Source organism: Rhizobium binxianense, from assembly GCF_028994275.1.
Classification (GTDB): domain Bacteria; phylum Pseudomonadota; class Alphaproteobacteria; order Rhizobiales; family Rhizobiaceae; genus Rhizobium; species Rhizobium binxianense.
Window position 1 is genome coordinate 1,574,577 of the sequence record NZ_CP118713.1, and the last position, 224,711, is coordinate 1,799,287.

Annotated in this window: 217 protein-coding genes, 2 tRNA genes and 6 pseudogenes (2 of these 225 cut by a window edge); 146 read left to right on the forward strand and 79 right to left on the reverse strand. The window is 60.2% G+C overall.

Annotation, left to right across the window (positions count from 1 at the left end; genetic code table 11):
- Positions 1-269: the 5' portion of a pentapeptide repeat-containing protein gene (locus PO860_RS07875; protein WP_272784490.1), read on the reverse strand. The gene continues 70 nt to the left of window position 1, outside the view; only the first 269 of its 339 coding nucleotides appear in the window; its start codon is at positions 267-269; its stop codon lies off the left edge, out of view.
- Between the two features lie 390 nt (positions 270-659).
- On the opposite strand from PO860_RS07875, the gene PO860_RS07880 reads away from it, so the two are divergent.
- Positions 660-1,112, forward strand: a complete 453-nt coding sequence (locus tag PO860_RS07880) for a GNAT family N-acetyltransferase (RefSeq protein ID WP_272784492.1) — start codon at positions 660-662, stop codon at positions 1,110-1,112.
- Between the two features lie 20 nt (positions 1,113-1,132).
- On the forward strand, positions 1,133-1,339 hold the full coding sequence (locus PO860_RS07885) for a hypothetical protein (RefSeq protein ID WP_272784493.1): 207 nt from the start codon (positions 1,133-1,135) through the stop codon (positions 1,337-1,339).
- Between the two features lie 259 nt (positions 1,340-1,598).
- Here PO860_RS07885 and PO860_RS07890 read toward each other — a convergent pair whose 3' ends face one another.
- From PO860_RS07890 to ku (PO860_RS07905), 4 genes are all read right to left on the reverse strand, one after another.
- Complete coding sequence (locus PO860_RS07890; protein ID WP_272784494.1) at positions 1,599-2,234, reverse strand: hypothetical protein; 636 nt, start codon at positions 2,232-2,234, stop codon at positions 1,599-1,601.
- Positions 2,235-2,352: 118 nt separating this feature from the next.
- The gene (locus tag PO860_RS07895) at positions 2,353-2,616 is read right to left on the reverse strand and encodes a hypothetical protein (RefSeq protein WP_272784495.1); all 264 of its coding nucleotides are present in this window, start codon (positions 2,614-2,616) and stop codon (positions 2,353-2,355) included.
- Between the two features lies 1 nt (position 2,617).
- A complete protein-coding gene (gene ku / locus PO860_RS07900; protein WP_272784496.1) occupies positions 2,618-3,430 on the reverse strand; it encodes a non-homologous end joining protein Ku in 813 nt (270 codons plus the stop codon).
- An 11-nt stretch (positions 3,431-3,441) separates the two neighbouring features.
- Entirely contained in the window at positions 3,442-4,350 is a 909-nt protein-coding gene (gene ku / locus PO860_RS07905) for a non-homologous end joining protein Ku (protein ID WP_272784501.1), read from the reverse strand.
- A 336-nt stretch (positions 4,351-4,686) separates the two neighbouring features.
- On the opposite strand from ku (PO860_RS07905), the gene PO860_RS07910 reads away from it, so the two are divergent.
- Together PO860_RS07910 and PO860_RS07915 are read left to right on the forward strand one after the other, a co-directional pair.
- Positions 4,687-4,866: a DUF3606 domain-containing protein gene (locus PO860_RS07910; protein ID WP_272784497.1), complete on the forward strand. Its 180-nt coding sequence runs from the start codon at positions 4,687-4,689 to the stop codon at positions 4,864-4,866.
- Positions 4,867-5,015: 149 nt separating this feature from the next.
- On the forward strand, positions 5,016-5,252 hold the full coding sequence (locus PO860_RS07915; RefSeq protein WP_272784499.1) for a hypothetical protein: 237 nt from the start codon (positions 5,016-5,018) through the stop codon (positions 5,250-5,252).
- A gap of 194 nt (positions 5,253-5,446) precedes the next feature.
- Here PO860_RS07915 and PO860_RS07920 read toward each other — a convergent pair whose 3' ends face one another.
- Positions 5,447-5,800 carry an RT0821/Lpp0805 family surface protein gene (locus tag PO860_RS07920; RefSeq protein ID WP_273883064.1) on the reverse strand — a complete coding sequence of 118 codons (354 nt, stop codon included), beginning with the start codon at positions 5,798-5,800 and terminating at the stop codon, positions 5,447-5,449.
- Between the two features lie 230 nt (positions 5,801-6,030).
- Between PO860_RS07920 and PO860_RS22290 the strand changes: the two are divergent.
- The 6 genes and pseudogenes from PO860_RS22290 to PO860_RS07945 all read left to right on the forward strand — a co-directional run bounded on the left by PO860_RS22290 (position 6,031) and on the right by PO860_RS07945 (position 10,016).
- Positions 6,031-6,813, forward strand: a pseudogene (locus PO860_RS22290) (thermonuclease family protein).
- Complete coding sequence (locus tag PO860_RS07930; protein ID WP_272782717.1) at positions 6,762-7,397, forward strand: hypothetical protein; 636 nt, start codon at positions 6,762-6,764, stop codon at positions 7,395-7,397. Before PO860_RS22290 ends, PO860_RS07930 begins: the two are co-directional and overlap by 52 nt.
- The gene (locus PO860_RS22295; protein WP_275035373.1) at positions 7,328-7,690 is read left to right on the forward strand and encodes a hypothetical protein; all 363 of its coding nucleotides are present in this window, start codon (positions 7,328-7,330) and stop codon (positions 7,688-7,690) included. The genes PO860_RS07930 and PO860_RS22295 overlap by 70 nt, the downstream gene beginning before the upstream one ends.
- 60 nt (positions 7,691-7,750) lie before the next feature.
- Positions 7,751-8,068, forward strand: coding sequence for a MafI2 family immunity protein (locus tag PO860_RS22340; RefSeq protein ID WP_489676583.1), 318 nt, complete (start codon positions 7,751-7,753; stop codon positions 8,066-8,068).
- A gap of 120 nt (positions 8,069-8,188) precedes the next feature.
- Complete coding sequence (locus PO860_RS07940; protein WP_272782692.1) at positions 8,189-8,962, forward strand: SOS response-associated peptidase family protein; 774 nt, start codon at positions 8,189-8,191, stop codon at positions 8,960-8,962.
- A gap of 121 nt (positions 8,963-9,083) precedes the next feature.
- A complete protein-coding gene (locus PO860_RS07945) occupies positions 9,084-10,016 on the forward strand; it encodes a competence protein CoiA family protein (protein WP_272782713.1) in 933 nt (310 codons plus the stop codon).
- A 19-nt stretch (positions 10,017-10,035) separates the two neighbouring features.
- Here the strand turns inward: PO860_RS07945 and PO860_RS22300 are convergent, their stop codons facing one another.
- The 6 genes from PO860_RS22300 to PO860_RS07970 all read right to left on the reverse strand — a co-directional run bounded on the left by PO860_RS22300 (position 10,036) and on the right by PO860_RS07970 (position 13,417).
- Positions 10,036-10,326: an HNH endonuclease gene (locus tag PO860_RS22300; protein WP_411196500.1), complete on the reverse strand. Its 291-nt coding sequence runs from the start codon at positions 10,324-10,326 to the stop codon at positions 10,036-10,038.
- A 769-nt stretch (positions 10,327-11,095) separates the two neighbouring features.
- Positions 11,096-11,350 (reverse strand): CrpP-related protein, encoded by a 255-nt coding sequence (locus PO860_RS07950; RefSeq protein WP_272782691.1) that lies wholly within the window; start codon positions 11,348-11,350, stop codon positions 11,096-11,098.
- Between the two features lie 251 nt (positions 11,351-11,601).
- Positions 11,602-11,868: a hypothetical protein gene (locus tag PO860_RS07955; RefSeq protein ID WP_272782690.1), complete on the reverse strand. Its 267-nt coding sequence runs from the start codon at positions 11,866-11,868 to the stop codon at positions 11,602-11,604.
- Positions 11,869-12,324: 456 nt separating this feature from the next.
- Positions 12,325-12,591 carry a DUF982 domain-containing protein gene (locus PO860_RS07960; RefSeq protein ID WP_272782689.1) on the reverse strand — a complete coding sequence of 89 codons (267 nt, stop codon included), beginning with the start codon at positions 12,589-12,591 and terminating at the stop codon, positions 12,325-12,327.
- Between the two features lie 132 nt (positions 12,592-12,723).
- On the reverse strand, positions 12,724-12,993 hold the full coding sequence (locus tag PO860_RS07965) for a hypothetical protein (protein WP_272782687.1): 270 nt from the start codon (positions 12,991-12,993) through the stop codon (positions 12,724-12,726).
- A gap of 178 nt (positions 12,994-13,171) precedes the next feature.
- Complete coding sequence (locus tag PO860_RS07970; protein WP_273885055.1) at positions 13,172-13,417, reverse strand: BON domain-containing protein; 246 nt, start codon at positions 13,415-13,417, stop codon at positions 13,172-13,174.
- Positions 13,418-13,683: 266 nt separating this feature from the next.
- Here PO860_RS07970 and PO860_RS07975 point away from each other — a divergent pair, with 266 nt between their 5' ends.
- The 3 genes from PO860_RS07975 (at position 13,684) to PO860_RS07985 (ending at position 19,486) form a co-directional block, all read left to right on the forward strand.
- Complete coding sequence (locus tag PO860_RS07975) at positions 13,684-14,001, forward strand: hypothetical protein (RefSeq protein ID WP_272782684.1); 318 nt, start codon at positions 13,684-13,686, stop codon at positions 13,999-14,001.
- Between the two features lie 183 nt (positions 14,002-14,184).
- Entirely contained in the window at positions 14,185-16,476 is a 2,292-nt protein-coding gene (locus tag PO860_RS07980) for an FdhF/YdeP family oxidoreductase (protein ID WP_272782683.1), read from the forward strand.
- A 148-nt stretch (positions 16,477-16,624) separates the two neighbouring features.
- Positions 16,625-19,486 (forward strand): ATP-binding protein, encoded by a 2,862-nt coding sequence (locus PO860_RS07985; RefSeq protein ID WP_272782682.1) that lies wholly within the window; start codon positions 16,625-16,627, stop codon positions 19,484-19,486.
- A 61-nt stretch (positions 19,487-19,547) separates the two neighbouring features.
- Here the strand turns inward: PO860_RS07985 and PO860_RS07990 are convergent, their stop codons facing one another.
- Positions 19,548-21,077, reverse strand: a complete 1,530-nt coding sequence (locus PO860_RS07990) for a cation:proton antiporter (RefSeq protein WP_272782681.1) — start codon at positions 21,075-21,077, stop codon at positions 19,548-19,550.
- A gap of 96 nt (positions 21,078-21,173) precedes the next feature.
- Between PO860_RS07990 and PO860_RS07995 the strand changes: the two genes are divergently transcribed.
- Positions 21,174-22,412 (forward strand): flavin monoamine oxidase family protein, encoded by a 1,239-nt coding sequence (locus PO860_RS07995; RefSeq protein WP_272782679.1) that lies wholly within the window; start codon positions 21,174-21,176, stop codon positions 22,410-22,412.
- A gap of 119 nt (positions 22,413-22,531) precedes the next feature.
- Positions 22,532-22,708 carry a hypothetical protein gene (locus PO860_RS08000; RefSeq protein ID WP_272782677.1) on the forward strand — a complete coding sequence of 59 codons (177 nt, stop codon included), beginning with the start codon at positions 22,532-22,534 and terminating at the stop codon, positions 22,706-22,708.
- Positions 22,709-22,888: 180 nt separating this feature from the next.
- On the opposite strand, the gene PO860_RS08005 is transcribed toward PO860_RS08000, so the two are convergent.
- The 5 genes and pseudogenes from PO860_RS08005 to PO860_RS08025 form a co-directional block, all read right to left on the reverse strand.
- A complete protein-coding gene (locus PO860_RS08005; protein ID WP_272782676.1) occupies positions 22,889-23,992 on the reverse strand; it encodes an NADH:flavin oxidoreductase/NADH oxidase in 1,104 nt (367 codons plus the stop codon).
- A gap of 76 nt (positions 23,993-24,068) precedes the next feature.
- Positions 24,069-25,298, reverse strand: coding sequence for an MFS transporter (locus PO860_RS08010; protein WP_125850720.1), 1,230 nt, complete (start codon positions 25,296-25,298; stop codon positions 24,069-24,071).
- A gap of 124 nt (positions 25,299-25,422) precedes the next feature.
- Positions 25,423-25,722, reverse strand: coding sequence for a putative quinol monooxygenase (locus PO860_RS08015; RefSeq protein ID WP_126828447.1), 300 nt, complete (start codon positions 25,720-25,722; stop codon positions 25,423-25,425).
- 484 nt (positions 25,723-26,206) lie between these two features.
- A pseudogene (locus PO860_RS08020) lies at positions 26,207-26,885 on the reverse strand (type 1 glutamine amidotransferase domain-containing protein).
- 145 nt (positions 26,886-27,030) lie between these two features.
- A complete protein-coding gene (locus PO860_RS08025; protein ID WP_272782673.1) occupies positions 27,031-27,912 on the reverse strand; it encodes a helix-turn-helix domain-containing protein in 882 nt (293 codons plus the stop codon).
- Positions 27,913-28,130: 218 nt separating this feature from the next.
- On the opposite strand from PO860_RS08025, the gene PO860_RS08030 reads away from it, so the two are divergent.
- The 5 genes from PO860_RS08030 (at position 28,131) to PO860_RS08050 (ending at position 36,847) form a co-directional block, all read left to right on the forward strand.
- The gene (locus PO860_RS08030) at positions 28,131-29,600 is read left to right on the forward strand and encodes a xylulokinase (protein ID WP_272782672.1); all 1,470 of its coding nucleotides are present in this window, start codon (positions 28,131-28,133) and stop codon (positions 29,598-29,600) included.
- A 525-nt stretch (positions 29,601-30,125) separates the two neighbouring features.
- Positions 30,126-32,996: an ATP-binding protein gene (locus PO860_RS08035; protein ID WP_273885053.1), complete on the forward strand. Its 2,871-nt coding sequence runs from the start codon at positions 30,126-30,128 to the stop codon at positions 32,994-32,996.
- A gap of 238 nt (positions 32,997-33,234) precedes the next feature.
- Positions 33,235-35,187 carry an FUSC family protein gene (locus tag PO860_RS08040; RefSeq protein ID WP_275035375.1) on the forward strand — a complete coding sequence of 651 codons (1,953 nt, stop codon included), beginning with the start codon at positions 33,235-33,237 and terminating at the stop codon, positions 35,185-35,187.
- A gap of 119 nt (positions 35,188-35,306) precedes the next feature.
- A complete protein-coding gene (locus PO860_RS08045) occupies positions 35,307-36,068 on the forward strand; it encodes a response regulator transcription factor (RefSeq protein ID WP_272782668.1) in 762 nt (253 codons plus the stop codon).
- Positions 36,069-36,328: 260 nt separating this feature from the next.
- Positions 36,329-36,847, forward strand: coding sequence for a Dps family protein (locus PO860_RS08050; RefSeq protein WP_126828458.1), 519 nt, complete (start codon positions 36,329-36,331; stop codon positions 36,845-36,847).
- Positions 36,848-37,385: 538 nt separating this feature from the next.
- On the opposite strand, the gene PO860_RS08055 is transcribed toward PO860_RS08050, so the two are convergent.
- The 3 genes from PO860_RS08055 to PO860_RS08065 all read right to left on the reverse strand — a co-directional run bounded on the left by PO860_RS08055 (position 37,386) and on the right by PO860_RS08065 (position 40,748).
- Positions 37,386-38,291, reverse strand: a complete 906-nt coding sequence (locus tag PO860_RS08055) for an alpha/beta fold hydrolase (RefSeq protein WP_245438659.1) — start codon at positions 38,289-38,291, stop codon at positions 37,386-37,388.
- A 20-nt stretch (positions 38,292-38,311) separates the two neighbouring features.
- Positions 38,312-39,064, reverse strand: a complete 753-nt coding sequence (locus tag PO860_RS08060) for an alpha/beta fold hydrolase (RefSeq protein ID WP_022715094.1) — start codon at positions 39,062-39,064, stop codon at positions 38,312-38,314.
- A 217-nt stretch (positions 39,065-39,281) separates the two neighbouring features.
- The gene (locus PO860_RS08065; RefSeq protein WP_272782667.1) at positions 39,282-40,748 is read right to left on the reverse strand and encodes a mechanosensitive ion channel family protein; all 1,467 of its coding nucleotides are present in this window, start codon (positions 40,746-40,748) and stop codon (positions 39,282-39,284) included.
- Positions 40,749-41,181: 433 nt separating this feature from the next.
- Between PO860_RS08065 and PO860_RS08070 the strand changes: the two genes are divergently transcribed.
- Together PO860_RS08070 and PO860_RS08075 are read left to right on the forward strand one after the other, a co-directional pair.
- Positions 41,182-42,156 (forward strand): alpha/beta fold hydrolase, encoded by a 975-nt coding sequence (locus PO860_RS08070; protein ID WP_272782666.1) that lies wholly within the window; start codon positions 41,182-41,184, stop codon positions 42,154-42,156.
- A gap of 101 nt (positions 42,157-42,257) precedes the next feature.
- Entirely contained in the window at positions 42,258-42,932 is a 675-nt protein-coding gene (locus PO860_RS08075) for a type 1 glutamine amidotransferase domain-containing protein (protein WP_272782665.1), read from the forward strand.
- A gap of 699 nt (positions 42,933-43,631) precedes the next feature.
- On the opposite strand, the gene PO860_RS08080 is transcribed toward PO860_RS08075, so the two are convergent.
- Complete coding sequence (locus PO860_RS08080) at positions 43,632-44,345, reverse strand: hypothetical protein (protein ID WP_272782664.1); 714 nt, start codon at positions 44,343-44,345, stop codon at positions 43,632-43,634.
- Between the two features lie 678 nt (positions 44,346-45,023).
- Between PO860_RS08080 and PO860_RS08085 the strand changes: the two genes are divergently transcribed.
- The 4 genes from PO860_RS08085 (at position 45,024) to PO860_RS22305 (ending at position 48,822) form a co-directional block, all read left to right on the forward strand.
- Positions 45,024-45,335, forward strand: a complete 312-nt coding sequence (locus tag PO860_RS08085; protein ID WP_275035376.1) for a hypothetical protein — start codon at positions 45,024-45,026, stop codon at positions 45,333-45,335.
- A 547-nt stretch (positions 45,336-45,882) separates the two neighbouring features.
- Entirely contained in the window at positions 45,883-46,077 is a 195-nt protein-coding gene (locus PO860_RS08090) for a hypothetical protein (RefSeq protein ID WP_272782663.1), read from the forward strand.
- Between the two features lie 539 nt (positions 46,078-46,616).
- The gene (locus tag PO860_RS08095; protein ID WP_273885048.1) at positions 46,617-47,888 is read left to right on the forward strand and encodes a COG3904 family protein; all 1,272 of its coding nucleotides are present in this window, start codon (positions 46,617-46,619) and stop codon (positions 47,886-47,888) included.
- Positions 47,889-48,498: 610 nt separating this feature from the next.
- Positions 48,499-48,822, forward strand: a complete 324-nt coding sequence (locus PO860_RS22305; RefSeq protein ID WP_411197148.1) for a helix-turn-helix domain-containing protein — start codon at positions 48,499-48,501, stop codon at positions 48,820-48,822.
- 185 nt (positions 48,823-49,007) lie between these two features.
- On the opposite strand, the gene PO860_RS22310 is transcribed toward PO860_RS22305, so the two are convergent.
- Entirely contained in the window at positions 49,008-49,331 is a 324-nt protein-coding gene (locus tag PO860_RS22310; protein ID WP_430523301.1) for a hypothetical protein, read from the reverse strand.
- 208 nt (positions 49,332-49,539) lie between these two features.
- Between PO860_RS22310 and PO860_RS22315 the strand changes: the two genes are divergently transcribed.
- The 3 genes from PO860_RS22315 to PO860_RS08110 all read left to right on the forward strand — a co-directional run bounded on the left by PO860_RS22315 (position 49,540) and on the right by PO860_RS08110 (position 50,681).
- A complete protein-coding gene (locus PO860_RS22315) occupies positions 49,540-49,827 on the forward strand; it encodes a tyrosine-type recombinase/integrase (RefSeq protein ID WP_430523302.1) in 288 nt (95 codons plus the stop codon).
- A 29-nt stretch (positions 49,828-49,856) separates the two neighbouring features.
- Positions 49,857-49,940: transfer RNA gene (locus PO860_RS08105), tRNA-Arg, on the forward strand.
- A gap of 153 nt (positions 49,941-50,093) precedes the next feature.
- Positions 50,094-50,681: a DEAD/DEAH box helicase family protein gene (locus PO860_RS08110; RefSeq protein ID WP_273885046.1), complete on the forward strand. Its 588-nt coding sequence runs from the start codon at positions 50,094-50,096 to the stop codon at positions 50,679-50,681.
- Between the two features lie 228 nt (positions 50,682-50,909).
- Here PO860_RS08110 and PO860_RS08115 read toward each other — a convergent pair whose 3' ends face one another.
- On the reverse strand, positions 50,910-52,982 hold the full coding sequence (locus PO860_RS08115; RefSeq protein ID WP_183607481.1) for a right-handed parallel beta-helix repeat-containing protein: 2,073 nt from the start codon (positions 52,980-52,982) through the stop codon (positions 50,910-50,912).
- Between the two features lie 468 nt (positions 52,983-53,450).
- Here PO860_RS08115 and PO860_RS08120 point away from each other — a divergent pair, with 468 nt between their 5' ends.
- The 5 genes from PO860_RS08120 to PO860_RS08140 all read left to right on the forward strand — a co-directional run bounded on the left by PO860_RS08120 (position 53,451) and on the right by PO860_RS08140 (position 56,153).
- Positions 53,451-54,026, forward strand: coding sequence for a DEAD/DEAH box helicase family protein (locus PO860_RS08120; RefSeq protein WP_273885056.1), 576 nt, complete (start codon positions 53,451-53,453; stop codon positions 54,024-54,026).
- A gap of 94 nt (positions 54,027-54,120) precedes the next feature.
- Positions 54,121-54,708, forward strand: coding sequence for a shikimate kinase (locus PO860_RS08125; protein ID WP_275038238.1), 588 nt, complete (start codon positions 54,121-54,123; stop codon positions 54,706-54,708).
- A gap of 128 nt (positions 54,709-54,836) precedes the next feature.
- On the forward strand, positions 54,837-55,445 hold the full coding sequence (locus tag PO860_RS08130) for a DUF2026 family protein (RefSeq protein ID WP_183607479.1): 609 nt from the start codon (positions 54,837-54,839) through the stop codon (positions 55,443-55,445).
- A 246-nt stretch (positions 55,446-55,691) separates the two neighbouring features.
- Positions 55,692-55,901, forward strand: coding sequence for a cold-shock protein (locus tag PO860_RS08135; RefSeq protein ID WP_273885044.1), 210 nt, complete (start codon positions 55,692-55,694; stop codon positions 55,899-55,901).
- A 72-nt stretch (positions 55,902-55,973) separates the two neighbouring features.
- On the forward strand, positions 55,974-56,153 hold the full coding sequence (locus PO860_RS08140) for a hypothetical protein (RefSeq protein WP_183607478.1): 180 nt from the start codon (positions 55,974-55,976) through the stop codon (positions 56,151-56,153).
- 101 nt (positions 56,154-56,254) lie between these two features.
- On the opposite strand, the gene PO860_RS08145 is transcribed toward PO860_RS08140, so the two are convergent.
- Positions 56,255-56,566, reverse strand: coding sequence for a hypothetical protein (locus PO860_RS08145; RefSeq protein ID WP_273881800.1), 312 nt, complete (start codon positions 56,564-56,566; stop codon positions 56,255-56,257).
- Positions 56,567-56,729: 163 nt separating this feature from the next.
- Positions 56,730-57,164: a DUF3597 domain-containing protein gene (locus tag PO860_RS08150; RefSeq protein ID WP_183607707.1), complete on the reverse strand. Its 435-nt coding sequence runs from the start codon at positions 57,162-57,164 to the stop codon at positions 56,730-56,732.
- A 506-nt stretch (positions 57,165-57,670) separates the two neighbouring features.
- Between PO860_RS08150 and PO860_RS08155 the strand changes: the two genes are divergently transcribed.
- Positions 57,671-58,333: a hypothetical protein gene (locus PO860_RS08155; protein ID WP_273885043.1), complete on the forward strand. Its 663-nt coding sequence runs from the start codon at positions 57,671-57,673 to the stop codon at positions 58,331-58,333.
- Between the two features lie 64 nt (positions 58,334-58,397).
- On the opposite strand, the gene PO860_RS08160 is transcribed toward PO860_RS08155, so the two are convergent.
- From PO860_RS08160 to PO860_RS08175, 4 genes are all read right to left on the reverse strand, one after another.
- Positions 58,398-59,171 carry an amino acid ABC transporter ATP-binding protein gene (locus PO860_RS08160; protein ID WP_273885042.1) on the reverse strand — a complete coding sequence of 258 codons (774 nt, stop codon included), beginning with the start codon at positions 59,169-59,171 and terminating at the stop codon, positions 58,398-58,400.
- A gap of 18 nt (positions 59,172-59,189) precedes the next feature.
- Positions 59,190-60,344, reverse strand: a complete 1,155-nt coding sequence (locus PO860_RS08165; protein ID WP_273885041.1) for an amino acid ABC transporter permease — start codon at positions 60,342-60,344, stop codon at positions 59,190-59,192.
- A gap of 1 nt (position 60,345) precedes the next feature.
- Positions 60,346-61,542, reverse strand: coding sequence for an amino acid ABC transporter permease (locus PO860_RS08170; RefSeq protein ID WP_273882691.1), 1,197 nt, complete (start codon positions 61,540-61,542; stop codon positions 60,346-60,348).
- Between the two features lie 97 nt (positions 61,543-61,639).
- Entirely contained in the window at positions 61,640-62,665 is a 1,026-nt protein-coding gene (locus tag PO860_RS08175) for an amino acid ABC transporter substrate-binding protein (protein ID WP_273882690.1), read from the reverse strand.
- 364 nt (positions 62,666-63,029) lie between these two features.
- Here PO860_RS08175 and PO860_RS08180 point away from each other — a divergent pair, with 364 nt between their 5' ends.
- The gene (locus PO860_RS08180; RefSeq protein ID WP_273885040.1) at positions 63,030-64,220 is read left to right on the forward strand and encodes a cystathionine beta-lyase; all 1,191 of its coding nucleotides are present in this window, start codon (positions 63,030-63,032) and stop codon (positions 64,218-64,220) included.
- A gap of 34 nt (positions 64,221-64,254) precedes the next feature.
- Here the strand turns inward: PO860_RS08180 and PO860_RS08185 are convergent, their stop codons facing one another.
- Together PO860_RS08185 and PO860_RS08190 are read right to left on the reverse strand one after the other, a co-directional pair.
- Positions 64,255-65,409, reverse strand: coding sequence for an FAD-dependent monooxygenase (locus PO860_RS08185; RefSeq protein WP_273885039.1), 1,155 nt, complete (start codon positions 65,407-65,409; stop codon positions 64,255-64,257).
- A 27-nt stretch (positions 65,410-65,436) separates the two neighbouring features.
- A complete protein-coding gene (locus tag PO860_RS08190; RefSeq protein WP_097618862.1) occupies positions 65,437-65,682 on the reverse strand; it encodes a zinc-finger domain-containing protein in 246 nt (81 codons plus the stop codon).
- A gap of 170 nt (positions 65,683-65,852) precedes the next feature.
- Here PO860_RS08190 and PO860_RS08195 point away from each other — a divergent pair, with 170 nt between their 5' ends.
- From PO860_RS08195 to PO860_RS08235, 9 genes are all read left to right on the forward strand, one after another.
- The gene (locus PO860_RS08195) at positions 65,853-66,638 is read left to right on the forward strand and encodes an alpha/beta fold hydrolase (RefSeq protein ID WP_273882687.1); all 786 of its coding nucleotides are present in this window, start codon (positions 65,853-65,855) and stop codon (positions 66,636-66,638) included.
- Positions 66,639-66,778: 140 nt separating this feature from the next.
- Complete coding sequence (cysE, locus tag PO860_RS08200) at positions 66,779-67,612, forward strand: serine O-acetyltransferase (RefSeq protein ID WP_183607472.1); 834 nt, start codon at positions 66,779-66,781, stop codon at positions 67,610-67,612.
- A 138-nt stretch (positions 67,613-67,750) separates the two neighbouring features.
- A complete protein-coding gene (locus tag PO860_RS08205) occupies positions 67,751-67,954 on the forward strand; it encodes a DUF3126 family protein (RefSeq protein WP_037094675.1) in 204 nt (67 codons plus the stop codon).
- 271 nt (positions 67,955-68,225) lie between these two features.
- Positions 68,226-68,597 (forward strand): phasin family protein, encoded by a 372-nt coding sequence (locus PO860_RS08210; protein WP_183607471.1) that lies wholly within the window; start codon positions 68,226-68,228, stop codon positions 68,595-68,597.
- Between the two features lie 371 nt (positions 68,598-68,968).
- The gene (clpS, locus tag PO860_RS08215; RefSeq protein WP_037094677.1) at positions 68,969-69,319 is read left to right on the forward strand and encodes an ATP-dependent Clp protease adapter ClpS; all 351 of its coding nucleotides are present in this window, start codon (positions 68,969-68,971) and stop codon (positions 69,317-69,319) included.
- A gap of 10 nt (positions 69,320-69,329) precedes the next feature.
- Positions 69,330-71,822, forward strand: a complete 2,493-nt coding sequence (gene clpA / locus PO860_RS08220; protein ID WP_183607470.1) for an ATP-dependent Clp protease ATP-binding subunit ClpA — start codon at positions 69,330-69,332, stop codon at positions 71,820-71,822.
- Positions 71,823-71,959: 137 nt separating this feature from the next.
- Positions 71,960-72,499, forward strand: coding sequence for a GNAT family N-acetyltransferase (locus PO860_RS08225; protein ID WP_273885038.1), 540 nt, complete (start codon positions 71,960-71,962; stop codon positions 72,497-72,499).
- A 180-nt stretch (positions 72,500-72,679) separates the two neighbouring features.
- Entirely contained in the window at positions 72,680-73,189 is a 510-nt protein-coding gene (locus tag PO860_RS08230; protein WP_273885037.1) for a hypothetical protein, read from the forward strand.
- Between the two features lie 260 nt (positions 73,190-73,449).
- A complete protein-coding gene (locus PO860_RS08235) occupies positions 73,450-74,580 on the forward strand; it encodes an MFS transporter (protein WP_275035377.1) in 1,131 nt (376 codons plus the stop codon).
- A gap of 2 nt (positions 74,581-74,582) precedes the next feature.
- On the opposite strand, the gene PO860_RS08240 is transcribed toward PO860_RS08235, so the two are convergent.
- The 4 genes from PO860_RS08240 to PO860_RS08255 form a co-directional block, all read right to left on the reverse strand.
- Positions 74,583-75,014 (reverse strand): HIT family protein, encoded by a 432-nt coding sequence (locus tag PO860_RS08240; RefSeq protein WP_097618856.1) that lies wholly within the window; start codon positions 75,012-75,014, stop codon positions 74,583-74,585.
- 54 nt (positions 75,015-75,068) lie between these two features.
- The gene (locus PO860_RS08245) at positions 75,069-76,259 is read right to left on the reverse strand and encodes a GNAT family N-acetyltransferase (RefSeq protein ID WP_273882682.1); all 1,191 of its coding nucleotides are present in this window, start codon (positions 76,257-76,259) and stop codon (positions 75,069-75,071) included.
- 78 nt (positions 76,260-76,337) lie between these two features.
- Entirely contained in the window at positions 76,338-77,054 is a 717-nt protein-coding gene (locus PO860_RS08250) for a glycerophosphodiester phosphodiesterase (RefSeq protein WP_183607465.1), read from the reverse strand.
- Positions 77,051-77,521 (reverse strand): RidA family protein, encoded by a 471-nt coding sequence (locus PO860_RS08255; protein WP_183607464.1) that lies wholly within the window; start codon positions 77,519-77,521, stop codon positions 77,051-77,053. The genes PO860_RS08250 and PO860_RS08255 overlap by 4 nt, the downstream gene beginning before the upstream one ends.
- 136 nt (positions 77,522-77,657) lie before the next feature.
- Here PO860_RS08255 and PO860_RS08260 point away from each other — a divergent pair, with 136 nt between their 5' ends.
- From PO860_RS08260 to lpxB, 18 genes are all read left to right on the forward strand, one after another.
- The gene (locus tag PO860_RS08260) at positions 77,658-78,494 is read left to right on the forward strand and encodes a cell envelope integrity EipB family protein (RefSeq protein WP_183607463.1); all 837 of its coding nucleotides are present in this window, start codon (positions 77,658-77,660) and stop codon (positions 78,492-78,494) included.
- A 199-nt stretch (positions 78,495-78,693) separates the two neighbouring features.
- Entirely contained in the window at positions 78,694-79,770 is a 1,077-nt protein-coding gene (locus PO860_RS08265) for a toxic anion resistance protein (protein ID WP_273882681.1), read from the forward strand.
- A gap of 14 nt (positions 79,771-79,784) precedes the next feature.
- Positions 79,785-81,353, forward strand: coding sequence for a substrate-binding domain-containing protein (locus PO860_RS08270; protein WP_273885035.1), 1,569 nt, complete (start codon positions 79,785-79,787; stop codon positions 81,351-81,353).
- 7 nt (positions 81,354-81,360) lie between these two features.
- Positions 81,361-81,978: a 5-bromo-4-chloroindolyl phosphate hydrolysis family protein gene (locus PO860_RS08275; protein WP_183607461.1), complete on the forward strand. Its 618-nt coding sequence runs from the start codon at positions 81,361-81,363 to the stop codon at positions 81,976-81,978.
- Positions 81,978-83,084 carry a type 2 periplasmic-binding domain-containing protein gene (locus PO860_RS08280; RefSeq protein ID WP_273885034.1) on the forward strand — a complete coding sequence of 369 codons (1,107 nt, stop codon included), beginning with the start codon at positions 81,978-81,980 and terminating at the stop codon, positions 83,082-83,084. The genes PO860_RS08275 and PO860_RS08280 overlap by 1 nt, the downstream gene beginning before the upstream one ends.
- Positions 83,085-83,326: 242 nt before the next feature.
- The gene (gene rpsB, locus PO860_RS08285; protein WP_003573382.1) at positions 83,327-84,094 is read left to right on the forward strand and encodes a 30S ribosomal protein S2; all 768 of its coding nucleotides are present in this window, start codon (positions 83,327-83,329) and stop codon (positions 84,092-84,094) included.
- A gap of 241 nt (positions 84,095-84,335) precedes the next feature.
- Positions 84,336-85,262 carry a translation elongation factor Ts gene (gene tsf, locus PO860_RS08290; protein WP_275038239.1) on the forward strand — a complete coding sequence of 309 codons (927 nt, stop codon included), beginning with the start codon at positions 84,336-84,338 and terminating at the stop codon, positions 85,260-85,262.
- 96 nt (positions 85,263-85,358) lie between these two features.
- Positions 85,359-86,081 (forward strand): UMP kinase, encoded by a 723-nt coding sequence (pyrH, locus tag PO860_RS08295; RefSeq protein ID WP_003573378.1) that lies wholly within the window; start codon positions 85,359-85,361, stop codon positions 86,079-86,081.
- Between the two features lie 269 nt (positions 86,082-86,350).
- Positions 86,351-86,911 (forward strand): ribosome recycling factor, encoded by a 561-nt coding sequence (gene frr / locus PO860_RS08300; protein WP_097625357.1) that lies wholly within the window; start codon positions 86,351-86,353, stop codon positions 86,909-86,911.
- A gap of 37 nt (positions 86,912-86,948) precedes the next feature.
- Positions 86,949-87,692 (forward strand): isoprenyl transferase, encoded by a 744-nt coding sequence (locus PO860_RS08305; RefSeq protein ID WP_183607458.1) that lies wholly within the window; start codon positions 86,949-86,951, stop codon positions 87,690-87,692.
- Positions 87,692-88,522: a phosphatidate cytidylyltransferase gene (locus tag PO860_RS08310; RefSeq protein WP_183607457.1), complete on the forward strand. Its 831-nt coding sequence runs from the start codon at positions 87,692-87,694 to the stop codon at positions 88,520-88,522. Before PO860_RS08305 ends, PO860_RS08310 begins: the two co-directional genes overlap by 1 nt.
- Before the next feature lie 28 nt (positions 88,523-88,550).
- Positions 88,551-89,684 carry an RIP metalloprotease RseP gene (gene rseP / locus PO860_RS08315; RefSeq protein WP_183607456.1) on the forward strand — a complete coding sequence of 378 codons (1,134 nt, stop codon included), beginning with the start codon at positions 88,551-88,553 and terminating at the stop codon, positions 89,682-89,684.
- 197 nt (positions 89,685-89,881) lie between these two features.
- The gene (gene bamA / locus PO860_RS08320; protein ID WP_183607455.1) at positions 89,882-92,221 is read left to right on the forward strand and encodes an outer membrane protein assembly factor BamA; all 2,340 of its coding nucleotides are present in this window, start codon (positions 89,882-89,884) and stop codon (positions 92,219-92,221) included.
- A 50-nt stretch (positions 92,222-92,271) separates the two neighbouring features.
- Entirely contained in the window at positions 92,272-93,339 is a 1,068-nt protein-coding gene (gene lpxD / locus PO860_RS08325; protein ID WP_183607454.1) for a UDP-3-O-(3-hydroxymyristoyl)glucosamine N-acyltransferase, read from the forward strand.
- Positions 93,332-93,799 (forward strand): 3-hydroxyacyl-ACP dehydratase FabZ, encoded by a 468-nt coding sequence (gene fabZ / locus PO860_RS08330; protein ID WP_097618841.1) that lies wholly within the window; start codon positions 93,332-93,334, stop codon positions 93,797-93,799. The genes lpxD and fabZ overlap by 8 nt, the downstream gene beginning before the upstream one ends.
- Positions 93,796-94,614 (forward strand): acyl-ACP--UDP-N-acetylglucosamine O-acyltransferase, encoded by an 819-nt coding sequence (gene lpxA / locus PO860_RS08335; RefSeq protein WP_183607453.1) that lies wholly within the window; start codon positions 93,796-93,798, stop codon positions 94,612-94,614. The genes fabZ and lpxA overlap by 4 nt, the downstream gene beginning before the upstream one ends.
- Positions 94,615-94,617: 3 nt before the next feature.
- Positions 94,618-95,499 (forward strand): LpxI family protein, encoded by an 882-nt coding sequence (locus tag PO860_RS08340; RefSeq protein ID WP_183607452.1) that lies wholly within the window; start codon positions 94,618-94,620, stop codon positions 95,497-95,499.
- The gene (gene lpxB, locus PO860_RS08345; protein ID WP_183607451.1) at positions 95,496-96,665 is read left to right on the forward strand and encodes a lipid-A-disaccharide synthase; all 1,170 of its coding nucleotides are present in this window, start codon (positions 95,496-95,498) and stop codon (positions 96,663-96,665) included. The genes PO860_RS08340 and lpxB overlap by 4 nt, the downstream gene beginning before the upstream one ends.
- 28 nt (positions 96,666-96,693) lie before the next feature.
- Here lpxB and gltA read toward each other — a convergent pair whose 3' ends face one another.
- A complete protein-coding gene (gene gltA, locus PO860_RS08350; protein WP_097618837.1) occupies positions 96,694-97,983 on the reverse strand; it encodes a citrate synthase in 1,290 nt (429 codons plus the stop codon).
- Positions 97,984-98,273: 290 nt separating this feature from the next.
- On the opposite strand from gltA, the gene PO860_RS08355 reads away from it, so the two are divergent.
- Positions 98,274-100,706 carry a ComEC/Rec2 family competence protein gene (locus PO860_RS08355; RefSeq protein WP_275038240.1) on the forward strand — a complete coding sequence of 811 codons (2,433 nt, stop codon included), beginning with the start codon at positions 98,274-98,276 and terminating at the stop codon, positions 100,704-100,706.
- Here PO860_RS08355 and lexA read toward each other — a convergent pair.
- Entirely contained in the window at positions 100,687-101,406 is a 720-nt protein-coding gene (lexA, locus tag PO860_RS08360) for a transcriptional repressor LexA (RefSeq protein ID WP_029873161.1), read from the reverse strand. The genes PO860_RS08355 and lexA overlap by 20 nt on opposite strands.
- Before the next feature lie 195 nt (positions 101,407-101,601).
- Between lexA and PO860_RS08365 the strand changes: the two genes are divergently transcribed.
- The 15 genes and pseudogenes from PO860_RS08365 to PO860_RS08435 all read left to right on the forward strand — a co-directional run bounded on the left by PO860_RS08365 (position 101,602) and on the right by PO860_RS08435 (position 114,626).
- Entirely contained in the window at positions 101,602-102,498 is an 897-nt protein-coding gene (locus PO860_RS08365; RefSeq protein WP_183607449.1) for a VOC family protein, read from the forward strand.
- Entirely contained in the window at positions 102,495-103,340 is an 846-nt protein-coding gene (gene kdsA / locus PO860_RS08370; RefSeq protein ID WP_183607448.1) for a 3-deoxy-8-phosphooctulonate synthase, read from the forward strand. Before PO860_RS08365 ends, kdsA begins: the two co-directional genes overlap by 4 nt.
- Before the next feature lie 142 nt (positions 103,341-103,482).
- Positions 103,483-104,757, forward strand: a complete 1,275-nt coding sequence (eno, locus tag PO860_RS08375) for a phosphopyruvate hydratase (RefSeq protein ID WP_183607447.1) — start codon at positions 103,483-103,485, stop codon at positions 104,755-104,757.
- Positions 104,758-104,892: 135 nt separating this feature from the next.
- Positions 104,893-105,213, forward strand: coding sequence for an FtsB family cell division protein (locus PO860_RS08380; protein WP_011425208.1), 321 nt, complete (start codon positions 104,893-104,895; stop codon positions 105,211-105,213).
- Between the two features lie 145 nt (positions 105,214-105,358).
- Positions 105,359-106,405, forward strand: a complete 1,047-nt coding sequence (gene pdhA, locus PO860_RS08385) for a pyruvate dehydrogenase (acetyl-transferring) E1 component subunit alpha (RefSeq protein ID WP_183607446.1) — start codon at positions 105,359-105,361, stop codon at positions 106,403-106,405.
- 15 nt (positions 106,406-106,420) lie between these two features.
- The gene (locus PO860_RS08390; protein ID WP_183607445.1) at positions 106,421-107,806 is read left to right on the forward strand and encodes a pyruvate dehydrogenase complex E1 component subunit beta; all 1,386 of its coding nucleotides are present in this window, start codon (positions 106,421-106,423) and stop codon (positions 107,804-107,806) included.
- A 15-nt stretch (positions 107,807-107,821) separates the two neighbouring features.
- Positions 107,822-109,168, forward strand: a complete 1,347-nt coding sequence (locus PO860_RS08395; protein WP_273882672.1) for a pyruvate dehydrogenase complex dihydrolipoamide acetyltransferase — start codon at positions 107,822-107,824, stop codon at positions 109,166-109,168.
- A 19-nt stretch (positions 109,169-109,187) separates the two neighbouring features.
- Positions 109,188-109,829, forward strand: a complete 642-nt coding sequence (locus tag PO860_RS08400; protein ID WP_183607443.1) for an SGNH/GDSL hydrolase family protein — start codon at positions 109,188-109,190, stop codon at positions 109,827-109,829.
- Between the two features lie 2 nt (positions 109,830-109,831).
- The gene (locus PO860_RS08405) at positions 109,832-110,413 is read left to right on the forward strand and encodes a GNAT family N-acetyltransferase (protein WP_272782654.1); all 582 of its coding nucleotides are present in this window, start codon (positions 109,832-109,834) and stop codon (positions 110,411-110,413) included.
- 16 nt (positions 110,414-110,429) lie between these two features.
- Complete coding sequence (gene lpdA, locus PO860_RS08410) at positions 110,430-111,893, forward strand: dihydrolipoyl dehydrogenase (RefSeq protein ID WP_273885031.1); 1,464 nt, start codon at positions 110,430-110,432, stop codon at positions 111,891-111,893.
- 54 nt (positions 111,894-111,947) lie between these two features.
- Complete coding sequence (locus PO860_RS08415; RefSeq protein WP_085737168.1) at positions 111,948-112,202, forward strand: GlsB/YeaQ/YmgE family stress response membrane protein; 255 nt, start codon at positions 111,948-111,950, stop codon at positions 112,200-112,202.
- Positions 112,203-112,219: 17 nt separating this feature from the next.
- Entirely contained in the window at positions 112,220-112,468 is a 249-nt protein-coding gene (locus PO860_RS08420) for a GlsB/YeaQ/YmgE family stress response membrane protein (protein ID WP_097614400.1), read from the forward strand.
- A gap of 37 nt (positions 112,469-112,505) precedes the next feature.
- Positions 112,506-113,477 carry a lipoyl synthase gene (lipA, locus tag PO860_RS08425; protein ID WP_273882671.1) on the forward strand — a complete coding sequence of 324 codons (972 nt, stop codon included), beginning with the start codon at positions 112,506-112,508 and terminating at the stop codon, positions 113,475-113,477.
- Between the two features lie 68 nt (positions 113,478-113,545).
- Positions 113,546-114,164, forward strand: a pseudogene (locus PO860_RS08430) (AAA family ATPase).
- Between the two features lie 9 nt (positions 114,165-114,173).
- Entirely contained in the window at positions 114,174-114,626 is a 453-nt protein-coding gene (locus PO860_RS08435) for a type II toxin-antitoxin system RatA family toxin (protein WP_183607439.1), read from the forward strand.
- A 20-nt stretch (positions 114,627-114,646) separates the two neighbouring features.
- Here the strand turns inward: PO860_RS08435 and PO860_RS08440 are convergent, their stop codons facing one another.
- Together PO860_RS08440 and PO860_RS08445 are read right to left on the reverse strand one after the other, a co-directional pair.
- Positions 114,647-115,150: a CinA family protein gene (locus PO860_RS08440; protein ID WP_273885030.1), complete on the reverse strand. Its 504-nt coding sequence runs from the start codon at positions 115,148-115,150 to the stop codon at positions 114,647-114,649.
- The gene (locus tag PO860_RS08445; RefSeq protein ID WP_183607437.1) at positions 115,147-116,364 is read right to left on the reverse strand and encodes a bifunctional 2-C-methyl-D-erythritol 4-phosphate cytidylyltransferase/2-C-methyl-D-erythritol 2,4-cyclodiphosphate synthase; all 1,218 of its coding nucleotides are present in this window, start codon (positions 116,362-116,364) and stop codon (positions 115,147-115,149) included. Before PO860_RS08445 ends, PO860_RS08440 begins: the two co-directional genes overlap by 4 nt.
- 145 nt (positions 116,365-116,509) lie before the next feature.
- Here PO860_RS08445 and dusB point away from each other — a divergent pair, with 145 nt between their 5' ends.
- The 9 genes from dusB (at position 116,510) to hflX (ending at position 128,234) form a co-directional block, all read left to right on the forward strand.
- Complete coding sequence (gene dusB / locus PO860_RS08450; RefSeq protein ID WP_272782652.1) at positions 116,510-117,526, forward strand: tRNA dihydrouridine synthase DusB; 1,017 nt, start codon at positions 116,510-116,512, stop codon at positions 117,524-117,526.
- Entirely contained in the window at positions 117,523-118,677 is a 1,155-nt protein-coding gene (locus tag PO860_RS08455; RefSeq protein ID WP_097618819.1) for a two-component system sensor histidine kinase NtrB, read from the forward strand. Before dusB ends, PO860_RS08455 begins: the two co-directional genes overlap by 4 nt.
- Positions 118,674-120,125 (forward strand): nitrogen regulation protein NR(I), encoded by a 1,452-nt coding sequence (gene ntrC / locus PO860_RS08460; protein ID WP_097618818.1) that lies wholly within the window; start codon positions 118,674-118,676, stop codon positions 120,123-120,125. Before PO860_RS08455 ends, ntrC begins: the two co-directional genes overlap by 4 nt.
- A 601-nt stretch (positions 120,126-120,726) precedes the next feature.
- Positions 120,727-121,716: a potassium channel beta subunit family protein gene (locus PO860_RS08465; protein ID WP_275038328.1), complete on the forward strand. Its 990-nt coding sequence runs from the start codon at positions 120,727-120,729 to the stop codon at positions 121,714-121,716.
- Between the two features lie 206 nt (positions 121,717-121,922).
- Positions 121,923-124,193, forward strand: a complete 2,271-nt coding sequence (locus PO860_RS08470) for a sensor histidine kinase NtrY-like (protein ID WP_183607435.1) — start codon at positions 121,923-121,925, stop codon at positions 124,191-124,193.
- Entirely contained in the window at positions 124,183-125,547 is a 1,365-nt protein-coding gene (gene ntrX, locus PO860_RS08475) for a nitrogen assimilation response regulator NtrX (RefSeq protein ID WP_064838387.1), read from the forward strand. The genes PO860_RS08470 and ntrX overlap by 11 nt, the downstream gene beginning before the upstream one ends.
- A gap of 65 nt (positions 125,548-125,612) precedes the next feature.
- A complete protein-coding gene (locus PO860_RS08480) occupies positions 125,613-126,476 on the forward strand; it encodes a D-amino-acid transaminase (protein ID WP_183607434.1) in 864 nt (287 codons plus the stop codon).
- 112 nt (positions 126,477-126,588) lie between these two features.
- A complete protein-coding gene (gene hfq / locus PO860_RS08485; RefSeq protein WP_003539403.1) occupies positions 126,589-126,831 on the forward strand; it encodes an RNA chaperone Hfq in 243 nt (80 codons plus the stop codon).
- A gap of 77 nt (positions 126,832-126,908) precedes the next feature.
- Positions 126,909-128,234, forward strand: a complete 1,326-nt coding sequence (gene hflX / locus PO860_RS08490) for a GTPase HflX (RefSeq protein WP_275038241.1) — start codon at positions 126,909-126,911, stop codon at positions 128,232-128,234.
- A gap of 203 nt (positions 128,235-128,437) precedes the next feature.
- On the opposite strand, the gene mazG is transcribed toward hflX, so the two are convergent.
- Both mazG and PO860_RS08500 read right to left on the reverse strand, forming a co-directional pair.
- The gene (mazG, locus tag PO860_RS08495) at positions 128,438-129,283 is read right to left on the reverse strand and encodes a nucleoside triphosphate pyrophosphohydrolase (RefSeq protein ID WP_183607432.1); all 846 of its coding nucleotides are present in this window, start codon (positions 129,281-129,283) and stop codon (positions 128,438-128,440) included.
- A 20-nt stretch (positions 129,284-129,303) separates the two neighbouring features.
- Complete coding sequence (locus PO860_RS08500; protein ID WP_183607431.1) at positions 129,304-129,891, reverse strand: deaminase; 588 nt, start codon at positions 129,889-129,891, stop codon at positions 129,304-129,306.
- A gap of 277 nt (positions 129,892-130,168) precedes the next feature.
- Between PO860_RS08500 and cysG the strand changes: the two genes are divergently transcribed.
- Genes cysG through PO860_RS08525 form a run of 5 tightly spaced genes read left to right on the forward strand, consistent with a single transcriptional unit; the run spans position 130,169 to position 135,371 of the window.
- On the forward strand, positions 130,169-131,605 hold the full coding sequence (gene cysG / locus PO860_RS08505) for a siroheme synthase CysG (RefSeq protein WP_273885026.1): 1,437 nt from the start codon (positions 130,169-130,171) through the stop codon (positions 131,603-131,605).
- A 2-nt stretch (positions 131,606-131,607) separates the two neighbouring features.
- A complete protein-coding gene (locus PO860_RS08510) occupies positions 131,608-131,922 on the forward strand; it encodes a DUF2849 domain-containing protein (protein ID WP_011651871.1) in 315 nt (104 codons plus the stop codon).
- 8 nt (positions 131,923-131,930) lie between these two features.
- The gene (locus tag PO860_RS08515) at positions 131,931-133,601 is read left to right on the forward strand and encodes a nitrite/sulfite reductase (protein ID WP_130710212.1); all 1,671 of its coding nucleotides are present in this window, start codon (positions 131,931-131,933) and stop codon (positions 133,599-133,601) included.
- A gap of 10 nt (positions 133,602-133,611) precedes the next feature.
- The gene (locus PO860_RS08520; protein ID WP_011651873.1) at positions 133,612-134,124 is read left to right on the forward strand and encodes a DUF934 domain-containing protein; all 513 of its coding nucleotides are present in this window, start codon (positions 133,612-133,614) and stop codon (positions 134,122-134,124) included.
- Between the two features lie 38 nt (positions 134,125-134,162).
- Positions 134,163-135,371, forward strand: coding sequence for a UbiH/UbiF family hydroxylase (locus PO860_RS08525; RefSeq protein WP_273885025.1), 1,209 nt, complete (start codon positions 134,163-134,165; stop codon positions 135,369-135,371).
- Here PO860_RS08525 and PO860_RS08530 read toward each other — a convergent pair.
- The gene (locus PO860_RS08530; RefSeq protein ID WP_183607426.1) at positions 135,339-136,301 is read right to left on the reverse strand and encodes an AEC family transporter; all 963 of its coding nucleotides are present in this window, start codon (positions 136,299-136,301) and stop codon (positions 135,339-135,341) included. The two genes, PO860_RS08525 and PO860_RS08530, sit on opposite strands and share 33 nt — an antisense overlap.
- 41 nt (positions 136,302-136,342) lie before the next feature.
- A complete protein-coding gene (locus tag PO860_RS08535; RefSeq protein ID WP_273882658.1) occupies positions 136,343-137,092 on the reverse strand; it encodes a cytochrome c biogenesis CcdA family protein in 750 nt (249 codons plus the stop codon).
- 210 nt (positions 137,093-137,302) lie between these two features.
- On the opposite strand from PO860_RS08535, the gene PO860_RS08540 reads away from it, so the two are divergent.
- Positions 137,303-137,378, forward strand: a tRNA-Lys gene (locus PO860_RS08540).
- 30 nt (positions 137,379-137,408) lie between these two features.
- Here the strand turns inward: PO860_RS08540 and PO860_RS08545 are convergent.
- Positions 137,409-137,651, reverse strand: coding sequence for a hypothetical protein (locus PO860_RS08545; protein WP_275038242.1), 243 nt, complete (start codon positions 137,649-137,651; stop codon positions 137,409-137,411).
- Positions 137,652-137,732: 81 nt separating this feature from the next.
- Positions 137,733-137,927: a hypothetical protein gene (locus PO860_RS08550; protein WP_275038243.1), complete on the reverse strand. Its 195-nt coding sequence runs from the start codon at positions 137,925-137,927 to the stop codon at positions 137,733-137,735.
- Between the two features lie 252 nt (positions 137,928-138,179).
- Between PO860_RS08550 and PO860_RS08555 the strand changes: the two genes are divergently transcribed.
- Complete coding sequence (locus tag PO860_RS08555) at positions 138,180-138,383, forward strand: CsbD family protein (RefSeq protein ID WP_272782632.1); 204 nt, start codon at positions 138,180-138,182, stop codon at positions 138,381-138,383.
- A gap of 73 nt (positions 138,384-138,456) precedes the next feature.
- Here PO860_RS08555 and PO860_RS08560 read toward each other — a convergent pair whose 3' ends face one another.
- Positions 138,457-138,684: a hypothetical protein gene (locus tag PO860_RS08560; RefSeq protein ID WP_272782631.1), complete on the reverse strand. Its 228-nt coding sequence runs from the start codon at positions 138,682-138,684 to the stop codon at positions 138,457-138,459.
- A 146-nt stretch (positions 138,685-138,830) separates the two neighbouring features.
- On the opposite strand from PO860_RS08560, the gene PO860_RS08565 reads away from it, so the two are divergent.
- Positions 138,831-139,001, forward strand: a complete 171-nt coding sequence (locus PO860_RS08565; protein ID WP_272782630.1) for a hypothetical protein — start codon at positions 138,831-138,833, stop codon at positions 138,999-139,001.
- A 349-nt stretch (positions 139,002-139,350) separates the two neighbouring features.
- A complete protein-coding gene (locus PO860_RS08570; protein WP_275038244.1) occupies positions 139,351-140,844 on the forward strand; it encodes an FAD-dependent monooxygenase in 1,494 nt (497 codons plus the stop codon).
- A 31-nt stretch (positions 140,845-140,875) separates the two neighbouring features.
- On the opposite strand, the gene PO860_RS08575 is transcribed toward PO860_RS08570, so the two are convergent.
- Complete coding sequence (locus tag PO860_RS08575; protein WP_275038245.1) at positions 140,876-141,613, reverse strand: hypothetical protein; 738 nt, start codon at positions 141,611-141,613, stop codon at positions 140,876-140,878.
- 980 nt (positions 141,614-142,593) lie between these two features.
- On the opposite strand from PO860_RS08575, the gene PO860_RS08585 reads away from it, so the two are divergent.
- Positions 142,594-142,887, forward strand: coding sequence for a DUF982 domain-containing protein (locus PO860_RS08585; protein WP_183607416.1), 294 nt, complete (start codon positions 142,594-142,596; stop codon positions 142,885-142,887).
- A gap of 138 nt (positions 142,888-143,025) precedes the next feature.
- Here PO860_RS08585 and PO860_RS08590 read toward each other — a convergent pair whose 3' ends face one another.
- Positions 143,026-143,853 carry a nickel-binding protein gene (locus tag PO860_RS08590; protein ID WP_275038246.1) on the reverse strand — a complete coding sequence of 276 codons (828 nt, stop codon included), beginning with the start codon at positions 143,851-143,853 and terminating at the stop codon, positions 143,026-143,028.
- Between the two features lie 433 nt (positions 143,854-144,286).
- Here PO860_RS08590 and PO860_RS08595 point away from each other — a divergent pair, with 433 nt between their 5' ends.
- From PO860_RS08595 to PO860_RS08605, 3 genes are all read left to right on the forward strand, one after another.
- A complete protein-coding gene (locus tag PO860_RS08595; protein ID WP_097618796.1) occupies positions 144,287-144,544 on the forward strand; it encodes a DUF982 domain-containing protein in 258 nt (85 codons plus the stop codon).
- 123 nt (positions 144,545-144,667) lie between these two features.
- Positions 144,668-144,838 (forward strand): hypothetical protein, encoded by a 171-nt coding sequence (locus PO860_RS08600; protein WP_162039352.1) that lies wholly within the window; start codon positions 144,668-144,670, stop codon positions 144,836-144,838.
- Entirely contained in the window at positions 144,838-145,074 is a 237-nt protein-coding gene (locus tag PO860_RS08605; protein ID WP_273885017.1) for a hypothetical protein, read from the forward strand. Before PO860_RS08600 ends, PO860_RS08605 begins: the two co-directional genes overlap by 1 nt.
- Positions 145,075-145,139: 65 nt before the next feature.
- Here PO860_RS08605 and PO860_RS22345 read toward each other — a convergent pair whose 3' ends face one another.
- A complete protein-coding gene (locus tag PO860_RS22345; protein ID WP_489676584.1) occupies positions 145,140-145,259 on the reverse strand; it encodes a hypothetical protein in 120 nt (39 codons plus the stop codon).
- Between the two features lie 32 nt (positions 145,260-145,291).
- Positions 145,292-145,768 (reverse strand): annotated as a pseudogene (locus tag PO860_RS08610) (FAD-dependent monooxygenase); the annotation flags it as partial.
- Here PO860_RS08610 and PO860_RS08615 point away from each other — a divergent pair.
- Both PO860_RS08615 and PO860_RS08620 read left to right on the forward strand, forming a co-directional pair.
- On the forward strand, positions 145,695-146,204 hold the full coding sequence (locus tag PO860_RS08615; RefSeq protein ID WP_489676585.1) for a MarR family winged helix-turn-helix transcriptional regulator: 510 nt from the start codon (positions 145,695-145,697) through the stop codon (positions 146,202-146,204). The pseudogene PO860_RS08610 and the gene PO860_RS08615 sit on opposite strands and share 74 nt — an antisense overlap.
- Positions 146,205-146,315: 111 nt before the next feature.
- Complete coding sequence (locus PO860_RS08620; protein ID WP_273885015.1) at positions 146,316-146,792, forward strand: DUF2938 domain-containing protein; 477 nt, start codon at positions 146,316-146,318, stop codon at positions 146,790-146,792.
- 264 nt (positions 146,793-147,056) lie between these two features.
- Here PO860_RS08620 and PO860_RS08625 read toward each other — a convergent pair whose 3' ends face one another.
- Genes PO860_RS08625 through PO860_RS08635 form a run of 3 tightly spaced genes read right to left on the reverse strand, consistent with a single transcriptional unit; the run spans position 147,057 to position 150,051 of the window.
- On the reverse strand, positions 147,057-147,698 hold the full coding sequence (locus tag PO860_RS08625; RefSeq protein ID WP_273885014.1) for a ThuA domain-containing protein: 642 nt from the start codon (positions 147,696-147,698) through the stop codon (positions 147,057-147,059).
- Positions 147,699-147,716: 18 nt separating this feature from the next.
- Positions 147,717-148,817, reverse strand: a complete 1,101-nt coding sequence (locus PO860_RS08630) for a Gfo/Idh/MocA family protein (RefSeq protein WP_273885013.1) — start codon at positions 148,815-148,817, stop codon at positions 147,717-147,719.
- Between the two features lie 34 nt (positions 148,818-148,851).
- The gene (locus PO860_RS08635; RefSeq protein ID WP_183607409.1) at positions 148,852-150,051 is read right to left on the reverse strand and encodes an ROK family transcriptional regulator; all 1,200 of its coding nucleotides are present in this window, start codon (positions 150,049-150,051) and stop codon (positions 148,852-148,854) included.
- A gap of 202 nt (positions 150,052-150,253) precedes the next feature.
- Between PO860_RS08635 and PO860_RS08640 the strand changes: the two genes are divergently transcribed.
- The 4 genes from PO860_RS08640 (at position 150,254) to PO860_RS08655 (ending at position 154,516) form a co-directional block, all read left to right on the forward strand.
- On the forward strand, positions 150,254-151,558 hold the full coding sequence (locus tag PO860_RS08640; protein WP_273885012.1) for an ABC transporter substrate-binding protein: 1,305 nt from the start codon (positions 150,254-150,256) through the stop codon (positions 151,556-151,558).
- 82 nt (positions 151,559-151,640) lie between these two features.
- Entirely contained in the window at positions 151,641-152,579 is a 939-nt protein-coding gene (locus tag PO860_RS08645; protein ID WP_272782623.1) for a carbohydrate ABC transporter permease, read from the forward strand.
- Complete coding sequence (locus PO860_RS08650) at positions 152,572-153,420, forward strand: carbohydrate ABC transporter permease (RefSeq protein ID WP_018445420.1); 849 nt, start codon at positions 152,572-152,574, stop codon at positions 153,418-153,420. The genes PO860_RS08645 and PO860_RS08650 overlap by 8 nt, the downstream gene beginning before the upstream one ends.
- A gap of 22 nt (positions 153,421-153,442) precedes the next feature.
- The gene (locus PO860_RS08655; RefSeq protein WP_272782622.1) at positions 153,443-154,516 is read left to right on the forward strand and encodes an ABC transporter ATP-binding protein; all 1,074 of its coding nucleotides are present in this window, start codon (positions 153,443-153,445) and stop codon (positions 154,514-154,516) included.
- Positions 154,517-154,531: 15 nt separating this feature from the next.
- Here PO860_RS08655 and PO860_RS08660 read toward each other — a convergent pair whose 3' ends face one another.
- The 3 genes from PO860_RS08660 to PO860_RS08670 form a co-directional block, all read right to left on the reverse strand.
- On the reverse strand, positions 154,532-155,323 hold the full coding sequence (locus tag PO860_RS08660; protein WP_272782621.1) for an SDR family NAD(P)-dependent oxidoreductase: 792 nt from the start codon (positions 155,321-155,323) through the stop codon (positions 154,532-154,534).
- A 201-nt stretch (positions 155,324-155,524) separates the two neighbouring features.
- Positions 155,525-156,151, reverse strand: a complete 627-nt coding sequence (locus tag PO860_RS08665) for a pyridoxamine 5'-phosphate oxidase family protein (protein WP_273885011.1) — start codon at positions 156,149-156,151, stop codon at positions 155,525-155,527.
- A 98-nt stretch (positions 156,152-156,249) separates the two neighbouring features.
- The gene (locus PO860_RS08670; protein ID WP_273885010.1) at positions 156,250-157,224 is read right to left on the reverse strand and encodes an alpha/beta fold hydrolase; all 975 of its coding nucleotides are present in this window, start codon (positions 157,222-157,224) and stop codon (positions 156,250-156,252) included.
- Between the two features lie 439 nt (positions 157,225-157,663).
- Here PO860_RS08670 and PO860_RS08675 point away from each other — a divergent pair, with 439 nt between their 5' ends.
- Positions 157,664-159,574: a PAS domain-containing sensor histidine kinase gene (locus PO860_RS08675; RefSeq protein ID WP_273885009.1), complete on the forward strand. Its 1,911-nt coding sequence runs from the start codon at positions 157,664-157,666 to the stop codon at positions 159,572-159,574.
- Positions 159,564-160,187, forward strand: a complete 624-nt coding sequence (locus tag PO860_RS08680) for a response regulator transcription factor (protein WP_273885008.1) — start codon at positions 159,564-159,566, stop codon at positions 160,185-160,187. Before PO860_RS08675 ends, PO860_RS08680 begins: the two co-directional genes overlap by 11 nt.
- A 126-nt stretch (positions 160,188-160,313) precedes the next feature.
- Here the strand turns inward: PO860_RS08680 and kdgD are convergent, their stop codons facing one another.
- The 3 genes from kdgD to PO860_RS08695 all read right to left on the reverse strand — a co-directional run bounded on the left by kdgD (position 160,314) and on the right by PO860_RS08695 (position 163,024).
- Positions 160,314-161,237 carry a 5-dehydro-4-deoxyglucarate dehydratase gene (gene kdgD / locus PO860_RS08685; protein ID WP_275038247.1) on the reverse strand — a complete coding sequence of 308 codons (924 nt, stop codon included), beginning with the start codon at positions 161,235-161,237 and terminating at the stop codon, positions 160,314-160,316.
- A 36-nt stretch (positions 161,238-161,273) separates the two neighbouring features.
- Positions 161,274-162,248 (reverse strand): mannonate dehydratase, encoded by a 975-nt coding sequence (locus PO860_RS08690; RefSeq protein WP_272782616.1) that lies wholly within the window; start codon positions 162,246-162,248, stop codon positions 161,274-161,276.
- Between the two features lie 65 nt (positions 162,249-162,313).
- Positions 162,314-163,024 carry a FadR/GntR family transcriptional regulator gene (locus PO860_RS08695; RefSeq protein ID WP_183607398.1) on the reverse strand — a complete coding sequence of 237 codons (711 nt, stop codon included), beginning with the start codon at positions 163,022-163,024 and terminating at the stop codon, positions 162,314-162,316.
- Positions 163,025-163,154: 130 nt separating this feature from the next.
- On the opposite strand from PO860_RS08695, the gene PO860_RS08700 reads away from it, so the two are divergent.
- Genes PO860_RS08700 through PO860_RS08720 form a run of 5 tightly spaced genes read left to right on the forward strand, consistent with a single transcriptional unit; the run spans position 163,155 to position 168,271 of the window.
- The gene (locus tag PO860_RS08700; RefSeq protein WP_183607397.1) at positions 163,155-164,750 is read left to right on the forward strand and encodes an ABC transporter substrate-binding protein; all 1,596 of its coding nucleotides are present in this window, start codon (positions 163,155-163,157) and stop codon (positions 164,748-164,750) included.
- 21 nt (positions 164,751-164,771) lie between these two features.
- Positions 164,772-165,800 carry an ABC transporter permease gene (locus PO860_RS08705; protein ID WP_272782614.1) on the forward strand — a complete coding sequence of 343 codons (1,029 nt, stop codon included), beginning with the start codon at positions 164,772-164,774 and terminating at the stop codon, positions 165,798-165,800.
- On the forward strand, positions 165,797-166,699 hold the full coding sequence (locus PO860_RS08710) for an ABC transporter permease (protein WP_130686386.1): 903 nt from the start codon (positions 165,797-165,799) through the stop codon (positions 166,697-166,699). Before PO860_RS08705 ends, PO860_RS08710 begins: the two co-directional genes overlap by 4 nt.
- A complete protein-coding gene (locus PO860_RS08715) occupies positions 166,686-167,531 on the forward strand; it encodes an ABC transporter ATP-binding protein (protein ID WP_273885006.1) in 846 nt (281 codons plus the stop codon). The genes PO860_RS08710 and PO860_RS08715 overlap by 14 nt, the downstream gene beginning before the upstream one ends.
- A complete protein-coding gene (locus PO860_RS08720; RefSeq protein ID WP_183607393.1) occupies positions 167,528-168,271 on the forward strand; it encodes an ABC transporter ATP-binding protein in 744 nt (247 codons plus the stop codon). Before PO860_RS08715 ends, PO860_RS08720 begins: the two co-directional genes overlap by 4 nt.
- Positions 168,272-168,295: 24 nt before the next feature.
- Here the strand turns inward: PO860_RS08720 and PO860_RS08725 are convergent, their stop codons facing one another.
- Positions 168,296-169,351, reverse strand: coding sequence for a LacI family DNA-binding transcriptional regulator (locus PO860_RS08725; protein ID WP_272782612.1), 1,056 nt, complete (start codon positions 169,349-169,351; stop codon positions 168,296-168,298).
- Positions 169,352-169,598: 247 nt separating this feature from the next.
- Here PO860_RS08725 and PO860_RS08730 point away from each other — a divergent pair, with 247 nt between their 5' ends.
- The 5 genes from PO860_RS08730 to PO860_RS08750 all read left to right on the forward strand — a co-directional run bounded on the left by PO860_RS08730 (position 169,599) and on the right by PO860_RS08750 (position 176,652).
- A complete protein-coding gene (locus tag PO860_RS08730; RefSeq protein ID WP_273885005.1) occupies positions 169,599-172,121 on the forward strand; it encodes a hypothetical protein in 2,523 nt (840 codons plus the stop codon).
- Between the two features lie 65 nt (positions 172,122-172,186).
- Positions 172,187-173,446, forward strand: a complete 1,260-nt coding sequence (locus PO860_RS08735) for an ABC transporter substrate-binding protein (protein ID WP_183607390.1) — start codon at positions 172,187-172,189, stop codon at positions 173,444-173,446.
- 11 nt (positions 173,447-173,457) lie between these two features.
- Positions 173,458-174,495: a carbohydrate ABC transporter permease gene (locus tag PO860_RS08740; RefSeq protein WP_272782610.1), complete on the forward strand. Its 1,038-nt coding sequence runs from the start codon at positions 173,458-173,460 to the stop codon at positions 174,493-174,495.
- On the forward strand, positions 174,492-175,541 hold the full coding sequence (locus PO860_RS08745) for a carbohydrate ABC transporter permease (protein WP_273885003.1): 1,050 nt from the start codon (positions 174,492-174,494) through the stop codon (positions 175,539-175,541). Before PO860_RS08740 ends, PO860_RS08745 begins: the two co-directional genes overlap by 4 nt.
- A gap of 31 nt (positions 175,542-175,572) precedes the next feature.
- The gene (locus tag PO860_RS08750; RefSeq protein WP_273882637.1) at positions 175,573-176,652 is read left to right on the forward strand and encodes an ABC transporter ATP-binding protein; all 1,080 of its coding nucleotides are present in this window, start codon (positions 175,573-175,575) and stop codon (positions 176,650-176,652) included.
- 30 nt (positions 176,653-176,682) lie between these two features.
- Here PO860_RS08750 and PO860_RS08755 read toward each other — a convergent pair whose 3' ends face one another.
- The 8 genes from PO860_RS08755 to PO860_RS08790 all read right to left on the reverse strand — a co-directional run bounded on the left by PO860_RS08755 (position 176,683) and on the right by PO860_RS08790 (position 182,240).
- Positions 176,683-177,120: a DUF411 domain-containing protein gene (locus PO860_RS08755; protein WP_275035392.1), complete on the reverse strand. Its 438-nt coding sequence runs from the start codon at positions 177,118-177,120 to the stop codon at positions 176,683-176,685.
- Positions 177,121-177,202: 82 nt separating this feature from the next.
- A complete protein-coding gene (locus tag PO860_RS08760) occupies positions 177,203-177,490 on the reverse strand; it encodes a copper-binding protein (RefSeq protein WP_273882635.1) in 288 nt (95 codons plus the stop codon).
- A 23-nt stretch (positions 177,491-177,513) separates the two neighbouring features.
- Entirely contained in the window at positions 177,514-177,993 is a 480-nt protein-coding gene (locus tag PO860_RS08765) for a cupredoxin domain-containing protein (protein ID WP_183607384.1), read from the reverse strand.
- 32 nt (positions 177,994-178,025) lie between these two features.
- Positions 178,026-179,372, reverse strand: a complete 1,347-nt coding sequence (locus tag PO860_RS08770; RefSeq protein WP_273882634.1) for a multicopper oxidase family protein — start codon at positions 179,370-179,372, stop codon at positions 178,026-178,028.
- Between the two features lie 13 nt (positions 179,373-179,385).
- The gene (locus PO860_RS08775) at positions 179,386-180,852 is read right to left on the reverse strand and encodes a TolC family protein (protein WP_273882633.1); all 1,467 of its coding nucleotides are present in this window, start codon (positions 180,850-180,852) and stop codon (positions 179,386-179,388) included.
- Positions 180,849-181,076: a hypothetical protein gene (locus tag PO860_RS08780; protein WP_246718269.1), complete on the reverse strand. Its 228-nt coding sequence runs from the start codon at positions 181,074-181,076 to the stop codon at positions 180,849-180,851. Before PO860_RS08780 ends, PO860_RS08775 begins: the two co-directional genes overlap by 4 nt.
- 93 nt (positions 181,077-181,169) lie before the next feature.
- The gene (locus tag PO860_RS08785; RefSeq protein ID WP_183607381.1) at positions 181,170-181,583 is read right to left on the reverse strand and encodes a hypothetical protein; all 414 of its coding nucleotides are present in this window, start codon (positions 181,581-181,583) and stop codon (positions 181,170-181,172) included.
- Between the two features lie 153 nt (positions 181,584-181,736).
- On the reverse strand, positions 181,737-182,240 hold the full coding sequence (locus PO860_RS08790; protein WP_183607380.1) for a cytochrome b: 504 nt from the start codon (positions 182,238-182,240) through the stop codon (positions 181,737-181,739).
- Positions 182,241-182,473: 233 nt separating this feature from the next.
- Here PO860_RS08790 and PO860_RS08795 point away from each other — a divergent pair.
- From PO860_RS08795 to PO860_RS08830, 8 genes and pseudogenes are all read left to right on the forward strand, one after another.
- Positions 182,474-183,023 (forward strand): annotated as a pseudogene (locus PO860_RS08795) (cytochrome c).
- A 168-nt stretch (positions 183,024-183,191) separates the two neighbouring features.
- Entirely contained in the window at positions 183,192-183,401 is a 210-nt protein-coding gene (locus PO860_RS08800; protein WP_097619788.1) for a hypothetical protein, read from the forward strand.
- Positions 183,402-183,410: 9 nt separating this feature from the next.
- A complete protein-coding gene (locus PO860_RS08805; RefSeq protein ID WP_183607379.1) occupies positions 183,411-183,785 on the forward strand; it encodes a GFA family protein in 375 nt (124 codons plus the stop codon).
- A gap of 156 nt (positions 183,786-183,941) precedes the next feature.
- Positions 183,942-185,234: an efflux RND transporter periplasmic adaptor subunit gene (locus tag PO860_RS08810; protein ID WP_183607378.1), complete on the forward strand. Its 1,293-nt coding sequence runs from the start codon at positions 183,942-183,944 to the stop codon at positions 185,232-185,234.
- Between the two features lie 12 nt (positions 185,235-185,246).
- Positions 185,247-185,963 (forward strand): ABC transporter ATP-binding protein, encoded by a 717-nt coding sequence (locus tag PO860_RS08815; protein ID WP_183607377.1) that lies wholly within the window; start codon positions 185,247-185,249, stop codon positions 185,961-185,963.
- Positions 185,953-187,155, forward strand: a complete 1,203-nt coding sequence (locus tag PO860_RS08820; RefSeq protein WP_275038248.1) for an ABC transporter permease — start codon at positions 185,953-185,955, stop codon at positions 187,153-187,155. The genes PO860_RS08815 and PO860_RS08820 overlap by 11 nt, the downstream gene beginning before the upstream one ends.
- Positions 187,156-187,228: 73 nt before the next feature.
- Positions 187,229-187,588: pseudogene (locus tag PO860_RS08825) on the forward strand (VOC family protein).
- A gap of 226 nt (positions 187,589-187,814) precedes the next feature.
- Complete coding sequence (locus PO860_RS08830; protein WP_183607372.1) at positions 187,815-188,429, forward strand: GntR family transcriptional regulator; 615 nt, start codon at positions 187,815-187,817, stop codon at positions 188,427-188,429.
- A 50-nt stretch (positions 188,430-188,479) separates the two neighbouring features.
- On the opposite strand, the gene PO860_RS08835 is transcribed toward PO860_RS08830, so the two are convergent.
- On the reverse strand, positions 188,480-189,292 hold the full coding sequence (locus PO860_RS08835; protein ID WP_273884999.1) for a ferredoxin--NADP reductase: 813 nt from the start codon (positions 189,290-189,292) through the stop codon (positions 188,480-188,482).
- A gap of 366 nt (positions 189,293-189,658) precedes the next feature.
- Here PO860_RS08835 and pcsA point away from each other — a divergent pair, with 366 nt between their 5' ends.
- The 14 genes from pcsA to PO860_RS08905 all read left to right on the forward strand — a co-directional run bounded on the left by pcsA (position 189,659) and on the right by PO860_RS08905 (position 206,053).
- On the forward strand, positions 189,659-190,387 hold the full coding sequence (pcsA, locus tag PO860_RS08840) for a phosphatidylcholine synthase (protein ID WP_130675088.1): 729 nt from the start codon (positions 189,659-189,661) through the stop codon (positions 190,385-190,387).
- Positions 190,388-190,396: 9 nt separating this feature from the next.
- Positions 190,397-191,377, forward strand: a complete 981-nt coding sequence (locus tag PO860_RS08845; RefSeq protein ID WP_273884998.1) for a quinone oxidoreductase family protein — start codon at positions 190,397-190,399, stop codon at positions 191,375-191,377.
- A 40-nt stretch (positions 191,378-191,417) separates the two neighbouring features.
- Positions 191,418-192,986: an ABC transporter ATP-binding protein gene (locus tag PO860_RS08850; protein ID WP_273884997.1), complete on the forward strand. Its 1,569-nt coding sequence runs from the start codon at positions 191,418-191,420 to the stop codon at positions 192,984-192,986.
- Between the two features lie 11 nt (positions 192,987-192,997).
- Complete coding sequence (locus tag PO860_RS08855) at positions 192,998-194,083, forward strand: ABC transporter permease (protein ID WP_273884996.1); 1,086 nt, start codon at positions 192,998-193,000, stop codon at positions 194,081-194,083.
- The gene (locus PO860_RS08860) at positions 194,080-195,000 is read left to right on the forward strand and encodes an ABC transporter permease (protein WP_183607368.1); all 921 of its coding nucleotides are present in this window, start codon (positions 194,080-194,082) and stop codon (positions 194,998-195,000) included. Before PO860_RS08855 ends, PO860_RS08860 begins: the two co-directional genes overlap by 4 nt.
- Before the next feature lie 49 nt (positions 195,001-195,049).
- Positions 195,050-196,126: a BMP family ABC transporter substrate-binding protein gene (locus tag PO860_RS08865; RefSeq protein ID WP_273884995.1), complete on the forward strand. Its 1,077-nt coding sequence runs from the start codon at positions 195,050-195,052 to the stop codon at positions 196,124-196,126.
- Between the two features lie 142 nt (positions 196,127-196,268).
- On the forward strand, positions 196,269-197,231 hold the full coding sequence (ytfQ, locus tag PO860_RS08870; RefSeq protein ID WP_007628908.1) for a galactofuranose ABC transporter, galactofuranose-binding protein YtfQ: 963 nt from the start codon (positions 196,269-196,271) through the stop codon (positions 197,229-197,231).
- Between the two features lie 217 nt (positions 197,232-197,448).
- Positions 197,449-198,972: a galactofuranose ABC transporter, ATP-binding protein YtfR gene (ytfR, locus tag PO860_RS08875; protein ID WP_273884994.1), complete on the forward strand. Its 1,524-nt coding sequence runs from the start codon at positions 197,449-197,451 to the stop codon at positions 198,970-198,972.
- On the forward strand, positions 198,969-199,982 hold the full coding sequence (locus PO860_RS08880) for an ABC transporter permease (RefSeq protein WP_272782591.1): 1,014 nt from the start codon (positions 198,969-198,971) through the stop codon (positions 199,980-199,982). The genes ytfR and PO860_RS08880 overlap by 4 nt, the downstream gene beginning before the upstream one ends.
- Positions 199,979-200,947, forward strand: a complete 969-nt coding sequence (gene yjfF, locus PO860_RS08885) for a galactofuranose ABC transporter, permease protein YjfF (RefSeq protein WP_097619772.1) — start codon at positions 199,979-199,981, stop codon at positions 200,945-200,947. Before PO860_RS08880 ends, yjfF begins: the two co-directional genes overlap by 4 nt.
- Positions 200,948-200,962: 15 nt before the next feature.
- On the forward strand, positions 200,963-201,748 hold the full coding sequence (locus PO860_RS08890) for a FadR/GntR family transcriptional regulator (protein ID WP_183607364.1): 786 nt from the start codon (positions 200,963-200,965) through the stop codon (positions 201,746-201,748).
- A 164-nt stretch (positions 201,749-201,912) separates the two neighbouring features.
- On the forward strand, positions 201,913-203,274 hold the full coding sequence (gene glmU / locus PO860_RS08895) for a bifunctional UDP-N-acetylglucosamine diphosphorylase/glucosamine-1-phosphate N-acetyltransferase GlmU (protein ID WP_273884993.1): 1,362 nt from the start codon (positions 201,913-201,915) through the stop codon (positions 203,272-203,274).
- 109 nt (positions 203,275-203,383) lie between these two features.
- The gene (gene glmS / locus PO860_RS08900) at positions 203,384-205,210 is read left to right on the forward strand and encodes a glutamine--fructose-6-phosphate transaminase (isomerizing) (protein ID WP_272782589.1); all 1,827 of its coding nucleotides are present in this window, start codon (positions 203,384-203,386) and stop codon (positions 205,208-205,210) included.
- 135 nt (positions 205,211-205,345) lie between these two features.
- A complete protein-coding gene (locus PO860_RS08905) occupies positions 205,346-206,053 on the forward strand; it encodes a DUF502 domain-containing protein (protein ID WP_183607361.1) in 708 nt (235 codons plus the stop codon).
- 49 nt (positions 206,054-206,102) lie between these two features.
- Here PO860_RS08905 and recG read toward each other — a convergent pair whose 3' ends face one another.
- Positions 206,103-208,208 carry an ATP-dependent DNA helicase RecG gene (gene recG, locus PO860_RS08910; RefSeq protein WP_272782588.1) on the reverse strand — a complete coding sequence of 702 codons (2,106 nt, stop codon included), beginning with the start codon at positions 208,206-208,208 and terminating at the stop codon, positions 206,103-206,105.
- A gap of 92 nt (positions 208,209-208,300) precedes the next feature.
- Here recG and PO860_RS08915 point away from each other — a divergent pair, with 92 nt between their 5' ends.
- From PO860_RS08915 to PO860_RS08925, 3 genes are read left to right on the forward strand one after another with little or no spacing between them, the layout of a single operon-like run.
- The gene (locus tag PO860_RS08915) at positions 208,301-208,606 is read left to right on the forward strand and encodes an FAD assembly factor SdhE (RefSeq protein WP_272782587.1); all 306 of its coding nucleotides are present in this window, start codon (positions 208,301-208,303) and stop codon (positions 208,604-208,606) included.
- On the forward strand, positions 208,603-212,106 hold the full coding sequence (gene mfd / locus PO860_RS08920; protein ID WP_272782586.1) for a transcription-repair coupling factor: 3,504 nt from the start codon (positions 208,603-208,605) through the stop codon (positions 212,104-212,106). The genes PO860_RS08915 and mfd overlap by 4 nt, the downstream gene beginning before the upstream one ends.
- Positions 212,107-212,121: 15 nt before the next feature.
- Positions 212,122-212,589, forward strand: coding sequence for an OsmC family protein (locus PO860_RS08925; RefSeq protein ID WP_272782585.1), 468 nt, complete (start codon positions 212,122-212,124; stop codon positions 212,587-212,589).
- Between the two features lie 17 nt (positions 212,590-212,606).
- Here PO860_RS08925 and PO860_RS08930 read toward each other — a convergent pair whose 3' ends face one another.
- Positions 212,607-213,278 carry a DsbA family oxidoreductase gene (locus tag PO860_RS08930; protein WP_272782584.1) on the reverse strand — a complete coding sequence of 224 codons (672 nt, stop codon included), beginning with the start codon at positions 213,276-213,278 and terminating at the stop codon, positions 212,607-212,609.
- A 64-nt stretch (positions 213,279-213,342) separates the two neighbouring features.
- Entirely contained in the window at positions 213,343-215,145 is a 1,803-nt protein-coding gene (locus PO860_RS08935; protein WP_272782583.1) for an extracellular solute-binding protein, read from the reverse strand.
- 287 nt (positions 215,146-215,432) lie between these two features.
- Here PO860_RS08935 and PO860_RS08940 point away from each other — a divergent pair, with 287 nt between their 5' ends.
- Positions 215,433-216,095 carry an invasion associated locus B family protein gene (locus PO860_RS08940; protein WP_183607353.1) on the forward strand — a complete coding sequence of 221 codons (663 nt, stop codon included), beginning with the start codon at positions 215,433-215,435 and terminating at the stop codon, positions 216,093-216,095.
- 316 nt (positions 216,096-216,411) lie between these two features.
- On the opposite strand, the gene hspQ is transcribed toward PO860_RS08940, so the two are convergent.
- The 3 genes from hspQ to PO860_RS08955 form a co-directional block, all read right to left on the reverse strand.
- Positions 216,412-216,741 (reverse strand): heat shock protein HspQ, encoded by a 330-nt coding sequence (hspQ, locus tag PO860_RS08945; RefSeq protein ID WP_003559363.1) that lies wholly within the window; start codon positions 216,739-216,741, stop codon positions 216,412-216,414.
- Positions 216,742-216,900: 159 nt separating this feature from the next.
- Positions 216,901-218,310 carry a type I glutamate--ammonia ligase gene (glnA, locus tag PO860_RS08950; RefSeq protein WP_028756888.1) on the reverse strand — a complete coding sequence of 470 codons (1,410 nt, stop codon included), beginning with the start codon at positions 218,308-218,310 and terminating at the stop codon, positions 216,901-216,903.
- Positions 218,311-218,389: 79 nt separating this feature from the next.
- Complete coding sequence (locus tag PO860_RS08955; RefSeq protein WP_003539626.1) at positions 218,390-218,728, reverse strand: P-II family nitrogen regulator; 339 nt, start codon at positions 218,726-218,728, stop codon at positions 218,390-218,392.
- A 344-nt stretch (positions 218,729-219,072) separates the two neighbouring features.
- Between PO860_RS08955 and PO860_RS08960 the strand changes: the two genes are divergently transcribed.
- Positions 219,073-220,545 (forward strand): NAD(P)H-hydrate dehydratase, encoded by a 1,473-nt coding sequence (locus PO860_RS08960; protein WP_272782582.1) that lies wholly within the window; start codon positions 219,073-219,075, stop codon positions 220,543-220,545.
- An 84-nt stretch (positions 220,546-220,629) separates the two neighbouring features.
- Here PO860_RS08960 and PO860_RS08965 read toward each other — a convergent pair whose 3' ends face one another.
- The 3 genes in view from PO860_RS08965 to uvrA are tightly spaced (at most 24 nt apart) and all read right to left on the reverse strand, a layout consistent with a single transcriptional unit that may run on beyond the window.
- A complete protein-coding gene (locus PO860_RS08965; RefSeq protein WP_272782581.1) occupies positions 220,630-221,436 on the reverse strand; it encodes a DUF72 domain-containing protein in 807 nt (268 codons plus the stop codon).
- A 24-nt stretch (positions 221,437-221,460) separates the two neighbouring features.
- Entirely contained in the window at positions 221,461-221,922 is a 462-nt protein-coding gene (locus PO860_RS08970) for a GNAT family N-acetyltransferase (RefSeq protein ID WP_183607350.1), read from the reverse strand.
- Positions 221,919-224,711 carry the 3' portion of an excinuclease ABC subunit UvrA gene (gene uvrA, locus PO860_RS08975; protein ID WP_183607349.1) on the reverse strand. Its footprint extends 129 nt past the window's final position, so only the last 2,793 of its 2,922 coding nucleotides appear in the window; the start codon falls outside the window, past its right edge; its stop codon occupies positions 221,919-221,921. The genes PO860_RS08970 and uvrA overlap by 4 nt, the downstream gene beginning before the upstream one ends.

Sequence of the window (224,711 nt, forward strand, 5' to 3'; positions counted from 1 at the left end):
AAGTCGGCGTCCTTGATGTCCGAATCTGCCAACGTGACGCCGCTTATGGTTAAGCGCGATAGGTTTGCATTCGTGATGGCGGCTCCAGACAGATTGACGTTATTAAAGCGCGCATCTGCCAGGGTGATATCGTCAAAAACCGCTTCGCTCAAATTGGTGTCGGTGAACCTTGCCTTGGTCAAAACAGCGTAAAACCGTGCGTCTGCGAGGTTTACGCCATCGAAATTAGCGCCTGACATATCGGCGCGCTTGTAATGCGTTCCCTGCATCTGAGGGCCATCAAATTGATTGTGTTCTTAGGGTTCGGTCATTCTCGTATCCTCCGTCCAATCATGATTGTGACTCAAAGAATGCCAGATTGTACAATCATTTACGACCGTCGAATCTGAAATAGAAACGAGCCCACGCCAATTCTGGCCGTGCCGTTTGTCTAATTCCTAAAGCCTGCTACGTCGAAGGTTTTGATCGCAAATGTGTCGCAGGTTCTGGGATTTTTTCGACAGGGGGCGACGGCTTCCGACCCCAAAACGGCTACTGTCGCAGAGTTGGCATAGGCGCAAAAGCGGCTATCTCGATGCCTCAAAAATCCACATCCTTCCTTCTGCAGGTGCCAGCGGTATAGTATTGGGCGAACAAAGTCTCGGCGAATTGGAATTGTGATGGTTGGTGGCAGTGATCCTATTGTGGTTAGGCGGATCGTTGAGTTGCCGGACCATTTCGATCAATTCCTTGTTGAAGCCGCTGCCGAGGGCCGCGACACCATGTCCGCGCTTCAAAACGAGTGGCGCGACGGGTCCAATCGCTTCGAACGTCCCGGCGAAATACTAGCGCTAGCCACCATCCACGATGAGATTGCCGGCATCGGCGGCATCACGCAGGATTTCGTCGATAGCAGTTGGTTGCGTATGAGGCGGTTCTACGTTCGGCCAGCCTACCGCAGGCGTGGGGTTGGCCGACAGGTCGCACTTTACGTCCTTGAACATGCGAAACCATTTGATCGCCAGATCGCACTCCATGCCGATGGTCCTGAGGCGGAAGCGTTCTGGCTAACACTTGGATTTGGCCCAATTGAGCGCGAGAATACGACCCACGTCTTCCGTCGCGATACATAAGAAGTTATTGAAGAGGGTGCATGTCTAATCTGGCCACCGCCTTGGCAATCGCCATTTCCTACTTAGATCGACGTTCAGCGACCTCCACGGAGGATGATGACATCGAGGTTTTGGAGGCTATTGCGGCAGAACTTCAGCAAACTCCGCCGGACGAAAAGAACGTGGTGATCTCCGCTTTGGTTCATGTTGGCAGAGCCGATCTCATCGATGGGTTGGGTTTGAGATAAACTCAATGACGATCGCTACCACTGCTCGGGTTTTCGGACGGTCTGCATAACATTTGCGAGGTTTCGGTCCTTCTGGAAACACAGGAAACCGCTATGTGGGTTGTCTGTGTCGACACCCCGAGCTGAGGGCTGTGCGCCGAAAGAAGTGCAATGGCCGCGATGATCACAGATGGCGAATACCGCATTCGCAAGGTGGAGGCAGTTTGGCGCAATCATCAAACCGGACAGCTTCATGTTCTGCCGCCTTGTGGTCTCTGCCTTAGCGGAGCAATCCATCGCGACTGAACTCTTCCCAGCCGAAAGGTTTCGAGTGTGACGCATCGTTGGGGTCGGCATCAGGTTTCGAAGGGGGCTTGGGCTTGGTCTTCAGCGAACGCGTCAGCTTTGCTTTCAAGGCTGCCCGTCGTCGTTTCTCGGCCGTAGCTTCAGCATCCTCGTCGCGCCAGACTGTCACCAGGTCTCGGTCGAGGATGTCCTCCACCACGCGCGGGTCGAAAACGTGGAAGGTAATTTTCCTCGCGCGCCCACGTAGCTTGACCGTGCGGGTTCCTGCACTGGGCAGGCGTCCGTCATTAAGCCATCGATGGCGTTCGGTAGTGGAGATTGTCAGGATATCCTGGATTTCACGGGGGATCACAGGCAAGCTTTCGATGTCTTCGAGCGCGTTGGAAACGACTGATGAAGCAGCACTGAACGCACTCTTAGCCGTTTCAGCCATCGCCAATGTCAGAGCACCCGTCTCGATTTCGAGCGACTTTCTCACCGCCAAAGGCAGACGTGCGCGGACTTCCAGCAGAATCCCCTTCGCGCGGACGGATGATCCGAGCGTGGCCGCGGTCGACAGGGGCCACTCCTTGATCAGCTCCGCTTTGTCGGGGGTCTTGGGTCTTGTCATTATGAGTAGATGGGCGTTCCGCTCTGCTGTGTCAACGACTATCCCAGGACGGGAGGAATCATTCGCTACGGCTTCGCTTGCGGCGGTGCCGCAGGATCGGAGGCCGAAGGTTCGGCAGCTAATGCCAGGTGTCCAGAAGCGGTTCGTCGTCGTCGAAATTGCCGTTGCTGACGGCATCGTATGAGTTGAGGCTGCGGCCCCCACCTCGGGTTCCGTATCCGGTCAATTGCACCATCACGGCCTTCGCTCTTTCGAGGGCTTCATCAGCGCTGACTGCGTGCTCGTCGGCGACCTTCACAGAGACGGCGTCGCCGTCATCTCCGATGAAATCGATCTTCCAACCGCCAGCTTCGTGCTCGATGCTCGTATCCGCCAGATGCATGTCAACCAGCCTTCCTGTTCTTGAGGTCGGCCTCGAGGCTCTTGCGAAGCGCATCCATGATGTTGACCACGTTGGAAGCCGGAGCGACCTGTTCCTTCTTTCCCTTGGCCGCCTTTTTCGGATTGAGAAGCTTCTTCTTCTCCTCGATGAGCTTCAGCAAGGCATCCTGTATCGGATCGCCCGCCATGTCCGGCGACCACCTCTTGGTCTTCTTCTTGATGAGCTGCTGAACGAGCGGAACGAGACCGGGGTCGGCCTCCTCGTCGATATTTTCGAAATAGGCTTCTTCCGGACGCACCTCGTCGCCGAAGCGGAGCGACCAGAGGACGATCCCTTCATCTCGCGGTTCCAGGACCACCGCGCGCTCACGGCGACCCATCACCAGCTTCGATACGCCGACCACTCCGTCCGCTTTCATGGCATCACGGATGACGGCGAAGGCTTCGTTCCCGACGGCATCGTCCGGCATCAGGTAATGCGGCTTCTCAAGGTAGAGCCACTCGATGCCTTTGGCAGGGACGAACTTCTCGATATCGATAGTCTTCACCGTATCAAGCGCGACTGCATCGAGATCGTCGTCAGTCAGGATGATGTAATCGTTCTCGCCGCGGGCGTAGCCTTTGGCCTCGTTCCCCTCCTTGACTGGCTTTCCGGTCACGGAGTCGATGTACCGGGATACGACGCGGTTGCCGGTGTCCTTGTTTAGGGTGTGGAAGCGGACCTTTTCGGATTCCGATGTCGCCGGGGTCATCGCCACAGGGCAGGTGACGAGCGAGAGCTTGAGATAGCCCTTCCAGTAGTATTTTGGAGCCATGACCTATCCCCCTAGCTGGCCTTGCGGCGCGGAGCGGCCCCGGAAGAGGCGGCTTTCGAAGCCACTCCGCGTGCGGCGCGCTGCCTGCCAGTGCCTTGATTGGCATTGGCCGCAGTGCGTTTCGGTTTGTCGTCAGCGGCCTTCATCATTCCAGCACTCTCGCGGAGCGCGGCCAGAAGATCGTTCGGCTTCGAGACTTCGACCTTCTTCGGCTTCGGCAGCGAGCGGCCTTCCATCTTGGCCTTCACGAGTTCGGCAAGCGCCGCTTCGTAGCGGTCTTCGAACGTCGCCGGGTCGAACTCGCCCTTCTTCGTGGAGATGATGTGCTTGGCCAGATCGAGCATCTCGCCTTCGATCTTAATCTTCGGCATCCCTTCGAACGCCTTCTTCGAAGACCGAACCTCGTAGTCGTAGTTCAGAGTGGTGGCGATGAGGCCTTTGCCATGAGGGCGAATGAGGACGGTGCGCATCCGGCGGAACAGGACTGTCCGCGCAATGGCGGCTACCTTGGACTTCTTCATACCATCTCGAAGCGCTGCGAACGCGTCCCCGCCCATCTTGTCCGGCGTGAGGTAATAGGGCTTGTCGAAATATATGTCATCGACATCTGAGCATGGGATGAAGGCCTCGACTTCAAAGGTCTTGTTGCTCTCTGGCATGGTCGCGGCGACCTCTTCCGGATCGATGATGACGTACTGGCCGTTCTCGATCTCGAAGCCCTTGGTCTGTAACTCTTTCGGAACAGGAACCTCGGTCTCGCTATCGATGAAGATGCGGTTGACCCGATTTCCTGTCGCCTTGTTGATGGTGTTGAAGGTGATCCGCTCGGATGTGCTGGCGGCTGTGTAGAGCGCCACGCCGCAGCTTACCTCGCCAAACCGTAAGAAGCCCTTCCACTGCGCGCGATGTCCCGATGCCATGACAAATACTCCGATCACTAATACGCGACTCAAAGACGTGTCAGGGGTGATTCGTTCCGACTCAAAACGAATCATTTTTCAATACTTCACGGAATTTCTCTCTCAAATTGATTCCGCCGTCTCCGCTGGTCGAATTGCGCCCGACAGTAGTGGAAAGCATTGGCGATTTGTCCAGTTCGAGAGCCCCAGCAACCACCTTCCTCCAGCACAATGCTGGGCACCGCTTAGGGAATTCCGCAGCCGCTTCAAGCGCAGCGTCATCATCCACTATCTCCCGGGAACCACCGGAATCGTTGTGAGTTTCTACTGCGGACGTTCATTCGAAGGAGAAGCCCGATGGCACAGACACCATCCCGCGGCCGCGCACAGGATCGAGCCCGCGTGGCCGGCGGTCAGGATCACGAGGTCAAGTACGAAGCAACGAAGGAAGGCGTCTCGAAAGATGCCGTCAAGAAGGCCGTGAAGAGCGCTGGAAACTCACGGAAGAAGGTCGAGGCCGAGATTGGTCGCCGTTAGACGGCCAAGCGGCGTTGCCCTGTCCATGGACGAGGCAGGTCCCCGTGGATGTCCTGTCTTTTCTAGTCTCAATCTTGGCGACGTCGCTGTGGTCGGAACGAAGCGGTCATAGCCACGCAGGCCTACCGCCTCCATGTCTGGGGTAACGCATGTCCAAGTGCTTACAGGAAGACCACCTGCTGATATCGAAGGCGGTCCGTGAATGGTATCGGTACTACGAGGTGGAGTGGGACGATCAAGCGTCCTCGCTTTTGTGTGATGCCGCCATCGACCTCTACAACGAGGGCTGTCGCTCGGTAGAGGAGATGGCCACCGTTCTGATCGGCACTTACGTCGGGCTGGCCGCCACGCGCGTAAACGCGCCGTCTTCGAGCTTAGTGCATTGACAGGTTCAGATCGGGCTGAACTTGACGAATTCGCACTGCATGTGATCCGACCGCGTCTTCTTCCAATCGTAGACATATTCCCCTGGTCGATTGCCGAGCAGCTCATGCCAGGCACGACGGTACCGGATGGATTGGCGCTTTCCGAGCGATGGACCGAGATGCCCTTGACGCGAGACCGGACGTCGAGCGCTCCCCTATTGCCCGCCGAGTTTCCAACTGTCCCCAGACGGGCAGGCTACGCCGTTGAAGCGCGTCATGCCGTCGAGCGATTGCCGACTGGTTACAAAACCGCGACATCCGTTCGGCCCATCGTTACTGGCATCGATCTGTTCGATTACGCCCGCGCTGCCCGTCGATGGGTTGGCCCATGCAAGAGCAGTTGCACCGACAGCACCGCGACCGACTGTATCTGCGATCACCGCCTGATCGGTCAAAGGCGGCTGGTGCTGAATTGCTGACTGGGCGAGGGGCGTCTCAAGCGGCTCGATATGCGAGCATGCCGCCAAAGCCGCGATGCTCATCGCCGAGATGAAGTGCTTCGGATTCATCGCTTGGATAAAGCGCTTTGCCTGTTGTGTTTCAAGTTACGAATAGTTCACAATCTGGCGAGGTCTGAAGATAACACGGTCACTTTGGAGACGGCGCGAACTGTTCTTCAGAATGTGGAGAATGAGCTTGGGGCCCGAGAGCTGCCATTGCGACGCCTCGGACGACTTCGATTTACCAATTTTTCCGATCTGTCCGTTTACGCTGCCTTTGCTCAAAAGAGGCGGCGATAATGGACCCCGCTGGGAACCTCCGAAAGGACATCGAAGCAGCACTGCTTCGCCAGAACTTGACGACTTGGCAGCGAGCCTTCCTGACCGACATCCACGCTCGTCTCGAACGATCCGGCGGACAGGTTCGCCTCTCAGACAAGCAATGGCAGAAGATTTTCGAAATCCTCGAGCGACAGAACAATGTGATTGCCCTGCCGCCGGCGGTTGGCAGCAGCTATCGGTATCGCCCCGCGGCCACCAAATCGTTCAGGCCCCGTTTTGGTCGCGCGGCCAGACGGTTGAAATGGCATCTTCGAAACGTAGCCATGGGATTTCTAGTCGTTGCCGCTGTGGCCGTTGGACAGCACGTGTTCGAATTCGGGCGAGGACAATTTCAGTCGGCCCCAGTGACGATGCTGACATCGCAGACGTAGGAGTTTACGGTTACCGACGGGGACACCGTCCACGTCGTAGGCGAGGCGGCTGGCACGCGCCTAGTCGGGTTCAACACGCCGGAAAAGTTCTCGCCTGACTGCGAATACGAACGCCAGCAGGGCGAGCGGGCGTCGGCACGACTTCGGGAACTGGTCGCCCATGGCACTACTCGGCTGACGAAGGTCCCGTGCGCGTGTGCGCCAGGCACCGAGGGTACGAAGAAGTGCAATCATGGGCGATCTTGCGGCACGCTGCTGGTTGACGGGAAGGACGTCGGGAGCGTTCTCATCAGCGAGGGCCTCGCGGTGCCATTTGTATGCGGCAGAACGAGCTGTCCGCCGACGCCGCGCCCATGGTGCACAGGATAACCCATGAGTGCGGTCGGACATTTTCGCATTTTGAGTGGATTTTAAGGCGTATCCACGCGTTGATCCGTCTCGCCCTGAGCTTTGTCCTCATGGCGATCCTTCTCATTCTCGCGGCCATCATCCTCGTGCCCTTGTTGCTGATTGCGACCAGGACTCCAGCAGCCGTGGTATTGCCGAGCAATGAGACCAGAGAAGAAATCTACAATCTGGCATGTAGCAAGGGACTTTCCGGCGGATCGCTTGCTGAAGGCGAACTGATACGACGGCGACGGTCGCTCGTTGAGCTGAGCCATCCAATCCGGGTCGTCCTTGCGTCGCAGCCCTATGATATTCCGTGGGGCTACTATGCCAGTCGGCCGAATCCGACGAGCTTCAACTGCCCTCCACGGAAACAGGCCAACCTCCAATATTGGATACCGAGCCTCGATATGCCCGAGGGAGAAATATCTATAGCGGAGCGACAAACCGACCAAAGGAGCGTGCCAGACCTAACCCGGGACCTGACGAGTCGGTCGTGGAAGTTTTTTGGATCGTTGGATACGATGACGATCGTTCGCACGGGCGAAGATCGATTGAATGGCTGAAGGAGGCGAGGCAGCTCGACGGTCGCTTCCCGGCGAGTGTCGAGGAGCACGGGCTTTGGCATACCGTGGTTCCGATAGGCAGCTTGCAGATGACCTATTGGTACAAATTCGGTCCCGGCGAGGATGTCGTGATCGAATGTTATGCCCCATTCCAGAGATGTGAGGGGAATGTCGACTTGAAGGATTTGCGAATGTACGCGCGGCTGAGCTTCGAAAAGGATGCCATTCCTCAGCACCAGGTCATTGTCGAGGGACTTCGAACCCTGCTGTCCCGCTGGCGATCGTCGAGCTGATCAGATTTGACAAAGTCCGCCGGAATGTTGCGGCAAAGTCGCTCCATAGCAGAGGTTTTGATGCCCACACCTGATCGAGAAATAAGACTTCGACTTAGTGTGCAACGCGCGTTGCTTGGGGCAGTCTCATCAGCAATAGCCGCTGTTACGTGCGGCTGGAACGGCAACGAGATTGTCCTCGAATTTCTGGTTGACTCGGACTTCAACGATGAAGATCGAGAACGTATGGAGGTGGTCGCATCTGAGGTCGTGGCGGACTTCGGAGATGAGACGATAAGGACGGTCTTCACGTCACTTCCTTCAGGTGGACCGAAGGCTCCTGTCGCCGTGCGATGGTGGGTTTACAAGCGAATTCAGCCAAACGCCTATCTCAGTTGAACAAAAGCTGGAGGACCCTCGTCGTGCAGGGTCTCAAAGTCGCAATATCGCGTGTTTGCTAATATTTGACGTCACTTCCGAAAGGCATAGGCTGTTGACCAGCGAAACGGAGGCCGTTGCATGTGCAATCTCTACCGCATGGAGGACAAAGACTGGGTCAGCAAATGGGCCCAGGATGCCGAGAGCCTGATCAACCTGAGGCCTGCCTACCAAATGAACCCGGATCAGGCGGGACCAATCGTCCGTAACACGGCCGACGGCCGCAAGCAGCTTGTTCATGCGCGGTGGGGATTGCCATCGCCTTTTTTCGCCATCAAGCAGGCTGCCGACGCGAGGGCCGAAAAACTGCGGCAGAAGGGCAAGCCCGTCGACATGGACCTGCTCATACGGATGGAACCGGACAAGGGTGTCACCAACATTCGAAATCTCAACCTCCCGCACTGGAAGAAATGGTTCGGTGTCCAGAGCCGTTGCATGGTGCCGGTGACAAGCTTTGCCGAGCCCGATCCCGCCAGCAAACAGGACGGTGGAAGCACGCCGAACGCATGGTTCGCCCGGGACGAAAGCAAGCCGCTGATGTTCTTCGCGGGGGTACATGTCCCGCAGTGGCAAAGTGTCCGGAAGGTCAAGGACGGGCTGACGACCGACGACCTCTACGCCTTCCTGACGACCGATCCCAATGACATCGTCAAGCCGATCCATCAGAAAGCTATGCCGGTTCTCTTGCTGACAAAGGAAGAAGTGGACGTTTGGATGCGTGCACCGTGGGAGGAAGCGAAGGCGCTCGCCCGGCCGCTTCCAAACGACAGGATCATGGTGACGTCATGCGAACCCTATGGCTCGACCATCGTCACCACCACAGGGGAGCCCGTGTCCCAGCCGAACCTTCTCTAGGCCAATTGCCATGTCCCTGCGATGCGTCGATGAGGCCGGTGTCGATCTTTATTCCTTCGATTTGTCTCCGGAGGCATGGCAGGCACTGACTGAGCAAAACCGCAAATGCCGTTTGCTTCGAATGCCCTGCTGTTCGGCAGAGGTCAATTTACGGAAGTCCCATCGGGGAACGCCACATTTCGTGCACAAAGCGGTTGGTGATTGCACGACAGCGCCGGAAACGGAAGCTCACTTTCGACTGAAACGTATCGCCCTCGAGGTTGCTCGCCGGCATGGATGGGACGCGAAGACAGAGGTTGCAGGGGCTAGTCCTTCAGGTGAAACATGGATAGCTGACATGTTGGCGCAAAAGAACAGCGCCAGAGTCGCAATCGAAATCCAATGGTCATCTCAAACCAACGATGAAACGATGAGAAGGCAGGAGAGATACCGGCAATCCGGAATTCGTTGCCTTTGGCTGCTCAAGCAGCCAGGCTTCCCAACGACTGAAGCTCTGCCCGCCGCGCAGATTGTTGAACACGATGGGACCTATTCCGCCCGCGTGGCATTTTCCCAGGAGATGCCTGTTGAGGCGTTGCTGGATGCAGTATTTGGCCGCCGGTTCCGATTTGGGTTACCCTCACAGGGCAGGGCAATTGCTCATATCCGAGTGGGGGAGATCGAGTGCTGGAAGAGGCAATGCCGCGCGATCACGAAAATAGTGACGGGAGTTGACGTGGTCTTCGGTCCCCATACGAACAGCTTCTCGGTCCCGCAATTGGGTGAGTATCCAGCGCTATTTGATAAAGTATTCAGCCATCTACCTCGAAACTCGAAAATGGGCCGCCTGAAAAAGCGGTTCAGCAAGACCCAAGAACGACAGTACATGAGCAATGGGTGCTACCGATGCGACAGCATTGTCGGGGAGTTTTTTGAAGTGGAGGCCCGACATTCCGAGGAAATCGTAAGTTCGTTTCCAATTCAGATAACCCCAGACTGGAAACAGGCAATTGAAGTGGAGATGGGAGATCAACCTGAATGGGCTGTTTATTCAGCCAGCGAGCTAGGTATGTAGCACGACCACCCTGGCTTAGTTACCGCAACACGTCAGCCTCAGACATCTGTTGCCTTAACCAGACAGGATACCATCGACCTTTGTCGATCCTAGAACGGACAAAGCTGGCATAAGAAGCGGCATCTTTCGGCCGCTTCTTCCGATGACGAGTTCTGTTGCAATAATGACAGGCGGCAACGATGTTCTCCTCGATGTCGCGGCCTCCATCACATCGAGCCTTTAGATGCTCTGCAGTGCAGCGGAAGTGCCGGACTGCCCGAGAAGGTAAGGAATAGCGCGCTTTAAAAGCCTCCGGGTTGCTTTCCCACATGGGAAAGGAGCAGTAGTAGCACAGCCACCCTTGGCTCTCGGCGGCCTTGCTTCTCAGATAGTGTATTCGCTTCTTTGATTTCACGAGTCCCACGTCCTTCGCTTCATTGCTGAAGCGGACGTGCAGCGACTATAAGAGTCGCCCCTCAGTTGGGAGGATATTCCTCGCACAAGACGACGCATCAAATGCGTCACTCGGCAGTCTTTGAACGGTACGACGCGTCGATATCCGCGCTACGCTGACGGGCCTTCGACCGACCCCAAGCAAGCTATTATCTTGCCTCCGTCCGATCCCAAGCTAGCAAGACCGGTCCGGTTGTCAACTCGGCACTGCATATCGGCGCGGTGCTGCCGTCTCGGCCTCATGCGACCAAGACGGCAGCCACTCCTTGCCCCTAGGTCGAGGCACTCCTCAGTTACGCGGTCTGGGGAGCAGTTGGACGATAGCCGCTACGAATAAGGTTGGCTTTCAAGATTTTGACATTTTCTTCTAAAGCCGGTCCCCCGAATCGCTCCGAGGCCTCGCTAATTGCGTCGACGCCGCAATTGACGGCTGCAAATATTCCTTGCCGTCACCGGACGACTAGGTCCTCATTAGTAACTGCGAGAGGCCGAAGAATGCAAGGAAGGGCGCTCTACGACCTGAAGTCGGAGCGCCCCGAGCTGCGTCGCATTTTGTTGCAGTAATAGACGACGGCAGGGCCGCCTGATGACGGGTTTCGGATTAAATTGCAACTCTGACATCGCAACGACCGGCAACTATTAGAACGTCAAGCATCGAGCGCACGTCGTTTGGCCGAAATCAGTTCCTGGAAGTGGGTAACGATTTTACCCTCGCGGCTAGCGTCCTCGGCTTCCCAACCGAACTTCCACGCGTCGTGACGGGCAAGCCAATCGCCGAGAGCACTGGCATCTCCATTTGGCATCCTATGGGGCGCGAGGTAGGGGTTCTCGTGAGCCTTCAATCCGAGCACCCGCGCCCTTGCGCCTGCTTCCTGCAAATCAATCAGCTCTTCGATTGTCATACGCGCCCCCACGATGTCGACGACGGTAGCATCGTAGTTCGCGCATGCAAGTGAATGCTAAAATATGGGTTAATTTGGCACAGTTGGGAGTGGTGACACCTGTGGTTCGGCCATTACGATGAAGCGCTTCGAAAGATGACGTCCTAAAGCGGCCGTCAGCAACAGGCACAGTCGTGCGAACGCCAGAGTTCGAGTGGCCGGAGCCAATCCTCTAAAGAAGGCGAGGCGCGGTCGAAAGGAATATGATGTCGTTACTCGCGAACTTCGAGACGGTCTCCGTATTTCAGGGCGAGCCGCCTGCAATCTTCGCAATCAAGCTCAATGCCGTCCAGTGTGACTGTTGCAGCCGCCGTGCTGCAAACAGACTGATCCAACCTGGCGACACGAAGAATGGCGTTGCCAAGCAGCATATCACATGGAGCATGCTCTACTTCAGGGCCGCCGACGCTATGCGTGACAATACCCCGCACCGTGGCAAGCCATTTGCGCTTTCGGATGATTTTTCTGTCCTCGACCATGAGCGTGCCTCTACCGGAAACCCGGTCGGCTCACCTCGAACAGACCGAGTCGCTGCTAGGAAAACCCGTTTAAGAAATCCTTGTTCCGGGGGGCAACCACTCTCGATCAGCTCGATCGAACCATTGCATCGCCGAGATTGAGACGCGTGCCTGGACACACCATGGGAAGCTGAGACAAAGCCCCACGAGAAAACGCCGGGGCTTGGTTGTCGGGGCGGGGATTCGAACCCCGGGTCACAGCTCGAAGGCTGGAAGCAACCTCGGATACCCGAGGGATGGGGAGAGCGCCGCGCTCCGATTGCGCTTACGCCCAACTGAACCATTAACTCGTAGGCCCTTGCAATTGTGCCAGATAGGCGGCTTCTGTCCGTAGCGTGCCATAGGCATCAATTGGGGCCTGCATCGATGATCAGGTCAAAAGGAGCGACTCGCTACCACCCGTTTCTTTTCTCGTAGTCATCGGTGAACGACAGTCAGAGCAGCGATGCCGGCTTCATCGGCCGCACGTAGGAACGCGTCCCAAAATTGCTCCGGAGCGATCTGACCGCTGATCGCATCGACGCAAGCCTTCACCGCAGTGACATATTCTTCGCCGTCATCGGAAGGCCAGTCCTTGAGCAGCATATATGCGGCGTCACGGAGGGTGCGTACGATCCTATGAGCTGGCTGACCGCGCAGAGCCAGCCCGACGGGTGTGAATGCAGACGTTGCGTCCCAGTCCATTATCGTCGACCTCAGGGCAGGGATCGCAATCCCCGAGGGCTAATATACGCGTGTATTCGAAATTCGTAATTGACGATTGATTACCTGGAGTGACCGGGTGTGAAGGCATCCCCCTATTAGGGAGTGGGTGCTTCACCATTTCGCATCGTTCGAGACGATCTGAATTTCGGTAGATTGCGGGCGCGTTCGCGCTATGATGACTCGGTTGGTTTTGGGGCCAGCTTGGGAGATGTTGACGCTCTCTGCCTTTGTCTGCGGGTGTGTGAATTGGGCCTGCTCTCTGATTTCGCGATCGACAGTGACGATATCGAATTCCTCGAGGCGATCATCGTCGACGCATGTAATGAGCTGAAGATTTCTCCAGACCATCAGGGCTTCGTGACGCGTGTCGTAGACTTGCACTCGCAGGGCCCACTCCCGTGAGGAAATCCTTCGAAGGCTTAGGATGGAGTTCGCGAGTCACCCTGACCGTGGGCAGAAACACGCCATTGATCCATGAGGACTGCGGTAATTTGATCGAAGTGCCCGCCGCGCGGACTGTGCAATAGGAGCCAGTTCTGTCTTTCTTCCCTGTGTGTGGCTAGCTATCTGTCGTTGCGTCGCGGTCCTGCATCCTATCGTGCACGTTCTCCGGACCAGCGATCAAAGCTGCAATCGCCGTCGCCTTCTCCCGATCACCGTAGCCGGCCACATAGCCCTCCAACAGGACGCTTCTGCCCACCATGCTTACAGAGATGGACGAGCTTTCCAGTTCTGGTTCCGCGGACACAGCGGCCTGCACGCTCGCAAGCTGATCATAGGCTAGGCTTTCTGGCTCAAAGGTCATGGCAGTCCTCCTTCATGATATGAAGGAAACAGAGCGAAACCAATTTGGTTCGGAGCCGGGACTTAGGTCCGAGGGCGCTGTGGGCGGCTCCGCAGTCGACCTGGGAGTCCTTTCATGAGGCATTGGTTCGCCAATCTCGCTCAATATAGGTGTCTGCCGCCCTAGAGTAAGGTTTTAGTGGCGCTCGATAGTGCTAGCGTTTTTCGCGACCCTCTGCCGGTGCCCCCAGCGCGAGGATCTTATTCTCCGAAATAGCAAGAGTTGGTATGCTGATGTTGTTCTTTATCCTTTTTGTTTTGCCGTACATTGTGGGTTTTGTCGCGCTTGCGTTCTGGCGACAGGGATGGACGCTTATGGCGGCAACCGTCGCAATGATTGTTGTCTATTTCTTTTCCATAGGATCAGGGGATGGCCCAGGCGCATTCGCGGCGAATGCCCTTCCAGCTGTCCTCGCGGCTGGAATTGCAGCCGAGCTAGTAACCAGCATCATTGCCATGACGTCGACCTATCGACCTGGCTACATTGTAGCGGCAATGTTCCCTCTTGGATATATCGCCGGTTATTCGGTAATTCGGTACTTCTGAAATCCTCTCTCAGGCTAGAGCAGTGCTGCTATGGGCCGAGGTTTGTGATTGCGCGGGCAGTATTCAATTCCCGCGGATCATCCTCCAATATCGCTCGGATTCACTATGCCGCGGTATAATGTGCGTTACGTGTGATGTGCTGATAGAGTTCAAGCTTCAACTTATATTTGGCACGAGGATCCCGTGAAGGAAAAGCGACCAGAAGGCATTGAGCGCTACGACCATCCGGCCGGCGGCTGGGATGCGCTAAAAGCCGTAGCAAAGACCCTTGCCCATCAACAAATCATCGCGCAGGGCACACGAACGCTGCTAAAGGCCAACCAACCGGAGGGTTTCGATTGTCCAGGTTGTGCCTGGCCGGATCCCAAACACACCTCGTCGTTCGAATTTTGCGAAAACGGGGCCAAGGCAATCACCTGGGAGTCGACCGCCAAAAGGACGGATGCCTCTTTCTTCGAACAACACACCGTGGCGGCGCTGTGGGAATGGACAGACCACAAGTTAGAAGACGCTGGGAGGCTTACGCTTCCCTTGCACTATAATCGCGACACCGATCACTACGAACCGATTGCTTGGGAGACCGCGTTCGAATTGATCGCGAGTGAGCTTAATCATCTGGGCAGCCCTCACCAGGCGGAGTTCTACACGTCCGGAAGGGCCTCGAATGAATCGGCCTTCCTCTATCAGCTTTTCGTCCGCGCATTCGGGACTAACAACTTCCCTGATTGCTCCAATATGTGTCACGAGGCCACGAGCGTTGGGCTGCCGATGTCGATCGGTGTCGGCAAAGGTACGGTAACGCTGGAGGATTTCGATCATGCCGACGCCATCTTCAGTTTCGGACATAATCCCGGTACCAATCATCCCCGGATGATGTCGACACTGCATGAGGCCTCGCGTCGCGGCGTGCCAATCATAGTGTTCAACCCGCTCAAGGAACGTGCGCTCGAGCGATTCGCAGCACCTCAAGATCCGCTTGAGATGGCTACAATGTCATCGACGCGTATAGCCTCCGCTTATCATCAGGTCCGTGTCGGAGGTGACTTGGCAGCGTTGAAGGGGATCATGAAGGCGATTTTCGTTCGCGACGCCGAGGCGATTGCGGGCGGAGGCGAGGGGGTCTTGGATCGTGCCTTCATCGCGGAGCACACGGTTGGATTCGACGGACTCCGGGCGGACATAGAGTCGACGAGCTGGGCTGATATCGAATCAGTTAGCGGGCTCACCCGCCAAGCAATCGAAGGCGCAGCCGATGTCTACGTGAAGGCGAAAAACGTAATCGTCTGCTATGGGATGGGGCTGACTCAGCATGCCCACGGAACCGAAAACGTACAGCAGGTTGCCAACCTGCTCATGTTACGCGGCAACATCGGTCGGGAAGGCGCTGGGATCGCCCCGATCCGCGGCCACTCCAATGTTCAGGGTGACCGCACCGTTGGGATTACAGAGATCCCGACTGAGGCGCTGCTGGAGGGAATGGAGAAGGCTTTCGGCTTTAGGCCTAACGGCGAAAAGGGACACAACGCCATTGAGGCTGTTCATGCGATCGCGGAAGGGCGTTCGAAAGCGCTGATCTGCCTCGGTGGGAACCTGGCCGTCGCCATGTCGGACCAACTTGCGACGTTTCAGGCGATGCGTAAACTTGATCTCGCAGTGCATATTTCTACTAAGCTGAACCGATCGCATTTGCTTACAGCGCGAACGTCGTTGATACTTCCCTGCTTGGGTCGAACGGATCTCGATACGCAAGACTCGGGTCCCCAGGCCGTTACCGTGGAAGATTCGATGTCGATGGTTCACGCGTCGAGGGGCTTTCTAAAGCCGCCGGCGGAGATGTTGAAGTCGGAGCCGGCAATCATTGCCGGCATCGCCAAGGCCACACTTGGTGGGCGGTATTGGATCGACTGGGATGGGCTGATCGCGGATTACAGCCGGATCCGAGATAAAATTGAAGCTGTATTCCCGGAGTTTTTCGATTTTAACAAGCGAGTCCGAGTTCCGGGAGGGTTTCGTCTGGATGTGGCCGCATCATTCCGTCGGTGGAACACCGGCACCGGGAAAGCAAACTTCCTGGTCGCTCGAGGCCTCCTTGAAGATCCCTTATCGACACGGCCAGACGCTCTCCTTCTGACGACGATCCGAAGCCACGATCAATATAACACCACCGTTTACGGAATGGACGACCGGTATCGTGGGGTATTTGGCCGACGGGACGTACTTTTCATGAATCCGGTCGATTTGGCCGCGCTACACCTCAGTGACGGCGACCTCGTCGATATAAGGTGCCTCGTTGACGCGGAGGAACGAGATCGTAAAGTGCAGCGGCTTACCGCGGTTGCCTACGACATTCCATCGGGTTCTGTCGCCGGATATTATCCCGAGTTGAATGCTTTGGTGCCATTGAAGCACTTCGACCGCACCTCCGGAACGCCCTCCTACAAAGGAGTTCCGGTCGCAGTCGCCAGGGCGTGCTAACATCAGGCGGATGACTCCAGCGGTATTGTGCGGTATTGGTGCGAGGGGGCAGTCTCTTGCACATCAGGCCTTTGTTTGTCCGGTCTTCCCGTGAGACGTGTCCAATCGCTGCTTTCGCAAGCAGCTCTCCGTATTGCAGGAGAATTTGATGGCACCACGGCAACCGCCTGAGATGGTCACCTTCGGGCCTTTTCGCCTGCATCTCAAGCTCCGCCGTTTGTTCCACGACGAGGAAGAGGTGCGCCTTGGCAACCGAGCAATGGAATTGCTCATCGCACTGGCGCGTAAGAAAGGAGAGGTCGTAACAAAACGAGACCTGTTCGACGCGGCATGGCCAGGCATCTTCATTGAGGACGGCAATCTCAAGGTCACAATCGCCTCGCTGCGGCGAACCCTTCGAAAATACTCGGCGACAGGCAACTATATTAGGACGTTTTCAAACCGGGGTTATTGGCTTAGCGACGAAGCCGAGAGCGTTGCGTCTGATGAGGGTAACCCACAGAGCATCGCGAGCACACAGATTCCTCACTTAGGTAACGTCATTGGCCGAGCTGACGAAATCGCCGAGCTGTGCAAGACCGTCGGGGTCGGCCGGCTAACCAACATCGTCGGGGCAGGAGGCATAGGCAAAACAACGGTGGCTGTTGCTGTCGCCCGGCTTGTCGAAGAAGAGGTTTCTGTGACGTTTGTAGATCTGTCGCGGATTACCGATGAAGAATATGTCATACCTTCACTTGCGGCCGTCCTGGGCATCAATTCAGGTAGTCAAGACCGACTTGATGCCATTTCCTCAACCCTCGCCAAACGTGCAACCCTGCTGGTGTTAGATACCTGCGAGCATGTGAGCAATGCCGTGGCGCATCTATGCGACGTGGTACTCAAAAGAACCGAGAGCGTGAGGATCCTTTGCACAAGTCGACAAGCTCTGCGCGCCAAGCACGAGAAAGTCGTATGGCTAGCGCCCCTGGGGGTGCCACCGGCAGACGTAGCTCCCGCCGCGGAGAAAGTCCTGGCATATCCCGCTCCAAAGCTGCTAGTTGAACGGGCTTCGGAGGCGGGCGATTACAAACTGACGGACGGGGACGCAGGAACAGTCGCAGAGATCTGCCGGAGGCTTGACGGTCTGCCGCTTGCGATCGAACTTATCGCGCCCCGCCTGTTGGTCGAAGCGGCGGCCGATGTTCTCAGAGAACTAGACAACCGATTTGCTGGACTTACAGGCCGCGAGCTTGAGACCCCGCCGCGGCAGCGGACTCTTCTCGCCACGCTGGAGTGGAGTTATGCAATGCTCACCGAAACCGAGGCGGCCGTCCTCCGCGCCGCCTCGATATTCGCGCAACCATTCGAAGCCGGTGCACTTCTCCGTGTGATACATCACCACCAGTTTGATCCCGCCCTTGTCTTCGACGCCCTTGCGGGCCTTCGCTCGAAATCGGTGTTGAGCATCGAGCACGCATCCGACGAGATGCGCTATCGCCTTCTGGACAGCACACGAGCATTTGCTGCCAGCCTGCTCGAGACTTCAGGGGAAGTTGAACAAGTTTCGGCGGCATACGCTCGCTATGTTCTAGAGGTGTTTGAGAAGTCCATAACCGAGAGGGCACGACTCCCGGCTCAAAAGTGGTACGCGACCTATGCAACCCGCGCAGAAGAATTGCGCAAGGCCATCACCTGGGCTCTCAATCAGAATGGTGACACGTTGCTCGGGCTGAGGCTCGTGGCGATCGGCCTTCCCCTTTGGCATGAACTTTCCATGATCGAAGACGCAAGAAGGAACTGCGAAGAGGCTCTTGCAGCGTATGACCGGATATCTTGCTCAGAGCGCGCGCTCCAGCTGAAGCTCCTCCTGGGGCTGGCCGCGGTCACCAGATTTATCTCGACTGATACCGATAAGGCCATTGCCACCTTCGAGAAAGCTATAAAGCTGTCGCGTGATGTCGGTGACAAAGACGCTGAGTGCCAGGGACTTGTGGCGCTGGCTAGCTATCGACTTTTGCCAGGATATCGAACGGCAGCGCAGGAGACACTTGCGCAGCTGAAGAACGCCGCGATGCAAAGCGGTAACCGCCCGGCTCTGTGGGAGCACGAGACCCTTCTCGCCGAGATGGATGTTATCCAGAGCGACTACCCGGCGGTTATCGCTCGACTTGAACGGCTCCGTGAGCAAATACGGAACGCTTCGGATGGGACCGCGTCTCGCTTTGACGCCGATATTCGGATCAGGACCGAAAACACCTTGGGTGCGGCTCAATGGCTCGGCTCGCAGAGGCCGGGAACCGGATTACGTCGGGTCCAGACCGCAGCCCATTGGGCATTGGAGGCACATCATGGTTGGACGCTGATATACTGCTTCACTCGCGGTATTCTCTTCATACTCAGCGAATGCCGCGACTATGCACTCGGCGGGCAGTGTCTCGCCAAATTGAGGGAGGCCATCGACAGGTATGAGGTGCCAACCTGGACCCCGGTTGCCGTCTGTTATGCGGAAGCCTTCGACGCACTTTCAGGGTCAAGAAGAGATCCTGATGCGATCATGCGGGCGTTCGATCAACTCCGCACTGGCCTCCCTCAGCACGGCAGGCATGTCTACTACGCGCTTCTAACGAGAGCGCTTCACGCGATCGGATGCGTGGATGAAGCGGCTCGCATTCTGAATTACGTCTTCGAGATCGGCCCGCAACGCTCAATGCTTCCCGAATTGCTTCGTCTCAAGGCAATCGAAGAACGGTCGAAAGGTCGCGATGACGATGCACATTCAACTCTGTCGCGGGCTCTGGCGATTGCGGAAGACCATGGTTCTTGGGCTTGGCGGCTACGGGCCGCGACGGACCTCGCCTCGCTTCTCCTGGAAAAGTTTCAGATTAATGATGCGAAAACAGTGCTCGAGCCGGTATATGGCCAATTCCTTGACGGTTTTGTCACGCCCGATCTGCAGCGTGCAAACAAAGTGCTTGATGATCTCAACAGCTCAGATCTCATGAGTACTGTGGGAGTCGCGGCTTCTCGATAACCGCTGATTACGGCTGCTCGAAAATGGCGACCAGCAGGAGCCTCAACGAGAGACTTTCCCTTTAGCTTTCCGTTATCCGCCTTTCTTTCTCGGACTCGGCCGCCAGCTGCTGCCAGTCCAGGTCCTCTTGCAATTCCAGATATTGCGTCGCGCCGATGAGATCGGCGTCTCTAAGTTCATCGAGGCGCTGGCGCTGCGCTAGGGTCGCAGCGCGCAATAGCTCGCGGCGTCGATCGTCCGACAGGCCGCCGGGGTCCGCTGCGGTCTTGGCATACTGAGCTATGAGTGCTGCTGCTTCGGGTCCTTCTTCTGAGGCCAACCTTGCGACCGCAGCTTCAGCAAGGCCGGCTCTAGCCACATCGGTCTCCTTTCGGACTGCCGTCTGGCGGCCTAGCTGGAGAAGGTGGATCATCGGAGCCAGCGTCCCCCCTTGGATGACAAGCGTCGCAAGCACAACGGCAAACGCCGCGAGTACTACCAAGTTGCGCTCGGGGAAATCTGATGGGAGAGCGAAGGCAGTCGCAAGAGTGACGAGGCCACGCATCCCGGCCCACCCCACAAGCATAGTCTCTCCATGTCGGAATGGTGCGAGGTAACCGCCTCTTTTGTGTCGGTACACGACTACCGCATGAAAGAGAAAAGCAATCGCCATTCTGCAAACCATCACGCTGATGACGACAATCGTGGCGAAGCCGACCGCGCGGGCTAGCTCATCAGGAGACATTGTCTGAACGATGCTTTTCGCCTGCAGGCCCATCAGCAAGAACGCTACCACATTCAGGAGAAAAACCACGGTCGTCCATACGGCAAACGAATGGACGCGCATCCGGGGGGAGTCGTTGACAGTCGCCAAAGTGGCGATAGTCATAGCACTTGATACGGTAGCCAATACCGCCGACAGATGCAGTCTCTCGGCGATTAACCAGGTTGCGAACGCGTAAACGAACTGGAGAAGCGTCCCGCCTACCGTGTTTTCCGTAAGTGGCCTGAGTCTGGAAAGAAGATAACCGAATGCGATACCGAAAAGTATCCCACCCGGTGCCGCGATCGCAATCTTGATAACGGTCGCCGACCCTAGCCCGCCACTGGCATGGACGTTCAGAGCCGCGCTGAACAGCAAAAGGGCGGTCGCGTCGTTGAACAGGCTCTCGCCCTTGAGCAGCGTATCCACCCTGCGATCGACGGGTAGTCCTGACAGAACGGCGGTTGCCGCCGCAGCGTCCGGAGGAGCGACGATCGCGCCAAGAGTGACGGCAACCGCTAGGGGGAGGCCGGCGGTCATCGTGCCGATAGCAACGACGATACCCGTGGTAGCGAGAACGGCTACTACGGCGTAAACAAAGATCGGCAGGAGCATGCGCCTCGCAGCGCCGATAGGAAAGTCATAGGCGGAGTCGACGAGGACAGGCGCGATAAAAAGCGCCAACGCTGTATGGGGATCAATCGGGATGTTAGGTGCTTCGGGAACCATCGCGACCGCTACGCCAGCCGCGGCAAGGATGCCTGGATAGGGCAGGTGGACTCGCCTCGTGATCTGCAACAGAAATACGGCGACTGCCAGAAGCGCCACTAGGGTTTCGAAAAAGCTCATGATGTACCATAACAAAGATCTGTAGGCGTTATAGTCTCGGTAGCCCGAGTCATAAGCATCCGGCGGCCAATTTCACCAAAATTAACGGAGCGCGTTATGGACTTCGAGGTGGCAATAATCGGCGCTGGGGCAGCTGGTATTTCCGCGGCCCGTATGCTGACCTCGCTGGGTCGAAAGGTAGTTGTCATTGAAGCAAGCAGCCGCGTCGGCGGCCGAGCCTGGACCAACGAGATCTATGGTCTCCCACTCGACATGGGTTGTGGCTGGTTACATTCTGGTGAACGCAATCCGCTGGTCGATATGGCAAGGGCTGAAGGCTTCGATGTCGTAGAAGGTCGCACCGCTTGGCAGGATCAATGGCGGGACCTCGGATTTGCTCCCGATGATCGAAAAGCTGCCCTTGAGGCTTGGGCGGGAATGTCTAAACAGATGGAAAGAGACCCACCGGCCTCTGACCGAGCTTCGGATGCCCTTGACCCAGCTGGGAAGTGGAACGCTTACTGTCAGTCTCTAAGCGGATATCTCAACGGTGCGCCGCTCGATAGCCTCTCAGTCGAGGATTTCCTTGCCTACGACAAGGCCGCGACCCAGTCAAACTTGCGGGTGCGTGAAGGATATGGAACGTTGTTGGTAAGGAGTATGCCGCCTGTTCCTCTCTATTTATCTTGCGCTGCCAGGAAGGTGCGGCAAACCCGAACCGGCGTCAGGATAGAGACCGATCGCGGAACAGTTGATTCCCGGGCGGTAATCGTGACTGTCTCGACAGCCGTGCTTGCCAGAGCCCTTATCGAATTCGATGCGGAAATGGACGACCACCTGCATGCGGCTGGGAACCTGCCGCTTGGCCTGGCGGACAAACTTTTCTTCCACCTTGAAGGCAATCATGGTCTGGAGGCGGAAACTCATCTTCTGGGCAATCCCGCAAACGACAAAACGGGCAGTTACTACATCCGACCGCTTGGTCGCCCGATCGTTGAGGGATTTTTTGGCGGCCCTGGCGCGATCGCGATCGAAGACGCTGGAGTTCTCGAAGCTTTCACCTTTGCCATCGAGGAGTTGACGGCGCTGCTCGGTGGTAAAATTGAAAAATACCTCAAGCCAATTTCGTCCTCTTCATGGTGCAACGTTGAATGGATCCACGGCTCATACAGCCATGCATTGCCCGGCTGCGCTCGAGACCGCGAGACATTGGCAAAACCAGTGAGCGAGCGACTGTTTTTTGCAGGCGAGGCGACAAGTCGTTTCGACTTCTCTACAGCTCACGGTGCATGGGAGAGTGGCATCAGGGCAGTTCAAGAATTCGCGGCGTGCTATCCTAAAGCAGTCGCTCCCTAGTGGGCAGGACTGACCGCATAGCGAATAAGGTTGGCTTTCAAGATTTCGACATTTTCTTCTAAACCCGAACCCCGATCCGCTCCGAGGCTTCGCTAATTTGCGGCAACGCGGCCAGCGGCGTGCTCAGCGTCGACGGCCGCAGCGGCCACCGACCTTTGGAGACCTACGCCTTCTGCGAAGACGAAGCCCGGCTGACGATGCCAATTGCCGTTTTCAAGATCACCAACAGAAATGGCGTCCATGCGCCCGCCGACCATTGCCAATCACTCCTCAACAAGAACGGCTTGGGTCTCTGACTTGGCCTGATCTATAAAATGGAGCCTTCCCGGACAGCTCTGAGTGGGATGCACCCGTGAGTGTTAGCTTTCATTCGTCCGAGAAAATGTCCCCGCGCCATTTTCTGCATAATCCCGGAATCTGCAATGACGGGGCATCCTGAGTTCCTTTCTGCGTTGATGTTACCGTGGAGCTGCGTGTTATTCCGTCTCAAAAAGACCGCGATACCGATTGGGCTGCGAGCGAAGGTATTGGTTTGGTACACGAATTTTACCACCCAGCTCCGCTGCAGCGTGCCACGGCCAGTTCGGATCGAATAGGATAGTTCTTGCCAAGGCTACCATGTCGGCGTCACCAGTCCCGACGATCGCTTCGGCTTGATCGTAGCCGGTGATCAAGCCAACCGCGACCACGGGAACGTGGACGACCTTCCGCACCTCTCGAGCCAACGGGACCTGGTAGCTAGGCCCTACTGCGATCTTCTGGGCGGGATGGAGGCCTCCACTGGACACATGTATCGCGCCAGCGCCATGCTTTTCGAGTTCTTGTGCGAAAACAAGCGACTCTTCAAGCGTCAGGCCACCCTGAACCCAATCCGTTGCAGAGATACGCACTGAAACCGGCTTCTCACGGAATGCTGCGCTGACCGTATCGAAAACTTCTAAGGGAAAGCGCATTCGGTTCTCGAGGCTCCCGCCATATTCGTCCGTGCGTTGGTTGGCTAACGGTGACAAAAACTGATGGAGTAGATAACCGTGCGCGGCGTGAAGTTGCACGATGTCGATACCGAGTTTGTCGGCTCGCGCCGCGGCAGCTCCAAATGCATCGCGAACGCGTTTCAGTCGCTCTTTATCCAAAGCGACGGGCGGTTGTTGATCAGCGTTGTAGGAGATCGCCGACGGGCCGTATGTTTGCCAACCGAGTCCGTCAGTTGGAGCAAACTGGCCGCCACCTTTCCAGGGAACTTCGGTCGACGCCTTCCTGCCGGCGTGACTGAGCTGAATCGCGATAGGCATGTCCGACCACCGCCGGATGCTCTCGAGCGTCAAGCTCATAGCCGCGTAATTCTGATCGCTGTAGAGGCCGAGATCTCCATAGGTAATCCGTCCTTCCGGGAGAACTGCAGTTGCCTCGATCGTCAAGAGCGCTGCGCCTGAGAGGGAAAGCTTGCCCAGATGTATCAAGTGCCATTCGTTCATGTTCCCTTCTTCGGCGGAGTACTGACACATCGGCGCGATGACGATCCGATTGGCCAATGTGAGGCCCTTGATTTCAATGGGCGTGAAAAGCTTTGGCTTGGACATTGTTGCTGCTCCCAACACGGCTTCCTGTTGCCGTACGTTTGTCCTTATGCGCTAAGGTACCACGATGTGTGACGGTCTAGGCGGCTGCCAGATTAGGACGGCGAGTGAGCGTCATGGTGAAGATGACGAGACCGGTGAGCGTGAGGCAAAACCCCGCCCAAGCGGAGGAGAGAATGCCAAAGCCGCTCGCAATCGCGAAGCCACCCGACCATGCCCCGATCGCATTGGACAGGTTGAGTGCCGCCAAATTCATCGCGCCTACAAGGGTGGGCGCCTCGGGAGCGAATTTAGTCAGTCTGACCTGGATAGTCGGTATCGCGGTGAACATTGTTGCGCCGACCAGGAAGAAACCGGCGAATAGGACGGGAAGCTTGAACCCGAAAGTCGCCAGTGCTGCGAGTACGACGACTGCTACGCCAAATCCGAGCAGGAGACCACGTGCCGGATACGTGTCGGCGAGACGACCGCCAAGAAAATTGCCTGCAGTCATCCCGAGTCCGAAAACTGTAAGTGCAATCGGGATCCATCCTGCTTCCAGCATGGCGACATCCGTGATTAACGGTCCTACGAAAGTGTAGATCGCAAATATGCTCGCAACGCCGAGAGCGGCGACGAGCATGGTCATCCATACTGCTCCTTTACGCAGAGCGCTAAGCTCCTGTATGACGGAGCTACCGTTCAGAGCGTGGGTTTTCGGCACGAACGCCATTAGCGCCAGGAACGATAGCGCGCCGAGGCCCGACACCGCAAAGTAGGTGTTTCGCCAGCCGATGGTCTGGCCGAGGAACGTCGCGAGGGGGGAGCCGACGATGGTCGCCACGGTCAGTCCCATCATCACCAGAGCAAAGGCCTTGCCGGTATGGCCAGGGCCGTAGACGTAGGTGGCTACAACGGCTCCTGCCCCGAAATATGCACCTTGGGGCATGCCGCTGATGAAACGAGCGAGTACGAACATCTCCAAGTTGGCCGCCAGCGCGGACAGGATATTCCCCAATACGAACTGCGCCATGAGCATGAGAAGCAGGGTGCGACGGTTTAATCGTGCAGCCGCTAGCGTGACAAGTGGTGCGCCGATGACCACTCCGAAAGCGTAGGCAGTCACGGCGTTCGTCGCAGTAGGAATGCTTATCCCCAGGCTTTCGGAAAACAGTTGGAGGATACCCATGCTGGCGAATTCGGAGGTGCCAATGCAGAAACTGCCCAAAGCCAGCGACAGCAGTGTCAGGCGGCATCGCCCGCGCTCCACGGGATCGGAGGAATGAACGTTAACCGCGGCGCATTGAGCGTGATAGGCTTTGTCGAGCATCGGTCGCATCCTTAATGGGGTGGGAAAAGTGTTTCGGACCCGTCCCTGTAACTGGATGCGTTATCTTCACGCCGGATATCGATCGAGTGTAATTAAGCGTTGTAAAATGCAGTGAATCTCATGCTCATAGGTCAGTCACGTCGACGGCTGTCACGGTATAAACGGATCGATCCGCGAGTTCGCCGATCTTGCCCACGTAGTTTTGAAAATGAGGAGTTTCACGATGAGAGGAGTTGGCCTCCGCGTCGATGTACATCTCGTCAAGGATGAAACGGCTCGGCTCCGCGGCGTCTCGCCAAAGATCATAGCGCAAGTTACCTTTCTCTCCCCGCGAAGGCGCAGCCATGCCTCTTAGCAAGTCTTCCAATTCTACTTCTTTCCCGGATTTTGCCGTAAGAACCGCGTAAACTTTGACGTTTGTCATATGGTGTCCTTTGATCCGACCGCCCACCCATCACGGATGCGACGACAACCGACAGACACACTATCCGGTCGACTTGAGAGGCGTGCGTAAAACACGGTAAAAAAGCGTTAAACGATACCGGCTTCAAGAGTTACGTCGATAGAAGCCGCTGGGCCAAACCCCGGCCTAACGTCTTCTTCGGCGAGACGACGATGGAAGCGTACGACGCGAGCTGCTGAAGCCAACCGCAGTCGAAGAACTGGAGACGGGGCCTTACGATAACAGGGCCGTCGTTTCTAATCCGTTCAACCGCAAAAAGAATGACATGGGTTCAGGTTTCGGCTCTTATTCAAGACCTTTGGAAACCGTCGGCTGCCAGTGCGGGCAACATCCAAAAGTCACGGATCCGCCTCTTCTCGGTTGTTGCGCTTGGCGCGGAACAGCGGCTGTCTCTTCGATAGGATTGCACTACGCAGCTCACGCAATTGACTGCTCCGACCGCTTTTCATTCGGTTCGCAACGCAATCAGAAGGGTGATCGCTGCGGTCCTCGACGACGAAGGATTCTGGCCGGTCACCAGAAGGCCATCGCGAATGACATAGCTGTTGAAGTCCTCCGCAGCCGAAAACTTCGCTCCTTGGCTCTTGAGCAGATCCTCCAAAAGGAAAGGCACCACCTCCCTGAACTGCATCACGGACTCCTCAGAGTTCGTGAAGCCGGTCACCTCGAGTCCCATGGTTATTGGTCGGTCATCCGGGGTCCTGACGTTGGTGAGAATGCCTGGAGCATGAGACACCAGCGCAACCGGCTTGCTCGTCGCCAGCATCGTCTCGATCAAGGACAGCGCGTCGGGATCATTCGTCAGGTCCCAGAGCGCACCGTAGCCGCCTGAGAAAAACACTGCGTCAAACTGCGGCGATCGACGACAGCCGACGCGTGGCTTTCAGCGACGCCATGGCGGACGCATCGTTTTCGAATCGCCGCGCATCATCCGTCTGATAGGCGGCTTCGCAACTCCTGGGGTCGAGCGACGGAAAACCGCCCTTCGGTGAGGCTAACGTGATATCGACGCCGGCTTCTCGGAACAGGAGGTACGGTGCAGCAAGCTCTTCCAACCAGAAGCCCGTTTTCTTGCCCGTGTCGCCAAGTTGGTCGTGCGATGTCAAAACGATTGCAATCTTCACAGTGCCACCTCCTGCTCAGCTGCGGCACCACTCTATCTTGCTGGACTAGCTTCGCACGGTCACTGCGTGCTGCACATTATTCCGTCTGTGCGCAGTTGAGGTCCTTTGCGGCACACGCCGTGATAACCGGTCGATCAGTAGTGCATCACTGGCGGGACATGCGCCTGAACTCGCCCGGTGTCATCCCGCCGACGCGTTTGAAGGACCGGACGAAATTTGACTCAGACGAGAAGCCGCAATCGAATGCGATCTGGGCGATCGAAAGGCCGGCCGCGAGTCGTACCTTGGCCATTTCCAGCCGACGGTGACCGACGAAGGTGCTGGGCGACTGGCCGGTTGCAATCTTGAACATGCGCGAGAAATGGAAGCGGCTCAGCGAGGCCACAGCTGCCAGATCGTCTAAGGTAATCGGTTCTGCGAGATTAGCATCGATATAGTCAATCACGCGTTGGAGGCGCCTTGAGTCGAGACCTGGTGATGCGATTGCGCTGCGCGCAGGGTCAATCCCAAAACCCGCGTGACTATTCAGGAGCCTCAGAGCTAACGCGTCCGAGAGGGCTTCGACGAGCAAACTCCCGCCCCAGGTCTCGCAAGTTAGTTCCCTGACGAATTCCGTCGCGATGCACTCGATGAGCGGGTCACGAAAGCCGGCATGATAGTCGATAGAAGGCGATGACGCATCGCTGCGGAGCGTTCCGGCGAGATTTGATAAAAATGGTGCAGGCAGATAGATGTGTACCATCTCGTCTATGGTACGAGAGATCGATTTAAAGTCCTCTCGTATCCCGGAGGGGCTTAATCCGATCGTTCCCGGCGCCCCTACGATCCGTTCACGCACACCCTCGGCCTGACGGGTTACCACCGTCGTTCCGCGCATGACGACACAGATCTCGTTTACGTCGATTGTACCAGGTGGCCTCTCGCCCGCGGGATGGAAGCGAAGTTCGGCCTGGACACCCTGCCAGCGCCTACCGGAGGAACTCAGGATCACGCGTCCTCTGGCATAAGAGGCAGGCAGCTTATTCATGCTTCGCACCCTCATCATCACGGTAGCGCATACGATCACATTCGTTTACTTGGCGCAATTGGGAAGCGACTTGGGAGCGACCGAGGCAATGCGTTACCTCACCAACCAGGGACTCAGTAGAATTCTTCGCAGCATTTACCTTGGGGAGGCAAGTAGTAGTCTATCCGCCGTGAGGTCAGTGAGCGTCCGAGCCGACGTGAAAGGCAGGTTGAACGGACATGAGTGATAAAACTGTTATCGGCATCGATATCGGCACCACCGCCATTAAGGCGGTGCTGGTGACCGGGGCGGGCACTCAACTGGGGCACTATGTCGAGTCGTATCCCACCGCGCGTCCCGCTCCAGGGATCGTCGAGCAGGAACCTGATGACTGGATCAGGGTGGCCATTCAGGCTCTTGCCGGCTTCGAGCGCGATTTTGACCTCGGGGGGCTACAGGCTATCGGCATATGCTCCCAGGCAAATACTCACGTCTTCATTGACCGCAACGCAACGCCACTCGCTCCGGCGATTGTCTGGCAGGACCTGCGATGCGCCGACATCGCCGCCGAACTGGATGGGCAAGTGGGCGCTGAGAGTCGGATTGCATGGTGGGGTGCTCCATTGCCTATCGACGCCAGTCATTGTCTCAGCCGTATGGAATGGATGCGACGCAACAGGCCGGACATCTGGGGCCGCTCGCGAGCCGTCATCCTGCCGAAGGACTACTGCATCGCACGATTGACGGGAGAGGTTGCGGCGGACGCGATAGCATCTATTGGTCTGGTTGACGGACAACTTAATTACATCAAGGCGCTTCTTGATCTCGTGCCGGATGCAGTGCAACGCCTGCCCCCACTGCGTGATTTCACACATGTCGTGGGACGCGTCTTGCCGGGGTTGCCCTGTGCGGGTACGCCCGTCATTGTCGGGACTATGGACGCATGGAGTGGCATGTTTGGCGTCGATGTCGGGAAAGTTGGAAGCGCAATGTATCTCAGCGGTACGAGTGACGTGCTGGGGATCGTATCGCCAAAGCGCGTTCCGACGCCGGGAGTTGCAGCATTTCCTACCTATCAGGAAATCACACTGCATGCCGCGCCGATACAATCCGGAGGCGCGTCGCTAGCGTGGCTCAGCCGTCTCCTGGGTAGAAGCATCGACGAACTCTGTGTTCTGGCAGCCGCTATGAGTGGACAGGAACGCATTCCGCTTTTCATCCCCCATCTGGATGGCGAGCGGGCGCCGCTCTGGGACCCATTCGCGCGAGGTATATTCCTAGGGCTCGACTCCTCCATGGGTCCCGCCCACCTGGTGCGATCGGTTATGGAAGGCGTTGCATATTCGGCGCAATGGGCGCTAGAGACGCTTGAGCGCTCCGCCGACAGCTCTCCGTCGATCCTGAACTGCGGCGGCGGCGGATTTGCTTCGGACGTTTGGAACCAGATTCGCGCTGACGTGCTCGGTCGAACGCTTCGATGTGTACGAAGCGCGGATGCGGCGGCGACCGGGGCTGCGGCCATGGCCCTTGCAGGAATAGGTGCAGCGGGCTCGATCGCCGATGCCGCCAGCCGCATTGTCCAATTCGAAAGAGAGTTCCGGCCTGATCTGGCTCGCAGAGGTTATCACGAGGTCCGCATGGCGCTTTTAAAGGACTCGTACGCGGCCACCCAAGACATCAGCCGACGCCACGTAACATCCGTCCTCTGACTAGCGACCGACGCGAAGATCGGGTGCGCCGTTGCGTCAGGTGGCGGTCCGCTGCCCGCAGCATGCGATGTAGACCAGTCCCCCGCCGGACGCTGCGCAACTGCGTGGCGACCCGTCAACGTTCCCGGCGCGTTTCCCATCCCATCGCGCCGAAGCAAAAGAGCAATATCTGAGAATCCTTCCGCAATAGCGGATCATGCGCCATCGCCGCCCTTGCGATAGCGTCCGAGTGCCGTTGGTATGACGTGCTCGATCGGTTTGTGCCCAAACCGCAAAACAGGATTGCTCGCAGTCATGATCACAACCGCCTCACCATCGTCGGCCATCCAGCCGACAAGTCCGTCGTTTCCACGGATGGAGAGTTACTTCCGAACGGTCGGCATTTCGTGCTCGCTGGGGTAGCAGCCGCTACTATTTACCGGTTTTAACCCCCGGCTTTTCTTACATCGTATAGACTACTGATAGTGATAAGTGTGCAAAGCCTCGGTCGCCACACAGTTGCGGTCACCAACGGGGGTGCGTGACGTGAACGCTGTTTTCAAATTTGGCCCTTTCAGCCTTAATCCGGTCTCGCGGAAACTCATGCGGGACGGGCGTGAGCTGCCGATCGGCAGCCGTGCTTTTGATATGTTGGTAGCACTCGTTAATAAACAAGGTGAGATCCTTTCGAGACGCGAACTGATGGCTTGCGCTTGGTCCGGCCTGAGTGTTGAGGACTCCAATATACGTGTTCAGATGGCCCACCTTCGCCGTAAGTTGGGTTGCGGCGTCAACGGCGACCGATATATTGCCAGCATCGCGGGCAGGGGCTACAGCTTCGTGATGCCTGTCAAAACGCAACAGGACGTATCCTCTGCGCATTCCCACAGCATCTCCCACGAAGCAGTTTTCGACGATCCCGTCCAACGCGAGATCAAGGTTCCGATCGCGTCTCGCTCGGACAAGTTTTTGGGTCGGGCTTCCAATCTTGAAGAACTGGAGCGTGCCGTCCAAGAGCGCCGGTTAATCACGGTGGTGGGACCAGGTGGGGTTGGTAAAACCACTCTTGTCACAGCCTTACAGCGTAGCCTCCGGAACTTCGATGAGATCAGGTTCGTGGATCTCAGTGTTGTCACGGATGACGCTCTAGTCGCGGCCGCCGTCGCATCATCGGTCAATTCAAGTGTCCGAAGCAGCGATCCGCTTCGTGACGCGGTTACATGGCTTTCTAAAAGGCGGAGCCTGTTGATCGTCGACAACTGTGAGCATGTCATCAATGGGGTTGCCGATGCGGTTTCGTTCGTCCTGAAACATTCACTTTCTACGCATGTGCTTGCGACAAGCATCGAGGCACTACGGGTCACGGGGGAGGCGGTGTATCTCTTGCGGCCCTTGGGAACCCCCCCCAATACGGGACGGATGACTGCGAACCACGCTCTGGCATGGCCATCGGTTGCGCTTTTCATGAGCCGAGCCGTTGACGGTGGCCACAAAGGTGCCCTCGCTGACGAGGAGGCCGCCATAGTCGCTGCTATCTGCCGGCGGTTGGACGGGAATCCCCTCGCGATAGAATTGGTGGCCAGCCGCGTTGGCATGTATGGATTGGACGGAGTATTGGAGCTGCTGGATAATCAGTTATCGCTCCGGTGGCGCGGCGACAGGGACGCGGCGCCACGGCACCAAACTGTTCAATCACTGCTCGACTGGAGCTACGTTCTTCTGTCGAAGAACACCCAAACGGTCTTGAACAGGCTATCTGTGTTCGCCAGCGAATTCACGATAGATGCGGCGACGGATGTCGTTGCTGGATCCGGCATAAGTGACGCCGATGTTTCGATGGCGATAAGTGAGTTGGTCGACAAATCCATGGTGTCGTCGGGAGGGGTGAATGAGACAACCGGCGCGTTGAAACTCCGGGAGATCGTCAGAACATACGCGGCCTTCAGGCTGACGCGCGAACCCGGGCGGCACGAAACTCAACGAAGACATGCCCTTTTTTACCTAAGAAGAATGCGCGCCCGCGAGGGCAGATCGGGCAAAAACACCTCGCTGCACGATTTCGACATTGGAAACGTGCGCACTGCGGTTGAGTGGGCGTTCTCTGAAGGCGGAGACGCCGAGATCGGAGTTGAGACATGTTGTCTCCTGCTCGAAACCTTCCAAGATTTGATGCAGTTCGATGAGTGTAGAAGATGGTGCCAACGCGCGTTAGAGCTTTTGCCGCCCAAACATCAAAACACGGAACTGCACCTCAAGCTTTTGGAGAGTCTCACGATCGCAACGCTCTTTGGGCATGGCGGCGATGCGGGGGTCGCGAACTTATTCGATGTCGGACTGCCGCTCAGCCGTCGCCTCAAAAACCATCGCATAGAATCTCACCTATTGGCGGGATTGGGACTGTATCATCTGAAGCAGGGCGATTTCCGTTCGGGCCTCAACGTTGCAGAAGCTTACGCGAACAAGGTCGATCACCGCAGTAGCTCGAATGACAATTTTGTGGCGGGCTGGATGCTGGGAACAATGTACCACATGCTCGGAGAGCAATTGGAGGCTGCGGCCACTTACGATTATAGTCTCGCGCGAGCCACCGGATTTTCTCCGTCGAGATTGGGGTACTTCGAGCAGGCCCACCTTGCGCTAGCGAAGATCGCCCAAGCGCGCGTCACGTGGCTCCGAGGCTCGCCGGAAACAGCGTTGCAGATGGCCGAGAGTGCCATCGAGGAGGCAAGAAGCCAACCAGCCGCTTTATGTTTGAGCCTGCTAATGGGCATAACCGTTTTTCTGGACAGCGGCGAGCTAGATCGAGCGGATATCCTGACCGATGAACTGGCTGAACTAACGGCGACAAATGGCAATCTGTCCGGATACCGTGAAGCTGGCATGGCGGTGCGCGGCCAGCTTCTGGTCCTTCGTGGCGAAGCGGAACAAAGCATAGATTTGTTGCGCGGGAAATTACGATCGGTGAGTTCGATCGGCTTTCAGAGTTTGATATTCGGAACCCTTCGTGCCCTTGCAGAGGGACTTGCCGTCGCTGGCGAGCATACCGAAGCGGTTTCGGCCATCGATACAGCATTGGGTCTGTGCGAACGCGCTGGTGGGACCTACCTTCTGCCGGAGCTTTTACGAACGAAGGCCATGATCCTCCTTTCGTCGCCACACTCGAACTTCAATGTGGTACATCGTCTTTTAAACGATGGTACCGCAATTGCGCGCAGAACGTCGGCGCTAGGGTGGGAGCTTCGATTGCACCTCGCCCGCATAAAGGCCGACAGATCGATGGGTCTTAATACGACGGAAGAAGGCTTCAGCAAGCTTGCGGAAATCGTCCGAAGTTTTCAGGACGGTTCCGAAACCGCCGACCTACGAACAGCCAACTCGCTTCTACGACAGCGCCTAGACACGGCGCTCGCAAGCTGAACGTGATTTCCCGCGAAATAACCAGGCTCAACTCGCGGGCGCTCGAAGCAGCCGCTAGCGTATGCGCCAAGGGCCATTCGCTGCCGCCGGATCACCTGCCTCAGCTGTGGTGCCGATGGGCCGCCACCTCTACCGGAAGAGCACACAACAAATGCGCCTAACTTCGAGGCTCGTGTCATTTGTTTCGCGACGGACCTTGTGGTCTGAAGGACAGGTCTATGCTGTCGTCCCTGAACAGTTGGACATTCTCGATGGGGTTCGAGCGGCAATTTCGATCGCTTTTTTGCTAGCCGGTGCAATCTGCCTTGATATACCAGACTTGGCATTCAGCGTTGTCGCCGCATTTTGGACCTCCCTTTGCGACCCGTTCGGCGGAGCCCGGTCTCGCTTCCGTGTCATGGCGAAATTTGCGATCCTAGGCGCGATCGTGTTTGCCCTCTCATCCTTCGGTGCTCACTTCGGCACCGTGGCTGCTACCGCAACGCTCTTCACTCTCGTCGCATTGTGCTGTCTAGGTCGATCCTACGCGCCCGCGTTCGGACCCGGACCCGCCCAAAGTAGCTTCATCTCCGCAATTGCAGTTGTGATCGGTGTGTCGACACCGCGTCCATTCGAGGGAGCGCTCCAACTTGGAGGTTGCTTCCTGCTCGGATCGACGACGACAATCCTCATATCGACCTTGATATGGCCGAACCACACCAATGCCCCGGGCAGATTGTTGCTCGTGACGATCTACAGCCGGTTGCGGACGATGCTGAGCGCGCTGATCGATCTCGACCGATCTCCAGTTGCCGACAGCGCGGCCTGGCTGCAATATGAGACGCTGACCCGTAGGGCCGTGAGGATCGCTATTGAGCGAGGTCGCCAAATCGTTGCGCGACGTCTTTTGGGGAGCAAGCCGCACGGTCACGCGGTTGACGTAGCCTCGAGGTTACTGGGTAATCTGATCGCTCTCGGGCACCTACGCAGGTCAGGCGGGGTGTTCAGCGAAGATAATGTCACATTACTTCGCGATTTAGACGAGCTGTTGCGGGAAGTGATCGATTGCTTGGACTCAGGAGCCATGACCTCGGCTCGAATCAACGAAGACGCAAGGTCTCTCCACCGCGCGGCCGAAGACCAAAACAGGGCTTTCGGCAGGTGCATAGAGGGCGCGGCCATCGCACTGATGTCTCTGGGCGGAACAACAAGCCCGGAACAACGGCAAGATGTTTTATCCACCGGCCTATTAGCGACGATCTTCGAGAGGCCTGCGATGCCGTCTGTTGTGTGGCATCAAGCGTTGCGGGTGGCCACAGCTGTGACTGCTTGCCATCTCGTGGAGGGGTGGCTTGGAGTTACCTTGTCATACTGGGGAACGATTGCGACTTTGGTCGTGATGCAGCCGGCTTTGGGGAACACCTGGGCCCGGGTGTTGGAGCGAGCAACAGGCACTCTCCTCGGCGGGTTGGTCGCCGCGGGGTTGCTCATGAACAGCCCTGGCGACGTTGCGATGGCTCTAGCGATCGTTCCGCTCGCGGCCGCGGTCATTGCCTTACGCACGGTGAATTACGCGCTATTCACGATCTTCCTGACGCCGATGTTCATGTTGCTCTCTGACCTCATCAGACCCGCAGACGATCTGATCTTTTTAAGAGCGGTGAACGAGAGTCTTGGTGCTCTCTTCGGTGTGGTTGCGAGCATATTGATATTCCCAACCAACGATCGTGTCGCGATTTCCGATACTCTCCGGACAGCCGTATCCGCAAACCTGTCATTTGCGTCCAGCGTGCGAAGGTCGCGCCACGGGCCGCATTCGGCGGAGATTGCGAAGGCACAGGCGGACGCGGGTGTCGGCAGCTCCAGGGCTGAGGTTGCGGCGATGGGACTAAGTCTCGGCAACGGTGCCATAGCCAGCTCAGATGCTCTGAATAGTGTTCTCCTGGCGCTGAGAAATGTATGCGGAGCGTCTGCAGTCTTCGAAACTCTCGGGGACCACGATCCTCAGGTCGATACACAGCGAGCCGACTACTACGAAGCCATGTCATCGGTTCTCGAGATGCAGCTCAGGACTTGGACATTGGGGGATCTACCCATGCCGTTCCCAAAGTCCGGCGACGAATTGGACCAGGCCGTTGCTGATCTTGCATTGACGGTGCAAGCCTTCATCAGGGCATACGGCCGTGGTGGGAGGGGCTACGGCGGGCAATAGTGAGAGGAGTGGGTTTCCCTCGGCTTTCGCGCCGTTTGACACCATTTCACCGACTTCAACGGTTTGTCATGGGGAAACACGCGTAAAGTTAACGTGTCGAAACGCGAGAGGAAAAGTCAATGATGATTTCTACATCAAGGCGAGCAACGAGTTCCACTCGGGATGACGATCTTCATAATCTGGGGTGCGTTGCAGTCATCGAGGATGATCCGGACACTCGCATGCTGGTATCGAGCCTGATCGAGAACGTTGGGTTTCCGGTCGTGACTTTCGTCGGAGCCTCCGAGTTTCTCTCATCTCCACTTACCGTCGAACCCAGCTGTATTTTGCTGGACGTAAAGCTGCAGGGGATGAGCGGCCTTGATCTTCAGCAGCGCCTGTCGCATCGAGGCTCGCAGTCCCAGATCGTGTTCATGACCGGCTTCGCAGACGTGAACATGAGCGTGCGCGCGATGAAGGCCGGCGCATTCGACTTTATCCAGAAACCTTTCCGGGAGCAGGAAGTCCTCGACGCCGTTTGCGCCGCTGATCTGGCGTATAGGCAGCGTGCCAGCATCAATCGTTCCAAGGCTGCGATTGACCGGCGTTTTCACTCCTTGACGTCACGAGAGCGCGAGGTCTTGGAGGGCGTTGTCGACGGACTGTTGAACAAGCAGATCGCCGCCCTCCTTGGAATCACCGAAATCACCGTGAAAGTGCATCGTGCAAAATTGATGAAAAAAATGCAGGCGAGGACCTTGGCAGAGTTGGTAAAGGACGTCTCGCTGCACCTTTCCTTCGAACGGTCCCAAACTCTTGCGAACGCGGACGACAGCGCCTTCAAGGACACCCGGGAGCGAACAACCGACGCTCGGAGCCTCGTGATGCCGATCTTTGCCTGAATGCGGCATTGTCCCGATAGAACGCCAAACCAGCTGATCCGATGTCGTTTCAATCAGGGCCGGCTGCATGAGGTCATCGTTACTGCGCGTCCGCGCGGTTGGGCCAAGCCACGACTATACCCCGGTATAAGGCCTGCAAGCCTCTCGTTGCACTCGAGTATAGTGTATTATTTAAACCATCGAAAGTTTCTCTGCGGGCGTTCCAGCGGGTAAACTTGCGCTGGCTCTCTTGAGCTTCCTCCCCATCAAAGGATAACGCCATGGACAGAAAAGTAGCGCATCAACACCGAAGCCTTCCGCTTTCAACGCCGACGGACCTGGGGGAGGACGCAACCCGTGATATCGCGGCAGCGCTCACGGCTCTGTTGGCGGACGTTTTCGCACTCTACCTCAAGACCAAGAACTTTCATTGGCACGTGTCCGGACCGCATTTTCGCGACTATCACTTGATGCTTGATGAGCAAGGAGCCCAGATTTTCGCGATGACGGATGATATCGCCGAGCGTGCTCGAAAGGTTGGCGGGCCGACGCTGAAATCGATAGGTCATATCTCGCGACTTCAAAGGATCCTCGATAACGACGCGGATTTCGTGACGCCAAGAGACATGTTGTCCGAGCTTCGTGACGACAACAAGCAGCTTGTCGGTATCTTACGTCAGCTACATGAGCTGACCTCTTCACATGATGACCATGCGACAACGAGCCTCACCGAGAACTGGATCGACGAGGCGGAAGGCAGGCTGTGGTTCCTGTTCGAGGCAACGCGTCTCGAGCGGTAGCTCCTCGAGAGAGGTGGCTGGATCCGTTGCGATGAACTAGAAATGCGAGCCGCCCCGGCGGGGGGCGGCTCTCTTGGACCGTATCGCAGGCGGCGGTGGGAGGGGAGACCAGCAAGCCTTGGTCCTCGGTCGCCTCGGGAGGAGGTGGCGACGGACATGATGCTACCCCAATATTAGAAAGAACATAATTGAGCCGAGGTATCGGTTTGGTTACCCGGTCGGCTGACCTGCGCAGTGCTCTCCTCTGGGCGTTCCGCGAGGATGGAAACGCATTTCTTGGCATCGAACTGACGGCAGCGTCACTTCCGCTTTGGTTTGAATCTTCGCTGGTCGCGGTGGCCAGAACCAGGGTCGAGTCCGTCTTGGCGGTCTCGGAGACAAACGGATGCGAACCGCTATCCACAGATGCCGAGGGCGAGGGCGGCAAAGGCGAACGTAGGAAACATTAGCATGTAATTTCTCCATCGTTGAAGTACTCATCGATGATCGCGCAACCTCGCAAAACTCGAAATTGTCCGAGTTTTTCGCACGCTACGCTTCACGTCTGGGGGCGAGCGTTGAAGCCAGCCAAAAATTGGCCGATCAGGGACGCGACCTGAGGGAGGCATTCCTCGAGCGCGAAGTGTCCAGTCTCGAGAAATTGTAGGTGAGCATTGGGGAGATCGTCCAGGTATGCCTGTGCTCCTGCCGGTGTGAAGAAGGGGTCGTTCTTACCCCAGACGATCAGTGCGGGCGGCACGTTGGCTCTCAGCCATTCCTGCCATTGCGGGTAAAGGGGCAGGTTGCTCTTGTAGTCGAGAAGCAGGTCAAGTTGTGACTGCTTGCGACCCGGCTGCTCGATGTAGTGCAAGTCGAGATCGTAATTGTCCGGCATTATACGTTCCGGCCGCGATGTTCCCGTGAGGTACTGGAAGCGAACTCCCTCTGCTGTGAGCAGCCCTGATAGTTCGGCGGTGACTGCGGGATCCTCTGGTCGAGCCGACATTAGCCTCTTTGCTGCCTCCGACAATCCGGCGTCGTAACAGTTTCCGTTTTGAATGATCAGGCCGGCTATGAGTTCCGGCCTTCTGGTTGCGATCCTCATCCCCACTGGGGCACCAAAGTCGAAAATGTAAAGGATCACCCTGGTTAGGCCAAGGGTATCTATAAAGGCCTCGATGGCACGTGAAAGGTTGTCGAATGAATATTCAAATGTTCCTCCCTCCTTCTTGCTGACAGGAGCGGTACTTTGACCGAACCCGGGATAATCGGGAGCGATCATGCGGAAGCTTCCTCCAAGTCGCTCCATAAGTGCTCTGTATTGATGCGACGTTGAAGGAAACCCGTGCAGTAGCAAAATGGGAGGAGAAGTCGATGCCGCATCTTTCGGATGCGTCTCGCGATAGAAGATCTCCGTGTCTTCGACGGCGAGCCGGCGGTAGGTCATTTCGTAATAGCTCGTCATCGCGCCTTCTCCCATCCACTTTACTTTGCCGCCTGAATTATCAGATCCGATACTTCCTCGGCATGCGATAGCATCGCGACATGGCTTGAAGGTATTTCGATCGCCTTGGCGTTGGCCGCCTTAGCCTGATCCTTCTCGAGCTGTGGCGGGATGATCTGGTCTTTGGTTGCCACCACCATGAAAGTCGGTTTCTCGCGCCACGCCGCTTCCGAGACCTTTGCGCTAAGGCATCTGACGTGGAACGGACCCTGCGTTGCAGCTACAACCGCTTTAGATTCAGGGTCGAGATCAGCTGCGAAGTACTTCTTGATGCCTTGGTCGCTGATCCTCAAGAAGCCGTCGTCGTCCTTCACGTATTCCTTGCGGCTTTCCAGCTGGGGATATTTTGACGTAACGTCCTCTAACGACTGCCCTTTATCGGGCGCGTAGGCCGCCACATAGACTAGAGACTTCACCTTCGGATCAGTTCCAGCTTCCGTTATGACAACGCCTGCCCACGAGTGGCCGACGAGAACTACAGGGCCTTCGGCGTTCTTGATCGCGCGCTTGGTAGCGATGACATCGTTTTCAAGCGAGTCCAGAGAATTTTGTACGGCTATTACTTTGAGGCCAGCCTTCTCCAGGCGCGGAATTACCTTTTGCCACGATGTCCCGTCGGCGAAAGCGCCGTGGACAAGTACGACTGTTTTTGCAGCCCCATCCGCGGACCAGGCCGCGGTCGATAACGCCAAACTTGAAAGCAGAAGTGCTGCGGTCGACAAAATCGTCATCATCTGAAGTCTCCTTTTTGCCGATTTTCGGCGTGAAAACTCGATCGATTGTTTGACTTTCCCGTTGCATCCGGGCGGCGTCGATGAGAGGCCGCCTATTGGGAAAGTGGCAGCATTGGCCGTCGATCGTTATTTTTGCGTGGGATGCTCTCCCACGACATCCACGCTAGAACACACGAGGTCACGCATCTCGTTAAATCCTGCTAAAGCACGGGAATTCCTAGAGATGGAAGAGCCTAAGGATCCGCATCCTCAGGTCGGGGGCTGTCGTGGAAGCGCGGTCACTGCTGGCTTGGTGAAGCGCGTCCTCCGCCTTTGTGCGCGTAAGCAGCAAAGCTGCGAGGTCCTCAGCGATGGCGGGGCGTTCTCTAAGTATCTCTGCAATCTTGCCTTTGCTTATCTGATATAGCGTCACATCCGTAAGGCATTTGGTATCGGCCACTTCCTTACTACCCAGCAAAACGCCTCTTTCTCCAAGAACGTCTCCGGGCGAGAGCCTTGCGAACTCAATCCTTCCGTCATCAACACCGTCTTCGACAATCGCGACGCCACGTGCCAACATCATAAGTGCGCTAGTCGTCGAGTCCTTCCTGGCGATTACCGCTCCTTGCTTCATCAACACGCGCTCGGCGGAAGAGGCCAGTGCGTTCGCTTCGTCGTTCGTGAGATTGGCGAAAATCGGTGCCAAGCTGATGAGGCTCTTAACGAAATCAGGTTTTCCAGCACCCGCCGCCGTTTTTTTCGCGGGAGGATCTGAAGCAAGTGGCAAGCTGGCAGCGAGGGTGTGGCGATAAATCAGGTCGAATATTTCGTTCCTCGCCTTCGCAACAGATAACAAGGTGGGTACACGGAATGAAAGTTCCACCTCGATGCAGTCTCGACTCATACCCGTTATCGAGACCGATGGGCTTGGCGATCTCAATATCTCCCTGCTACCAAGCAGCACCTGATGCATCGTGTCTTCGATGGCTTTGGGTGGCACACTCGCTTGCATCTTAACAGTCAGGCTGGCTCCATGTGAGATGTCTGGCACACTCAGATTTGTTATGCGGCTCTTCGCTAAGATGCTGTTGGGGACAACAACGAGGTCGCCAGTTTTGTTGAGAAACTGTGTGGACCGCCAATTGGTCTCCACGACCTTGCCCTGAACGTCATCGTCCAGAACGACCCAGTCCCCCACAGAAAGGAGCCTGTTGAGGTTGAGCGCGATGCCCGAGAACACGTCGTTTAAAGTGCTTTGAAGGGCAAGGCCGAGTACGATGGCGAAGACGCCGGATGTCGCAATTATTGTTCCGACCGGCAGGCTGAACACATAGGCTATGATGCATAACGCTGCGCTTACGTAGATAATTGCTACGACGAGATCTTGAAGAAGTCTGCCTTCGCGCGGCTTGTGTTCAAGAATTAGAAAGACGCGCGCGCAATTCGCTAAAACCATTGCACCCGCCAGCCACCATATGGTCTTGAGGCTCCCGTGCACGAAGCGCAACGTTACCGCAGACCCCAGGTCTTCCACAGAGTAGGGCGGTATGCCGTTCCAAAGCAGTAAGGCAGTCAGTGCCAAGAAAAACACGCAGTCGATGATCAATCGACGGGTTCCAGAAGCAGGAGACACTATATGGGCGGCTGCTCTGGCTCCGAACAGTATAGCGAACTGTATCCACAAATCGGTCAGAACGGATGGCATTCGCGTCTCCCGGCCGTTGCTTGGCGGCACGTTCCGCCATCGCGGGCTTTCGACTTAATCGAGCAATACGACAGAAGTGGCCGCAACGCAGGTGAAATGATGTAAACATGCGTGAAACGCGGCGGCTGCGCGCGAGTGGGGATAGCAACATTCTCACGATTTGACGGTGTTCAACACCCGTTTTTAGCCCGCCCTGTTACTTGGCTAGCTCAACGTCGCTGTAACTGCGCTTTGACTGTCGCAGTCCAGTTGCTGCGCCTGGGCGTCTTCGCCGGACCAACGCTCCATCCAGCGCCAGCGATGTTACGCCCTAGGTCAACCGCGATGCTCGTTTCCCTGGGATTTACGACGATTAACTCGTTCGGGGTTCTGCGGTCAGGCAATATCCAGCAACGAAATGAGCACTGTCCGATCGTAAGAAGGGAGAACGTGCATGCGCCGTTTTGTCTTAGCCTTGCTGCTAGCTATCGTCTCCGCGGCACCTATTGCGCGGACTGCGAATGCCGGTGCGCAGACCGCCCCAGAGATGCACGCTCCGGTCGTCACCGTGCACTACCGGTCAGCCAAGATCCAGGGCTTGAACGTCTTCTATCGGGAGGCTGGACCGGCGGACGCTCCCGTCGTGCTCTTGCTTCACGGGTTCCCAACCTCTTCCCACATGTTCCGAAATCTCATTCCTCAACTAGCGGATCGATACCACGTTATCGCCCCCGATTTTCCCGGTTTTGGGCAATCCGACGCTCCGGATCACCAGGATTTCAAATACGGCTTTGGGGCGTATGCAGACATCGTTGACGAGCTGGTGTCCGGTATCGGTGCCCAGAGCTACGCGATGTACGTGATGGATTACGGCGCACCTGTCGGTTACAGGCTTGCACTGAAGCACCCCGATCGTGTCACCGCGTTGATTATCCAAAATGGAAACGCATACGATGAGGGTCTGCGAGAACTCTGGGAGCCGATCAAGGCCTATTGGGCGGACGGATCAAGCACACACCGGGACGCGCTGTCTGGCCTGGTGACCCTCGAGGCGACCAAGTTCCTATATACCGACGGAGTGTCGGACGTTAGCCGCATAAGTCCTGACAACTGGGTCCAGGACCAAGCGCTCCTGGATCGGCCCGGTAACAAAGATATCCAAATGGATCTCTTCTATGACCACCGTACCAATGTGCCGCTCTATCCTGCATTCCAGAAATACTTCCGCGACCGTCAGCCGCCGACGCTCATTGTCTGGGGAAAGAACGATAAGGTCTTCTCTGAGGAAGGAGCGCGTGCCTACCTTCGGGATCTGCCAAAGGCCGAAATCCACTTGCTCGATACCGGACACTTCGCGCTCGAAGACAAGTTGGATGAAATGGTGCCGCTAATTCGCGGCTTCCTGGATCGTGAATTGGCCAAACTTTAGACGCCGCTCCGCCGAGCCGGCCCTGACACTTCAAGCACGCGGGTGGCGTCGCCAACGAGCAAGATTCCCGCATGCCCGAGTATTAACAAACGGAGAAGCAAATGACAAAGCACGTCCTATTCATCGTCACAAATGCAGCAGTGATCGGTCCGCACAATCGTCCCACCGGTTTCTTCTTCGCGGAGGTTGCACATCCGTTCGACGTCCTCGACAAGGCGGGCGTCGCCGTCGAGTTCGCGTCACCTGCTGGCGGATGGACTCCGTTTGACGCCTATGACGAGAAAGACGCCGCGCAGAAAGAGTTTCGTGGGAGCAAGGCTTTCCGCCGACTGAACCGCAGTCGTCGGCTGCGCGAAGTGGACGCCGCGGACTATGACGCGATTCTCATTCCCGGAGGCCTGGGGCCAATGGTCGACATCCAACGCAATCCTGAGGTCAGGAGTGCGATCGTGCGCGCCTGGACGACGAACAAGATCGTCAGCGCGGTCTGCCATGGACCGTGCTCGTTGCTTGGCGTTGATCTTGGCGACGGGACACCGTTCGTACGCGGCAAAAAGGTGACGAGCTTCTCGAAAAAAGAGGAATACGACTACGCCCGCGAGGACGTGCCGTTCGAGCTTGAAGATGCCCTGACGGGCGAGGGCGCTATCTATTCGTCTGCGGCGAACTGGGAGCCTCATGTCGTCGTCGATGGTCGCCTCATCACCGGCCAAAATCCGGCTTCCGCTGGACCTCTGGCGCAGGAGTTGCTTGCGGCCCTCAGAAAGCAGGGGTGATCATCGCTCCTATTGCTCGCCTGCCGCGCATAGGAATTGGCAGGCTGGCAATCCGCCGCTTGGGATTCCTTCGATCGGCGACCAGCGCGAGTGAAGTGATGGCTTTGCGTTAGATCCCATCGTCATAGAAGGGCCTCGTTGCGGCGCATTATCACGTTACGACATTGGCGGATGCGACCACAACGATGCTCCAGGAGATTGGCGGGGATCGCCGCGAAGGTGATTATCATTGAAGGCGGCACCGGCCTGAATGTCACTGGGACCCCACTGCTATTGATCGACCGTCAGGAGAAGGTACCTAGGAAATTGCCGCTGCCTGGCTCGAACGCCATCTACGGTAGGGCGTTGAAGTCTTGCCTGCGGTGCGCATCGATCGGACGCCGATATTCACCTCGATAAAGCCGAGCGGCGACGGTATCCGATTGCTGCAGGAGAGATGACACCTCCGACTGAATGGGATGTTCGAGAGTAACAGAAACGATGTTCATCACAGCAAAGCTCGCCTCCCGGACGAAAGCCAACGCGTGAGACTACTGCCAACACGCCAACGGGACGGGCGTCCGTCGCCCGAGGATCGTGCCTATTGTCCAGTTTGGTAAGGTGCAACGCACGTCTATGTCCCGGTCCCGAATGCGCCAAGGAGCTTTGCAAGTGCGGCTTGGTCGCGATAGGGAAACGTTCTTTGCACCAGCTCCGGGCTTAGTCGAGGCTGAAGGCTGCGCGCACGTTGGCTCTTTTTTCCTCGCAACGGCTTTCCACAGGCCGTTCGTGAAGAAGCGCGTCATTGAGACCAACGAAGAAAACCTGTTCGAGTGCGCGTTGTAGCGCATCATAAACTTGCGGAAGCTGCTGGCCACTGAAAGCAGGGGAGGCAGATCGGAGCGCGCTGTAGCTGTCTCGCCTAATCATCATCCTTCCCTCTCTCAGCTCTGCGTACTCAAGTTCCCACCCACTGACGTCGCCGTTGATATAGAAAAATTTCACGAGCCAGTCGTCATCGATATCTTTGGAGAGCACTTCCACGTTCGAGATGTCGACGTTTGGAACGGCAAATGCGCCCGGGGATATGAATGGTGTCCAGTCACGCGCTTTGAACAGATCATTTAATTCCTGCCTGGGGTCGAAACGAGCTTTGGGGTCCCATAACATCAGTTCGTTGGCAGCCCTTACGTATTCGTCAACAGCTTCCTTAATTGAGGCCAACTCATTTGGAGCATTGCCCATTTCCTGCGCCCGATAGCGAAGGATGCCCTCCGCGTGATCGAACTCTGACAAGACATCGAATATCTCAATCCTGTCATTGAACGTCACGGAGCCCCGAATCCCGAGTTCGGCGTAGCCGTCGGACGGCCGTTCATCCTCATCGGGAAATTCAGTTTCAAGGCAGCCGTAAGTCCTGCCGGACTCCGGCATCTGTCTCGCTCCGTACACTGCACGAGAATGAGCCAGTCCCTTCGCTAGGAATGGAAGCGCGTGCGTGATGGCAACCGATAGGGTAGGGCCCGAGACGATCCGATGCGCATCCTCGTATTTCCCATAGACGTATATGGGAAACTCGCAGGCATTTTCGAATGTCGGCAATGCGTTCGTTAGCGTTCTGATTGCAGTACTCTCAGGGACATCTGTCATTGCCGGCTTCCATCTCATCATCGATGACTAAATGGTTGTCCGGATTCTTGGCGGCGGCAAGTGGGAATGCTCAAGCCCGGCGCGATACGCGACAGCACCCGCGTTTGAAATTGATCTCCGATCTGCTGCCATATGGTCAAGGGCGGCTGAGGTGGTGCGTTTGACAGGCGGTGGCAACAGCGTGCGCTCCGTCAGGAGACGTGCCAAGCTCGAGCTACGGTGCACCTTCGAAGGAAGCTTGGAACAGCCTCCCTTCGCTGCACTAAAAACTGTTACTTCCACGTCCCTTCGCGCTCACCGGAGGACCCGTTGAGGCATCGGGTACGTGTATGCAATTTGAAGCGTCTGGAAGCTGACCAGTGAAAAGCCAGGTGCTCAAGGACTACCTTTTTCTTTCTCGTGCCCGCGTTTGCCGTTCTGCTGGGCTTATATCTCACTGATCAGACCTCTTCGCCGACCCTGATGTTGTTCTTTATCCTTTTTATTTTGTCGTACATCGTCGGTTTCGTCGCGCTCGCGTTCTGGCGACAGGGGTGGACGCTTATGGCGGCAACCGTCGTAATGATTGTTGTCTATTTGGTTTCCATGGGGTCGGGGGATGGCCCAGGCGCGTTCGCGGCGGATGCCCTTCCAGCTGTCCTCGCGTTTGGAATTGTAGCCGGGCTAGTAACCAGCGTCATTGCTATGACGTCGAACTATCGACCTGGCTACATTATAGCGGCAATGTTCCCTCTCGGATATATCGCCGGTTATGCCGCAATCAGCTACTTCTGAAGCCGTCACGGCTATCGCTGTTGTCCCGAAGGGCTACGTAGGAGCGGAACATCGCCCCGATCATGCCTGGATTAGCCCCACAAGCATATTGGTGTTATTCGCACTATCGTACCTAGAAGGCGTCGACAACACCTTCCAGCTCTTGTGCGCCCCCGTCGCCAATGCTTCGGTCCCGTTGCAGGCCCTCGACGATGGATTCGGACGAACGTACATCATTTTTTTCTTCGCACCTGCGGTAATTGTCATACGATTCAAAACGCTAAATAATAACGAAAATCAGTTGCTTACTCGAAGTTTCTCGACTACGTTTTTCACAGAAGAGTTCCGAGATGCCGGCCCTTGCCGGCGATACTCAGCGGTCGTTTGACGTCGCTTGAAGGGAGGATGTCGACGTTATTTATCCGACTTCGTTTCTTCGCAATCGTGCAGCGAGCGCGTGATCTCGTCTCGATCCGACACCGACCTACGACGGCAATCTGACGCGTCGTAAACCCTTTGTTCCACTTTTCTAAGATGGTGCTCCCGTGTGGCGCGCCCGAGGTTTGTTATGCAAAAGCAAGCTGTAGTATTCAACGGCCAGGAAGTCGGGATCGCGGTCCCTGTCGAAAACCGCCTCAAATTCATCGCTGTCCGCTTCAATGTCATCGACCTGGACAACAGGCTCTTCGACACGGTTACCGAAATCCGGCGCGCCATTACAGAGCATCTCGCGTCCAGCGGTCATGCGATCACCTCTCACTGAAATGGCATAAACTCTGATCTCCCACAGGGGGATTGTGAACTCCTCCAGGTACGCCTTCCCCAACGACGATGGCGGGAGCGTGGAGATCGGGCCTAAGATAAACGGGGGCAGGGTGCCCGCCGGGTGTTGGCGACGGGATCGGGTCGAAAATCATCAAGCTGACGGTGGCGCAGTTCGACGGCGAGGTAGTCAGGCATCCCTCGGAGAAGAGGTGCCGCGTCGAGGTCAGGCTGAGGTAGCGCGATGAGAAAACCGCAGGTCTTGTTTGATTGTATCGAATGTGATTGTCGGGGCAGGGATTCGAACCCCGCGTCACAGCTCGAAAGCTGGAAGCAACCCTGGATAACCGAGGGATGGGGAGAGCGCCGCGCTCCGATTACGCTTACGCCCGACTAAAGCATTAACTCCCGGGCCTTGCGATTGCCTAATGGGATATTTTGCTGCGAAGATGGTTGTAAGCTTCCTGCCATATCGCATGCATTTGCTCTGCTTTAGAATTTCGCTCATAAGTATAGTAGAAAGGTGGCGGGGGTGTAGCCATGCGTCGAGCCGTTGGGTTAGGGCTTTCATGTTTAGTATTGTTGGCTGCAGGGCAGGCTCAAGCCGAAATAACGTATGACCGGCTGTCCCTGTCTGGCGACACGACGGCGTTGATCGTCAAGGGCGAATTTGAACAGTCTGACGACCCCTCCCGCCTGGTTTCTCAATACCTCCAGCTGAAACCGAGCTTCATCACCTTCCAGTCGAAGTGCGGTAACGTCTTGGCTGCGATGAAGTTCGGTCGCACGATACGCGCCCTGGGTGCCGACACCCTTCAAATTCGTTCGGTGGAGTGTGCCTCTGCCTGCGCGTTGGCGTTCGTAGGAGGCGTCAGACGGTCTGCTGAAGCTGGCTCGCTTGGAGTTCATCAGTCGTCATTCGCCGAAGATGCGGGCTTCGATAGTAGCACTGCCGTCGCCGCGGTACAGGCGATGACCGCGGAAATCATCGAATACCTGGGCGAAATGGGTGTCAGTTCCGACCTGCTGCAGATCAGTCTATCGATCGACCGAGCGGACATGCGCTATCTCACCTCCAGCGAAATGGCGCAATTCCGGATTACGACGCTGATCGGTCCGTTATCCGACGTCGAGAAGAAGGACGCGCCGGCGGCCCCGTCGTCGCCGCCACCCGGGCCGGATCAGGATCGGGCCTCAGCCACAGCGCCCGATTATCAAGCACAGGTGCTGCAATTCGTCGAGCGGTATCATAATGCCTGGTCGACGGCTAACGGGCCGGCGATTTCCTTCATACGCGGGGCGTACGGCCCTCAAGTGCATTACTACGGAAAGACCGTCAGCCTTGATGACGTGGTTCGCGAGAAAGGTGTCTTCGCCGATCGGTGGCCGAAGCGAGCCTATAGCGTTCGCCCGGGAACTGAAATCGTGAGCTGCATCTCCTCGTGCGAGGTCACCGGGGAGGTGGAGTGGTTCGCTCGGTCTGCCGCCCGAAACAAGGCCTCGTCAGGAATAGCGTCGTTCACTATGACCTGGGACCCGGCGACGAAACGGATTTTAGCGGAATCCAGCAAGGTTATCGCGACCGACAAAGGGCAGATGGCTCCGATCCGTCTGATAACGCAATGGTACGCGGAGAATGACGAGTGCCGTGGAAGTACTGAACCGGAAAGCGCTAAGACCAAGCGGGCTTGCGAGCGCAGGTCAGAGTTGGATGCCAAACTCGACCGAGTCGACTGGTGTTACGGGCACCAAAATGAGTACGGCTATCAAATGCGGTGGCACGCTTGTGATGCCAAGTCCAACAGGCCCTAGCTAGGCATCGAGCTGGTGCGGTACCTTGCTTCGCCGTTCTCGAAGAGCGTCGATGTCTCACATGCGTGGGCACCTGTTGCCTGCTTGAAAAACCGCCCGCATTCCGACCTCGACCGGTTGGGCATTCTCGAATTCCAACAGCTGCAGCGACCCGCCCGCCACGAGCTGAACGTCAAGGTCCGCAACGAATGCGGTTCGGACAAACGGACCGTGCCTCAGACGCTTGGCGGTTCCGCTCTTTCTTTGGACGGCCAAAAAGCGCGTCGCAGGCCAATGCGGTTAGCGCGAATAATATTGATCTTTATGGGATGAATTGTGAATTTTTCTTATCCATCTGTGGTCTTTAGTTTCGAGTAATTTAAGACTCGGGGTCTGTAGAAAAGACGTTGATTTACCGAGAATAAACTTGGCGTCTTGGATATGTCGCTGGAAGAATACTATTCATCCGCAGCGATAATGTTGGCTGGGGTACGACATTACTTGATCCTTTCACGCTGACGCCCATTTTCCAAATCGAAGGCCAACACCGTATCAACCGTGGCGAAATTGCCAAACTTGTTTGTCGTTGAGTTGATGCCTGCTCGGCCGCTGGAAAGACGGAGTGTCGCCAATGCCGATCCCTTGGAATGAGGAGCGCCTGCTAACCCCCGCCGAAGCGGCGGCGCGTCTGGCGATCTCTACAAAGACACTTCTGCGCCATGCCGACGATGGCCAGATCGCCTGCGTCAATGTCGGCACACAGCGCCGGAAACACCGGCGCTTCGCCATCTCCCAACTGAGCGACTTCATTACCAGCCATCAACCAACGGAGGTTTCACGATGTCTGTCTACAAGCCTAAAAGCAGTCCGTTCTACCACTACGACTTTGAGATCAGCGGCCATCGCTTTCACGGAACTACCAAGACCCGGAACAAACGAGACGCGGAAGCCATAGAGCGCCAGCTAAAAGAAGCGGCAAAATGCGAAGTCGAGCAGCTCCGCAAGACCGGAAACGTGCCGATGACCATCGACATGGCCGTCGGCCGGTACTGGACCGAGAAGGCACAATACAGGTCCGACAAAGAAGAATTCTTCCGGGTTCTCGATGGGCTTGTTCAGTATTTCGGCAAGCACACGCGATTAGACCAAATCGACGACTCGGCGATCTCCGCGTTGGTCGCAAGCAGACGCAGCCAGTTTCGTTGGGGGAAATTCAAGCTCAAGCGCGCCGCGGTGAAAACGATCTCGAATGCAACGATCAATCGCCGAACGCTGATCCCGCTCAGAGCCATATTCCGGCGAGCCAAGCTCATGTGGGGCGTCCATCTGCCGCAGGAACCGCATTGGAGTGAGCATTTGCTGCGGGAACCGAAGGAGCGGGTTCGCGAGCTTCACCACCATGAACAGGAAGCGCTCGACCGTTCGATCAGGGACGATTACAGGCCATGGTTCCTTTTCATTCATCTCAGTGCCCGTCGGTATCAAGAGTCCTTGATACGCTGGTCCGACGTGAACTGGGAGGCGGGCGAGATCAGGACAATCGGGAAGGGGGGCCTTCCGGTCTGGACGCCGATCATTCCCAGCATTCGCGCGATTCTCGAAGGCTGCCGAGGGCACCATCCCGTTTTCGTCTTCACCTATGTAGCTCAGCGGTCGTCTAGAGGCAAAATCCGTGGTCAACGATACCCGATCACATATTGGGGGGGGGCAAAGCCAGTGGCGGAGAGGCCGGTCGCGCTCAGGCGTCCAAGACTTCCGTCTTCACGATTGTCGTCACGACAGGGCGACAAAGCTCCTTCGGGAAACCCGAAATTTGAAGTTAGTTCAACGAGTGCTCAACCATGCAAATATAACCACTACGGTCAAGTACGCGCATGTGATGGACGAGGAGGTGGCCACAGCGCTTGAACGCAACGCCAAGTCCCGAAATCAGCCCCCGAGCGCGGCGGGACGAGGATAACCAAGGCGCGGATTTTAGCTGATTTCTCCGAGGCTTAACGGCACCCCGTTGAAGCAGTGTCCCCCTGCCTTCTAAGCAGGTTGTCGCAGGTTCGATTCCTGCAGGGGTCGCCATTTTTCAAGTGCCCATCCATGCAGCATGCCATTCGCCAAACAGGTAGAGTGGCTTCCGTAAAACGAAGCCGCTGGGCCGTGGACGATCTTCCGATTGGAACACGCATTTACGGCCATGTCTTCGGGCGACAATTATCAACGAAAACTATGTAGGTGTCGCGAAAGACGGGTGTCCGCATCGTGCTCATAGGCTTCCCGGGCGTTGGGAAGTTGTCGATCGCGAACGAGTTGAGCGCCATGGTTTCGGCAAAAGTTGTCGACAACCACTGGATCAACAACCCGATCCTGCGGCTGCTGGATGAGGATGGAACTGCGTCGCTTCCAAAGGGGATATGGGAGTTCACAGGTCGGGTGCGGCAAACCATCCTTGATGCAATCACCGCTTACGCGCCGTCCGCCAATTTCATTTTCACGCATGCCGGTATCGAGGGTGATGAGCGGAGGCTTCGTACCTTTCAACAGATCGCCGGTGCTGCCGAAGCCTCCGACGCCGTTCTGGTGCCGGTGCGATTGCTGTGTGATGAAGAGGAACTGGCTCGCCGGGTTTCGAACCCCGAGCGACGCCAAAGATTGAAATCCACGGATGTGGCAGCCTCGAGAGATCGCAGCCGGAGGGCGGGCGTTTTCGATCCATTCCACCCAAACACATTGGTGCTCGACGTCACTTCTGCATCACCGGGAAAAACGGCCATCGCGATCCGAGAGCATATTCTGAAGGTCCTTGGCAACCTGTCAGCCTGAAATTCGTCGGAGTTGATTCTATTCGCGCTACGATCGCCGATACGCCTGACGGCGGGAGGTGAGGCGTTCTGACGAGCTATCGGTTTACGCAAAGCCGGCCCGGAAGGCCGGCTGACACCCGTCGAAAGATCGCAGCGCGCGGATGGGGCTCCCTCATCCACGCGCCGAAGTAGCCGATTTTTGCGGCTTGCGTGTTGTGGCGGTCGGACGACCGCCACAACGCTATCGTTACAGGAGAAAATCGCCTGCCCCCAGGTGGACGAGGCCCTTCAGCTGAACCTCGAAGTCATGAATGCCGTCGCCGTTCGTGTCGGCCTGGATAACGGTAACATCGTTCGCGGATCCAGCATTGTCGTCATAGTGCCAAGCGAGCGCGCCAGCCTTGTGGTCGAACAAGGCATTCTCCTGTGCCTGGAAATGGAAGGTTCCATTGCCCGCCGCAGAGCCATTCGCATCGATCGCCGAGAGGTCGATCTTATCGACGCCGTGCTGGAAGTCGGTGATGACGTCGCGGTTCAAGCCGGACCCGGTTTCCGTCGGTGCCTTCAAGATAAACGTATCCTCGCCGGTGCCACCGGTCATAATGTCCTTTCCGGCACCACCAATGAGGACATCATTGCCGGCGCCGCCGTCCAGCTTGTCCGCGCCAGCCCCGCCAGTGAGAACGTTGCCGCCGCCGTTGCCGCCGGTCAGTACGTCGTTGTAGCTTGACCCGGTCAAGTTTTCGATGCTGGCGATCTTGTCACCGGTCGCCTGGCCGCCCGATGCGGCCTTAGTCGCCAAGTTGACGTTGACCGCGTCGGAGCCCTCATAGCTGGCCGTGTCATTGCCAGTACCGCCGTCGAGCACGTCCGCGCCGGCCCCGCCCTTCAACACGTCACTACCGCCGAGACCCTTGAAGGTTTCGTTGCCGCCGTTGGACTGGCCGGTGTGCGGTAGGATGTCGTTACCGTTGGTGCCGATGAATTCCTTTGTCGGCGCCGTTGGCGTTGTCGGTTGCGTCGGCGTGGTCGGCGTTGTCGGTTGCGTCGGGGTGGTTGGCGTTGTCGGATTCGTCGGCGTGGTTGGGGTTGTCGGTTGCGTCGGCGTGGTTGGCGTTCCCGGTGTCGCACTGGAGCCCGATTCGTAGGCACCCATGTCGACAGTTCCAACGACGCGAGCGTGGCCGTCCAGATCGACCGAGCCGACGCCGTACTTGGCGGTTCCGCCGTCGATCGCTGCCGAGCCCGAGGCGAGGTGGAAGTTGTCGGTCGCTGCCCCCGCGAAATGCGGGTCGATGCCGAGCTTGTTGCCGTTCGCCGTGCTCGGCATAGCGTTGCCGCCGTCGGTCCTGACCGAGGCCTGGCCGGCCGTGCCGTTGTAGGTGTTGTTGTTGGCCCAGACGACGTTGGCGTTGGTATAGCCGCCGTACGACGTGTTATCGACCGCGGTGTTGTTCTTGTTCACCGACGGGTCGGCTACGGCGATGTTGTTGATCCAGGTGTTGTTGCTCGACTGCGCGTTGCTGAGTTCGCCGCGCCAAGTGCCGTCGTTCAGCAGGTCCTGATTATTGTGGTATGCGGTGTTGTTTTTCACCGTGACGGAGTCGCTCCAGGTAACTTGGATGCCTTTGCTGCCGTTCTCATAGACGAGGTTGTTGTCGACCAGGGTCTTAAACGTGTAGTTCGGATGACCGCTCGTCTGCGTGCTCTGGAAATCGTCGATGATGATGCCGTTGCCATCGGTGTGCGCACCAGACTTCGTGACGTTGTCGTGCGAGATGTTGTTCCGGATGATGTTGCGGAAGCTGCCATCGTCCGGCGCCCCGGTGATATTCCGGTTCTGGTAGAGAGAGATGCCTGAAAACCAGCCGGAACTCGCATTTTTGTAAGTCTCGTTCCCCTCGATCGTGATGAAGTCGGATCCGGCGAAGGCGATGCCGGACGCACCGTTGTCGTGGGAAACGTTATCGGCGATCCTCACATGGTGGACGCCATCACCAACAATGCCGTGCGAATCGCTCCCGTAGACCTCGAAGCCCTCGACCGCCACATAGTTAGCAGTGATGTTAATACCATTTGCGCCGCCGGATGCTGAGTGGATCACCGCTCCACCCGGTACCTCCGACCGCAAGGTAATGTAGCCGGCGGCGGAACCATCCTTGTACATGTTCACCGACTCATTATAGACGCCGGCGCGCACCACGACCTCGTCGCCGGGCTTAAGGTCCGCCGCCATCGCCTCGCTGATCGTGTGAAAAGGAGACGTGGCACTGCCGTTACCGCCGCTGCTGCCGGTCGTCGCTACGTAGTATGTCGTCATGATCTGGTTCCTCAACCTTAGCGTTGTTCTTTACCAATTACTAATGTTAGTTAATCAGTCGTTACGGCGGCGGGTTATAGGGCGAGGTTCCGGAGGGCGCAACAGCAACCAGACAGTAAGTGCTTGAGAATCATAGCCATATTGCTGCCACATTATCCAAATCTATCAGAAGTTACAGTTTGAAATACTTGGTGAATTTCGAGTCGCCCAAATTATGTCAATATTTATATCTCGCCTACCGCGAATTATTCTTTCTGCAACTATGGCGATATGCATCCATTGAAAACATTTGAAAAATCTGATGGGCGTGACGGGATTCCTCCCGCCAATGGCGGAATCGACATTTTTTTTCCGAATCTAGCTATTTTGGGCTGAATCGCCTCAATATTGGGACTGTTGAGATAGCAACAGGCGGCGGTGATGGCCGCCGATTCGACCCTCCTCTGCCTCCAAAAGGTGTCGCGAAAGATGGGTATTCGCATAGTGCTCATAGGATTCCCGGGAGCTGGGAAGTTGACCATCGCGCAAGAGTTGAGCGCCATGGTTTCGGCAAAAATTGTCGATAACCACTGGATCAATAACCCGATACTGCGCCTCCTGGATGAGGATGGAACGGCGGCGCTTCCAAAGGGAGTATGGGAGTTCACCGGGCGCGTTCGGCAAACCGTCCTTGACGCAATCACCGCTTACGCGCCGTCCGCCAACTTCATTTTCACGCATGCCGGTCTCGAGGGTGACGAGCGAAGCCTTCGTACCTTTCAACAGATCGCCAATGCCGCTGAAGCCTGTGACGCCGTTCTGGTGCCGGTGCGATTGCTGTGTGATGAAGAGGAGCTGGCTCGCCGCGTTTCGAACCCCGTGCGACGCGAAAAGTTGAAATCCACTGACGTGGCAGCCTCCAGGAACCGCAGCCGGAAAGCACAGGTTTTAGATCCACTTCATCCAAACACATTGGTCCTCGACGTCACTTCCGCATCACCGGAAAAAGCGGCCACCGCGATCCAGGATCATATTTTGAAGGTTCTTGCCGACCGGTCGGCGTGAAATCGCTACGATCGTCGATACGCCTGAAGGCGGGTAGGTGAGTCGTTCTGACCAGCTATTGCTGCTGGAACGGCGGCAATTGAGGCTGCGGTCGATGGCACAAACGCACATTGAGGTTCGCAGGCCGTGGCGGCCATGTGAGACCATTTTCCTTCTGGGACCGGGCGGCGTCGGAAAATCGACGCTTGGTCGTGAACTCGCAGAGAAACTCGGTTGGGGGCTTATCGACCTCGATCTGGAGTTCTGCGAGCGTCTGGAGACGATCGGAACGTTCATTGCTTCCCACGGTTATGAGCGTTATCGCGCGGAAAACCTGGCGCTCGCGAAACATCTGGTGATGACAAATCCAGCACCAAATATTTTTGTCACACCATCGGGGTTCCTGGCGGCGCAAGCAGGCACCCATGATCACGGCGAAGCCCAAAGATTGGTTTCCACCGGCTATGGCATTGTCTTGCTGCCGTCGCTGGACATTGAGGCCGCAACTGCGGTTGTTGTCGAACGCCAACTGAAACGAGGGTTCGGATTTCAACACGCGACGGAAGATCGAAAATTTAGGGAGCGCTTTCCGATATATCTCAGGGAGGGGAACGCCCTGGTGGCATCCATGGAGCACCCCGCCGATGTTGCAGACGCTGTCATTCGCTCTCTTGATGGTTTTACATCAATGGTTCGAACCTAGCCTGGCCGGATTTCGGATCACGCTTGCCACTCGGCCAAGCCGCATGGACATCAGCGCCCCGTCGTTTACATCGTTTCCGCCGTCGCTTAGTGATTGCGCGAAACCTTAAAGTTTATGGGCGAACGACCATGTTGATCAAGCAGAGCGACTACCATCGGATTTACCGCGTTATCAATAGCCTGCTCATCAACGAAGCTGCCGACCCTGCCACGGCCTGCATGTACTTCAGCACGTTCGGAGCTTTCATCCTCGAACAGCATTACAAAATCAAAGCCAAGCCGAAGGGCGGGCTTGCTGCTTACAATCTCGGGGGCACGCTCATACTGTTCGCAGACTATCGCGAAGACGGCTATGTGACCGGCGCAGGGGAAAATTTCCATTGCTGGGTAGAGGCGGATGGTTGGGCTATCGACTTCATGGCCCCGGCATTTTCCGAGACCGCGCGAGAGCTTTCCGTGCCTCCGAAGATGTTTCAACGGCCGCTCTCATCAATGGCTTCGTCGATCAACAATCTCGGCCAATCCGGCGATTTCTTTTATCAAGCCGAAGCCGAGGCAACTGCCCGGCGCTTCGCGGACTGGCACAAACACGCGATGATCGGTGACCTTGCCACGATCGCCGCGAACTGGTTTCGAAAATCGCCGAAGCAATTGCTGCCGTCGCTATCGGTTGCAGATCAAAACGGAAAGCTGAAAAAGGTCCCGCTTTCCGGCAACGCGCTCCTTGGTGTGTGGTGATCGCTGTCCCGACGTCTTGGCCAAGAGAACGCCGCTATACGTGTTATCCGGGTTGTAACGCCCAGCCCCGTCACCGGAAACTTGTTTTAAACACATTGCCGGCCTAGGGATTCTTCCATCGAAATTGCTTGTCGAGCTTGGTTCGCGCCTCAGGCGGCCCAGCTGATCTTTCCTTTCAAAATCGATTTCTAGCCGCCCGGCAGTTGCCGGAGGGCGATTGTTTATGCGCTTGAGAGGAGAATGTTCATGAACACAGGCACAGTCAAATTCTTTGATCCGACGCGGGGCTTCGGATTCATTCAGCGGGACAACGGCGCGGCCGATATCTTCGTCCATATTTCAGCCGTTGAACAGGCTGGAATGGCGTCCTTGGATAAAGGGCAGAAGGTTGGGTTCGACATCATCCAGGACAGCCGCTCCGGCAAAAGCACGGCCGGCAATATCGTCGCTGCCTGAATGCCGCGGTCTTTGACCGCGGATGCAAGCGCAGCATTCCGGCTGGATTTTCCGGCCATTGAGGAGATTTTCATGAGCAAGACCAATGCAGAGGCGCTGTTGCGCAAAATGCAGCGCCAGGTCGCCAACACCAGCGGCGGCGGTCATCTCGGCGGCACCAACTTCGGTCAGGGCAACGATGCCAAGACCGCGTCCGGAAGCGGCAATCGCCAGGCGGGCAAGGGCCGGCCATCAGGTGGCGCTAAACGCTGATATATGGCAGTCGCCAATTGCATACAGCCCCGCCAATCTGGCGGGGTTTGTGTTTGATGGCCTGTGAAGGGCTATGGTGGGGTGGAGCTGTTCGGCTTTTCTCAGCGATCCAGGAAATGATCGAAGTAGACTTGAGGGATCGGGTAGGCGTAGACGCCTCTGTCGACAAAGCTGCGTCTATAGAGGCAGCTTCTCAGAGCCGTATTGTAGTGCAGGCTTCGCGGGTCGGGCGAGCCTCGCCGCCATGACCCTGCCTCCGGCACGCAGCGTTGGAGCGCTTTCTCGAAGCGAGCCAGAAGAACCGGATCGGTATCGACCCGAATGCCGCTATAGGATTGATAGTTTGAAGGAGATTCTGCGGCCGAAATACAGCTGAAGCTAAGCGCAATACCAACGACTGCCATCAATCTCATCGGATTTAATTCTCCCCTGATCGATTATCGAAGTATCGAGGTGAACGATATGGGTTCCAGCGCCTGCGGGCAAGGGGCTCCTTGTTTCACGTCTGCTCCGGCCGCGGCCTCCCTGGCGGTTGGATAGCTGCCGCCGTAACCTGCGGCAGCTATGTGTCATCGCTCAATCCAGGAGATCGGCCGGGACTTTGCCGCCATTTTCCGAAAGCCGCTTCATCAGCGCCTTGTGCAGCCACATATTCATCTTTGCGGAATCGCCGCTGTCGCCGGTATAGCCGAGCTCGGTGGCAAGTTCCTTGCGCTCAGAAAGGCTCGCATCCATCCCGACGGCTTTCATCAAGTCCACGATCGAGTGGCGCCAATCGAGCTTCTGGCCGCTTTTTTTCGCGGCTGCATCGAGGATTGGGACGATGTCGACTGTCGCTGTTGATGTCGCCGGCTTACTCTGAGCGGCAGAGGCCGCAGGGGTGGGACTGGGCGCTGCCGACGGCGCGGCAGGAGCCTGGGCGGGCTCAGTCTTTGGCGTGCCGGCGGCCGTGGGTTCGGCTGCTTTCGCTTCCCCGAAGATTGCATGTTTGATCTTATCGAAAATGCCCATTCTTGAACCTCCAGTTCCATCAAATGAGAACATGCTGAAACATGGACTTCCTGCCTGACATATCCAGGCGGCAGGGGCGTTATTTTTAGTCATCCAATCAATGGTGAACTATCAAGTTCGGAAGCAGGGTGCAGGTGATCTCAGCGAAAACGCTGCAAATGGATCAACCGCCGCCAATCGTATCAAGAACCGAGCTTTGTTTGCCGGCTCTGAAGATTCCTGGCGCAACTGGGACGGAATTACTCGCTCAGTGCTCCAGTCGCTGCAAAACATGTTGGATTTTGGCACAGTCTGGTTGGCAATTGATATTTCAATAACCGTGAAAGATCATTGCACGCCGTCGAACCGACTTGCCGTGCTGTATTGTGAAACATTCCTCATGTCTTCACGTTGCCTTGCCATGGACGTCCTGCCGGTTGCGGGCGATCCAGACGATCGAAGGCACGCGCGTTCCTCGATTTTCGGCTGCCGGGCAGACCGCTCGGCGAAGGGAAACGGAGGAAAACATGATCCATACTCACAAGAGACTAATCCTGGCAGTGCTTGCATCCAGCTGCGCCCTGCTTGCGATACCGGCAAGCGATGCGCGGGCTATCGATGTCGGCGTCTCGGTGAATGCCGGCAACGCCGTCAGCGCCGATGTTGGTACATCACTCGGCGGCGGCAGTGGCATCAGCGCCGGTGCCAATGCTTCTATCGGCGGTTCGAACGGTGTCAATGCCGACGCGACCGCCAATGCCGGCGGCAGACGGGGCGTTGATGCCGATGTCAATGCCGGCATCGGTGGCGGCAATGGTCTCGATGCGAACGCCAATGCCAGGCTCGGCGGCGGGCGCGGCGTCAATGCCGATCTCAATGCACGCATCGGCGGTTCCGATCGGCTTGATGATACCAACGCCACGGCCTCGGTCAGACGCGGCAGCGATGCCGATCTCGCCATCGGTGAAGCAGACGGGGCAGGTAGCAGCAACAGATCTGCGGCTGTGGGGACCCTCAGCGCATCGCAGGCCCGCACCCTGGAAGATTTCCGGGCGAGGCCCGTCAATGAGCAGCGCAAGATGCTTGTCCGCTGCGCGGATATCTCCGCCTCAAGCGGCTCCGCACCAGGCGGCTCCGATTCCGGTCTTGCCGGCCTCTGCAGTCTGCTGCAGGCGTCAGCCTCGCGCTGAACGTGAAAGACCCGCCGAACCGGAAGGCGCGGCGGATCCTTTAAGAAGCTGTCAGCTCCCAAGCTTAATGCAGGATCTGGCTGAGGAATAGCTTGGTGCGTTCGTGCTGCGGATTGTCGAAGAACTCGGCCGGCGAATTCTGCTCGACGATCTGGCCCTGGTCCATGAAGATGACGCGGTTGGCGACCTGGCGGGCAAAGCCCATTTCATGGGTAACGCAGAGCATGGTCATGCCTTCTTCGGCAAGACCCACCATGGTGTCGAGCACTTCCTTGATCATTTCAGGATCGAGCGCCGAGGTCGGCTCGTCGAACAGCATGATCTTCGGGTTCATGCACAGCGACCTGGCGATCGCCACGCGCTGCTGCTGGCCGCCGGAAAGCTGTCCCGGATATTTGTTGGCCTGCTCGGGAATCTTGACGCGCTTGAGGAAGTGCATGGCGATCTCTTCCGCCTGCTTCTTCGGCATCTTGCGCACCCAGATCGGCGCCAGCGTGCAGTTTTCGAGGATCGTCAGGTGCGGGAAGAGGTTGAAGTGCTGGAACACCATGCCGACTTCGCGCCTGACCTCGTCGATCTTTTTCAGATCGTTGGTCAGTTCGGTGCCGTCGACGATGATGTTACCCTTCTGATGTTCTTCCAGGCGGTTGATGCAGCGGATCATCGTCGACTTGCCCGAGCCCGATGGGCCGGCAATGACGATGCGCTCGCCGCGCATGACCTTGAGGTTGATGTCGCGCAGCACGTGGAAATCGCCGTACCACTTGTTCATGTTGATGATCTCGACCGCCACTTCCGTTGTGGAAACGGTGAGCTTTTTCGCTGGAGCTTCAGCCATGATTGTTTTCCCTCATTCTTATCGTTTGTGGCCAGTGTCGAGATGACGTTCGATGAAACCTGAATAGCGCGACATGCCGAAGCAGAAGATCCAGAAGGCGAAGCCGGCAAAGATCAGGCCGGTGAGCGGCGTGACGGCACTAGCCCAGTAGGGGTCGCTGAAGTTCAGGCGAACGATGCCGAGCAGATCGAACATGCCGATGATCGAGACCAGCGACGTGTCCTTGAACGTTCCGATGAACGTGTTGACGATGCTCGGTATGACAAGCTTGATCGCTTGCGGCAGGATGATCAGCCGCATCTTCTGCCAATAGCCGAGGCCGAGCGAATCGGCGCCCTCGAACTGGCCCTTCGGGATCGCCTGCAGGCCGCCGCGGATGACCTCCGCCATATAGGCCGACGTGAAGATCGCGACACCGATCAGCGCCCGCAGCAGCTTGTCGACATTCCAGCCCGTGGGAAGGAAGAGCGGCAGCATGACGCTTGCCATGAACAGCACGGTGATCAGCGGAATGCCGCGGACGATCTCGATGAAACCGACGCAGACGGTGCGGATGATCGGCATTTTCGAGCGCCGCCCGAGCGCCAGGATGACGCCGAAGGGAAGCGAGACGGCGATGCCGACGAAGGAGAGAATCAGCGTCACCATCAGGCCGCCCCAGAGCGAGGTCTCGACCGGCTCGAGCCCGAACCCGCCGCAGAGCAGCCAGAAGGACAGGATAGGCAGCGCGATGAACAGCAGGATGGCGTTCAGCCCCTTGCGCGGGGCGCGCGGGATCAGCATCGGCGTCATCAGGGCGACGAAGAGGATGCCGACGATCGTCGGGCGCCAGCGCTCGGCGAGCGGATAACGGCCGTAGACGAACTGGTCGAACTTGGCGTTGACGAAGGCCCAGCAGGCGCCGCTCCAGCCGTCCGGTTGGACGCCGCCCTGCACGGTCGTGGCGCAGAATGTGCGGTCCGGTCCGGTCCACACGGCCTGGATGAACAGCCAGTTGATCATATGAGGCAGCACCCAGGCGAGAACGCCGAGCGCAAGCACCGTCATCACCACATCCTTGGGTGTCGCAAGCAGGTTCTTGCGGATCCAGGCGGGGACGCCTCTTTCGCCGGCTGGCGCAGGTTCAGGTGTCAGCATGGTGTTTCTGACGAAGGATTGGTTGGATACCGACATCTTATCGCTCCACCAGTGCCATTTTGGCGTTGAACCAGTTCATGAAGATCGAGGTTACGATGCTGAGCACCAGATAGGCGATGACGGCGAGGAACATGAGTTCGACGGCCTGGCCGGTCTGGTTGAGGATCGTGCCGCTGACGGCGAAATAGTCGGCGAAGCCGATGGCGATCGCCAGCGAGGAGTTCTTCGTCAGGTTCAGATATTGGCTCGTCAGCGGCGGAATGATGATGCGCAGCGCCTGCGGCACCACCACGAGGCGCGTGACGCTCGACGGATGCAGGCCGAGCGCGCCCGCTGCTTCGGATTGGCCCTTCGGCACGCCGCGAATGCCGCCGCGCACGATCTCTGCGATGAAGGATGCGGTGTAGAAGGAGAGCGCCAGGAAGAGCGACATGAACTCCGGACCGATGACGCTGCCGCCGGTCAGGTTGAACTTGCCGGCGACCGGTATGTCGAAAGACAGCGGCAGGCCGCTGACGAGGAACGCCAGGACCGGCAGCCCGACGATCAGGCCGATTGATGCCCAGATCGTGTGGAACGGCTGGCCCGTTGCCGCCTGTCGCTTGTGCGCCCAGCGCACCATGAAGACGGTGGCGACGATTCCGATCAGCAATGCGATGCCGACGGCCCACATGCCGGTCTCGAAGATCGGCTTCGGGAAGGCGAGCCCGCGATTGTTGAGGAACATATTCAAGGGCAGGTGCAGCGATTCACGCGGCTGCGGCAATACTGCAAGAACGCCGGAATACCAGAAGAAGATGACGAGCAGCGGCGGGATGTTGCGGAACACCTCGACATAGACGGTGCAGAGCTTGGCGATTAGCCAGTTGTGCGACAGCCGGCCGATGCCGACGATGAAGCCGATGATCGTCGCGGTGATGATGCCGCTGATGGCGACGAGCATCGTGTTCAGGAGGCCGACGAGCAGCGCGCGTCCGTAGGTGGAATCGCTTGAATAGGAAATCAGCGACTGACCGACCTCGAAGCCGGCGCGTCCGCGCAGGAAGTCGAAGCCGGATGCGGTGTTGCTGCGGGCGAGGTTTACCGCCGTATTGTGCGAGATCCATACAATCCCAACGACAAGCACCACGACGGTTAGGATTTGGAAGAAGATGCCCCGAATTTTCGGGTCGTACATGGCCGAGCGAAAGCTCCAGCCGGTACCATGCAAAGGTATTGCAGCCTGATGCGTCATGCCGAGCCTATCCCCTAAGAGCCCGTTTTCGGGCTTTTCTTTTTGGAAGAGGAAAGGCGGTTACCCGCCTTTCCAAGCTTTTCAAGCGATTGCGCGATCAGCGGACCGGCGGGGCGTACTGGATGCCGCCCTTGCTCCAAAGAGCGTTCAGGCCACGCTGGATCTTCAGCGGGCTGCCCTGGCCGATATTGCGCTCGAAGACCTCTCCATAATTGCCGACGTTCTTAATGATGTTATAGGCCCAGTCATTGGTCAGCCCGAGGTCGGTGCCGATCTTGGTGTCGGCCTCGCTGCCGAGGAAGCGCTTGATGTCGGGGTTCGGCGAGTTCTTCATCTCGTCGACATTCGCCTGGGTGATGCCGAACTCTTCGGCGTTGACCAGCGCATAGGCCGTCCACGAGACGATGTCGAACCACTGGTCGTCACCCTGGCGGACTGCCGGGCCGAGGGGCTCCTTGGAGATGATCTCCGGAAGGACGATGTGTTCGTCGGGGTTCTTCAGCGTCAGACGCAGCGAATAGAGGCCGGACTGGTCGGTCGTGTAAACGTCGCAACGGCCAGAATCATAGGCCGCATTGACTTCTTCGAGCTTTTCGAAAACGACCGGATTGTACTGAAGGTTGTTCGCCTTGAAATAGTCGGCGAGGTTCAGTTCGGTGGTCGTGCCTGCCTGTACGCAGATGGCCGCACCCGAAAGCTCCAGCGCCGACTTCACGTTCAGGCTCTTGCGGACCATGAAGCCCTGGCCGTCATAATAGGTGACCGGACGGAAGTTGAAACCGAGCGCGGTGTCGCGGTTGATCGTCCAGGTGGTGTTGCGCGACAGAACGTCGATTTCGCCGGACTGAAGGGCGGTGAAGCGTTCCTTGGCGTTGGTCGGCGTGTACTTGACCTTGGTCGGATCGCCGAAGACGGCGGAAGCGACGGCCTTGCAGAAATCGACGTCGAAACCAGCCCAATTGCCGGAAGCATCAGGCTGCGCGAAACCGAGAAGGCCGGTATTGACGCCGCATTGGACAAAACCCTTCGCCTTGACGTCTGCGAGAGTGGAGGCCGAGGCGGCCGAGGCGCCAACTGCCAAAACTGCTGCGCCGATGGCGGCGGACAGGAGCTTATTCTTCATTTTTCCCAACCTTTTTCCGTTGTCTTATCTTTTCTTGTGGGGAGTGCGTTTCCGGCAAATCCGTACGGCCTCCTCCATTGTCTCGACACCCTCCCGGCGCGAGTGGGTCTATCACAGTCGCAAATGTCACTATGGTCAAGTGTCGCGCTCAATAATTGCGGCAAAATTCAGAATTTTGGTAGATTGCGCCGCATTCGAAGGCGACTGACTATGAAATAGGCGTCCGGTTGCGGAAAAATAACGCGAAAATCGAAAATTCCGCCATTCTCCGACGTCCCCTGCAAAGCTCTTCGAGGGGTTGACCGGAAACCGCAGGCCGTCCAAAAGTCTGGTTTCGCGACCCTTCGCAAAGGCTATTTCCGACATGAAAGACAAAGACAGCGTGCTGCAGAATGCCGGCATCAACACCCGCCTGACCCATATCGGCAACGACCCTTTCGATTATCACGGCTTCATCAATCCGCCGGTCGTGCATGCCTCGACAGTGTTGTTTCCCAATGCCCGCACAATGGAGACGCATGCGCAGAAATACACTTACGGGACGCGCGGCACACCGACGACGGATGCGCTTTGTGAGGCGATCGACGCGCTCGAAGGCTCGGCCGGCACGATCCTCGTGCCCTCGGGTCTTGCGGCCGTCACCATTCCGTTCCTGGGTTTTTCCGCCGCCGGCGATCATGCGCTGGTCGTCGATTCGGTTTACGGCCCGACGCGCCATTTCTGCGATACGATGCTGAAGCGCCTCGGCGTCGAGGTGGAATATTACGATCCTTCGATCGGCGCCGGCATCGAGGCGCTGTTCCGGCCGAACACCAAACTTGTCCACACCGAGGCTCCCGGCTCCAACACTTTCGAAATGCAGGATATTCCGGCGATCTCGGCGGTTGCGCATGGCCACGGCGCCATCGTCATGATGGACAATACCTGGGCGACGCCGCTCTATTTCCGGCCGCTCGACCATGGTGTCGACATCTCGATCCACGCATCGACGAAATATCCCTCCGGCCATTCCGACATCCTGCTCGGAACGGTTTCGGCCAATGCCGAGCATTGGGAACGGCTGAAGGAATCGAACGGCGTGCTCGGCATCTGCGGCGCACCCGACGATGCTTACCAGATCCTGCGCGGATTGCGCACCATGGGTCTGCGCCTCGAGCGGCATTATGAAAGCGCGCTTGATATCGCCGAATGGCTGGAGGGCAGGGAGGACGTCGCCCGCGTGCTGCATCCGGCCCTGCCGAGTTTCCCGTCCCACGATCTCTGGAAGCGCGATTTCAAGGGTGCCAGCGGCATCTTTTCCTTCGTGCTTGCCGCAGACAGCCCGGAAAAGTTCAAGGCAAAGGCACATGCCTTCCTCGACGCCCTCAGGATTTTCGGTCTCGGCTATTCCTGGGGCGGCTTTGAAAGCCTCGCCCTGCACGCCAATCTCAAAGACCGCAGGGTTGCCAAGGCCCCGACCGATGGCCCGGTCATCCGCCTGCAGATCGGCATCGAGGACGTGGCCGACCTCAAGGCCGATATCGAACGGGGTTTTGCCGCCGCAAGCGCTGTCTGACCACAGGCATGGGCGCTGCCGCCGATTGCAGGTCTTATGACAGATTGAGAGCCCGGTAGCCGTAGATCCAGTCGAGATCCGCCGCCAGGCTTTGCGGCGGCTTGAGGCCGAGCACCAGATCGCGACCGATCCGGATCGGCCCTTTCGCATGATAGGCGAACCGGTTGAAGGCGCCGCGCTGGCGAAGCTTCGCAATGCGCGGCGCCCGATGTCTTTCGAAGAGTGCCAGGGCCTTTGCTACCGAATGGTTCGATAGAAACGCAGCGAGTTCGTAGGCGTCTTCGATCGCCATCGCCGCTCCCTGGGCGGCAAAAGGCATCATCGCATGCGCGGCGTCGCCAATCAGAACCGTCTTTCGGCCGTCCTGCCATGCGCCCGATGTGGTTTCGAACAGCGGCCAGAACGTCAGCTTCCGCTGTTGTTCGAGCAGCGAGACGATCGCGGCGTTCCAGCCGGAAAGCCGCGCCCTGAGCTGCGCGCGCTGTTCTTGCGTCGGCTCGCTTTGCCAGGCCTGCGGCGCGATGTTGCCGGCGGTGATCGCCACCATGTTGAAACTGCCGGTCTCCTTCAGCGGGTAGCAGACGAGATGGGCTGAACCGCCGAGGAAAGCACAAACGCTTGTCCGATCGAGAAAGCCCGGCGCTTCCGTTTCGGCAATGGTGAAGCGGTAGGCGATATTGCCGGAAAAGCGCGGGGAGGGACTATCAGGAACGGATTGCCGGAGCTTCGACCAGACGCCGTCCGCACCGATGACGACATCGGCGGCCCGCTCGAAAGCCGGCAGGCTCGATTCCATCCGCACGCCGAGATGAAGCCGGCAGAGCGGATCGGCCTCGACCGCCGCCAGAAGCGCTTTCTGCAATGTGGTGCGATGCAGGACGCCATAGGGAGCGCCCCAGCGTTGCCGCGCGAATTTGCCCGCCGGCACGGCCGCGAGCTGGCGCAGCGAACTGCCCGATATCAGCCGGATCGTTTCCGGCTCGAGCCAGACCTTTGACAGGTCTCCCAGGATACCGAGTTCGGCAAGGATGCGGGTGGCGTTCGGCGAGATCTGCAATCCGGCGCCGATATCGGTGAGTTCGCCCGCCTGCTCGAAAATCTCCGAGCTGATGCCGCGCTGCGAAAGCGAAAGGGCAGCGGTCAGCCCCGATATTCCGGCGCCGATGATGGCGGCATGTTCGACCGGCATTGTCCGTCCGATTCCGAACTCGACTGATTACGCCGCCTTCACGTGGAAAACGCAGCCGGCCGGGTTGGTCTGGTTGGCCTTGAGCGCGGAATTGAAGCGGTAGAGCGTCGAGCAGTAGGAACAGACCTTCTCGTTGTCGTCGCCCATGTCGATGAAGATATGCGGATGGTCGAAGGGAGCCGAAGCGCCGGTGCACATGAATTCCTTGACGCCGACCTCGATAACCCGGTGACCGCCGTCGTTCTGGAAGTGGGGAATGTTGTGGCCGGCCATGTCGCTCTCCGAATGCTTTGAAATGTGCGCGGACCTTATAATCCTTCGCCGCAAATGTGTAGAGCCAAAGCGCCGCGCCAAGCACAGTTTTCAGCCGCGGTTTTGGGCCACAGTTTTTGGCTTCACGCTGAAAGGCCGCTCGATTATGGTCGCGCCAAAAGGAAGACCCGATGAACCTGAACACGCCCACATTTTCAAGCTTTACCCATGACGGATTGCAGCTCGCCTTCTTCGACGAGGGCGATCCGGCCGGCGTGCCCGTCTTGCTGATCCACGGTTTTGCCTCGACGGCAAACGTCAACTGGGTGCATCCGGGCTGGCTGAAGACGCTGGGCGATGCCGGCTACCGGGTGATCGCCATCGACAATCGCGGCCACGGCGCAAGCGATAAGCCGCATGATGCCGAAGCCTATCGTCCATGGGTGATGGCGGGCGATGCGATCGCGTTGCTGGATCATCTCGGCATCCCGGAAGCCAATGTCATGGGTTATTCGATGGGCGCGCGCATTTCCGTCTTTGCCGCCCTCGCCAATCCGCATCGCGTCCGTTCACTGGTACTCGGCGGCCTCGGTATCGGTATGACCGACGGCGTCGGCGACTGGGACCCGATCGCCGATGCGCTGCTGGCCCCTTCGCTGGATGAGGTGACGCATGACCGCGGCCGAATGTTCCGTGCCTTCGCCGAACAGACGAAAAGCGACCGCGTCGCCCTTGCCCTCTGTATCCGCGGCTCGCGCGATCTCGTCGCCCGCTCGGATATGGGAAAGCTCGACATGCCGGCACTCATCGGCGTCGGCACCAAGGACGATATTGCCGGCTCGCCGCAGGAACTGGCGGCGCTGATGCCCAATGCCGAAGCGCTCGACATTCCGGGCCGCGACCATATGCTCGCCGTCGGCGACAAGATTTTCAAGCAGGCGGTGCTGGCCTTCTATGCAAGGGTCGCCAAGGGGTGACATCGGGTGTGACATCATCGTGATGCCGAAAAACCATGCTAAAAAACCATGGCGGCGGCACCCATTTATGTTATTGGCGTTTTCCTCTATATATTGGCATTCCGAAAACGGCATTCCTGATGGCAACGAGGAGAGCGGCGATGGTCGCAAAGACTGACATCCGTGCTTTTGAGACAGGCCATCCGGTGAAGGTGATGGATCCCATCTGGGACAGCCTGCGCGAGGAAGCCCGGCTCGCTGCCGAACGGGACCCTGTTCTCGCCGCCTTCCTCTATTCGACGGTGATCAACTATCATTCGCTCGAGGAATGCGTCATCCACCGCATCTGTGAACGTCTCGATCATCCCGACATGCAGGCGAACCTGCTCCGCCAGACCTTCGAGGAAATGCTTCTCGACTGGCCGGAATGGAGCTCCATCCTGCGTGTCGATATCCAGGCGATCTACGACCGCGATCCCGCCTGCCTGCGCTTCATGGAGGCGGTGCTCTATTTCAAGGGTTTCCATGCGCTGCAGACGCATCGTCTGGCCCATTGGCTGCTGAATCGCGGCCGGCGTGATTTCGCGCTCTATCTGCAGAGCCGCTCCTCCAGCGTCTTCCAGACCGACATCAATCCCGCTGCCCGTATCGGCAAGGGCATCTTCCTCGATCACGCCACCGGCCTCGTCGTCGGCGAGACGGCCGTTATCGGCGACAACGTTTCGATCCTGCACGGCGTCACACTCGGCGGCACCGGCAAAGAGGGCGCCGACCGCCATCCGAAGATCGGCAGCGGCGTCATGATCGGCGCCGGCGCGAAGATCCTCGGCAATATCGAGATCGGCTACTGCTCGCGCGTCGCCGCCGGCTCCGTCGTTTTGAAGGCGGTGCCGCCCAAGAAGACGGTCGCCGGCGTGCCGGCCAAGGTCGTCGGCGAAGCCGGCTGTTCCGAGCCGTCGCGCAACATGGATCAGGTCATCGGCGCCGATATCTGAGCGCCTGTTGGAAAAGGATAGGTAAAGTCGGCGGAACCGGAGCTAGGCAGAAATCGCCAAGCGGCAACCCTTGCCTTTACACCGCTGCTTTTCCTGTGCAAGAAGCGGCCAATCAAGACCGTTTACGGAGATGACAGAGTGAAGCCAGAAGAAATCAAGAAGCTCGACGCCTATTTCAAACGCATGTTGAACCCACAGATCGTCGTCAAGGCGCGTCCGCGCAAGAATGATTCTGCGGAAGTCTATCTCGGCGAAGAATTTCTGGGCGTCGTCTATATCGATGACGAGGACGGCGATCGCTCCTACAACTTTTCGATGGCGATCCTCGACGTCGATCTTTGATCGCACCCGACTGCTTCAAGAGACCGGGCGGCGCGTTCCGCCCGGTTTTTTTTATTTTTTCGCTGCCGAACCAAATTTTTTTTGAAGCTTCCGGTTGTGGCATTCTGATATATATTAGCAAAATCAGTTAAAGACGTACGTGCCCCGGCGCGCATTCTCTGTTTTATTATTGCAGCACAACTTTTGGCTGTTTTGCGGCGCACAAGACTACTTGACTCTTTGTGCGTTGCAGCTACCCTGCCGCCATCCCACAGCCCAACGGAGGACGGTCATGTTCAACTTTGACGATGCAAACCGGAAGAGCAAGGAAGCCGTCGATACGGCGCTGAAAACCTATTCCGACACGACCAGGGGATTCCAGGCGATCGCCGCCGAAGCCGCTGACTATTCAAAGAAATCCTTTCAGGACGCGGTGACGCATTTCGAAACGCTGGCCAGCGTCAAGAGCTTCGAAGCCGCTTTCGAACTTCAGACCAACTACGTCAAGGCGTATTTCGAAGGCCTGGTTTCCGAGACGACGAAACTCGGCGAAATGTATGCCGATCTCGCCAAATCCGCTTACAAGCCCTATGAGGCGCCGATCACCACTGCCGTCGCCAAGACACCCCGGCAGACACAGCCGGCAACGTCTGCAGCCGCATGAATTAGCGCAACCTGCGCTATATATTGAAATACCGGGACCGGCTACGCATCTGTAGCCGGTCTTTTTTGTTTCCACTTTCGCCGCAGCGTCCGCATGGATCGGCTAAAGCGCGTCGCAATCTTTCGGATTCGCTCCTCGCGCTTTAGGTCTTTGGTTTTACGCATGTCGTTGCCGCAAAATCGCTGCACGGCGTTGCGCGACATGCTTTGGGGACTTTTTTGGTCTTTCCCGTGCATGCCGGCCATTTCTTGATTGCAGTGACTGACAGGGGGCTTAAAATCGGCCTATTATGAACTAAGTTAGTGTTTCAGATATTCGGCGGGAAAAGCACCCTCCCATGCTCCGCCGGATTGCTTGAGGAATGAATGACAATGATCGCAAAGCCGATCCGGATGCAGAACGATAGCGAAAGGAACGGGGAGAACGGAAATCGAACCTCGGTCATCACACGCACCAAGCCGAAGACCAAGAAGCCCAACCTCTACCGCGTGCTGCTTTTGAATGACGACTACACTCCCATGGAATTCGTCATCCATATTCTGGAGCGTTTTTTTCAAAAGGATCGTGAAAGTGCCACCCGCATTATGCTCCATGTCCATAACCACGGCGTCGGCGAATGCGGAATATTCACATACGAGGTAGCGGAAACGAAGGTCAGCCAGGTGATGGACTTCGCCCGGCAGCACCAGCATCCGCTGCAATGCGTCATGGAAAAGAAGTGAGGATCTGAACGTGCCAACATTTTCGCCTAGTTTAGAGAAGGCGCTCCATCAGGCACTGACCTTTGCCAACGAGCGGCACCACGAATATGCGACGCTCGAGCATCTGCTGCTCGCCCTGATCGACGATGCCGATGCGGCCGCGGTCATGGGGGCCTGCAATGTCGATCTCGACGCGCTGCGCAAGACGCTTGTCGAATATGTCGACAATGAACTGTCCAATCTGATCACCGGTTATGACGAGGATTCGAAGCCGACCTCCGGTTTCCAGCGCGTCATCCAGCGTGCCGTCATCCACGTGCAATCCTCCGGCCGCGAAGAGGTGACCGGCGCCAATGTGCTCGTCGCGATCTTTGCCGAACGCGAAAGCCATGCCGCCTATTTCCTGCAGGAGCAGGAGATGACCCGCTACGACGCCGTCAACTACATCTCCCACGGCATCGGCAAGCGCCCGGGTGCTTCGGAAGCACGCCCGCCGCGCGGCGCCGAGGAGGAAGCCGAAAGCAGCAAGCCGACGGCGCGCGGCGGCGAGGAAGAGGGCGGTCCCAAAAAGCAGCAGGACGCCCTTAAGGCCTATTGCGTCAATCTCAACGAGAAGGCCAAGGGCGGCAAGATCGACCCATTGATCGGCCGTCACGCCGAGGTGAGCCGCACCATCCAGATCCTGTGCCGCCGTTCGAAGAACAATCCGCTCTATGTCGGTGATCCCGGCGTCGGCAAGACGGCGATTGCCGAAGGCCTTGCCAAGCGCATCGTCGAAGGCAAGGTTCCCGAAGCGCTCGCCGATGCGACGATCTTCTCGCTCGACATGGGCACACTCTTGGCCGGCACGCGTTACCGCGGCGATTTCGAAGAGCGCCTGAAGCAGGTCGTCAAGGAACTGGAAGAATATCCGGGTGCCGTGCTCTTCATCGACGAGATCCATACGGTGATCGGCGCCGGCGCCACCTCGGGCGGTGCGATGGATGCATCGAACCTGCTGAAGCCGGCCCTGTCGTCGGGCGCGATCCGTTGCATCGGATCGACCACCTACAAGGAATACCGCCAGTTCTTCGAGAAGGACCGGGCGCTGGTCCGCCGCTTCCAGAAGATCGACGTCAGCGAACCGTCGATCGATGATGCGATCGAGATCATGAAGGGCCTGAAGCCCTATTTCGAAGAGTATCACCATCTCAGGTATTCGAACGATGCGATCAAGTCGGCCGTCGAACTCTCGGCCCGCTACATCTCCGACCGCAAACTGCCCGACAAGGCGATCGACGTGATCGACGAAACGGGCGCGGCCCAGATGCTGCTGCCGCCGTCGAAGCGCCGCAAGCTGATCACCGAAAAGGAGATCGAGGCGACGGTCGCGACGATGGCGCGCATTCCGCCGAAGACCGTCTCCAAGGACGATGAAGCGGTGCTTGCCAATCTCGAGCAGGAACTGCGTTCGGTCGTCTACGGCCAGGATATCGCCATCGAAGCGCTTTCGACCTCGATCAAGCTGGCGCGCGCCGGCCTTCGCGAGCCGAACAAGCCAATTGGCTCCTATGTTTTCTCCGGTCCGACCGGCGTCGGCAAGACCGAGGTGGCAAAGCAGCTGGCCTCGTCGCTCGGCGTCGAACTCCTGCGCTTCGACATGTCCGAATACATGGAGCGGCACACGGTTTCGCGTCTGCTCGGTGCACCTCCCGGCTATGTCGGTTTCGATCAGGGTGGTCTTCTCACCGATGGCGTCGACCAGCACCCGCATTGCGTGGTGCTGCTCGACGAAATCGAGAAGGCGCATCCGGATATCTACAATATCCTGCTGCAGGTCATGGACCACGGCACGCTCACCGACCATAACGGCAAGAAGATCGATTTCCGCAACGTCATCCTGATCATGACGACCAATGCGGGCGCTTCGGAGATGGCCAAGGCGGCGATCGGCTTCGGCTCGTCCAAGCGCACCGGCGAGGACGAGGAGGCGCTGACCCGTCTGTTCACGCCGGAGTTCCGCAATCGTCTCGACGCGATCATCCCGTTTGCGGCGCTGCCGACGGCCGTCATCCACAAGGTCGTGCAGAAGTTCATCATGCAGTTGGAGGCGCAGCTTTCCGAAAGGAACGTCACCTTCGACCTGCATGAGGATGCGATCGCCTGGCTGGCGGAAAAGGGTTACGACGAGAAGATGGGCGCCCGCCCGCTTGCCCGCGTGATCCAGGATACCATCAAGAAGCCGCTGGCCAACGAAATCCTCTTCGGCAAGCTGAAGAAGGGCGGCGTCGTCAACGTTACTGTCGGTCCGAAGGAAGACGGCAAGCCCGGTATCGTGCTGGAAGCCATTCCGGATACGGCGCCGATCAAGCCGAAGCCGGAAGCTGAGGTCGTACATCCCGAAACCGACGATGAGGGCGATGGCGAGCTGAAGACGAAGGCAGCGCCCAAGGCCCGCGCCAAGACAGTGCCGCAGGCCGAGCCTGAGGTCCGCGACGCCCCGAAGAAGGGAAGCACGGTTCCGAAGGTTCCGCGCAAGAAGTGAGATTCCTCACAGAATGGAAAAGGCCGCGTCACCCGCGGCCTTTTTCGTTGTGGGACCTTTCTTCGGCTGAGCCGGCCTTGCATTCCATCGTGAGCCCGTCGCTAAACTAATCGTAGATTTCAGCATGAGTTGTGAAAATGTTGCGTAAAGCCACGATAGACGACGCAGGCAAAATCGGCGCGGTTCATGTCGCCGCATGGAAGGAGACCTACGACGATCTCTTGCCCAAGGACATGCTCGATGGCCTGTCGGTAGAGGTCCGGTCTGCCATGTGGGCCAAAATACTGAGCGACCCATCCGCCTTTGCCGAAACTTCGGTTTACGCGGTCGAGGACACCGGCTCCGTCGTTGGTTTCGGTGCATGTGGCCGCCAGCGCGATTCTCACTTGAGGGAGCTAGGTTTTGATGGAGAAATCAGCGCGATCTATATGCTTCGATCACAGCAACGAAAGGGGTTCGGTCTAGCCTTGATGCATGAGATGGCGATGGAACTTCGGTCTCGTGAGTTTGAGGCTGCGGCCTTGTGGGTGTTGCGCGACAACAAAGCCGCTCGGGAATTCTACCGATACTTGGGTGGTCAGGTGGTGGCCGAAAAAGAGGAGAAGCGCGAAAACGCCGTCCTGCTTGAAGTCGCCTATGGCTGGCATGGACTCGCGCCCTTGATTGAACGTCCATAGCCGGATCATTCCTGACTTTCGCACGCTGCAAACGTCTGCGATTCAAATGATGCGAAAATCTGGATATTTGCGCATAGGCCGCAAATCAGAGGAACATTCTCGGAGGCGGTCACCCACTATCACCCTGTCGAAGATCCGCCGTTTCAAAATCTCAGCGATGCTTCTGACGGCGAACTGCCGATGATCATTGCCCGGCTCTCGCAGCGTAGAGCAGCCGGCTCAAAGCGGATTTTCGGTCGTGTCTATATGGACTATCGTCGGCAGACCGAAGCCAAGCTAAAGGACTTATTTGAGAAAACAGGAGGGAAACCAGAACGAAGCGCCCCTCACTATTTTGTCCTCGGCAGGTCGAACTGGTTTGCCAACCTATATCCCAAAGCCGGCAACGTACAGTTTCCCCTCAGCGCGTTTAAGCCTGAGACGATCAGCTTCACCTATCCCGACAGCTGCGTATCCATGAGGTTGGGGCCAAACTTCGGCCTGCCGCCCGATCCTCCGCGTCCTTATCACGAGAAGGTCTTTCGCATCGGAGAATTGGAGGAGATCATCAACAAATATGGTCTTCCACGAGATGATGCAGATGATAGCGCCGCCTATGCCGATTATCATCTACGTGAATTCGAACGATACATTGAGGTACAGGTCTGGACGGACGCGCCAATCAGGACACCAGGCAATAACAGTCGGTAAGGCTGCCCTGTCGCGCAATCTGCCCCGCGCGACACAATCGGCGCTCCTGAAAAAATCATAGCCAAGCCGGTGGTTTGTTGCCGACTTTTGCGACGGTTTTGCGCTTCCCGCAGGCGAGGCACCCTGCCTCTATTATTGATCACCTGGATGTCAACTCCGTGGGGTGAAGCTGCGCCTTTGCGGGTGTTATCAGAGTGTCACGTGGCGGACCTACGGATGAACGAATGCAACGTCATTTCCTTGTCCTGTTTGTTCTCGCATTGACCCAGATTACCGGCTGGGGCGTAGTCGGCGTCCTGCCCGTGATTGCGACGCCGGTGGCGGCGGACTTCGGAGCCTCACTGCCGTCGGTCTTTCTGGGAGCCTCGGTGATGTTTGTCGCCATGGGGCTCGCCGCGCCCTTTGCCGGCCGCGCATTTCGCCGGTTTGGTACGCGTCGGGTCATGGCGGCGGGAGCAGGCCTGATCGGGCTGGGTCTCGGCCTGCTCGCGCTGTCTCCCAGCCTGCCGGTTTTCTGGGTCGCCTGGGCGCTGACCGGGCTGGCAGGCGCGATGTTCCTGACGACCGCGGCCTATGCCTATGTCGCGGAATATGCGGAGGATCGGGCGCGCAGCCTGATTGGAACACTGATGCTGGTGACAGGTCTGGCAGGCAGCGTCTTCTGGCCCATAACCGCCTTTCTCGACCATCTGATCGGCTGGCGAGGGGTTTTCGTCTGTTATGCCGGTGTCATGGTTTTGATTGTCTGCCCGTTGGTTCGGTTCGGCCTGCCCACGACCGAGGCTGCGACCGCCAAGACCGCTCAGGCGGGACGCGGGCGGTGGGGACCTGTCTTCGTCCTGCTGGTCGTCGTCATCGCCTTGAACAGTTTTGTCACCTTCGGCGTCGAGGCCGTGGGAATCAAGCTCTTGCAGTCGATGGGGATGGACCTTGCCGGCGCCGTCGCGATTGCCTCGCTCCTGGGGGTCTTCAAGGTCGGCGGGCGTGTGATCGACCTTCTGGGCGGGCGGAAATGGGACGGATTGTCTACCGCAATTGTCTCCGGTGCGATGATCCCGATAGGGCTGGCTACGATCTGGATCGGCGGCGCCGGCATTCTGTCGATGGGTGGGTACCTCATCCTGTTCGGGATCGGGAGCGGCGCCTTTGCCGTGGCCCGGGCAACGATGCCGCTCGTTTTCTTCGAGAAGGCCGACTATACCGCCGCGATGGCAACCATCGCCCTGCCGATGAACCTGATCAACGCGCTCGCCCCGCCTGGCATAGCGGCGGTGATGGCCGCTATCGGGGCGCAGGCGACGTTCGCGGTTCTCGGCGGGCTGAGCATGGCGGCTTTCGCGGTTCTGCTGCAACTGAACGGCATGAGGGTGCGACCAGCGCCGGCCGAATGACCTTACGCCAGTGCCGCCCTGATCTTTTCGGCATTGGCGGCAAGCACGGCGCCATCTTCCATCTTGCCGGAATGCGGCTTGAGCGCTGCGCCCTCATGGCGCGGGATGACGTGGAAATGCAGATGGAACACCGTCTGTCCTGCCGCCGGTTCGTTGAATTGGGCGATGAACACGCCGTCGGCGTCGAAGACGTCCTTGACCGCAACAGCGATCTTCTGGACGACTGATATCGCATGGGCGAGGGTGGCTGGATCGGCATCGAGGATATTGCGCGATGCCGCTTTGGGAACGACGAGCACGTGGCCCGGCGCCTGCGGCATCACATCCATGAAGGCGACGGTATGCGCGTCCTCATAGATCCGGTGCGACGGGATTTCGCCGCGCAGGATCTTGGCGAAGATGTTGTTGTCGTCATAGTCGGCCGGGCTGGTCATCGCGAAATCTCCTCATGTCCTCATTGATCGGGTAACGCGGCCGCCGGGGCGGCGTCAATCCTCCTGCTGGCGCTCGCCCTTGCGGAACGGACTGTGCTCGGTGAGCACCTCGCTCATATGTTCGACATCGGCGCGCTCGCGGGCGAGATAATCGCCGATCGCCCGGCGAAGGCCGGCATGGGCGACATAATGGGCGGAATGCGTGGTCACCGGCAGGTAGCCCCGGGCGAGCTTATGTTCGCCCTGCGCGCCGGCCTCGACCCGTTTCAGCCCTTTCGAAAGAGCGAAGTCGATCGCCTGGTGATAGCAGACCTCGAAATGCAGGAAGGGATGATCCTCGATACAGCCCCAGTGACGGCCATAGAGCGTATCGCCGCCGATGAAGTTGATCGCGCCGGCGATATAACGCCCGTCGCGTTTGGCCATGACCAGCAGGATGTCGTCGGCCATGCGCTCACCGATCAGCGAATAGAACTTGCGGGTGAGGTAGGGCCGGCCCCACTTGCGGCCGCCGGTATCCATGTAGAACTTGAAGAACTGATCCCAGATGCGTTCCGTCAGGTCGCGGCCGGTCAGCCAGTCGATGCTGATGCCGTTTTCGAGGGCGGCGCGGCGCTCCTTGCGCAGCGCCTTGCGTTTGCGCGAGGCCAGCGTTTCCAGAAACGCCTCGTGATCGGCATAGCCGTCATTGATGAAATGAAACTGCTGGTCGGTGCGGTGCAGATAGCCGTCCATCTCGAAGACGCCGATCTCTTCGTCCGGCACGAAGGTGACATGGGCCGAGGAGATGCCGAGCCGGCGCACGACTTCCTTTAGGCTTTCGGCAATGGCGCTCTGGATCGGCAGCCGCTGCAAGCCCTCGGCGACAAGAAGACGCGGGCCTGTCGCCGGCGTGAACGGAATGGAGCATTGAAGTTTGGGATAATAACGCCCGCCGGCCCGCTCGAAGGCATCGGCCCAGCCATGGTCGAAGACATATTCACCCTGGCTGTGGTTCTTGAGATAGCCGGCCAGGGCGCCGATCAGTTCGCCGCGGTCGGTCTCGAGCAGCAGGTGGTGGCCGAGCCAGCCGGTCTCGGCGGCGGCCGAGCCGGATTCCTCCAGCGACGACAAAAAGGCGTGCGAAACGAAGGGATTGTAGGCAAGCGTCTTGCCAGTCTTCGACGCCCCGGAAAGCCTGGACCAGCTCTCCGGGGAAATCGCGGTGAAAGAGCGTTCTACGCGAATGGATAGTTCGTCAGTCATGCGGCAGATGCGAAGCCTGTGGGAGGGTGGTCTCGGCTCTGTTTCAGTCTGCGCATGATCTTGGCCAAAAAGCGAGCGTCAAACCGCACGCGGGTCGAAACCTTCGAAGGTCATCTGGTCTGCGTTGGCGAAGGTCCGCTGGCGCGCCTCTTCGTCGCGCACCGTCCAGGTAATGACGGGAATGCCCTTTTCGCGTTGAGCTGTGATGAAGGCGTTCGGCAGCTCGTCATAATAATAGGAGATGAAATCGAGACCGATCTCCATCGCATCCGCATGCGTCCTGAACTCCTCCGGCGTATTGCCGTTGGCGGTCAGCCCGAGCGGGTAGGGGGAACCAAGCGCTTTCAGGTCGCGCAGCAGCCAATGGTCGAAGCTCATCAGCGCCACCTTGCCCCGATACTCCTGAAGCACCTCGAGCACGGCTTCGGCAAAACCTTCGTCATCGGCCTCCCGACCCTTGAGTTCCAGCACCAGCGGCACCTTACCCTGGACGAGATCGAGGAGCTGGCGGAGCGTCGGCACCTTGTCGCTCGTGCCGCCGACGGCGATCAGCCCGAGTTCCCTGGAGGTGCGCTCGCGGATGTCGCCATTGAGATTGCAGAGGCGCTGCAGGTCCTCGTCGTGAAAGATGACCGGTACGCCGTCGGAGGCGTAATGCAGATCGCACTCGATCGCAAAGCCGGCTTCGACGGCGCGCGCGAAGGCCGAAAGCGTATTTTCCCAGACGAGGCGGTTGAGGTCGTGATAGCCGCGGTGGGCGACCGGCAGGTCCCTGATCCAGGCCGCATTGGTCATTCTGCGATTTCCATGATAGCATCGATTTCGACGGCGGCGTTCAGCGGCAGGGCGGCCATGCCGACGGCGGCACGCGCATGTTTGCCGGCCTCGCCGAGCACGCCGGCAATCAGGTTCGAAGCGCCGTTGATGACGAGATGCTGCTCGACGAAGTCGGGCGCCGAGGCGACGAAGCCGTTCAGCTTGATGACGCGCCGGATGCGGCCGAGATCACCGCCAAGTGCTGCCTTCGCCTGGGCAAGGATGTTGATGGCGCAGAGTTCGGCGCCGCGCTGGCCGCTCGCGACGTCGACGGTCTTGCCGAGATGGCCGGATACGGCGACCTTGCCGCCTTCGAGTGGCAGTTGGCCGGAGATGTAGAGAAGATTGCCGCTGATGACGTAGGGAACGTAATTTGCAGCAGGTGCTGCTGCTTCGGGCAGGGTTATCCCCATCTCAGTCAGGCGTGATGTAATTTCATCGGACATTTTCGTCTCCGCTTTTGTTGTCAATGTTTCAAAAATTATGCATCAAGACTAGAATCTTTAATATGACAGGTTCGAGCCTCGATTTGGCCGAAAGCGTTCTTATAACATCGCGACCGAGTCCAACAGGAGTTAATGAATGTTCCGATCAGGTCTTGTCGCTCTGCTTTTCGCCAGCGTTTCCGCCAATGCATGGGCGGCTGCGCCCGCGGTAAGCGCTGCGATCGCGACCGGCCTCGTCGCACATCGCGCGGTCTACGATCTGGAACTGAAGGATGCGTCGGACCGCTCCGGCATCGCCGGCATGTACGGTCGCATGGTCTATGAGTTCGACGGCAACTATTGCCAGGGCTTCACCACCAATTTCCGCTTCGTGACGCAGATCGACACCGGCGACAGCGTCCGCGTCAGCGACCAGCAGACGAAGACCTTCGAGAATCTCAAGGACGGCAAGTTCACCTTCGACACCAAATCCTTCACCGACGAACAGCTCGACAAGGAGGTCAACGGTGCGGCTCAGGATCAGCCGGATGGCGTCAAGGTCGATCTCAAGCAGCCGTCGAGCCGCGAATTGCAGCTGGCCGAAAGCCGCTTTCCCACGGAACATATGCTCGACGTGATCCAGAACGCCAAGGACGGCAAGCGCTTCTTCGAGGCGCGTGTCTTCGACGGCTCCGACGACGGCGACAAATCGCTGGTGACGACGACGATCGTCGGCAAGCAGCAGACGCCGGTTGCTGAGGAGGCCGATGCCGGCAATGCCGGCGCCTTCTCAAAAACGGCCTTCTGGCCGGTGACGATCGCCTATTTCAACGAGAATGCGAAATCGGATGCTTTGCCGGTCTACCGCATGTCCTTCAAGCTCTATGAGAACGGCATCACCCGCGACCTGACGATGGATTACGGCGATTTCGTCCTCACGGGCAAGCTCGCCAAGCTGGAGCTGCTCGATCGCAGCGCTGAGGTTTGCAAATAGGCGCACCGGTTTTTCGACTGTCATAAAACTGTAGCATAAAGTTCACTATGGTGCGGCGACCAGCGATGATTGAGTCGCCTTCTGTCGTCCTGTTTTTCGGGTCGGTGCGATCCTAGCGGCCAGTCCATCACGATGGGGCCCGTTTATTGCGAAGATGGGCTTCCAGACGATTGTGCCCGCAGCCTGGAAAGCCCTACCGATGGCCGATACCGATCTCGCGACTGTTCAAAACACCGCCCTGCCGGTTATCGCCGCCGACCCGGCGGAAATTGCCCGCATATCCGATGGCATCGACATCACCGACCGCGCCGGCATCTCGGTCTATGGCGACCGCGCCCAGCAGTCGGTCAGCGACTATGCCGACAGGATCCTGCGCGAGGTTCGCAACAAGGATCTCGGTGAGATCGGCCGTCTCTTGACAGACATCATCCTGAAGTCGAAGAGCCTCGATCCGGCGTCGCTGAAGGATAAGGGTTTTCTCAGCCGCATATTCCTCTCCGCCAAGGCGCGCCTGGAACGGTTCAAGGCGGAGTTTGAGGACGTCGCCGGCCAGATCGACCGGATCGGCCTGGAGCTCGACCGCCATAAGGATACGCTGCGGCGCGACATCGCGCTGCTCGACGATCTGCACGAGGAAACCAAGCAATCGATCATGCGGCTCGAGGCCTATGTTCAGGCCGGCAAGACGTTCGCCGAGCGGTTTCGCAACGTCGATCTGCCGAGGCTGAAGGCGCAAGCCGAAGCGGCAGCGACCGGCCCCGGCGGCGGCATGCTGGAGGCACAGACCTATCAGGACAGCCTGCAGGCGCTCGACCGGCTGGAAAAGCGGGTCTTCTATTTGCAGCAGGCCCGCCAGCTCGGCATCCAGCAATTGCCGCAGATCCGCATCGTCCAGGCGGGCGACGAGACGCTGATCGAGAACCTGCAGGCGACGTCGGCGCTGACGGTGCCGGCCTGGAAGCAGAAGATGGTGATCCTGCTCGGCCTGACGCGGCAGAAATCGGCGCTCGAGCTGCAGAAAGCGGTGACCGACGCGACCAATGACATGATCCGTCAGGCATCCGAGATGATGAAGGATCAGGCGATCGCAATCGAGCAGCAATCGCAGCGCGGCATCGTCGATATCGACACGCTTGCCAAGGCAAACAGAGATCTGATCGACACCATATCCGGCGTGCTGCAGGTGCAGGAGGAGGGGCGTCGGAAGCGGGGGCTCGCCGAAAAGCAGATGGAGCAGATGACGGTCGAACTCAAGAAGGCGATGACCCAGGCGTGATCGGCAGGATGACGATGCGAGCACTGCTTTCTGGCCTGGCGCTTCTTGCCGCGTTGCCCTTGGCCGGCTGCAATCTCTTCGGCCAGGGGCCGGAGTTTTCGATCGTGTCGGGATCGGAGAACACTGTTCTGCAGCCGATCGTCGAGGAATTCTGCAAGCAGAAGAACGCCACCTGCACCTTCAAATATGAAGGCACGCTCGATATCGGCCTGGCGCTGCAGAGTGATCAGGGCGTCGAGCAGGATGCGGTCTGGCCGGCCTCCAGCGTCTGGGTCGACATGTTCGACACCAGGCGCCGCGTCAAGAGCCTGACCTCGATCGCCCAGACGCCGGTGGTCTTGGGTGTGCGCAAGTCGAAGGCGCAGCAGCTCGGCTGGATCGGCAGGGATGTGTTCATGAAGGACATTCTCGCCGCCGTCGAAAACGGATCGCTGAAATTCCTGATGACCTCGGCGACGCAATCCAACTCGGGCGCCAGCGCCTATCTTGCCATGTTGTCGAGCGCACTCGGCAACAAGCCGGTGATCGAACCCGGCGATCTCGACGACAAAAACGTTCAGGAGAGCGTCCGGTCGCTGCTGTCGGGTGTCGTGCGCTCTTCCGGCTCTTCCGGCTGGCTTGCCGATCTTTATGTCGAATCCGCCGGCAAGGGCACGGTCTACGACGCCATGTGGAATTACGAGGCTGTCCTGAAGGAGACCAACGACAAGCTTGCTGCCTTGTCGCAGGAGCCGCTTTACGCGATCTATCCGGCCGACGGTGTGGCCATGGCGGATTCGCCGCTCGGCTTCGTCGATCATGGTCGTGGGCCCGAAGTCCAGACCTTCTTCAATGATCTGCTTGCCTATCTCCGTTCGGCCCCCGTGCAGCAGCGCATCGCCGATACCGGCCGGCGCATCCCGCTGACCGGCGTTACCGCCAAACCGGAACCGAATTGGAATTTCGATCCGGCCCGGCTGGTGACGGCGATGCGCATGCCGGAGCCGGGCGTCATCCGCCAGGCGCTCACGCTTTATCAGTCGGCGCTGCGCAAACCGTCGCTGACCGCACTCTGCCTCGATTTTTCCGGCTCGATGCAGGGTGACGGCGAGGACCAGCTGCAGAAGGCGATGCGCTTCCTGCTGACTCCAGACGAAGCGAGCAAGGTGCTGGTGCAATGGTCGCCCGCCGACCAGATCATCGTCATTCCTTTCGACGGCAGCGTGCGCAATACTTTCACGGCGAGCGGAAACCCGCTGGAGCAGGAAGCGTTGCTGAACGAGATTTCGAGGCAGAAGGCCAATGGCGGCACCAATATGTATGATTGCGCCGAACGCGCCTTGCAGCAGATCGCCAGAACCGACAGGCCCTCGACTTATCTGCCTGCCATCGTCATCATGACCGATGGCAAGTCCGATGATCGAAGCCAGGATTTTATGCGCGACTGGAACGCGATGGAACCGCATGTGCCGATCTTCGGCATCACATTCGGCGATGCCGACAAGACCCAGCTCGACAGCCTCGCCAAGCTGACCTCGGCGCGCGTGTTCGACGGGGGGTCGGATCTCGCCACCGCCTTCCGCACCGCGCGCGGCTATAATTAGGACGGGCATGCGCAACTGGCTCGGCAATGACGGCAACTGGATCGTGGCGGGATTGGTGGCGGCAATCACCGTGCCGCTCTTGAGCTTTGTCGCCGGCATGCCCTTCTGGATCGCTGCCATCATCGCCCTTCTGGTCTTTGCCGGCCTCGTCATTCTGTTGGCGCCACGCCGGCTGTTCGAAGGTATCGATATCAAAAGCATCGGCAACGGACGCATCGCCTTTGCCCGCGACCTGCTGGAAGCCGCCGTTCCCTTTGCCGAGAGGCTGGAGACCGCCGCCGACACGATCAGCGATCGGAAGATGGCAGCCGCAGTCCGCCATCTTGCCGAAATCGCCGCCGATGTCTTTCGCAAGGTCGAGGCCAAGCCGGAGAGCGCCAATGCCGTGCGGCGGTTCCTCTCCTATTATCTGCCGCGTGCGGCCGAGGTGGCGGAAGGTTTTGCCGTCATAGAGGCCAAACGCGTCCCCGACCCCAAGCAATTGGAGGAGGTCCGCACCGTGCTGGTGAAGCTCGAAGAGGCCTTCGTCCATTATGCCGACAGCCTGGTCGACGAGGCGCTCGGCACGCTCGACACCGATCTGCGCCTTATTCAGGCATCGCTCAAAGAGGATATCGGACGCTGATGGCCCTTTCTCGTCGCGCCTTTGGAGTGGGACTGCTCGGAGCCGGCGTCGTCGGCACCGGCGGTTATATCGCCGTCCGGGATCGGCCGGAATTGCAGGGGCTGCTCGGCGCCCGCACGACGTTGTTCGGCTTCGTCGGCGGCGAGAAGGAGGCCTTCCTCGCCGACCCAGACGTCATCAAGGCGCTCGGAGCCTACGGATTGACGGTGGACAGCCGCGTCGCCGGTTCCGTCGAGATGGTGCGTGAACAGGCATTGCTGTCGCAGCATCCGCAATTCCTCTGGCCGTCCTCCTCGATCATGGTCGATATCGCCAGGCAGAACGGCATTGGCATCCGCAACGACCGCGTCGTGCTGAATACGCCGATCGTCGTCTATTCCTGGCAGCCCGTGGTCGATGGGCTGATGAAAGCCGGATTGGTGACGATCAGCAACGAAGGTCATCATCAGCTTGATCTCAAGGCGCTGCTCGATGCGATCCTTGCCGGCGCCGACTGGTCGAAACTCGGCGTCAACTCGCTCTATGGCCGCGCCCGCATCGTCTCGACCGATCCCAACCGCTCCAATTCCGGCTTCATGTTCTCAGGCCTGGTGCTCAGCCTTTTCAGCGGCAATGTCGCGACATCAGGCGATCTTGCGACGTTCGGCGGTAAGGTGCAGGCGATCTTCCGCAACATGGGCTTCAAGTCGCCGTCGTCAGGCAAGCTTTTCGACCAGTATCTGGCCGGCGGCCTCGGCGGAGAACCGATGATCGTCGGCTACGAGAACCAGCTGGTCGAATGGATCCTTGCCGATCCCGTGCGCTGGGACCGCATCAAGACGAGCCCCGGCGCAAAGCCGGTGGTGCTCTATCCGCGCCCGACCGTCTATTCCGCGCATCCGTTGATCGTTGTCGACGAGAACGCCAACCGGCTGATCGAAGCGCTGGTGAGCCCGCGGCTGCAGGAGCTCGCCTGGACGAGGCACGGGTTCCGCGGTCCCCTGGGAGCTGTCACGGGCAATGCCGACGGCGCCATATCGGGCTTGCTGCCGACCGAGGTCGATGCCGTCCTGCCGATGCCCGATGCCGGTGTCATGCTGTCGCTGCTGCGGACGCTGGCAAGCTGAGTGGCGGCATTGCAGGACAGGGAAGGGCAGGGTAGCCGGCCGGATCTTCGGCATGACCCGTGTTTTTATGCCGAATGGAATGTTTTCCTTGCTTTTATGCCGAACGGAATGTATGGGCACCACCATTCCACACGTAAGGCATGGGATTGTCCGGGAGAAATCCGGATCGTTCCGCCCGGTGGCATCTTCGAAGAGGATGCTGTTCGCCTTGCGGAGGTTCAACCGGAAAAGGATAAAAAGGCATGGCATTGCCCGATTTCTCTATGCGCCAGCTTCTCGAAGCAGGCGTCCACTTCGGCCACCAGACGCACCGCTGGAACCCGAAGATGAAGCCGTACATCTTCGGCGATCGTAACAACATCCACATCATCGATCTGGCCCAGACCGTTCCGATGCTGTCGCGCGCCCTTCAGGTCGTCAGCGACACCGTTGCCCGCGGCGGCCGCGTTCTCTTCGTCGGCACCAAGCGCCAGGCGTCCGAGATCATCGCCGACAGCGCCAAGCGTTCGGCCCAGTACTACGTCAACTCGCGCTGGCTCGGCGGCATGATGACGAACTGGAAGACGATCTCCAACTCGATCCAGCGCCTGCGCAAGCTCGATGAGATCCTCAACGGCGAAGCCCAGGGCTTCACCAAGAAGGAACGCCTGAACCTCGAGCGCGAGCGCGAAAAGCTCGACAAGGCTCTCGGCGGTATTCGCGATATGGGCGGCACGCCGGACCTGATGTTCATCATCGACACCAACAAGGAAAAGATCGCGATCGACGAAGCCAAGCGCCTCGGCATCCCGGTCGTCGCCATCATCGATTCGAACTGCGACCCGGACCTGATCGACTATCCGATCCCGGGCAACGACGACGCGTCGCGCGCTATCGCCCTTTACTGCGAGCTGATCTCCCGCGCTGCCATCGACGGCATCGCGCGTCAGCAGAGCTCTTCCGGCCGCGATCTCGGCGCATCCTCTGAAGTACCGGTCGAGCCGGCTCTCGAGGAAGCAGCCGAAGGCTGATGAAAGCGGGCGGATCGAAAGCTCCGCCAAGGCTTACAGAGACTGGGACAAGGCCGCTCGCGACTCATCGAAGTTCGGCGGCCTTGCCTGTTTCAGGGCGAGGGCGCAAAGCCTTTCGCCAAACAAGTTTCGTTATGACGCGTCTTCATCACGCTGTCATACATACAGGTACATTTCGTGCCTCAATCCGGTGCCGAGCCGCGCTTTGCGGTCCACCGTTTGAACCGACAAGAGGAAGCTAATGAGCGAGATTACGGCTGCAATGGTGAAGGAACTGCGCGAAAAGACCGGCGCAGGCATGATGGACTGCAAGAAGGCTCTTGCCGAAACCAGTGGCGACATGGAAGCGGCGATCGACTGGCTGCGCGCCAAGGGCATCGCCAAGGCCGACAAGAAGTCCGGCCGCACTGCCGCCGAAGGCCTCATCGGCGTTGCGAGCCAGGGCACCAAGGCCGTCGTCGTCGAAGTCAATTCCGAAACCGACTTCGTCGCCCGTAACGATGCCTTCCAGGATCTCGTCCGCGGCATCGCCAAGGTCGCCGTTTCCACAGACGGCACCGTCGAAGCCGTTGCGGCTGCGACCTACCCGGCATCCGGCAAGTCCGTTTCCGACACGATCAAGGATGCGATCGCAACGATCGGCGAGAACATGAACCTGCGCCGTTCAGTCGCTCTCTCCGTCGAGAACGGCGTCGTCGCCACCTATATCCACAATGCTGTTTCCGACGGCCTCGGCAAGCTCGGCGTTCTCGTCGCGCTGAAGTCGACCGGCGACAAGGAAGCCCTGAACGCGATCGGCCGCCAGGTTGCCATGCACATCGCTGCAACCGCGCCGCTGGCGATCCGCCCGGAAGAAGTCGATGCCGCCGTCGCCGAGCGCGAGCGCAATGTCTTCATCGAGCAGTCGCGCGCTTCCGGCAAGCCCGACAACATTATCGAGAAGATGGTTGAAGGCCGCATGCGCAAGTTCTTCGAGGAAGTCGCCCTTCTCTCGCAGGCTTTCGTCATCAATCCGGACCTGACGGTCGCAGCTGCCATCAAGGACGCTGAAAAGGCTGTTGGCGCACCGATCGAAGTCGCCGGCATGGCCCGTCTGCTGCTCGGCGAAGGCGTCGAAAAGGAAGAGACCGATTTCGCAGCCGAAGTCGCCGCTGCCGTCAAGGGTTGATCTTCCAGCCATAATTGGGAAAACAAGAAGGGCATCGCGTGACAACGCGATGCCCTTCGTGTATCGGGCATTCACGGCAATTTACGAGGAGCCAAGATGTCTTTAGAGCCTGTCTATAAACGCGTTCTACTCAAGGCTTCCGGCGAAGCACTCATGGGTAGCCAGGGTTTCGGCATCGATGTCGCGGTGGCGGACCGCATTGCATCCGATATCGCCGAAGCAAGGCATATGGGTGTGGAAGTCGGAGTCGTCGTCGGTGGCGGCAATATCTTCCGCGGTGTCGCGGTTGCGTCCAAGGGCGGCGACCGGGTCACCGGCGACCACATGGGCATGCTCGGCACCATCATCAATGCGCTGGCGTTGGCGACCTCGCTGCGCAAGCTGAACATCGATACGGTGGTGCTGTCGGCCATCTCCATGCCGGAGATCTGCGAGAGCTTTTCGCAGCGCGCAACCCTCTATCATTTGTCGATGGGACGCGTGGTGATCTTTGCCGGTGGCACCGGCAACCCCTTCTTCACCACCGATTCCGCCGCCGCACTGCGCGCTGCCGAAATGGGCGCGCAAGCGATCTTCAAGGGCACGCAGGTGGACGGCATCTACACCGCCGACCCGAAGAAATATCCCGATGCTACCCGCCTCGACCGCCTGACCCACCAGGAAGTGCTGGACAGGGGACTGGCGGTGATGGACGTTGCGGCCGTCGCGCTCGCCAGGGAGAATTCCATTCCGATCATTGTCTTCTCGATCCACGAGAAAGGCGGTTTTGCTGAAATCTTGACGGGCGGTGGCCTCAAGACCATCGTCTCAGACAACTGATATAAGCTGCGCCGCTTTATCAGGCGCAGCCCTCGCTGGAGCATGATGATCTTGGGCCCGCTTGGCCTAAAATCTGAATCATGTTCTACATTAAATAGTTAGAGCATGATGTCGTTCGAAAGACGCTGATACTTTTCGGCATCATGCTCTAGAGCATGTCGCGCAAAAGTGTGCAGCGGTTTTGCGAAAACGACATGCGTAGAACCAGGACTTAAAGCGCGGCAAGCGAATCTGAAAGATCGCGACGCGCTTTATACGGGAGCATCGACATGAGTGAAGGTATCGACATCAAGGAACTGAAGCGCCGCATGGACGGCGCGGTTTCCGCATTCAAGAGCGACATCGCGTCGCTGCGCACCGGCCGTGCTTCGGCCAACATTCTCGATCCGGTCACGATCGAGGCCTATGGTTCGCGCATGCCGCTGAACCAGGTCGCCAACATCACCGTCCCCGAGCCGCGCATGCTGTCGGTCTCCGTCTGGGACAAGTCGATGGTCAGCGCCGTCGAGCGCGGCATCCGCGAATCCAATCTCGGCCTGAACCCGATCGTCGACGGCCAGAACCTGCGTATTCCGCTGCCGGAGCTGAATGAGGAGCGCCGCAAGTCGCTTGTCAAGGTCGCTCATGATTATGCGGAAAAGAGCAAGGTCGCGATTCGGCATGTTCGCCGCGATGGCATGGACGGCCTTAAGAAGGCCGAAAAGGATGGCGTAATCGGCCAGGACGAGGGCAGGGCGCAGTCGGAACGTGTACAGAAGATGACGGACGAGACGATTTCCGAAATCGACCGCTTGCTTGGCGAGAAGGAAAAGGAAATCATGCAGGTCTAGCGGATCTGCGCCTTTGCCTGGAAAGACCGGACGGGAAATGTCGGAAACTGTATTTGTGACTGTGCCAGAGCATGTTGCCATCATCATGGACGGCAATGGCCGTTGGGCCAAGCAGCGCGGCTTGCCGCGCACGATGGGCCATCGCAAGGGCGTTGAGGCGGTCCGCGAGACAGTTCGCGCCGCAGGTGCCGTCGGCATAAAATATCTGACCCTCTTTGCCTTCTCCTCTGAGAACTGGCGCCGGCCGGAGGCCGAGGTTTCCGATCTGCTCGGTCTGCTCAAGGCTTTCATCCGGCGTGACCTTGCCGAGCTTCATCGCCAGAACGTGCGCATCAAGGTGATCGGCGACCGCCACAGCCTGCGCAGCGACATTCTCGGCCTGTTGCTCGAGGCTGAGGAAACGACCAAGGACAATACGGCGCTGACGCTGGTCATCGCCTTCAACTACGGTTCGCGCGACGAGATCTCCCGGGCTGTGGCGAGCCTGGCGAGGGACGTCGAGGCAGGCCGCCTGCGGGCCCAGGACATCACCCCCGCATTGATCGACGCCCGTCTCGACACGGCGGGTATTCCCGATCCGGATCTGATCATCCGCACCAGCGGCGAGGAGCGGCTGTCGAACTTCCTGCTCTGGCAGGCCGCCTATTCGGAATTCATCTTCCTTCCGGAATACTGGCCGGATTTCAGCCCCGAGATCTTCCGCCAGGCGCTCGAGAAATTCGCCTCTCGCGACCGGCGCTTCGGCGGCCTGTCGTCGCAGGCTGCCGCGGTCGGCACCTGATGCAGAGGGAATTGAAGCTCCGCATCGTTTCAGGACTGATTCTGGCGGTCATCGTTCTTGTTGCCACCTGGTATGGCGGGTTTACCTTCCGCATCCTGGCTGCCGTGATCGGCCTGTTGATCTATTATGAGTGGTCGAAAATAACCGGCATCGCGCGTGATTGGGTCGCCAACGCTGTCGGCTGGATCGGCCAGGCGGCGATCGCCTCCCTGGTGCTTGTCGGCCATTTCGAATTCGCCGCCGGTATGGTGGTCGGCGTCACTGCCGTCGGCATAGCGCTGATCATCCTGCACGGCACCAGCCGCTGGTTGCCGGTGGGCCTGTTTTATGCCGGCGCCACCGGGCTGGCGCTCGCCGCGATCAGAAGCGATGACCGGCCCGGTCTTTACGCCATGCTCTTCGTCTTTGCCGTCGTCTGGGCAACCGACATCCTGGCTTATTTCGTCGGCAGGGCGCTTGGCGGGCCGAAGCTTGCCCCTTCGATCTCGCCGGGAAAAACATGGTCTGGCGCCATCGGCGGTGCCGTTTCGGCGGTCGCAGCCGGCGTCGTTCTTATCCACTTTCTCATTCCGGGCGCTGAAATCATCGCCGCCGGCGCAGCACTCGTTCTCTCGGTCTGCAGCCAGTCGGGAGATCTGTTCGAATCCTTCATCAAGCGAAAATTCGGCGTCAAGGATTCAAGCCGTCTCATTCCGGGTCACGGCGGTGTCATGGACCGTGTCGACGGACTGATTTTTGCCTGTTTTTCGGCGTTCTTGCTTGCTGGAGCTTTTTCCCTGATAAAGGGGGCCGAAATGACCTCGCTCGGAGCGGCATTGTTCGGACTCTGATGACGCGGCAGCCCGACGGAAGGAACTCATGGACGTGATGGCCGGTATATACGCATTCCTGATGGGGAATATCGTCACCTTCATCCTCGTGCTCTCGCTGCTCGTCTTCGTGCATGAGATGGGTCATTACCTCGTGGGGCGCTGGAGCGGTATCCGCATCCTTGCTTTTTCCGTCGGTTTCGGCCCGGAACTATTCGGCTTCACCGACCGCCATGGAACGCGGTGGAAGATTTCGGTGATCCCGCTTGGCGGCTACGTCCGTTTCTTCGGTGACGAGGATGCCTCGAGCAAGCCCGACAGCGAGGGGATCGCCGCCATGTCCGAGGAGGACAGGGCGCGCTCCTTTGCCGGCGCCAAGCTGTGGAAACGCGCTGCAACCGTTGCGGCCGGCCCGATCGCCAATTTTCTGCTGGCGATCGCCATCTTCACCATTCTTTTCTCTGTCTATGGTCGCACGATCGCCGATCCTGTTGTCGCCGAGGTCAAGCCGGAGGGCGCCGCTGCCGCCGCCGGTGTCCTTCCCGGCGATCTCCTGGTCGCCATCGACGGCAGCAAGGTCGAGACCTTCGACGACGTGCGCCGCTATGTCAGCATCCGCCCCAGCCAGAAGATCGTCGTGACGATCGAGCGCGCCGGCCAGAAGCTCGACTTGCCGATGGTGCCCGAGCGCGTCGACCAGACGGACCAGTTCGGCAACAAGATCGAGCTCGGCCAGATCGGCATCGTCACCAACCAGCAGGCCGGCAATTTCCGCCTGCAAACCTATACGCCGCTCCAGGCGCTGCGTGAGGGCGTAATCCAGACCCGGGATATCGTCACCGGCACCTTCAAATATATCGGCAACATCTTCGCCGGAACGATGCGGGCCGATCAACTGGGTGGACCGATACGCGTGGCGCAAGCTTCGGGCCAGATGGCGACGCTTGGTATAGGCGCAGTGTTGCAGCTTGCCGCCATGCTGTCGGTTTCGATAGGATTGCTTAACCTGATGCCGGTCCCGGTACTTGATGGCGGCCATCTGATGTTCTATGCGGTGGAGGCGGTGAGGGGGAAACCATTGGGCTCGGCGGCCCAGGAAATTGCATTTCGCATCGGCCTGGCGATGATACTGACATTGATGGTTTTCACGACCTGGAACGACATCGGCTCGTGGATAGGGTAAACGAGCAAGGCATGGGAATTACTATTTATTTACGATGTTTCAAGGCTGTAGTGGCGAATGGGTCACGCTTGCAAATGAAGTAAACAGAAATTAACGGCCTCGCTTGCTTGTATGTCAAAAGCGGGTAAAACGACACACGTGACCGGAATCGGGTTCTCCCGGCAACGGGGACGAGGGAAACAAAGGTAATAGGTGAAATGAAGGCTGGTTCAAAGTTTTTGAACGCAGTATCGGCGGTTGCGCTGTCTGCTAGTGTTGTTGCTTCGGGCGCAGGTGCTTTGACGTTCGTTTCCGCTACGGCCGCTGAGGCCGCGGTTATCCAGCGCATCGATGTGCGCGGTGCAAGCCGTGTCGGCGCGGAAGCCGTCCGATCGAACCTTACCATCGCTCCCGGAAAGAGTTTTTCCAACAGCGATATCGATGCCTCGGTCAAGCAGCTCTACGGGACGGGTTACTTCTCCGACGTCAAGATCTCGGTCTCTGGCAGCACGCTGGTCGTCAACGTCCAGGAAGCCCAGCTGGTCAATCAGGTCGTCTTCAACGGCAACCGCAAGATCAAGGACGACAAGCTCGCGACGATCGTCCAGACCCACGCTGCCGGCCCCTACAGCGACACCCAGATCCAGGCCGACATCCAGTCGATCAAGGAAGCTTATGCCGCCACCGGCCGCAGCGAGGTCGAAGTGACGACGCAGGTGGTGCCGCTCGGCGAAGGCCGCGTCAACCTTGCCTTCGTCATCAACGAGGGTGACCGCACCAAGATCGATTCGATCAACTTCGTCGGCAACAATGCCTACAGCGCCGGCCGCCTGGCTGCCGTCATCAACACCAAGCGTTCGAACTTCCTGTCGTTCCTGACCCGCAAGGACGTCTATAACGAAGACAAGCTGCATGCCGACGAGGAAGCGCTGCGCCAGTTCTATTACAATCGCGGTTACGCTGACATGCGCATCGTCTCTTCCGATGCCACCTTCGACGACGCGACCAACAAGTACACGCTCACCTTCAACATCGAGGAGGGCCAGCGTTACGACTTCGGACCGGTGACTGTTCAGTCCACAGTCGAAGGTGTCGGCTCCGATCAGCTGCAGCCGCTCGTGCGCACGAAAGAAGGCCACGTCTACAGCGCCAAGGAAGTGCAGAAGTCGATCGAAGCGATCTCCGATCAGGTTGCTTCTGCCGGTTATCCCTTTGCGCGCGTCACGCCGCGCGGTAACCGCGACCTCAACAACAATACGATCGGTGTCGAATACCTGGTCGACCAGGGCGAGCGCGCCTATGTCGAGCGCATCGAGATCCGTGGCAACAGCCGCACGCGCGACTACGTGATCCGCCGCGAATTCGACATGAGCGAAGGCGACGCCTTCAACCAGCAGATGATCACCAAGGCCAAGCGCCGCCTCGAAGCGCTCGGTTACTTCTCTTCCGTCAATATCTCCACCCAGCCGGGCAGCTCCCCGGACCGTGTCGTGGTGGTCGTCGACGTGCAGGATCAGTCCACGGGTTCGTTTGGTGTCGGCGCGGGTTATGCCGCCGGCGGCGATGGTCTGCTGCTGGAAGCCTCGATCGAGGAAAAGAACTTCCTCGGCCGCGGTCAATACATCCGCATTTCGGCTGGCGGCGGTCAGGAAGGTTCGCGCGCCTACGGCGTCAGCTTCACCGAGCCTTATTTCCTTGGCTACCGCCTGGCGGCGGGCTTCGACGTCAACCACAGCGAAACGTCGAGCAATGACAACTACGATTACGAGGAAACCAGCGTCGTCCTGCGCGTCACCGCGCCGATCACCGAGGATCTGGCGACGACCTTCCGCTATAACTACAAGCAGATGAAGTACGACGCTGACAATAACGATCTTTCTGATCTGTCCGCTCCGTATCAGCACCTCGTCGAGGACAGCCCTTGGACGCGCTCTTCCATCTCGCAGACGCTGACCTATAACACCCTCGACGATACGGTCCTGCCACGCGAAGGCATCTATGCGACGGCGACGCAGGAAATAGCCGGCCTCGGCGGCGACTCACAGTTCTACAAGATCTACGGCAAGGCCCGTTACTATCACCTGCTCGCCGACGATGCCGATATCATCGGCTCGGTTTCGGCCTCGGCGGGTTATGTCGTCGGCTTCGGGGAGCACCTGAATGTTTTCGACCAGTTCACCCTCAGCAATGGTGATATTCGCGGCTTCGAAAACAAGGGTATCGGCCCGCGTGTTTCCGGCACCAACGACGATCCGCTGGGTGGTACGACTTATTTCACGGCGTCGGCCGAAGCGACCTTCCCGATGCCGGGCTTCCCGCGTGACTTCAACCTGCGCGGCGCGGTCTTCGCCGACGCGGGTACGTTGTTCGGCAACGACGTTGACCTGAGGGGTGACGGCATCGATGGCGAAGACGCTTCTCTGCGCGCTTCCGTCGGTCTCGGTGTTGTCTGGCAGTCTCCCTTTGGTTCATTGCGCCTGGATTACGCGATCCCGGTTCTCAAGGAAGACTTCGACAAGACGCAGAACTTCAAGTTTGGCATCAACAACCAATTCTGATATCGGCAGTCCGGAACTGTAAGACTCAATTCCGTTCTGGAGCATTGCCGATGGAGCAAAACGTTTTTTTTCTGCCCCATGAAGGTCTGAAGCTTGCTGAGCTGGCAGAGTTTCTTGGGGCGGAACTCGTCAATTCCGACCATTCAGATGTTGTCGTCAGCTCCGTTGCCCCTCTCAACCGGGCGCGCGCGGGCGACCTCTGTTATATCCTGTCGCGCCGCAGCCGCGATGAACTGGCGACATGCGAAGCCTCGGCGGTGATCTGCGACAAGGCGCTCGCCGATCTCGTCCCCGAGCATATCCCGGTCATCCTGTCGTCCAATCCGCATGCGGCCTTCGCGATGGCGGGCGGTCTGCTCTATCCCGCGGCATTGCGCCCGGTCGTTTTTTCCTCAGGCGAAGGCGAAATCGCACCCAGCGCTGTGATCGACCCGAGCGCCAAACTCGAAAAGGGCGTGATCGTCGAGCCGATGGCGGTCATCGGTCCGCATGCCGAGATCGGTGAAGGGACGCGGATCGGCGCACACAGCCTTATCGGTCCAGGCGTCAAGATCGGCCGGGATTGTTCGATCGCAGCCGGTGCGAGCGTTCTCTGCGCCCTGATCGGCAACGGTGTCATCATCCACAACGGCGTGCGCATCGGCCAGGATGGTTTCGGTTATGCACCGGGTCCGCGCGGCATGATCAAGATCGTCCAGATCGGCCGTGTGATCATCCAGGACAAAGTCGAGATCGGCGCCAACACCACGATCGACCGCGGCGCCATGGACGATACCGTCATCGGCGAAGGCACCAAGATCGACAACCAGGTGCAGATTGGCCACAATGTCCAGATCGGTCGCCATTGCGCCATCGTTGCGCAAGTCGGCATCGCCGGCAGCACGAAGATCGGCAATGGCGTGCAGATCGGCGGCCAGGTCGGCATCAAGGGGCATGTGACGATCGGCGACGGCGTGCAGATTGCCGCCAAAAGCGGTATCATGACCGACCTTCCAGCCGGCGGACAATATGGCGGCGTCCCAGCACGTCCGCTAAAAGACTATCTGAGAGAGGCCGCACAGCAGGTGTCGAAAAGCAAGCTGCGCGGAAGGAACCCTGGAGGCAAGGAAAATGACTGAGGAAGCCACGACAACGCTTTCTTCGGCTGACATCATCGAGATCATGAAGCTGCTGCCGCATCGGTATCCGTTTCTCATGGTCGACAAGATCATCGAGATCGATGGCGACAACAGCGCGATCGGCATCAAGAATGTCACGGTGAACGAGCCGCATTTCACCGGCCATTTTCCGGAAGCTCCGATCATGCCTGGTGTGCTCTTGATCGAGGGCATGGCGCAGACCGCGGGTGCGATCTGTGCCAAGAAGGAAGGTCAGCCCGGCAACCTCGTCTATTTCATGACCATCGAGAATGCGCGTTTTCGCAAGCCCGTCCTGCCCGGCGATCGCGTCGAATTCCATGTCAAGAAGCATAAGCAGCGCGGCAATATCTGGAAATTCCATTGCGACGCCAAGGTTGACGGCGCGCTTGTCGCCGAGGCCGATATCGGCGCGATGATCGTTCGTAAGGATCAGGCATGAGCAATATCGCCGAAAGCGCCCATATTCATCCGATGGCTGTCGTCGAAGACGGCGCTGTTGTCGGTGAGGGCGTCAAGATCGGTCCCTTCTGCTATGTCGGCCCGCATGTCGTGCTCCATGCGAATGTCGAGCTCCTGGCGCATGCGGTCGTCACCGGCCGCACCGTGATCGGCAAGGGCACACGCATCTTCCCTATGGCCGTCGTCGGCGGTGATCCCCAGAGCGTGCATCACGGCGGCGAGGAGACGACGCTGACGGTCGGCGCCAATTGCACGATCCGCGAGGGTGTGACGATGAACACCGGCACGGCCGATTTCGGCGGCCAGACGATCGTCGGCGACAACAACCTCTTCCTGGCCAATTCCCATGTCGCGCATGACTGCAGGGTCGGCAACCACGTGATCATGTCGAACAACGTCATGCTCGCCGGCCATGTCGTCATCGAGGATCGCGTCATCCTGGGCGGCGGCTCGGCCGTTCACCAGTTCACCCGCGTCGGCCGTCAGGCCTTCGTCGGCGGGCTTTCGGCGGTGAGTTACGACGTCATTCCCTATGGCATGCTGAACGGCAATCCCGGGCTGCTGGGCGGTCTCAATGTCGTCGGCATGACGCGGGCCGGCGTCGACCGCGCCGTCATCCACAGGGTGCGCCGCGCCTATAAATCGATCTTCGAAGGAACGGCCTCGATCCGCGAAAACGCCGCCGCCATCCGTGACGAATATGCCGATTGCGAGCAGGTGGTCCACATCCTCGATTTCATCGCCGCCGACAGCGACCGCGCCTTGTCCTCGCCGACCCGGGGGCAGAAGGGCTAATCCGTGGTTTTATCAGGCGAAACCGCTGCGGGGCGGCTGGCGATCATTGCCGGCGGCGGTCTTCTGCCTTCCTATGTCGCCGAAGCCGCGCGCGCGGCGGGTGAAAATCCCGTCATTGTCGCGCTGAAGGATGAAAGCGACCGGCGCTGGGAGGGTTATGACCATGCCGTCATCGGCATCGGCGATTTCGCCGCCCTCGATGGGCTCTTCAACCGTTATGGCGTCGGCCGTGTCGTGATGTCGGGCAGCGTGCGCCGCCGGCCGGAATGGCGCGAGGTGCGCCCGACGCTGCGCATCCTGATGAAGGTGCCGGCCGCCATCCGCACGCTGCTCTCCGGCGGCGACGACACGGTTCTGCAGATGGTGATCCGGCTGATCGAGGGAAACGGCCGCCGCGTCGTCGGCGCCCATGAAATCGCCCCCGACCTGCTGGCCTCCGTCGGCCCGCTTGGCGCGGTCGTGCCCGGCGAGGAAGATCGGCGCGATATCAGCCGGGCCGCCGAAGCCGCGGACATGCTCGGCCGGCTCGACGTCGGGCAGGGTGCTATCAGCATCGGCGGACGGGTCGTGGCACTCGAGGGTCTTGAGGGCACGGATGAGATGCTGGACCGTGTCGCGGGTCTCAGGGCTGCCGGGCGCATCTCGCCGCGGCGGCGCGGCGCGCTCGTCAAGCTCTGCAAGCCGCAACAGGATATCCGCGCCGACCTGCCGGCGATCGGCGTTTCCACGATTCTGAACGCTGCGAATGCCGGCCTTGCCGGCGTCGCCGTCGAGGCCGGCCGCGCGCTGGTGCTCGATCGCGCCGCCGTCATCAAGGCCGCCGATGAGTCCGGTCTTTTTGTCTGCGGTATCGATCGCGGCCTGCCGACATGGGGGCTCGAATGAATGGGTCGCCGCTGAAAATCGCCGTCATTGCCGGCGAGGTGTCGGGTGATCTGCTCGGCGCCGATCTCATCGCTGCCCTGAAGCGGATTCACGGCGGGCCGGTGGAACTCGTCGGCGTCGGCGGCGAGGGGCTGCAGGCCGAGGGCCTGACATCCCTGTTCGATTTTTCCGAGCTTTCGATCATGGGCATCACCCAGGTGCTGAGCCGGCTGCCGAAGCTCTATACGCTGATCCGCCAGACGACCGCTGCCATCATCGCTGCAAGGCCTGACATTCTGCTGATTATCGACAGCCCGGATTTCACCCATCGCGTCGCAAAGCGGGTCCGCACCGCGCTGCCCGATCTGCCTGTCGTCAATTATGTCTGTCCGAGTGTGTGGGCCTGGAAGGAATATCGCGCCACGCGCATGCTCGCCTATGTCGATCACGTACTCGCCGTTCTCCCCTTCGAGCCGGCAACGATGCGCGCGCTCGGCGGGCCGCCGACGACCTATGTCGGGCATCGCCTGACGGCCGACCCCGCGTTGCTGCAAACCCGAAGCGCGCGCGCCGGCCGGCAGCCCGGCAACGGCACGATCCTTCTTCTTCCCGGATCGCGTTCCTCTGAGATCAAGAATCTCCTGCCTTATTTTGAAGCGGCAACGAAGGAGCTTGTCGCGCGCAACGGGCCGACCCGTTTCATTCTGCCGACGGTGACGCACAAAGAGGCGCTTGTCCGCGAAATGACGGCGGGATGGGCGCTAAAGCCGGAGATCGTTGTCGGGGCGGAAGCGAAATGGAAAGCCTTCACTGCGGCCGATGCAGCCATGGCGGCGTCCGGAACCGTTATTCTTGAACTTGCACTTGCCGACGTTCCCGTCGTCTCCGCCTACAAGGTCGACTGGATCATGCGCATGCTGACAGGGCGCATCAAGACCTGGACCGGCGCACTGCCGAACCTGATCGCGGATTACCCGGTTGTGCCGGAATATCTGAACGACGTCGTTCGCGGCGCAAGCCTTGCGCGCTGGATGGAAAGGCTGTCGGCCGACACCTACCAGCTCAAGGCAATGAAGGAAGGCTACGAACTTATCTGGCAGCGAATGCAGACGGAAATACCGCCTGGTGAGCATTCGGCGCAGATCGTGCTCGCTGTTTTAGCCAACAAAAAACCCGGCCATTCCTGACCGGGTTTTCTTTTGGAGTTCGAAGCAATCAGCGTTTCGAAACCGGCACGTAATCGCGCTTCGGTTCGCCGACATAGAGCTGGCGCGGACGGCCGATGCGCTGTTCCGGATCTTCGATCATCTCGTTCCACTGGGCGATCCAGCCGACGGTGCGGGCGAGCGCGAACAGCACGGTGAACATGGTCGTGGGGAAGCCCAGCGCCTTCAGCGTGATACCGGAATAGAAGTCGATATTCGGATAGAGCTTCTTCTCGATGAAATATTCGTCGGTGAGCGCGATGCGCTCCAGCTCCATCGCCACTTCGAGCAACGGATCGTCCTTGATGCCGAGTTCGCCGAGCACTTCATGCGTCGTCTTCTGCATGATCTTGGCGCGCGGATCATAGTTCTTGTAGACGCGGTGACCGAAGCCCATCAGGCGGAACGGATCGTTCTTGTCCTTGGCGCGGGCGATATATTCCGGAATGTGGTCGACCGAGCCGATTTCCGAAAGCATGTTGAGCGCCGCTTCGTTGGCGCCGCCATGGGCGGGGCCCCAGAGGCAGGCGATGCCGGCGGCGATGCAGGCGAACGGGTTGGCGCCCGACGAGCCGGCGAGCCGGACGGTCGAGGTCGAGGCGTTCTGCTCGTGGTCGGCATGCAGGATGAAGATACGATCCATGGCGCGGGCAAGCACCGGATTGACCACATATTCCTCGCAGGGCACGGCAAAGCACATGCGCAGGAAGTTCGAGGCGTAGTCGAGATCGTTCTTCGGGTAAACGAAGGGCTGGCCGATATGGTACTTGTAGGCCATGGCGGCGAGCGTCGGCATCTTGGCGATCATGCGCAGGCTGGCGACCATGCGCTGGTGCGGATCGGTGATGTCGGTGGAGTCGTGATAGAAGGCCGACAGCGCGCCGACACAGCCGCACATGACGGCCATCGGATGCGCATCACGGCGGAAGCCGGTAAAGAAGCGGCTCATCTGCTCGTGCACCATGGTGTGGTGCGTGACGCGATAATCGAAATCCTTCTTCTGCGCGGTGGTCGGCAGTTCGCCGTAGAGAAGCAGGTAGCAGACCTCGAGGAAGTCGCCATGCTCGGCCAACTGCTCGATCGGATAGCCGCGATGCAGCAGCACACCCTCGTCGCCGTCGATATAGGTGATTTTGGATTCACAGGATGCGGTCGAGGTAAAACCCGGATCGTAGGTGAAGGAAGCGGTGTTCTTGTAGAGAGCACCGATATCGATGACGCTCGGGCCGATCGTGCCGCTTTTGACAGCGAGGTCGACTGATTTGTCACCGATTTTTATTGTTGCGCTTTGATCCGTCATGCTGATCCTCCGAACTGGCGGTGGCGCCACAAAAGCGCCATAGGGGTTAAGCGTCCTCACCGATAGCTATATGATCGCGAAGCTAATGCCAAGTTACCCCGATGGCATTTTGTGCATTGCGGCATCACCTTTTAGGCACTGCAGCGATGAGCCGCACGCATAGCGGAAGCCAATGATTCGACTGGTCTTTTGGCGCTCGCGATTTCCCCTCATATTTCAATCGATTATTCTTGCTCGTTTTGATTGAAGGTTGCATTCTGGCCGCCAGTGCGGGTGACCTTGGGCGGCATATGCAGGAATTGACGACAGTCGAATTGCGGCCGGAAGCGGGCACCGGCCTCGCCGATCAGCCGGATTTTGCTGCGTCTGTCGTGGTGACGCGACCGGCAAGGACACAGTCGGCAGTGCCGTTGCGCCACCGGCTGCCGGCCGCAGCCATGCAATCGCTGCGTGCCGGGGCCTGCATGCTGGCCGAGGAAGCCGATCATGGCCGTCTGCTGCTGTTCTCGCCGGTCTTCCTCGGCGCCGGCTCGGCCGTCTGGTTTCTCGCCGCATCGGATTTTCCCCTCGTTGCATCGCTGCTTTGCCTGCTGGTGCCGGCGGCCGCGGTTTTCCTGACCGGCCGCAGCCGGCCGGCATTGCGGGCGACGTTCGCTGCGTTTGCACTTTTCGCCTGCGGCATGCTCTCGGCTGAGTTCGAGAGCTGGCGGGCTTCGACCGTCATCCTCGATTCATCCGTGACGACGACGGTGACGGGCCGTGTCGAACGGCGGGAAGGCGACGGCCGCGGGCGCTGGCGCTACATTCTTGCCGTCGCGGGCACGGAGGCGCCGGAGTTGAAGCGGCCGCCGGGACGCATAACCGCAATCGTCCGTGGCGCCGACGCGCCTTTCGAGATCGGCGACATTATCACCGGCAGGGCACGGCTGACGCCACCGGCAGGCCCCGCACTTCCTGCGCTCAACGACTTCTCATTCGGTGCTTATTTCGATGGCATCGGCGCCAATGGTTTCTTCTATGGCGCGCCGGAGAAAGTCGACGTGCAGGCAGGCCCGCAGGCTGCCAGGTCGACGTCGGACGCTCTGCTCGAATGGCTCTACCGGCTGCGCAGCGGCATCGGCGACCGCATACGATCGATCCTGCCCGGCGACACGGGCGCTTTTGCCGCTGCTCTGGTGACGGATGAGCGGCGCGCCATCTCGAATGCGACGACGGAGGCGCTGCGCCAGTCCGGCCTTGCCCATATCGTTGCGATCTCGGGCCTCAATATGGCGTTGTCGGCCGGCATCTTCTTCGTCGGTTTCCGGATGCTGCTCAGCCTCTTTCCCGGCGTCGCCCAGGCCTATCCGACCAAGAAGATCGCCGCCGCCGGCGCGCTCATCGCCGTCACCGCCTATTTCCTGATCTCCGGTTTCGGGGTCTCGGCCGAACGCGCCTTTATCATGATGGCCATCATGCTGGTTGCCGTGTTCTTCGATCGGCCATCGATCAGCCTGCGCAATGTCGTTCTCTCCGCGTTGGTCATCATCGCCATTTCACCCTCCGAAGTCTTGGGCCCGAGCTTTCAAATGTCCTTTGCCGCGACATTGGCTTTGGTATCGGGTTATCAGCTGTGGAAGGATCGGCGTGTCCGGGAAAACGCCTTGCTGAAACTGCCGATCGTCAGGCCGGTGGTCGCCGTCGCCGGTTTCTTCGGCGGCGTCTTTCTGACCTCGCTGATCGGCGGTTTTTCCACCGCGCTGTTTTCGATCGAGCATTTTCATCGCCTGACCGCTTACGGCCTGCCGGCAAACCTCGCGACGATGCCGATCATTTCCTTCATCGTCATGCCGGCCGGGCTGCTGGCGATGTTGCTCATGCCTTTCGGTCTGGACGCTCCCCTCTGGGAGGTGGTCGGATTCGGCCTCGATCTGGTGATTGCGGTCGCCAAGACGGTGTCCGGCTGGGGCGGTGATATCGGCATCGGCCGCTTGCCCGCCTGGTATTTCGCTGTTGCCGTGGCAGGCTTTCTGCTGCTGACGCTGCTGCGCACCCGGCTGCGCCATGTCGGCACATCGATCATATCAGTCGCGACTCTTATCCTGCTGCTTCTGCCGGTTCCCCGGCCGCCGGACCTGGTGATTTCGGAGGATGGTAGTCTGGTTGCGGTCGTCGCGGTCGCGGCGATCGCTTCCAACCGTGAAAACCCGCCGGATTTCATCTTCGACCAGTGGCAGCGAGCGCTGGTCCTGCCGACGCATGCAGCGCCGAAGATGCTGGATGGTCCCGCTATCCCGCCGGAAGGAGAAGACCGCCGCGTCAGGCTCTCCCGCGATCAGCAGAACGAAGCGAGGACGGCGATGCAGGCGGCGGCCGCGGGCGGCGACGCAAACCGTTTTTCCTGCGTCAAGAAGGCCTGGTGCACATCAAGGCTCGGCAATGGCCATATCGTCACCGTCATCGACAATGCCGCCTATCTCGGTCCGGCCTGCGATGCGGCCGATATCGTCGTGACATCGGTCCGCCTGCGTTTCAACAGCTGCCGCTCTGGTGGGACGCTCTTTACCGGCGAGACGCTGCGCAGGACAGGCTCCGTGGAGTTGCGCTTCACCGATGCCGGCCTGGAGGTCGTGAGCGCATTCGAGACCCTGTCGCGGCCATGGATGCGCCATCGCGCCTATGACTGGCGCAGCAACAGTTTTGCCGAATCCGGCCTGTCTGGTGTCAGTGATAGCGGCGAATGAGGCCGACGAGCTTGCCCTGTACCTTGACGCGGTCCGGCCCGAAGATCCGGGTCTCGTATGCCGGGTTGGCGGCCTCCAGCGCGATCGAGGCGCCTTTGCGGCGGAAGCGCTTCAGCGTCGCTTCCTCGTCATCGACGAGGGCAACGACGATGTCGCCGGGACTTGCGGTGCTGCCGTTGCGGATGATCACGGTGTCGCCGTCGAAGATGCCGGCATCGATCATCGAATCGCCCTTGACCTCGAGCGCATAATGTTCACCGGAGCCGAGCATGTCGGCGGGAACGACGATGTCGTGGGTATTGTTCTGGATCGCCGAGATCGGCACGCCGGCGGCGATCCGGCCCATAACAGGCACGGAGACCGAGTTGCCGTTATCGGCGACAGGTTTGGCAGGAGCGGGAGCGGCGACCGGCTGGGGCTTGCCGAGGCTGCCTTCGATGACGCTCGGCGAAAAGCCCCGCCGTGGCTGGATGCTGGGGCTGTAGGCCTCCGGAAGCTTGATGACCTCGAGTGCCCGGGCCCGGTTCGGTAGGCGGCGAATGAAGCCGCGTTCTTCGAGCGCTGTAATCAGGCGATGAATGCCGGACTTCGAGGCAAGATCGAGGGCATCCTTCATTTCGTCGAAAGACGGCGGAACGCCGGACTCCTTCATGCGCTCATGAATGAAAAGGAGAAGCTCCTGTTGTTTGCGCGTGAGCATCGACGTCAGACCCCTGATTGAAACAAATCCAGAACAGACACTATATGTTCCATATGTGTTCCGCAAGTGGCTAAATTTCCGTAAAACTTGCCGCCAACTCGTTGAGATTTTTATTTTCGTTCGCCGGATTGGCGGACAAGTCTTGCCTTGGGTGGCACTCTCACACATCTCTGCTTTGCCACGAGAGGGGATATCATGAACGCGCATTCCGCCAAACCGCATCCGCTGGATCACGTCGTGCTGCCCGTCGTCAATATCGATCTGGCGCGCGAAAGGCTCGGCAAGCTCGGCTTTACCGTTGCCGCCGAGGCGCGCCATCCCTTCGGAACGGAAAATGCCTGCGTCTTTTTTGCCGACAAGACCTATCTGGAGCCGCTCGGGGTTGCGAGCATCGCCGAGAGCGAGACGTCGGCGCGGCAAGGCAATGTCTTCACCGCCCGCAACCAGGCTTTCCGTTTCCGCTGCGGCGAGGAGGGGCTTTCGGCAATCGTCTTCGCCACCGAAGATTCTGCCCGTGATCATAAGAATTTCGCCAGCAAGGGATCGAGCGCCGGCGAGATGCTGGAGTTCAGCCGGCCGATGATGATGCCGGATGGTTCCGAGAGCGTCGGCAGCTTCAAATTGGCTTTCGCCAGCGATCTGCGGGCGCCTGATTTCTTCCTCTTCACCTGTCAGCGCATCAACCCGCTCCCGGCTGACCGTGGTGCGCTGGAGAAACATGCCAATGGCGTCATCGGCATAACCGAGGTTGCGCTTTGCGCGCCTGATGCCGCCGCATTCGGCGCCTTCGTCAGCCTCGTCGCGGCGCAGCCGGCAATCGAGAAAACCGGTTTCGGCGTCAATATCGCCGCGTCGAATGCGAGAATCAGCCTGATGACGCCGGAAGGGCTGGAGGCCTATTTCGAGATCGCCGTCTCATCCGCCGACCGCGGCCTGCGCGGCCGGGCAATCCTCTTTGCTGTCGCCGATCTTGCCGTGACAGAAGCGCATTTGGCTGCTAACGGAGTGACGTATACGCGCAAGAACAATCGCATTCTGGTGAAGCCCGCGCCCGGGCAGGGCACGCTCTTCGCCTTCGAGGAAACACGATGAGCACCGATACGAATTCCGAAGTCAAGATCGGCGAAGGCCAGGGCCAGGTCACCTTTTCAAATGCCGGCCGCCTGTCGCTGATTGCCGGCCCCTGCCAGATGGAGAGCCGCGACCACGCCTTCATGGTCGCCGGCACGCTGAAGGAGCTTTGCGAAAAGCTCGGCATCGGCCTCGTCTATAAGAGCTCGTTCGACAAGGCGAACCGCACTTCGCTTTCGGCCGAACGCGGCATCGGGATTGAAAAGGGTATGGAGGTCTTTGCCGACCTGAAGAAGGAATTCGGCTTTCCCGTCCTGACCGATGTCCATACCGCCGAGCAATGCGCCGAAGTGGCAGAGGTGATCGATGTGCTGCAGATTCCAGCCTTTCTCTGCCGCCAGACCGATCTTCTCATCGCCGCCGCCAAGACCGGCCGCGTCGTCAACGTCAAGAAGGGCCAGTTCCTCGCTCCCTGGGATATGAAGAACGTCCTGAAGAAGCTCAACGCCAGCGGCAATCCGAACGTGCTGCTGTGCGAGCGCGGCGCCTCCTTCGGTTACAACACTCTGGTTTCCGATATGCGTTCGTTGCCGATCATGGCAGCGATGGGCGCCCCCGTTGTTTTCGATGCCACACATTCCGTGGCGCAGCCGGGCGGGCAGGGGGATTCCTCCGGCGGTCAACGGGAATTCGTGGAAACGCTGGCGCGTGCAGCGGTAGCGACCGGCATTGCCGGCGTCTTCGTCGAAACCCATCAGGACCCGGACAATGCGCCTTCCGATGGCCCGAACATGGTCTATCTCAAGGACATGCCGCGGCTTCTGGAAAAGCTGCTCGCCTTCGACGCGGTCGCCAAGGCCTGACGTTCAACAGCCTGACATGATCGTGCTGTAGGCGAGATCGGACAAGCTGGTTCGAAGGCGGAAAACTGCGCCATTGTAATTTGCACGCCTTCGATTATGACAGGCTTCGAACGACTTATCACCCACCGAGCAGGAAGAACCCATGACTGCAATCACCGATATCATCGCCCGCGAGATTCTCGATAGCCGTGGCAACCCCACCGTCGAAGTCGATGTCTATCTCGAAGACGGCAGCATGGGCCGCGCGGCCGTTCCCTCGGGCGCCTCGACGGGCGCACATGAGGCGGTCGAGCTGCGCGACGGCGGCAAGCGCTACCTCGGCAAGGGCGTCCAGAAGGCGGTCGATGCCGCCAACACCGAGATCTTCGACGCGATCGGCGGCATCGACGCCGAAAACCAGATCCAGATCGACAACATCATGATCGAGCTGGACGGCACGCCGAACAAGTCGCGCCTCGGCGCCAACGCCATCCTCGGCGTCTCGCTCGCCGTCGCCAAGGCTGCCGCCCAGGCCTCCGGCCTGCCGCTTTACCGTTATGTCGGCGGCGCTTCCGCCAGCCTCCTGCCGGTGCCGATGATGAACATCATCAACGGCGGCGCCCATGCCGACAACCCGATCGATTTCCAGGAGTTCATGATCCTGCCGGTCGGCGCCGACACGATCGCCGAAGCCGTGCGCATGGGCTCGGAAGTCTTCCATACGCTCCGCAAGGAACTTGCCGCACAGGGCCACAACACCAATGTCGGCGACGAAGGCGGTTTCGCACCGGGCCTGAAGAGCGCTTCGGAAGCCCTCGACTTCATCGTCAAGTCGGTCGAGAAAGCCGGCTACAGGCCGGGTGAGGACATCTACCTCGGCCTCGATTGCGCCTCGACGGAATTCTTCAAGGACGGCAAATACGTTCTCGAAGGTGAAGGCCGCACGCTCGAATCGGGCGCCATGGCCGAATATCTGGCCGAACTCGCCGCCAAATATCCGATCATCTCGATCGAGGACGGCATGGCCGAAGACGACTGGGACGGCTGGAAGACGCTGACCGACCTGGCCGGCAAGAAGACCCAGCTCGTCGGCGACGATCTCTTCGTCACCAATTCCGCCCGTCTTCGCGACGGCATCCGCATGGGCGTCGCCAATTCGATCCTCGTCAAGGTCAACCAGATCGGCTCGCTGACGGAGACCCTCGACGCCGTCAACACGGCGCACAAGGCAGCCTACACCGCCGTCATGTCGCACCGCTCCGGTGAAACCGAAGATTCGACCATCGCCGATCTCGCGGTCGCCACCAACTGCGGTCAGATCAAGACCGGCTCGCTGTCGCGTTCCGACCGCCTTGCCAAGTACAACCAACTGATCCGCATCGAAGAAGGTCTCGGCCCCCAGGCTCAGTATGCCGGCCGTTCGATCATCCGCGGCTGATCGGATCTGATTGGCAATGCTCGACCCGCGCCCTCCCGGCGCGGGTTTTTTGTTGCGCTTCTTTAGAGTCAACGAACGGTTAATCTCTGCGCGGTAGATTGAACGAATTGGTAATGCGTTCAAGAGCATGCGTGTATGTGGACAAAGCATCATAAGAAGAGAAAGCTCGGCCGCTTCGTCATTCCGGCCATGACGGTCGCCTTCCTTTCCTATTTCGGTTATCATTGCATTCATGGCGATTACGGCCTGCGCGCGACGGAGACGTTCGAGCATCAGCGTGTCGCGCGCGAAAAAGAGCTTGCGATCTTGAAGGCGAAGCGCGAACATCTGGAAAATCAGGTCGCGCTGCTGAGTGACGGTTCGCTCGACAAGGATATGCTGGACGAAAAAGCGCGCTATCAGCTCAATATGTCGCGCGCCGACGAGATCGTCATATTCAATCATTATTCCAATTAACCTGAATTGAGTTAATTGTATTTTTCTCTGTTTTATCAATAATTTAGCGCCGAATACGAGCCATGCAATTATGGCATTGCTGTGGTCATGTTTCTTCCCTATGGTACGCGCCACCGAGAAACGACAAACCCATAGGGAGGGTTGAATGGCGCCGCGAAAGACCGCGACCGTTTCCAGCCGCAAAACTGCAGCAAAACCGGCAGCCAAGGCATCGAATGGAGGCCCTGTGGCCGACTTCGATCGCGATGAGGAGCTCAAGGCCTATCGCGAAATGCTGCTGATCCGCCGCTTCGAGGAGAAGGCCGGTCAGCTTTACGGGATGGGCTTCATCGGCGGCTTTTGCCACCTCTACATCGGTCAGGAAGCTGTCGTCGTCGGCATGCAGATGGCGCAGAAGGAAGGCGACCAGGTCATCACCGCCTATCGCGACCACGGCCACATGCTGGCAACCGGCATGGAAGCGCGCGGCGTCATGGCGGAACTGACCGGGCGCCGCAGCGGCTATTCCCACGGGAAGGGCGGCTCGATGCACATGTTCTCGAAAGAAAAGCATTTCTACGGCGGTCACGGCATCGTCGGCGCCCAGGTTTCGCTCGGAACGGGTCTTGCCTTTGCAAACCGCTACCGCGGCAACGGCAATGTCTCCATCGCCTATTTCGGCGACGGCGCCGCCAACCAGGGCCAGGTCTACGAGAGCTTCAACATGGCGGCTCTCTGGAAGCTGCCGATCGTCTATATCGTCGAGAACAACCGTTACGCCATGGGCACCTCGACCGCCCGCGCGACGGCGCAGTCGAACTACTCGCTGCGCGGCTCCGGCTTCGGCATCCCCGGAATTCAGGTCGACGGCATGGATGTTCGCGCCGTCAAGGCCGCGGCCGACGAGGCGCTCGAACATTGCCGCTCCGGCAAGGGCCCGATCATCTTGGAAATGCTGACCTATCGCTATCGCGGTCACTCCATGTCCGATCCGGCGAAGTATCGCTCCAAGGAGGAAGTGCAGAAGATGCGCTCCGAGCAGGATCCGATCGAACAGGTCAAGGCGCGCCTCATCGAAAAGGGTTGGGCTTCCGAAGACGATCTGAAGGCGATCGACAAGGATGTCCGCGACATCGTCGCCGACAGCGCCGATTTCGCCCAGGCCGATCCGGAGCCGGATGCATCCGAGCTCTATACCGACATTCTGCTCTAATCGGGGAGGGAACCCATGCCTATCGATATCCTCATGCCCGCCCTCTCTCCGACCATGGAAGAAGGCACGCTGTCCAAATGGCTGAAGCAGGAAGGTGACAAGGTCACCTCCGGCGACGTGATTGCCGAAATCGAAACCGACAAGGCGACGATGGAAGTCGAAGCCGTCGATGAAGGGATCATCGGCAAGCTGCTCGTCGACGCCGGCACCGAAGGTGTCAAGGTCAACACCAAGATCGCCGTGCTGCTGCAGGACGGCGAATCCGCTTCGGACATTTCCGCCGCCAAGCCGGCCGCCGCGGCAGCGCCCGCTGTTGCCCAGGAAGAGAAGCCGACCAATACCGGTTCCGCCTCCGCACCGCTTCCGGCCGAGCCGAAGGCCGTCGTTCCGAACGATCCCGAAATCCCGGCCGGCACCGAAATGGTGTCGACGACCGTGCGCGAAGCGCTGCGCGACGCCATGGCCGAAGAAATGCGCGCCAGCGAAGACGTCTTCGTCATGGGTGAGGAAGTTGCCGAGTACCAGGGCGCCTACAAGGTCACGCAAGGCCTGCTGCAGGAATTCGGCCCCCGCCGTGTCATCGACACGCCGATCACCGAGCACGGCTTTGCCGGCGTCGGTGTCGGCGCCGCGATGGCAGGCCTTCGCCCGATCGTCGAATTCATGACCTTCAACTTCGCCATGCAGGCGATCGACCACATCATCAACTCGGCCGCCAAGACGCTCTATATGTCCGGCGGCCAGATGGGTGCTCCGATCGTCTTCCGCGGCCCGAACGGTGCGGCTGCCCGCGTCGGCGCCCAGCACAGCCAGGACTATGCGGCCTGGTACAGCGCCATCCCCGGCCTGAAAGTCGTCATGCCCTACACGGCCTCCGACGCCAAGGGCCTGCTGAAGGCGGCGATCCGCGATCCGAACCCGGTCATCTTCCTCGAAAACGAAATTCTCTACGGTCAGCACTTCGACGTGCCGAAGCTCGACAATTTCGTCCTGCCGATCGGCAAGGCCCGCATCCATCGTTCGGGTAAGGACGCCACGGTCGTCTCCTTCGGCATCGGCATGACCTATGCGACCAAGGCGGTTGCCGAACTCGAGAAGATCGGTATCGACGTCGAACTGATCGACCTTCGCACCATCCGCCCGATGGATCTTCCGACGATCATCGAATCGGTCAAGAAGACCGGTCGCTTGGTCACCGTCGAGGAAGGTTATCCGCAGTCGTCGGTCGGGACTGAAATCGCCACCCGCGTCATGCAACAGGCCTTCGACTATCTCGATGCGCCGATCCTGACGATTGCGGGCAAGGACGTGCCGATGCCCTACGCCGCCAATCTCGAAAAGCTCGCCCTTCCGAACGTCGGCGAAGTCGTCGATGCGGTGAAGGCTGTTTGCTACAAATAAGGGGAGGGTATCTCGATGCCGATCAATATCACGATGCCCGCCCTCTCTCCGACCATGGAAGAAGGCAATCTTTCCAAGTGGCTGGTCAAGGAAGGCGACACGGTCAAGTCTGGCGATGTGATCGCCGAGATCGAGACCGACAAGGCGACGATGGAAGTCGAAGCCGTCGATGAAGGCACGGTCGCCAAGCTCGTCGTTGCCGCCGGCACCGAGGGCGTTAAGGTCAATGCGCTGATTGCCGTTCTCGCCGCCGATGGTGAGGATGTCGCCGCTGCCGCAAGCGGCGCGGGTGCCGCCGCTCCGGCGCCCAAGGCTGAAGCCGCACCTGCGCCGAAGGCCGAAGCTGCACCGGCTGCGGCCCCGTCCGCACCGGCGCCTGCCGTCGCACCCGCGGCGGTTTCGGCTGACGGCAACCGCACTTTCTCTTCGCCGCTCGCGCGCCGTCTGGCCAAGGAAGCCGGTATCGACCTCTCGGCCGTCGCAGGCTCCGGCCCGCATGGCCGCGTCGTCAAGAGCGATGTCGAAGCTGCCGTTGCCGGCGGTGGCGCCAAGGCTGCGGCCGCACCGGCTGCCGCTCCGCAGGCCGCCGCAGCCCCGGCCCCGGCCGCTGCAGCGCCGAAGGGCGCTTCCGAGGAAGCCGTTCTCAAGCTCTTCGAGCCGGGCTCCTACGAGCTCGTGCCGCATGACGGCATGCGCAAGACCATCGCTCGGCGCCTGGTCGAATCCAAGCAGACGATCCCGCATTTCTACGTCAGCGTCGATTGCGAACTCGACGCTCTGATGGCGCTACGTGCCCAGCTGAACGATGCGGCGCCGCGCAAGGACAACGCTCCGGCCTACAAGCTCTCGGTCAACGACATGGTCATCAAGGCCATGGCGCTGGCGTTGCGCGACATTCCCGACGCCAACGTATCGTGGACCGACAGCAACATGGTCAAGCACAAGCATGCCGATGTCGGCGTCGCCGTCTCGATCCCCGGCGGCCTGATCACGCCGATCATCCGCAAGGCCGAGCAGAAGACGCTGTCTGTCATCTCCAACGAGATGCGCGATCTCGGCAAGCGGGCCAAGGACCGCAAGCTGAAGCCCGAGGAATATCAGGGCGGCACCAGCTCGGTTTCGAACATGGGCATGATGGGCGTGAAGAACTTCGCCGCCGTCGTCAATCCGCCGCATGCGACGATCCTCGCGGTCGGCGCTGGGGAACAGCGGGTCGTCGTCAAGAAGGGCGAAATGGCGATCGCCACCGTGATGTCGGTCACGCTGTCGACCGACCATCGCTGCGTCGACGGCGCGCTCGGCGCCGAGCTGCTCCAGGCCTTCAAGGGCTATATCGAAAACCCGATGGGCATGCTTGTCTGATAGCAGCGCGGAGGCGGAAATGACCAAGACCGTTCTTTGCTATGGTGACTCGCTAACCTGGGGTTATGACGCCGAGACGATCGGCCGTCATGATTACAAAAACCGCTGGCCGAGCGTGCTCCAGGCAGTGCTCGGCAGTGAGGCGCGTGTCATCGCCGAAGGCCTGAATGGGCGCACGACCGCTTTCGACGACCACCTCGCCGATTGCGATCGCAACGGTGCGCGCATCCTGCCGACGATCCTGCAGACGCACGCACCGCTCGATCTCGTCATCCTGCTGCTCGGCACCAACGACATGAAGCCGGTTGTATCAGGTTCCGCCTTTGCCGCGTGCCAAGGCATCAGCCGGCTAGTGCGGCTCATCCGCAATCATGCCTGGCCCTTCGAATTCGATGGGCCGGAGATCTTGATCGTGGCGCCGCCGGCGATCTGCGCGACGGGCAATGTGCCCTTCGCCGCGTCGTTTCCCGGTGGCATCGAGGAATCGGCAAAGCTCGCAACGCTTTATCGTGATCTTGCCGACGAACTCGGCTGTGGCTTCTTCGATGGCAATTCCGTTGCCCAGACCACGCCGATCGATGGCATTCACCTCGATGCGGACAATACACGGGCGCTCGGGCGCGGGCTGGAATCGATCGTGCGGATGATGCTGGGGATCTGAGCATGACCGCCTTCATCGCGCTGCGGCAGGCCTCACGGCGCGATGCCTCGGAGCTGGCGATCCTGGCGGATATCGCATCGCACGGTTTTGCCTCCTGGCTCTGGTTCGCCGATGTGGCGAACGGCGTCAGCGACACGCCGCTGGAGCGGGGTCGGCTGAAGATGAGCGAGGAGGAGGCCGTTGGCGGCTGGCGGGATGCCGTTATCGCCGAGGCCTATGGCGAAGTGGCAGGCGTGGCGATCGGCCATCCGCTGGAGGAGGGCATAGCCGATATCGAGGCGAGCATCCCGGCGACCGAACCGATGCTCGCCCTGCAGAAAACGGTTGTGGGAAGCTGGTTCATCGGCAGTCTCGGCGTTTACCGCCATCTGCGCGGCATCGGCATCGGGCGCAGGCTGCTAGACGATCAGATCGACAGGGCGGATTGCCGCCCCGTCAGTCTCATTACCGCAAGTGATAACGAGGCGGCTCTGTCGCTTTATGGAAGAAACGGATTCCTGGAGGCTGCGCGCGCCGATGCCGTGCCGCTTTTCGACAACAGCAAAAGACATGCGTGGGTGCTCATGACCCGCAGCGCAGCGTAACAAAGGCAGGAAACACATGGCTGAATCCTACGACGTCATCATCATCGGCTCCGGCCCCGGCGGCTACGTCGCCGCCATCCGTGCAGCCCAGCTCGGCCTCAAGACCGCGATCGTCGAGCGCGAGCATATGGGCGGCATCTGCCTGAACTGGGGCTGCATACCCACAAAGGCGCTGCTGCGCTCGGCCGAGGTGCTCGACCATGCCAATCACTTCAAGGATTACGGCCTGGTTCTCGAAGGCACGGTCAAGCCGGATGCCAAGGCCGTCGTTGGCCGCTCGCGCGCCGTCTCCGCCCGCCTGAATGCCGGCGTCGGCTTCCTGATGAAGAAGAACAAGATCGACATCATCTGGGGCGAAGGAAAGCTTTCCAAGGCTTCGACTGGGGCTCAGCCCGGCGAGATCGTCGTCGGCAAGTCGTCGAAGCCGGTGGTCGAACCGCAGCACCCGCTGCCGAAAAACGTCAAGGGCGAGGGCACCTACACCGCCAAGCACATCATCATCGCGACCGGCGCCCGTCCGCGTGCGCTGCCCGGCATCGAGCCGGACGGCAAGCTGATCTGGACCTATTTCGAGGCGCTGAAGCCGGATGCGCTGCCGAAGTCGCTGATCGTCATGGGTTCGGGCGCGATCGGCATCGAATTCGCAAGCTTCTACCGCTCGATGGGCGTCGACGTGACGGTTGTCGAAGTCATGCCGACCATCATGCCGGTCGAGGATGCCGAAATCACCGCCATCGCCCGCAAGCAGCTGGAAAAGCGCGGCCTCAAGATCTTCACCAGTGCCAAGGTTACCAAGGTCGAGAAGGGTGCGGGCAGCGTCACCGCCCATGTCGAAACTTCAGATGGCAAGGTGCAGCAGATCACCGCCGACCGGCTGATTTCGGCCGTCGGCGTTCAGGGCAATATCGAAAACCTCGGCCTCGAGGCGCTCGACATCAAGACCGACCGCGGCTGCGTCGTCACCGACGGTTACGGCAAGACCAATATCGCTGGCATCTATGCAATCGGCGATGTCGCCGGCCCGCCGATGCTGGCCCACAAGGCCGAGCATGAAGGTGTGGTCTGCGTCGAAAAGATCGCCGGCCTGCCGAACGTTCATCCCACCGACAAGGGCAAGGTCCCGGGCTGCACCTATTGCAATCCGCAGGTCGCCTCCGTCGGCCTCACCGAAGCCAAAGCCAAGGAGCTGGGCCGCGACATCCGCGTCGGCCGCTTCTCCTTCGCGGCAAACGGCAAGGCGATCGCGCTCGGCGAAGACCAGGGCATGGTCAAGGTAATCTTCGACAAGAAGACCGGCGAGCTGCTCGGCGCCCATATGGTCGGCGCCGAAGTCACCGAGCTCATCCAGGGTTTCGTCGTCGCGATGAACCTCGAAACAACCGAGGAAGAGCTGATGCACACGATCTTCCCGCATCCGACTGTGTCCGAAACGATGAAGGAAGCGGTGCTCGATGCCTATGGCCGTGTGCTGAACGCTTGATAATTTCCCAATCCGCCCTGTATCACGGAGTGGAAAAAACGAAAGGAAATCATCATGTCTATGGAGACGCAGGCGTTGCTGGTGTTTTTGCTGATCGGCCTGGTTGCAGGCTTCCTCGCAAGTTTGGTCGTCGGTGGCGGCGGCTTGATAAGATGCCTGCTCAGCGGCATCATCGGCGCCTTCGTCGGCGGTTATCTGTTCAGCGCGCTCGGCATTTCGCTGGGTATTGAAAACGCGCTTGTTGTGCAGATCATCCACGCCACGGTCGGCGCCATCGTCGTGGTGCTGATCGCCAGGGCGGTCGCTTAAAGGCAAAGAGGGCAGGCATGGAAGGCGTCGGCTGGATTTCGGCAATCATCATCGGCGGACTGGCGGGCTGGCTGGCCGGCAAGCTGATGGAAGCGCGCTACGGGATTTTCCTGAACATCGTGCTCGGCATCGTCGGCTCTGTCGTCGCCAGCGCCATCCTCGCGCAGTTTCATGTCGCGGTGGTCGGCGGGCGGCTCGGCTACTTCGTGACGGGTTTCCTCGGCGCCTGCCTGTTGATATTCCTTGCGCGGCTGGTGCGGCGCTAGATTTGCCGCATAGGAGCGGTAGAAAGCTGAAACTGCAATGGTGACCATCCTCGATACGATCAATCCCGACGCCAAGCGCGTGCGTCATCCCGAGAAGGCGCATCGGCCAGATACGGAGGTCATGCGCAAGCCGGACTGGATCCGTGTGAAGGCGCCGACCTCCAAGGGTTATGCCGAGACGCGCGCGATCGTGAAGGAGCACAAGCTCGTCACCGTCTGCGAAGAGGCCGGCTGCCCGAATATCGGCGAGTGCTGGGACAAGAAGCACGCCACCTTCATGATCATGGGCGAAATCTGTACCCGCGCCTGCGCCTTCTGCAACGTCGCCACCGGCAAGCCGAACGCGCTCGACATGGCTGAGCCCGAAAATGTCGCCAAGGCGGTCAAGGAGATGGGCCTCAGCCACGTGGTCATCACCTCGGTCGACCGTGACGATCTGGAAGACGGCGGCGCCGAGCACTTCGAAAAGGTGATCTGGGCGATCCGCGCGGCCTCGCCGATGACGACGATCGAGATCCTGACACCCGACTTCCTGAAAAAGCCGGGGGCGCTGGAACGTGTCGTCGCTGCCAAGCCGGATGTCTTCAATCACAATATGGAAACGGTGCCCGGCAACTATCTGACGGTTCGCCCCGGTGCGCGCTATTTCCATTCCATTCGTCTGTTGCAGCGGGTGAAGGAACTCGATCCCACCATGTTCACCAAGTCGGGCATCATGGTCGGCCTCGGCGAGGAACGCAACGAAGTGCTGCAGTTGATGGACGATCTGCGCACCGCCGATGTCGATTTCCTCACAATCGGCCAGTACCTGCAGCCGACCCGCAAGCACCATCAGGTCATGAGCTTCGTCACACCCGACGAGTTCAAGTCCTACGAGACGGTCGCCTACAGCAAGGGCTTCCTGATGGTCGCCTCCAGCCCGCTGACCCGCTCCTCCCACCATGCCGGCGACGATTTCGCTCGGCTGCGTGCGGCGCGGGAGAAGAAGTTGTTGTTGGCAACCGAGTAAGATGCGGCACTTGCTTTTTGATTGAACCGCGGCGATTTTCGCCGCGGTTTTTCTTTGGGCAGTCGACGATGAACATCACCTCCGGATTGAAATCGACGCTGATCGAAGCCGACCGTATTCTGGTGATCGGCTGCCCCGGCAGCGGCAAAAGCACGCTCGCAAAGCGGCTCTCGCGAATGCTCGACCTTGACTACATCTCCATGGACCGCGATTTCTACTGGCTACCGGGCTAGCGAAAGAGGCCGCGCGACGAGATCGACCGCCGGATCGCCAAGGCGGTGGCGCAACAACGCTGGATCATGGATGGAACCGGCCTCAGCTCCTTCCATCGTCGCCTGCCGCGCGCTGAGGCCGTCATTTGGCTTCGGCTGCCCAGATATGCATGCCTGTACGGCGCCATCTGGAGAGCGGTCCGGTATTTCGGGCGCAACCGCCCCGAACTGCCTGCCGGCTGCCCTGAACGCCTCTCGCTGGGCGCGCTTGCCTATATCTGGAATTTCGAGCGCGATGCCGTACCCTTGATCGAAGTGGCGCTTCAGGAACACGGGCTTGCAGATTCCACCGTCATCATAAGATCGCGCAAAGCAGCTAACCGGTTCGCCGCTGGCCCTGGCGTGCCCGGTTCTCCAGCTAAAATCCCGCGGCCAGATGCGCGAGCTTCTTGATCTTCTTCGCCGGCCCGCTTAAGTGCCGCCTATGCCGCAATTCGAAACGCACCGTCCCGTCCCGCACACGCCCGAACAGATGTTCGACCTCGTCGCCGATGTCGAGCGTTATCCGGAATTTCTGCCGCTCTGCGAAGCGCTGGCCATCCGAAGCCGCAAGGAGCGCGACGGCAAGATCCTGCTCGTTGCCGACATGACGGTCGGCTACAAGGCGATCCGCGAGACTTTCACCACACAGGTGCTGCTGAACCGGGCCGAGCACGTCATCGAGGTCAAATATATCGATGGCCCATTCAAATATCTCGACAATCGCTGGCATTTCGCCGAGACGCCATCCGGCGGCTGCACCGTCGATTTCTTCATCGATTACGAGTTCAAGAGCCGCATTCTCGGCGCGTTGATGGGCTCGATGTTCGATCGCGCCTTCCGCATGTTCACCGAAGCCTTCGAGACTAGGGCAAACAGGATCTACGCTGCGGTCTGAGGGGGCGATTGCAGGCGCCCTCAGCCTGCCAGGAGCGAATGCACCATCTCCAGCGCCGTCCTCACCGTTGCCAGCCGAACCTCGCTGCGGCCGATATCGCCGTAAAGCATCTTTCGGTGGATGAGCGCGCCGGCGCGCGATTTGGCGGCGAGATGCACGAGGCCGACCGGCTTTCCAGCCGATCCGCCGCCGGGACCGGCAATGCCGGTGACGGCAACGGCGATCGCGGCGCGCGAGCGGAAGAGGGCGCCGTGCACCATCTGCCGGGCGGTTTCTTCCGAGACGGCCCCGAAACGCAGCAGCGTTTCCGCCTGCACGCCGAGCATCTCGATTTTCGCGGTATTCGTATAGGTGACGAAGCCGCGGTCGACGACGGCGGATGAACCGGATATCTCGGTCAGCGCCCCGGCGATCAATCCGCCGGTGCAGGATTCGGCGGTCGAGAGCATCAGCCCAGCGGCCGTGAAGTCGCGGATGATCGCCTCCGCCATCGAAATGATATCCTGAGGGAAAAGGCCCATCATTTCCTTCCGCGATAGACGACGGTCGCTGTCGCGATCGCCGCAATGCCTTCGCGCCGGCCGACGAAGCCAATCGTCTCGTTGGTCGTCGCCTTGACCGAGCAGCGCTCTATATCGATGCCGAGATAATCCGACAGTTTCGCCCGCATGGCGTCGCGATGCGGACCGACCCTCGGCGCCTCGGCGATCAGCGAGACGTCGGCATTCATGATCGTGCCGCCGTGCTCGCGCACGATCCGGGCGGCATGCTCGATGAAGATTTTTGAGGCTGCGCCCTTCCATTGCGGGTCGGACGGCGGGAAATGATCGCCGATATCGCCGGCGCCGCAGGTTGCCAGCAGCGCATCCGTCAGCGCATGCAGCGCCACGTCGGCATCGGAATGGCCTTTCAGCTTCTGATCATGCGGAATGAACACGCCGCAAAGTGTGACGCCATCGCCCGCTTCGAGCTGGTGCACGTCGTAGCCATTGCCGGTGCGCACGTCCGGCAGCAGGCACGCCGACAGCTTGTCGTCGGCCATTGATATATCGCGCTTGACGGTCAGCTTGACGTTATCGGGCGTGCCCTCGACGATCGTCACCGGAATGCCCAGCCATTCGGCGATCGAGGCGTCGTCGGTGAAATCGCTTCGCCCGCTCGCCGCTGCCTTCTCATGTGCATCGAGAATCGTTTCGAAAGCGAAGGATTGCGGCGTCTGCGCCGCGTAGAGATGCTCGCGTGAAACCGTCGTCAGCACCGTGCCGGCGCTGTCGGCGCGTTTCAGCGTATCGGTCACAGGCGTTGCCGGCAGCACTGCCGCCGCGCCGTCGCCAAGGCTCTCGGCAATGCGGTCCAGTAGCCCATGGTCGAAGAACGGCCGCACGGCATCATGGATCAGCACATGGCTGACATGCTTGTCCTTGAGATATCTGAGGCCGGCCAGCACGGATTGCTGCCGGGTCGCACCGCCGTGCACGGTTTCGATCGGCGTTGCCGAAATGATGTGACGGAAGGCTTTGGCAAACAGCGCCTCGTCGTCGGGATGAATAACGACGACGATCTGAGTTGCCAGCTCCCATGTCATGAAGTTTTCAAGCGTATGGACGATAACCGGCTTGCCGCCGATCAGGCGATATTGCTTGGGGCCTTCCTGGGAGGCGCCTGCGCGCTCGCCGCGACCGGCGGCAACGATGACAATTCCAGCCGATATCGGTTGCTTAGAAGGCATTTGCAGCATAAATCCCCTAAAATATGCGGAATTGATCCGAGTGCTCTAACGTCTTGCTTTGGCCTTTTCCAGCATCTGCCCGAAAAATATCAATTCCCATCCCAGCCCCCTTGGCAAGCTAGGGAATAATGGCTAAAAATAATGCAGTTCTATTGTGTGCCCGAAAGATAATCATTTGATTTCCAAGGACCTCGCAGCGCCTTTCCGAATCGGACCCGTGTCCGTGCGGAACCGTGTTGTGCTGGCGCCGATGTCCGGCGTCACGGACATGCCTTTCCGCGAGCTCGCCTGGCGCTTCGGCGCCGGCCTCGTCGTCACCGAAATGGTGGCGAGCCGCGAACTGGTCAATGACACGGCTGAATCCTGGTCGCGGCTGCGGGCGGCCGGCTTCCGGCCGCATATGGTGCAGCTTGCCGGCCGAGAGGCGCACTGGATGGCGGAGGCGGCCAAGATCGCCGCCGATCACGGCGCCGATATCATCGACATCAACATGGGCTGCCCGGCCAAGAAGGTCATCGGCGGATACTCCGGCTCGGCGCTGATGCGCGATCCAGATCACGCGCTCGGCCTCATCGAGGCGACGGTCAAGGCCGTCGATATTCCCGTGACGCTGAAGATGCGTCTCGGCTGGGATGAGAATTCGATCAACGCGCCCGAGATCGCCCGCCGCGCCGAGGCGGCCGGCATTCAGCTGGTGACCATTCATGGGCGCACCCGCATGCAATTCTACGAAGGCCGCGCCGATTGGGACGCGATCCGCGCCGTCCGCGAGGTGATCTCCATTCCGCTGATTGCCAATGGCGATGTCGAGACCGCGGAAGATGCGCAGGAAATCCTGCGCCGTTCCGGCGCCGATGCCGTGATGATCGGCAGGGGCTGCCAGGGCAGGCCATGGCATGCCGGCGTCATATCAGGTGCCGCCGAGCCGTTATCCCTTGAAGTCGCCGATATCGCCGTCGAGCACTACCGGATGATGCTGGATTTCTACGGCGAAGCGGTGGCGATCCGCCACGCCCGCAAGCATCTCGGCTGGTATCTCCAGCGTTTCGCCGCTGATCTCGCCGACGACGAAAAGGCTGCGATCATGACCTCGCGCAATCCCAGCGAAGTGGCAGCACGGCTTTACGATGCATTGGCGGCAGCTGTTGTCGACAGCCGGGAGGCGGCATGATGAAGGATATGACATCTCCGTCCGATCAGGCCGGCGGAACCGTCGCCATGGCCGTGCTCAACGCCATCCAGAACCCTGTCATCATGGTCGACGAATCCGGCTTCGTCGTGTTCGCCAATTGGGAGGCGGAGGCCTTCTTCGGCGCCAGCGCCTCGCATCTGGCGCGTTACCGCATCTCCACCTTCATTCCCTTCGGCAGCCCGCTGCTCGCCCTGATCGACCAGGTGCGTGAGCGCAAGGCCCCGGTCAACGAATATCGCGTCGACCTGAGTTCGCCCCGCCTCGGCCAGGACAAACTCGTCGATCTCTACGTTGCCCCCGTGCTCAGCGAGCCCGGCGCTGTCGTCATCGTCTTCCAGGAACGCTCGATGGCCGACAAGATCGACCGGCAGCTGACGCATCGCGCCGCCGCCCGCTCAGTCACCGGTCTCGCCTCGATGCTGGCGCACGAGATCAAGAACCCGCTCTCCGGCATCCGCGGTGCCGCCCAGCTGCTCGAACAGTCGGCGGTCGACGACGACCGGGCGCTGACCCGGCTGATCTGCGACGAGACCGACCGCATCGTATCGCTGGTCGATCGCATGGAAGTCTTTTCCGACGAACGCCCCGTCGACCGCATGCCGGTCAACATCCATTCCGTGCTCGATCATGTGAAGGCCGTCGCCAGGGCGGGTTTTGCCCGCAACATCCGTGTCACCGAGAGTTACGACCCGTCGCTGCCGGCGGTCTATGCCAATCGCGACCAGCTCGTCCAGGTCTTCCTCAATCTGGTGAAGAACGCCGCCGAAGCGGTCGGCGATCGGCCGGATGGCGAGATCATGCTGACGACGGCCTATCGCCCCGGCATCCGGCTCTCCGTCGCCGGCACCCGTGAAAAAATCTCGCTGCCGCTGGAATTCTGCGTCCACGACAATGGCCCCGGCGTTCCCGCCGATCTGCTGCCGCATCTCTTCGACCCCTTCATCACCACCAAGCCGAACGGCAGCGGCCTCGGCCTGGCGCTGGTCGCCAAGATCATCGGCGATCACGGCGGCATCATCGAATGCGACAGCCAGAACAGCCGCACGACATTCCGCGTTCTCATGCCGGCGTCGAAGGACGCCTCGCTCGAAGACGCCTCTTCCGCAAGCTCGACAGGACCTTCTCGATGACAGCCACGATCCTCGTTGCAGATGATGATGCGGCCATCCGGACCGTGCTCAACCAGGCTTTGAGCCGCGCCGGTTATGACGTCCGCATCACTTCCAACGCCGCTACCCTCTGGCGCTGGATTTCGGCAGGTGAGGGCGATCTGGTCGTCACCGATGTGGTGATGCCCGACGAGAACGCCTTCGACCTGCTGCCGCGCATCAAGAAGGCGCGCCCCGAACTGCCGGTCCTGGTCATGAGTGCGCAGAACACCTTCATGACCGCCATCAAGGCCTCCGAGAAGGGCGCCTACGATTACCTGCCGAAACCCTTCGACCTCACCGAATTGATCGGCATCATCGGCCGCGCGCTCGCTGAGCCGAAGCGCAAGCCCGCCAAACTCGAAGACGACGTGCAGGACGGCATGCCGCTGGTCGGCCGTTCGGCGGCGATGCAGGAAATCTATCGCGTTCTCGCCCGCCTGATGCAGACGGACCTGACGCTGATGATCACCGGCGAATCCGGCACCGGCAAGGAGCTCGTCGCCCGCGCCCTGCATGACTACGGCAAGCGCCGCAACGGCCCGTTCGTTGCGATCAACATGGCGGCGATCCCGCGCGACCTGATCGAATCGGAACTCTTCGGTCACGAGAAGGGCGCCTTTACCGGTGCGCAGACCCGGTCGACCGGCCGCTTCGAGCAGGCCGAAGGCGGCACGCTCTTCCTCGACGAGATCGGCGACATGCCGATGGATGCCCAGACCAGGCTGCTGCGTGTCCTGCAGCAGGGCGAATACACCACCGTCGGCGGCCGCACGCCGATCCGCACCGACGTGCGCATCGTCGCCGCCACCAACAAGGACCTGAAACAGGCGATCAACCAGGGCCTGTTCCGCGAGGATCTTTATTACCGCCTCAATGTCGTGCCGCTGCGGCTACCGCCACTGCGCGACCGCGCCGAGGATATTCCCGATCTCGTGCGCCATTTCATCCAGCAGGCCGAAAAGGAAGGCTTGGGATCCAAGCGCTTCGATCAGGAAGCGCTGGAATTGATGAAGGCCTATGCCTGGCCGGGCAACGTCCGCGAGCTGGAAAATCTCATCCGCCGTCTGATGGCGCTCTATCCGCAGGATGTCATCACCCGCGAGATCATCGACGCGGAGCTGCGCTCCGACGTACCCGACAGCCCGATCGACAAGGGGCCGATCCGCAGCGGCTCGATGACGATCGCGCAAGCCGTCGAGGAAAACATGCGCACCTACTTCTCGGGCTTCGGCGAAAGCCTGCCGCCGCCCGGCCTCTATGATCGTGTGCTGACGGAAATGGAGTATCCGCTGATCCTCGCCGCCCTGACGGCGACGCGCGGCAACCAGATCAAGGCGGCCGATCTTCTCGGTCTCAACCGCAATACCTTGCGCAAGAAGATCAGGGAACTGGGTGTCTCGGTCTATAGGAGTTCCCGCACCGCCTGAGCGCGTCGAGGGCGCGATAAAAAAGAAGGCGGCGGGCCCTCATGTTTGCCCACCGCCCACCCCTCCCGGCGTCCGCCGCCACGGTCGGGAGGAGAGGTGAGCCTATCTGAGCCAGGTCGCGGTTTATATCCAAGCAGAGAAACAAAACTGCGGTGTCATTCTACAGTCACATAAGTATTTGTGAGGAGTGATTTGACGCCAGGCGAATGTCATTGAAGTTGCTGCGGTCGTCGTCGCCTTGCCTGTGGATAAGCTGTGGATATCCGGTGGACGACACGATCAATCAGCGGTCGATAACGTCGCCGATTCCAATCGCATGTTGCCAATCCGTTCCGAATCTCATTATTTGCCGTTGCTGCCGTCGACCTCCGCCGCAAACGTCGTCGATCGCATGCCACGGGCGCTCCGACTGTTGTCGTGGAGCGCCCTTTTTCTTTACGCTCAGGGGCTGACGGGAACTGCGACGTCGTGTTTTGGTCAACTTGGCGGGATGAGCCTCGCATATCGTTGCGCATGCCATAGATTACGCGAGTCGGTCGTCGATCGATCGCGCGACGCCGGTGATCGGCCGGCCCAGTTCAAAATTTTCGGGAGCTGCATGATGGAATATCGTCGTTTGGGAAAGTCGGGGCTGCAAGTGAGCGAGTTCTCCTTCGGCTCATGGGTCACGTTCGGCAAGCAGGTCAACGGCGGCGACGCCGTCGACCTCATGAAGCTTGCCTATGACAACGGGGTGAACTTTTTCGACAATGCCGAAGGTTACGAAAGCGGCAAGTCCGAAATTGTCATGGGCGAGGCGCTCAGGTCGCTTGGTTGGAGCCGCGACAGCTTCGTCGTCTCGAGCAAGGTCTTCTGGGGCGGTCAGAAACCGACGCAGCGCGGTCTGTCGCGCAAGCATGTGACCGATGCCTGCCACGCGGCGCTCAAGAGGCTTCAGGTCGATTACCTCGACCTCTATTTCTGCCACCGCCCCGACATCGACACGCCTGTCGAGGAAACCGTCCGGGCGATGCATGATCTCGTCGCCCAAGGCAAGGTGCTCTACTGGGGAACGTCGGAATGGTCCGCGCAGCAACTGACGGAAGCCTACGCCGTTGCCCGGGACCTGCGCATCACGCCGCCGACCATGGAGCAGCCGCAATACAACATCTTCGAACGCCAGAAGGTCGAGTCCGACTATCTCAGACTCTACGACCTCATCGGCCTCGGCACAACGATCTGGTCGCCGCTCGCCTCCGGCGTCCTGACCGGCAAATACAACAACGGTGTGCCGGCCGACAGCCGCATGAACCTGCCGGGCTACGAGTGGCTGAAGGAAAAATGGTCCAGCGATGCCGGCCGCGCCCAGCTCGCACAAGTTGGCGAACTGGTAAAGCTTGCCGACGAGATCGGCATGTCGATCACCCATCTCGCGCTTTTGTGGTGCCTCGCCAATCGGAACGTCTCGACCGTCATTCTCGGCGCGTCGCGCGCCAGCCAGTTGCAGGACAATCTCGCGGCCCTCCAGCACAGGCACAAAGTGACGTCCGACGTGCTGGATCGGATCGACCTGATCGTTGGAAACAAGCCGGAAGAACCGCGTCGCTTCTAAAAACTGTGACGGGCCGAGGGCATGCACGGCTTGACAATGTGACGGGGTGCGTTGCATTTTCGCCACAATGCGTTGCTTAAAGGTCACGCAAGGGTTTTGGTATTTCGCTCCCGATCGAGTCGTTAGCGCGCTGGCTTTCTTAAGCCGGCGTTGCTCGGTTTCGATCGGATGGCGAAGGCGGCGGCTGCCGTCTGAAGAGAGGCCGAATGACGCAGGATGGGGTATCGCCGGCGGCGGCAGGCGAGGCGGTGACGACGGTGACCGATCGTCGCGCCCTTTTCGCCGTGCCCGGCCTGGTGCTTGCCGGCGGCGCGCTTCTCTGCGCCACAGTGACGCTTTTCGTGCTGCTTGGTCTCACCCCGATCGCGCCGAGTTCGCATGTCGTCATCACCTCGGTGATCGTCAATTCCTTTTTTGTCCTGACGCTGCTGGCGCTGATCGGCCGCGAGGTGGCAAGGCTGCTCAAGGCGCGTACCCGCGGCCGTGCGGCCGCCCGTCTGCATATCCGCATCGTCGTGCTGTTCTCGATCGTCGCGATCACCCCGGCGATCCTCGTCGCCATCTTCGCCAGTATCACGCTGAACGCCGGTCTCGACCGCTGGTTTGCGCTGCGCACCCAGTCGATCGTCAGCTCGTCGCGCAATATCGGCCAGGCCTACATGATGGAGAATGCCAGCTATCTCCAGGGGCAGACAGTCTCCATGGCCAACGATCTGGAGCGCAACCGGGCGCTCTACAGCCTCGACCGGACGGGTTTTGCCGACCTGATGACACGCCAGGCGAGGGGCCGCGGCCTGCTCGGCTCCTTCCTCGTCGAGCGTGACGGCTCGGTGATCGTCCAGGCTGACATCGCCACCGAAAAACCGTTGCCGGCGATCCCGCAGGATGCGCTGGAAAAGGCCGCTGCCGGCCAGCCGACGCTGATCCCGCCCGGCGTTACCAACCTCGTCGGCGCCATCATCAAGCTCGACGCCATCCAGGGCACCTTCCTCTATACGGTGCGCGCCGTCGATCCCAAGGTCATGGGTGCCATGCGGATGATGGAGGAGAACGCCACCGAATACCGGTCGATGGAGGCCAACCGCTTCTCGCTGCAGGTCGCCTTCGCCGTGCTTTATATCGGCTTCGCGCTGATCGTGCTGCTCGCGGCGATCTGGACGGCGATCGCCGTTGCCGACCGCATCGTCCGGCCGATTCGCCTGCTGATCACCGCGGCCGACAGCGTCGCATCGGGCAATATGGATATCGTCGTGCCGGTGCACGCCGTCGATGGCGACGTGGCCAATCTGTCGCGCACCTTCAACAAGATGATCTCTGAGATCCGCACCCAGCGCGACGAGATCCTCGAAGCCAAGGATGAGGTCGACGACCGCCGCCGCTTCATCGAGGCGGTGCTGTCGGGCGTCACTGCCGCCGTCATCGGCGTCGAGCAGGATCGTCGCGTCGCCATCGTCAACAGTTCGGCCGAAACGCTGATGTCGCTATCGGCCGACGAGATGCTCGGCAAGCAGCTGGTCGACATCGCGCCTGAGGTCGATCACGTGCTGACCGAGGCGGCGTCGCGTCATCGCGGCGATTTCCGCAAGCAGATCGCGTTGGTGCGTGGCGGCACTGTAAGGACGCTGAGCGTGCAGGTCACCCGCGAGGAAGTGCGCGATATGAGCGAATCCTATGTGATCACGCTCGACGACATTACCGACCTCGTCATCGCCCAGCGCTCGACCGCCTGGGGCGACGTGGCAAGACGCATCGCCCACGAGATCAAGAACCCGCTGACCCCGATCCAGCTTTCCGCCGAGCGCATCCAGCGGCGTTACGGCAAGCAGATCGACCCGAATGACCGGACCGTCTTCGACCAATGCACCGATACGATCATCCGCCAGGTCGGCGATATCGGCCGCATGGTCGACGAATTCTCCGCCTTCGCCCGCATGCCGAAGCCGACCAAGGAGCCGAGCGACCTGCGCGACATCCTGCGCGACGCGATCTTCCTGCGCGAGATGGGCAATCATCATGTCAGCTTTGCGCAGGATTTCGGCGAGCAGCCGCTGGAGGGCCTGTTCGATAGCCGCATGCTCGGCCAGGCTTTCGGAAATCTGATCAAGAATGCCGTGGAAGCGATCGAAGCCGTTCCGAGCGACGAACGGGACGAACGCAAGATTCTCGTTCGCGCCGCCTTCGATTCCGGCCGCGACCGGTTCACCGTCGATGTCATCGACAATGGCCGGGGCCTGCCGGTGGAGAACCGCCACAGCATTCTGGAACCCTATATGACGATGCGCGAGAAGGGCACCGGCCTTGGCCTCGCCATCGTCAAGAAAATCATCGAGGAACATGGCGGGCAGCTCGAACTGCACGATGCGCCCGCCGATTTTGACCGGGGAAGAGGGGCCATGATCCGCGTGCATCTGCCACGCCTGGATCCGACACCCGCTGCTCCCGCAGCCAATGACAAGGAAAGCGTTTATGGCCTCTGATATTCTCGTCGTCGACGACGAGCACGATATTCGCGAGATCGTTTCCGGCATTCTCTCGGACGAGGGCCACGAAACGCGCACGGCCCACGACAGCGACAGTGCGCTGGCGGCGATATCCGACCGTGTGCCGCGGCTGATCTTCCTCGATATCTGGATGCAGGGCAGCAAGCTCGATGGTCTGTCGCTGCTCGACGAGATCCGGACCCGCCATCCGGATCTGCCCGTGGTGATGATATCAGGCCATGGCAACATCGAGACCGCCGTCTCGGCGATCAAGCGCGGCGCCTTCGATTTCATCGAGAAGCCTTTCAAGGCCGACCGGTTGATCCTGATCGCCGAGCGGGCGCTGGAAAATTCCAAGCTGAAGCGCGAGGTCTCCGAGCTGAAGCGCCGCACCGGCGACGCGCTGGAGCTGATCGGCACCTCGGTCGCCGTTTCGCAGCTGCGCCAGACGATTGAGAAGGTCTCGCCGACCAACAGCCGCATCATGATCCTCGGCGCATCCGGCTCCGGCAAGGAGCTGGTGGCGCGGATGATCCACAAGAAGTCGGCCCGTGCCAACGGCCCCTTCGTGGCGATCAACGCTGCCAATATCACGCCCGATCGCATGGAGGTGGCGCTGTTCGGCACCGAGGGGACGCCCGGTCAGGCGCGCAAGATCGGCGCGCTCGAGGAAGCCCATCGCGGCATCCTCTATCTCGACGAAGTCGGCGAGATGCCGCGCGAGACGCAGAACAAGATCCTGCGGGTGCTGGTCGATCAGCAGTTCGAGCGCGTCGGCGGCTCCAAGCGCGTCAAGGTCGATGTCCGTATCATCTCCTCGACCGCCTATAATCTTGAGAGCCGCATCACCGAGGGCTGGTTCCGCGAGGATCTCTATCATCGCCTCGCCGTCGTGCCGGTGCGGGTGCCGGCACTTGCCGAGCGGCGCGAGGACATTCCCTTCCTCGTCGACCAACTGATGCGCCAGATATCAGAGCAGGCCGGCATCCGTCCGCGCCGCATCGGCGACGACGCCATGGCCGTGCTGCAGGCGCATGATTGGCCGGGCAACATCCGCCAGTTGCGCAACAATATCGAACGGCTGATGATCCTTGCCCGCACCGACGGGCCGGATGCGCCGATCACTGCCGACATGCTGCCGACCGATCTCGGCGACATGCTGCCGAAAGTTTCCGCCAAGAACGATTATCACATCATGACGCTTCCGCTGCGCGAAGCCCGCGAGATGTTCGAGAAGGACTATCTGATCGCCCAGATCAACCGCTTCGGCGGCAATATCTCGCGCACCGCCGAATTCGTCGGCATGGAGCGCTCGGCGCTGCACCGCAAGCTGAAGTCGCTCGGCGTCTGATCCTTTCCGGCGCTGCCGACACCGCGCCGTGCCCCTTATATCGCCCCCGGAAGACCAGGTTTCCCATGCCGAGAATTGCCTATGTGAATGGCCGTTACGTCAAACATTCCGATGCCAGCGTGCATATCGAGGATCGCGGTTATCAATTTGCCGACGGCGTTTATGAGGTCTGCGAGGTGCGCCATGGCTATATCGTCGATCTCACCCGCCATCTGAACCGTCTCGACCGTTCGCTCGGTGAACTCAGCATCGGCTGGCCGATGGGCCGGGCGGCGCTGACCCAGGTCATTCGCGAGACGCTGCGCCGCAACCATGTCCGCAACGGGCTTTTTTATATGCAGGTGACGCGCGGCGTGGCGCGGCGCGATCATGTCTTCCCGGCCGAGGGAACGCCGCCTTCGCTTGTCATCACCGCCAAGAGCACCGATCCCAAAATCATCGCCGCCAAGAATGCCAACGGCATCAAGGCAATCACAGTGACCGACAACCGCTGGGACCGCGTCGACATCAAATCCGTCGGCCTGCTGCCGAATGCCTTGGCTCGCCAGCAGGCCAAGGAGGCCGGCGCCCAGGAGGCGATCTATGTCGATGGCGACGGCATGGTGAAGGAGGGGGCGGCGACCAATGTCTGGATCGTCGATTCGAATGGAACGCTGGTGACGCGGCCGGCCGAACACGGCATTCTGCGCGGCATAACCCGCACCACCTTGATCGACGTCGCGGCCAAGCTCGGATTGCCGATCGCCGAGCGGAATTTCTCCGTTTCAGAAATGCTCGCGGCCCGCGAGGTCTTCCTCACCGCAGCCACAAGTATTTGTTTTCCGGTCGTTTCCGTCGATGGCCAGACCATTGCCAACGGTCATCCCGGCAGCCTCTCGCAGAAAGTCCGCGAGGCTTTTTTCGACGTTGCGGAAAAGATTGCGATTTGATACCAAGATTTGCTGGACAGGTGGAATGAGGGTGCCGCCGGTCTTCGCATGGTGAGGTTGATTGATATTCTACCGGCCAGATCAGGTCGGCAATAAAGAAAGAAGCGGCGCGATGGCGGAACGTTCTCAGAATCTGCAGGACTTATTTCTCAATACTGTTCGCAAGCAAAAGATTTCCCTGACAATCTTTTTGATCAACGGCGTGAAACTCACGGGCGTTGTTACGTCTTTCGACAATTTCTGTGTTCTTCTTCGCCGTGACGGCCATTCGCAGCTCGTGTATAAACATGCGATCTCGACGATCATGCCGGGCCAGCCCATGCAGATGTTCGAGAGCGAAGAAGCAGCGTCCTAACAGGATCAGCCGTCATTTCGACACGCGATACCAAGAACGATTCGATCATCCCTGAGGCCGCCAAGCACAGGGACGACATGCGCGCGACTGTCGTCGTGCCGGTTCTGAAATCGCGCAGTCGCGGCGGCCAGAGTGAATCGGCCTCGACCCGCACGCCGGAAAGCCGTCTCGAGGAGGCGACGGGCCTGGCCCAGGCGATCGACCTCGATGTCGTCAATGGCTCGATCGTGCCGGTCAATGATCCGAGACCGGCGACGCTGCTCGGCACAGGCAAGATCGAGGAGATCAAGGCGCTGCTCGATGAGCGCGATTCCGGTCTCGTCATCGTCGATCATCCGTTGACGCCGGTGCAGCAGCGCAACCTCGAAAAGGAATGGAACGTCAAGGTCATCGACCGGACGGGCCTCATCCTCGAAATCTTCGGCCGCCGCGCCTCCACCAAGGAAGGCACGCTGCAGGTCGATCTCGCCCATCTGAACTACCAGAAGGGCCGACTGGTGCGAAGCTGGACCCACCTTGAACGCCAGCGCGGCGGCGGCGGCTTCATGGGCGGCCCCGGCGAAACCCAGATCGAAGCCGACCGGCGGCTCTTGCAGGACCGCATCATCAAGCTCGAACGCGAGCTGGAGCAGGTCGTGCGCACCCGCCAGCTCCACCGCGCCAAGCGCCGCAAGGTGCCGCATCCGATCGTGGCGCTCGTCGGTTATACCAATGCCGGCAAGTCGACGCTGTTCAACCGCATCACCGGCGCCGGCGTGCTGGCCGAGGACATGCTCTTTGCCACGCTCGACCCGACGCTGCGGCGCATGAAGCTGCCGCACGGCCGCACCGTCATCCTGTCCGACACCGTCGGCTTCATCTCCGACCTGCCGACCCATCTCGTCGCCGCCTTCCGGGCAACGCTCGAAGAGGTGCTGGAAGCCGATCTCATCTTGCATGTCCGCGACATGTCCGATCCCGACAACCAGGCGCAGAGCTCCGACGTCATGCGCATCCTGAACGACCTCGGCATTGACGAGGCCGAGTCCGCCAAGCGGCTGATCGAGGTCTGGAACAAGATCGACCGGCTGGAGCCCGAAGTACACGACACCATGGTGCAGAAATCATCAGGCGCCAGCAACGTGGTGGCGGTGTCTGCCGTCAGCGGCGAGGGCGTCGGCACGCTGATGGACGAGATCAGCCGCCGCCTCTCAGGCGTGATGACCGAAGCAACGATCCGCCTTCCCGTCGACAAGCTGGCGCTGCTGCCCTGGCTTTACGACCACGCCATCGTCGACGGCCGCGAGGACAATGAGGACGGCTCGATCACGCTTGATCTGCGGCTGTCGGAGACCGAGGCGACCGAACTGGAACGGCGCATCGGCAACGGGCCGAAGCCTAGTAAGGAAGATTGGGAGCGGTAAGGCGCGCCTGGCGCTTGTGCCACTGCTGTCCGGTTGGCGCTAGTGCCTGCCCCTAACCCTCTCCCCGTAAACGGGGCGAGGGGACGTGCCCTGCGAGAGGTGAGCGAGGAATCGAGAGGTCGCGGTTATCCCCCTTCGCCCCGCGAGCGGGGAGAAGGTGGCGGCAGCCGGATGAGGGGCTGGCCAAAATCGCCGACATTAACTCACTCCGCCCCAACCACGATCGCCCGCTCGATCGCCTTGGCCGCCTGCCAGATTTCTTCCATCCGTTCCAGCGTCGCGTCTTCCAGCGTCTCACCTTCCGCTTCAAGAACGTTCTCTATATGGCTGAACCGACGCCTGAATTTTGTATTCGTCCCGCGCACTGCCTGTTCCGGATCCGCCTTCACATGCCGGCCGATATTGACGACCGCGAAGATCAGGTCGCCGAGTTCGTCGCTGACTTTCGCCCGATCGCCTTCCCGAAGTGCGGCCCGCAATTCGCCGATCTCCTCCTCGATCTTGTCGAGGATCGGTTCGGGGGCCGACCAGTCGAAGCCGACCTTGGCGGCGCGTTCCTGCAGCTTCAGCGCTTCCGTCAGAGCCGGGAAACTGCGCTGCACCGAGCCGAGGAAACCGCTCTTGAAATCCTCGCTGATGCCGCGCCTTGCCCGGCGCTCGGCGCGCTCGCGTTTTTCCGCCTGCTTGATCTCGTCCCACTGGATCTTCACCGCGTCGGGCGTGTCCGCCGCCGAGCGGGCAAAGACGTGCGGGTGGCGGCGGATCATCTTGGTGGTGATGGCGTTGACCACGTCGCCGAAGGAAAATTCCCCGGCCTCCTCGGCCATGCGGGCATGGAAGACCACCTGCAGCAGGAGGTCGCCGAGTTCGTCGCAGAGATCGTCCATATCGCCGCGCTCGATCGCATCGGAGACCTCATAGGCCTCCTCGATCGTATAGGGCTTGATCGTCTCGAAGTTCTGCTCGATGTCCCAGGGGCAGCCGGTTTCGGGATGGCGCAGCGCCGCCATGATCTCGATCAGCCGTGAAATATCTTTGGAAGGTTCCATGGTTCCTCGGTTCAGGGGCCTCAGTTAAGAGGAATATCGTTGGCGCTCTTCGACGACTGGTAACTGGACGACAGCGCATCGTAGCGTGCCTTGATGCGGGCGGTCTGCGCCTTCAGCGCGGTCTTCAGAGAAGCCTCTTCGGTCTCGACGAGATCGGCGATGGCAAAGCTGTTCCAGAAGGCGTTTTGCCTGCGATAGCCGCCGGGTTCAAGCCCAAAGACCTCCTTCAGGATCTTCAGGTCGTGCGGAATGGCGAAGGCATCGCGGGAATCCTCATGGCTGAAGAAATAGTAGAAATTGTCGAAGCCTGCCCAGGTGATCGCCGACATGCACATGGTGCAGGGTTCGTGCGTCGACAGGAAGATCAGGTCTTTGGTCGCCGGCTTGTCGCCAAGCTCGTAGAAGCGCTTCAGCGTATGCACCTCGCCATGCCAGAGCGGGTTCTCGAGTTCGTTGTTGGTCTCGGCGACGACGAGTGACAGATCGGATTTGCGCAGGATTGCCGCCCCGAACACCTTATTGCCGAGCGAAACCCCGTGCTCGGTCAACGGCAGGATATCCTCTTCCATGACCGCAAGCAGGCGGGAGGCGATGGTCTTGTCAGGCATGGACATCTCCGGTTTTCCCTCAGTCTATCGCCTTGGCGGCGCGAGTGAAATGCGCCAAACGCTGGTGGACGCCGTTTGTCACAGGCTTTACACTGCGCTGCAGCAATGGGCCAGGGTGGGGCAGTTGGTGAGGCATTTTTGTCAGCATGGGTGACTTTTCTCAAATCATTGATCGCGCGAGCAAAAGAATACGCGCTTGCCTGGGCTTTCGGATTTCTGTTCCTTCAATCGCTTGTCGACAAAGGGCATATTCCGGCAACTTCGAAGTGGATTCGTGATGCCTTCCAGGAGTGAACAGCTTTCGGTATTTCCCGCCTTCTTTCGCGTGGAAGGCCAGAAGACGGCTGTCTTCGGCAATGGTGACGAAGCTTTCGCCAAGGTGCGGTTGCTGCTCAACACGCGGGCGCGGATCGTCGCCTATGCTGACCGGCCGGAAGCCGATTATCATGCCTTCCTGATCGCCAACCGCATCGAGACCGTGCGCACTGCCTTCTCCGCAGAGCAGGTCGAGGGGGCGGCACTCGTCTTCGCCGCCACCGGCGATGACGCCGACGACCGCGATATCGTCGATGCCGCCCGTACTGCCAGAATTCCGGCCAATGCCGTCGATCAGCCCGACTACTGCGATTTCTTCACACCGGCGCTGGTCAATCGCGCGCCTGTCGCCGTTGCGATCGGCACCGAAGGGGCAGGGCCGGTTCTGGCGCAGATGATCCGTGCGCAGATCGATCAGCTGCTTTCGCCTTCGCTCGGCCGCCTTGCCGCGCTGGCGACAAGCTACCGCAAGGCGGTCGAACAGATGGTGCCGCGCGGCGTTTCCCGCCGCGTCTTCTGGCGCCGCTTCTTTTCCGGTGCCGTTGCCGATGCGGTCGCCAACGGCAACCTGACGCAGGCCCAGCATGCCGCCGACCGGCTGTTGCAGGCGGTCGACAAGGTCGCCGGCCACGTCTGGCTGGTCGGTGCCGGTCCGGGTGCCGAGGATCTGCTGACGCTGCGCGCTCAGCGCGTGATGATGGAAGCTGACGTCATCGTCTATGACGCGCTGGTGCCGCAGGCGATCGTCGATATGGGCCGCCGTGATGCCGAGCGGCTTTCTGTCGGCAAACGCAAGGGCTGCCACTCGAAGTCCCAGGAAGAAATCAACGACCTGCTGGTCGATCTCGGCCGCCAGGGCAAGCGCGTCGTCCGTCTGAAATCCGGCGATCCCTTGGTCTATGGCCGGGCAGGGGAAGAAATGGCGGCACTGCGCGCTGCCGGCATCACCTATGAGGTCGTGCCTGGCATCACCTCGGCTTTCGCCGCCGCTGCCGATTTCGAGCTGCCGCTGACACTGCGCGGCGTTGCCTCCTCGCTGGTCTTTACCACCGGCCATGATCTCACCGGCGACGTGCTGCCCGATTGGGCAAGCCTTGCCGTTTCGGGCGCGACGATTGCCGTCTATATGGGTCGCACAGTTGCCGCCTCCGTCGCCGAGCGGCTGATGCAGGCGGGCATTCCCTCTGAGACCACCGTCGCCGTCATCGAAAATGCCAGCCGCGCCGATCGCCGCCTGCTGCATGGCACGCTCGCCGATCTGCCCGATCTGCAGAACCGCGACGAATTGACCGGGCCTGTCATGGTCATTATCGGCGATGCGGTCGCCGGCGCCAATTTCGAACTGTCCGAGCCCCTGGTGCGCGCAAACGCCCGGCTCGAGGAACTTGCAAGGAGCTGAATATGGGTGACAAGGTTCTGACCGCCAACCGGCTGACGGACGGTATTGCCGTCTGGCTGGATGCGAACGGGAAGTGGTCCACCTCGCTGCAGGAGGCGCTCGTTGCCCGTCATGCCGAGGCCGTTGCGGCGCTGGAGGCAATCGGCAAGAAATCCTATGCCGACAACGAGGTCGTTGACGTCGCCGTCGTCGACGTTCAGGAAACCAACGGCATTCTCTGGCCGCTTCGCCTTCGCGAGCGCATCCGCGCGCAAGGCCCGACCATGGAATATGCCCCGGGCTACGCTCCTGCCGATCCCGAATTCATTGCAGTCTGAGGAAGACGATGTACCGTTACGACGAATTTGACCATGCCTTTGTTACCGAGCGCGTCGAGCAGTTTCGCGATCAGGTCGAGCGCCGCCTTTCCGGCGAGCTCGCCGAGGACGCGTTCAAGCCGCTGCGCCTGATGAACGGCGTCTACCTGCAGCTCCACGCCTACATGCTGCGCATCGCCATTCCCTATGGCACGCTGAGCTCGCGCCAGCTGCGCATGCTCGCCCATATCGCCCGCACCTATGACCGCGGTTATGGCCACTTCACCACGCGCCAGAACCTGCAGTTCAACTGGCCGAAGCTATCCGACATTCCCGATGCGCTCGCTGATCTTGCCAGCGTCGAGATGCATGCGCTGCAGACCTCGGGCAACTGCATCAGAAACGTTACCGCCGATCACTTCGCCGGTGCCGCCGCCGATGAGATCGCCGATCCGCGTCCTTACGCCGAAATCCTGCGCCAGTGGTCGTCGGTCCACCCGGAATTCTCCTTCCTGCCGCGCAAGTTCAAGATCGCCGTCACCGGTGCCGAGCGCGACCGCGCCGCAATCCAGGTCCATGATATCGGCCTGCACGTGAAGACGAACGACAAGGGCGAGATCGGCTTTGCCGTCTATGTCGGCGGCGGCCAGGGACGTACGCCGATGATCGCCAAGCTGATCCGCGACTTCCTGCCCGAGGAAGACCTGCTCTCCTACACCACGGCTATCGTGCGCGTGTACAATCTGCACGGCCGCCGCGACAACAAATACAAGGCCCGCATCAAGATCCTCGTGCACGAAACCGGCACCGAGGAGCTGACGCGCCAGGTGGAAGCCGAATTCGCCGCGCTGAAGGATACCGAGCTCAAGCTGCCGGAAAAGGACGTCCAGTCGATCGCTGCCTATTTCGCGCCGCCTGATCTGCCCGAACGCGCCGAAGGTTGGGAAAACCTTGCCCGCTGGAAGAAGGCCGATTCCGGTTTCTCCCGGTGGGTCCAGCAGAACGTGCAGCCGCACAAGAACCCCGATTACGGCATGGTGACGATCTCGCTGAAGCCGATCGGCGGCATTCCGGGCGATGCCTCGGATGCGCAGATGGATGCGATCGCCGATCTCGCCGAGGAATATGCCTTCGACGAAATCCGCGTCAGCCATGAGCAGAACCTCATCCTGCCGCATGTGGCGCTTGCCGATCTCGAAGCCGTCTATCGCGGCCTCGTCGCCATCAATCTCGCCGAAGCCAATGCCGGCCTGATCACCGATATCATTGCCTGTCCTGGGCTGGACTACTGTGCGCTCGCCAATGCGCGCTCCATTCCGCTGGCGCAGGAAATCTCCCGCCGCTTCGGCAATGCCGAACGCCAGGCCGAGATCGGCGAGCTGAAGATCAAGATCTCCGGCTGCATCAATGCCTGCGGCCATCACCATGTCGGCCATATCGGCCTGCTCGGTGTCGAGAAGAAGGGCGCCGAACTCTACCAGATCACGCTCGGCGGCTCCGGCGACGAACATACCTCGATCGGCGAAATCATCGGCCGCGGCTTCGAGCCGGACCGGGTGACCGACGCGATCGAGACGATCGTCGACACCTATCTCGGCCTGCGCCTCGATCATTCCGAGAACTTCCTCGCCGCCTATCGCCGTGTCGGACCACAGCCGTTCAAAACTGCGCTCTACGGCTCGGCCGCTGAAGCGGCATAAGGAGGGGATGATGACGAAGATCTGGAGAGAAACCGGTTTTGTCGAAAACGATCCCTGGGTGATCGAAACCGACGAGGTCAAGGCGACTGAGGAGCAGAAGCCGCTGCTCGGTCTCGACGAGCTGATCGCCAAGGCCGACGAAAGCAACGATGTCGGCCTCGGCGTGCTGATCAAGCCGGCCGACGATGTGCGCCGGCTGGAGCCCTATCTCTATCGCCTCGAAATCGTCGCCGTCGCCTTTCCGGCTTTCAACGACGGCCGCGCCTTCAGCCACGCCTCGCTGCTGCGTCAGCGCCTCGGCTACACCAACGAGCTGCGCGCCGTCGGCGATGTGCTGATCGATCAGGTGCCGCTGATGCTGCGCGTCGGCATCGACAGCTTTTCCGTCACCAACGCCACGGCGCTGAAGCGGCTTTCCGAAAACCGTCTTCCCGCCATTCCCCATCATTATCAGCCGGCGGTGCGTGACGCCGAAGCCGGCAAGGGCTATAGTTGGCGCCGTCAGGCGAAGCCGGCCGCATAAGCGGACGGTCCGCCCTTTTACGATGGCGGAATGATAGCATGAAGAGATTCGAAGTGGCGGTGATCGGTGGCGGTCTCGCCGGCATGATCGCCGCAATCGCGCTCGCCCGCGGCGGTCGCGGCGTGGCGCTGGTGGCACCTTCTTCGAAGGAAGACCGGCGCACCACGGCGCTGATGGATCAGTCGATCCGCTTCCTCGATCGCCTGACGCTCTGGGAAAGGCTGCGCCCGTCAGCCGCGCCTCTAACCAGCATGCGCATCATCGACGGCACCGACCGGCTGCTGCGCGCGCCGACGACCACGTTTCGCGCCGCCGAGGTTGGCCTCGATGCCTTCGGCTATAATTTTCCCAACAAGGTTTTGACCGAGATCCTCGAGGCGGCCGCGGCCGGCGAGGGCAATATCACCCGCTTCACCGACCTAGCCGAATCGATCGGCGTTACCACCGAAGCCGTTTCGATCACGCTTGCCGGCGGCGAGACGCTGACGGCCGATTTTGCCGTCGGCGCCGATGGCCGTGGCTCGAAATTGCGCGAAACGGCTGGCATCGACACCCGCAAGTGGTCCTATCCGCAATCGGCCATGGTGCTGAATTTCGCCCATTCGCTGCCGCACCAGAATATCTCGACCGAGTTCCACACCAAACACGGCCCCTTTACCCAGGTGCCGCTGCCGGGCGGTCGTTCCAGCCTCGTCTGGGTGCAGGATCCTACCGAGGCGGCTGCCCGCATGGAATTGCCGCTGCCCGAACTTGGGCTGCTCGTCGAGGCGCAGATGCAGTCCATGCTTGGCAAGGTTGATGTGGAGGAGGGCGTCCAGGTCTGGCCGCTGTCGGGCATGATGGCGCATCGTTTCGGTAAGGGACGCATCGCGTTGATCGGCGAGGCCGCCCATGTCTTCCCGCCGATCGGGGCGCAGGGGCTGAACCTCAGCCTGCGCGATATCATGGCGCTTGCCGATATCCTCTGCGACAGGGCCGAATTGCCGGTGCCGGCCGATGCCGGCGACAGCTTCGAGCGCCGGCGCCGCGCCGATATCATGACGCGCACGGCCAGTGTCGATCTTCTCAACCGTTCGCTGCTCTCGGATTTCCTGCCCGTCCAGATGATGCGGGCTGCCGGCCTGCATATTCTCTCGGCGATACCGCCGCTGCGCAACATCGTCATGCGCGAGGGCATCGAGCCCGGCCGCGGTTTCCGCGATATTCCCGATGCGCTACGGGAAAAGCTGAAGCGGAAGAAGGCCTGAGCGGATCGCGATCAGCCAGAGCGAAACGCTTGCCACCGAGAGCACCGTCGTGATCAGGATCGTCGCCGAGGCGCGCTCCTGCCAGACGCCATATTGCTGGCCGATGACGAAGACATTGGTCGCCGTCGGCAGGCAGGCGAGCAGCACGGCCGCATAAATCCACACCGGCTCGAAACCGCCGACAACGGTCAGCGCCAGGAAAACCGCGATCGGATGCAGGATCAACTTCGCCGGCACGATATAGCCGATCTCAGCTGGAACCCGTTTCAGCGGCCTGAGCGCCAGCGTCACGCCCATGGCAAAGAGCGCGCACGGGGCGGCGGCCTGGGCGAGATAATCGACGAGGCGCTGAAACGCCAGCGGCTGATCAATGTGCAGGGCGGCGACCGCAAAGCCTGCAGCCGTCGACAGGATGAAGGGATGCAGGGCGACCTTCCGGGCGATATCGGCGGCAAGCCGCCCGGCCGAACGCTTGTCGTCGCCGGCCGCCGCCATCAGCGCCGGTGCGACGATGAAATGCAGCGCGTTCTCGAAGCAGATGATCAGCGCCACCGGCACGGCAGCACCTTCGCCGAGCGCCAAGAGCGCCAGGCCCGGTCCCATATAGCCGATATTGCCATAGGCGCCGGCAAAGGCCTGGATGGTGCAATCGGCAAGCGAATTGCCGCGCAGGAAGCGGCCGATGGCGAAGAGCAGGATGAAAATCGCATAGGTCGCTGCGATATCGGTGACGATGAAATCGACCCGCGTCAGCTGTTCGATCGGTGTGCGCGAGACGAGCTTGAAGAACAAGGCGGGCAGGGCGGCATAGATGATGAAGGTGTTCAGCCAGCCAAGCGCCTCGGCCGGCTGCTTCGTCGCCTTGCCGGCGATGAAACCGATCAGGATCAGGCCGAAGAACGGCAGCAGCAGGCTGATGATATCGGCCAAGAGGTCTTCCAGTGGACGGGAACGATCGGCGGGTAAAAGCTCTAACCGATTTGCATCAGAATCGGAAAGGTCTGCTGGAACCAGATCGCCACATCGCTGACCCAGCCGAACAGGAAGGCGAGGCCGGTGAGGATGAGGAAAACGCCCATCACTTTCTCCACCGTGCCGAGATGGCGGCGGAAGCGCGACAGGAAGCGCATGAAAGCGCCGGAAAAGCCGGCGGCGATCCAGAAGGGAATGGCCAGGCCGAGCGAATAGACGGCGAGCAGCCCGGCGCCGGAGCCGACCGTCTCGCGCGAGGCGGCAACGCCGAGAATCGCGCCGAGCACCGGGCCGATGCAGGGCGTCCAGCCGAAGGCGAAGGCAAGGCCCATGATGTAAGCGCCCGTCAGCGTCGCCGGCCTGCCGCCGCCCTGGAAGCGCGCCTCGCGGGCAAGCAGCCCGATTCGGAAGAGGCCGAGGAAATTCAGCCCCATGACAATGATGATCAGCCCGCCGAGCTTGGAGAGCAGATCGAGATGCTGGCGAAGCGCCATGCCGATGCTGGAGGCGCCGGCGCCGAGCGCGACGAAGACGGTGGCAAAGCCGAGCGTGAAGAGCAGCGCCGAGAACAGCACGCCGCGCCTGATATCGGGCGAGACCGCCACCGCGCCGCCGCCGCGGAACTGCTCGACTGAAATGCCAGCCATATAGCAGAGATAGGGCGGGACGAGGGGAAGCACGCAGGGCGAAAGAAAGGAAAGCGCCCCTGCTATCAACGCGCTCCACAGGGAAATATCGGCAATCGACACGCATTCTCTCCGGCTGCAATCTGCGTGATGTTCCTAGCTTTGCAGACCCATCATTGCCAATCACCTTTTTGCGCAGGCAGGCAATATGCCTCAAGCTCGGCAAGAAATGTGCCGATCGCCGAAAAAAGCCGAATTTTTCGGTTGACCGCAATGGGTCGCCTGCCTATGTTCCGCCCACTTCCGGCCGGGGTGGTCACACCCGCGGAGAGGGAGAGCGTAGCTCAGCCGGTAGAGCAACTGACTTTTAATCAGTAGGTCTCGGGTTCGAACCCCGACGCTCTCACCATTTCTAGTCTTCGAGATAGTTGCCGCGATCTCAGATCAGCAGTCGCATTAATGCGGCCTCAGCCTTCACCCCCTGCTGGTACGCATGGATAACCCGCCGAGCCAGATCTTCGCGCTCGGTATCTGTTTTGATTTGTCGCACCGAGCTGATGTGGTCAAACACTCTCTGGCAGAGGGCAACGTCTTCGTCGCTCAACACGGTCTGTGCGTCGGCTATCTGGGATCGGATCACGATCGCCTTCGCTTCCTTCGGATCGATGGGAGGATGGAACATCTCCCTTTTAAGCGCATGGAGGGAGACAAGGTCGTGAGGTCTCACCCCATTGTCGTGATGGGTCTTTGTCCCATCTAGCAACTAGTTCTCGTTCGGCCCGCTCCACACATATGCAGAAGCCGGCTTTCTCTGGGCATTCCAGATCACTTCGTACCCTATCTTCTCAAGTGAGAGTAAAGCGCCAAGCCTTTCGTCATCTGACAGGCTTCGCAAAGAAACGTTAAGTGCGTCCAGGCCACCTAAATTGTAGAGGTCTACGAATACATCGAGTGCCATTGTTCCTCTCCTCGTGGCGCAGTATAGCACAAGAACGGAGGAATATTTGTTTCATACACGAATAAATATTTTGTACATCTAATAGTTATTAACGAATTATTTACGATTTTCTTCGTGGGGCGTAGATATTTGACATGGGTAGCGCCTTGCGTCTGCCGCAGGAATTGAGTTTCGCGGAAATCCGCTGAAACTGAGGAACCAACTTCCCTTGCGGTCCGTTTTCTTCTCATCCACAAACAGGAGAAATCGATCATGGACTGGAATCGTATCGAAGGAAATTGGAAGCAGGCGAAGGGCAAGATCAAGGAGCAGTGGGGCAAACTCACCGACGATGATCTCGACCAAATCGCCGGCAAGCGCGACCAACTGGAAGGTAAGATCCAGGAGCGGTACGGCATCGAAAAGGACCGTGTTAAACGCGATATCGATGACTGGAGCGGTCGCCAGAGCTGGTAGTGCCAAACAAAAACCCGGTGAAAACCGGGTTTTTGCTGTTGAGGAAGCTAAGGCTGCCAAGGGCTGTCTTTTCTCATGAATATCCACCAACAGCTAGCAGAAGCGCACCGGCCACGATAATCGCGAGGGCTGGCCAGTTTTTCGATAGGCCGAGGAACCTGAGGCCTTGGCGTCGTGGTTCCAGCGTGGTGCCGCCCTGGGGCAATTGATGCGGATTGCTCGGCTTTCGACCAAGCGCCGAAGAGAAGAGAAAGAGAAGTCCGCCGATGATAAGGGCGGCACCTGTCAGGATTGCCAACATAGTGGCCTCCGCGAACGACATGGATGTTGGGTAAACAAGATCGCGACCTGATCGTTCCGTGAATGGCAACTCGCGTTGAAAGCCCCCGCGTCGGAACCCAGAGCGCTCGCTTTGAATCTGACCGTTTTGCAATCCTGGAGATCCCGATGGACAAGACACCGAAGACGGCTATCCGCGGAATGATGTTGTACGTACTGGCGCTTCTCGCCCTGGGCATTCTCGCGGGCGCCCTGTACACAATCTACGGCCATCCCGGCGATCCGTCTGAGCGACCGGCTGCCGAGACGATTCCGGAAAAAGCCACGGCTCCCCAGTGAGATAGGTCGTACCGGGGAATCGACAGGTCGCCCTTCGAGAACAAAGCATGACCGGGGAAGGCGCCTGCCGTACCCGGCGTGCACCTGGTCAGGTCGTGCTGAAAAGCCTGTGCGCGATTGCAGAAGATCAGCAAGCTGCAACTGATATCGCTTTGGAAAGCAAGGCAGAAATCCTGTCGCAAGTCCTTCCAACCAGTAGAGAGCTATATTTATAGGGCGAACAACCTGCGACACCGAAATCGGTGCCTGGGTCTGGACCTATTGAATTGTCGTCCCAGGTGCCATCGGGCAGGTCTGCCTGGGACGCTGAGATATTGCGCTCGGACAGTCTGAACAGAGGAGTGTTTGGATGAGAGAACATGCGGTCGCGATATCCGGAGGCGGGCCGACCGGGCTGATGCTGGCGGGTGAATTGGCTTTGGCGGGCATCGATGTCGCCATCGTCGAACGTCGCGAGAACCAGGAAATCGTCGGTTCGCGGGCCGGCGGCCTGAGTTCGCGCACGCTCGAGGTACTCGACCAGCGCGGCATCGTCGATCGGTTCCTCAAGGAAGGGCAGATCGCCCAGGTCACGGGATTTGCGGTCACACGGCTTGATATCAGCGACTTCCCGACCCGGCACAATTACGGGCTGGCGCTGCGGCAGAAACATATCGAGCGCATCCTGGCCGGTTGGGTCGGCGAGCTGCCGGTGCCGATCTATCGCGGCCGGGAACTGACGGGTTTTGCTGAGGACGGGACAGGTCTCACCGTCGAGCTCTCCGACGGTTCAGAGCTCAGGGCAAGCTATCTCGTCGGCTGCGATGGCGGTCGCAGCCTGGTTCGCAAGATTGCGGGCATTGCGTTTCCGGGATGGGATGCGACGACCAGCAACATTCTCGCCGAGGCCGAGATGGAGGCGGAGCCGCCGCTCGGCGTCCATCGCACCGCCCTCGGCATGCATGCCTTCGGCCGCGAGGAATACGAAATTCGCGACGGCAAGGTGGTCTTTGCCAGCGAAGGTCCGATCAACGTCATGGTGACGGAAAAGACTGCCGGCGGCACAGGCGAACCGACACTTGGCGGTCTCAGGCAAGCGCTGATCGATGCATGCGGAACGGATTACGGAATCCACAGCCTGAAGTGGATTTCGAGGTTCACCGACATGTCGCGCCAGGCGGCAACCTACCGCAAGGGGAGGGTACTCCTCGCCGGCGATGCCGCGCATGTCCATTCTCCGGTGGGCGGACAGGGCCTCAATACCGGTGTGCAGGATGCGGTGAATCTCGGTTGGAAGCTGGCCCAGGTGGTGAAAGGAATATCGCCGGAAAGCTTGCTCGACACCTATCATGCCGAGCGCCATCCGGTGGCCGCCCGTATGTTGCACACGACGATGGCGCAGGTCGCGTTGCAGCGCACCGACGATCGCACCGAAGCCTTGCGAGACATCGTATTGGAGTTGCTCGCCATGGAAGAGCCGCGCAAAAAGATCGCCGCCGAAATGTCCGGACTGGCCATCCATTACGACCTCGGCGAGGGGCATCCGCTGCTCGGCCGCCGCATGCCCGACCTTGAGCTGGCGACGCCCGATGGCCGCTTACGTGTCTATACGCTGCTCAAGAATGCGCGGCCAGTGCTCCTCGATCTCGGCGCGCCCGGCAGCCTCGAAATCACGCCGTGGTCAGACCGTATTCGGTTGGTGCACGCCGGCTATGGCGGGCCATGGGAGCTGCCGGCGATCGGTGCGGTCCCGGCGCCCGCTGCAGTCTTGATCCGGCCCGATGGCTATGTGGCGTGGGTAGGCGATGGGACGCAGGATGGTCTCCGCGAGTCGATGAACGCCTGGTTCGGATCGCCCGGCTAAGGAGCGAATCAGAAAGGTCGCGACGCGCGTCTTAGGCGGCAAGCGAAATCGAACCGCACTCGGCTGTCGTCTCGGCCTCCGGCATCGGTTTGCCGCGGCGTTCCCAAGTCCGGCGGCTGATGCCGAATGCCTCCCATGGGCGCACCTGGCTGAAGGAGTTGGCGAGATAGTCGGCTCTGGAAATCCCGCCTGCGGCGCGGCGTTGCTCTTCTTTCCGGCTTCGGTCCCGCTGCCGCCGCTTTTCCTTTTGGAGCTTTGCTCTTTTCCGTTTCGGCACATCGAAGGCACCGATCGTGCGGATATCGAGGGCGCACCGCTCAGCGTAGCTCAAATGCAGGGCGTGACCGAGCGCGTCGGCGGACAAGGGAGAAAAACGCACCTTCGTCCGCTCGTAGATGACTTCCTCTATGCAGGCTTTGCCGGCCCATGGGAGCCATCGCCCCGACCAGCCGAGAACCACCTCGGCAAACTCTTGCCGGAACTCGACAAACGCGAGGCCGGCGATCACCTCGACATAGATCAATGCGTCATCGGCCTCGGGCACGATCGCTCCGTGACGATGCCTGATCAGTCTTTCGATCTCGCGCATCCGACCGTGGAAATGGTTCCAACGGCCACCCCGCGCGCGGCGCTGAACGGCCTTATAACCCAGCAGGCAGTCGCCGAGCTTGATCGCCGTAAGATCCCGCGCCAGACCAGCCGGTTGCTCCGCTTTCGAAGCTCGTTTCTCCGATTGAGCCGCTTCATCTGCGCCAACAAGGCGATCCATCGATTTCCCCTGCGATCTGCCCTGAAAGGTCGAAACACCGGATCGTACACGAAGACCGAGGGGGTGATCATCCACTCTTGATGCTGTTCACACGCCATTCTATGGATGCGGAAGAGGCGGCGGTCGAGCAGGATTCGACCCCGACGCTACATTTGTAAATACCAGAGCATTGCAGCTACACTCGGCGGATCGCCGAGCGGAGAAGGCGCGGTTGACCGCCATATTGACGTTCGCGTCTGCAATCAGCGGAAGCCGAAGAAGCTCAAGATCGCGAGCACAATAACGACAGCGCCGACAAGCCAGATCAAATTGTTCATGGGAACCGTTCTCCTGTTCGAGTTGAGTCATCCGCGACCCAATGACTTAACTGCGGCGCAGGGCTTGCGGTTCCCGACCAATCGATCGCAGCAGCGCGCCTCTCGCGAATCCGGCTCCGCGCAATGCGCGGTTCTGCAGCCGCTTTAGATCATCTCTTGTCTTTCAGTAGCTGCAGGAGCGAGCATTACCGGGTCTGAATCCACCCGCGCATGCCGGATTGATCGAGCTATTCCGTTGATACTGAAAATCCTCGTTGTTGTGGCTCACGGGCGATGTGCAGGAAGAGGCAATCGCTGCCACAGCAAGCAGCGCCCCGGCAGCTGCAAATGTGAGAAATCGGTTCATGTAAGCCTCTCCTTACGAGTTTGGCGTGGTCAAAATCCGCATGCCATCGCAAGCCTGATACGACAACTGTCGACACGCTTGATCACGCGCACTTGATCCGAAACATTCCTGTGATTGATCAACCAATCTGAATTCGTGATGTGTCGAACCGCATCGATGATCAGATACGCTTTATTGTAATCGAATTGGGCTATTCCGTCGTTATGGAAAGTAGTTTTAACTGCGTCGGGAGCTGGGGTTGGCCGATTTTGTCTTGAAATTATCACGTTTTTTCAGTAAATTTATAGCATAAAAAGTAATATAAATGGGAGGATACTATGACTGAAACTCGGTTTGATCCGGTTTTGCTTCATCGCAACCATTTCGTCGCTGAAATCACGTGTCTCGACGAAATTTTCGATTTTCTGGATGAGTGGCCGGAGGACAAACGAGGTTTGGCATATGACACCCTGTTGAGGGCGTGCCGGGATGCGGCCAATGGCCGTTTCCCGCTGAGTGCTGCGCGCGAGAATTTCCGGCGCTTTCTGAAGATGTCGGGCGTGCTGGCAAAGGTCGAGGGCGCCCCCAAATTCGAGCAGCTGATGGGCGATCGAAATATTGGCAATGCTTGATAGGATAGGATAGCCGAGAGCGCGCCGTCACATCATGTGCGGCGCGTTCTGGTTTCGATATCGGCTGCCTTCCGCGCGCCGATCTCTTCGCCACAAAAAAGCGCGAAAAACCGCAGATGGCGATCCTCTCGACACATCTCAGGCAGGGCGGCCATTCATCCAGTCGCATCGGAAGACCAGCATAGGCTTCGAAAAGCCCTTGAGGCGTCGGCGTGAGGCGTGACCGAAGAGATCGGCGGCGCCATATTCCCGAAAGATATTCTCCGAGACGAGGATCTGGTCGCTGGCGGCTGCCGCGCAGAGACGTGCCGCAAGCTGCACGGTCGAGCCGAAGAGGTCGTTGCTGTCCTCGACGGGCTCGCCGCAATCCAGCCCGACGCGGACATGGATCGGCTCGGTGTTTCCACCGTTGTAATGCTCGAATTCCTGCTGGATCCTCATGGCGCATTTGACGGCGGCCGCTGTTGCGGAAAAGGCGGCCATGATGCCGTCGCCGGTGTGCTTCACTTCCCGGCCTGACGTCTGGCCGAGGCATCGGCGCACGATCGCGTCATGGGCCCGCACCATTTCGGTTCCGATGCGGTCGCCGAGCCGCGCTGTCATCTCGGTCGACCCAACGATGTCGGTAAAGAGGATTGCCCGGTGACCGGGATCCACGTCGGCGGTGGATTGGCCCGGCGCCGGCTCGGGATCATGAATTCGGCCGAGAAAAGCCTCGACCGCAGACAACGCGACCTCGACAATCTCGCCGGCGACGAAGCCGTGTGCCTCGCGATGCACGCATTGGGCGGTTTCCATGTCAGGCGCATCCACGAGACAGAAGGCGGTCCCGCGCCGCTGATCGAACCAATAGGTGAGAAACTTGACGCCGTAGCGATCCTGAATGTCGAGGTCCATGCGATGTGCCCGGGCAACGTCGGCTGCCGACGTTCCCTCGAGAAAGTGCCGATCCATGAAGATAGGCATCGCGCGTCCTCCCAGAAATCCGTCACGTGCAAGAACTGGCATTGTACGATCCGGATGCGGCTCCGTCCACCTTTGGGGCAATTAAGAAGTGCTTATTAGGCCCGTTGCATTGAGGATATCCTACGCGTTGCTGTAAATCCTATAGAATACGAAAGGAATGGTTGCGTTTTAATCAGTGTGATTTGCGTGAAAGCCCGATATTTACCATAATCGGCCGTTTAAAGACTGGTCATGGGGTTTTCCTGGCTGTTCCGCTTCCGGCGCTCCGCGGTTTCAAGCGCCTGGGAATCCGGAGGGATGAAGAGCTACGTCTGTTATGGTCATTCTCAGCCAAAGATCAAAGCCGCACGCCGGCAGGGAAGGTGGCCCGCCAAAGGCACGAAAATTGCATCGCACCCCATAAGCCCACCAAAACTGGAAAAGCTGTAGCAAAGTGAGACAGACGGCAAACTTTCGACCGGTTGGCTTGGCCTCAATGGGGCTTGGCCACTATGCTGTCATTAACTCTGTATGGGATGCCGCGCGCACGCTGCTGCACGACTGGCCGGTCGACGACGGCGAAGAATATTTCGAAGCCGTAAAGTCATGCCTGGATGCGATTATCGGCGATCTCCAGCCGGATGAGGTGCGGGCATCCTTCATCAGAGCCGCACAGGAAGCCGGCATCGCCGTCATCGAAGCTGCGGATTGAACGCCCCGCTCTGTTCGACGCAAGCTCCGGTTTGACCGTCCATCCCGAACAGTTGATCGTTCTATCTTGACATTTCCGGCCGGCGTTCTAAATTAGAACAAAACAGGAACATTGGAGATGGTCATGACGCATACGGAACAGGTGATCGCCAACGCCCTAGCCCTTGTCGAAGCGTCTCGTGCAGCGCGCGAGCGGGATCAGCAGCGGCGTGCCGCCTGGCAGAGAAAGGTCGAACTCAGCCGGCCGCTGCCGCCCTTGCCGCGTCCGGTTCAATTGCCATTGGCGCTGAACTGATGCAGCCCGCAAAAAACCTGCAACCCGACCCGGCTTGGCCCGATCAAGCGTGGCCCGATCAAGCATGGGAAGTCGAAGCCGTGCTGGCCTGGCATGACGACAATGCCAAGGCGACGATCCGCTCGCTGCTTGATGACTGCAAACATCTCCGCCAGCAACTCGCGTTGGCGGAAAGCATGATGAGCCGCGGGATGGCCCGCGGTTGGACGCCACGATACGAGCGTGACGCCCTTTGAACCCGGCGCCCTCGGAAGCACGCAGCTCTGGATGCTGATCGGGATTTCGGGAGCCGGCAAGGATGTCAGCCACCTGCCGCCTTTGCCGCCGGACCGAGGCCGACATTGGCGAAATAGGCCTCCAGCGCCGAAGCTTCGCCGGAGGCGACGATAGCGCCGACATAACCGTCCGGGCGCACCAGCACCCAGTCGCCTGGCGTCAGGGCGTAGGCGTCGTCGTTTCTTCGCCGTACGGACCCTTGAGCCGGGCGGTGACCACAGTCTCATCCTGTTCGAAGCCGATGAGTTCGCATCCGAATTCGGGCCGATGCCCAAGTTCGAGCAGGCGCTCGCGCATCACGCCTTCGGTCAGGAACTGCGGCGCCATCAGGGCGAGATGATAGGGTTCGGCAGCCGTCGGTTCCTCATGGGGCACGACGTCGGATTCGGCAAAGCTTCCGTCGACGCGATATTCCCGCTGCCGGGGATAGACGCCGCCGAGCGCGACGATCCGGTCGAGAATGCCGAGATCTTCAAAAACCTCCTGCGTTCGCGGCTGGATCCCCTTGCCGCGGGAGCCGCGGAACGGGTCGTTCAATTTTTCGATCAGGCGAAAGGATACGCCGCGCCGCGCCAGCTCGATCGCCAGCGTCACACATATAAGCGAAAAATTGCGCGAACTGCATGGGGCTTTGATCGAGATCCTCAGCGTCATGAACCGCCCGCAGCCCGATGAGCAGATGGTCCGGGAGGCAGGAATTTCGCTTGATCGCGCGCTGTTTCCGCTGCTCGTCACGATAGAACGGCTCGGTCCCATCGGGGTGGTCGAACTCGCCGACCGCGCCGGGCGTGACTACACCACCGTCAGCCGGCAGGTCGCCAAGCTCGAAAGCCTCCATCTGGTCGAGCGCCGGGGCAATATTGCCGACCGCCGCGTGCGCGAGGCGGTCATCAGTCCGAAGGGCAAGGCAATGACCGATCGCATCGAGGTCGCCCGCGAGCGGATGGGCCGCGCCATCTTCGAGAGCTGGGAGGAACATGACTTCAATGAACTCGTGCGGCTCATGCGGAAGTTTGCCGAGGATATCAGCGGCGATATCGGCAAGGGCGCGGGAGAAACTGAGGGCGAGGGCGGACCGCAGGCGGATTAGTCTCTAAATTCCTCCCTGATATGTCGGGTGAATTCGCCGAAGCCATTGCGCCGGCGTGTTTGCAATGGTTTTGTAGCGTCCTGCAATCGCAACGTTTTCCGGTGATTCCCCATGTTCGATATTCTGTGGCGCGGCCTGGTGATCGGCGCCGGCGCAACCATCCTCATGGACCTCTGGGCGATCCTGCTCACCCAGTTCGGCCAGGCGGCGCCCAACTGGGCACCTGTGGGGCGATGGTTCTGGCACCTCCGACGCGGCAAGGTCTTTCACGAGAGCATTGCCGATGCTGAGCCCTATGCCAATGAGCTGGCGCTCGGCTGGATCAGCCATTACGCCGTCGGCATTCTCTATGGACTGATCTTTGCCGTCATCATGGGGCCGGCCTGGCTGGCGGCCCCGACATTTTTTCCCGCCTGGATCTTCGGCATCGTCACCGTCGGGGCAGGGTGGTTCCTGCTGCAGCCGGGCCTTGGGCTCGGCTGGGCCGCCTCCAAACATCCGACCCCGAACAAGGTCCGCTGCTTCAATCTGCTGGCGCATACGGTGTTTGCGCTGGGGCTTTATGGGACGGCGTTGATTATTGGGTGAGCGCGGGGTCGGCTCGCTCTGAAATTGCCGCCTGCCCCTCACCCTAACCCTCTCCCCGTAAACGGGGCGAGGGGACGTGCCCTGCGAAAAGTTGGCGAGGAACGGGGAGGTCGCGGCATCCCCCTTCGCCCCGCAAGCGGGGGTCCGAAGGACGGGTCGAGACCCGTCGCTCGACCCCGGTCGGTGCCGGCAGGCGGATGAGGGGCAACCCTTGCCAGAGGGCTCCATGTCTTGGCCCCTGGCATCCGCCTCAACAGCCTAACCCTACCGCGCCGCCCAGTTGGCGCCGCGGCGGAAGATGGTTTTCATCTGGGGAACCTCGAATTCCTTGGCCTGATGGCCGAGTGAGGAATAGAAGACGCGGCCCTTGCCGTATTTGCGTTTCCAGACGACCGGCATGACGACGCCGTCGATCCAGTAGGCATGATCGCCGGTGAATTTCGTCGTTGCCAGAACCTCGTTCGAGGGGTCGACATGCATGTAATATTGCTCTGACGTATAGGGGAAATCGGCAATCCCTTCCACGAGGGGGTCATTGGGCCGGGTGATATTGACGGTATAGTCGATGATGTTGCCGGGGTGAGCCACCCACTGGCCGCCGATGATGAACTGGTAGTCGACGGAATCGCGGAAGGCATCGCCGGCACCGCCGTGATAGCCGGCGATGCCGACGCCGCTTTCGATCGCGGCGGCGAGGTTCTTGACCTCCTCCTTCTCGATCTTCGACATCGTCATGATCGGCACGACGAGGCTGAGATCGTGGACGGAAGGGTCGGCAAGCGCCTCGGTGCCGTGTTCGAGATAGACCTTGAAACCGTCTTCCTCAAGCATGCTCTTGATGATTTCGGCGCATTCCTGCGGCTCGTGGCCGCTCCAGCCGCCCCAGACGATCAGTGCTTCACGCATAGTCTTTCCTCCTGAAATTTATTTCGCCAGCCGTCCGTCGACGATGGAATCGGACAAGGGGGCAGGGCGCTCCGTTGCCGTGCTGATCGTGACCGTTCGGCCGGTTGCGGCCGCGGTGTGGAAGGCTTCCATGACTTCGAGCACATGCAGTGCCAGATCGCCATTGGCGCGGTGCGGCCGGTTGGAGCGGATCGCATGCGCCATGTCGGCGACGCCGAGCGAGCGATAATTGCCGTCGGCATAGGGTGCCGTCACCGGCTGGTCCTCGAACGAACCGCCCTTCTTCAGATATTCCACCGGGCCGGCGAATTTGTTCGGATCGGGCACAATAAGCGTGCCCTCGGTTCCGTAGACTTCCAGCGGCACATGCTTGTGGCCGGCGACATCGAAGCTCATGGCGATCTGGACGACCGCGCCGTTGGCAAATGCCATCATGCCGGCAACATGGGTCGGCACATGCACCGGAATGCGCTCGCCATGACGCGGCTCGCTGGTAACAAGCCGTTCCGATCGCGGCGTCGTCGCAAAGCCGGCAACTTGCGAAACCGGTCCGAGAAGATTGACGAGATCGGTGATATAATAGGGGCCCATATCGAGCATCGGCCCACCGCCGACTTCGTAGTAGAAGGCCGGGTTCGGATGCCAGCGCTCATGGCCGGGGCACATGAAGGTCGCCGTGCCGCCGACCGGCTGGCCGATGACGCCCTGGTCGATCAAGGCGCGGGCCGTCTGGTGGCCGCCGCCGAGGAAAGTGTCGGGGGCAGCGCCGATGCGCAGATTCCTCGCCTTGGCGACCTCCGCCAATTTTTTCCCTTCCGCGAAATTAATCCCCAGCGGCTTTTCCGAATAGGTGTGTTTGCCGGCTTCGAGCGCCTGCAGCGCCACTGCGACATGCGCCTTCGGGATCGTCAGATTGACGATGATTTCGACCTTGGGGTCGGCGAAAAGCTCCTCGACGGATTTAACCGGAACGTTGAATTCGGCGGCCTTTGCCTCTGCCAGCTCCCGATTGAGGTCGGCGACGCCGCGGATGTCGAGAATGGGGAAGGATGCCATCGCGGTGAGATAGGCGCCCGAAATATTGCCGCATCCGATGATGCCGATACCGACTTTGTCCATGAATTCCTCCATTAAATCTTGATTGTGCCGCCCGTCAGAGCGCCGGCCCTGTCGTGCTCCAGGGCGATTCGTAGAGTTCGTATAGCGCCACCGCAGCCGCACCTTGGGCCCAGAAATCATCGCTGGAATCGTCGAAGACGAGTTCGCTCACCCCGCGCAACGACGGCGGAATCGCGAGCGCATAGGCATCACGCAGGCTGTTCAAAAAGGGTTCGCCGAGCGCCAGGCTCGAGCCCACAAGAATGACCCGCGGCGGCGCAAACAGCGTGACGATATTGGCGATGGTCAAGCCGACGGCTTCGCCGGCGCGGATGGCGGCACCGATCAGCCGATCGTCATCGGCCTTGATCAGCGCCTGGGCATGGGTCATGCCGCGGCCGAGCCGGATCGCCTCGGCAAAACGCCCGTCGGCCTGCTGTTCGCCGAGGATGGCGCTTTCGCCGGCCTGGCTGAAAAGCCGGACGACGCCATTCGGTCCCATGCCGAGCACGAGATCGCCGAGATTGTGGCTGAGGCCGCCGGCGCCGCGAAACAGGCTGTTGCCGTGCAGGACGCCGAGCCCCAGCGTCTGTTCCAGCGAAATCAGCACCATATCCTCGAGATCGCGGGCTTTGCCGAACCAGTGATGGCCGAGCGTGATGGCATGGGCGTCGCTTTCGACAATGGTCGGCGTTGCCAGCCGCGCCGACATCTCGGCGGCGAAGTCGACATTGGTGTCGCGAAAGATCGGGCTGCTTCTGATATAGCCGGTGCGGTGCTCGATAACGCCGGGAAAGCCGAGGCAGACACTGTCGACATCCTCCAATGACAGCCCGGCATCGACGACGCAGCGCCTCACTCCATCCTCGACCAGATCGGCGATGACGCCGATCGGCTGCCGGTCGATGCGGATCGGCAGGGCGAGCTTCGACAGCACGTCGCCGCGGAAATTGGTGACGACGAAGACCATCCTGTTGGCAGCGATCTTGGCGCCCACCACGCGGGCCGCATCAGGATTGAGCTCCAGCATCACCCGCGGCCTGCCACGCACCGCCTCGTTGCGGATATCGCCTTCGTGACGCGGCAGGATCAATCCGTCGTCGAGCAGCGAGGCGGTGATGGCGGAAACGGTCGTGGTGGAGAGTTCGGTGCGCTCGCTGATCTCGATGCGCGAGATCGGACCATGGCGCCGGATGGTATCGAGCACGGTCAAGCGATTGATCGCGCGCATTAATTCTGGATCTGCGGTCTTCATTGGGTCTAGCCAGGCGATCGTTTCGTTGGTGCGGAACCCAAATATTTTTAACGGGTTACGAAATAAATAGCGGGCAATTCGGCGGCTCTGTCAAGCGCGTTTGATAAAAATAGCGGCATTGGGTTGACATTGGGTCGAAGCTCCGTTGAATTAATCCGCATAGGGGAAAAATTGTGAGGATAGCCCCCTGGGAGGAAAAATCATGAATTTTATGAAGAAGAGCGCCGCTCTCGGCGGCCGGCATATCCTATCCATGGCCGTGGCAGCCGGGATGCTTCTGGCCGGGGCAGGTGCCGCCTCGGCGACGACGGTGGTCAAGTGGCTGCATCTCGAGCTCGACCCGAAATATGTCGCGGCCTGGGAAGACATCGTCAAGAAATACGAAGCCCAGCATCCCGACGTCGACATCCAGATGCAGTTTCTGGAAAACGAGGCCTTCAAGGCCAAGCTGCCGACCTTGCTGCAGTCCGACGACGTGCCGGATTTCTTCTTCAGCTGGGGCGGCGGCGTCCTGAAGCAGCAGTCCGAAACCGGCGCGCTCCAGGATGTGACGCCGGCGCTCGATGCCGATGGCGGCAAGTTGCGCAGCGCCTATAGCCCGGCGTCGGTCAGTGGCCTGACATTCGATGGCAAGACCTGGGCCATTCCCTACAAGGTCGGCCTGGTCAGCTTCTTCTACAACAAGGAACTGTTTGCCAAGGCCGGTGTGAAGGCCGAGGACATCAAGAACTGGGCTGACTTTCTCGCCACGGTGAAGAAGATCAAGGCTGCCGGCATCGTGCCGATCGCCGGCGGCGGCGGTGAAAAATGGCCGATCCACTTCTACTGGAGCTATCTCGTCATGCGCGAAGGCGGCCAGAAGGTCTTCGAAGCAGCAAAGACCGGCCAGGGCGAAGGTTTCCTCGATCCGGCGATCATCAAGGCCGGCGACGACCTCGCCGAACTCGGAAAGCTCGAACCGTTCCAGCCCGGCTATCTCGGCTCGACCTGGCCGCAGGCGCTCGGCGTTTTCGGTGACGGCAAGGCTGCAATCATCCTCGGCTTTGAAAATACCGAAGCCAACCAGCGCAAGAATGCCGGTGACGGCAAGGGCCTCGCACCCGACAATATCGGCCGTTTCGCCTTCCCGGCGGTCGATGGCGGCGCCGGTAAGCCGACCGATACGCTCGGCGGTCTGAACGGCTGGGCCGTCACCAAGAAGGCCTCCAAGGAAGCGATCGATTTCCTCGCTTTCCTGACGAGTGCAGACAACGAGCGGGCGATGGCCAAGGCCGGGATGCTGCTGCCGGTTGCCGTCGGCGCCGGTGACGGCGTCACCAACCCGCTGCTTGCCGAATCGGCAAAACAGCTTGCCGCCTCGACCTGGCATCAGAACTATTTCGACCAGGATCTGGGTGCTGCGGTCGGCCGCGTCGTCAACGACGTGTCGGTGGAAATCGTCTCCGGTCAGATGAAGTCCAAGGACGGCGCCCAGATGATCCAGGACGCTTTCGAGCTGGAACAATAACCAGCGCCTGCCGACCCCTCCCGGCGCTCTTGCTGAAAGCGGGCGCCGGGATTGCTGCCGACGAGATGCGAAAGCAGGAACCATGGCCAATATCTCAGTCCCATCGATACCGACGGTCGCAAGGCCGGCAAGAAAAGTCGCCAACAGCAGAAGCTCGGTCGCGCATGACCGGCTGACTGTGCTGTTGCTTTTCCTGCCGCCGGCGCTGCTGCTTTTCACCCTCTTCGTCATCATGCCGATGGGCGAGGCGGCCTGGTACAGCCTCTACAAGTGGAACGGCTACGGCACGCCGACCGAGTTCATTGCGCTGCGCAATTTCCAGGTTCTGTTCCGAAATGCGGCCTTCACGCAGGCACTGGTCAATAACGGCCTGATCATCGTCATCTCGATCTGCATCCAGGTGCCGCTCGCCATCTGGCTGGCGACCATGCTGGCGCACCGCATTCCGGGTGTCGTCGGCTACCGGCTGATTTTCTTCCTGCCCTATGTGCTGGCGGACGTTGCCGCCGGCCTGATCTGGCGCTTCGTCTACGATGGCGATTACGGCCTGTTTGCCGCCGTTTCCAACTTCTTCGGCTTCGCCAACCCTTATGTGCTCGCCGACAAGGACGTGGCGATCTATGCCGTGCTTGGCGTGATCGTCTGGAAATATTTCGGCTTCCACATGATGCTGTTCATCGCCGGCCTGCAATCGGTCGACAAAAGCGTGCTGGAGGCCGCCGAAATCGACGGCGCCACCGGCTGGCAGAAGTTCCGTTACGTCACGCTGCCGCTGCTCGGCTCGACCTTGCGTCTTTCCATCTTCTTTGCCGTCGTCGGCTCGCTGCAGCTCTTCGACATGATCATGCCGCTGACGGGCGGCGGGCCGTCCAACTCCACCCAGACGATGGTCACCTTCCTCTATACCTATGGCGTCATGCGCATGCAGGTCGGCCTCGGCAGCGCCGTCGGCGTCGTGCTCTTCATCATCTGCGTGACGCTCGCCTTCGGTTACAAAAGGATATTCATGCGCCATGACTGATATGAGCTCTTCCATCCGCATGAGCACGTCCACGCGCATCTATCTCTACGTGTCGCTGAGCCTGATTGCCGCAATCGTGCTCGTGCCGTTGCTGACGACGGCGCTCGGCGGCTTCAAGACGCTGGGCGACCTGCGCACCAATCCCTTCGGCCTGCCGACGGAGTGGCAATGGGCGAACTATACCGACATCCTCTTCGGTGAACGCTACTGGCTGCAGATCGGCAATTCGCTTGTGATCGCGTCGCTCACCGTCCTCCTGACGCTGATCGTCTCGTCGATGGCGGCTTTCGCCTTTGCCCATGTCCGTTTCTTCGGATCGTCGTTCCTGCTCAATTATTTCCTGCTCGGCCTGATGTTTCCGGCGGCGACCGCGATCCTGCCGCTGTTCATCCGCATCCGCGATCTCGGCCTGCTCGATACCTATTGGGGCGTGGTGCTGCCGCAGGTGGCCTTCGGCCTCGGCATGAGCATCCTGCTGTTTCGAAACTATTTCCGCAACCTTCCGGAAGAATTGTTTCAGGCGGCTTTCGTCGATGGCTGCGGTTATCTCCGTTTCTTCTGGCACATCTCGCTGCCGCTTTCCCGCCCGATCGTCGCCACCGTCAGCATCATCTCCTTCGTCGGCAGCTGGAACAGCTACATCCTGCCGCTGATCATGCTGAACTCGGAATCGAAATATCCCTGGCCGCTCGGCATCATGGTCTATCGCGGCGAATACGGCACGGAATGGCAGCTGGTGCTGGCCTTCATCACGCTGACCATCCTTCCCACCATCATCGTCTTTTTCGTCGCCCAGAGACACATCATCGCCGGTCTGACCGCCGGCGCCGTGAAGTCCTGAGCCGAACCGTTGGAGTGCACTCATGGCATCCGTTGAACTCACCGATATCAGCAAGACCTATGGCGCCGTCGACGTCATCCATGGCATTTCGCTTCATATTGAGGATGGCGAATTCGTCGCGCTCGTCGGCCCGTCCGGTTGCGGAAAATCGACGCTGCTCAGAATGATCGCCGGCCTCGAGGAGATCACCGATGGCGAGATCGCCATCGGCGGCAAGGTCGTCAACAGCATGACGCCGCGCGAACGCAACATCGCCATGGTCTTCCAATCCTATGCGCTCTATCCGCACATGACCGTGGCTGAAAACATGGGCTTCAATCTGAAGCTCGCCGGCGTTGCCAAACCTCAGATCGAGCTCCGCGTTGCCGAAGCGGCGCGCATGCTGGATCTCGCCCAACTCCTCGACCGCAAGCCGGCCCAGCTTTCCGGCGGCCAGCGCCAGCGCGTCGCCATGGGCCGCGCCGTCGTGCGCAATCCCGCCGTCTTCCTGTTCGACGAGCCGCTCTCCAACCTCGATGCCAAGCTGCGCGTGCAGATGCGCTCGGAAATCAAGACGCTGCACCAGAAGGTCAGGACGACCTCGATCTATGTCACCCATGACCAGATCGAGGCGATGACGCTTGCCGATCGTATCGTCGTCCTCAATCAGGGCAGGGTGGAGCAGCAGGGCACGCCGCTCGAACTCTACAAGAAACCGGCCAATCTCTTCGTCGCCGCCTTCATCGGATCGCCAGCGATGAACATGCTCGAAGGCACGGTCGACGGCGAAAATGGTGGGCCTGCTGCTCGTCTCAGCGATGGCACGGCGATCCGCATCGCGCCCGACCGCAAGGTCAAGCCCGGCCAGGCCATCACCATCGGCCTGCGCCCCGAACATCTCGTTCCCGGCATATCAGGCGGCACGCCGCTTGCCGGCCGGACGATGCTGGTGGAACCGACCGGCGCCCAGACCCATGTGGTCTTCGATCTTGCCGGCCAGCAGGTGACCGCCATCGTCGACGGCGAATATCCCGCCCGCTACGGCGCGGTGTTCGAGGCAAGTATTACGAGTGATCAGGTGCACGTCTTCGACCGCGGTACCGGTGTGGCGCTCTAGCAGGCGAGGATCACCTCAGAGCGTGTCGATCAGTCCTCCGTCCACGCGCATGGAAGCCCCGGTCGTCGCGGATGCCAAAGGCGACGCCAGATAGGTTACGAGGTTGGCGATTTCCTCGACGCTTGCAGCTCGCTGGATGATCGAACTGCCACGATGCTTCTTGACGAAGTCCGCCGCGACCTCCTCGATCGGTTTGCCTGTCTTCCTACGCTCTTCGGCAAGCATCGCCTCGACGCCTTCGGACAGTGTTGGGCCGGGGAGGACCGAGTTCACGGTAACGCCCGTACCAGCCATGCGCTTGGCGAGCCCGCGGGCAACCGCGATATCGGCGGTCTTGCTGACGCCGTAGTGAATCATCTCCACCGGAATGTTAAAGCCGGATTCCGACGCGATGAAGATGACCCGACCCCAGTCGACGTTCTGCATGCCCGGAAGGTAGGCACGCGAAAGCCTGACGGCCGACATGACGTTTACCTGCCAATGGCGATCCCACACCTCGTCGTTCGCCTCGAAGAAGTCGAGCGGCTGGAAGATGCCCGCATTGTTGATCAGGATATCGACATGAGGAACCTTGGCGACGAGAGCACCACACCCTTCAGCGGTTGCGACATCGGCTGCGACGGCGGCTACGGTGCCCCCGGCACCTTCGCCTTTCAGGCGGTCGGCGGCCTTTGCGGTCTTTTCTTCAGAGCGTCCGTTGATCACCACGTCCGCGCCAGCCCTCGCGAGCTGGCGGGCGATCGCGTAGCCGATGCCTTCGGTAGATCCAGTAATCAGAGCGGTCTTGCCTGCGAGGTCGATCTGCATCTGCTGCTCCTTCTGAGGTTGCATCAGAGAACGTATGACCTGGCGGTCGGTCTCGCAACAGCCCGTTTCTTTATCCAATCGTGTGTCTGTTGAGGAGCGGTGGCAGCGTTCATTTGCAAGTACCAGCCATCCTCGGCAAGCCGAACCTTTTCTGTTGCAGAAGCCCCTGAAAGGGGCGGCAATAGGGTCTTGTGGCGTCCATCATTTTCCTCCCACGGCCTCGAGCCGAGTACGCAATTCTGCATTCTCCGACTCCAATTCGGCCAAGCGTTCCCGCAACGGTGCTACTGCTTTCTCGACCTCGTGTTCGGTGTAACGCGGTGTGATATGTTGAGGGCAGTTCCAATCGAAGGCTTCCAGCCGCAGCCGGAAAATCCGTTCTGCCTTTGCTCGGTAGCCGGCGTCGAAAACAAGGTCGGTCAGTGCCGGGTCGGCATCGAGTGTCAGCTTCTCGACATGCATATATATCTTGAGGCGGGCTCGTCGCGGGTAATCCACCAGAAAGAGACAGGCCCGGTCATTTGCGGCAAAGTTTCCGGTACTGATATATTGGCGGTTGCCCCTGTAGTCGGCAAAAGCCAGCGTTTTCTTGTCGACTATTTTCAGAAAGCCCTTTCGCCCACCGCGATGCTGAACATATGGCCAGCCACTTTCCGACACAGAGGCAATGTAGAAGCTGTCCCGTGCAGAGATGAAAGCCAGTTCGCTGTCGGTGAAGCTGTCGGATTCTCGATGGTGGTCGCCTAACCAAATCTGGTCGGCAGCCATTTCAGCTTGTGCAAGCCGTACATTCGGAGTGATTGCAACTTCCAAAAAATGGTACGGCATGGGGGATCTCCAAATCTGGAATTTAGTAACCGCTGTTCAGCGGTGCGACCTCAGCTTGGTAGAACCTTGGTCGCACCGCCGGCAACCATGCCTGATGGTCACTTCTTTGCGACGTTGCGATCCAGGAAGTCGTTGATTAGCGGAGCAGCGACGTCCAGCTTTTCTTCGAGCAGGAAGTGACCTGAGTTCAGGATATGAATTTCGGCATCCGGAAGATCCGTGAGATAAGGATGAGCGCCGGCCTCAGGAAAGATATAATCGTTCTTGCCCCAGACGATGAGCGAGGGCGGGTTGCGTTCACGAAAGAAACTTTGGAACGCAGGGTAAAGCGGCACGTTGGTGCGATAATCATACAACATATCGAGCTGGATATCCTTGTTGCCTGGCCGGTCCAGAAGAGCCTGGTCGTGAACCCAGTTGTCAGGGCTGATGCGCGACACGTCTTCCATGCCATCGGTATACTGGAACTTGGTCGTTTCGAGCGTGACCAGACCGGAGAGCGCCTCACGGCTCTTCTCTGACCCATCGGACCAGTAGGTCTTGATGGGATCCCAAAATTCCTTCAGCCCTTCATCATAGGCGTTGCCGTTCTGGATGATCAGCGCACTCACCCGTTCCGGATGTTTCAGCGCCAGGCGGTATCCCACCGGTGCACCATAATCCATGACGTACATCGCGTAGCTTTTGACCGCCAAATGATCCAGCAACTGGTCGACGATATCGGCGACCCCGGCAAACGTATAGGCAAATTTGCTACGATCGGGAGATGCACTTTGTCCATAGCCCGGATAGTCCGGCGCGATGACGTGGTATCGGTCTGCAAGGAGCGGGATCAGATTGCGGAACATGTGGGAGGACGTCGGAAAACCATGGAGCAGCAGCACGACCGGAGCGTCGGCCGGACCGGCTTCCCGGTAGAAGATATCGAGGTCCTCGATTTTCGCAGTTCGGTAGTGGATGGGAACCGGAGTTTCGCGGACGCCCGTCGCGGCGTGCGCAGGAAGCGCGCTTGCCATTGTTGCCGCGGTCATGCTGGCGGTCGCCAACATCAGGCACATAATCAAACTACGCATGATAGTCTCCCCATAAGTCGAGATAAAACGAAAATTGGTTTCGAGTGAGGGCTGCTTTGGGCCGTTCAGCCTGAGTAAACGCCGTCGCGATAAACAAGGTCACCGGAGGCTGTGCTCCGGGCCAGGAAATGGCGGTGATGTAGAATTTCAATGCACGTTCGATGTGAAGGCGAGGACGGGCCTGCCGGCGTCGCCATTCATCAAGGGCCTATGTGTAGGAGTAAGCGGGTTTCTAATCGCTCTCAATTGCGATCTAGGTCACGTGCAGCTAGACGATGGCATTGCAACCATAGACCTTCGTATATCGATTTGTCCTTACGCAACGCCTGGAAATCCCGTAACTATTTCCGGCGGACGATTGGCCACCCTTCTCTATTTCCTGACATTGAGTCGGAACTTCTAGGCTCCGGCACGTCTCAAACTCTGAACGGAGAGTGCGGTGGAACGAGAGCCGGAAACCGATCCCATTATTGATCTGATCCCCGCCATGGTGTGGTCCGCAACGTCGGAAGGCATGCTCGATTTTGCCAACCAGCACTTTCTCGAGTTTATCGGAGCGCCACTTGAGGAAATCTCTGGAGTGGGATTCTATAAGCTATTTCATCCCGACGATACGTCACATCTTGCTTCGGAATGGCATGACATCATGGCCTCGAAGCATGCCAGAGAGGTCGTGGGCAGGCTCAGGCGCGCAGATGGCCAATATCGTTGGTGCACGCTTCGGCAGAAGCCGCGGCTCGATGCCGAAGGAACTGTCTTGAGATGGTATGGTGTGGTCCTCGATATCGAAGACCGCAAACAGGCCGAAAACGCATTGAAGGAAACGAAGACCGCACTTGCGGCCAGCGAGCAGAACCTTAGCCTTATCATCAATTCGCTGCCTGTTCTCGTATGGTCAGCGCGACCGGATGGCAGCGCCGATTTTGTCAATAAAAGCTGGCTGGACTATGCAGGCCGTCCTGCTGACCAAATTCTCGACTGGGGCTTCCTGGAGCTTTATCACCCGGACGATATTCCCGGTATGGTGGACATCTGGAAGAGAGACCTTGAGCATTCCGACCACACTGTTTTGAAAGGACGCATTCGCGGAGCAGACGGAAAATACCGTTGGTTTTACTTCTCAGGGCGAAAGCTAGTCGATGCCAACGGCGTCGTTCGTTGGTTCGGTGTCAACATCGATATCGAAGACCTGCAACGTGCGGAGAATGCTCTTCGGGAAAGCGAAGCTGCGCTCAGAGAAAGTGAACACAAGCTCAGTCTTATCATCAACACGATACCCGCCATGGCGTGGTCCTGCACCTCGGACGGCCAGCTTGAATATTTTAATCGAAATTTGATCGATTATGTCGGTCTACCTTTTGAAGAGATTGTCGGCTTCGGCTTTTATCGCATGTTTCATCCTGATGATGTCGAGCCGATGCGTATGGCTTGGGACGATATCGTAGCCTCAAAAAAAAGCCGCCCGGTAGACGCCCGTATCAGACGCGCCGATGGCGAATATCGGTGGTTTAACCTTCGGCAAAGTCCCCTTCTGGATTCAGATGGAAATGTTGTGAGATGGTACGGCGTCGTCGTGGATATCGAGGATCGTAAACGGGCGGAGGAGTCCTTGCGGCAAAGCCAGAGTGACCTCGCGCATGTGACCCGGATGACGGCCACAGGTGAACTTGCCGTTTCGATTGCCCATGAAGTCAACCAGCCGCTGATGGCAATCGTCACGAATGCCGGCACATGTCTGCGCTGGCTGCAACCGGGACATACCGATATCGAACAGGCCCGGCTCGCGGCGGAGAGGATCGTCAAGGATGGTCATCGCGCCGGCGACATCATCGCGAGTATCAGAGCACTGGCTCAGAAGTCACCAGCCCGGATGGAGCAAACTGACTTGAAGGGCGCCTTGCGCGATGTGCTGGATCTTTTGAGAGGGGAACTTCGTCACCGAGAGATCGAACTCGATCTCGATCTTCCGAAATGGTCTCTGGAGGTCATTGGAGATCGAACTCAGCTGCAACAGGTAGTTCTAAACTTGGTCATGAACAGCGCCGAAGCGATGACCGCTGATTCAAGCGAAAGACGTATCAGGATCAGATGCACCGAGGACGAGCAGCGTTTCGTGAGAGTGAGTGTCTCGGACTCGGGGCGCGGTGTGCCTCCCGAAGAGTTGGACCGAGTGTTCGAAGCATTTTACAGCACGAAGGCCGACGGTATCGGGATGGGACTTTCCATATGCCGCTCCATTATTGAAGCCCATGGCGGCCGGATTTCGGCTTCGGCGGCAGACAGTCGGGTTGGTACGGTGTTTACGTTTACATTGCCCATGGCGGAGGTCACAGCCGACTATGATCGATGATCGCAAAAGAGGCCCGCCGACCGTCATCATCATAGATGACGACGAAAGCGTCCGCGAAGCTTTGAGGGGATTGTTCCAATCCGTAGGGCTTGCCACTGAAACCCATGGCTCGGTGCCGGAGTTCCTTTCTGCTGATGATCCAGACGGGGCAGGTTGTATTGTTCTGGATATTCGTCTGCCAGGCCAGAGCGGTCTGGAGTTTCAAGAAGCTCTGGCGAAAAGCCGACATCCAAGGTCGGTGGTGCTGATCAGCGCCCATGTCGATGTCGCGATGGCGGTCCGCGCGATGAAAGCCGGAGCTATTGATGTCCTGACCAAGCCCGTGCGCGAACAGGACTTACTGGAGGCGGTAAACCGCGCTTTGGCGGATGATGAGGCTCGACGCAAAGAGGCTAACCAAACGGCTGGGTTACGCTTGAGGTATTCCAAGCTTACCGAGCGTGAGCGCCAGATCATGGCATTGGTAGTCGCCGGGAAACTGAACAAGCAGATTGCGGCTGAGGTTCAGCTCGCCGAGGCGACCGTAAAGCTTCACCGCGGCCACATGATGCGGAAAATGCGCGCATCGTCAGTGGCAGATTTGGTTAGGATCGCCGGCATTCTGGAGGACTGAAAGCAGCTATTTGGAGAAAATGGGGTTCTATCCGTTGCAAGAGCTGAGGTTCCTACATCGACAGATGTCGATTGGTGCGAACCGGACAGCCGCCGGGCCACCCCGGCGGCCTACTGCGGCGATATATTATTCCGCCGCGATCCGTGTGACGCCGTTTGCCTGGACGATCTTTTCCAGCAGCGCCAGCTCGTCCTGGGTAAGATCCGTCAGAGGCGGGCGCACGGGGCCTGGGTTTTGCCCGAGGACACGAAGCCCGGCCTTGATGATCGAGACGGCATATCCCTTCTTGCGGTTGCGCAAGGCGACGAAGGGGAAGAAGAAGCCCTTGAGGATCTGGTCGACGGTCGCCTGATCGCCGGTGCGCAAGGCGCCATAAAAGCGCTGGGCCAGCGCAGGGACGAAGTTGAAGACGGCCGAGGAGTAGGTCGTCACGCCGGCAGCAAAATAGGCCTGGGCATAGACCTCATGGGTCGGCATGCCGCCGACATAGACCAGACGGTCGGCGAGCAGCGTGGTGATCTCGATCACCTTGTCGACATCGCCGACGCCGTCCTTGAAGCCGATCAGGTTCGGGCATTCCTCCGCCAGGCGCGCAATGCTTTCGGCCGAAAGAATGGCGTTGTCGCGATTATAGACGATGACGCCGATGCCGACCGATTGGCAGACCGCCTTGACGTGGGCGATCAGGCCGGCCTGCTCGGCAAACATCAGATAGGGCGGCAGCAGCAATAGTCCGTCCGCGCCGGCCTTCTCGGCCGCCTGTGCGATCTCGATGGCGAGCGATGTGCCGTAGCCGGTTCCAGAGATGATCGGCGTCTTGCCGGCCGACGCCTTGGCGGCCCGGACGACCTGCGGAATCTCGGCAGGATTGAGGGAGAAAAACTCCCCGGTGCCACCGGCGGCAAACAGTGCGGCGGCGTCATAACCGGCAAGCCACTCGACATGGCGGCGGTACTTCGCTTCGTCGAATTTGAGCTGATCGTCGAAATGCGTGACCGGAAACGAGAGGAGACCACTACCAACGGCCTTCTTCAGTTCAATCGGGTTCATCCATGAAGTCCTATTCTTTGCGTGTTGAAGACCGTGTCAGGCGCTTTCCAGCACCTGCAGAAGGGCGGCGATATAGCCGTAGCAGAAGGCAAATGCGGTGGCGGTTGGATCCTTGCCGCTGACGGTCGGCACGTGGTCGGGCATCAGCATGTATTTGAAGCCCACCTCCTTGTAGATCCTGGCCGAGCGGACCATGTCCATGTCGCCTTCCTCGGGGAAGGTCTCCATGAAGGAAAGCTTGCCGCCGCGAATGTTGCGGAAGTGAACATTGAAGATCTTGCCGCGCTCGCCGAACCAGCGAATGACATCGTCGATCTCCTTGCCGGGATTTTCGAGCATCTCGCCGATCGAGCCCTGGCAGAAATTGAGGCCGTGATAGGGGTTTTCGTGCATCAGCACGAATTTCTTCAGGCCTTCCACCGTGCCGAGCACCCGCGTGACGCCGCGATAGCCGGGCGGCGTATAGGGATCGTGCGGGTGGCAGGCGAGCCTGACGCGGTTGCTTGCGGCGACCGGAACGACGCGCTCGAGGAAATAGTCGATCCGTTCCCAGTTTTCGTCTTCGGAGAGCACGCCGGCCAGACCTGGTTCGGCCCGCTGATCCGTCTTGTCCCAGCGGAAGCTGGCATTCATCGATCCGCCGCGCCCCGGTTCATCCGGCGTGCGGGGAATGCCGATCAGATTGAGATTATATTTGACGGCCGGAATGCCGGCTGCCGCCGCATTCTCGATCAGCTTGCAGACGGCGTCGATCTGCCTGTCGCGCTCGGGGCCGGCGAGCAGGATATCGGGATAGGAAGCCTTCTCGATCGGCTGCGAGGGCAGGGGCAACTGGATCATGTCGAGGATCAGGCCGAAGCTTTCGACCTTGTCGCGATGGCGCTCGAGGTCGGAAAGCGTCCAACTGCTCGGTTTTCCCGGCGGGTCGGCGTTGATATGCTTCACACCCAGTTGCGCGAAGATACGATAATCGTCGTCATCCCGCGCCGCGACCTGTGTTCCCAGATACATTTGAGTCTCTTTCCAAATCCAACAGTGTCATATGACATAATATGAATTTTGGAAGGTGTCGAGCCCTATTGCTGCTCGGCGAGCATGCGGTAACGCCGTTGGCTGGCCATCATATGCGCCCGCATCGCCTGGCGGGCGCGTTCCGGATCCTGGTCGGCGATCGCCGACAGGATTTCCACATGTTCGGCATAGACCTTTTGCAGATAATCCCGGTCATTGGCCTCAGGCAGCGTCGGAAACTGGCCGCGGGGGATGGCTCGGGGGCCGAAATGGCGGAGAACATCGACATAGAATCGGTTGTTCGTGGCGGCGGCAATCGCCATGTGGAAAGCGTAATCCGCCTCCACCGTCTGCTGTCCGGTCTCGATCAGCTGTGCCATTCTGCGGTTGGCTTCGCGGATCGCCGCCTCCTGCTCGGCGGTGCGGCGATAGGCGGCAATCGCCGCCGCTTCACCTTCGGCCGCCATGCGAAACTCCAGCAATTCCAGGGTTTCCGGGATGCTTTTGATTTCCACCGGCGTCAGCGACAGGTCGGAATGAACCTTCGGGTCGGCGACAAAGACGCCTTTGCCCTGGATCGGTTTGACGAAGCCCGCCGACCGCAGATCGGCAATTGCCTCGCGCACCACGGTGCGGCTGACGCCGAAGGTGGCTTCCAACTGCGGCTCGGTCGGCAGCTGGTCGCCGACACGCAGCTTCCCCGTTTCGATTTGCGCCCGCAGCTGATCGATGACCTGCTGTGCCAGTCTTTGCCGGCCGCGGCTGAGTGTCGTCATGTCCGTTCCCCATCCCTCTGCATCACGTCTTCCGTTCGGCTCTTGCAAATCATATTCGATCTCGTTAAATCATAATACGACATACGGACGACATAATATGTCTCTTATAGTAATCCAGGGAGGAGTTACAATGAAGCATTTTTCTAAGGGCTTATTCGTCGGCGCGGTCATGGGCGCCCTGACGGTCGCAGCGCCGCAGCTGCAAGCTGCGACACCGCAGGACCAGCTGGTTGTGGGCACATCGCTGGCGCAGGTTTTGTCGCTGGATCCGCAGCAGGCGACCGAAGGCAAAGCGGTCGAGATCATGTCGAACCTTTACGACCGGCTGGTCGCCAGTACGGCGGATGGCAAGATCCTTCCGCAGCTGGCGGAAAGCTGGAAAATTGACGACAAGGGCATCACATTCACGCTGCGCAAGGCCAATTTCGCCTCCGGCAATCCGGTCACCTCGAAGGACGTGGTCTATTCGCTGGCCCGGCTCCTGAAGATGGATCAGGCTGCCGCCGCCAACCTCAAGCGCGTCGGCTACGACAAGAACAATGTCGAAAAGCTTGTCACGGCGGTGGACGATCAGACGGTGCGGATCGATCTCTCCGACCAGGTGACGGCAGAGCTTCTGCTCTACCGGCTGACGACGACCACCACCAGCGTGGTCGACAGCGTCGAGGTCGAGAAACACGCCGTCGACAATGACTATGGAAACGCCTGGATGCGGACGCATTCGGCCGGCTCCGGTCCGTTCACCCTCAATCGCTGGTCTCCGAACGAGCTTGTCATTCTCGATGCCAACAAAGACTATATGACCGGCGCGCCGAAGATGAAGCGCGTCATCGTCCGCCATGTGCCGGAAAGCCAGGTCGAGCGGCTGATGCTCGAGCGCGGCGATATCGATATTGCCAGCGCGCTGACGGCATCCGATCTCGCGACGTTCAAGGACAAGCAAGGCTTTGCCATCCAGCGTATTCCGACGGGCGGTTTCTACGTGCTGTCGATGAATGTCGGCAACCAGTACCTCTCCAACCCGAAGGTCCGCGAGGCCATCGCCTACGGCATCGATTACAAGGGCATCGAAAAGACCATCATGGGTCCTTACGGCCGGGCGAGAAACGTTCCCGTTCCGGAGAATTTCGAATATGCCATCCCGAACCCCGATTGGCATCTCGACGTCGAAAAGTCCAAGCAGCTGTTGAGCGAGGCCGGCTTCAAGGACGGCTTCTCGCTGACGCTGAAGACCATTGCGCAGACGCCGCGTATCGATCTTGCCACCGCCATCCAGGCATCGCTTGCTCAGGTCGGCATCAAGATCGACATCCAGCAGGGCAACGGCTCGGAAATCATTGCCGCCCATCGCGCCAGGGATTTCGATCTGCTGATCCCCCAGACCAGCGCCTACATGCCGAACGTGCTCGGCTCGATGGAGCAGTTTTCCTCCAATCCCGATAACTCGAAGGAAGCCAACAATGCCGGCAACTTCGTCTGGCGCTCGGCCTGGGACATTCCCGAACTGACGGCCCTGACGGCGAAAGCATCGATGGAGCCGGACGCCAAGAAGCGCGGCGAACTCTACGTCCAGATGCAGAAAATGTTCGTGGATCAGAAGCCGGCCGTGCTGCCGCTGTTCGAGCGCTTTGAGCCGATCGTCCTCAACAGCAAGGTGCAGGGATATATCGGGCATCCGTCTCAGCTGACGCGTCTCGAGAGCGTGACCAAGGTAGAAACCCAGTAAGACTCCCAGGGCAAGCCGATCATGAAGGAACTCTCCGTAGCCGAATTTGGCCGACGCCTGGCGCATTTGCTGGTCAGCCTGTTCATCCTCCTCTGTGTAACCTTCGTGATCGGCCGCATCTTGCCCAACGATCCGGTCGGCGCGATTGTCGGCGAGCTCGCCGATCCCGCCGCCTATGCGGCGATGCGGGCGCGTCTCGGCCTCGACCTGCCGATCTACCAGCAGTTTTTCCTCTATCTGAACGGGCTGGCGCATGGTGATTTCGGCACGGCCGTCCTCACCGGCAATCCCGTCTCTTCGGACCTTGCCCAGGCGTTTCCGGCAACATTCGAACTCGCGACGCTGGCGGTGATCATTTCGACCTTCGTCGGTGTCCCGCTCGGGCTTGTCGCGGCCCTCTTTCGCGACAGCTTCATCGACAAGACGGCGCGGGTGGTGGCGCTCGTCGGCCATTCGATCCCGGTCTTCTGGTTCGGCATCGTCGGGCTGGTCATCTTCTATGCCGGCCTCAATTGGGTCGGCGGCCCGGGCAGGATCGATGTCTTCTACGAAGGCCTCGTCACGCCGAGAACCGGCCTCTTGCTGGTCGACAGCCTGTTGCAGGGCGAGACGGAAATCTTCTGGAATGCGCTCGGCCATATCATTCTGCCGGCCGTCATCCTCGCCTATGCTGCGATGGCCTACATCACCCGCATGACACGCAGCTTCACCCTGGAGCAGTTGAGCCAGGATTATGTCATTGCGGCCCGAGCCAAGGGTGTAAGCCCGCTCGGCACGATCTGGCACCACGTCCTGCCGAACATTGCGGTGCAACTGATCACTATCCTTGCCATTTCCTATGGCGGTCTGCTCGAAGGCGCTGTCGTGACCGAGATCGTTTTCTCCTGGCCGGGCATTGGCCAGTACATGACGAACGCGCTGATGATCGGCGACATGAACGCCATCGTCGCCGCCACCATCATTGTGGGATTCATTTTCATGTTGTTGAACTTCCTGGCCGACGTCGCTTACGCCGTCTTTGATCCGCGCATGCGGGAGGCGGCCCGATGAGCGACGTTATTCGCAGCGAGATTCAGATCCGCCCTCCAAGTGTGTCGACCCGTATCGCGGCGTCGTTTGCGCGCGCCGGCCGCAAATTGGCGGCCGAGCCGCTTGGTCTTGGAGGGTTCGTCATCCTCGGTCTGCTTTGCTTGATCGCAATCTTCGCGCCGCTCCTGGCGCCCTACGATCCGGCGATACAGGCGCTTGGCGATGCCTTGCAGCCGCCGAGCCTCGCGCATCTGGCCGGCACGGACGAATTCGGTCGCGACATCTTGAGCCGCCTCATCTTCGGCACGCGCATCACCATCCAGACCGTGCTGTCGATCTCCTTGATCGTCGGCCCGATCGGCCTGTTGATCGGCGTTGTCGCGGGCTTCTTCGGCGGACGCATCGATGCGCTGCTGATGCGCGCCACCGATATCGTTCTGTCCTTCCCGTCGCTGATCCTGGCTCTGGCTTTTGCTGCGGCACTCGGCGCCGGCTTGACCACGGCCATCATCGCGATCTCGCTGACCGCATGGCCGCCGATTGCCCGGCTCGCGCGCGCCGAGGCGCTTGTCGTCAGAAACGCCGATTATGTGGTCGCCGCCCGCCTTTATGGCGCCTCGCCGATGCGCATTCTTCTCCTCTATATCGCACCGATGTGCGTCCCGTCGGTCATCGTTCGCCTGACGCTCAACATGGCGGGCATCATTCTGACGGCAGCTTCGCTTGGCTTCCTCGGGCTTGGCGCCCAGCCGCCGGCGCCGGAATGGGGCGCGATGATCTCCAGCGGCCGCAAGTTCATGCTGGATTATTGGTGGGTTGCCGTGATGCCGGGTATCGCCATCCTCCTCACCAGCCTTGCCTTCAACATCGCCGGAGATGCTCTGCGCGACATTCTGGATCCTCGCCATGCAAGATCGTGATCGGCAGCCCGTTCTTTCCGTCGAGGGATTGAGTGTCCGTTTCGGGCGAGGCGCCGTGCCTGCCGTCTCCAATGTCAGTTTCGACGTCGGGCGCGAACGCGTCGGCATCGTCGGAGAATCCGGTTCCGGCAAATCGACGACCGGTCGCGCCATCATGGGTCTGCTGCCGCCGGCGGCGGTCGTCACCGCCGAACGTCTGGATCTCGGCGGCGATCCGCTGCTGTTAAAGAGCGAGCGGCAGATGGGCGCGCTTCGCGGCAAGGATATCGCTTTGATCATGCAGGATCCGCGTTATTCGCTGAATCCGGTGCTGTCGATCGGCAAGCAGATCGCCGAAGCCGCTCGCCTTCACCTCGGTCTTGGCAAGAGCCAGGCCTTTGACGCGGCCCGCGCCATGCTGGAGCGCGTGCGCATCAGCGATCCGGACCGGGTCATGGCGCTTTATCCCCACCAGATATCGGGCGGCATGGGCCAGCGCGTGATGATCGCCATGATGTTGCTGGCGCGGCCGAAGCTCGTCATCGCCGACGAGCCGACCTCGGCGCTCGATGTCAGCGTTCGCAAGGACGTGCTGCTGCTGCTCGATGAACTGGTGCGCGAGAACAATTCCGGACTGCTGTTGATCAGCCACGACATTCGCATGGTGGCAGCCTTTTGCGAGCGCATCATCGTCATGTATGCCGGCCGGATCGTTGAGACCCTTACCCGTCTCGAGGACGCCCGCCATCCCTATACTTGCGGGCTGATCGCTGCGCTGCCCGACCCCAGGAATCCGGTTCGCCGGCTTGCGGTTCTCGACAGGACGAAACTCGATCTGGAGACGGTGCAATGATCAATGTGCGTGACCTCGATGTCGTCTTTGCCTCCGGCAAATCAAGCAACCATGTCGTCAGGGGCATCAGTTTTCAGGTTGGCCAGGGGGAGACGCTCGGCATTGTCGGTGAATCCGGATGTGGCAAATCGACGGTGCTGCGGTGTCTCGCCGGCATGGAGGCCGGCTGGACCGGCCAGATCGAGCTTGGCGCCAAACCGATCGGCAAGAAGCGCTCCCGCGAAGAGCTGAAATTCGCTCAGATGGTGTTTCAGGACCCATACGGATCCCTGCATCCGCGCCATCGTATCGGCACCGCCTTGGCCGAGCCGCTGCGCGCCATGCGCCATTCGGATATCTGGTCGAAGGTCGAGAGGGCGTTGATCCAGGTGGGTTTGCCGGCGAGTTTCGCAAACCGTTTTCCGCATGAGCTTTCCGGCGGCCAGCGGCAGAGGGTGGCAATCGCCCGGGCCCTGATCCTGTCGCCGCCCATCCTGTTGCTCGACGAGCCGACATCGGCGCTCGATGTCTCGGTCCAGGCCGAAATCCTCAACCTGCTTGCCGATCAGCGCGAGGAAAAGGGCCTGACCTATCTCCTTGTCAGCCACGACCTCGCGGTCATCGCCCATATGTGCGACCGGGTGCTGATCATGAAGAATGGTTGCTTCGTCGACGAACTCACCAGAGCGGATCTGCAGGCCGGCACCACCCATGATGCCTATGCGCGAGAACTGTTTGAGGCGAGCTTTATCGAGGCTTGATATCGTCGAACGTGTGGTGTGGGTTCAGCGCCCCTCCGTCACGGCATGGACGCGCCTGACAGCCGCCACGCTGCCCCTTTCGACGAGATGGCAGGCAAGCTCGACCCGCCGCCGTGGGGCCGCAAGACCGAGCATCATGTCGCGCAGCAGATCGAGCGCGGTGGCGCCGAGCTCGCGCATCGGAATATGCACCGTCGAGAGCGGCGGATTGAGAAAGGCCGATTGCGGCAGGTCGTCTATGCCCATAACTGAGATGTCCTGCGGTACTGCATAACCCATCGCCTGCAATCCGCGCACTGCGCCATTGGCAAGGCTGTCGCCCGCCGTCAGGATGGCGGTGAAGGTGAGGCCTTTTTCGCGGATAACACGGGTGACGGCTTCTGCGCCGAGTTCCGGTAGCCAGTCGTCGACCTCGAGCACCAGATCGGCGTCGGCCGTCAGCCCATGATGCTGCAGGGCATCGCGCCAGCCCTCCAGGCGCCGCTCGATCGTTCGCCGTCCCGGCCTCAGCATGAACAGGATGCGTTGATGCCCGGCCTTGATCAGCCGCTCTGCGGCAATGAAGGCGGCCGAGCGGTTGCAGGGCGTCACACTCGAAAGCCGCATATAGGGATCGTCGCTGTTGACCAGAACGACAGGCTTTCCGAGGCTGGCGGCCTCCGCCAGCATATCCTCATCGTCAACGGTCAGGATCAGCATGCCGCCGAAACTCGGATCGTCCCGCATCTCGGCGACGACGCGCGCTTCATCACCCTTGTCGGCGACGGGGCGCATTGCCACCTCGATGCCGAGGGCGGCCGCGCGCGCATTCAATCCTTCGAGCACGTAGAGGGTGAACTGGTTGCGGACATAGTCGATCATTGCCGCGCCGGAGGCGACGAGCATGACCTTCTTGCCGGCAACGCTTGCCGGCAGGGCGTAGCTAACCGCACTTGCCGTTTCCAGCACCAGCTTGCGAATCTCCGGCCTGACGCCCTTTTCGCCGGCCAGCGCACGCGACACCGTGCTGATCGAGACGCCGCATCTGGCGGCAATGTCGTCGAGCCGCGTGCGCCTGCCTTTTTTCTCTTCCGCCGCCATGCCATCTCCTCGCTCTGAGCTACTATGCAAAAATCTTTCAGATTGCGCAAATGGAATGCCTATGCACAATTGTTGCCTGAGGAGTCCGCGACAAGCGGCAGAGCAGGGAGGCTTTGAAGATGCGGCTTGAGGGCCAATCCATGCGTCGGCGTTTTACCCGGCGTCTCAAGGATCGAGCATGATGCCGAAAAGTGTGAGCGGTTTTCGGACGACATCATGCTCTAGCTGTTCCAGGGCGGGCTGAAATATGACCACTGAGCAGCAATCCCATCTCCGCCGCGCAACGGCGAAGGATAGCCCGATCGTCTACTGGCAGCTCGCCCATCTGTGGCAGGAGCGCTACGACGTCGCCGACCGCCCGATGGACGGCAGCATGGATCCGTTTTTCTTCGTCACCAAGACGAAGAACTTCATCCCGCATGAATATCCCTGCCGCACCGAGTTCAAAAAATCCTTCTCCGGCCGGCGGCCGCAACCGACTGCCGAATTCGAAGCCATCCGCTGGTGGCTTCCCTTTGCTTCCCCGCGTGTCGATCTCTCCGGCTTCTGGTTCCGCCCGACACGCATCGGGTGCTGGGCGCGCACCTTCCTCGATGCCCGGTCGACGGGGCGTGCGACGCTGCGCCTGTCGACCTGCGGCGGCGCGATCCTCTTCGTCAATGGCCGTGAGCAGGGTTTCATGGCGCCTTACCAGCGCAATCTCGAAGCCGAGCAGCTGTTTGAGGTCGAGCTTACGGCCGGTCTCAACGAGATCCGCGTCTATTTCGACGATCTCGCCGAGCGCGACGCGCGCTTCTATTTCCAGCTGGATTATGTCGAAGGACCGGAAGTTGAAGCCGCCGTGCCCGTTCCCATCGCCGCCGGCGATGCGGATGCGCTGGAGGTCATCCTCGAAGGCATGCGCTTCGACCGCACCGCCTATCTCGGCGAAGACGTGGCGATCCTCTTCCCCGTGCCGCTGCCGGTGGCGCTGAACTGTCATGTTGAGATCGAAGGCGACTTCATGTCGAGCGAACGCTTCGACTATGATTTCGAGCTGGAAGCGGGAGCAACCAAGCTGGAACTCGGCGCCTCGGCGGATATGCCCGCCGATTTCCGCCATTTCCGGATCACCTTCAAAACAGGCGAGCTTTCGCTCGGTCGCACGCTCGGCGTCGAGATCTGTCATCCCCAACGCCAGGGGGAAGCGCCCGCCGCCCTAGAGGACCGCGTCGCCGAGGCGCTGGCCGAGGTCGCCGCCCATTCCGAGCCCGATACGGTCTGTGCTTTCGCGCGTCTTGCGCTGGGGCAGGGCGGGGAGGACACCGAGGCGATGATCTCGGCGATGCTTCCCGTCATCGAGGATTGCCACGACTGCGCCGATTTCGTGCTGGTGCCGCTTCTCTTTGCCTATACGCGCTGGAGCGATCTGCTGTCACCTGAGCTGCGCGACAGGATCGAGCACGCCGTCCTCAATTACCGCTACTGGATGGATGAGCCCGGCAACGACGTTCAGTGGTATTTTTCCGAAAACCACGCTCTTCTCTTCCATACGGCCGCCTATCTCGGCGGCAGGCTTTTCCCCGATGCCGTCTTTGTCCGCTCCGGCCGCACCGGCGCCGAGCAGATGCAGGTCGGCGAAGAGCGTGTCCGCGCCTGGCTTGATCATTTCGAGCGCTGGGAAATGGCCGAGTGGAATTCCGTTCCTTATTTCCCGATCGACGTCAAGGGGCTGACGGCGCTGGCCGCCTGCGCGCCGGATGAGACGATCCGCAACCGGGCAAGCGCCAGCATCGTCCGCCTGATGGAGATCGTCGCCCGCTCGGCCCATCATGGCATGATGACCGGCAGCCAGGGTCGCTCCTATGAACATACGCTGCGTCCCGGCCGCTCGGTCGAACTCTCCGCCATTGCCCGGCTGCTCTGGGGCCGCGGCTGGTACGGCCGGCGTGTCCACGCTTTACCACAGCTTGCCGTCTGCATTCGCGATCATGGCCTACGTTTTCCAGAAGCGCTTGCGGCGATTGCGGCGCACCAGTCCGACGACGCGCAGGAATGGACCTTTTCCCAGGGCGAAAACCGTTTCGCCGCCCTCTATCACTATAAGACCCGTGACACCGCGCTCGGCACCATCGCCCATTATCGACCCGGCGCCTGGGGCTATCAGGAGACGGTGCTGCATCTGCGCTTGGGCGACCGGCCGGAACCGCAGATCTGGATCAATCATCCCGGCGAGACCATACAATTCGGATATGGCCGGCCGAGCTTCTGGGGCGGCTGCGGAACGCTGCCGCGCGTGCATCAGTATCGCGATCTGGCGATCCTCGATTTCGAGATCCATGAGGGCCAGCCGGATTTCACCCATGCCTGGTTCCCGCTCGAGGCCTTCGACGACACGGTGGTCGACGGCAATCTGGCGCTCGCCCGCTCCGGCAACGGCATTGCGATGCTGATCGGCAACGGCGCACTGGAGCCGGTGAAACAAGGCCCGACGACGGATATCGAGCTGCGACTGGCCGGCCGCAAGGGCCGCTGGATCGTCCGTCTCTCCGATATCGGGCGCGAGGGTGGCCTTGACGGCATGCAGGCGCGTTTCGCCACGCTTTCGGCCCGCCGCGACGAAGAGGGCGCACTGATCGTCGTCGATCCGGATTATGGCCGGGTCGTCTTCGAAGAGGACGGCACCGTGCGCGCCGAAGGCCGCATTCTTCGCCCGACGGACTGGTCGGTGCGGGGAGACGCGGTACATCTGAAGATACCGGGCAGGCAGCCTCGGCGCGCGGCCTCGTAGACGACATGTCCGGCAGGTGGAGGACCGGCCGGACGCAGGAATTGATCGGTCAAGTGGAGGAGAAAATGACCAGAATGAAATCGATCGGCGCGGCTTTTGCTGCAATTCTCTTGAGTTCCGTTGCCGCCCATGCCGGCGACGTGCGCATCATGTGGTATTCCGACGGCGGCGAAGGCGCTGTCGTCAAGGATCTGCTGGCGCGCTTCTCCAAGGCCAATCCTGACATCAACGTCATCCTCGACGAGGTCTCCTACGACGTCGTCAAGGAACAACTGCCGGTGCAGCTTGAAGCCGGGCAGGGGCCGGATATCGCCCGCGTCACCAATCTGAAGGCGCAGGCACAGCATTGGCTCGATCTTCGCCCGCTCCTGGCCGATGCGAAATATTGGGACGATAATTTCGGTGCCCAGGCCGACTGGATGCGTCCCGACGGCTCGAACGCCATCACCGGCTTCATGACCCAGTTGACGCTGACCGGCGGCTTCGTCAACAAGACGCTGTTCGAACAGGCCGGCGTTGAAATTCCCGGCCCGAAGGCCACCTGGGACGACTGGGCGGCGGCAGCCAGGAAGGTCGCCGACAGCCAGAAGGTCTTCGCCATGGCGATCGACCGCTCCGGCCACCGCGTCTCCGGCCCGAACATTTCCTACGGCGCCAACTATATCGCCGCCGACGGCAAGCCGGCGCCGATCGATCAGGGCGCCAAGGAGTTCCTCAGCCGCTTCGTCAAGTGGAATGAGGATGGCACCGTCAACAAGGATGTCTGGGTCAGTGCCGCCGGCACCACCTACCGCTCCGCCGCCGAAGACTTCATCAATGGCGGCCTCGCCTATCTCTACTCCGGCAGCTGGCAGATCTCGGGCTTTGCCCAGAAGATCGGCGACAGTTTCGACTGGGTGATGGCGGGAAGCCCCTGCGGCACGGTTGCCTGCACCGGCATGCAGGGCGGCGCCGGTCTGGTGGCCGTCAAATACACCAAGAACCCGAAGGACGTCGCCAAGGTGATGGATTACCTGGCAGGTGCCGACGTGCAGAAGGAGTTCGCCGAGCGCAGCCTGTTCATTCCGGCGCATAAGGGCGTGGCCGCCGGCCAGATGGACTTCAAGACCGACAATCCGCATGTGCAGGCGGCGCTGAAGGCCTTCGTCGAATCGGCCGGCCAGACGGCGGCACCGGCGATGAAGCTGCCGGGCTGGAAGTGGTCCGACGCCTATTACAGCGCCATCGTCGCCCGCATCAGCCAGGTGATCGCCGGCGAAATGAAGCTCGACGATGCCTATGCCCGCATCGACGAGGACATTAAGGCCAAGGTTGGCGGCAACTGACGGACGAACGCATGGCGGAGAAGACGGTTTATTCCGAACCACCTGTCAAAACCGGTCTGCGGCAGGCGCTCTCGGCGCCTGTCCGGCTCCTCATGGGGCTGGTCGATATTCCCATGCGCGGTTGGCAGAAGCTGACCGGGCTGAACGGCATGGCGGGCGTCTTCCTGGCGCCGAACATGCTGATCTTTTCCGTCTTCGTGCTGCTGCCGCTGGTCATCAACTTCCTCTATTCGACGACGAGCGGCAGCGCCATCTTCCTGCAGAACAGGACCTATGTCGGCGCCGATCAGTACCGCATCCTCTTCGATTGCGGCTCTTATCTCGATCCTTCGACCTGCGCGGCCGACACCTTCTGGGCGGCCGTGCGCAACACCGCCGTCTTCGTCGTCTTCCAGGTCACAGTCATGCTGATCGCAGCGCTCGCAACGGCGCTGATCCTCAACCGCGAGCTTTCCAATCGCGGCTTCTGGCGCGCTGTCTTCTTCTTCCCGGTGCTGCTGTCGCCTGTTGTCGTCGGCCTGATCTGGAAATGGATCCTCCAGCGTGAAGGCCTGCTGAACTACGCGTTGAGCCCCTTCGGTTTTGAGCCCTTCTCCTGGCTCAGCGATCGTTTCTGGGCCTTCTTCTTCGCCGTCTTCGTTTCGGTCTGGGCGCATATGGGCTTTTACGCGCTGATCCTGCTCGCCGGCCTGCAGGCGATCCCCAGGGATCTCTACGAGGCGGCGGCGATGGACAAGGCGAGCCCCACCCGCATCTTCCGGCGCATCACCCTGCCGCTGCTGATGCCGAACCTCATCGTCGTCCTGGTCCTCGCGCTGATCCGTGCCGTGCAGATCTTCGACGAGGTCTTCGTGCTCACCGGCGGCGGGCCGGGCACCAGCACCATGTATATCACCCAGTATATTTACGAGACCGGCTTTGCCAGTTCGCTGCGCAACCCGGGGCTTGCCTCGGCCGCCTCGATCCTGATGGGCATCGTGCTCGTCATCCTGACGCTGGTCCAGCTTGGGGTCAGTAGTCGCAACGAGAAGAAGGGAGCACGCCAATGAGCGCTGTCGGCACCTTCCTGCTTCGCCGCCGCGGCCGTGGCTGGCATTGGACGGATGTGGTCACCTGGATCTGGCTGATCTCGGGCGTGATCCTGATGTTCGGCCCGGCCGTCTGGCTGGTCTTCTCCTCCTTCAAGACGCCGGCGGCCCTTGCCGAGTTCCCGCCGTCCGTCCTGCCCTATGTCACCGAACAGGCAGTGGTGCCGGGATACGACAAGCCGTTGCCGCTCTATAATGTCGCAATGCCGGATGGCAGCGCGCGTGTGCTCGCCGAAGTCCGCCGCATCGGCATCATGGGCCAGATGGTCGATCCGAAACAGCCGGGCGACATCGTCAAGGTCAACATCAAGGACCGCACGCCGGTGCGCAAGGTGGAATTCGCCGGCGGCAATTACACCGAACCGTTCCAGCGCTTCGATTTCTTCCTGTTCCTGCGCAACTCCGTTTTCGTGACCGTCGTGGCGACTGTCATCACGCTGCTCGTCAATTCCATGGCCGCCTTCGCGCTGTCGAAATACCAGTTCCCCGGCCGTACCGCCGTCATGCTGATGATCCTGGCGACGCTGATGGTGCCGCTCTCGGTCATCGTCGTGCCGCTCTATTCCGTCATCGGCACGCTGAACCTGTTCGACAGCCTCTGGGGCGTCATCCTGCCGACGGTCGCCACCCCCACGGGCGTCTTCCTGCTCCGCCAATACATGCTGACCATCCCCGACGAATTGCTCGACGCCGCGCGCATGGACAAGGCCAGCGAATGGCAGATCTACTGGCGCATCATCCTGCCGCTGTCGGCGCCGGCGCTGGCGGTGCTGGCGATCTTCTCGGTCGTCTGGCGCTGGAACGACTTCCTCTGGCCGCTGATCGTGCTCTCGCGCAAGGAACTCTACACGCTGCAGGTCGGCCTCAACGTCTATGCCGGCGAGCTCAATGTGCAATGGCACTACATCCTCGCCATGACCGTTGTCTCGATGATACCCGTCGTGCTGATCTTCGTCTTCCTGCAGCGCTTCATTACGACAGGCATCGCCGGCTCGGGGCTCAAATAGGCCACCTTAAAAGAAGAAAACAGGAGAGTGCATGAGCGGGCTCGAGCTCAGGAACATCGTCAAGAATTTCGGCGCCGTCGAGGTCATCCGCGATGTCTCGCTTGAGGTCAATGACGGCGAGTTCGTCGCTTTCGTCGGCCCGTCCGGCTGCGGGAAATCGACGCTGCTGCGGCTGATCGCCGGCCTCGATAAGCCCACCGGCGGCAGCATCGCCATCGACGGCAAGGATGTCACCGGGATCGGCGCCGCCGATCGCGGCCTGGCCATGGTCTTCCAGTCCTACGCGCTCTATCCGCATATGAGCGTACGCGAGAATCTCGCCTTCGGTTTGGAGAACACCAAGGTGGCAAAGGCCGAGATCGAAGCGCGCATCGCTGACGCCGCCCGCATGCTGGAGATCGAGCCTTTCCTGCAGCGTCGTCCGGGCCAGCTCTCCGGCGGCCAGCGCCAGCGCGTCGCCATCGGCCGAGCCATCGTGCGGCGGCCGGATGCCTTCCTACTCGACGAGCCGCTGTCCAATCTCGATGCCGAACTCAGGGTCAGCATGCGCGCCGAACTCGCCGCCCTCCACGCCCGTCTCAAGGCGACGATGATCTATGTCACTCATGACCAGGTCGAGGCGATGACGCTTGCCAACCGCATCGTCGTGCTGAGAGGCGGCAGGATCGAGCAGGTGGGAACGCCGCTGGAACTCTACAACAAGCCGGCCAACCGCTTCGTCGCCGGTTTCATCGGCGCGCCGCATATGAATTTCCTGGAAGGCGCCATCGTCGGCCACGACGGCGGTTTCACGCAAGTCGAAACAGTCGGCGGCCAGCGGCTTTCCGTTGTTGCCCGGGAGGCGCATCCGATCGGCGAGAGAGTCAGCATCGGCATCCGGCCGCAACACATCACCCTCGCCGACGCGGGTTCAGCGGGCAGGCTGGATACCCGTGTTACCCTTGTCGAGGAACTGGGCTCGGAGACCGTCGTCCACGCCGACGCAGGCGGGAAGAAACTGATTGCCGTCTTTGCCGGCCAGCAGCGGTTGAAATCCGGCGACAGCCTACCGCTGCATCTCGATCCCGAGGTCCTGCACCTCTTCGGCGAGGAGGGACGGCGTCTGTCTTAAGCGGCGGCTCGCGCTTGATTGATCCAGGCGTCAAGCCTTCCGAGGACGAACCTCCATAAACACGTATGGCGCGCCGGTTCCCGAGGGGATCGCATAGACGTCATAGACCGTGGCCGGATCGACACCCATTCCCAATGTGCCGGACGGCATCCCCGGCACGGCCAGTCCTCGGACCGGCGGCCGCTCTCGGAGCAGGCGCTGCACGGCATCGAGCGGAATATGTCCCTCAAGGTAGTATTCCTCCACGACAGCGCTATGGCATCCTTCCATTTCGGCAGGAACGCGAAGCCGTGCCTTGACTGCGGCAAGGTCGTCGGTGTTGCGGAGATCGACGGAATAACCTGCCTCTGCCATTGCTTTCGCCCATTCGTGGCAACAGCCGCAATTCGGGTCCTTGTAGACAGTCATTTTTGCCGGAGCCGTGGCACGAGCCTTTCCGCCCAGGAACACCAGGGCAGAGCCCGCCATTGCAATGAAACTTCTTCTTCCGGGCATCGTCTGCGCTCCTCGATGTCCTGCCGCCCGGATCGACCCGGGCGGCAGGAGGCGGTTATTTTACATTGGTGACGGTCAGCTTGCCATTCACACGCTCGGCAACGAACTCGACATTCGCGCCTTCTTTCAGTTTCTCGATCAGAGCCGGGTCTTCGACGCGGAAGACCATCGTCATCGCAGGCATGTCGAGGTTCTTCAGGTCCTCATGCTTGATCGTGACCTTATTTGCCTTTGTGTCGACCTTGTTGACGACACCCTTGGTGAATTCCTCAGCGAATGCGCCGAAGGCTGCGCTGGCGCAGAGCAGGGTGGCGATGCCGATTTTGATCATTGCAGTTTTCATGCGTGTAGCTCCTTTGTTGCAGATTATTTGCCGGCGACGGTGACGTCGCCATGCATGCCGGCTTCGTAGTGACCGGGGATCAGGCAGGCGAACTTGAACTCGCCGTCGGTGGTGAACTTCCAGACGATCTCGCCGGATTGGCCAGCCGGAAGACGGATGGAGTTGGGGTCGGCATGTTCCATTTCCGGGAACTTCTCCATGACCTTCTTGTGCTCCAGGATCTTGTCTTCCTGATCGAGCACGAATTCGTGGTCGACGGTTCCGGCATTCTTGATCGCGATCTTGACCGTCTGCCCTTTGCGGACGTTGAAGAGCGCAGGGGTAAACAGCATCTTTCCGTCGTCGGTTTCCGTCATCGTGACGCGGATGGTCTGTGTCGCCTTGGCCTTGTCGCCGGGTTCTCCGACAGTCATCTTCTCGCCGTGGCCACCGGCATGATTGCCGGAGGCAAGTGCTGGCGAGGCGAGTGCTGCGAGGGCCAGTGCCATGAGATAATTCTTCATCCGTCATTCCTTTTCGATGTTGAGATTGGACCTCAGCCGTTTGTCGGCTTCGGCGTGATTTGCGTTTTCGCGTCTTTGGCCTTGGTCGCGTCCGGAAGTTCTCCGGTCCATTCCCAGGCCTGCGTTCCGGGCGGGTTTTCGTACCAGCCGGGATCTGAGTAATCGTCCGCCGAGATCCCCTCGCGGACTTTCACGACCGAGAACATGCCGCCCATTTCGATCGGACCATGCGGCCCCCAGCCGGTCATCATCGGAACGGTGTTCTCGGGGATGGGCATTTCCATTTCGCCCATGTCGGCCATGCCCTTGGTACCCATGGGCATGTATTCCGGCTGCAGCTTCCTGATCTTTTCGGCGACCTTCGACTTGTCCGCGCCGATGAAGGTTGGAATGTCATGACCCATGGCGTTCATAGTGTGGTGCGACTTGTGGCAGTGGATCGCCCAGTCGCCGAGATATTTGGCGTCGAACTCGTAGGCACGCATCGCGCCGACGGGGATGTCGATGCTGACCTCCGGCCACCGCGCTTCCGGCCGTACCCAGCCGCCGTCGGTGCAGGTCACTTCGAAATCGTAGCCATGCATGTGGACCGGATGGTTGGTCATCGTCAGGTTGCCGACCCGGACGCGCACCCGGTCATTCCTGGACACGACGAGAGGGCTGATGTCCGGGAACACGCGGCTGTTCCAGCACCACATGTTGAAGTCGGTCATCTCCATGATCCGCGGCACGTAGGAGCCGGGGTCGATGTCGTAGGCGTTGAGCAGGAAGACGAAGTCCCGGTCGACGCGCATGAACTTGGGATCTTTCGGATGGATCACGAAGAAACCCATCATGCCCATCGCCATCTGCACCATCTCGTCGGAATGCGGGTGGTACATGAAGGTGCCGGATTTCACGAGGTCGAACTCGTAGACGTAGGTCTTGCCGACTGGAATATGCGGCTGTGTCAGGCCGCCGACGCCGTCCATGCCCGACGGCAGGATCATGCCGTGCCAGTGGATCGTCGTGTGCTCGGGCAGCTTGTTGGTGACGAAGATGCGGACGCGATCTCCCTCGACAGCCTCGATCGTCGGTCCCGGTGACTGTCCGTTGTAGCCCCACAGATAGGCGGTCATCCCGTCCGCCATCTCGCGTTCGACCGGCTCGGCGACGAGGTGGAACTCCTTGACGCCGTTGTTCATCCGATGCGGCAAGGTCCAGCCGTTGAGGGTGACCACCGGCTGATAGTCCGGGCCGGAGGTAGGGTGGAGTGGCGGCTGCATGTCCGCCGATTCCATGGTCGGTGCGTCGGGCAGACCCATCGCCGACGTCTTCGTCCAGGCGGTTGTGGTGAGCAGAGCGGCGCTGGCTCCAAAAAGTTGTCGTCTGTTGAACATGGTGTGTCCTTTCTCAATGACCGCCGCCAGCGCTGCTTTCGGAAGCAGCGGCGACCTCGGTCTCTGCCGAGGCCTTCGTCGCGCCGCCGCCGTAGATCGCAGGCACCAGATCGGCTTCGGCGAGCCAGAAATCTCGCTTCGCGTTGACGGAAAGCAGGGTGGAGTTGATCTTGTCGCGGGTGTCCGCCAGCAGCTCGAAGGTGTTCGAGATCATGCCGTTGTAGGTCAGCAGGGATTCCTCCTCGACCTTGGTGCGCAGCGGCACGACGTTGTTGCGGTAGTGCCGCGCGATATCGTAGTGCGAGCGGTAAGCCTCGTAGGTGGAACGTGCTTCCGAGCGGACGTTGACGGCTTTCTCCGCCAAGAGGTTCGCCGCCCGCATATAGGCCAGCTCGGACTTGCGCATCCGGGCCTTGCCGGTGTCGAAGATCGGGATGGCGAACTCAAGCTCGACCTGCGCAGTGCTTCGCGTTTTCTTCTCGTCGTCCTCGATTTCCCGTTCCGTTTCGAAACCGGTCAGGATCTCAAGGTCGCTGACATAGCGCGTCGCCTCGGTGAGGCCGTAGGATCTGGCCGTGGCCTCAAGGTCGAGCTTAGCGATCTGCAGGTCGATGCGGTTCCTGAGAGCCTCGGCCTCGATGGTATCGCGTCTGACGACGGACTTGGGGAGCGGCGGCAGGCTGTTCGGAACCTGGTAGTCCAGATCGGAGCCCCAGAGGCCCATCAGCCGCGTCAACTCCTCCTTGGCAAGACGGGCGGACAAGCGGGCCTTCGCCGTTTCCCCGGCGAGTTCGGCGACGAAGACATGTTCACGGGCCTGGGCGCCCTTGGCCATTGCGCCTGTCTCGCCGAGTTTCTCGGCGAGTTCGGAGGCTGCATCGGCAGTCGCCTGGGCGTGCTGGAGCTGCCCGACATTCTCCCATGAGGCGACCGCACCGATAAAGGCGCGCCGGGTGTCAGCGGCGACCTGAAGCGTCTTCACCGCCGCGATCAATTGCGCCTGCCGAAAGCGGGTGTCGGCGATCGCCATGTCCCTGTTCTTCGTGGCGAGCGCCAGGATGTTCGTCGTGATCATCCCTTCGATCGTTTTGAACGCCTGCAGTTCCGGAGTTCCGATCCCGGTCGTGCCGATGGAGACGGTCGGGTTGATGAACATCGTCGACTGCCAGGCGTCGGCGGCGCTGTCGCCAAGATCGGCATAGGCGGCCTGGAGGCCCTTGTTGTTGAGCAGCGCGATCTGGACGGCCGTCTCGACGTCGAGAGGCTTCGTCCGAGCAAGCAGGTCTTTGACCTGCGCGGCCGCCGATCGGGCCTGGTTCTGGTTCTGGATCCAGACGGTCTCTTTCGCCGTGACAGTGGCGGTCTTGTTGGCAACGGCGGTGAAGCCCGCCCCTTTGCGGGAATAGTCGGCGCCTGTAACGCAGCCGCTCAAGGCGAGCGGAAATGCCAGCGCCGCGATCAGTCTTGTGGTGCCGATCATGAGCCGCCTCCGTTCATGGGAGACTGCAGATCGTTCTGTCTGCGCCAGGGTTTGGGATCGACCGGCTGGCGGGCGACGTAACCTGTGATTGGCGACCTGTATGCCGCCGGAAGCGCGGACGGCTGAACGACCGCGGTGGGTAACGCCACCACGTCGGGAGGAAGCGTGGATGCGCAGCCACCGGCAACAAGCGGCAGCCCCACCACGAAAAACGAGGGTTTCATTATGAAATATCCGAATAGGAGATAGCCTACAGGGCGCTCGCCCAGAAGCAGGCAAGCGTCCGACTAGACCCGATCAAGCGGGTGCCTCTCTCTTCAGATATTCGGGGGACGGTTGAGGGGCGGCAGTTCGCCAAGGGTCGTGCGGTCGTCGATGAACTGCCGGATCGAGGTTACGACCGGTCCGCCGACATCCTGGCCTTCACAAATAATACCGAGCCCGCCACAGAAATCCTTACAGCATTCTTGCTTGACGGGCTTCGATACGCCATCTGCGTCATCGCTGGCCTCGCCTTGGGAATGGTCATGGACAGCCATCTTGGTCATGTCATGGCCATCGTGATGCTGCGCGGCATCGGTTTCGGACACGACCGCTGCCATTTCGGGGAAGGAGGAGCCGTGCATGGCGGCGCTGGCGTTCGACAGCGAGTACCCCGCCAGTGATACGATGATCACCAGCCGCATCATCACGAGCAGCCTGCTCATTGCGATTCGGTACATCTTGCCCATGCTCCTCGAACTACATGCAAAGCAGCTCGATTTCAATTGCAACTCACCTGTCGTCGATGTTCGAGTCCTTTATGTGGCACGAACATCATCCCGTTCACGATCCTGGGGTTCGCCGCCAAGACCGGCCGCTATGTCGTGCTGACGCTGGCTATTTTAGAAGTTCTCGGCTGACCGCTTCCGGCGCGAGAACACCATGCGGTCGACCGTCTCGTCCCGGGCGACCAGCGTGTGCCAGGCCGCTGCGGCGAGGTGCAGCGCGACCATCGCCAGGATAATCCTCGACCCGATCACGTGATACGGCGCGATGGCGAACGAGAGATAGCTCGCGACGAACCCCATGCAAGCCTGTCCGATGATTGCGACGTAGAAACCGTAGTGAAGCGCCTTCGCGGCCCGCCCGGCCCATGGACCGGGCCTGTTGGTTTCGGGCGGCTGAAGGAGACGAAGAACCAGCCGCAGACCCATCAGCAGGCCGATCACCATTCCCGCATAGTTGTGAAGTTGGTGCTGGACGACGTCCCAATAGGATGGTGTGAGACCCATGTGGACGGCGTGGTGGGTTTTCTCGATGCTGCCGCCGGTCAGATACTGGACCGGCACCATGAAGGCGACGAGCCAGTGGAGTCCTATCTGGGCGAGCGAGTAGCCACTCTTCATCGATCCTCTCCGAGCGAAGGGCGCAGACTAATCGGCGACGGTTAATGCTTTCTCATCGCCAGTTGCAAAAAGATCTGAGCGCTACAGATCAACCGCCGATTGGAAGCTGTGAATGCGCCGGCCGCCTGACGGGCGCGATCCGCCCTCTTGCTGCCCAGATAAAGATGGATATCCGGTCACGGCATCGGATATCCGTTGCAACATTATGGTCACCAATCCAGGCGGCGTCGTCGATGAGATTAACAGTTGACGCGAACAAATTCGGACTGTTCGCCTTCATGGCGGTCCTGATGTTAGCAACCGTGTCTTCGGCCGCGGAGGACATTGTCGCCATTCGGCAGGCGGACATGAAAGCCATGGCCGCGGCGGCAAAGACGATCTCCGGCATGTTCAAGGATTCGACGACCTACAAGGCCAGCGAGTTCAAATGGGCAGCCGACACCATCCGCGACAGGTCCGGAGGCGTTCTCTCCGCACATTTCGCGTCCGAGGCCGACAGTCGGCAGTCGAAGGCCGGGCCGAACATCCTTAGGGAGCGCGACCGGTTCGACCGCATCGCCAACGACCTGCGCGACTACGCCGTCGCGCTGGATGCCGCCGCACAGCAGAACCCCGGGCCGATGACCGCCAGTATGCGCATGAAGCCCGGAGGCCATGGGTGGCGGTCCCTTCGGCACGCACATCCGCAACGAGCACGAACTGTCGACGATGGCGGCGGAACACGCGTTCCACCTCATGCTACAGACCTGCACGACCTGCCACACCCGGTTCAGGATGGAATGACGGCGGTCACCCGCCCGCAACCTCGATCAAAAAATGCGCATGTCGACGAAAAGGTTCAGGAAAACAACCGCATCCACCCGTGCCGGAAGCCCCGATGCTGCTCGCCGGCTCTTTCCAAATCGACGGGTCGCTCTAGCTTAAAGGGTATCTGACGAAAAGGAGAAAACCATGACCGACGCACCGAATACGGCGACCCCGGCGCGAAGAGTGTTGCGGGGCCGCCCCTACAGCATCGGGGAATTTGCCAGGAAATACCGGCTCGACGACAAGGAGGCGAAGCGCCTCTATGAGAAGTTTGGCCCGTCTGCCACAGAACTCGACCTGTTGATGGCGGCTAAGCGGCGCCCGCCGGGCCTTCCGTCCAGTCTCGACGCCTGACGGCCCCTGATGAAGATCCGAACCGGAGGCTGCCTTTGCGGGGCGGTCGCCTATCACTTGGAAGGCGAGCCGCTTCGTGTTGGCCTTTGCCACTGCGCCGATTGCCGCAAATCGAGCGGCTCGGCCTTCGTCTTCTTCGCGGTCTGGCCGCGCCGGGCTTTTTCCCACAACGGAGAGATCGCCATGTTCGCCGGCCGCAGCTTCTGCCCCACCTGCGGCAGCCGGCTTTTCTGCCTCAGGGAAGACGAGGCGGAAATCCGTCTCGGTTCGCTCGACCACCCGCCGACCGACCTTGCGCCGGACTATGAAGTCTGGATCAAGCGGCGGGAACCGTGGCTGCACCCTTTGCCCGGCGCCGGCCAATTTGCCGAGGATGCGGATTGACGGTCGGTCCCCGCACCGAAACTTGACTTTTCTTACCAATATTTCATTTCCCCCATCCGCAATTCCGTGCCACTTCCGCGGCAACGCTAATGCACGGTTCATCTGCGCTGTGCTTATTTCATTGCGGGGCCGAGACGCTGACTGATCGAGGATGACATGAACGATACCGGAACCGGCAAGAAGACCGGGGCACAGACAAGCGGCGCGTCCGACCTCGCAGCCGTCCTTGCCGCATCGGGCCGGCAGGGCAAGCGCAGCCGCTGGCGCGGACGCCTGCTCATCCTTTTGATCGTCATCGCCGTCGCCGCCGCCGCCGCGTATTTTTATATGGGCCGCGGGCAGAGTGAAGTGAGCTACGCCACCCAGCCGGCAAAACGCGGCGACCTGACGGTGCTCGTCACCGCCACCGGCTCGGTGCAGCCGACCGAGCAGGTGGACATATCGAGCGAACTTTCCGGCACGGTTCGCGACGTCAACGTCGACTACAACAGCACGGTCAAGTCAGGCGAGGTGCTCGCTCTCCTCGATACCAACAAGCTCGAGGCGGATGTGAAGAGTTCGCGCGCCAAGCTGAATTCGGCCAAGGCGAACGTCGTCAAGGCCAATGCCGATATGCAATCGGCGGCCACCTCGCTCGAGCGGTTGAAGAGCCTGGTCAGGAGCAATGTCTCCACCCAGCAGAGCCTCGACGACGCCAGCTACAAATATGATTCCGCCGTCGCCGCCAAACAGATTAATGAGGCCGAGGTTCTCGCCGCGGAGGCCGACCTGCAACTCGCCGAAGTCAATCTCGCCAAGGCAAAGATCATCTCGCCGATCGACGGCGTCATCCTCACCCGCTCGGTCAATCCGGGTGCCACGGTCGCGGCCTCGCTGTCGGCGCCGATCCTTTTCACCATCGCCGGCGACCTGAAGAAGATGGAGCTGCAGGTCGATGTCGACGAGGCCGATGTCGGCCAGATCGCCGTCGGCCAGAAGGCCAAGTTCACGGTCGACGCCTATCCGGATCGCACCTTTCCCGCCGAGATCGAGCAGATCCGCTTCGCCTCCGAAGTGGTCAACAATGTCGTGACCTATAAGGCGGTGCTGTCGGTCGACAATGCCGATCTGCTGCTGCGCCCCGGCATGACCGCCACGGCCGATGTTACCGTCGAGGCCGTCAAGGATACGCTGATGGTGCCGAACGCCGCGCTGCGCTACGCCCCGGCGCAGGCGGAACGGCGCGGCCGTGGCATTTTCGGCATCTTCGGCCCGCCGCGCCAGCGCAACAACAATGCCGGTTCGGCGCTGACCGGCACGCAGCGGCGCGTCTGGGTGCTGCGGAACGGCCGGCCAGTGCCCGTTATCATCCAGGTCGGCTCATCCGACGGCCAGTTCACCCAGGTCGTCTCCGGCGACATCAAGCAAGACGATGCACTGGTGACCGACGCCACGACGCGTGCGAACTAGGCGGAGGGACGGATGGCAAGCCCGCCGCTCATCGAATTCAGGCAGGTCTCGAAAATCTACGGCGAGGGCGAGGCGGCGATCCGCGCGCTCGACCGCGTCGATCTGGCGATCAATGCCCATGAATTCGTCGCGATCATGGGTCCGTCAGGCTCCGGCAAGTCGACGGCGATGAACATCCTCGGCTGCCTCGACGTGCCGAGTGGTGGCGACTACATCTTCGAAGGCATTCCGACCAGCGGCTTCGACCGCAGCCAGCTGACGCTGCTGCGCCGCCACATGCTCGGCTTCGTCTTCCAGGGTTTCAACCTCCTGTCGCGCACCTCGGCCGTCGAAAATGTCGAACTGCCGCTGATCTATCGCGGCATGGGGGTGCGCGAACGGCGCGAGCGGGCCCGCGAAGCCCTGGCGCTGGTCGGCCTCACCGGCCGCGAACATCACAAGACCCAGGAACTGTCCGGCGGCCAGCAGCAGCGCGTCGCCATCGCCCGCGCCATCGTCACCGAGCCGGCGCTGCTGCTGGCCGACGAGCCCACCGGCAATCTCGATACGAAGACCAGCGTCGAGATCATGGACCTGATGACGCGGCTGAACCGCGAGCAGGGTATCACCATCGTCATGGTCACCCATGAGCCCGATATTGCCGCCTATGCCCAGCGGCTGCTGCGTTTCGTCGACGGCAAGCTGGAGACCGAGGTCGAGCACCGGAGGAGGGCGGATCATGTTCTTTGAGACGCTGAAGCTGGCGTTGCGGGCCATCAGCCGCAACATGCTGCGCTCCTTCCTGACCGTGCTTGGTGTCGTCATCGGCGTTGCCGCCGTCATCGCGCTGGTGACGATCGGCAACGGCACGACCGCACAGGTGTCGACCGAGCTGTCGCGGCTCGGCACCAACATGCTGTTCGTCCGTCCCGGCCAGTTCGGCCCCGGCCGGGCGAGCTCCGAGGCCAAGCGCTTCAGCATCAAGGACGTCGCGGCGATCCGCGACCAGATCGGCGGCCTCAGGGCGGTGGCGCCGCTCAACCAGTCGACGGCGACGGTGATTTTCGGCGGCCAGAACCATTCGACCAGCGTCTCCGGCACCACCAATGATTATTTCATCGCCCAGGACTGGAATCTGGCGCTCGGCCGCAATTTCCTGCCCGCTGAGGAACGCGGCCAGGCGCGCTGCATCATCGGCGAAACGGTGCACTCGCAGCTCTTCGGCAGCGCCGACCCCACAGGCCAGCAGATCCGCGTCGGCAAGGTCTCATGCCCTGTCATTGGCGTGCTTGCCAAGCGCGGCCAGTCCGGCATGGGCAACGACCAGGACGATGTCGTCATCATGCCGGTCAAGGTGTTTCAGCGACGCATCAGCGGCAACAGCAACGTGCCGCAGATCATTATCTCGGCGCGCGACGGCGTCTCCACAGCCAAAGTGCAGTCCGATGTCGAAAATCTCCTGCGCGAGCGCCGCAAGATCATTCCCGGCCGCCAGGACGATTTCAACGTCAACGACATGACGCAGATCGCAGAAGCGATGACCGGCACGACGACACTGCTGACCGGCCTGCTCGGCGCCGTCGCCGCCATCAGCCTGCTCGTCGGCGGCATCGGCATCATGAACATCATGCTGGTCTCCGTCACCGAACGCACCCGCGAAATCGGCATCCGCCTGGCGATCGGCGCGCTGGAAAACCAGGTGCTCACCCAGTTCCTGGTCGAGGCGGTGGCGCTATCGCTGTTCGGCGGCATTACCGGTATCGTGCTCGGCCTGAGCCTCGGCTTCGGCGCCGTGACGCTGCTGAAAGTGCCCTTCGTCTTCAGCCCGCTGATGGTCGCCGTCGCCTTCCTGTTCTCCGCGGCGATCGGCATGATCTTCGGCTATTTCCCGGCGAGACGGGCAGCGCAGCTCAATCCCATCGAGGCGCTGCGGCACGAATAATGCACCGTGGCAAAACGCATGATGTCTCGCTACTCTTGTTAATCGAACGCAAGCGCTATCGGAGGCTGGCATCATGCCGCTCAACAGGCTGGTGATCTACGCTGGGAATGTCGAGGAAACGGCGCGGTTTTAGGAGAAGCACTTCGGTTTCAAGGTAACCAGCCTGTCGGGCGACAGGATCATCGAACTGGTCGCTCAGGACGGCGATGCGAATATCATGCTGCATCAGGCCGCCAAGGGGCAGCGGAGCGGCCAGTCCACCGTCAAGCTGGTCTTCGACGTGGAGGATGTCGAGGCCTTTTGCAGACGATGCGTGGAGAACGGCCTGGAGTTCGGCGCCATCCACAAAGCCGACGGTTATCTGTTCGCCAATGCAAAAGACCCCTGTCAAAATTCGATCTCGGTTCCCAGCCGGGCGTTCCGCAAGGGGTGACCTGCCGGCCTGATGAAGCAGCCGACGCGATATGCCTCTGAAGATCGGGTCGGGTGGCAAGAACCTTCACGGCGTAGAGCCCATGCCGGCAATGGCATTCGCCGATTTTCAGCAGTCCCGCCAATGTTATCTATCTGTCTCTATTCTGATATTTCGATGCCGACTTGTCTTCGGTTTTTGACCGTGCCACTATGTGATATATCAGGTTTGGCGACGGAGCTCCTTATTGCAGACTTCACAGAGCCATCTTGCCTATCTCGCGCTGGAGCACCTGATCGTAACACTGGCTCTGAAGCCCGGCGCGCTCGTTACCGAAAAGCAGCTGATCGACATGGCGGGCCACGGGCGGACGCCGGTGCGCGAGGCGATCCAGAAGCTTGCCTGGCAGGGGCTGATCCTGGTGAAACCGCGCGTCGGGCTGCAGGTCGCCGAGATCGCGGCTGAGGATCATCGCAATGTCATGCAGGTGCGCCGCGAGCTGGAGCCGATCGCGGCAGGTCTGGTCGCCGAACATGCGAGCGACGAGCAGCGCGCGCGCCTCATCGACTGTGCCCGCGTCATGGGCGAATGCGCCGTCACCGGCGATCTCGCCGGCTTCTTCGCTGCCGACAAGGCCTTCGACGAAATCCTTGAAGATGCCTGCCCGAACGGCTTCATCATGGCGGCACTCGGCCCGGTGCAGACGCATTCGCGCCGCCTTTGGTACTCCACCGCAAGCCCGGAGCGTATGGATCGCGCCATCGCGCTACACGTGGCCGTCATCCACGCCATCCATCAGGGCAGGCAGGATGAGGCGCGCGCCACCATGGCGACGCTGATCAATTATCTCGGCCAGGAATAGAAACGGCCCCGTTTCCGGAGCCGCTGCCAGATCTGATTTCGAGAAAAACCTCAGCCGACGAAAGCGCGCTCGATGACGAATTCGGCGGGCTTGCTGTTGGCGCCTTCATTGAGGCCGGCCTTTTCGAGCAGTTCCTTGGTGTCCTTCAGCATCGCCGAGGAGCCGCAGATCATGCCGCGGTCGATTGCCGGATCGAGCGGCGGTACGCCGAGATCGGTAAACAGCTTGCCGGAGGAGATCAGGTCGGTGATGCGGCCGCGATATTCGAAATCCTCGCGCGTGACGGTCGCATAGTGGCGCAGCTTGTCGCCGACGACTTCCTTCAGCAATTCGTCGTTCTGGATTTCGTGCACGAGGTCGAAGCCGTATTTCAACTCGGCGACATCGCGTGTCGTATGGGTGAGGATGACTTCCTCGAACTTTTCATAGGTCTCGGGATCGCGGATCAGGCTGGCGAAGGGCGCTACGCCCGTGCCCGTCGAGAACATATAAAGACGACGGCCGGGGGTCAGCGCATCGAGCACCAGCGTTCCCGTCGGCTTCTTGCGCATCAGCACTTGGTCGCCCGGCTTGATTGCCTGCAGATGCGAGGTCAGCGGGCCGTCCGGCACCTTGATCGAGAAGAATTCCAGCTCTTCGGCCCAGGAGGGACTGGCGATCGAATAGGCGCGGAACACCGGCTTGCCCTCGACCATCAGGCCGATCATCGCGAATTCGCCGGAACGGAAACGAAAGCCCTGCGGCCGGGTCATCGTGAAGCGAAAGAGCCGGTCGGTATAATGCGTCACAGCGAGCACCGTCTCGGCATAGACGCCGGCGGGGATGGACGAGGCGAAGTCTTCGGTCTTTGCAGGCGCGTTCATTGCGGTAGAGGATCCCGTTTCGTCGGATGAACTGTCGGATGCGAGGCTGATATTACATATCGGGCCGGAATTAAAGGCATTCCATTCCACGCGACGCTTTAGAAGGGAAATATGCATGTCATTGTCAGGATTCAATGGCCGCCAGGGCGATCAGAGGACAGGCGGGGAATGTCGTATTTCCCGCTGGCGAAGCCCGGCAAAGGATGCATATTAGAACGGCGCGCCTGACATGGATACTGGTTTTCGGCAAAAAGGGTGCGACAACAAAGGCCTACGGCGGCGGAACCCGATTCAGCAACAGGGTCCGGCGATGTGTGCTGATAATGATGCTTGCCGGGGCGAGCACGATAGGGCGGTCGGGGGAATATGAAGATTTTCAACTACAAGCGTGTTCCTTACGCGGAGATGCGCGCCTTCTCCGTCCATATCCTGACGGCCTCCGGCTCCTTCCTTGCCTTTCTCGGCGTCGTCGCCGCCGCCGAGCACCGCTTCATCGACATGTTCTGGTGGCTGGGCCTTGCCCTTCTCGTCGACGGCATAGACGGGCCGATCGCCCGCAAGGTGCGCGTCAAGGAAGTGCTGCCGAATTGGTCGGGCGATACGCTCGACAATATCATCGACTACGTCACCTATGTGCTGCTGCCGGCTTTCGCTCTCTATCAGAGCGGCATGATCGGCGAGCCCTGGTCCTTCGCCGCCGCCGGCATGATCGTCGTCTCCAGCGCCATCTACTATGCCGATATGGGCATGAAGACGGACGAGTATTTTTTCTCCGGCTTCCCGGTCGTCTGGAATATGATCGTCTTCACCCTGTTCGTCATCGATGCCAGCGCCACGACAGCGCTTGCCGTGGTTATTGTCTCGGTGGTGCTGACCTTCCTGCCGATCAATTTCCTGCACCCGGTCCGGGTCAAAAGGCTGCGCCCGCTCAACCTCGGCGTCTTTTTCCTGTGGTCGGCGCTCGGCATTTTTTCGCTGCTGATGCATTTCGATACGCCCGAATGGGCGCTCATTCTCTTTATCGTGACCGGAATCTATCTTTACGTCATCGGCGCGGTGCTGCAATTCTTCCCCGCCCTTGGACGCGAAGCTTAGGATAGGCAGATGACCAAAACGCAGGTGGTTTCATTCTCGAGGACGGGCGGGCCGGAGGTTTTCGACTATGGCGAGGTCGATCTTCCCACGCCCTCGACGGGTGAGGTGCAGATCAGGCAGGCGGCGATCGGCCTCAACTTCATTGACGTCTATTTCCGCAACGGCACCTATAAGCCGCCGCATCTGCCCTTCGTCACCGGCAAGGAGGGCGCCGGCACCGTGACCTCGGTCGGCCCCGGCGTGACAGATTTCAAGGTCGGTGATCGCGTCGCCTATGCCGGCGCCGACGGTGCTTACAGCACTGAGCGCAATATCGAAGTCCGCCATCTCGTGCATGTGCCTGACGGCATAGCGCTCGACACGGCGGCGGCGATGATGCTGAAGGGCATGACCGCCGAATATCTATTGAACCGCACTTTCAAGGTCGGGCCTGAGACGGTCCTGCTGTTCCATGCGGCTGCCGGCGGCGTCGGCCTGATCGCCGGCCAGTGGGCAAAGGCGCTCGGCGCCACCGTCATCGGCACGGCAGGCTCTGAAGACAAGGTCGAGATGGCGCTCGCCCATGGCTACGACCATGTGATCAATTATAAGAGCGACAGCTTCGTCGACCGTGTCCGCGACATCACCGGCGGCAAGGGCGTCGATGTCGTCTATGATTCGATCGGCCGCGATACTTTTCCACAGTCGCTTGACTGCCTGAAGCCGCGCGGCCTTTTTGCCTCCTTCGGCCAATCCTCTGGGCCGATCGAGAATTTCACCCTCGCGGCACTGGCGCAGAAGGGTTCGCTCTTTGCGACCCGGCCGACGCTCTTCACCTATATCGCCGCGCGCCAGGAACTGATCGACAGTGCCAAAGCGCTATTTGATATTGTGCAAAGCAACAAAGTGCGTATCAATATCAATCAAACCTATCCGTTACGCGAGGTTGGGCAGGCTCACGCGGATCTGGAAACAAGAAAAACAACAGGAACGACGCTGCTGATTCCATGAGATCCGAAACGGACCGGTTGGCAGAAGAAATGAGGGGAACGTGTCGCCATTGAATGTGCCGGATTCCGGTGCGTTATTATCGGTCCAGAAGCTGACGAAGTTCTTCGGAAGCTTTGCCGCCTGCAATGAAATCGATCTCGATATCGCGCCGGGCGAAATTCATGCGCTTCTCGGCGAAAACGGCGCAGGCAAATCCACCCTGGTGAAGATGCTGTTCGGCGTTCTCGAGCCGACGGGCGGGCATATCCTCTGGCAGGGCCAGCCGGTTGCGATCGCCTCGCCGGGAGAAGCCCGCAAGCACGGCATCGGCATGGTCTTCCAGCATTTTTCGCTGTTCGAAGCGCTGACGGTTGCCGAAAACATCGCGCTGTCGCTCGACGACGCCATCCCGATTGACAGAATCGCCGAGGAGGCGAGGGCGCTGTCGGTCGCCTACGGCCTGCCGCTTGATCCGCATGCCCATGTTGCCGATCTCTCGGTCGGCGAGCGTCAGCGCATCGAGATCGTCCGCGCGCTGCTGCAGAACCCGAAGCTGATCATTCTCGACGAGCCGACCTCGGTGCTGACGCCGCAGGAGGCCGACAGGCTGTTCGAGACGCTGTTCAAGCTGCGCGCCGAAGGGCGTTCGGTTCTTTATATCAGCCACCGTCTGGAAGAGGTGCAGCGCATCTGCGATCGCGCCACCGTGCTGCGCCATGGCCGCGTGACCGGCGCCTGCGATCCGAAGCGGGAAACGCCGGCCTCGCTCGCCCGCATGATGGTCGGCAGCGAAGTGGCTGTTGTCACCCATCCGGAGCGCAGCGACAAGGGCGAGGTACAGCTTGCCGTGGCCAATCTTTCCGTTGCCGCCCGCACCCCTTTCGCCATGCCGCTGCGCGATGTGTCGATGACGGTGCGCTCGGGTGAGATTCTCGCCATTGCCGGTGTCGCCGGCAACGGCCAGAGCGAGCTCTTCGACGCGCTATCAGGCGAATATCCGGTTGCTTCGGCCGAGGCGATCGTCATCCGCAAGAAGCACGTGGGCAATCAGGGCATTACCGCCCGCCGCCTTCTCGGCGCCGGCTTCGTGCCGGAGGAGCGCCACGGCCATGCCGCCGTCTCCGCCATGAAACTGTCCGACAATCTGGTGCTGGCCCGCAGCCAGTCCGATCACAAAGCCTTTCTCGGCCTGCTCGGCGTCATCCGCCATGGCGCGGTGAGATCCGCCGCAAGGCGTATTTCCGAGGCCATGGATGTCCGCAAGAGCGGCGATGATCCTGCCGCCGGCTCCTTGTCCGGTGGTAATCTGCAAAAATTCATCGTCGGCCGCGAGCTCGACCGCCAGCCGGCGGTGCTCGTCGTCAACCAGCCGACCTGGGGCGTCGATGCCGGGGCTGCAAGCCGCATCCGCCAGGCGCTGGTCGATCTGGCACGGAGCGGTTCAGCCGTCGTCGTCATCAGCCAGGATCTCGACGAAATCTTCGAAGTGGCGACCGATATCGCCGTCATCTCCGAGGGCCGCCTTTCCCGTCCGTTCCCGGCAGGCGAACTGACGCGGGAAAAGATCGGCCTGCTGATGGGCGGCCTGCACGACAGCAGCTCTGCCCCGGAGGCGCCGCATGCGCATTGAAGAGGCGCCCCATGCGCATTGAACTTGAAAAACGCCCCGACGTCTCGAAGCTCTACGCTTTCGTCTCGCCGCTCCTGGCCCTTGTCCTGACGCTGGTGTTCGGCGCCATCATGTTCGCCATGCTCGGCAAGGACCCGGTCGAGGCCCTCGACGCCTTCTTCATCGAGCCGCTGCTCGAGGTCTGGTCGCTGCACGAACTGGCGATCAAGGCGGCACCCTTGATCCTGATCGCAGTCGGCCTTGCCGTCTGCTACCGCTCGAACAACTGGAATATCGGCGCCGAAGGCCAGTTCACCATCGGCGCCATCACCGGCTCCTATCTGCCGATCGTCTTTTATGATTGGCATTCGCCGCTGGTGCTGCCGCTGATGCTGATCCTTGGCGCGCTCGGCGGTGCGCTCTTCGCCGCCATTCCGGCGCTGCTGAAGGCGCATTTCAACACCAACGAGATCCTGACGTCGCTGATGCTGGTCTATATCGCCCAGCTCTTCCTCGACTGGCTGATCCGCGGCGCCTGGCGCGATCCGAAGGGCTTCAACTTTCCGGTCTCGCGCGATTTTGCACCGGAAGCGGTGCTGCCGGCGATCTGGGAAGAATCGGGCCGCGCCCATTGGGCCTTCATCTTCGCCGTCATTGCGGCGATCGGCGTCTGGTTCATGCTGCGCTATACGCTGAAAGGCTTCGAGATCGTCGTGCTCGGCCAATCCGAGCGGGCAGGGCGCTTTGCCGGCTTCTCGTCGAAAAAGATGATCTGGTTCAGTTTTCTCTTTTCGGGCGCGCTGGCCGGCCTTGCCGGTATTGCCGAGGTCTCCGGCTCGATCGGCCATCTTCAGCCGGCGATCTCACCGGGTTATGGCTTCACCGCCATCATCGTCGCCTTCCTCGGCCGCCTCAATCCGCTCGGCATCATCGCCTCGGGCCTGGTGCTGGCGCTCACCTATCTCGGCGGCGAGGCGGCACAGCTTTCGCTCGGCGTTTCCGACAAGGTCACCCGCGTCTTCCAGGGCCTGCTGCTGTTCTTCGTGCTCTCCTGCGATACGCTGATCTACTACAAAATCCGCATTGTCTGGTCGCGGTTAAGGGGTGGGGCGGCATGAGCATCTTCGAAGCCATTCTGCTGACCGTCATTACCGCCTCGACGCCGCTCGTCATCGCGGCGCTCGGCGAACTGGTGACGGAACGCTCCGGAGTTCTCAATCTCGGTGTCGAAGGCATGATGATCATGGGCGCGGTTGCTGCCTTTGCCGGCGCGCAAATCTCGGGCTCGCCTTATGTCGGCATTGTCTGCGGCATTGTGGCAGGCGCGCTGTTTTCGCTGTTGTTTGCCTTCCTGACGCTGACGCTGGTGGCGAACCAGGTGGCGACCGGGCTGGCACTCACCCTTCTCGGCCTCGGCGCGTCAGGCATGCTCGGCGAAGCCTATGTCAGCGTGCCCGGCATCCGGCTGGAAGAGATTGTCATTCCCGTCCTGTCGGATATCCCCGTTATCGGCCACGTTCTCTTCAGGCAGGATCTGATCTTCTATCTGTCGATTGCGCTGGTGGTCGGCGTCAGCTGGTTCCTGTTCAAGAGCCGTACCGGGCTGAAGCTGAGGGCGATCGGCGACAATCACGGCTCAGCCCATGCCCTCGGGATTCACGTCATCCGCACGCGTTACCTGGCGGTGATGTTCGGCGGCGCCTGCGCCGGTCTTGCCGGCGCGCAGCTTTCGCTCGTCTACACGCCGCAATGGGCGGAGAACATGTCGGCGGGCCGTGGCTGGATCACGCTGGCGCTTGTCGTTTTCGCCTCCTGGCGGCCGTGGCGGGTCTTTGCCGGCGGTTATCTCTTCGGCGCGGTCACCATTCTGCAACTGCACGCGCAGGCCTTCGGTCTCGGCATTCCCTCGCAGTTCCTTTCGATGCTGCCCTATGCCGCGACTATTGTGGTTCTCATCATCATTTCTCATAATCGGCGCACGACGCTGATCAACACGCCCGCGTCGCTCGGAAAAGCCTTCGTGCCGGAGCGATAAAGCAACAACATAAGACGGGTTTCCCAACTTCAAACCAACAGGGGTTACTATGAAGAAGTTAGCACTCACACTTGCCGCCTCGGCTGCCGCCGTCATCGGCATCTCTTCCGCCGCAGAGGCCGCTGATAAGACGAAGGTCTGCTTCGTCTATGTCGGTTCGCATACCGACGGCGGTTATTCGCAGGCCCACGACCTCGGGCGCCAACAGGTCCAGGCCGAGTTCGGCGACAAGATCGATACGCCTTATCTCGAAAACGTGCCGGAGGGCCCGGATGCCGAGCGCGCCATCGAGCGCCTTGCCCGTTCCGGCTGCAAGCTGATCTTCACGACGTCCTTCGGCTTCATGGATGCGACGGTCAAGGTCGCCGCCAAGTTCCCGGACGTCAAGTTCGAGCACGGCACCGGCTACAAGGCCGGCCCGAATCTCGCGACCTACAATTCGCGCTTCTATGAAGGCCGCTACATCCTCGGCCAGATCGCCGCGAAGACCTCGAAGAATCACGGCGCCGCCTACATCGCCTCCTTCCCGATTCCGGAAGTGGTGATGGGCATCAACTCCTTCGAGCAGGGCGCCAAGTCGGTCGATCCGAGCTTCAAGCTGAAGGTTATCTGGGTCAACACCTGGTTCGACCCCGGCAAGGAAGCCGATGCCGCCAAGGCGATGGTCGACCAGGGCGTCGACGTCTTGACGCAGCACACCGATACGACCGCGCCGATGCAGGTCGCCGAAGAACGCGGCATCCATGCCTTCGGCCAGGCGTCCGACATGATCGCGGCAGGCCCGAAGGCGCAGCTGACGGCGATCGTCGATACCTGGGGCACCTACTACTCCAAGCGCGTTCACGCGCTTCTGGACGGCACCTGGAAGTCCGAGCAGAGCTGGGACGGCCTGAAGGACGGCATCCTGAAGATGGCGCCCTACACCAACATGCCTGATGACGTGAAGAAGATGGCCGAGGAAACCGAAGCCAAGATCAAATCAGGCGAACTGCATCCCTTCACCGGCCCGATCAACAAGCAGGACGGCACGCCCTGGCTGAAGGCCGGCGAGAAGGCCGATGACGGCACACTGCTCGGCATGAACTTCTACGTCGAAGGCGTCGACGACAAGCTGCCGGCGCAATAATCCGCGTTCAATTCGCAGTTGCGAAGAGCGCCCCCTGTGGGCGCTCTTTTTTGTTGCAGTGCATGCCAAGATTCCGATTTACAAAAGTAATACTATATGATTTTTTGACCCTGCGCCGCGAGACGCGGCTTGGGAGGAAATCATGAAATTGAAGACTGCACTATTGAGTGCCACGATTCTTGCTGCCTGCATGTTCGGTTCGGCTTCGGCCGCCGGCTTGACCGTCGGCTTCTCGCAGATCGGCTCGGAATCGGGCTGGCGTGCGGCTGAAACGACCGTCACCAAGGAGCAGGCAAAGAAGCGCGGCATCGATCTGAAGTTTGCCGATGCGCAGCAGAAGCAGGAAAACCAGATCAAGGCTCTGCGTTCCTTCATTGCTCAGGGCGTCGATGCCATTCTCATTGCTCCGGTCGTCGAAACCGGCTGGGACGACGTTCTCAAGGAAGCCAAGGAAGCCAAGATTCCGGTCATCCTTCTCGACCGCACCATCAAGGCTCCCGACGATCTCTACCTGACGGCGGTGACGTCGGACCTGGTTCACGAAGGCAAGGTTGCCGGCGACTTCCTGGTCAAGACTGTCGGCGACAAGAAGTGCAACGTCGTCGAGCTGCAGGGTACCACCGGTTCGTCGCCGGCCATCGCCCGCAAGAAGGGCTTCGAAGAGGCCCTTGCCGGTCACGACAACCTGAAGATCGTTCGCAGCCAGACCGGTGACTTCACCCGCACCAAGGGCAAGGAAGTCATGGAAAGCTTCCTGAAGGCCGAGAATGGCGGCAAGGATATCTGCGCTCTCTACGCCCATAATGACGACATGGCCGTCGGCGCCATCCAGGCGATCAAGGAAGCCGGCCTGAAGCCGGGCAAGGATATCCTCGTCGTCTCCATCGACGCCGTGCCCGATATCTTCAAGGCCATGTCCGAAGGCGAGTCCAACGCCACGGTCGAGCTGACGCCGAATATGGCAGGCCCGGCCTTCGATGCGCTCGAAGCCTATCTGAAGGACAAGAAGGCTCCGGCGAAGTGGATCCAGACCGAGTCCAAGCTCTACACGCCTGCCGACGAACCGTTGAAGGTCTACGAAGAGAAGAAGGGTCAGGGCTACTGATCTGATTTGACACGACTGCATCATTCCACAATCGGAATCGAATTGGGGGAATTATGCAGCATTCAAAGCGCTACAGCGTCACGTGCCTGAAAAGACACGTGGCGCTGTAGAACCGCACCGGCCCGTCATGGACCGGTGCGGAACTGCCTTGCCGCCTGGGGACGTCATGTCCTGCCGCGGCGCGGCTTTTGCCGCAATATCAGGAAAACAGGCCCCTATGATTCACGATTTCGAGAACGTTCTCGCGGCTTCCGGAATATCGAAATTCTTTCCCGGCGCAGTGGCGTTGGACAAGGTCGATTTCACGCTGCGCAAGGGCGAGGTGCATGCGCTGCTTGGCGAGAACGGCGCCGGCAAATCGACGCTGATCAAATGCATTACCGGCGCCTATCATCGTGACGAGGGCAGCCTGACGCTCGACGGCCATGAAATCAATCCGGCCAATACGCTCGCCGCCCAGAAACTCGGCATCGGCACCGTCTACCAGGAGGTCAACCTCCTCGCCAATCTGAGCGTTGCCGAAAACCTCTTTCTCGGACGCCAGCCAAGGCGTTTCGGCATGACCGATGTGCGTGCGATGAACCGCAAGGCACGCGAATTGCTCGCCGGCTACGGTGTCGATATCGATGTCACCGCCGAACTCAGCCGCTTCTCCGTCGCCGTCCAGCAGGTGGTTGCCATCGCCCGCGCCGTCGATCTCTCCGGCAAGGTGCTGATCCTCGACGAGCCCACGGCAAGCCTCGACAATCAGGAAGTGGCGCTGCTCTTCCGCATCATCGAGGACCTGAAGAAGCGCGGCCTCGGCATCGTCTTCATCACCCATTTTCTCGAGCAGGTCTATGCGATCAGCGACCGGATCACCGTGCTGCGCAACGGCAAGCTCGTCGGCACCCGCGACGCCGCCGATCTGCCGCGCCAGGGGCTGATCGCCATGATGCTCGGCCGCGAATTGGCTTATGTCGAGGAGACGGTGAGGGAACGCAGCCTTGCGGCCGGCGAGGTCCGATACCGTTTCTCAGGCTACGGTAAACGCGGCAAAGTCAAACCCTTCGACCTTGAGGTGCGCGCCGGAGAGGTGGTCGGCATCGCCGGGCTGCTCGGCTCCGGCCGTACCGAAACTGCCGAACTGCTCTTCGGCATCGAACATGCCGATAGCGGCAGCGCCACGATCGATGGCCAGCCGGTGACGCTTTCGAGCCCACGCGCCGCAATCGAAAAAGACTTCGGCTTCTGCCCCGAGGACCGCAAGACCGATGGCATCATCGGCGACCTGTCGATCCGGGAAAACATCGCGCTTGCCCTGCAGGCCCGCCGCGGCTGGACCCGGCCGCTTTCGCGCGCCGAGCAGAATGCGCTCGCCGACCGCTACATCAAGGCGCTCGATATCCGCACCACCGATCGCGAAAAGCCGATCCGGCTGCTCTCCGGCGGCAATCAGCAAAAGGCGATCCTCGCCCGCTGGCTGGCGACCAATCCGAAGTTTCTGATCCTCGACGAGCCGACCCGCGGTATCGATGTCGGCGCCCATGCCGAGATCATCCGGCTGATCGAACAGCTCTGCGCCGAAGGCATGTCGTTGATCGTGATTTCCTCGGAACTTGAAGAGCTTGTCGCCTATAGTTCACGTGTCATCGTGCTTCGCGACCGGCAACATATCGCCGAACTCACGGGCGAACGTATCACGGCGGCCGGCATCGTCGAAGCCATTGCTGCCGCCGAACATAAGATGGAGGAGGCATGAGGTCCTCGCTGAAGGCGCTGGCCTATCGCCTGGCGCCGCAATTGATTGCGCTTGTTGTCATTCTTTTGTTGAATTTCATCACGTCACCGCAGTTTTTTAATGTCGTGGTTCAGAACGACCGGCTTTATGGCAGCCTGATCGACGTGCTCAACCGCGGTGCGCCGGTGGCGCTCCTGGCGATCGGCATGACGCTGGTCATTGCCACCAAGGGCATCGACCTTTCCGTCGGTGCGGTCATTGCGATCTGTGGCGCTGTTGCCGCATCGTCGATTGTATCTGGAAATTCAGTTGCTTATACCGTTATCCTAACACTGGCGATCGGGCTTGCCTGCGGTGTCTGGAACGGTTTCCTGGTGGCCGTCCTCAATATCCAGCCGATCATCGCCACGCTGGTGCTGATGGTCGCCGGCCGCGGCATCGCCCAGCTCATCACCGAAGGCGCCATCCTGACCTTCAACGATGACGGGCTGACCTTCTTCGGCAGCGGTTCCTTCCTGCTTCTGCCGATGCCTGTTATCACCTGGCTTCTCGTCGGCCTGCTCGTCATCCTGCTCGTCCGCCGCACGGCGCTCGGCATGCTGATCGAGGCCGTCGGCATCAATCGCCGCGCCAGCACGCTCTCCGGCATTCAAACGCCGGTGCTACTGATGGCGGTCTACATGCTGAGCGGCCTCTGCGCCTCGATCGCCGGCATCATCGTCGCCGCCGACATCAAGGGCGCCGATGCCAACAATGCCGGCCTCTGGCTGGAACTCGACGCCATCCTCGCCGTCGTCGTCGGCGGCAATTCGCTGCTCGGCGGCCGTTTCAGCATTCTCGGATCGTTGATCGGCGCGATGATCATCCAGGCGGTGAACACAGGCATCCTGTCCTCCGGTTTCCCGCCTGAATTCAACCTGATCATCAAAGCCGTCATTATCATCGTCATCCTCGTCATTCAGTCGCCGGCGGTGCAATCGCTCGCCATCTTCGCCAGCCGCCGGCAGGGCGGAAGGGAGCAGTCGAAATGAACTCCAAATACCTGCCGCTGCTTGCGACCATCGTCATCTTCGTGCTCGCCTATGCCGGCTGCACGCTGCAATATCCGAACATGCTGTCGACGCGCGTCATCGGCAATCTTCTGACCGACAACGCCTTTCTCGGCATCGCTGCCGTCGGCATGACCTTCGTCATCATCTCGGGCGGCATCGATCTGTCGATCGGATCGGTCATCGCCTTCACCGGCGTCTTTCTCGCGGTGATCCTGCAGAAGACCTCGATCCATCCGCTGCTTGCTTTTGCGATCGTGCTGGTCATCACCACCGCCTTTGGCGGCATCATGGGCGCGATCATCCACTATCTCGAAATGCCGGCCTTCATCGTCACGCTCGCCGGCATGTTCCTGGCGCGCGGCATGGCCTTCGTGCTCTCGATCGACAGCATCCCGATCGATCACGAATATTATTCGACGCTGACGAGCCTCTATTGGCGTCTGCCCGGCGGCGGAAGGCTGACGCTGATCGGGGGCATCATGCTTCTGGTCTTTGCCGCCGGCATTTTCCTCGCCCAGCGCACCCGCTTCGGCACCAACGTCTACGCGCTCGGCGGCGGCCCGCAGACGGCTCGGCTGATGGGCGTGCCGGTCGGCCGCACGACAATTCAGATCTATGCGCTGTCGGGCTTTCTTGCAGGTCTATCCGGGATCGTCTTTTCGCTGTACACCTCTGCCGGATATTCTCTTGCAGCAGTCGGCGTCGAACTCGATGCCATTGCGGCGGTCGTCATCGGAGGGACGCTGCTGACCGGAGGAGCGGGATTCGTGGCGGGGACCTTGATCGGTATCCTGATCCAGGGGCTCATTCAGACCTACATCACCTTCGACGGCACCCTGTCGAGCTGGTGGACCAAGATCCTGATTGGCCTTCTGCTGTTTGCATTCATCCTGATGCAGAAAGCCATCCTGTTCGTTTCCAGTCTGAACAAGAGGTACGCTTGAGAGGAGACGGATCGCTTGCGCAACAAATTGGACGAGACACGCAAGACGGGACGCAGAACCCGGACGAGCCACGCGCAGGTGGTCGACGAACTCGGCAAGGCGATCGTGGCCGGCACCTATCCGGTCGGCTCGATCCTGCCGGGTGATACGGAACTGGCGCAACGCTTCAAGGTGTCCCGCACCGTCTTGCGCGAGACGATGAAGACGCTCGCCGCCAAGGGCATGGTCGTCGCCAAGGCGCGGGTCGGTACGCGTGTGACCGAGAAGAACTTCTGGAACATGTTCGACAGCGAGATCATCGCCTGGCACTTCGACAATGGCGTGACGGAAGAATTCCTGCTGCAGCTCTACGATATCCGTCTCGCCGTCGAACCCTTCGCCGCCGGCCTTGTCGCCGAACGGGCGAATGCAGAGGATATCGAGACGCTGCGCGGGCTGGCGCTGGAGATGGCGGCGAGCGGTCACACGGCCGACAGCCTGGCGCTCGCCGACCTGCGTTTTCACCTGGCGCTCGCCGAGGCCTCGCACAATCCCTTTATGCGGACGCTGGGCAGCCTCATCGAAGCGGCTCTCGTCGGCATGTTCCGCATGAGTACGCCGCCGTCGGAAAACGGTTTCGCCAATATCGCCGATACCCATATGCGCATCGTCGATGCGATCGTTTCCGGTGACAGCGCCGCCGCACGCCGTGCGATGGAACTCGTCATTCTGGACGGTCGCGATCACGTGCACCAAGCCTTCGCGGCCCGCGGTTCGACTGCCGTCATGGAGCCTATTTCGTCGGCAATTTCACCTCTGTGAAGCCTTGCTTGCCCGGCAGCGCCGCGCATATTTTCAGGCGCGCAGCCGACGCCCTGACGCTTTGCCTCCGCGCATCGTGCTTTCCGAAAATCGATTCCGATTTCAGGAATTATGCAGTATGAGGCAACAAAGCCGCCTCATGGCGCGGATTCGCGGAGCAGATCATGGAACGTACTTGTCTTGCCGTCATTCTTGCCGCCGGTGACAGCACGCGGATGAAATCCTCGAAATCGAAGGTGCTGCATCCGGTCGCCGGACGGCCGATGATCGCCCATGTGGTCGAGGCGGTCGCCTCCGCCGGCATCTCGTCGGTCGCGCTCGTGGTCGGCCGCGATGCCGAGGATGTGGCAAAGGCCGCAACCATCGCCGGCGTCGGCATCGAATCCTATCTGCAGAAGGAGCGCCTCGGCACCGGTCATGCGGTGCTGGCGGCGCGCGAAGCGATCGCCACGGGTTATGACGATATCCTCGTCACCTATGGCGATGTGCCGCTGCAGACAGACGGACCGCTGAAGGCCGCCCGCCAGGGCCTTGCCGAGGGCAGCGATGTCGTCGTCATCGGCTTCCACACCGACCGTCCGACCGGCTACGGCCGCCTGCTTGTCAAGGACGGAGAACTGATCGCCATCCGCGAGGAGAGGGATGCGACCGATGCCGAGCGCGCCGCGACGTGGTGCAACAGCGGGCTGATGGCGATCAACGGCCGCAAGGCGCTCGATCTTCTCTCACGCATCGGCAATGCCAATGCCAAGGGCGAATTCTATCTGACCGATCTCGTCGAGATCGCCCGGTCGCTCGGCGGCCGCGTCACCGCTGTCGATGCGCCTGAGATCGAGATGACCGGCTGCAACAACCGCGCCGAACTCGCCGTCATCGAGCGTTTCTGGCAGGAGCGCCGCCGCCACGAGATGATGCTGGCCGGCGTCACGATGATCGCGCCGGAAACCGTCTTTCTCTCCTACGATACCGTCATCGGCCAGGATGCGCTGATCGAGCCGAACGTCGTCTTCGGCCCCGGCGCAGTGATCGACAGCGGCGCCGTCATCCATGCCTTCTCGCACATCGAAGGTGCCCATGTCAGCCAGGGTGCCACCGTCGGCCCCTTCGCGCGGCTGCGGCCGGGTGCCGACCTCGGCAACGGTTCGAAGGTCGGCAATTTCTGCGAAGTGAAGAACGGCCGGCTGGGCGAGGGCGCCAAGGTCAATCATCTCACCTATATCGGCGATGCCGTCATCGGCGCCGGAGCCAATATCGGCGCCGGCACGATCACCTGCAATTATGACGGCGTCAACAAGAGCGAGACGGTGATCGGCGAAAATGCTTTCATCGGTTCCAACTCCTCACTGGTCGCGCCGGTGACGATCGGCGACGGCGCCTATATCGGCTCCGGCAGCGTCATCACCGTCGATGTGCCGGCCGATGCGCTGGCGCTCGGCCGTGCCCGGCAGGAGATCAAGCCCGGCCGCGCGACGCTGCTGCGTGAACGCGCGCTCGCCATCAAGGCGGCGAAGAAGGCGAAGAGCTGAGGCTGATTTGCGTAACCGGCGGAAATTCAAAGTGACCGCCGAGGCGATTGAGAAATAAGCGAAAATCGTTAGGACTGGCCTCATTGTCAGAAGTTCATGGGGATATTTTATGTGCGGTATTGTGGGGATCGTCGGAGCTCAGCCTGTTGCCGGGCGCCTGGTCGATGCGCTGAAGCGCCTTGAATATCGCGGTTATGATTCCGCCGGCGTCGCCACCATTCATAACGGCGTGATGGATCGCCGCCGCGCCGAGGGCAAGCTGTTCAATCTGGAAAAGCGCCTCGACACCGAACCGCTGCCCGGCACGACCGGCATCGCCCATACACGCTGGGCGACCCATGGCGTTCCCAATGAGACCAACGCCCATCCGCATTTCGTCGAAGGTGTCGCCGTCGTCCATAACGGCATCATCGAGAATTTCTCCGAGCTGCGCGACGAGTTGACCGAAGGGGGCGCGGTCTTTCAAACCCAGACCGATACCGAAGTCGTCGCCCAGCTGATGGCGAAATATCTGCGCGAGGGCCTGGAGCCGCGCGCCGCCATGCTGAAGATGCTGAACCGGGTGACCGGCGCCTATGCGCTCGCCGTCATGCTCAAGGACGATCCCGGCAAGATCATGGCCGCCCGTTCCGGCCCGCCGCTTGCGGTCGGCTATGGCCGCGGCGAGATGTTCCTCGGTTCGGACGCGATCGCGCTGTCGCCCTTCACCAACGAGATCAGCTATCTCGTCGACGGCGATTGCGCCGTCCTCACCTGCGACGGCGTGTCGGTGCTCGATTTCGCCGGCAAGCCGGTCAAGCGCGCCCGCCAGATCTCGCAGGCGACCGCCTATGTCGTCGACAAGGGCAACCACCGCCATTTCATGGAAAAGGAAATCTACGAGCAGCCGGAGGTCATCTCCCACGCGCTCAGCCACTATGTCGATTTCGCCGAAAACACGATCGGCGCCAATGCCGCCGCGATCGACTTCAAGGCGGCCACCGGCCTGGCGATCTCGGCCTGCGGCACTGCCTATCTGGCCGGCCTCGTCGGCAAGTACTGGTTCGAGCGTTATGCCCGCCTGCCTGTTGAAATCGACGTCGCCTCCGAATTCCGCTACCGCGAAATGCCGCTGTCGCCGTCGCAGGCAGCGCTCTTCATCTCGCAATCCGGCGAGACCGCCGATACGCTGGCATCGCTGCGCTATTGCCGCGACAACGGGTTGAAGATCGGCGCCGTCGTCAATGTCCGCGAATCGACGATCGCCCGCGAATCCGACGCCGTCTTTCCGATCATGGCCGGCCCCGAAATCGGCGTGGCCTCGACCAAGGCCTTCACCTGCCAGCTTGCCGTGCTGGCGTCGCTGGCAATCGGCGCCGGCAAGGCGCGCGGCACGGTGAGTGCCGACGAAGAGAGGGCGCTGGTGCGCCATCTCGCCGAAATGCCGCGCATCATGAGCCGGGTGCTGAACCTGATCCAGCCGCAGATGGAAAGCCTGTCGCGCGAACTGTCGAAGTGCAAGGACGTGCTCTATCTCGGCCGCGGCACCAGCTTTCCGCTTGCCATGGAAGGCGCGCTGAAGCTCAAGGAAATCTCCTATATTCACGCCGAAGGTTATGCCGCCGGCGAATTGAAGCACGGGCCGATCGCGCTGATCGACGAGAACATGCCTGTCATCGTCATCGCTCCCTACGACCGCTTCTTCGAAAAGACCGTTTCGAACATGCAGGAGGTCGCAGCCCGCGGCGGCCGCATCATCTTCATCACCGACGAGGCGGGTGCGGCGGCCTCGAAACTGCCGACCATGGCGACGATCACCCTGCCTGTGGTCGACGAAATCATCGCGCCGATGATCTTCTCTCTGCCGATCCAGCTGCTCGCCTATCACACCGCCGTCTTCATGGGTACCGATGTCGATCAGCCGCGCAACCTGGCGAAATCCGTGACCGTGGAATAAGCCTGCAACGCCGGGATCGTCGCGCCGAAACATATTGTGCGACGCCCCGAATTCTGGCAATTTTGGTTTGCGGACAAGGGGGAAGGGCCGGCGTTCCGGCCTGTCCACGACTGAGATGGAGTTCATCAGGAAACGATGACCGACAACACCCCCAGAATGCCGGTCGCGACCCGGCTGAGGAATAATTTTCTCGCGGGCCTGATCATCTGCGCCCCGATCGCGATCACCATCTGGCTGACGTGGACCTTCATCCACTGGTCGGACAGCTGGGTCAGGCCCTATATTCCGGCGCGCTGGAATCCGGAAAGCTATCTCAATTTCGCCATTCCCGGTTTCGGCCTGCTGACCGCCGTTATCCTGATCACCGTCGTCGGCTTTCTCGGCAAGAACCTGATCGGCCAGAGCATCGTCCGCTTCGGCGAATCGATCGTCCAGCGCATGCCGCTGGTGCGCACCGTCTACCGAAGCGTGAAGCAGATTTTCGAAACCGTGCTGAAGGAGCAGGCGAACTCCTTCAAGAAGGTCGGCCTGATCGAATATCCGGGTCCCGGCCTCTGGGCGCTGGTTTTCATCGCCACCGACGCCAAGGGCGAGATCGCGTCGAAGTTCAACGCCATGGGCCAGGATATGGTCGCCGTCTTCCTGCCGCCGACACCGGTGCCGACGGCTGGTTTTCTCGTCTTCGTGCCGCGCGAAAAAATCGTGTTGCTCGACATGTCGCCGGAAGATGCCGCCAAGTTCCTGATTTCAGGCGGGCTTGTGGCGCCCGAACACAAGCCGGCCGATGCCAAGCAGAAGCATTTGCCGCGGCCAAAGCCGGTGGCGGTGTCCAAGGCGGATTGATGCTTATTGCCCAAAACAGTTCCGCGGTTTTGGGGCGCCGCGGCGCGCTTTAACCTGCTCTCAAAAACCGGATCGCCTCATCGCGGCGGAAGAGATAGAGCAGGGTGCGGATCGCCTCTCCTCTTTCACTCGTCAGTTCGGGATCACGGTCAATCAGATAGGCCGCGTCCTTGCGGGCAATCTCCAGCAGGTCGGCATGCGCCTCGAGGCTGGCGATGCGGAATCCCGGCGTGCCGGATTGCCTGGTGCCGAGCAATTCGCCTTCACCGCGCAGCTTCAGGTCCTCCTCGGCGATGCGGAAACCGTCCTCCGTCTCGCGCATGATCGAGAGCCTGGCATGGCCGGTTTCGCCGAGCGGCCCCTTGTAGAGCAGGATGCAGGTCGAGGCCTCGTCGCCGCGCCCGACGCGGCCGCGCAGCTGATGCAATTGCGCCAGGCCGAAGCGTTCGGCATGTTCGATCACCATGATCGTCGCATCCGGCACGTCGACGCCGACTTCAACGACGGTTGTGGCGACGAGAAGCCGGGTCTCGCCGTTCTTGAACGCCAGCATCGCCGCGTCCTTCTCCGGTCCGCTCATGCGGCCGTGGATCAGGCCGATATCGGGACCGAGTGCGGCGGTGAGCGTCGCATGCCGTTCCTCGGCCGACATCAGGTCGAGCTCTTCGGATTCCTCGACCAGCGGGCAGATCCAATAGGCCTTTTTGCCCTCGGCGATCGCGCTCTGCAGCCGCCCAACGATTTCGCCGGTTCGTTCCATCGGCACGGTGATCGTCTGGATCGGCTTGCGGCCGACCGGTTTCTCGGTGAGCTTGGAGACGTCCATATCGCCGAAGGCGGCAAGCACCAAAGTGCGCGGGATCGGCGTCGCCGTCATGACCAGCATATGCGGCGAGATACCCTTGGCGGTCAGCCGCAGCCGCTGATGCACGCCGAAACGATGCTGCTCGTCGACGACGGCAAGCATCAGATTGGCATAGGCGACGCTGTCCTGGAACAGCGCATGCGTGCCGATAATGATCTGGGCGGCACCCGAGGCGATGCGCTCCTGGATCTCCTCCCTTTCGCGTCCCTTGGTGCGCCCGGTCAACACCTCGATGTTAAGCCCGGCGGAGGCGGCGAATTTCGCGATCGTCGCATGGTGCTGCCGCGCCAGGATTTCGGTCGGCGCCATCAGCACGGCCTGGCCGCCGCTCTCGATCACCGCCGCCATCGCCATCAACGCCACCAGCGTCTTGCCGGAGCCGACATCGCCCTGCAGCAGCCGCAGCATGCGCTCGGTTGCGGCCATGTCCCTCAAAACCTCGGCGATCGCCTCGTTCTGGCTTGTTGTGGGCGAGAAGGGCAAGGATTTCAGGATCTTGCTGCTGATCGCACCCGTCGCATGCACCGGCTGGCCCGCCACCTTGCGCAGCCTCTGCCGCACCAGGCTCAGCGACAGCTGGCCGGCGAGGAACTCGTCATAGGCAAGCCGCCGCCGGGCAGGGGCCTGCGGGTCGATATCTCCGGGGTCGCGCGGCTCGTGCAGCATGTGGAAACTGTCGCGGATTGACGGTAGGCCCTGCTTTTGCGTCAGCGAGAGGTCGATCCATTCCGGCAGCTCGGGGAAGCGCGGCAGGCCAGCGTCGATGATCTTGCGCAGCGTCTTCGGTGAAAGTCCTGCCGTCAGCGGATAGATCGGCTCGACCAGCGGCAGGCTCTCCGCCTCATCCGCCCGGACGATATAGTCGGGATGCACCATCGAGGCGCGGCCGTTGAACCAGTCGATCTTGCCGCTGACCGTCACTTCCGCATCGATCGGCAGCTGCTTTTCCAGCCACGCCGCCTGGCCGCGGAAGAAGACCAGCGTCAGCTCGCCGGTCTCGTCATGCAGGAACACGCGGTAAGGAATATTGCTTTTGCCGCGCGCCGGTACCTGGTGCCGGTCGACGCGCGCCGTGATCGTCACGATCGCGCCTTGCGGTGCCCGTGCTATCCCCGGCTGGTTGCGCCGGTCGATCAGCGAAAAGGGCGCGTGGAAGAGCAGATCGATGACCCGGCAATCCTCCGCCGTGTCGCGCCCGAGCAGCTTGACCAGCAGCTCGGCGATCTTCGGGCCGACGCCCGGAAGGCCGGAAATGGGGGAAAACAGAGGATCGAGAATGGCGGGGCGCATGCGGCCAAAATGCGATGAACAATGCGGCCTTGGCAAGGCTGACAAGCCGCTTTCCAGGGTCTATAGAGGCGCATCAACAGGAAGGTAATGCCATGACAGGTGTCACGCTCACGAGTGCCGGACTCGACCCGCGCCGCCGCCGGATCCTTTTCCGTTGCTGGCATCGCGGCATTCGCGAGATGGATCTGGTCTTCGGCCAGTTTGCCGAAGCCGAGCTCGCAACGCTGTCGGATGCCGAGCTCGACGAGTTCGAGACGATCATGGCCGAAGAGGACAATGATCTCGTCCGCTGGATCATGGGAACCTGGCCGGTGCCCGAGCGTTTCCAGACACCGATGTTTGCCCGCCTGGCCGCCTACACGCCCGATTTCGACAAGCCCCTCAGGACGCCGGAATGATCCCTGGTTTTGATGCGAAGAAACTTGCGGCCATTGCCGAGCCGCTGACGATCGGCAATGTGCCTGCCGGCCTTGAAACGCTGCTGCTCGCCGAACTCGCCCGCACGGGAGAGCCGGTCGCCTATGTCATGTCGGACGGCCACCGCATGGCTGACCTCGAACAGATGCTGGGTTTCGTTGCTCCCGACATTCCGGTTCTCACTCTGCCGGCCTGGGACTGTCTGCCCTATGACCGCGTCTCGCCGAGCGCTGACACCTCGGCCCGCCGGCTGGCGGCACTCGGCGGCCTGATTGCCCATCGCAAGAAGCCGCATGCCGCAATCGTGCTCGTCACCGCCAACGCCATGCTGCAGAAGGTGGCGCCGCAGGATGTGATCGAAAGCTTGAGCTTTTCGGCCCGCCCCGGCAACCAGCTGCGCATGGACGATCTCGCCGGGCGCCTGGAGCGCAACGGTTTCGACCGCGTCGCGACCGTTCGCGAAGTCGGCGAATATGCCGTGCGCGGCGGCATTCTCGACGTCTTCGTGCCGGGTTCCGAAGAGCCGGTCCGTCTCGATTTCTTCGGTGACACGCTGGAATCGATTCGCAGCTTCGATCCGGCCAGCCAGCGCACGACGGGCCAGGTGCGCTCCCTTGATCTCAATCCGATGAGCGAGGTGACGCTGACCCCGGATACGATCAGCCGCTTCCGCAAGAATTACCTCTCGGCTTTCGGCGCCACGACGCGCGACGATGCGCTCTATCTCGCCGTCTCCGAAGGCCGCCGTTATCCCGGAATGGAGCACTGGCTGCCGCTCTTCTACGAGAAGCTCGATACCGTCTTCGATTATCTCAGCGGCTTCCGAGTCGTTACCGACCATACGGTGCGGGAGGCGGCCGAGGAGCGTTCCAAGCTGGTTTTCGATTATTACGACGCCCGCCTCAATTCCGGCCAGCCGGTAAAGAGCCAGATGTCGCAGGGCACGCCCTACAAGCCGGTGACACCGGGCCAGCTCTATCTCGACAGCAAGCTTTTCGCCAAAACCCTCGACGCGCTCGGCGCGATCCGCATCAGCCCCTTCAACGAGCATGAGGGCGAGGCGCGGCGGGTCGTCAATGTTGATGCCCGCCAGGGCCAGCGCTGGGCCCGCTCGAATGCCGAGGGTGGCGGTGATGCCGAACGCATCAATATCTTCGACGTCGTCGTCAAGCATATTGCCGACCGGCGTGCCGCCGGCGCGAAAGTGCTGGTCACCGCCTGGACCGAAGGTTCGCTGGAACGCCTGCTGCAGGTGCTGAACGAGCACGGCCTGGAAAAGGTCAAGCCGATCGAGGCGCTGAAGGATGTCGGCGCGCTGGCCAGAGGCGAGGCGGCCGCTGCCGTGCTCAGTCTCGAAGCCGGTTTTGAGGCCGGCGATCTCGTCGTCATCGGCGAGCAGGATATATTGGGCGACCGTATGGTGCGCCGCTCCAAGCGCCGCAAACGCGCCGCCGATTTCATCGCCGAGGTCGCGGGCCTCGACGAGGGCTCGATCGTCGTCCACGCCGAACACGGTATCGGCCGCTTCGTCGGGCTGAGGACCATCGAGGCGGCCGGTGCGCCGCACGCCTGCCTGGAACTGCAATATGCCGACGAGGCCAAGCTCTTCCTGCCGGTCGAAAACATCGATCTGCTCTCGCGCTACGGCGGCGAAAGTACCGAGGCCCAGCTCGACAAGCTTGGCGGCGGCGCCTGGCAGATGCGCAAGGCCAAGCTCAAGAAGCGGCTGCTCGACATGGCCGATGCGCTGATCCGCATCGCCGCCGAACGCCTCACGCGCTATGCGCCGATGCTGACGACGCCGGAAGGCCTCTACGATGAATTTGCCGCCCGCTTCCCCTATGATGAGACCGAGGATCAGGACAACGCCATCGAGGCAGTCCGCTCCGATCTCGCTGCCGGCCGGCCGATGGACCGCCTCGTCTGCGGCGACGTTGGTTTCGGCAAGACCGAAGTGGCGCTGCGCGCCGCCTTCGTCGCGGCGATGAACGGCGCCCAGGTTGCTGTCGTCGTGCCGACGACGCTGCTTGCCCGCCAGCATTTCAAGACATTTTCCGAGCGTTTCCGCGGTTTGCCGGTGCGCATCCAGCAGGCCTCGCGCCTCGTCGGCGCCAAGGAACTGGCGCTGACCAAGAAGGAAGTGGCGGACGGCAAGACCGATATCGTCGTCGGCACCCATGCGCTGCTCGGCGCCGGCATCAAATTCGCCAATCTCGGCTTGCTCGTCATCGACGAGGAGCAGCATTTCGGCGTCAAGCACAAGGAGCGGCTGAAGGAGCTGAAGAGCGACGTGCATGTGCTGACGCTGTCGGCAACGCCGATCCCGCGCACGCTGCAGCTTGCCATGACCGGTGTGCGCGAACTGTCGCTGATCACCACGCCGCCGGTCGACCGCATGGCGGTGCGCACCTTCATCTCGCCCTTCGACAGCCTGGTGATCCGCGAGACGCTGATGCGCGAGCATTATCGTGGCGGCCAGAGCTTCTATGTCTGCCCGCGGCTTGCCGATCTCGCCGATATCCATGCCTTCCTGCAGTCGGACGTACCGGAGCTGAAGGTTGCTGTCGCCCATGGCCAGATGCCGGCCGGCGAACTGGAAGACATCATGAATGCCTTTTACGAAGGCCGCTACGACGTGCTGCTGTCCACCACCATCGTCGAATCCGGTCTCGATGTGCCGACAGCCAACACGCTGATCGTCCACCGCGCCGATATGTTCGGCCTGGCCCAGCTCTACCAGCTGCGCGGCCGCGTCGGCCGCTCGAAGGTGCGCGCCTTTGCGCTCTTCACCCTGCCTGTCAACAAGGTGCTGACGGCAACGGCCGAGCGCCGCCTCAAGGTGCTGCAGTCGCTGGATACGCTTGGCGCCGGCTTCCAGCTGGCAAGCCACGACCTCGATATCCGCGGTGCCGGCAACCTGCTCGGTGAGGAGCAATCCGGCCATATCAAGGAGGTCGGCTTCGAGCTTTATCAGCAGATGCTGGAAGAGGCGGTCGCCGAGGTCAAGGGTCTCGACGAGATCCACGATACCGGCTGGTCGCCGCAGATCTCCGTCGGCACCACGGTGATGATCCCCGAGAACTATGTGCCTGACCTGCATCTGCGCATGGCGCTCTACCGCCGCTTGGGCGAAATCACCGAACTCAAGGAGATCGACGGCTTCGGCGCCGAGATGATCGACCGCTTCGGCCCGATGCCGATCGAAGTCCAGCATCTGCTGAAGATCGTCTACATCAAGTCGCTCTGCCGCACCGCCAATGTCGAAAAGCTCGATGCCGGCCCGAAGGGCGTCGTCGTGCAGTTCCGCAACAAGGAATTCCCCAATCCGGCCAACCTCGTCGGTTATATCGGCAAGCAGGGCACGATGGCGAAGATCCGCCCCGATCACAGCCTGTTCCTGACCCGCGACCTGCCGACGCCGGAAAAACGCCTGCAGGGTGCTGCTGTCATCATGACGCAACTGGCCGAGATGGCGAAATAAACGGGAGAAACAGAGATGGCGAAATATGGCGCGACGATCGCCTGGCAGCGGAACGGCGAGACTTTTACCGACAACCGCTATAGCCGCGCCCATCGCTGGACCTTCGACGGCGGTATCGAGGTGAGGGCGTCCTCATCCTCGCATGTCGTTCCGCTGCCCTATTCGGCCGAGGATGCCGTCGATCCGGAAGAGGCCTTCGTCGCCTCGCTCTCGAGCTGCCACATGCTCTGGTTCCTGTCGCTTGCCGCCAAACAGCGATTTTGCGTCGACAGCTACACCGATGCCGCCGAAGGCATCATGGAGAAGAATGCCGACGGCCGCCTCGCCATGACCGTCGTGACCCTCCGCCCGCATGTCGTCTTCAGCGGCGAGAGGGAGCCCTCGCTCAGCGAGCTCGAAGCCCTGCACCATCGCGCCCACGACGAATGTTTCATCGCCAATTCGGTGAAGACCGAGGTGAGATGCGTTCCGGTTCTGGGCTGAAGCTGGAGCCGTCGGCGTCAGTTGAGACCTGATCGCGACTCGGCCTTTGCCTTGGTAATATCACGCAGTGCGTTCGCCAATACGTCGGGCGTCTGTGCGCCGCTGACAGCGTATTGCTGATCGAAGATGAAGAATGGCACGCCGTTGACGCCCATCTCCTGCGCAGCCTTGATCTCGGCGACGATCAGATCGCTATCGGCATCGGAGGCAAGCAGCGAGGCGATGACCGAGTGATCGAGACCGGCCTTTTCGGCGATATCGAGCAGCACGGCATGGTCGCCGACATTGCGGCCTTCCTCGAAATTCGCTTTGAACAGCGCGGCAACGACCTTGTCCTGCTTCTCGCGGCCTTCGATCATCGCCCAGTGAATCAGCCGATGGGCGTCGAGCGTGTTCGGGCCGATCTTGATCGCCTCGAAATCGAAGGCGATGCCGACCTCGCGGCCGTAATCGGTCAGCATCTTGTGTGCCTGCGCCACGCGCTCTTCGCCGCCGAGCTTCTCAGCCAGCGCCTTCTTCTGGTCGACGCCTTCCTTGGGATAGTCGGGATTGAGCCGGTACGGTCGCCAGTTGATGTCGACGCCGATTTTGTCCTGCACCTCGGCGATGGCGAGATCCAGCCGCGCCTTGCCGAGATAGCACCAGGGGCAGACGACATCCGAGACGACGTCGATGGTGATACGTTCCATGAGGGGTTTCCTTATTCTATTCGTCTCTGCAGAGAGACATTGGGCGGCGGCGGTTCGGCTGCGTCTACTGCACACTCGCATCCCACCACACCGGCAGCTGATAGCCGTTGAGCGGCACGCTGTCGGGATGGCCGATGCGCTTGCTGCGCGCCACCCATTGCTGGTCGATGTGGTAGAGCGGCAGCACGTAGTGGCCGGAAAGCAGCAGCCGGTCGTAGGAGCGCACCGCCGCGGTGAAATCTTCTGCCGAACGCGCCCTGAGCAGATGGTCGATCAGGGTATCGATATCGGGGTCGTTGGCGCCGGCAAAGCTGTCCGTACCTTCGCGTGTGCGCGCAGCGGAAGACCAGCGGCCGAGTTGCTCGTTTCCGGGCGACAGCGATGAGGTATAGGACTTGAGGATCATGTCATAGTCGAAGCTGTTCGTCCGGCTCTGATATTGCGAATCGTCGACGGTGCGGATCGTAGCGGCGATGCCGATCGTCTGCAGCGAACGCTGGTAGGCAACGGCGAGCTTCTCCTGGTCGGCATTCTGCGTCATGATCTCGAAGGCGAGCTGGCGGCCGGAGGCATCCAGCATCTTACCGCCCTGGATCGTATAGCCGCCCTGTTTCAGCAATTCGACCGCCTGCTTCAACACATTGCGGTCGCGGCCAGAGCCGTCGGTCACCGGCAGCTTGTAGCTGCCGTCGAGAATCTCCGGCGCAATTTTGTCCTTGATCGGCCCGAGCAGGGCAACTTCCCGATCATTGGCAGGGACGCCGAAGCTTGAAAGCTCGGAATTCTGCCAGAAGCTCTGGGTGCGTTTATAGGCGCCGGAATAGAGGTTCTTGTTCGCCCATTCGAAATCGAACACCAGCGACAGGCCTTCGCGCACCTTGAGATCGGCAAAGATCGGCCGGCGCGTGTTGAACACGAAGCCGAGCATGCCGCTCGGCAGTTTCGGCGTATACATGTCCTTGACGACGGCCCCCGAGGTAACGGCGGGGAAATTATAGGCATTGGCCCAATGGCCGGGATTGCCGTCGGGATAGATGTCGATATCGCCCTTCTTGAAGGCCTCGAACAGCGTCGTGTCCTGCAGGAAATATTGCACGGTGATCTGGTCGTAATTGTCGGTGCCGACTTTGGCGGGAATGTCCTTGCCCCAGTAGTTCGGATCGCGCTCATAGGTGATGCTCTCGCCGGGCTTCACCGTCTTCACCTTATAGGGACCGGAGCCGACCGGCGGCGTCAGCGAAGTGCGGTCGAAGGTCTCGGGATCGATCGCATGTTTCGGCAGCACCGGGAAAAGGCCGAAGATCAAAGGCGTCTCCCGGTCGGCCTTGTCGTTGAAGGTGAAGCGCACGCCGTGCTCGCCGACCTTTTCCATCTTGGCGACGACATTGAGGCGGTTGGCGAAAGGCACGCGGCCCTTGTCGCGCATCAGCTCGAAGGTGAACATCACGTCTTCGGGCGTCACCGGCTGGCCATCGGCCCATTTCGCCCTCGGATTGAGATTGAACTGGATGAAGCTCCTGTCATCGTCCCATTCCACCGTCTCGGCAAGCAGGCCGTATAGCGTGAAGGGCTCGTCTCTGGAACGCTGCATCAGCGATTCGTAGACGAGATTGCCATATTCCGGATCCCACATGCCGCGCGCCGTCGTCCGCATGCTTTTCAGGATGAACGGGTTGAGGCTGTCGAAGGTGCCGACGACGCCGTAGGTGATCTTGCCGCCCTTCTTCACGTCGGGATTGACGTAAGGAAAGTGCTTGTAATCCGGCGGCAAAGCCGGCTCGCCATGCATCGCGATGCCGTGCAGCGGCTCGGCGGCAACAGCTCCGCAGAGCAGCGAGAGGACGAGAGGGACGATGATCCGGAGCATTCGGCAATCCTTGATCCGTGAAAACGGGGCATGATTCACCGCGGAGATTATCATGGGGTCGAGTGATTCCAACACGCTGCGGCGTTTTCTTTGGCCCGGCTTCGAAATTGCCGCTCAAATTGCCAAAGAAAAGCTGGATATCTTGAACGCTGCGATGTAACAGGTGAACCCGAAGTTTCGGGGTCATGCATTTGCCTTATTCTTTTAAGAGGTGGAGTGCCGAACGACCCGATGGTTGGGGCGGCAAAGACGCTGCCCTGAACGGATATCAGGAGACGGAATTCGTTATGATGTTCAAGTCTGAAAAGAAAATGCGGGCAGCACTGTCCGTTCTGGCAGTGATGTTCGGTGCCTCGGCTCCGGTCTCCTCCTTCGCACAGGATGCGGCGGCGCAGGCTCCGGCCGATGCCCCGGCACAGGCCGCAGGAGCGCCGAAGCTCGGCTGGTACAAGACCTGCAGCAAGCAGGAAGACAACGACATCTGTGTTGTCCAGAACCTGATCCTCGCCAATGGCGGCCAGCTGGTCACGGCCGTCGGCCTGATCTCGGTTTCCGGCAAGATCAACCGCAAGCTCCTGCAGGTATCGGTTCCCACGGCACGCCTGATTCCTCCGGGCATCAGCATGCAGATCGATGGCGGCAAGGGCCAGAAGCTCGACTACGCCGTCTGCCTGCCGGACAAGTGCACGGCTGAAATTCCGCTGACCGATGCGATGATCGCCAGCCTCAAGAAGGGCAGCGATGTGATCTTCACGTCGATCAACTTCCGCCGCGCCCCGAACCCGATCAAGATTTCGCTCGAAGGCTTCACCGGCGCTTATGACGGCGAACCGGTTTCTGAATCCAAGCTTGCCGAAAGCCAGCGCAGCCTGCAGGAAGGCATGCAGAAGAAGGCCGAAGAAGCCCGCAAGAAGCTGGAAGACGCCCAGAAGGCAGCCAAGGCGCAGTAATCCTGCCGCCATATTGAACAGAAACCCGGCTGCGCGCCGGGTTTTTTGTTGGTGGACTTTGCACTCTAGCGGCGCGCTAATGGCTGCCCGTCACCCTGGCCCTCTCCCCGTAAACGGGGCGAGGGGACGTGCCCTGTTGGTGGGAACCGAGAGGTGTGCTGCATGTCCCTTCGCCCCGCGCGCGGGGAGACACGTGGCTCGACCCAGGCAGAGAGGGCGGCAGCCGGATGAGGGGCATTCCGCCGGGTTCGGTGCCAAAAGAAAAAGGCCTCGCCGGGATTGCGAGGCCTTTTTTCATGCGGTCGGTCAGCCTGATTTAGTGGGCGAAGCTCATCTTGGGTTTGAACTGCCCTGACGGGGCCTGATCGAAAATCTGGTAGATCTGCGGGTTGCGAAGCGGCGTGCCGCTTTCATCGTTCATCAGGTTCTGCTCGGAGACATAAGCGACATATTCGCTTTCGTCATTTTCGGCGAGCAGGTGATAGAAGGGCTGGTCCCTGCTCGGGCGCACCTCGGCCGGAATGGAATTCCACCATTCCTCCGTATTCGCGAACTCAGGATCAACGTCGAAGATGACGCCGCGAAACGGAAATACCTTGTGCCGAACCACTTCGCCGATACTGAACTTTGCTATTCTTTCTTTCATGGTACGACTTCCTTTCATCACCAAATTTGGTGATTGGTGCCGCGCAAATCAAGATTTTTGCGCGTGTTCGTCACATGAACGTCACATCCTCCTGCTGGCGTCCATGACCGGGGGAGGTGAAAGCCCCGGCGAGCCGGGGCTTTCGGTCTTCGCGGCCGATCAGGCCGAATAATACATGTCGTATTCGACCGGATGCGGCGTCATTTCGAAACGCATCACCTCAGCCATCTTCAGCTCGATGAAGGCATCGATCTGGTCGTCGTCGAAGACGCCGCCAGCCGTCAGGAACTTGCGGTCCTTGTCGAGGCTTTCGAGCGCCTCGCGCAGTGAGCCACAGACCGTCGGGATCTTCTTCAATTCCTTCGGCGGCAGGTCGTAGAGGTCCTTGTCCATGGCCTTGCCGGGATGGATCTTGTTCTTGATGCCGTCGAGGCCGGCCATCAGCATGGCGGCGAAGGCGAGGTAGGGGTTGGCGGTCGGATCCGGGAAACGGACTTCGACGCGCTTAGCCTTCGGGTTGGAGCCGAACGGAATGCGGCAGGAGGCAGAACGGTTGCGGGCAGAATAGGCGAGCAGCACCGGTGCTTCATAACCCGGGACCAGACGCTTGTAGGAATTCGTCGACGGGTTGGTGAAGGCGTTGATCGCCTTGGCATGCTTGATGATGCCGCCGATGTAGAACAGGCAGCTCTCGGAAAGGCCTGCATATTCGTCGCCGGCAAAGGTGGGCTTGCCGCCCTTCCAGATCGACTGGTGCACGTGCATGCCCGAGCCGTTGTCGCCGAAGATCGGCTTCGGCATGAAGGTCGCCGTCTTGCCGTAGGCATTGGCCACCTGGTGCACGACGTATTTGTAGATCTGCATCTTGTCGGCGTTACGCACCAGCGTGTCGAACTTGATGCCGAGTTCGTGCTGGGCGGCGGCGACTTCGTGGTGATGTTTTTCGACCACGACGCCCATTTCGGAGAGCACCGTCAGCATTTCCGAACGCATGTCCTGGGCGCTATCAACCGGCGGAACCGGGAAATAGCCGCCCTTGACGCGCGGGCGATGGCCGAGGTTGCCGGTTTCGTAGTCGGTGTCATCGTTCGACGGCAGTTCCGTCGAATCGAGCTTGAAGCCGGTATTGTAGGGATCGGCCTTGTACTTGACGTCGTCGAAGACGAAGAATTCGGCTTCCGGACCGACGAAGATCGTGTCGCCGATGCCGGATGCCTTGAGATAGGCTTCAGCCTTCTTAGCGGTGCCGCGCGGATCGCGGTTATAGGCTTCGCCGGAAACCGGATCGAGAATATCGCACATGATGACCATGGTCGACTGAGCGAAGAACGGGTCCATATGCACCGTCTCGGTATCGGGCATCAGCACCATGTCGGACTCGTTGATGGCCTTCCAGCCACCGATCGAGGAGCCGTCGAACATCACGCCGTCAGCGAACATGTCTTCGTCGACGCAGACGACGTCCATCGTCACATGCTGCAGCTTGCCCTTCGGGTCGGTGAAGCGCAGATCGACGAACTTCACATCGTTCTCTTTGATCTGCTTCAGAATTTCGCTTGCGGTCGCCATTAAATACCTTCCTCCGATTTGCGATGACAATAGGTGGCTGCGCTGACCGTATCGAACTTTGCGTGGTTGGCAAAGTGGGTCAGATGGCGTCTATGCCGGTCTCGCCGGTGCGGATGCGGATAACCTCTTCGACGTTGGAGACGAAGATCTTTCCGTCGCCAATGCGGCCGGTCTGCGCCGCCTTGCGGATCGCATCGATGACGGCCTCCGCGTTCTCGTCGGCGAGCACAACCTCGACCTTTACCTTCGGCAGGAAATCGACGACGTATTCGGCGCCGCGGTAGAGTTCCGTGTGGCCCTTCTGACGGCCGAAGCCCTTGGCTTCCGTGACCGTGATACCTTGCAGGCCGACTTCCTGAAGGGCTTCCTTCACTTCGTCCAGCTTGAAAGGCTTAATGATCGCTTCGATCTTTTTCATGAGAAAATGTCTCTCCGCTTCTCCCGTTACGGCAGGAATGTTCCCGCTCGCCGGATATGATGCAGATATCGTGCCAGTTTGAAATCCGTCTTATCGAAAAAAGACGTGAATTCTGTCAAAACCGGCGCGTTTGCGGGGAATTCCATGTCGTTTTGGTGACAGAGAAGTGAAAAAACATTGCCCCCAGACCAAAAACGCGTCCAAAACCGAAAAAATTTTGAATATCAGTAACCGCGGATACATGTTGTGGTGGGATTAAAATATGTGCAAATGCACAAACAATGCCATTTTCTTTGTCATCCCAGGCGGTTGTTTTTTAGGCGTTTATTGAATTGAATAGGGCAATGAGCCAACATCTGTCCGACCTTCTTCTGACGCCTGCCGAAATGGCCGCCGTCGATGCGGCCGCTGCCGCATCCGGTATCGATTCCTTCGGCCTGATGGAAAGGGCAGGGGCTGCGGCCGCAGCGGCCGCACTGCGGCTTTACCCGGATGCCCTGCGTTTCGTCCTGCTCTGCGGTCCGGGCAACAATGGCGGCGACGCCTATGTCGCGGCAAGGCATTTGCAGCAGGGCGGGGCGACGGTGGCGCTCTTCCATCTCGGTGATCCCTCAAGGCTGAAGGGCGATGCCGCCCGCGCCCGCGCCGGCTGCGCGCTCCAGGGACAGGGGCTCTCCCTCTACCAGCCCGAAACCGGCGACGTCGTCATCGATGGCCTGTTCGGCGCCGGGCTCGCCCGCGAAGTGCCGGCCGATGTCATCGCGTTGATCGGGCGCGTCACCGAGGCCGGTATACCGGTGCTTTCAATCGATCTGCCCTCCGGCCTCGATGGCCGCACCGGCAAGGTGCTGGGTGCCGCTTTCCGAGCTCGCAACACCATTACCTTCATGACGCGCAAGCCCGGGCATCTGCTGATGCCGGGCAGGCAGCTTTGCGGTGAACTGGAGGTCTTCGATATCGGCATTCCCGCTCGCATCGTCAGGGGCGCGGCAGGCGGCGCCATCGCCGAGAACAGGCCGGATGCCTGGAAGAGCGTGCTGCCGGCCGGGCGGCTGGAAACCCACAAATACAAGCGCGGCCATCTGGTGGTCTTCTCAGGTGCGGCAGACAAGACGGGGGCTGCACGGATGTCGGCGATATCGGGCCTGAAGGCCGGCGCCGGCCTGGTGACGATCGCCGCCCCCCATGCGGCAATGGCCGCCAATGCCGCCCATCTCACAGCCGTCATGCTGCATGCGATCGACGACGAGGAAGACCTCGAAGACTGGCTCTCGGACCGGCGGCTGCAGACATTCGTCCTCGGTCCGGGTTTCGGCATCGGCGCCAGGGCGCGCGGCTTCGTCACCGCGCTTGCCGAGCGCCATCTGGTGCTTGATGCCGATGGCATCTCCTCGTTCAAGGACGATCCGCAGCAGCTGTTTGATCTTTTCCGGGGAAAGCCGCGTCTGGTGCTGACGCCGCACGAAGGTGAGTTCTCGCGGCTCTTTCCCGATATCGGCGGCGACGATGCGCTTGGCAAGGTCGATAAGGCAGTGGCTGCCGCCCGCCGCGCCAATGCAGCGATCGTCTATAAAGGCGCCGATACCGTCATTGCCGCGCCTGATGGACGTGCGCTGATCAATACCAACGCTCCCGTCTGGCTTGCCACCGCCGGTTCCGGGGATGTGCTCGCCGGCATTATCGGTGGATTGCTCGCCCAGGGCCTGCCGGCCTTCGAGGCCGCCGCCGCCGGCGTCTGGCTGCATGGAGAGGCCGGCCATCGCGCCGGCAAAGGCCTGACGGCGGAAGACCTCGCCGCCCACGTCTTACCTCTTTAACCCGCCTGATGCTTTAGCTTCGGGCCACGCCGATGCTCTAGCGTCGCGCCGCCGATTCTGACGTTCCGCGAAAGTCAGCCCGGCCTATTTCGGCAGCGCCTGCTGCAGGGCGATCGCCCCGTGCGGCGCATTGACTTTGCCCTCATGGATCATGAAGGCGAAGACGTCGCGCGGTTCAACCTTCACTTTGCGATCCGCATCGATCAGCGGCAGGTCGTCCGGGATCTTGCCTTCGGCCCAGGTCTCCAGCCGGTTTGCCCAGGCCTTCAGGTCCCTATCCGGATAGCAGGTCGCAATATCGTCCGAGCCCTTCTGCAGCCTGGCATAGACGAAATCGGCCGTGACGTCGGCAATCATCGGATATTCGAAATGTTCGGCACAAACAGGCGCCACCCCGTATTTCGCCAGCAGCGCCACGAATTCCGGCACTTTGAAGGAATCGTGCCGCACCTCGACCACGTGGCGGAGCGCCAGCCCGTCCTGTTTTGCCGGCAGCAGCTTCAGGAAGGCCTCGAAATCGTCCGCATCGAACTTCTTCGTCGGCGCGAACTGCCAGAGCAACGGCCCGAGATGATCGCCGAGTTCGCTGATGCCCGACGACAGAAACCGCTCCATCGATTCACCGGCTTCGGCAAGCACCCGCCGGTTGGTGACGAAACGTGTCGCCTTCAGCGAAAAGATGAAACCGTCGGGCACGTCAGCTGCCCATTTGGCGAAGACCGCAGGCTTTTGCGTGCTGTAATAGGTGCCGTTTACCTCGATGACCTTCAACTGGCGGCTGGCATAATTCAGCTCGTCCTTCTGCTTCAGGTCATCGGGAAAGAAATGCCCGCGCCAGGGCTCGAAGGTCCAGCCGCCGATGCCGGTGCGGATAGTGCCGGATTTCGTCATGTCGTCCTCCTCATTGGCAGCCGCTCAGGCCGCATCGATCTCTTTCACCATGTCGACGAGCGTCCAGCCTGGCCTATAAGGGTTCGGCCGGCGACCCGTTTCCTGAAACCCGAAGGCGCGATAGAGCGCGATATTCCGTTCCATAAGCGCATTCGTATAGAGCCGGATTTCCGGAGCTGCCCATTCCCGCGCCTTGCCTTCCAGCCAGCGCAGCATCGAGAGCCCATGCCCGCCGCCCTGAAAGGCCGGCGAGACCGCGATGCTGAAGAGCATCAAGTGATCGGAATGCTTCTCGATGACCACGAGGCCAGCCGTTTCGCCGCCGATCTCGCGCAGCCAGATCTCGCCGCGGTCGATCCGCGGCGCGTAATCCTCCGTCACCGGGATCGGCGGAGCGCCGAGGAGTTCGGTATAGGGCCGATAGGCGGCTGCTGTCAGCGTCGCGATCGTTTGCAGATCATCGGGCGACGCTGGCCTCATCGTCATTCCGCCGCAACCGCCTTCTTCGCCGGCCGCCGCTCCAGCAATTCCTTGAGGAAATGGCCGGTATAGGAGCGCTTCTCCTTGACGATTGTTTCAGGCGTGCCGACAGCCACGATCTCGCCGCCGCCGTCGCCGCCCTCGGGGCCGAAATCGAGCACCCAGTCAGCCGTCTTGATGACTTCGAGATTGTGCTCGATCACTACCACCGAATTGCCCTGGTTGACCAGTTCGTGCAGCATTTCGAGCAGCTTGGCGACGTCGTGGAAATGCAGGCCGGTCGTCGGTTCGTCGAGAATATAGAGCGTGCGTCCCGTCGAGCGTTTCGACAGCTCCTTGGCGAGCTTGACGCGCTGCGCCTCGCCGCCCGAAAGCGTATTCGCCTGCTGGCCGACCTTGATATAACCGAGGCCGACATCCTTCAGCGATTGCAGCTTGTCGCGTACGGCAGGCACCGCCGCGAAGAAATCGACGCCTTCCTCCACCGTCATGTCGAGGACGTCGGCGATCGACTTCTGCTTGAAGGTGACGTCGAGCGTCTCTCTGTTATAGCGCTTGCCGTGGCAGACATCGCAGGTGACGTAGACATCGGGCAGGAAGTGCATCTCGATCTTGATGACGCCGTCGCCCTGGCAGGCCTCGCAGCGTCCGCCCTTGACGTTGAAGGAGAAGCGGCCCGGCTGGTAGCCGCGCGCCTTGGCTTCCGGCAGACCGGCGAACCAGTCGCGGATCGGCGTGAAGGCGCCGGTATAGGTCGCCGGATTCGAGCGCGGTGTGCGGCCGATCGGCGACTGGTCGATGTCGATCACCTTGTCGATATGCTCGAAGCCGTCGATGCGGTCGTGATCGGCCGGGTTTTCACGCGCGCCCATGACGCGGCGCGCTGCCGATTTATAGAGTGTCTCGATCAGGAAAGTGGATTTGCCGCCGCCGGAAACACCGGTCACCGCCGTGAACACGCCGAGCGGGATCGACGCCGTGACATTCTTCAGATTGTTGCCGCGTGCGCCGACCACCTTGATCTCGCGGCCCTTCTTCTGCTTGCGGCGCTCATGGGGAACCGGCACGCCGAGTTCACCCGAGAGATATTTGCCGGTCAGCGACTGCGGATTGTCCATGATATCCTGCGGCGTACCATGGGCGATGACCTGGCCGCCGTGAATGCCGGCGGCCGGGCCGATATCGACCACGTCGTCGGCCGTCATGATCGCGTCCTCGTCATGTTCGACGACGATGACCGTGTTGCCGATGTCGCGCAGGTGTTTCAGCGTGTCGAGCAGCCGGGCATTGTCGCGCTGATGCAGGCCGATCGACGGTTCGTCGAGCACATAGAGCACGCCCGTCAGCCCCGAACCGATCTGCGAGGCAAGCCGGATGCGCTGGCTTTCGCCGCCCGACAGCGTGCCGGAATTGCGCGACAGGCTGAGATATTCCAGGCCGACATCGTTGAGGAAGCGCAGTCGGTCGCGGATTTCCTTGAGGATGCGCACCGCAATCTCGTTCTGCTTGGCGTTGAAGCTGGCCGGCAGCGTCTCGAACCAGTCGCGGGCGACGCGGATCGACATGCCGGTGACTTCACCGATATGCAGCGTGTCGATCTTCACCGCCAAGGCCTCCGGCTTCAGGCGGAAGCCGTTGCAGGAAGGGCAGGGAGCGGCCGACATGAAGCGCTCGATATCCTCACGCGCCCAGGCGGAATCCGTCTCCTTCCAGCGGCGCTCGAGATTGGTGATGATGCCCTCGAAATTCTTCTGCGTCGTATAGGAGCGGGCGCCGTCGGCGTAATGGAATTCGATCTTGTCGTCGGTGCCGTTGAGGATGACGTCCTTGGCCTCGTCGGACAGATCATTCCAGCGGGTGCCGAGCTTGAAGCCGTAATGTTTGCCGAGCGCTTCCAGCGTCTGATTGTAATAGGGCGAGGTCGACTTCGCCCAGGGCGCGATCGCCCCGTCGCGCAGCGTCCGCTCGGGCTCGGGCACGATCAAATCCGGATCGATCTTCTGCTGGGCGCCGAGGCCGTCGCAGGTCGGGCAGGCGCCGAAGGGATTGTTGAAGGAAAACAGCCGCGGCTCGATCTCGGGTATGGTGAAGCCGGAAACCGGGCAGGCGAATTTCTCCGAAAACAGCACCCGCTCATGCGTCTCGTTCAGCGACTTGTTGGCCGACCCGCCGGCCGACGTCTCTTCGGGCGGCAGCGGCTTGTCGGCGAATTCGGCGATCGCCAGCCCGTCGGCGAGCTTCAGGCAGGTCTCCAGGCTGTCCGCCAGGCGGGCCGAGACATCCGGGCGCACGACGATGCGGTCGACCACCACGTCGATGTCGTGCTTGTATTTCTTGTCGAGCACCGGCGCCTCGGCGATCTCGTAGAACTGACCGTCGACCTTGACGCGCTGGAAGCCCTTCTTCATCAGCTCGGCGAGTTCCTTCTTGTATTCGCCCTTACGGCCGCGCACGAGCGGCGCAAGAATATAAAGACGGGTGCCTTCGCCGAAATCGAGGACGCGGTCGACCATCTGGCTGACCGTCTGGCTCTCGATCGGCAGGCCGGTCGCCGGCGAATAGGGAACGCCGACGCGGGCAAAGAGCAGGCGCATATAGTCGTAGATCTCGGTGACGGTACCGACCGTCGAGCGCGGATTGCGCGAGGTGGTCTTCTGCTCGATCGAGATCGCGGGCGACAGTCCATCGATCTGGTCGACATCGGGCTTCTGCATCATTTCGAGGAACTGCCGGGCATAGGCCGACAGGCTCTCGACATAACGGCGCTGGCCCTCGGCATAGATGGTGTCGAAGGC

What these genes read in the sequence shown, in the direction of transcription:
- PO860_RS08390 (WP_183607445.1), top strand. Translation starts at nt 106,421, where the DNA reads ATGCCTATCGATATCCTCATGCCCGCCCTCTCTCCGACCATGGAAGAA.
- PO860_RS08560 (WP_272782631.1), bottom strand. Translation starts at nt 138,684, where the DNA reads ATGTTGGCAATCCTGACAGGTGCCGCCCTTATCATCGGCGGACTTCTC.
- rseP (WP_183607456.1), top strand. Translation starts at nt 88,551, where the DNA reads ATGGACGTGATGGCCGGTATATACGCATTCCTGATGGGGAATATCGTC.
- PO860_RS08190 (WP_097618862.1), bottom strand. Translation starts at nt 65,682, where the DNA reads ATGGCCGGCCACAACATTCCCCACTTCCAGAACGACGGCGGTCACCGG.
- PO860_RS08650 (WP_018445420.1), top strand. Translation starts at nt 152,572, where the DNA reads ATGACTGATATGAGCTCTTCCATCCGCATGAGCACGTCCACGCGCATC.
- PO860_RS08700 (WP_183607397.1), top strand. Translation starts at nt 163,155, where the DNA reads ATGAAGCATTTTTCTAAGGGCTTATTCGTCGGCGCGGTCATGGGCGCC.
- PO860_RS08245 (WP_273882682.1), bottom strand. Translation starts at nt 76,259, where the DNA reads ATGACTGACGAACTATCCATTCGCGTAGAACGCTCTTTCACCGCGATT.
- PO860_RS08955 (WP_003539626.1), bottom strand. Translation starts at nt 218,728, where the DNA reads ATGAAAAAGATCGAAGCGATCATTAAGCCTTTCAAGCTGGACGAAGTG.
- PO860_RS07910 (WP_272784497.1), top strand. Translation starts at nt 4,687, where the DNA reads ATGGCACAGACACCATCCCGCGGCCGCGCACAGGATCGAGCCCGCGTG.
- PO860_RS08780 (WP_246718269.1), bottom strand. Translation starts at nt 181,076, where the DNA reads ATGAAACCCTCGTTTTTCGTGGTGGGGCTGCCGCTTGTTGCCGGTGGC.
- PO860_RS08015 (WP_126828447.1), bottom strand. Translation starts at nt 25,722, where the DNA reads ATGACAAACGTCAAAGTTTACGCGGTTCTTACGGCAAAATCCGGGAAA.
- PO860_RS08135 (WP_273885044.1), top strand. Translation starts at nt 55,692, where the DNA reads ATGAACACAGGCACAGTCAAATTCTTTGATCCGACGCGGGGCTTCGGA.
- PO860_RS08835 (WP_273884999.1), bottom strand. Translation starts at nt 189,292, where the DNA reads ATGAACGCGCCTGCAAAGACCGAAGACTTCGCCTCGTCCATCCCCGCC.
- PO860_RS08440 (WP_273885030.1), bottom strand. Translation starts at nt 115,150, where the DNA reads ATGATGGGCCTTTTCCCTCAGGATATCATTTCGATGGCGGAGGCGATC.
- PO860_RS07920 (WP_273883064.1), bottom strand. Translation starts at nt 5,800, where the DNA reads ATGAATCCGAAGCACTTCATCTCGGCGATGAGCATCGCGGCTTTGGCG.
- mfd (WP_272782586.1), top strand. Translation starts at nt 208,603, where the DNA reads ATGATCCCTGGTTTTGATGCGAAGAAACTTGCGGCCATTGCCGAGCCG.
- PO860_RS08810 (WP_183607378.1), top strand. Translation starts at nt 183,942, where the DNA reads ATGAACGATACCGGAACCGGCAAGAAGACCGGGGCACAGACAAGCGGC.
- hfq (WP_003539403.1), top strand. Translation starts at nt 126,589, where the DNA reads ATGGCGGAACGTTCTCAGAATCTGCAGGACTTATTTCTCAATACTGTT.
- PO860_RS08865 (WP_273884995.1), top strand. Translation starts at nt 195,050, where the DNA reads ATGAAGAAGTTAGCACTCACACTTGCCGCCTCGGCTGCCGCCGTCATC.
- PO860_RS08965 (WP_272782581.1), bottom strand. Translation starts at nt 221,436, where the DNA reads ATGACGAAATCCGGCACTATCCGCACCGGCATCGGCGGCTGGACCTTC.
- PO860_RS07990 (WP_272782681.1), bottom strand. Translation starts at nt 21,077, where the DNA reads ATGAGCTTTTTCGAAACCCTAGTGGCGCTTCTGGCAGTCGCCGTATTT.
- PO860_RS08600 (WP_162039352.1), top strand. Translation starts at nt 144,668, where the DNA reads ATGACGCATACGGAACAGGTGATCGCCAACGCCCTAGCCCTTGTCGAA.
- PO860_RS08435 (WP_183607439.1), top strand. Translation starts at nt 114,174, where the DNA reads ATGCCGCAATTCGAAACGCACCGTCCCGTCCCGCACACGCCCGAACAG.
- gltA (WP_097618837.1), bottom strand. Translation starts at nt 97,983, where the DNA reads ATGACGGATCAAAGCGCAACAATAAAAATCGGTGACAAATCAGTCGAC.
- PO860_RS08970 (WP_183607350.1), bottom strand. Translation starts at nt 221,922, where the DNA reads ATGACGATGAGGCCAGCGTCGCCCGATGATCTGCAAACGATCGCGACG.
- pyrH (WP_003573378.1), top strand. Translation starts at nt 85,359, where the DNA reads ATGTCTTTAGAGCCTGTCTATAAACGCGTTCTACTCAAGGCTTCCGGC.
- ku (WP_272784496.1), bottom strand. Translation starts at nt 3,430, where the DNA reads ATGGCTCCAAAATACTACTGGAAGGGCTATCTCAAGCTCTCGCTCGTC.
- PO860_RS08815 (WP_183607377.1), top strand. Translation starts at nt 185,247, where the DNA reads ATGGCAAGCCCGCCGCTCATCGAATTCAGGCAGGTCTCGAAAATCTAC.
- PO860_RS07895 (WP_272784495.1), bottom strand. Translation starts at nt 2,616, where the DNA reads ATGCATCTGGCGGATACGAGCATCGAGCACGAAGCTGGCGGTTGGAAG.
- PO860_RS08715 (WP_273885006.1), top strand. Translation starts at nt 166,686, where the DNA reads ATGCAAGATCGTGATCGGCAGCCCGTTCTTTCCGTCGAGGGATTGAGT.
- PO860_RS08180 (WP_273885040.1), top strand. Translation starts at nt 63,030, where the DNA reads ATGAAAGACAAAGACAGCGTGCTGCAGAATGCCGGCATCAACACCCGC.
- PO860_RS08065 (WP_272782667.1), bottom strand. Translation starts at nt 40,748, where the DNA reads ATGCCATCCGTTCTGACCGATTTGTGGATACAGTTCGCTATACTGTTC.
- frr (WP_097625357.1), top strand. Translation starts at nt 86,351, where the DNA reads ATGAGTGAAGGTATCGACATCAAGGAACTGAAGCGCCGCATGGACGGC.
- PO860_RS08165 (WP_273885041.1), bottom strand. Translation starts at nt 60,344, where the DNA reads ATGTCGGTATCCAACCAATCCTTCGTCAGAAACACCATGCTGACACCT.
- PO860_RS08230 (WP_273885037.1), top strand. Translation starts at nt 72,680, where the DNA reads ATGATCATTGCCCGGCTCTCGCAGCGTAGAGCAGCCGGCTCAAAGCGG.
- PO860_RS08075 (WP_272782665.1), top strand. Translation starts at nt 42,258, where the DNA reads ATGACAAAGCACGTCCTATTCATCGTCACAAATGCAGCAGTGATCGGT.
- PO860_RS08250 (WP_183607465.1), bottom strand. Translation starts at nt 77,054, where the DNA reads ATGACCAATGCGGCCTGGATCAGGGACCTGCCGGTCGCCCACCGCGGC.
- PO860_RS08660 (WP_272782621.1), bottom strand. Translation starts at nt 155,323, where the DNA reads ATGCAGATCGACCTCGCAGGCAAGACCGCTCTGATTACTGGATCTACC.
- PO860_RS07985 (WP_272782682.1), top strand. Translation starts at nt 16,625, where the DNA reads ATGGCACCACGGCAACCGCCTGAGATGGTCACCTTCGGGCCTTTTCGC.
- PO860_RS08905 (WP_183607361.1), top strand. Translation starts at nt 205,346, where the DNA reads ATGACCGACAACACCCCCAGAATGCCGGTCGCGACCCGGCTGAGGAAT.
- PO860_RS22300 (WP_411196500.1), bottom strand. Translation starts at nt 10,326, where the DNA reads ATGTGGGAAAGCAACCCGGAGGCTTTTAAAGCGCGCTATTCCTTACCT.
- PO860_RS08395 (WP_273882672.1), top strand. Translation starts at nt 107,822, where the DNA reads ATGCCGATCAATATCACGATGCCCGCCCTCTCTCCGACCATGGAAGAA.
- PO860_RS07995 (WP_272782679.1), top strand. Translation starts at nt 21,174, where the DNA reads ATGGACTTCGAGGTGGCAATAATCGGCGCTGGGGCAGCTGGTATTTCC.
- PO860_RS08005 (WP_272782676.1), bottom strand. Translation starts at nt 23,992, where the DNA reads ATGTCCAAGCCAAAGCTTTTCACGCCCATTGAAATCAAGGGCCTCACA.
- hspQ (WP_003559363.1), bottom strand. Translation starts at nt 216,741, where the DNA reads ATGAAAGAAAGAATAGCAAAGTTCAGTATCGGCGAAGTGGTTCGGCAC.
- ytfQ (WP_007628908.1), top strand. Translation starts at nt 196,269, where the DNA reads ATGAAATTGAAGACTGCACTATTGAGTGCCACGATTCTTGCTGCCTGC.
- PO860_RS08545 (WP_275038242.1), bottom strand. Translation starts at nt 137,651, where the DNA reads ATGTTCCATCCTCCCATCGATCCGAAGGAAGCGAAGGCGATCGTGATC.
- hflX (WP_275038241.1), top strand. Translation starts at nt 126,909, where the DNA reads ATGCGCGCGACTGTCGTCGTGCCGGTTCTGAAATCGCGCAGTCGCGGC.
- glmU (WP_273884993.1), top strand. Translation starts at nt 201,913, where the DNA reads ATGGAACGTACTTGTCTTGCCGTCATTCTTGCCGCCGGTGACAGCACG.
- PO860_RS08525 (WP_273885025.1), top strand. Translation starts at nt 134,163, where the DNA reads ATGAAGAGATTCGAAGTGGCGGTGATCGGTGGCGGTCTCGCCGGCATG.
- PO860_RS08355 (WP_275038240.1), top strand. Translation starts at nt 98,274, where the DNA reads ATGCAGGAATTGACGACAGTCGAATTGCGGCCGGAAGCGGGCACCGGC.
- PO860_RS08760 (WP_273882635.1), bottom strand. Translation starts at nt 177,490, where the DNA reads ATGAAAACTGCAATGATCAAAATCGGCATCGCCACCCTGCTCTGCGCC.
- PO860_RS08520 (WP_011651873.1), top strand. Translation starts at nt 133,612, where the DNA reads ATGACGAAGATCTGGAGAGAAACCGGTTTTGTCGAAAACGATCCCTGG.
- ku (WP_272784501.1), bottom strand. Translation starts at nt 4,350, where the DNA reads ATGGCATCGGGACATCGCGCGCAGTGGAAGGGCTTCTTACGGTTTGGC.
- ytfR (WP_273884994.1), top strand. Translation starts at nt 197,449, where the DNA reads ATGATTCACGATTTCGAGAACGTTCTCGCGGCTTCCGGAATATCGAAA.
- PO860_RS08725 (WP_272782612.1), bottom strand. Translation starts at nt 169,351, where the DNA reads ATGGCGGCGGAAGAGAAAAAAGGCAGGCGCACGCGGCTCGACGACATT.
- PO860_RS08070 (WP_272782666.1), top strand. Translation starts at nt 41,182, where the DNA reads ATGCGCCGTTTTGTCTTAGCCTTGCTGCTAGCTATCGTCTCCGCGGCA.
- PO860_RS08570 (WP_275038244.1), top strand. Translation starts at nt 139,351, where the DNA reads ATGAGAGAACATGCGGTCGCGATATCCGGAGGCGGGCCGACCGGGCTG.
- PO860_RS08620 (WP_273885015.1), top strand. Translation starts at nt 146,316, where the DNA reads ATGTTCGATATTCTGTGGCGCGGCCTGGTGATCGGCGCCGGCGCAACC.
- PO860_RS08265 (WP_273882681.1), top strand. Translation starts at nt 78,694, where the DNA reads ATGGCCGATACCGATCTCGCGACTGTTCAAAACACCGCCCTGCCGGTT.
- PO860_RS08575 (WP_275038245.1), bottom strand. Translation starts at nt 141,613, where the DNA reads ATGGATCGCCTTGTTGGCGCAGATGAAGCGGCTCAATCGGAGAAACGA.
- PO860_RS08145 (WP_273881800.1), bottom strand. Translation starts at nt 56,566, where the DNA reads ATGAGATTGATGGCAGTCGTTGGTATTGCGCTTAGCTTCAGCTGTATT.
- PO860_RS07940 (WP_272782692.1), top strand. Translation starts at nt 8,189, where the DNA reads ATGTGCAATCTCTACCGCATGGAGGACAAAGACTGGGTCAGCAAATGG.
- PO860_RS08710 (WP_130686386.1), top strand. Translation starts at nt 165,797, where the DNA reads ATGAGCGACGTTATTCGCAGCGAGATTCAGATCCGCCCTCCAAGTGTG.
- PO860_RS08790 (WP_183607380.1), bottom strand. Translation starts at nt 182,240, where the DNA reads ATGAAGAGTGGCTACTCGCTCGCCCAGATAGGACTCCACTGGCTCGTC.
- PO860_RS08765 (WP_183607384.1), bottom strand. Translation starts at nt 177,993, where the DNA reads ATGAAGAATTATCTCATGGCACTGGCCCTCGCAGCACTCGCCTCGCCA.
- kdgD (WP_275038247.1), bottom strand. Translation starts at nt 161,237, where the DNA reads ATGAACCCGATTGAACTGAAGAAGGCCGTTGGTAGTGGTCTCCTCTCG.
- PO860_RS07890 (WP_272784494.1), bottom strand. Translation starts at nt 2,234, where the DNA reads ATGACAAGACCCAAGACCCCCGACAAAGCGGAGCTGATCAAGGAGTGG.
- PO860_RS08455 (WP_097618819.1), top strand. Translation starts at nt 117,523, where the DNA reads ATGATGAAGGATATGACATCTCCGTCCGATCAGGCCGGCGGAACCGTC.
- ntrX (WP_064838387.1), top strand. Translation starts at nt 124,183, where the DNA reads ATGGCCTCTGATATTCTCGTCGTCGACGACGAGCACGATATTCGCGAG.
- PO860_RS08400 (WP_183607443.1), top strand. Translation starts at nt 109,188, where the DNA reads ATGACCAAGACCGTTCTTTGCTATGGTGACTCGCTAACCTGGGGTTAT.
- PO860_RS08420 (WP_097614400.1), top strand. Translation starts at nt 112,220, where the DNA reads ATGGAAGGCGTCGGCTGGATTTCGGCAATCATCATCGGCGGACTGGCG.
- PO860_RS08630 (WP_273885013.1), bottom strand. Translation starts at nt 148,817, where the DNA reads ATGGACAAAGTCGGTATCGGCATCATCGGATGCGGCAATATTTCGGGC.
- PO860_RS08880 (WP_272782591.1), top strand. Translation starts at nt 198,969, where the DNA reads ATGAGGTCCTCGCTGAAGGCGCTGGCCTATCGCCTGGCGCCGCAATTG.
- clpS (WP_037094677.1), top strand. Translation starts at nt 68,969, where the DNA reads ATGATCGCAAAGCCGATCCGGATGCAGAACGATAGCGAAAGGAACGGG.
- yjfF (WP_097619772.1), top strand. Translation starts at nt 199,979, where the DNA reads ATGAACTCCAAATACCTGCCGCTGCTTGCGACCATCGTCATCTTCGTG.
- PO860_RS08055 (WP_245438659.1), bottom strand. Translation starts at nt 38,291, where the DNA reads ATGACGAGCTATTACGAAATGACCTACCGCCGGCTCGCCGTCGAAGAC.
- PO860_RS08670 (WP_273885010.1), bottom strand. Translation starts at nt 157,224, where the DNA reads ATGCGTAGTTTGATTATGTGCCTGATGTTGGCGACCGCCAGCATGACC.
- PO860_RS08635 (WP_183607409.1), bottom strand. Translation starts at nt 150,051, where the DNA reads ATGAAGACCGCAGATCCAGAATTAATGCGCGCGATCAATCGCTTGACC.
- ntrC (WP_097618818.1), top strand. Translation starts at nt 118,674, where the DNA reads ATGACAGCCACGATCCTCGTTGCAGATGATGATGCGGCCATCCGGACC.
- PO860_RS08775 (WP_273882633.1), bottom strand. Translation starts at nt 180,852, where the DNA reads ATGATCGGCACCACAAGACTGATCGCGGCGCTGGCATTTCCGCTCGCC.
- PO860_RS08935 (WP_272782583.1), bottom strand. Translation starts at nt 215,145, where the DNA reads ATGCTCCGGATCATCGTCCCTCTCGTCCTCTCGCTGCTCTGCGGAGCT.
- PO860_RS08755 (WP_275035392.1), bottom strand. Translation starts at nt 177,120, where the DNA reads ATGGCGGGCTCTGCCCTGGTGTTCCTGGGCGGAAAGGCTCGTGCCACG.
- PO860_RS07930 (WP_272782717.1), top strand. Translation starts at nt 6,762, where the DNA reads ATGCGGCAGAACGAGCTGTCCGCCGACGCCGCGCCCATGGTGCACAGG.
- PO860_RS08175 (WP_273882690.1), bottom strand. Translation starts at nt 62,665, where the DNA reads ATGAAGAATAAGCTCCTGTCCGCCGCCATCGGCGCAGCAGTTTTGGCA.
- PO860_RS22305 (WP_411197148.1), top strand. Translation starts at nt 48,499, where the DNA reads ATGCCGATCCCTTGGAATGAGGAGCGCCTGCTAACCCCCGCCGAAGCG.
- PO860_RS08210 (WP_183607471.1), top strand. Translation starts at nt 68,226, where the DNA reads ATGTTCAACTTTGACGATGCAAACCGGAAGAGCAAGGAAGCCGTCGAT.
- PO860_RS08690 (WP_272782616.1), bottom strand. Translation starts at nt 162,248, where the DNA reads ATGTATCTGGGAACACAGGTCGCGGCGCGGGATGACGACGATTATCGT.
- PO860_RS07915 (WP_272784499.1), top strand. Translation starts at nt 5,016, where the DNA reads ATGTCCAAGTGCTTACAGGAAGACCACCTGCTGATATCGAAGGCGGTC.
- PO860_RS08170 (WP_273882691.1), bottom strand. Translation starts at nt 61,542, where the DNA reads ATGACGCATCAGGCTGCAATACCTTTGCATGGTACCGGCTGGAGCTTT.
- PO860_RS08730 (WP_273885005.1), top strand. Translation starts at nt 169,599, where the DNA reads ATGACCACTGAGCAGCAATCCCATCTCCGCCGCGCAACGGCGAAGGAT.
- lexA (WP_029873161.1), bottom strand. Translation starts at nt 101,406, where the DNA reads ATGCTCACGCGCAAACAACAGGAGCTTCTCCTTTTCATTCATGAGCGC.
- PO860_RS08140 (WP_183607478.1), top strand. Translation starts at nt 55,974, where the DNA reads ATGAGCAAGACCAATGCAGAGGCGCTGTTGCGCAAAATGCAGCGCCAG.
- PO860_RS07955 (WP_272782690.1), bottom strand. Translation starts at nt 11,868, where the DNA reads ATGGTCGAGGACAGAAAAATCATCCGAAAGCGCAAATGGCTTGCCACG.
- PO860_RS08255 (WP_183607464.1), bottom strand. Translation starts at nt 77,521, where the DNA reads ATGTCCGATGAAATTACATCACGCCTGACTGAGATGGGGATAACCCTG.
- PO860_RS08095 (WP_273885048.1), top strand. Translation starts at nt 46,617, where the DNA reads ATGCGTCGAGCCGTTGGGTTAGGGCTTTCATGTTTAGTATTGTTGGCT.
- PO860_RS08940 (WP_183607353.1), top strand. Translation starts at nt 215,433, where the DNA reads ATGATGTTCAAGTCTGAAAAGAAAATGCGGGCAGCACTGTCCGTTCTG.
- PO860_RS08655 (WP_272782622.1), top strand. Translation starts at nt 153,443, where the DNA reads ATGGCATCCGTTGAACTCACCGATATCAGCAAGACCTATGGCGCCGTC.
- PO860_RS08555 (WP_272782632.1), top strand. Translation starts at nt 138,180, where the DNA reads ATGGACTGGAATCGTATCGAAGGAAATTGGAAGCAGGCGAAGGGCAAG.
- kdsA (WP_183607448.1), top strand. Translation starts at nt 102,495, where the DNA reads ATGAGCACCGATACGAATTCCGAAGTCAAGATCGGCGAAGGCCAGGGC.
- recG (WP_272782588.1), bottom strand. Translation starts at nt 208,208, where the DNA reads ATGCGCCCCGCCATTCTCGATCCTCTGTTTTCCCCCATTTCCGGCCTT.
- PO860_RS07975 (WP_272782684.1), top strand. Translation starts at nt 13,684, where the DNA reads ATGCTGATGTTGTTCTTTATCCTTTTTGTTTTGCCGTACATTGTGGGT.
- PO860_RS08225 (WP_273885038.1), top strand. Translation starts at nt 71,960, where the DNA reads ATGTTGCGTAAAGCCACGATAGACGACGCAGGCAAAATCGGCGCGGTT.
- PO860_RS08060 (WP_022715094.1), bottom strand. Translation starts at nt 39,064, where the DNA reads ATGATGACGATTTTGTCGACCGCAGCACTTCTGCTTTCAAGTTTGGCG.
- PO860_RS08310 (WP_183607457.1), top strand. Translation starts at nt 87,692, where the DNA reads ATGCAGAGGGAATTGAAGCTCCGCATCGTTTCAGGACTGATTCTGGCG.
- rpsB (WP_003573382.1), top strand. Translation starts at nt 83,327, where the DNA reads ATGGCATTGCCCGATTTCTCTATGCGCCAGCTTCTCGAAGCAGGCGTC.
- lpdA (WP_273885031.1), top strand. Translation starts at nt 110,430, where the DNA reads ATGGCTGAATCCTACGACGTCATCATCATCGGCTCCGGCCCCGGCGGC.
- PO860_RS08805 (WP_183607379.1), top strand. Translation starts at nt 183,411, where the DNA reads ATGAAGATCCGAACCGGAGGCTGCCTTTGCGGGGCGGTCGCCTATCAC.
- PO860_RS22310 (WP_430523301.1), bottom strand. Translation starts at nt 49,331, where the DNA reads ATGAATGAAAAGGAACCATGGCCTGTAATCGTCCCTGATCGAACGGTC.
- glmS (WP_272782589.1), top strand. Translation starts at nt 203,384, where the DNA reads ATGTGCGGTATTGTGGGGATCGTCGGAGCTCAGCCTGTTGCCGGGCGC.
- PO860_RS08280 (WP_273885034.1), top strand. Translation starts at nt 81,978, where the DNA reads ATGGCCCTTTCTCGTCGCGCCTTTGGAGTGGGACTGCTCGGAGCCGGC.
- PO860_RS08745 (WP_273885003.1), top strand. Translation starts at nt 174,492, where the DNA reads ATGAGCGCTGTCGGCACCTTCCTGCTTCGCCGCCGCGGCCGTGGCTGG.
- PO860_RS07945 (WP_272782713.1), top strand. Translation starts at nt 9,084, where the DNA reads ATGCCCTGCTGTTCGGCAGAGGTCAATTTACGGAAGTCCCATCGGGGA.
- PO860_RS08185 (WP_273885039.1), bottom strand. Translation starts at nt 65,409, where the DNA reads ATGCCGGTCGAACATGCCGCCATCATCGGCGCCGGAATATCGGGGCTG.
- PO860_RS08085 (WP_275035376.1), top strand. Translation starts at nt 45,024, where the DNA reads ATGTTGTTCTTTATCCTTTTTATTTTGTCGTACATCGTCGGTTTCGTC.
- PO860_RS08160 (WP_273885042.1), bottom strand. Translation starts at nt 59,171, where the DNA reads ATGGCTGAAGCTCCAGCGAAAAAGCTCACCGTTTCCACAACGGAAGTG.
- PO860_RS07960 (WP_272782689.1), bottom strand. Translation starts at nt 12,591, where the DNA reads ATGGACTGGGACGCAACGTCTGCATTCACACCCGTCGGGCTGGCTCTG.
- bamA (WP_183607455.1), top strand. Translation starts at nt 89,882, where the DNA reads ATGAAGGCTGGTTCAAAGTTTTTGAACGCAGTATCGGCGGTTGCGCTG.
- lpxB (WP_183607451.1), top strand. Translation starts at nt 95,496, where the DNA reads ATGAATGGGTCGCCGCTGAAAATCGCCGTCATTGCCGGCGAGGTGTCG.
- PO860_RS08045 (WP_272782668.1), top strand. Translation starts at nt 35,307, where the DNA reads ATGATGATTTCTACATCAAGGCGAGCAACGAGTTCCACTCGGGATGAC.
- PO860_RS08445 (WP_183607437.1), bottom strand. Translation starts at nt 116,364, where the DNA reads ATGCTGCAAATGCCTTCTAAGCAACCGATATCGGCTGGAATTGTCATC.
- PO860_RS08470 (WP_183607435.1), top strand. Translation starts at nt 121,923, where the DNA reads ATGACGCAGGATGGGGTATCGCCGGCGGCGGCAGGCGAGGCGGTGACG.
- glnA (WP_028756888.1), bottom strand. Translation starts at nt 218,310, where the DNA reads ATGGCGACCGCAAGCGAAATTCTGAAGCAGATCAAAGAGAACGATGTG.
- PO860_RS08030 (WP_272782672.1), top strand. Translation starts at nt 28,131, where the DNA reads ATGAGTGATAAAACTGTTATCGGCATCGATATCGGCACCACCGCCATT.
- PO860_RS08750 (WP_273882637.1), top strand. Translation starts at nt 175,573, where the DNA reads ATGAGCGGGCTCGAGCTCAGGAACATCGTCAAGAATTTCGGCGCCGTC.
- PO860_RS08465 (WP_275038328.1), top strand. Translation starts at nt 120,727, where the DNA reads ATGGAATATCGTCGTTTGGGAAAGTCGGGGCTGCAAGTGAGCGAGTTC.
- PO860_RS08960 (WP_272782582.1), top strand. Translation starts at nt 219,073, where the DNA reads ATGAGCCAACATCTGTCCGACCTTCTTCTGACGCCTGCCGAAATGGCC.
- PO860_RS08195 (WP_273882687.1), top strand. Translation starts at nt 65,853, where the DNA reads ATGAACCTGAACACGCCCACATTTTCAAGCTTTACCCATGACGGATTG.
- PO860_RS08480 (WP_183607434.1), top strand. Translation starts at nt 125,613, where the DNA reads ATGCCGAGAATTGCCTATGTGAATGGCCGTTACGTCAAACATTCCGAT.
- PO860_RS08365 (WP_183607449.1), top strand. Translation starts at nt 101,602, where the DNA reads ATGAACGCGCATTCCGCCAAACCGCATCCGCTGGATCACGTCGTGCTG.
- PO860_RS08770 (WP_273882634.1), bottom strand. Translation starts at nt 179,372, where the DNA reads ATGTTCAACAGACGACAACTTTTTGGAGCCAGCGCCGCTCTGCTCACC.
- PO860_RS08510 (WP_011651871.1), top strand. Translation starts at nt 131,608, where the DNA reads ATGGGTGACAAGGTTCTGACCGCCAACCGGCTGACGGACGGTATTGCC.
- PO860_RS08150 (WP_183607707.1), bottom strand. Translation starts at nt 57,164, where the DNA reads ATGGGCATTTTCGATAAGATCAAACATGCAATCTTCGGGGAAGCGAAA.
- PO860_RS07885 (WP_272784493.1), top strand. Translation starts at nt 1,133, where the DNA reads ATGTCTAATCTGGCCACCGCCTTGGCAATCGCCATTTCCTACTTAGAT.
- PO860_RS08665 (WP_273885011.1), bottom strand. Translation starts at nt 156,151, where the DNA reads ATGCCGTACCATTTTTTGGAAGTTGCAATCACTCCGAATGTACGGCTT.
- PO860_RS08785 (WP_183607381.1), bottom strand. Translation starts at nt 181,583, where the DNA reads ATGGGCAAGATGTACCGAATCGCAATGAGCAGGCTGCTCGTGATGATG.
- PO860_RS08405 (WP_272782654.1), top strand. Translation starts at nt 109,832, where the DNA reads ATGACCGCCTTCATCGCGCTGCGGCAGGCCTCACGGCGCGATGCCTCG.
- PO860_RS08740 (WP_272782610.1), top strand. Translation starts at nt 173,458, where the DNA reads ATGGCGGAGAAGACGGTTTATTCCGAACCACCTGTCAAAACCGGTCTG.
- PO860_RS08025 (WP_272782673.1), bottom strand. Translation starts at nt 27,912, where the DNA reads ATGAATAAGCTGCCTGCCTCTTATGCCAGAGGACGCGTGATCCTGAGT.
- PO860_RS08500 (WP_183607431.1), bottom strand. Translation starts at nt 129,891, where the DNA reads ATGCCTGACAAGACCATCGCCTCCCGCCTGCTTGCGGTCATGGAAGAG.
- lipA (WP_273882671.1), top strand. Translation starts at nt 112,506, where the DNA reads ATGGTGACCATCCTCGATACGATCAATCCCGACGCCAAGCGCGTGCGT.
- PO860_RS08845 (WP_273884998.1), top strand. Translation starts at nt 190,397, where the DNA reads ATGACCAAAACGCAGGTGGTTTCATTCTCGAGGACGGGCGGGCCGGAG.
- PO860_RS08930 (WP_272782584.1), bottom strand. Translation starts at nt 213,278, where the DNA reads ATGGAACGTATCACCATCGACGTCGTCTCGGATGTCGTCTGCCCCTGG.
- PO860_RS08090 (WP_272782663.1), top strand. Translation starts at nt 45,883, where the DNA reads ATGCAAAAGCAAGCTGTAGTATTCAACGGCCAGGAAGTCGGGATCGCG.
- PO860_RS08550 (WP_275038243.1), bottom strand. Translation starts at nt 137,927, where the DNA reads ATGGCACTCGATGTATTCGTAGACCTCTACAATTTAGGTGGCCTGGAC.
- PO860_RS08590 (WP_275038246.1), bottom strand. Translation starts at nt 143,853, where the DNA reads ATGCCTATCTTCATGGATCGGCACTTTCTCGAGGGAACGTCGGCAGCC.
- PO860_RS08735 (WP_183607390.1), top strand. Translation starts at nt 172,187, where the DNA reads ATGACCAGAATGAAATCGATCGGCGCGGCTTTTGCTGCAATTCTCTTG.
- PO860_RS08080 (WP_272782664.1), bottom strand. Translation starts at nt 44,345, where the DNA reads ATGCCGGAGTCCGGCAGGACTTACGGCTGCCTTGAAACTGAATTTCCC.
- PO860_RS08275 (WP_183607461.1), top strand. Translation starts at nt 81,361, where the DNA reads ATGCGCAACTGGCTCGGCAATGACGGCAACTGGATCGTGGCGGGATTG.
- PO860_RS08860 (WP_183607368.1), top strand. Translation starts at nt 194,080, where the DNA reads ATGAGCATCTTCGAAGCCATTCTGCTGACCGTCATTACCGCCTCGACG.
- PO860_RS08680 (WP_273885008.1), top strand. Translation starts at nt 159,564, where the DNA reads ATGATCGATGATCGCAAAAGAGGCCCGCCGACCGTCATCATCATAGAT.
- PO860_RS08695 (WP_183607398.1), bottom strand. Translation starts at nt 163,024, where the DNA reads ATGACGACACTCAGCCGCGGCCGGCAAAGACTGGCACAGCAGGTCATC.
- PO860_RS08645 (WP_272782623.1), top strand. Translation starts at nt 151,641, where the DNA reads ATGGCCAATATCTCAGTCCCATCGATACCGACGGTCGCAAGGCCGGCA.
- PO860_RS22340 (WP_489676583.1), top strand. Translation starts at nt 7,751, where the DNA reads ATGCCCACACCTGATCGAGAAATAAGACTTCGACTTAGTGTGCAACGC.
- PO860_RS08010 (WP_125850720.1), bottom strand. Translation starts at nt 25,298, where the DNA reads ATGCTCGACAAAGCCTATCACGCTCAATGCGCCGCGGTTAACGTTCAT.
- PO860_RS08155 (WP_273885043.1), top strand. Translation starts at nt 57,671, where the DNA reads ATGATCCATACTCACAAGAGACTAATCCTGGCAGTGCTTGCATCCAGC.
- PO860_RS08720 (WP_183607393.1), top strand. Translation starts at nt 167,528, where the DNA reads ATGATCAATGTGCGTGACCTCGATGTCGTCTTTGCCTCCGGCAAATCA.
- PO860_RS08515 (WP_130710212.1), top strand. Translation starts at nt 131,931, where the DNA reads ATGTACCGTTACGACGAATTTGACCATGCCTTTGTTACCGAGCGCGTC.
- PO860_RS08565 (WP_272782630.1), top strand. Translation starts at nt 138,831, where the DNA reads ATGGACAAGACACCGAAGACGGCTATCCGCGGAATGATGTTGTACGTA.
- PO860_RS08820 (WP_275038248.1), top strand. Translation starts at nt 185,953, where the DNA reads ATGTTCTTTGAGACGCTGAAGCTGGCGTTGCGGGCCATCAGCCGCAAC.
- PO860_RS08260 (WP_183607463.1), top strand. Translation starts at nt 77,658, where the DNA reads ATGTTCCGATCAGGTCTTGTCGCTCTGCTTTTCGCCAGCGTTTCCGCC.
- PO860_RS08415 (WP_085737168.1), top strand. Translation starts at nt 111,948, where the DNA reads ATGTCTATGGAGACGCAGGCGTTGCTGGTGTTTTTGCTGATCGGCCTG.
- PO860_RS08705 (WP_272782614.1), top strand. Translation starts at nt 164,772, where the DNA reads ATGAAGGAACTCTCCGTAGCCGAATTTGGCCGACGCCTGGCGCATTTG.
- cysG (WP_273885026.1), top strand. Translation starts at nt 130,169, where the DNA reads ATGCCTTCCAGGAGTGAACAGCTTTCGGTATTTCCCGCCTTCTTTCGC.
- pcsA (WP_130675088.1), top strand. Translation starts at nt 189,659, where the DNA reads ATGAAGATTTTCAACTACAAGCGTGTTCCTTACGCGGAGATGCGCGCC.
- PO860_RS07950 (WP_272782691.1), bottom strand. Translation starts at nt 11,350, where the DNA reads ATGACAATCGAAGAGCTGATTGATTTGCAGGAAGCAGGCGCAAGGGCG.
- pdhA (WP_183607446.1), top strand. Translation starts at nt 105,359, where the DNA reads ATGGCGCCGCGAAAGACCGCGACCGTTTCCAGCCGCAAAACTGCAGCA.
- PO860_RS07970 (WP_273885055.1), bottom strand. Translation starts at nt 13,417, where the DNA reads ATGACCTTTGAGCCAGAAAGCCTAGCCTATGATCAGCTTGCGAGCGTG.
- PO860_RS08640 (WP_273885012.1), top strand. Translation starts at nt 150,254, where the DNA reads ATGAATTTTATGAAGAAGAGCGCCGCTCTCGGCGGCCGGCATATCCTA.
- cysE (WP_183607472.1), top strand. Translation starts at nt 66,779, where the DNA reads ATGGTCGCAAAGACTGACATCCGTGCTTTTGAGACAGGCCATCCGGTG.
- PO860_RS08625 (WP_273885014.1), bottom strand. Translation starts at nt 147,698, where the DNA reads ATGCGTGAAGCACTGATCGTCTGGGGCGGCTGGAGCGGCCACGAGCCG.
- lpxD (WP_183607454.1), top strand. Translation starts at nt 92,272, where the DNA reads ATGGAGCAAAACGTTTTTTTTCTGCCCCATGAAGGTCTGAAGCTTGCT.
- lpxA (WP_183607453.1), top strand. Translation starts at nt 93,796, where the DNA reads ATGAGCAATATCGCCGAAAGCGCCCATATTCATCCGATGGCTGTCGTC.
- PO860_RS08915 (WP_272782587.1), top strand. Translation starts at nt 208,301, where the DNA reads ATGACAGGTGTCACGCTCACGAGTGCCGGACTCGACCCGCGCCGCCGC.
- PO860_RS08305 (WP_183607458.1), top strand. Translation starts at nt 86,949, where the DNA reads ATGTCGGAAACTGTATTTGTGACTGTGCCAGAGCATGTTGCCATCATC.
- PO860_RS08925 (WP_272782585.1), top strand. Translation starts at nt 212,122, where the DNA reads ATGGCGAAATATGGCGCGACGATCGCCTGGCAGCGGAACGGCGAGACT.
- PO860_RS08130 (WP_183607479.1), top strand. Translation starts at nt 54,837, where the DNA reads ATGTTGATCAAGCAGAGCGACTACCATCGGATTTACCGCGTTATCAAT.
- PO860_RS08270 (WP_273885035.1), top strand. Translation starts at nt 79,785, where the DNA reads ATGCGAGCACTGCTTTCTGGCCTGGCGCTTCTTGCCGCGTTGCCCTTG.
- eno (WP_183607447.1), top strand. Translation starts at nt 103,483, where the DNA reads ATGACTGCAATCACCGATATCATCGCCCGCGAGATTCTCGATAGCCGT.
- PO860_RS08240 (WP_097618856.1), bottom strand. Translation starts at nt 75,014, where the DNA reads ATGACCAGCCCGGCCGACTATGACGACAACAACATCTTCGCCAAGATC.
- PO860_RS08120 (WP_273885056.1), top strand. Translation starts at nt 53,451, where the DNA reads ATGGGTATTCGCATAGTGCTCATAGGATTCCCGGGAGCTGGGAAGTTG.
- PO860_RS08605 (WP_273885017.1), top strand. Translation starts at nt 144,838, where the DNA reads ATGCAGCCCGCAAAAAACCTGCAACCCGACCCGGCTTGGCCCGATCAA.
- PO860_RS08800 (WP_097619788.1), top strand. Translation starts at nt 183,192, where the DNA reads ATGACCGACGCACCGAATACGGCGACCCCGGCGCGAAGAGTGTTGCGG.
- PO860_RS08050 (WP_126828458.1), top strand. Translation starts at nt 36,329, where the DNA reads ATGGACAGAAAAGTAGCGCATCAACACCGAAGCCTTCCGCTTTCAACG.
- PO860_RS08115 (WP_183607481.1), bottom strand. Translation starts at nt 52,982, where the DNA reads ATGACGACATACTACGTAGCGACGACCGGCAGCAGCGGCGGTAACGGC.
- PO860_RS08125 (WP_275038238.1), top strand. Translation starts at nt 54,121, where the DNA reads ATGGCACAAACGCACATTGAGGTTCGCAGGCCGTGGCGGCCATGTGAG.
- mazG (WP_183607432.1), bottom strand. Translation starts at nt 129,283, where the DNA reads ATGGAACCTTCCAAAGATATTTCACGGCTGATCGAGATCATGGCGGCG.
- tsf (WP_275038239.1), top strand. Translation starts at nt 84,336, where the DNA reads ATGAGCGAGATTACGGCTGCAATGGTGAAGGAACTGCGCGAAAAGACC.
- fabZ (WP_097618841.1), top strand. Translation starts at nt 93,332, where the DNA reads ATGACTGAGGAAGCCACGACAACGCTTTCTTCGGCTGACATCATCGAG.
- PO860_RS08585 (WP_183607416.1), top strand. Translation starts at nt 142,594, where the DNA reads ATGACTGAAACTCGGTTTGATCCGGTTTTGCTTCATCGCAACCATTTC.
- PO860_RS07880 (WP_272784492.1), top strand. Translation starts at nt 660, where the DNA reads ATGGTTGGTGGCAGTGATCCTATTGTGGTTAGGCGGATCGTTGAGTTG.
- PO860_RS08380 (WP_011425208.1), top strand. Translation starts at nt 104,893, where the DNA reads ATGTGGACAAAGCATCATAAGAAGAGAAAGCTCGGCCGCTTCGTCATT.
- PO860_RS08855 (WP_273884996.1), top strand. Translation starts at nt 192,998, where the DNA reads ATGCGCATTGAACTTGAAAAACGCCCCGACGTCTCGAAGCTCTACGCT.